Annotated in this window: 218 protein-coding genes and 4 pseudogenes (1 of these 222 cut by a window edge); 105 read left to right on the top strand and 117 right to left on the bottom strand. The window is 65.7% G+C overall.

What is annotated here, in order from left to right; genetic code table 11:
- Positions 1-39 precede the first annotated feature (39 nt).
- Positions 40-996 (bottom strand): electron transfer flavoprotein subunit alpha/FixB family protein, encoded by a 957-nt coding sequence (locus ACZY08_RS14105; RefSeq protein ID WP_463744266.1) that lies wholly within the window; start codon positions 994-996, stop codon positions 40-42.
- Positions 997-1,018: 22 nt separating this feature from the next.
- Positions 1,019-1,810, bottom strand: a complete 792-nt coding sequence (locus ACZY08_RS14100) for an electron transfer flavoprotein subunit beta/FixA family protein (protein ID WP_463744267.1) — start codon at positions 1,808-1,810, stop codon at positions 1,019-1,021.
- Positions 1,811-2,039: 229 nt separating this feature from the next.
- Here ACZY08_RS14100 and ACZY08_RS14095 point away from each other — a divergent pair, with 229 nt between their 5' ends.
- The 6 genes from ACZY08_RS14095 (at position 2,040) to ACZY08_RS14070 (ending at position 8,617) form a co-directional block, all read left to right on the top strand.
- Positions 2,040-2,825 (top strand): class I SAM-dependent methyltransferase, encoded by a 786-nt coding sequence (locus ACZY08_RS14095; RefSeq protein WP_463744268.1) that lies wholly within the window; start codon positions 2,040-2,042, stop codon positions 2,823-2,825.
- 89 nt (positions 2,826-2,914) lie between these two features.
- Positions 2,915-4,426, top strand: coding sequence for a 1,4-alpha-glucan branching protein domain-containing protein (locus ACZY08_RS14090; protein ID WP_463745249.1), 1,512 nt, complete (start codon positions 2,915-2,917; stop codon positions 4,424-4,426).
- A 91-nt stretch (positions 4,427-4,517) separates the two neighbouring features.
- Complete coding sequence (locus ACZY08_RS14085) at positions 4,518-5,759, top strand: glycosyltransferase family 4 protein (RefSeq protein ID WP_463744269.1); 1,242 nt, start codon at positions 4,518-4,520, stop codon at positions 5,757-5,759.
- Positions 5,760-5,799: 40 nt separating this feature from the next.
- Positions 5,800-7,197, top strand: coding sequence for an MFS transporter (locus ACZY08_RS14080; protein ID WP_463744270.1), 1,398 nt, complete (start codon positions 5,800-5,802; stop codon positions 7,195-7,197).
- Positions 7,190-7,948, top strand: coding sequence for an ArsR/SmtB family transcription factor (locus ACZY08_RS14075; RefSeq protein ID WP_463744271.1), 759 nt, complete (start codon positions 7,190-7,192; stop codon positions 7,946-7,948). The genes ACZY08_RS14080 and ACZY08_RS14075 overlap by 8 nt, the downstream gene beginning before the upstream one ends.
- A gap of 63 nt (positions 7,949-8,011) precedes the next feature.
- Positions 8,012-8,617 carry a hypothetical protein gene (locus ACZY08_RS14070; protein ID WP_463744272.1) on the top strand — a complete coding sequence of 202 codons (606 nt, stop codon included), beginning with the start codon at positions 8,012-8,014 and terminating at the stop codon, positions 8,615-8,617.
- 6 nt (positions 8,618-8,623) lie between these two features.
- Here ACZY08_RS14070 and ACZY08_RS14065 read toward each other — a convergent pair whose 3' ends face one another.
- Positions 8,624-9,367 (bottom strand): acyltransferase, encoded by a 744-nt coding sequence (locus ACZY08_RS14065; RefSeq protein ID WP_463744273.1) that lies wholly within the window; start codon positions 9,365-9,367, stop codon positions 8,624-8,626.
- A 122-nt stretch (positions 9,368-9,489) separates the two neighbouring features.
- Here ACZY08_RS14065 and ACZY08_RS14060 point away from each other — a divergent pair, with 122 nt between their 5' ends.
- Positions 9,490-10,773, top strand: coding sequence for an outer membrane protein assembly factor BamB family protein (locus ACZY08_RS14060; RefSeq protein WP_463744274.1), 1,284 nt, complete (start codon positions 9,490-9,492; stop codon positions 10,771-10,773).
- Positions 10,774-10,780: 7 nt separating this feature from the next.
- Here ACZY08_RS14060 and ACZY08_RS14055 read toward each other — a convergent pair whose 3' ends face one another.
- From ACZY08_RS14055 to ACZY08_RS14020, 8 genes are all read right to left on the bottom strand, one after another.
- Positions 10,781-11,470 (bottom strand): esterase, encoded by a 690-nt coding sequence (locus tag ACZY08_RS14055; RefSeq protein WP_463744275.1) that lies wholly within the window; start codon positions 11,468-11,470, stop codon positions 10,781-10,783.
- Positions 11,471-11,544: 74 nt separating this feature from the next.
- Positions 11,545-12,759, bottom strand: coding sequence for a THUMP-like domain-containing protein (locus ACZY08_RS14050; protein WP_463745250.1), 1,215 nt, complete (start codon positions 12,757-12,759; stop codon positions 11,545-11,547).
- Positions 12,717-13,673, bottom strand: a complete 957-nt coding sequence (locus ACZY08_RS14045; protein WP_463745251.1) for a class I SAM-dependent methyltransferase — start codon at positions 13,671-13,673, stop codon at positions 12,717-12,719. Before ACZY08_RS14045 ends, ACZY08_RS14050 begins: the two co-directional genes overlap by 43 nt.
- 79 nt (positions 13,674-13,752) lie before the next feature.
- Positions 13,753-14,424 (bottom strand): enoyl-CoA hydratase, encoded by a 672-nt coding sequence (locus ACZY08_RS14040; protein ID WP_463744276.1) that lies wholly within the window; start codon positions 14,422-14,424, stop codon positions 13,753-13,755.
- The gene (locus ACZY08_RS14035) at positions 14,421-15,338 is read right to left on the bottom strand and encodes an NUDIX hydrolase (RefSeq protein ID WP_463744277.1); all 918 of its coding nucleotides are present in this window, start codon (positions 15,336-15,338) and stop codon (positions 14,421-14,423) included. Before ACZY08_RS14035 ends, ACZY08_RS14040 begins: the two co-directional genes overlap by 4 nt.
- Positions 15,335-16,204: an ABC transporter ATP-binding protein gene (locus tag ACZY08_RS14030; RefSeq protein WP_463744278.1), complete on the bottom strand. Its 870-nt coding sequence runs from the start codon at positions 16,202-16,204 to the stop codon at positions 15,335-15,337. The genes ACZY08_RS14035 and ACZY08_RS14030 overlap by 4 nt, the downstream gene beginning before the upstream one ends.
- Entirely contained in the window at positions 16,135-16,851 is a 717-nt protein-coding gene (yczE, locus tag ACZY08_RS14025; protein WP_463744279.1) for a membrane protein YczE, read from the bottom strand. Before yczE ends, ACZY08_RS14030 begins: the two co-directional genes overlap by 70 nt.
- Entirely contained in the window at positions 16,848-16,994 is a 147-nt protein-coding gene (locus ACZY08_RS14020; protein WP_463744280.1) for a hypothetical protein, read from the bottom strand. Before ACZY08_RS14020 ends, yczE begins: the two co-directional genes overlap by 4 nt.
- A gap of 64 nt (positions 16,995-17,058) precedes the next feature.
- Between ACZY08_RS14020 and yczR the strand changes: the two genes are divergently transcribed.
- Positions 17,059-18,498 (top strand): MocR-like transcription factor YczR, encoded by a 1,440-nt coding sequence (gene yczR, locus ACZY08_RS14015; RefSeq protein WP_463744281.1) that lies wholly within the window; start codon positions 17,059-17,061, stop codon positions 18,496-18,498.
- A gap of 13 nt (positions 18,499-18,511) precedes the next feature.
- Here yczR and ACZY08_RS14010 read toward each other — a convergent pair whose 3' ends face one another.
- From ACZY08_RS14010 to ctaD, 3 genes are read right to left on the bottom strand one after another with little or no spacing between them, the layout of a single operon-like run.
- On the bottom strand, positions 18,512-18,820 hold the full coding sequence (locus ACZY08_RS14010) for a hypothetical protein (RefSeq protein ID WP_463744282.1): 309 nt from the start codon (positions 18,818-18,820) through the stop codon (positions 18,512-18,514).
- Between the two features lie 36 nt (positions 18,821-18,856).
- The gene (serB, locus tag ACZY08_RS14005; RefSeq protein WP_463744283.1) at positions 18,857-20,098 is read right to left on the bottom strand and encodes a phosphoserine phosphatase SerB; all 1,242 of its coding nucleotides are present in this window, start codon (positions 20,096-20,098) and stop codon (positions 18,857-18,859) included.
- A gap of 42 nt (positions 20,099-20,140) precedes the next feature.
- Complete coding sequence (gene ctaD / locus ACZY08_RS14000) at positions 20,141-21,868, bottom strand: aa3-type cytochrome oxidase subunit I (RefSeq protein WP_463744284.1); 1,728 nt, start codon at positions 21,866-21,868, stop codon at positions 20,141-20,143.
- Between the two features lie 182 nt (positions 21,869-22,050).
- Here ctaD and ACZY08_RS13995 point away from each other — a divergent pair, with 182 nt between their 5' ends.
- Entirely contained in the window at positions 22,051-23,118 is a 1,068-nt protein-coding gene (locus ACZY08_RS13995) for an iron-siderophore ABC transporter substrate-binding protein (RefSeq protein ID WP_463781808.1), read from the top strand.
- Here ACZY08_RS13995 and ACZY08_RS13990 read toward each other — a convergent pair.
- From ACZY08_RS13990 to ACZY08_RS13940, 11 genes are read right to left on the bottom strand one after another with little or no spacing between them, the layout of a single operon-like run.
- On the bottom strand, positions 23,111-24,175 hold the full coding sequence (locus ACZY08_RS13990) for an isopenicillin N synthase family dioxygenase (protein WP_463744286.1): 1,065 nt from the start codon (positions 24,173-24,175) through the stop codon (positions 23,111-23,113). The two genes, ACZY08_RS13995 and ACZY08_RS13990, sit on opposite strands and share 8 nt — an antisense overlap.
- Complete coding sequence (locus ACZY08_RS13985) at positions 24,172-24,705, bottom strand: hypothetical protein (protein ID WP_463744287.1); 534 nt, start codon at positions 24,703-24,705, stop codon at positions 24,172-24,174. The genes ACZY08_RS13990 and ACZY08_RS13985 overlap by 4 nt, the downstream gene beginning before the upstream one ends.
- Positions 24,702-25,670, bottom strand: coding sequence for an allantoicase (locus ACZY08_RS13980; RefSeq protein WP_463744288.1), 969 nt, complete (start codon positions 25,668-25,670; stop codon positions 24,702-24,704). Before ACZY08_RS13980 ends, ACZY08_RS13985 begins: the two co-directional genes overlap by 4 nt.
- A 53-nt stretch (positions 25,671-25,723) precedes the next feature.
- Entirely contained in the window at positions 25,724-26,476 is a 753-nt protein-coding gene (locus ACZY08_RS13975; protein ID WP_463744289.1) for an aspartate/glutamate racemase family protein, read from the bottom strand.
- A complete protein-coding gene (allB, locus tag ACZY08_RS13970) occupies positions 26,473-27,774 on the bottom strand; it encodes an allantoinase AllB (protein ID WP_463744290.1) in 1,302 nt (433 codons plus the stop codon). The genes ACZY08_RS13975 and allB overlap by 4 nt, the downstream gene beginning before the upstream one ends.
- Positions 27,767-28,618 (bottom strand): N-acyl homoserine lactonase family protein, encoded by an 852-nt coding sequence (locus ACZY08_RS13965; protein WP_463744291.1) that lies wholly within the window; start codon positions 28,616-28,618, stop codon positions 27,767-27,769. The genes allB and ACZY08_RS13965 overlap by 8 nt, the downstream gene beginning before the upstream one ends.
- Positions 28,618-30,198 carry an ABC transporter substrate-binding protein gene (locus ACZY08_RS13960; RefSeq protein ID WP_463744292.1) on the bottom strand — a complete coding sequence of 527 codons (1,581 nt, stop codon included), beginning with the start codon at positions 30,196-30,198 and terminating at the stop codon, positions 28,618-28,620. Before ACZY08_RS13960 ends, ACZY08_RS13965 begins: the two co-directional genes overlap by 1 nt.
- Complete coding sequence (locus tag ACZY08_RS13955; RefSeq protein WP_463744293.1) at positions 30,195-30,830, bottom strand: cysteine hydrolase family protein; 636 nt, start codon at positions 30,828-30,830, stop codon at positions 30,195-30,197. The genes ACZY08_RS13960 and ACZY08_RS13955 overlap by 4 nt, the downstream gene beginning before the upstream one ends.
- Positions 30,831-31,835 carry an ABC transporter permease gene (locus tag ACZY08_RS13950; RefSeq protein ID WP_463744294.1) on the bottom strand — a complete coding sequence of 335 codons (1,005 nt, stop codon included), beginning with the start codon at positions 31,833-31,835 and terminating at the stop codon, positions 30,831-30,833.
- 48 nt (positions 31,836-31,883) lie between these two features.
- Positions 31,884-32,753: an ABC transporter permease gene (locus ACZY08_RS13945; protein ID WP_463744295.1), complete on the bottom strand. Its 870-nt coding sequence runs from the start codon at positions 32,751-32,753 to the stop codon at positions 31,884-31,886.
- The gene (locus tag ACZY08_RS13940; protein ID WP_463744296.1) at positions 32,753-34,804 is read right to left on the bottom strand and encodes a dipeptide ABC transporter ATP-binding protein; all 2,052 of its coding nucleotides are present in this window, start codon (positions 34,802-34,804) and stop codon (positions 32,753-32,755) included. Before ACZY08_RS13940 ends, ACZY08_RS13945 begins: the two co-directional genes overlap by 1 nt.
- 224 nt (positions 34,805-35,028) lie before the next feature.
- Here ACZY08_RS13940 and ACZY08_RS13935 point away from each other — a divergent pair, with 224 nt between their 5' ends.
- The 3 genes from ACZY08_RS13935 to ACZY08_RS13925 all read left to right on the top strand — a co-directional run bounded on the left by ACZY08_RS13935 (position 35,029) and on the right by ACZY08_RS13925 (position 37,205).
- Entirely contained in the window at positions 35,029-35,709 is a 681-nt protein-coding gene (locus ACZY08_RS13935; protein ID WP_463744297.1) for a TetR/AcrR family transcriptional regulator, read from the top strand.
- Positions 35,710-35,719: 10 nt separating this feature from the next.
- Entirely contained in the window at positions 35,720-35,995 is a 276-nt protein-coding gene (locus ACZY08_RS13930) for a YciI family protein (protein WP_463744298.1), read from the top strand.
- 160 nt (positions 35,996-36,155) lie between these two features.
- Positions 36,156-37,205 (top strand): NAD(P)-dependent alcohol dehydrogenase, encoded by a 1,050-nt coding sequence (locus ACZY08_RS13925; RefSeq protein ID WP_463744299.1) that lies wholly within the window; start codon positions 36,156-36,158, stop codon positions 37,203-37,205.
- 65 nt (positions 37,206-37,270) lie between these two features.
- Here the strand turns inward: ACZY08_RS13925 and ACZY08_RS13920 are convergent, their stop codons facing one another.
- Positions 37,271-37,621: a DUF3349 domain-containing protein gene (locus ACZY08_RS13920; protein ID WP_463744300.1), complete on the bottom strand. Its 351-nt coding sequence runs from the start codon at positions 37,619-37,621 to the stop codon at positions 37,271-37,273.
- A gap of 144 nt (positions 37,622-37,765) precedes the next feature.
- Between ACZY08_RS13920 and ACZY08_RS13915 the strand changes: the two genes are divergently transcribed.
- Positions 37,766-39,217: an LLM class flavin-dependent oxidoreductase gene (locus ACZY08_RS13915; protein WP_463744301.1), complete on the top strand. Its 1,452-nt coding sequence runs from the start codon at positions 37,766-37,768 to the stop codon at positions 39,215-39,217.
- 75 nt (positions 39,218-39,292) lie between these two features.
- Here ACZY08_RS13915 and ACZY08_RS13910 read toward each other — a convergent pair whose 3' ends face one another.
- The gene (locus tag ACZY08_RS13910) at positions 39,293-40,666 is read right to left on the bottom strand and encodes an alpha/beta hydrolase (RefSeq protein WP_463744302.1); all 1,374 of its coding nucleotides are present in this window, start codon (positions 40,664-40,666) and stop codon (positions 39,293-39,295) included.
- A gap of 123 nt (positions 40,667-40,789) precedes the next feature.
- Between ACZY08_RS13910 and ACZY08_RS13905 the strand changes: the two genes are divergently transcribed.
- Positions 40,790-41,332 carry a hypothetical protein gene (locus ACZY08_RS13905; RefSeq protein ID WP_463744303.1) on the top strand — a complete coding sequence of 181 codons (543 nt, stop codon included), beginning with the start codon at positions 40,790-40,792 and terminating at the stop codon, positions 41,330-41,332.
- Here the strand turns inward: ACZY08_RS13905 and ACZY08_RS13900 are convergent.
- The 4 genes and pseudogenes from ACZY08_RS13900 to ACZY08_RS13885 form a co-directional block, all read right to left on the bottom strand.
- A pseudogene (locus ACZY08_RS13900) lies at positions 41,329-41,430 on the bottom strand (hypothetical protein); the annotation flags it as partial. The gene ACZY08_RS13905 and the pseudogene ACZY08_RS13900 overlap by 4 nt on opposite strands.
- A 175-nt stretch (positions 41,431-41,605) precedes the next feature.
- Entirely contained in the window at positions 41,606-42,055 is a 450-nt protein-coding gene (locus tag ACZY08_RS13895) for a hypothetical protein (protein WP_463744304.1), read from the bottom strand.
- Positions 42,056-42,078: 23 nt separating this feature from the next.
- Positions 42,079-42,513, bottom strand: coding sequence for a hypothetical protein (locus tag ACZY08_RS13890; RefSeq protein ID WP_463744305.1), 435 nt, complete (start codon positions 42,511-42,513; stop codon positions 42,079-42,081).
- 719 nt (positions 42,514-43,232) lie between these two features.
- Entirely contained in the window at positions 43,233-43,592 is a 360-nt protein-coding gene (locus ACZY08_RS13885) for an 8-oxoguanine DNA glycosylase OGG fold protein (RefSeq protein WP_463745252.1), read from the bottom strand.
- 180 nt (positions 43,593-43,772) lie between these two features.
- On the opposite strand from ACZY08_RS13885, the gene ACZY08_RS13880 reads away from it, so the two are divergent.
- Positions 43,773-44,369, top strand: coding sequence for a uracil-DNA glycosylase family protein (locus tag ACZY08_RS13880; RefSeq protein WP_463744306.1), 597 nt, complete (start codon positions 43,773-43,775; stop codon positions 44,367-44,369).
- 46 nt (positions 44,370-44,415) lie between these two features.
- On the opposite strand, the gene ACZY08_RS13875 is transcribed toward ACZY08_RS13880, so the two are convergent.
- The 4 genes from ACZY08_RS13875 to ACZY08_RS13860 form a co-directional block, all read right to left on the bottom strand.
- A complete protein-coding gene (locus ACZY08_RS13875; protein WP_463744307.1) occupies positions 44,416-44,952 on the bottom strand; it encodes a hypothetical protein in 537 nt (178 codons plus the stop codon).
- A 325-nt stretch (positions 44,953-45,277) separates the two neighbouring features.
- Positions 45,278-46,240 carry a class 1b ribonucleoside-diphosphate reductase subunit beta gene (gene nrdF / locus ACZY08_RS13870; RefSeq protein WP_166909448.1) on the bottom strand — a complete coding sequence of 321 codons (963 nt, stop codon included), beginning with the start codon at positions 46,238-46,240 and terminating at the stop codon, positions 45,278-45,280.
- A gap of 75 nt (positions 46,241-46,315) precedes the next feature.
- Positions 46,316-47,857, bottom strand: coding sequence for a flavin-containing monooxygenase (locus tag ACZY08_RS13865; protein WP_463744308.1), 1,542 nt, complete (start codon positions 47,855-47,857; stop codon positions 46,316-46,318).
- A gap of 80 nt (positions 47,858-47,937) precedes the next feature.
- Positions 47,938-48,678 (bottom strand): TetR/AcrR family transcriptional regulator, encoded by a 741-nt coding sequence (locus ACZY08_RS13860; protein ID WP_463744309.1) that lies wholly within the window; start codon positions 48,676-48,678, stop codon positions 47,938-47,940.
- Between the two features lie 151 nt (positions 48,679-48,829).
- Here ACZY08_RS13860 and ACZY08_RS13855 point away from each other — a divergent pair, with 151 nt between their 5' ends.
- Positions 48,830-50,008, top strand: a complete 1,179-nt coding sequence (locus ACZY08_RS13855) for a geranylgeranyl reductase family protein (protein WP_463744310.1) — start codon at positions 48,830-48,832, stop codon at positions 50,006-50,008.
- Positions 50,009-50,057: 49 nt separating this feature from the next.
- Here the strand turns inward: ACZY08_RS13855 and pip are convergent, their stop codons facing one another.
- Complete coding sequence (pip, locus tag ACZY08_RS13850) at positions 50,058-51,047, bottom strand: prolyl aminopeptidase (protein ID WP_463744311.1); 990 nt, start codon at positions 51,045-51,047, stop codon at positions 50,058-50,060.
- A 119-nt stretch (positions 51,048-51,166) separates the two neighbouring features.
- Here pip and ACZY08_RS13845 point away from each other — a divergent pair, with 119 nt between their 5' ends.
- The gene (locus ACZY08_RS13845) at positions 51,167-51,724 is read left to right on the top strand and encodes a hypothetical protein (protein WP_463744312.1); all 558 of its coding nucleotides are present in this window, start codon (positions 51,167-51,169) and stop codon (positions 51,722-51,724) included.
- Positions 51,725-51,755: 31 nt separating this feature from the next.
- Here the strand turns inward: ACZY08_RS13845 and ACZY08_RS13840 are convergent, their stop codons facing one another.
- Both ACZY08_RS13840 and ACZY08_RS13835 read right to left on the bottom strand, forming a co-directional pair.
- Positions 51,756-52,109: a cupin domain-containing protein gene (locus ACZY08_RS13840; protein WP_463744313.1), complete on the bottom strand. Its 354-nt coding sequence runs from the start codon at positions 52,107-52,109 to the stop codon at positions 51,756-51,758.
- A gap of 69 nt (positions 52,110-52,178) precedes the next feature.
- Positions 52,179-52,895, bottom strand: coding sequence for a LysR family substrate-binding domain-containing protein (locus tag ACZY08_RS13835; protein WP_463744314.1), 717 nt, complete (start codon positions 52,893-52,895; stop codon positions 52,179-52,181).
- A 25-nt stretch (positions 52,896-52,920) separates the two neighbouring features.
- Here ACZY08_RS13835 and ACZY08_RS13830 point away from each other — a divergent pair, with 25 nt between their 5' ends.
- Positions 52,921-53,307: a DUF5997 family protein gene (locus ACZY08_RS13830; protein WP_463744315.1), complete on the top strand. Its 387-nt coding sequence runs from the start codon at positions 52,921-52,923 to the stop codon at positions 53,305-53,307.
- Between the two features lie 40 nt (positions 53,308-53,347).
- Here ACZY08_RS13830 and ACZY08_RS13825 read toward each other — a convergent pair whose 3' ends face one another.
- Positions 53,348-53,788 (bottom strand): hypothetical protein, encoded by a 441-nt coding sequence (locus tag ACZY08_RS13825; protein WP_463744316.1) that lies wholly within the window; start codon positions 53,786-53,788, stop codon positions 53,348-53,350.
- A gap of 99 nt (positions 53,789-53,887) precedes the next feature.
- Here ACZY08_RS13825 and ACZY08_RS13820 point away from each other — a divergent pair, with 99 nt between their 5' ends.
- The 4 genes from ACZY08_RS13820 to ACZY08_RS13805 are packed head-to-tail and all read left to right on the top strand — an operon-like array spanning position 53,888 to position 58,765.
- Positions 53,888-54,769: an SDR family oxidoreductase gene (locus ACZY08_RS13820; RefSeq protein ID WP_463744317.1), complete on the top strand. Its 882-nt coding sequence runs from the start codon at positions 53,888-53,890 to the stop codon at positions 54,767-54,769.
- Positions 54,770-54,779: 10 nt separating this feature from the next.
- Positions 54,780-55,853 carry an NAD(P)H-dependent amine dehydrogenase family protein gene (locus tag ACZY08_RS13815; RefSeq protein WP_463744318.1) on the top strand — a complete coding sequence of 358 codons (1,074 nt, stop codon included), beginning with the start codon at positions 54,780-54,782 and terminating at the stop codon, positions 55,851-55,853.
- Between the two features lie 10 nt (positions 55,854-55,863).
- On the top strand, positions 55,864-56,493 hold the full coding sequence (locus ACZY08_RS13810; protein WP_463744319.1) for a TetR/AcrR family transcriptional regulator: 630 nt from the start codon (positions 55,864-55,866) through the stop codon (positions 56,491-56,493).
- A 25-nt stretch (positions 56,494-56,518) separates the two neighbouring features.
- Positions 56,519-58,765, top strand: coding sequence for a molybdopterin-dependent oxidoreductase (locus ACZY08_RS13805; protein ID WP_463744320.1), 2,247 nt, complete (start codon positions 56,519-56,521; stop codon positions 58,763-58,765).
- A 94-nt stretch (positions 58,766-58,859) separates the two neighbouring features.
- Here ACZY08_RS13805 and ACZY08_RS13800 read toward each other — a convergent pair whose 3' ends face one another.
- Positions 58,860-59,495: a TetR/AcrR family transcriptional regulator gene (locus ACZY08_RS13800; RefSeq protein WP_463745253.1), complete on the bottom strand. Its 636-nt coding sequence runs from the start codon at positions 59,493-59,495 to the stop codon at positions 58,860-58,862.
- A 239-nt stretch (positions 59,496-59,734) separates the two neighbouring features.
- On the opposite strand from ACZY08_RS13800, the gene ACZY08_RS13795 reads away from it, so the two are divergent.
- The 3 genes from ACZY08_RS13795 to ACZY08_RS13785 are packed head-to-tail and all read left to right on the top strand — an operon-like array spanning position 59,735 to position 63,438.
- A complete protein-coding gene (locus ACZY08_RS13795) occupies positions 59,735-60,853 on the top strand; it encodes a spirocyclase AveC family protein (protein WP_463744321.1) in 1,119 nt (372 codons plus the stop codon).
- On the top strand, positions 60,846-62,576 hold the full coding sequence (locus ACZY08_RS13790) for a nitric oxide reductase activation protein NorD (RefSeq protein ID WP_463744322.1): 1,731 nt from the start codon (positions 60,846-60,848) through the stop codon (positions 62,574-62,576). Before ACZY08_RS13795 ends, ACZY08_RS13790 begins: the two co-directional genes overlap by 8 nt.
- A gap of 37 nt (positions 62,577-62,613) precedes the next feature.
- On the top strand, positions 62,614-63,438 hold the full coding sequence (locus ACZY08_RS13785; RefSeq protein WP_463744323.1) for an AAA family ATPase: 825 nt from the start codon (positions 62,614-62,616) through the stop codon (positions 63,436-63,438).
- Between the two features lie 220 nt (positions 63,439-63,658).
- Here the strand turns inward: ACZY08_RS13785 and nrdE are convergent, their stop codons facing one another.
- The 4 genes from nrdE to ACZY08_RS13765 form a co-directional block, all read right to left on the bottom strand.
- Positions 63,659-65,827: a class 1b ribonucleoside-diphosphate reductase subunit alpha gene (gene nrdE / locus ACZY08_RS13780; protein ID WP_463744324.1), complete on the bottom strand. Its 2,169-nt coding sequence runs from the start codon at positions 65,825-65,827 to the stop codon at positions 63,659-63,661.
- A complete protein-coding gene (nrdI, locus tag ACZY08_RS13775) occupies positions 65,794-66,246 on the bottom strand; it encodes a class Ib ribonucleoside-diphosphate reductase assembly flavoprotein NrdI (protein WP_463744325.1) in 453 nt (150 codons plus the stop codon). Before nrdI ends, nrdE begins: the two co-directional genes overlap by 34 nt.
- A gap of 38 nt (positions 66,247-66,284) precedes the next feature.
- Positions 66,285-66,524, bottom strand: a complete 240-nt coding sequence (locus ACZY08_RS13770; protein ID WP_166903969.1) for a redoxin NrdH — start codon at positions 66,522-66,524, stop codon at positions 66,285-66,287.
- A gap of 502 nt (positions 66,525-67,026) precedes the next feature.
- Positions 67,027-67,569, bottom strand: a complete 543-nt coding sequence (locus tag ACZY08_RS13765; RefSeq protein ID WP_463744326.1) for an NADPH-dependent FMN reductase — start codon at positions 67,567-67,569, stop codon at positions 67,027-67,029.
- An 88-nt stretch (positions 67,570-67,657) separates the two neighbouring features.
- On the opposite strand from ACZY08_RS13765, the gene ACZY08_RS13760 reads away from it, so the two are divergent.
- From ACZY08_RS13760 to ACZY08_RS13750, 3 genes are read left to right on the top strand one after another with little or no spacing between them, the layout of a single operon-like run.
- Entirely contained in the window at positions 67,658-68,275 is a 618-nt protein-coding gene (locus ACZY08_RS13760) for a TetR/AcrR family transcriptional regulator (RefSeq protein WP_463744327.1), read from the top strand.
- 4 nt (positions 68,276-68,279) lie between these two features.
- Positions 68,280-69,344 carry a DNA polymerase IV gene (locus tag ACZY08_RS13755; protein ID WP_463744328.1) on the top strand — a complete coding sequence of 355 codons (1,065 nt, stop codon included), beginning with the start codon at positions 68,280-68,282 and terminating at the stop codon, positions 69,342-69,344.
- Positions 69,345-69,353: 9 nt separating this feature from the next.
- Entirely contained in the window at positions 69,354-70,532 is a 1,179-nt protein-coding gene (locus tag ACZY08_RS13750) for an AAA family ATPase (RefSeq protein ID WP_463744329.1), read from the top strand.
- On the opposite strand, the gene ACZY08_RS13745 is transcribed toward ACZY08_RS13750, so the two are convergent.
- The gene (locus tag ACZY08_RS13745) at positions 70,529-71,422 is read right to left on the bottom strand and encodes an SDR family oxidoreductase (protein WP_463744330.1); all 894 of its coding nucleotides are present in this window, start codon (positions 71,420-71,422) and stop codon (positions 70,529-70,531) included. The two genes, ACZY08_RS13750 and ACZY08_RS13745, sit on opposite strands and share 4 nt — an antisense overlap.
- A gap of 22 nt (positions 71,423-71,444) precedes the next feature.
- Positions 71,445-72,098, bottom strand: a complete 654-nt coding sequence (locus tag ACZY08_RS13740; protein WP_463744331.1) for a TetR/AcrR family transcriptional regulator — start codon at positions 72,096-72,098, stop codon at positions 71,445-71,447.
- A gap of 128 nt (positions 72,099-72,226) precedes the next feature.
- Between ACZY08_RS13740 and ACZY08_RS13735 the strand changes: the two genes are divergently transcribed.
- Complete coding sequence (locus tag ACZY08_RS13735) at positions 72,227-73,708, top strand: cytochrome P450 (RefSeq protein WP_463744332.1); 1,482 nt, start codon at positions 72,227-72,229, stop codon at positions 73,706-73,708.
- 17 nt (positions 73,709-73,725) lie between these two features.
- Here the strand turns inward: ACZY08_RS13735 and ACZY08_RS13730 are convergent, their stop codons facing one another.
- Entirely contained in the window at positions 73,726-74,187 is a 462-nt protein-coding gene (locus tag ACZY08_RS13730; protein ID WP_463744333.1) for a homocitrate synthase, read from the bottom strand.
- A 221-nt stretch (positions 74,188-74,408) separates the two neighbouring features.
- On the opposite strand from ACZY08_RS13730, the gene ACZY08_RS13725 reads away from it, so the two are divergent.
- Positions 74,409-75,170 carry a sulfite exporter TauE/SafE family protein gene (locus ACZY08_RS13725; protein ID WP_463744334.1) on the top strand — a complete coding sequence of 254 codons (762 nt, stop codon included), beginning with the start codon at positions 74,409-74,411 and terminating at the stop codon, positions 75,168-75,170.
- Positions 75,171-75,264: 94 nt separating this feature from the next.
- Here the strand turns inward: ACZY08_RS13725 and ACZY08_RS13720 are convergent, their stop codons facing one another.
- Together ACZY08_RS13720 and ACZY08_RS13715 are read right to left on the bottom strand one after the other, a co-directional pair.
- On the bottom strand, positions 75,265-76,329 hold the full coding sequence (locus ACZY08_RS13720) for a phosphotransferase family protein (RefSeq protein ID WP_463744335.1): 1,065 nt from the start codon (positions 76,327-76,329) through the stop codon (positions 75,265-75,267).
- A 29-nt stretch (positions 76,330-76,358) separates the two neighbouring features.
- Complete coding sequence (locus tag ACZY08_RS13715; protein WP_463744336.1) at positions 76,359-77,174, bottom strand: class I SAM-dependent methyltransferase; 816 nt, start codon at positions 77,172-77,174, stop codon at positions 76,359-76,361.
- Positions 77,175-77,311: 137 nt separating this feature from the next.
- Between ACZY08_RS13715 and ACZY08_RS13710 the strand changes: the two genes are divergently transcribed.
- The gene (locus ACZY08_RS13710) at positions 77,312-77,986 is read left to right on the top strand and encodes a winged helix-turn-helix transcriptional regulator (RefSeq protein ID WP_463744337.1); all 675 of its coding nucleotides are present in this window, start codon (positions 77,312-77,314) and stop codon (positions 77,984-77,986) included.
- 4 nt (positions 77,987-77,990) lie between these two features.
- Here the strand turns inward: ACZY08_RS13710 and poxB are convergent, their stop codons facing one another.
- Together poxB and ACZY08_RS13700 are read right to left on the bottom strand one after the other, a co-directional pair.
- Complete coding sequence (poxB, locus tag ACZY08_RS13705) at positions 77,991-79,727, bottom strand: ubiquinone-dependent pyruvate dehydrogenase (protein ID WP_463744338.1); 1,737 nt, start codon at positions 79,725-79,727, stop codon at positions 77,991-77,993.
- Between the two features lie 71 nt (positions 79,728-79,798).
- Positions 79,799-80,566, bottom strand: a complete 768-nt coding sequence (locus ACZY08_RS13700; protein WP_055112536.1) for an SDR family NAD(P)-dependent oxidoreductase — start codon at positions 80,564-80,566, stop codon at positions 79,799-79,801.
- A gap of 221 nt (positions 80,567-80,787) precedes the next feature.
- On the opposite strand from ACZY08_RS13700, the gene ACZY08_RS13695 reads away from it, so the two are divergent.
- Complete coding sequence (locus tag ACZY08_RS13695; protein WP_463744339.1) at positions 80,788-81,168, top strand: GatB/YqeY domain-containing protein; 381 nt, start codon at positions 80,788-80,790, stop codon at positions 81,166-81,168.
- Positions 81,169-81,206: 38 nt separating this feature from the next.
- Here ACZY08_RS13695 and tnpB read toward each other — a convergent pair whose 3' ends face one another.
- Together tnpB and ACZY08_RS13685 are read right to left on the bottom strand one after the other, a co-directional pair.
- Positions 81,207-82,673: an IS607 family element RNA-guided endonuclease TnpB gene (gene tnpB / locus ACZY08_RS13690; protein WP_463744340.1), complete on the bottom strand. Its 1,467-nt coding sequence runs from the start codon at positions 82,671-82,673 to the stop codon at positions 81,207-81,209.
- Positions 82,666-83,250, bottom strand: coding sequence for an IS607 family transposase (locus tag ACZY08_RS13685; RefSeq protein ID WP_463744341.1), 585 nt, complete (start codon positions 83,248-83,250; stop codon positions 82,666-82,668). Before ACZY08_RS13685 ends, tnpB begins: the two co-directional genes overlap by 8 nt.
- A 78-nt stretch (positions 83,251-83,328) precedes the next feature.
- Between ACZY08_RS13685 and ACZY08_RS13680 the strand changes: the two genes are divergently transcribed.
- From ACZY08_RS13680 to ACZY08_RS13665, 4 genes are all read left to right on the top strand, one after another.
- A complete protein-coding gene (locus ACZY08_RS13680) occupies positions 83,329-84,852 on the top strand; it encodes an ATP-dependent DNA ligase (RefSeq protein ID WP_463744342.1) in 1,524 nt (507 codons plus the stop codon).
- A gap of 114 nt (positions 84,853-84,966) precedes the next feature.
- Positions 84,967-87,273: a carbon starvation CstA family protein gene (locus tag ACZY08_RS13675; protein WP_463744343.1), complete on the top strand. Its 2,307-nt coding sequence runs from the start codon at positions 84,967-84,969 to the stop codon at positions 87,271-87,273.
- On the top strand, positions 87,273-87,410 hold the full coding sequence (locus ACZY08_RS13670) for a CstA-like transporter-associated (seleno)protein (protein ID WP_216615863.1): 138 nt from the start codon (positions 87,273-87,275) through the stop codon (positions 87,408-87,410). Before ACZY08_RS13675 ends, ACZY08_RS13670 begins: the two co-directional genes overlap by 1 nt.
- A 91-nt stretch (positions 87,411-87,501) precedes the next feature.
- Positions 87,502-88,788, top strand: coding sequence for an amidohydrolase family protein (locus ACZY08_RS13665; RefSeq protein WP_463744344.1), 1,287 nt, complete (start codon positions 87,502-87,504; stop codon positions 88,786-88,788).
- Between the two features lie 78 nt (positions 88,789-88,866).
- Here the strand turns inward: ACZY08_RS13665 and ACZY08_RS13660 are convergent, their stop codons facing one another.
- On the bottom strand, positions 88,867-90,102 hold the full coding sequence (locus ACZY08_RS13660) for a cytochrome P450 (RefSeq protein WP_463744345.1): 1,236 nt from the start codon (positions 90,100-90,102) through the stop codon (positions 88,867-88,869).
- The gene (locus ACZY08_RS13655; RefSeq protein WP_463744346.1) at positions 90,099-91,154 is read right to left on the bottom strand and encodes an LLM class F420-dependent oxidoreductase; all 1,056 of its coding nucleotides are present in this window, start codon (positions 91,152-91,154) and stop codon (positions 90,099-90,101) included. Before ACZY08_RS13655 ends, ACZY08_RS13660 begins: the two co-directional genes overlap by 4 nt.
- 138 nt (positions 91,155-91,292) lie before the next feature.
- Here ACZY08_RS13655 and ACZY08_RS13650 point away from each other — a divergent pair, with 138 nt between their 5' ends.
- Entirely contained in the window at positions 91,293-92,789 is a 1,497-nt protein-coding gene (locus ACZY08_RS13650) for an acyl-CoA carboxylase subunit beta (RefSeq protein WP_463744347.1), read from the top strand.
- Between the two features lie 24 nt (positions 92,790-92,813).
- Here the strand turns inward: ACZY08_RS13650 and ACZY08_RS13645 are convergent, their stop codons facing one another.
- The 3 genes from ACZY08_RS13645 to ACZY08_RS13635 all read right to left on the bottom strand — a co-directional run bounded on the left by ACZY08_RS13645 (position 92,814) and on the right by ACZY08_RS13635 (position 95,361).
- On the bottom strand, positions 92,814-93,854 hold the full coding sequence (locus ACZY08_RS13645; RefSeq protein WP_463744348.1) for a TIGR03857 family LLM class F420-dependent oxidoreductase: 1,041 nt from the start codon (positions 93,852-93,854) through the stop codon (positions 92,814-92,816).
- Positions 93,855-93,946: 92 nt separating this feature from the next.
- Complete coding sequence (locus tag ACZY08_RS13640) at positions 93,947-94,318, bottom strand: nuclear transport factor 2 family protein (protein WP_463744349.1); 372 nt, start codon at positions 94,316-94,318, stop codon at positions 93,947-93,949.
- Positions 94,315-95,361 (bottom strand): phosphotransferase, encoded by a 1,047-nt coding sequence (locus tag ACZY08_RS13635; protein ID WP_463744350.1) that lies wholly within the window; start codon positions 95,359-95,361, stop codon positions 94,315-94,317. The genes ACZY08_RS13640 and ACZY08_RS13635 overlap by 4 nt, the downstream gene beginning before the upstream one ends.
- 68 nt (positions 95,362-95,429) lie before the next feature.
- On the opposite strand from ACZY08_RS13635, the gene ACZY08_RS13630 reads away from it, so the two are divergent.
- On the top strand, positions 95,430-96,038 hold the full coding sequence (locus tag ACZY08_RS13630) for a TetR/AcrR family transcriptional regulator (protein WP_463744351.1): 609 nt from the start codon (positions 95,430-95,432) through the stop codon (positions 96,036-96,038).
- Here the strand turns inward: ACZY08_RS13630 and ACZY08_RS13625 are convergent.
- From ACZY08_RS13625 to ACZY08_RS13615, 3 genes are read right to left on the bottom strand one after another with little or no spacing between them, the layout of a single operon-like run.
- The gene (locus tag ACZY08_RS13625) at positions 96,021-97,139 is read right to left on the bottom strand and encodes an alpha/beta hydrolase family protein (protein WP_463744352.1); all 1,119 of its coding nucleotides are present in this window, start codon (positions 97,137-97,139) and stop codon (positions 96,021-96,023) included. The genes ACZY08_RS13630 and ACZY08_RS13625 overlap by 18 nt on opposite strands.
- On the bottom strand, positions 97,093-98,721 hold the full coding sequence (locus tag ACZY08_RS13620) for a flavin-containing monooxygenase (RefSeq protein ID WP_463744353.1): 1,629 nt from the start codon (positions 98,719-98,721) through the stop codon (positions 97,093-97,095). Before ACZY08_RS13620 ends, ACZY08_RS13625 begins: the two co-directional genes overlap by 47 nt.
- The gene (locus ACZY08_RS13615; protein WP_463744354.1) at positions 98,718-99,737 is read right to left on the bottom strand and encodes an NAD-dependent epimerase/dehydratase family protein; all 1,020 of its coding nucleotides are present in this window, start codon (positions 99,735-99,737) and stop codon (positions 98,718-98,720) included. The genes ACZY08_RS13620 and ACZY08_RS13615 overlap by 4 nt, the downstream gene beginning before the upstream one ends.
- Before the next feature lie 79 nt (positions 99,738-99,816).
- Here ACZY08_RS13615 and ACZY08_RS13610 point away from each other — a divergent pair, with 79 nt between their 5' ends.
- Positions 99,817-100,725: an LLM class F420-dependent oxidoreductase gene (locus tag ACZY08_RS13610; protein WP_463744355.1), complete on the top strand. Its 909-nt coding sequence runs from the start codon at positions 99,817-99,819 to the stop codon at positions 100,723-100,725.
- Here ACZY08_RS13610 and ACZY08_RS13605 read toward each other — a convergent pair.
- The gene (locus tag ACZY08_RS13605) at positions 100,722-101,156 is read right to left on the bottom strand and encodes a nuclear transport factor 2 family protein (protein WP_463744356.1); all 435 of its coding nucleotides are present in this window, start codon (positions 101,154-101,156) and stop codon (positions 100,722-100,724) included. The genes ACZY08_RS13610 and ACZY08_RS13605 overlap by 4 nt on opposite strands.
- 195 nt (positions 101,157-101,351) lie before the next feature.
- On the opposite strand from ACZY08_RS13605, the gene ACZY08_RS13600 reads away from it, so the two are divergent.
- From ACZY08_RS13600 to ACZY08_RS13590, 3 genes are read left to right on the top strand one after another with little or no spacing between them, the layout of a single operon-like run.
- The gene (locus ACZY08_RS13600) at positions 101,352-102,374 is read left to right on the top strand and encodes a Rieske 2Fe-2S domain-containing protein (protein WP_463744357.1); all 1,023 of its coding nucleotides are present in this window, start codon (positions 101,352-101,354) and stop codon (positions 102,372-102,374) included.
- Positions 102,371-102,988, top strand: a complete 618-nt coding sequence (locus ACZY08_RS13595) for a cysteine hydrolase family protein (RefSeq protein WP_463744358.1) — start codon at positions 102,371-102,373, stop codon at positions 102,986-102,988. Before ACZY08_RS13600 ends, ACZY08_RS13595 begins: the two co-directional genes overlap by 4 nt.
- 25 nt (positions 102,989-103,013) lie before the next feature.
- Positions 103,014-104,660, top strand: a complete 1,647-nt coding sequence (locus tag ACZY08_RS13590) for an acyl-CoA synthetase (protein ID WP_463744359.1) — start codon at positions 103,014-103,016, stop codon at positions 104,658-104,660.
- Here the strand turns inward: ACZY08_RS13590 and ACZY08_RS13585 are convergent.
- On the bottom strand, positions 104,644-106,131 hold the full coding sequence (locus ACZY08_RS13585; protein ID WP_463744360.1) for an aldehyde dehydrogenase family protein: 1,488 nt from the start codon (positions 106,129-106,131) through the stop codon (positions 104,644-104,646). The genes ACZY08_RS13590 and ACZY08_RS13585 overlap by 17 nt on opposite strands.
- 159 nt (positions 106,132-106,290) lie before the next feature.
- Between ACZY08_RS13585 and ACZY08_RS13580 the strand changes: the two genes are divergently transcribed.
- The 3 genes from ACZY08_RS13580 to ACZY08_RS13570 all read left to right on the top strand — a co-directional run bounded on the left by ACZY08_RS13580 (position 106,291) and on the right by ACZY08_RS13570 (position 109,107).
- The gene (locus ACZY08_RS13580; RefSeq protein WP_463744361.1) at positions 106,291-107,076 is read left to right on the top strand and encodes an SDR family oxidoreductase; all 786 of its coding nucleotides are present in this window, start codon (positions 106,291-106,293) and stop codon (positions 107,074-107,076) included.
- Between the two features lie 102 nt (positions 107,077-107,178).
- Complete coding sequence (locus ACZY08_RS13575; protein ID WP_463745254.1) at positions 107,179-108,399, top strand: cytochrome P450; 1,221 nt, start codon at positions 107,179-107,181, stop codon at positions 108,397-108,399.
- Positions 108,400-108,411: 12 nt separating this feature from the next.
- A complete protein-coding gene (locus ACZY08_RS13570; protein ID WP_463744362.1) occupies positions 108,412-109,107 on the top strand; it encodes a TetR/AcrR family transcriptional regulator in 696 nt (231 codons plus the stop codon).
- A gap of 10 nt (positions 109,108-109,117) precedes the next feature.
- Here the strand turns inward: ACZY08_RS13570 and ACZY08_RS13565 are convergent, their stop codons facing one another.
- Complete coding sequence (locus tag ACZY08_RS13565) at positions 109,118-109,459, bottom strand: winged helix-turn-helix transcriptional regulator (protein WP_463744363.1); 342 nt, start codon at positions 109,457-109,459, stop codon at positions 109,118-109,120.
- A gap of 88 nt (positions 109,460-109,547) precedes the next feature.
- Here ACZY08_RS13565 and ACZY08_RS13560 point away from each other — a divergent pair, with 88 nt between their 5' ends.
- Positions 109,548-110,195 carry an NADPH-dependent F420 reductase gene (locus ACZY08_RS13560; protein ID WP_463744364.1) on the top strand — a complete coding sequence of 216 codons (648 nt, stop codon included), beginning with the start codon at positions 109,548-109,550 and terminating at the stop codon, positions 110,193-110,195.
- Here the strand turns inward: ACZY08_RS13560 and ACZY08_RS13555 are convergent.
- Both ACZY08_RS13555 and ACZY08_RS13550 read right to left on the bottom strand, forming a co-directional pair.
- The gene (locus tag ACZY08_RS13555) at positions 110,181-111,641 is read right to left on the bottom strand and encodes an aldehyde dehydrogenase family protein (protein ID WP_463745255.1); all 1,461 of its coding nucleotides are present in this window, start codon (positions 111,639-111,641) and stop codon (positions 110,181-110,183) included. The genes ACZY08_RS13560 and ACZY08_RS13555 overlap by 15 nt on opposite strands.
- A 184-nt stretch (positions 111,642-111,825) precedes the next feature.
- Positions 111,826-113,946 carry a molybdopterin-containing oxidoreductase family protein gene (locus ACZY08_RS13550; RefSeq protein WP_463745256.1) on the bottom strand — a complete coding sequence of 707 codons (2,121 nt, stop codon included), beginning with the start codon at positions 113,944-113,946 and terminating at the stop codon, positions 111,826-111,828.
- Between the two features lie 119 nt (positions 113,947-114,065).
- On the opposite strand from ACZY08_RS13550, the gene ACZY08_RS13545 reads away from it, so the two are divergent.
- From ACZY08_RS13545 to ACZY08_RS13535, 3 genes are all read left to right on the top strand, one after another.
- A complete protein-coding gene (locus ACZY08_RS13545; RefSeq protein WP_463744365.1) occupies positions 114,066-114,491 on the top strand; it encodes a Zn-ribbon domain-containing OB-fold protein in 426 nt (141 codons plus the stop codon).
- Positions 114,488-115,636, top strand: a complete 1,149-nt coding sequence (locus ACZY08_RS13540; RefSeq protein ID WP_463744366.1) for a thiolase family protein — start codon at positions 114,488-114,490, stop codon at positions 115,634-115,636. The genes ACZY08_RS13545 and ACZY08_RS13540 overlap by 4 nt, the downstream gene beginning before the upstream one ends.
- An 89-nt stretch (positions 115,637-115,725) precedes the next feature.
- Entirely contained in the window at positions 115,726-116,958 is a 1,233-nt protein-coding gene (locus tag ACZY08_RS13535) for an amidohydrolase family protein (RefSeq protein ID WP_463744367.1), read from the top strand.
- 130 nt (positions 116,959-117,088) lie between these two features.
- Here ACZY08_RS13535 and ACZY08_RS13530 read toward each other — a convergent pair whose 3' ends face one another.
- On the bottom strand, positions 117,089-117,688 hold the full coding sequence (locus tag ACZY08_RS13530) for a TetR/AcrR family transcriptional regulator (protein ID WP_463744368.1): 600 nt from the start codon (positions 117,686-117,688) through the stop codon (positions 117,089-117,091).
- A 103-nt stretch (positions 117,689-117,791) separates the two neighbouring features.
- Between ACZY08_RS13530 and ACZY08_RS13525 the strand changes: the two genes are divergently transcribed.
- Positions 117,792-120,092 (top strand): MMPL family transporter, encoded by a 2,301-nt coding sequence (locus tag ACZY08_RS13525; protein ID WP_463744369.1) that lies wholly within the window; start codon positions 117,792-117,794, stop codon positions 120,090-120,092.
- 82 nt (positions 120,093-120,174) lie between these two features.
- Here the strand turns inward: ACZY08_RS13525 and ACZY08_RS13520 are convergent, their stop codons facing one another.
- The 9 genes from ACZY08_RS13520 to ACZY08_RS13480 all read right to left on the bottom strand — a co-directional run bounded on the left by ACZY08_RS13520 (position 120,175) and on the right by ACZY08_RS13480 (position 129,713).
- Entirely contained in the window at positions 120,175-121,371 is a 1,197-nt protein-coding gene (locus tag ACZY08_RS13520) for an acyl-CoA dehydrogenase family protein (RefSeq protein WP_463744370.1), read from the bottom strand.
- Between the two features lie 10 nt (positions 121,372-121,381).
- Positions 121,382-122,437, bottom strand: coding sequence for an acyl-CoA dehydrogenase family protein (locus tag ACZY08_RS13515; protein WP_463744371.1), 1,056 nt, complete (start codon positions 122,435-122,437; stop codon positions 121,382-121,384).
- Complete coding sequence (locus tag ACZY08_RS13510; RefSeq protein WP_463744372.1) at positions 122,437-123,288, bottom strand: amidohydrolase family protein; 852 nt, start codon at positions 123,286-123,288, stop codon at positions 122,437-122,439. Before ACZY08_RS13510 ends, ACZY08_RS13515 begins: the two co-directional genes overlap by 1 nt.
- The gene (locus ACZY08_RS13505; RefSeq protein ID WP_463744373.1) at positions 123,288-124,904 is read right to left on the bottom strand and encodes an acyl-CoA synthetase; all 1,617 of its coding nucleotides are present in this window, start codon (positions 124,902-124,904) and stop codon (positions 123,288-123,290) included. The genes ACZY08_RS13510 and ACZY08_RS13505 overlap by 1 nt, the downstream gene beginning before the upstream one ends.
- Positions 124,905-124,912: 8 nt before the next feature.
- Complete coding sequence (locus ACZY08_RS13500; protein WP_463744374.1) at positions 124,913-126,160, bottom strand: amidohydrolase family protein; 1,248 nt, start codon at positions 126,158-126,160, stop codon at positions 124,913-124,915.
- Positions 126,161-126,164: 4 nt separating this feature from the next.
- On the bottom strand, positions 126,165-126,986 hold the full coding sequence (locus ACZY08_RS13495) for an enoyl-CoA hydratase (RefSeq protein ID WP_463744375.1): 822 nt from the start codon (positions 126,984-126,986) through the stop codon (positions 126,165-126,167).
- Positions 126,987-127,097: 111 nt separating this feature from the next.
- Complete coding sequence (locus ACZY08_RS13490; protein WP_463744376.1) at positions 127,098-128,105, bottom strand: dihydrodipicolinate synthase family protein; 1,008 nt, start codon at positions 128,103-128,105, stop codon at positions 127,098-127,100.
- Positions 128,106-128,113: 8 nt separating this feature from the next.
- Positions 128,114-128,908, bottom strand: a complete 795-nt coding sequence (locus ACZY08_RS13485) for an SDR family NAD(P)-dependent oxidoreductase (RefSeq protein ID WP_463744377.1) — start codon at positions 128,906-128,908, stop codon at positions 128,114-128,116.
- A 43-nt stretch (positions 128,909-128,951) separates the two neighbouring features.
- The gene (locus tag ACZY08_RS13480) at positions 128,952-129,713 is read right to left on the bottom strand and encodes a crotonase/enoyl-CoA hydratase family protein (RefSeq protein WP_463744378.1); all 762 of its coding nucleotides are present in this window, start codon (positions 129,711-129,713) and stop codon (positions 128,952-128,954) included.
- Positions 129,714-129,972: 259 nt separating this feature from the next.
- On the opposite strand from ACZY08_RS13480, the gene ACZY08_RS13475 reads away from it, so the two are divergent.
- From ACZY08_RS13475 to ACZY08_RS13450, 6 genes are all read left to right on the top strand, one after another.
- Entirely contained in the window at positions 129,973-130,713 is a 741-nt protein-coding gene (locus ACZY08_RS13475) for a TetR/AcrR family transcriptional regulator (protein ID WP_463744379.1), read from the top strand.
- A gap of 206 nt (positions 130,714-130,919) precedes the next feature.
- Positions 130,920-131,912: an alpha/beta hydrolase gene (locus ACZY08_RS13470; RefSeq protein WP_463744380.1), complete on the top strand. Its 993-nt coding sequence runs from the start codon at positions 130,920-130,922 to the stop codon at positions 131,910-131,912.
- On the top strand, positions 131,912-132,769 hold the full coding sequence (locus ACZY08_RS13465; protein ID WP_463744381.1) for an SDR family NAD(P)-dependent oxidoreductase: 858 nt from the start codon (positions 131,912-131,914) through the stop codon (positions 132,767-132,769). Before ACZY08_RS13470 ends, ACZY08_RS13465 begins: the two co-directional genes overlap by 1 nt.
- Before the next feature lie 44 nt (positions 132,770-132,813).
- Positions 132,814-133,734, top strand: coding sequence for a ferritin-like domain-containing protein (locus tag ACZY08_RS13460; RefSeq protein WP_463744382.1), 921 nt, complete (start codon positions 132,814-132,816; stop codon positions 133,732-133,734).
- 17 nt (positions 133,735-133,751) lie between these two features.
- On the top strand, positions 133,752-135,269 hold the full coding sequence (locus tag ACZY08_RS13455; RefSeq protein WP_463744383.1) for a flavin-containing monooxygenase: 1,518 nt from the start codon (positions 133,752-133,754) through the stop codon (positions 135,267-135,269).
- Positions 135,270-135,278: 9 nt separating this feature from the next.
- Positions 135,279-136,103: a MerR family transcriptional regulator gene (locus ACZY08_RS13450; protein ID WP_463744384.1), complete on the top strand. Its 825-nt coding sequence runs from the start codon at positions 135,279-135,281 to the stop codon at positions 136,101-136,103.
- Here ACZY08_RS13450 and ACZY08_RS13445 read toward each other — a convergent pair.
- Genes ACZY08_RS13445 through ACZY08_RS13435 form a run of 3 tightly spaced genes read right to left on the bottom strand, consistent with a single transcriptional unit; the run spans position 136,090 to position 138,943 of the window.
- Positions 136,090-137,271: a thiolase family protein gene (locus tag ACZY08_RS13445; RefSeq protein ID WP_463744385.1), complete on the bottom strand. Its 1,182-nt coding sequence runs from the start codon at positions 137,269-137,271 to the stop codon at positions 136,090-136,092. The genes ACZY08_RS13450 and ACZY08_RS13445 overlap by 14 nt on opposite strands.
- A 54-nt stretch (positions 137,272-137,325) precedes the next feature.
- Positions 137,326-138,192: an enoyl-CoA hydratase/isomerase family protein gene (locus ACZY08_RS13440; RefSeq protein WP_463744386.1), complete on the bottom strand. Its 867-nt coding sequence runs from the start codon at positions 138,190-138,192 to the stop codon at positions 137,326-137,328.
- Complete coding sequence (locus ACZY08_RS13435; RefSeq protein ID WP_463744387.1) at positions 138,182-138,943, bottom strand: FadR/GntR family transcriptional regulator; 762 nt, start codon at positions 138,941-138,943, stop codon at positions 138,182-138,184. Before ACZY08_RS13435 ends, ACZY08_RS13440 begins: the two co-directional genes overlap by 11 nt.
- Positions 138,944-139,034: 91 nt before the next feature.
- Between ACZY08_RS13435 and ACZY08_RS13430 the strand changes: the two genes are divergently transcribed.
- From ACZY08_RS13430 to ACZY08_RS13395, 8 genes are all read left to right on the top strand, one after another.
- Entirely contained in the window at positions 139,035-139,829 is a 795-nt protein-coding gene (locus ACZY08_RS13430) for an enoyl-CoA hydratase/isomerase family protein (protein ID WP_463744388.1), read from the top strand.
- A gap of 14 nt (positions 139,830-139,843) precedes the next feature.
- Complete coding sequence (locus ACZY08_RS13425; protein WP_463744389.1) at positions 139,844-140,659, top strand: enoyl-CoA hydratase/isomerase family protein; 816 nt, start codon at positions 139,844-139,846, stop codon at positions 140,657-140,659.
- Positions 140,660-140,690: 31 nt separating this feature from the next.
- Positions 140,691-141,464 (top strand): enoyl-CoA hydratase/isomerase family protein, encoded by a 774-nt coding sequence (locus tag ACZY08_RS13420; protein ID WP_463744390.1) that lies wholly within the window; start codon positions 140,691-140,693, stop codon positions 141,462-141,464.
- A complete protein-coding gene (locus ACZY08_RS13415; protein ID WP_463744391.1) occupies positions 141,464-142,924 on the top strand; it encodes a class I adenylate-forming enzyme family protein in 1,461 nt (486 codons plus the stop codon). Before ACZY08_RS13420 ends, ACZY08_RS13415 begins: the two co-directional genes overlap by 1 nt.
- Entirely contained in the window at positions 142,917-144,353 is a 1,437-nt protein-coding gene (locus ACZY08_RS13410; protein ID WP_463744392.1) for a class I adenylate-forming enzyme family protein, read from the top strand. The genes ACZY08_RS13415 and ACZY08_RS13410 overlap by 8 nt, the downstream gene beginning before the upstream one ends.
- A complete protein-coding gene (locus tag ACZY08_RS13405; RefSeq protein ID WP_463744393.1) occupies positions 144,346-145,791 on the top strand; it encodes a class I adenylate-forming enzyme family protein in 1,446 nt (481 codons plus the stop codon). The genes ACZY08_RS13410 and ACZY08_RS13405 overlap by 8 nt, the downstream gene beginning before the upstream one ends.
- Positions 145,788-146,915 carry an NDMA-dependent alcohol dehydrogenase gene (locus ACZY08_RS13400; protein ID WP_463744394.1) on the top strand — a complete coding sequence of 376 codons (1,128 nt, stop codon included), beginning with the start codon at positions 145,788-145,790 and terminating at the stop codon, positions 146,913-146,915. Before ACZY08_RS13405 ends, ACZY08_RS13400 begins: the two co-directional genes overlap by 4 nt.
- 88 nt (positions 146,916-147,003) lie before the next feature.
- Positions 147,004-147,831, top strand: a complete 828-nt coding sequence (locus ACZY08_RS13395; protein ID WP_463744395.1) for a TIGR03619 family F420-dependent LLM class oxidoreductase — start codon at positions 147,004-147,006, stop codon at positions 147,829-147,831.
- A 71-nt stretch (positions 147,832-147,902) separates the two neighbouring features.
- Here ACZY08_RS13395 and ACZY08_RS13390 read toward each other — a convergent pair whose 3' ends face one another.
- Positions 147,903-148,499 carry a TetR/AcrR family transcriptional regulator gene (locus tag ACZY08_RS13390; protein WP_463744396.1) on the bottom strand — a complete coding sequence of 199 codons (597 nt, stop codon included), beginning with the start codon at positions 148,497-148,499 and terminating at the stop codon, positions 147,903-147,905.
- A gap of 68 nt (positions 148,500-148,567) precedes the next feature.
- On the opposite strand from ACZY08_RS13390, the gene ACZY08_RS13385 reads away from it, so the two are divergent.
- Both ACZY08_RS13385 and ACZY08_RS13380 read left to right on the top strand, forming a co-directional pair.
- Entirely contained in the window at positions 148,568-149,395 is an 828-nt protein-coding gene (locus ACZY08_RS13385) for an SDR family NAD(P)-dependent oxidoreductase (protein WP_463744397.1), read from the top strand.
- Positions 149,392-149,874, top strand: a complete 483-nt coding sequence (locus tag ACZY08_RS13380) for a nuclear transport factor 2 family protein (protein ID WP_463744398.1) — start codon at positions 149,392-149,394, stop codon at positions 149,872-149,874. Before ACZY08_RS13385 ends, ACZY08_RS13380 begins: the two co-directional genes overlap by 4 nt.
- Here ACZY08_RS13380 and ACZY08_RS13375 read toward each other — a convergent pair.
- From ACZY08_RS13375 to fabG, 5 genes are read right to left on the bottom strand one after another with little or no spacing between them, the layout of a single operon-like run.
- Positions 149,871-151,058, bottom strand: a complete 1,188-nt coding sequence (locus ACZY08_RS13375) for a CaiB/BaiF CoA transferase family protein (RefSeq protein WP_463744399.1) — start codon at positions 151,056-151,058, stop codon at positions 149,871-149,873. The genes ACZY08_RS13380 and ACZY08_RS13375 overlap by 4 nt on opposite strands.
- 48 nt (positions 151,059-151,106) lie before the next feature.
- Entirely contained in the window at positions 151,107-151,775 is a 669-nt protein-coding gene (locus ACZY08_RS13370) for a GntR family transcriptional regulator (protein WP_463744400.1), read from the bottom strand.
- Positions 151,776-151,778: 3 nt separating this feature from the next.
- The gene (locus ACZY08_RS13365) at positions 151,779-152,972 is read right to left on the bottom strand and encodes an acyl-CoA dehydrogenase family protein (RefSeq protein ID WP_463744401.1); all 1,194 of its coding nucleotides are present in this window, start codon (positions 152,970-152,972) and stop codon (positions 151,779-151,781) included.
- Positions 152,969-154,189, bottom strand: coding sequence for an acetyl-CoA C-acetyltransferase (locus ACZY08_RS13360; RefSeq protein ID WP_463744402.1), 1,221 nt, complete (start codon positions 154,187-154,189; stop codon positions 152,969-152,971). The genes ACZY08_RS13365 and ACZY08_RS13360 overlap by 4 nt, the downstream gene beginning before the upstream one ends.
- Positions 154,186-154,974, bottom strand: coding sequence for a 3-oxoacyl-ACP reductase FabG (gene fabG, locus ACZY08_RS13355; RefSeq protein WP_463744403.1), 789 nt, complete (start codon positions 154,972-154,974; stop codon positions 154,186-154,188). The genes ACZY08_RS13360 and fabG overlap by 4 nt, the downstream gene beginning before the upstream one ends.
- A gap of 66 nt (positions 154,975-155,040) precedes the next feature.
- Here fabG and ACZY08_RS13350 point away from each other — a divergent pair, with 66 nt between their 5' ends.
- From ACZY08_RS13350 to ACZY08_RS13340, 3 genes are read left to right on the top strand one after another with little or no spacing between them, the layout of a single operon-like run.
- Positions 155,041-156,222: an acyl-CoA dehydrogenase family protein gene (locus ACZY08_RS13350; protein ID WP_463744404.1), complete on the top strand. Its 1,182-nt coding sequence runs from the start codon at positions 155,041-155,043 to the stop codon at positions 156,220-156,222.
- 25 nt (positions 156,223-156,247) lie between these two features.
- A complete protein-coding gene (locus ACZY08_RS13345) occupies positions 156,248-157,069 on the top strand; it encodes a mycofactocin-coupled SDR family oxidoreductase (protein ID WP_463744405.1) in 822 nt (273 codons plus the stop codon).
- A gap of 6 nt (positions 157,070-157,075) precedes the next feature.
- Positions 157,076-158,566, top strand: a complete 1,491-nt coding sequence (locus ACZY08_RS13340; protein WP_463744406.1) for a class I adenylate-forming enzyme family protein — start codon at positions 157,076-157,078, stop codon at positions 158,564-158,566.
- A gap of 3 nt (positions 158,567-158,569) precedes the next feature.
- On the opposite strand, the gene ACZY08_RS13335 is transcribed toward ACZY08_RS13340, so the two are convergent.
- Positions 158,570-159,133: a nuclear transport factor 2 family protein gene (locus ACZY08_RS13335; RefSeq protein WP_463744407.1), complete on the bottom strand. Its 564-nt coding sequence runs from the start codon at positions 159,131-159,133 to the stop codon at positions 158,570-158,572.
- 136 nt (positions 159,134-159,269) lie between these two features.
- Between ACZY08_RS13335 and ACZY08_RS13330 the strand changes: the two genes are divergently transcribed.
- Entirely contained in the window at positions 159,270-159,917 is a 648-nt protein-coding gene (locus ACZY08_RS13330) for a TetR/AcrR family transcriptional regulator (RefSeq protein ID WP_463744408.1), read from the top strand.
- 6 nt (positions 159,918-159,923) lie between these two features.
- On the opposite strand, the gene ACZY08_RS13325 is transcribed toward ACZY08_RS13330, so the two are convergent.
- Both ACZY08_RS13325 and ACZY08_RS13320 read right to left on the bottom strand, forming a co-directional pair.
- Positions 159,924-160,784, bottom strand: coding sequence for an SDR family NAD(P)-dependent oxidoreductase (locus tag ACZY08_RS13325; protein ID WP_463744409.1), 861 nt, complete (start codon positions 160,782-160,784; stop codon positions 159,924-159,926).
- 19 nt (positions 160,785-160,803) lie between these two features.
- The gene (locus tag ACZY08_RS13320; protein WP_463744410.1) at positions 160,804-161,550 is read right to left on the bottom strand and encodes an SDR family oxidoreductase; all 747 of its coding nucleotides are present in this window, start codon (positions 161,548-161,550) and stop codon (positions 160,804-160,806) included.
- A 180-nt stretch (positions 161,551-161,730) separates the two neighbouring features.
- Here ACZY08_RS13320 and ACZY08_RS13315 point away from each other — a divergent pair, with 180 nt between their 5' ends.
- Positions 161,731-162,918 carry a cytochrome P450 gene (locus ACZY08_RS13315; protein WP_463745257.1) on the top strand — a complete coding sequence of 396 codons (1,188 nt, stop codon included), beginning with the start codon at positions 161,731-161,733 and terminating at the stop codon, positions 162,916-162,918.
- An 18-nt stretch (positions 162,919-162,936) separates the two neighbouring features.
- Here ACZY08_RS13315 and ACZY08_RS13310 read toward each other — a convergent pair whose 3' ends face one another.
- From ACZY08_RS13310 to purU, 5 genes are all read right to left on the bottom strand, one after another.
- Positions 162,937-163,707: an SDR family NAD(P)-dependent oxidoreductase gene (locus tag ACZY08_RS13310; RefSeq protein WP_463744411.1), complete on the bottom strand. Its 771-nt coding sequence runs from the start codon at positions 163,705-163,707 to the stop codon at positions 162,937-162,939.
- Between the two features lie 178 nt (positions 163,708-163,885).
- Entirely contained in the window at positions 163,886-164,800 is a 915-nt protein-coding gene (locus ACZY08_RS13305) for an alpha/beta hydrolase (RefSeq protein WP_463744412.1), read from the bottom strand.
- A complete protein-coding gene (locus ACZY08_RS13300) occupies positions 164,797-166,149 on the bottom strand; it encodes a flavin-containing monooxygenase (RefSeq protein WP_463744413.1) in 1,353 nt (450 codons plus the stop codon). The genes ACZY08_RS13305 and ACZY08_RS13300 overlap by 4 nt, the downstream gene beginning before the upstream one ends.
- A gap of 165 nt (positions 166,150-166,314) precedes the next feature.
- Positions 166,315-166,767 (bottom strand): MaoC family dehydratase, encoded by a 453-nt coding sequence (locus ACZY08_RS13295; protein WP_463744414.1) that lies wholly within the window; start codon positions 166,765-166,767, stop codon positions 166,315-166,317.
- 22 nt (positions 166,768-166,789) lie between these two features.
- On the bottom strand, positions 166,790-167,680 hold the full coding sequence (purU, locus tag ACZY08_RS13290) for a formyltetrahydrofolate deformylase (protein WP_463744415.1): 891 nt from the start codon (positions 167,678-167,680) through the stop codon (positions 166,790-166,792).
- A 459-nt stretch (positions 167,681-168,139) separates the two neighbouring features.
- Here purU and ACZY08_RS13285 point away from each other — a divergent pair, with 459 nt between their 5' ends.
- Genes ACZY08_RS13285 through ACZY08_RS13275 form a run of 3 tightly spaced genes read left to right on the top strand, consistent with a single transcriptional unit; the run spans position 168,140 to position 172,925 of the window.
- Positions 168,140-168,895 (top strand): hypothetical protein, encoded by a 756-nt coding sequence (locus tag ACZY08_RS13285; protein ID WP_463745258.1) that lies wholly within the window; start codon positions 168,140-168,142, stop codon positions 168,893-168,895.
- The gene (locus ACZY08_RS13280) at positions 168,892-171,045 is read left to right on the top strand and encodes an Rv1355c family protein (RefSeq protein ID WP_463744416.1); all 2,154 of its coding nucleotides are present in this window, start codon (positions 168,892-168,894) and stop codon (positions 171,043-171,045) included. The genes ACZY08_RS13285 and ACZY08_RS13280 overlap by 4 nt, the downstream gene beginning before the upstream one ends.
- Positions 171,046-171,077: 32 nt before the next feature.
- Entirely contained in the window at positions 171,078-172,925 is a 1,848-nt protein-coding gene (locus tag ACZY08_RS13275) for a putative bifunctional diguanylate cyclase/phosphodiesterase (RefSeq protein ID WP_463744417.1), read from the top strand.
- Here the strand turns inward: ACZY08_RS13275 and ACZY08_RS13270 are convergent.
- On the bottom strand, positions 172,872-173,771 hold the full coding sequence (locus ACZY08_RS13270; protein WP_463744418.1) for an FAD-binding protein: 900 nt from the start codon (positions 173,769-173,771) through the stop codon (positions 172,872-172,874). The two genes, ACZY08_RS13275 and ACZY08_RS13270, sit on opposite strands and share 54 nt — an antisense overlap.
- Before the next feature lie 373 nt (positions 173,772-174,144).
- On the opposite strand from ACZY08_RS13270, the gene ACZY08_RS13265 reads away from it, so the two are divergent.
- Entirely contained in the window at positions 174,145-174,822 is a 678-nt protein-coding gene (locus ACZY08_RS13265) for a TetR family transcriptional regulator (RefSeq protein ID WP_463745259.1), read from the top strand.
- Between the two features lie 13 nt (positions 174,823-174,835).
- Positions 174,836-175,489, top strand: a complete 654-nt coding sequence (locus ACZY08_RS13260; RefSeq protein WP_463744419.1) for a ScbR family autoregulator-binding transcription factor — start codon at positions 174,836-174,838, stop codon at positions 175,487-175,489.
- A gap of 2 nt (positions 175,490-175,491) precedes the next feature.
- Here the strand turns inward: ACZY08_RS13260 and ACZY08_RS13255 are convergent, their stop codons facing one another.
- On the bottom strand, positions 175,492-175,854 hold the full coding sequence (locus ACZY08_RS13255) for a PAS domain S-box protein (protein WP_463745260.1): 363 nt from the start codon (positions 175,852-175,854) through the stop codon (positions 175,492-175,494).
- Positions 175,855-176,043: 189 nt separating this feature from the next.
- On the opposite strand from ACZY08_RS13255, the gene ACZY08_RS13250 reads away from it, so the two are divergent.
- Genes ACZY08_RS13250 through ACZY08_RS13240 form a run of 3 tightly spaced genes read left to right on the top strand, consistent with a single transcriptional unit; the run spans position 176,044 to position 179,362 of the window.
- Positions 176,044-177,276 (top strand): acyl-CoA dehydrogenase family protein, encoded by a 1,233-nt coding sequence (locus ACZY08_RS13250; RefSeq protein WP_463744420.1) that lies wholly within the window; start codon positions 176,044-176,046, stop codon positions 177,274-177,276.
- Positions 177,277-178,419, top strand: a complete 1,143-nt coding sequence (locus ACZY08_RS13245) for an acyl-CoA dehydrogenase family protein (RefSeq protein ID WP_463744421.1) — start codon at positions 177,277-177,279, stop codon at positions 178,417-178,419.
- A gap of 40 nt (positions 178,420-178,459) precedes the next feature.
- Positions 178,460-179,362: a DMT family transporter gene (locus ACZY08_RS13240; protein WP_463744422.1), complete on the top strand. Its 903-nt coding sequence runs from the start codon at positions 178,460-178,462 to the stop codon at positions 179,360-179,362.
- On the opposite strand, the gene ACZY08_RS13235 is transcribed toward ACZY08_RS13240, so the two are convergent.
- Positions 179,340-180,941: an FAD-dependent oxidoreductase gene (locus ACZY08_RS13235; RefSeq protein WP_463744423.1), complete on the bottom strand. Its 1,602-nt coding sequence runs from the start codon at positions 180,939-180,941 to the stop codon at positions 179,340-179,342. The genes ACZY08_RS13240 and ACZY08_RS13235 overlap by 23 nt on opposite strands.
- A gap of 247 nt (positions 180,942-181,188) precedes the next feature.
- Between ACZY08_RS13235 and ACZY08_RS13230 the strand changes: the two genes are divergently transcribed.
- Positions 181,189-181,704 carry a TetR family transcriptional regulator gene (locus ACZY08_RS13230; protein ID WP_463781803.1) on the top strand — a complete coding sequence of 172 codons (516 nt, stop codon included), beginning with the start codon at positions 181,189-181,191 and terminating at the stop codon, positions 181,702-181,704.
- 15 nt (positions 181,705-181,719) lie between these two features.
- On the opposite strand, the gene atzF is transcribed toward ACZY08_RS13230, so the two are convergent.
- Genes atzF through ACZY08_RS13205 form a run of 5 tightly spaced genes read right to left on the bottom strand, consistent with a single transcriptional unit; the run spans position 181,720 to position 188,356 of the window.
- Positions 181,720-183,381 (bottom strand): allophanate hydrolase, encoded by a 1,662-nt coding sequence (atzF, locus tag ACZY08_RS13225; protein ID WP_463744425.1) that lies wholly within the window; start codon positions 183,379-183,381, stop codon positions 181,720-181,722.
- A complete protein-coding gene (locus tag ACZY08_RS13220; protein WP_463744426.1) occupies positions 183,378-185,372 on the bottom strand; it encodes a 5-oxoprolinase/urea amidolyase family protein in 1,995 nt (664 codons plus the stop codon). Before ACZY08_RS13220 ends, atzF begins: the two co-directional genes overlap by 4 nt.
- Complete coding sequence (locus ACZY08_RS13215; RefSeq protein ID WP_463744427.1) at positions 185,369-185,989, bottom strand: urea amidolyase associated protein UAAP2; 621 nt, start codon at positions 185,987-185,989, stop codon at positions 185,369-185,371. Before ACZY08_RS13215 ends, ACZY08_RS13220 begins: the two co-directional genes overlap by 4 nt.
- The gene (locus tag ACZY08_RS13210) at positions 185,986-186,813 is read right to left on the bottom strand and encodes an urea amidolyase associated protein UAAP1 (RefSeq protein WP_463744428.1); all 828 of its coding nucleotides are present in this window, start codon (positions 186,811-186,813) and stop codon (positions 185,986-185,988) included. The genes ACZY08_RS13215 and ACZY08_RS13210 overlap by 4 nt, the downstream gene beginning before the upstream one ends.
- Before the next feature lies 1 nt (position 186,814).
- Positions 186,815-188,356, bottom strand: a complete 1,542-nt coding sequence (locus ACZY08_RS13205; protein ID WP_463744429.1) for an amino acid permease — start codon at positions 188,354-188,356, stop codon at positions 186,815-186,817.
- 172 nt (positions 188,357-188,528) lie between these two features.
- Here ACZY08_RS13205 and ACZY08_RS13200 point away from each other — a divergent pair, with 172 nt between their 5' ends.
- A complete protein-coding gene (locus ACZY08_RS13200; protein ID WP_463744430.1) occupies positions 188,529-189,545 on the top strand; it encodes a putative nucleotidyltransferase substrate binding domain-containing protein in 1,017 nt (338 codons plus the stop codon).
- Positions 189,539-190,345, top strand: a complete 807-nt coding sequence (locus ACZY08_RS13195; protein ID WP_463744431.1) for a Fic family protein — start codon at positions 189,539-189,541, stop codon at positions 190,343-190,345. Before ACZY08_RS13200 ends, ACZY08_RS13195 begins: the two co-directional genes overlap by 7 nt.
- Positions 190,346-190,363: 18 nt before the next feature.
- On the opposite strand, the gene ACZY08_RS13190 is transcribed toward ACZY08_RS13195, so the two are convergent.
- Positions 190,364-190,963 carry a TetR/AcrR family transcriptional regulator gene (locus ACZY08_RS13190; RefSeq protein WP_463744432.1) on the bottom strand — a complete coding sequence of 200 codons (600 nt, stop codon included), beginning with the start codon at positions 190,961-190,963 and terminating at the stop codon, positions 190,364-190,366.
- Between the two features lie 89 nt (positions 190,964-191,052).
- Here ACZY08_RS13190 and ACZY08_RS13185 point away from each other — a divergent pair, with 89 nt between their 5' ends.
- The 3 genes from ACZY08_RS13185 (at position 191,053) to ACZY08_RS13175 (ending at position 194,275) form a co-directional block, all read left to right on the top strand.
- Positions 191,053-191,574 (top strand): methyltransferase family protein, encoded by a 522-nt coding sequence (locus ACZY08_RS13185; RefSeq protein ID WP_463744433.1) that lies wholly within the window; start codon positions 191,053-191,055, stop codon positions 191,572-191,574.
- Positions 191,575-191,719: 145 nt separating this feature from the next.
- Entirely contained in the window at positions 191,720-192,880 is a 1,161-nt protein-coding gene (locus ACZY08_RS13180; protein WP_463744434.1) for an LLM class flavin-dependent oxidoreductase, read from the top strand.
- Between the two features lie 18 nt (positions 192,881-192,898).
- Positions 192,899-194,275, top strand: a complete 1,377-nt coding sequence (locus ACZY08_RS13175) for an NtaA/DmoA family FMN-dependent monooxygenase (RefSeq protein ID WP_463744435.1) — start codon at positions 192,899-192,901, stop codon at positions 194,273-194,275.
- 4 nt (positions 194,276-194,279) lie between these two features.
- On the opposite strand, the gene ACZY08_RS13170 is transcribed toward ACZY08_RS13175, so the two are convergent.
- Positions 194,280-194,579 (bottom strand): hypothetical protein, encoded by a 300-nt coding sequence (locus tag ACZY08_RS13170; protein ID WP_463744436.1) that lies wholly within the window; start codon positions 194,577-194,579, stop codon positions 194,280-194,282.
- Positions 194,580-194,649: 70 nt separating this feature from the next.
- Here ACZY08_RS13170 and ACZY08_RS13165 point away from each other — a divergent pair, with 70 nt between their 5' ends.
- A complete protein-coding gene (locus tag ACZY08_RS13165; protein ID WP_463744437.1) occupies positions 194,650-195,903 on the top strand; it encodes an HNH endonuclease signature motif containing protein in 1,254 nt (417 codons plus the stop codon).
- A gap of 34 nt (positions 195,904-195,937) precedes the next feature.
- Here ACZY08_RS13165 and ACZY08_RS13160 read toward each other — a convergent pair whose 3' ends face one another.
- A complete protein-coding gene (locus ACZY08_RS13160; protein WP_463745261.1) occupies positions 195,938-196,630 on the bottom strand; it encodes a potassium channel family protein in 693 nt (230 codons plus the stop codon).
- A 79-nt stretch (positions 196,631-196,709) separates the two neighbouring features.
- Here ACZY08_RS13160 and ACZY08_RS13155 point away from each other — a divergent pair, with 79 nt between their 5' ends.
- The 3 genes from ACZY08_RS13155 (at position 196,710) to ACZY08_RS13145 (ending at position 200,369) form a co-directional block, all read left to right on the top strand.
- A complete protein-coding gene (locus ACZY08_RS13155) occupies positions 196,710-198,206 on the top strand; it encodes a potassium/proton antiporter (RefSeq protein ID WP_463744438.1) in 1,497 nt (498 codons plus the stop codon).
- Between the two features lie 246 nt (positions 198,207-198,452).
- On the top strand, positions 198,453-199,958 hold the full coding sequence (locus ACZY08_RS13150; protein WP_463744439.1) for a SulP family inorganic anion transporter: 1,506 nt from the start codon (positions 198,453-198,455) through the stop codon (positions 199,956-199,958).
- Positions 199,959-199,979: 21 nt separating this feature from the next.
- A complete protein-coding gene (locus tag ACZY08_RS13145; protein ID WP_463744440.1) occupies positions 199,980-200,369 on the top strand; it encodes a MerR family transcriptional regulator in 390 nt (129 codons plus the stop codon).
- Positions 200,370-200,378: 9 nt separating this feature from the next.
- Here ACZY08_RS13145 and ACZY08_RS13140 read toward each other — a convergent pair whose 3' ends face one another.
- A complete protein-coding gene (locus ACZY08_RS13140; RefSeq protein WP_463744441.1) occupies positions 200,379-201,425 on the bottom strand; it encodes a ferritin-like domain-containing protein in 1,047 nt (348 codons plus the stop codon).
- 192 nt (positions 201,426-201,617) lie between these two features.
- On the opposite strand from ACZY08_RS13140, the gene ACZY08_RS13135 reads away from it, so the two are divergent.
- Together ACZY08_RS13135 and ACZY08_RS13130 are read left to right on the top strand one after the other, a co-directional pair.
- A complete protein-coding gene (locus ACZY08_RS13135; protein WP_463744442.1) occupies positions 201,618-203,282 on the top strand; it encodes a WD40/YVTN/BNR-like repeat-containing protein in 1,665 nt (554 codons plus the stop codon).
- Between the two features lie 87 nt (positions 203,283-203,369).
- Positions 203,370-203,807: a DUF6319 family protein gene (locus ACZY08_RS13130; RefSeq protein ID WP_463744443.1), complete on the top strand. Its 438-nt coding sequence runs from the start codon at positions 203,370-203,372 to the stop codon at positions 203,805-203,807.
- Between the two features lie 129 nt (positions 203,808-203,936).
- On the opposite strand, the gene ACZY08_RS13125 is transcribed toward ACZY08_RS13130, so the two are convergent.
- Positions 203,937-204,059, bottom strand: coding sequence for a hypothetical protein (locus tag ACZY08_RS13125; RefSeq protein WP_463745319.1), 123 nt, complete (start codon positions 204,057-204,059; stop codon positions 203,937-203,939).
- Positions 204,056-204,385 (bottom strand): annotated as a pseudogene (locus ACZY08_RS13120) (cytochrome P450); the annotation flags it as partial. The pseudogene ACZY08_RS13120 and the gene ACZY08_RS13125, both read right to left, overlap by 4 nt.
- A 34-nt stretch (positions 204,386-204,419) precedes the next feature.
- Between ACZY08_RS13120 and ACZY08_RS13115 the strand changes: the two are divergent.
- Both ACZY08_RS13115 and ACZY08_RS13110 read left to right on the top strand, forming a co-directional pair.
- Positions 204,420-204,578, top strand: coding sequence for a hypothetical protein (locus ACZY08_RS13115; RefSeq protein ID WP_463744444.1), 159 nt, complete (start codon positions 204,420-204,422; stop codon positions 204,576-204,578).
- Complete coding sequence (locus ACZY08_RS13110; RefSeq protein ID WP_463744445.1) at positions 204,562-204,963, top strand: hypothetical protein; 402 nt, start codon at positions 204,562-204,564, stop codon at positions 204,961-204,963. Before ACZY08_RS13115 ends, ACZY08_RS13110 begins: the two co-directional genes overlap by 17 nt.
- A gap of 10 nt (positions 204,964-204,973) precedes the next feature.
- Here ACZY08_RS13110 and ACZY08_RS13105 read toward each other — a convergent pair whose 3' ends face one another.
- Positions 204,974-205,795, bottom strand: a complete 822-nt coding sequence (locus ACZY08_RS13105; protein ID WP_463744446.1) for a mycofactocin-coupled SDR family oxidoreductase — start codon at positions 205,793-205,795, stop codon at positions 204,974-204,976.
- Positions 205,792-205,995, bottom strand: coding sequence for a hypothetical protein (locus ACZY08_RS13100; RefSeq protein WP_463744447.1), 204 nt, complete (start codon positions 205,993-205,995; stop codon positions 205,792-205,794). The genes ACZY08_RS13105 and ACZY08_RS13100 overlap by 4 nt, the downstream gene beginning before the upstream one ends.
- Positions 205,996-206,019: 24 nt before the next feature.
- Between ACZY08_RS13100 and ACZY08_RS13095 the strand changes: the two genes are divergently transcribed.
- A complete protein-coding gene (locus ACZY08_RS13095) occupies positions 206,020-206,643 on the top strand; it encodes a TetR/AcrR family transcriptional regulator (RefSeq protein WP_463744448.1) in 624 nt (207 codons plus the stop codon).
- A gap of 2 nt (positions 206,644-206,645) precedes the next feature.
- On the opposite strand, the gene ACZY08_RS13090 is transcribed toward ACZY08_RS13095, so the two are convergent.
- From ACZY08_RS13090 to ACZY08_RS13080, 3 genes are read right to left on the bottom strand one after another with little or no spacing between them, the layout of a single operon-like run.
- Positions 206,646-208,085 carry an aldehyde dehydrogenase gene (locus ACZY08_RS13090; RefSeq protein WP_463744449.1) on the bottom strand — a complete coding sequence of 480 codons (1,440 nt, stop codon included), beginning with the start codon at positions 208,083-208,085 and terminating at the stop codon, positions 206,646-206,648.
- A gap of 34 nt (positions 208,086-208,119) precedes the next feature.
- Positions 208,120-208,824: an SDR family NAD(P)-dependent oxidoreductase gene (locus tag ACZY08_RS13085; RefSeq protein WP_463744450.1), complete on the bottom strand. Its 705-nt coding sequence runs from the start codon at positions 208,822-208,824 to the stop codon at positions 208,120-208,122.
- Positions 208,821-209,651, bottom strand: a complete 831-nt coding sequence (locus ACZY08_RS13080) for a TauD/TfdA dioxygenase family protein (RefSeq protein WP_463744451.1) — start codon at positions 209,649-209,651, stop codon at positions 208,821-208,823. The genes ACZY08_RS13085 and ACZY08_RS13080 overlap by 4 nt, the downstream gene beginning before the upstream one ends.
- A 103-nt stretch (positions 209,652-209,754) precedes the next feature.
- On the opposite strand from ACZY08_RS13080, the gene ACZY08_RS13075 reads away from it, so the two are divergent.
- The 8 genes and pseudogenes from ACZY08_RS13075 to ACZY08_RS13040 all read left to right on the top strand — a co-directional run.
- Positions 209,755-210,720 (top strand): TIGR03621 family F420-dependent LLM class oxidoreductase, encoded by a 966-nt coding sequence (locus tag ACZY08_RS13075; protein ID WP_463744452.1) that lies wholly within the window; start codon positions 209,755-209,757, stop codon positions 210,718-210,720.
- Positions 210,721-210,740: 20 nt separating this feature from the next.
- On the top strand, positions 210,741-211,640 hold the full coding sequence (locus tag ACZY08_RS13070; RefSeq protein WP_463744453.1) for an enoyl-CoA hydratase/isomerase family protein: 900 nt from the start codon (positions 210,741-210,743) through the stop codon (positions 211,638-211,640).
- Positions 211,637-212,968 carry an aromatic ring-hydroxylating oxygenase subunit alpha gene (locus ACZY08_RS13065; protein ID WP_463744454.1) on the top strand — a complete coding sequence of 444 codons (1,332 nt, stop codon included), beginning with the start codon at positions 211,637-211,639 and terminating at the stop codon, positions 212,966-212,968. The genes ACZY08_RS13070 and ACZY08_RS13065 overlap by 4 nt, the downstream gene beginning before the upstream one ends.
- Complete coding sequence (locus ACZY08_RS13060) at positions 212,968-213,300, top strand: hypothetical protein (protein ID WP_463744455.1); 333 nt, start codon at positions 212,968-212,970, stop codon at positions 213,298-213,300. Before ACZY08_RS13065 ends, ACZY08_RS13060 begins: the two co-directional genes overlap by 1 nt.
- Positions 213,300-214,505 carry a CaiB/BaiF CoA transferase family protein gene (locus ACZY08_RS13055; protein WP_463744456.1) on the top strand — a complete coding sequence of 402 codons (1,206 nt, stop codon included), beginning with the start codon at positions 213,300-213,302 and terminating at the stop codon, positions 214,503-214,505. Before ACZY08_RS13060 ends, ACZY08_RS13055 begins: the two co-directional genes overlap by 1 nt.
- A 17-nt stretch (positions 214,506-214,522) precedes the next feature.
- A complete protein-coding gene (locus tag ACZY08_RS13050) occupies positions 214,523-215,458 on the top strand; it encodes an HpcH/HpaI aldolase/citrate lyase family protein (protein WP_463744457.1) in 936 nt (311 codons plus the stop codon).
- Positions 215,459-215,504: 46 nt separating this feature from the next.
- Positions 215,505-216,306 (top strand): annotated as a pseudogene (locus ACZY08_RS13045) (mycofactocin-coupled SDR family oxidoreductase).
- An 8-nt stretch (positions 216,307-216,314) separates the two neighbouring features.
- Positions 216,315-216,647 (top strand): annotated as a pseudogene (locus ACZY08_RS13040) (cytochrome P450); the annotation flags it as partial.
- 343 nt (positions 216,648-216,990) lie between these two features.
- Here the strand turns inward: ACZY08_RS13040 and ACZY08_RS13035 are convergent.
- From ACZY08_RS13035 to ACZY08_RS13020, 4 genes are all read right to left on the bottom strand, one after another.
- Positions 216,991-217,893 carry a GIY-YIG nuclease family protein gene (locus ACZY08_RS13035; protein ID WP_463744458.1) on the bottom strand — a complete coding sequence of 301 codons (903 nt, stop codon included), beginning with the start codon at positions 217,891-217,893 and terminating at the stop codon, positions 216,991-216,993.
- Between the two features lie 115 nt (positions 217,894-218,008).
- Complete coding sequence (locus tag ACZY08_RS13030; RefSeq protein ID WP_463744459.1) at positions 218,009-218,782, bottom strand: hypothetical protein; 774 nt, start codon at positions 218,780-218,782, stop codon at positions 218,009-218,011.
- Positions 218,783-219,247: 465 nt separating this feature from the next.
- Positions 219,248-220,735: a hypothetical protein gene (locus ACZY08_RS13025; protein WP_463744460.1), complete on the bottom strand. Its 1,488-nt coding sequence runs from the start codon at positions 220,733-220,735 to the stop codon at positions 219,248-219,250.
- A 173-nt stretch (positions 220,736-220,908) separates the two neighbouring features.
- Positions 220,909-221,130 (bottom strand): helix-turn-helix domain-containing protein, encoded by a 222-nt coding sequence (locus ACZY08_RS13020; protein WP_463744461.1) that lies wholly within the window; start codon positions 221,128-221,130, stop codon positions 220,909-220,911.
- Positions 221,131-221,177: 47 nt separating this feature from the next.
- Here ACZY08_RS13020 and ACZY08_RS13015 point away from each other — a divergent pair, with 47 nt between their 5' ends.
- Together ACZY08_RS13015 and ACZY08_RS13010 are read left to right on the top strand one after the other, a co-directional pair.
- Positions 221,178-221,867, top strand: coding sequence for a hypothetical protein (locus ACZY08_RS13015; protein WP_463744462.1), 690 nt, complete (start codon positions 221,178-221,180; stop codon positions 221,865-221,867).
- On the top strand, positions 221,864-223,054 hold the full coding sequence (locus ACZY08_RS13010) for a tyrosine-type recombinase/integrase (protein WP_463744463.1): 1,191 nt from the start codon (positions 221,864-221,866) through the stop codon (positions 223,052-223,054). Before ACZY08_RS13015 ends, ACZY08_RS13010 begins: the two co-directional genes overlap by 4 nt.
- A 20-nt stretch (positions 223,055-223,074) precedes the next feature.
- Here the strand turns inward: ACZY08_RS13010 and ACZY08_RS13005 are convergent, their stop codons facing one another.
- Positions 223,075-224,259: a phospholipase D-like domain-containing protein gene (locus tag ACZY08_RS13005; protein ID WP_463744464.1), complete on the bottom strand. Its 1,185-nt coding sequence runs from the start codon at positions 224,257-224,259 to the stop codon at positions 223,075-223,077.
- A 63-nt stretch (positions 224,260-224,322) separates the two neighbouring features.
- On the opposite strand from ACZY08_RS13005, the gene ACZY08_RS13000 reads away from it, so the two are divergent.
- Positions 224,323-225,730 carry the 5' portion of an Eco57I restriction-modification methylase domain-containing protein gene (locus tag ACZY08_RS13000; RefSeq protein ID WP_463744465.1) on the top strand. Its footprint extends 227 nt past the window's final position, so 1,408 of the gene's 1,635 nt are visible here — the first part of the coding sequence; its start codon is at positions 224,323-224,325; its stop codon lies beyond the right edge, outside the window.

Raw genomic sequence — 225,730 nt, 5'->3', positions numbered from 1 at the left:
GAGGAAAAGGGGCAGTTTTGTGTGTGTTCGCGAGGGAAATTAACCCTTGCGGGCCTTGACGGCCTCGGTGAGCTGCGGGCTGACCTTGAACAGGTCACCGACGATGCCGAGGTCGGCGATCTCGAAGATCGGAGCTTCCTCGTCCTTGTTCACCGCGATGATCGTCTTCGACGTCTGCATGCCGGCGCGGTGCTGGATCGCGCCGGAGATGCCCAGGGCGATGTACAGCTGCGGCGACACGGTCTTGCCGGTCTGGCCGACCTGGAACTGGCCCGGGTAGTAACCCGAGTCGACCGCGGCGCGGGAGGCACCGACGGCACCGCCCAGCGAGTCGGCCAGCTCCTCGACGACCGAGAAGCTCTCGGCGCTGCCGACACCACGGCCACCGGCGACCACGACACTGGCCTCGGTGAGCTCGGGGCGGTCACCGGCAACGACGGGCTCGCGCTTGGTGATCTTGGTCGCGTTCTCGGCCTGGGCCGGGACCTCGACGTTGACGACCTCGCCGGCACCGTCGGCCGGGGCGGCCTCGATGGCACCCGGGCGCACGGTGATCACCGGGGTGTCACTGGTGACCTGGGCTTCGACGGTGAAGGCACCACCGAAGATCGAATGGATACCGACTGCGCCTTCGCGGACCTCGACCGCGTCGATCAGCAGGCCCGAGCCGATACGCGCGGCCAGGCGGGCGGCAACTTCCTTGCCGTCAGCGGTGGCAGCGACGATCACACCGGCGGGGGCAGCCGACTCGGCCAGTCCGGCCAGCACGTCGACGACGGGGGTTACCAGGTAGCTCTCCGCGTCGTCAGACTCGGCGACGTAGATCTTGGCCGCGCCGGCGGCCTTCAGGCCGTCGACCAGCGGGGCCGCGGTGCCCGGCTTGCCCACCACGACAGCGGCAGGCTCGCCCAGCACGCGGGCGGCGGTGATGAGCTCGGCGCTGACCTTCTTCAATGCGCCTTCGGAGTGCTCAGCGAGCACAAGTACTTCAGCCATGAGTTCTCGTTATGTCTTTCTGCTAGATCAGCTTTTGCGCGACCAGGTACTCGGCGATCTTCGTGCCGCCGTCGCCTTCGTCGGTCACCTTCTCGCCGGCGGTCTTCGGCGGCTTCGGGGTCGAAGACAGCACCTTGGAACCGGCATTGGCGACGCCGACCTCATCGGCTTCCACGCCGATCTCGGCGAGGGTGAGCACGGTGACTTCCTTCTTCTTCGCGGCCATGATGCCCTTGAAGGAGGGGAAGCGGGGCTCGTTGATCTTCTCGTTGACGCTGACCACGGCCGGCAGAGCGGCCTCGAGGCTGAACACGCCCTCGTCGGTCTCACGCTCGGCGGTGACCTTGCCGCCCTCGACGGTCAGCTTGCGCACGTGGGTGAGCTGCGGCAGGCCGAGGTACTCGGCGATCACGGCGGGAACAGCGCCGCCGACGCCGTCGGTGGCCTCGTTACCGGCGATGACCAGCTCGGTGCCCTCGATGGTGCCCAGCGCGCGGGCCAGTGCCCAACCCGTCTGGATCACGTCGGAGCCGTGCAGGCCGTCGTCCTTGAGGTGCACGGCCTTGTCGGCACCCATGGACAGCGCCTTGCGGATCGCCTCGGTGGCACGCTCGGGGCCGGCGGTCAGCACGGTGACAGTGCTGTCGCCGCCGTCGCGCTCCTTGATCAACAGCGCCTCTTCGACGGCGCGCTCGTTGATCTCGTCGAGCACGGCGTCGGCAGCCTCGCGGTCGAGGGTGAAATCGCCGTCGGACAGCTTGCGCTCCGACCAAGTGTCTGGGACCTGTTTGATCAGGACCACGATGTTCGTCATGACTCTGGTTCGTCCTCCTCGATGAGACCGGTGGTCCGGGCTCATATCACGTTCTAGGCAACTAGCATCATGTTACCGGTCGGTAACTTTTGATGGTTCGCAGGAACACCATAGCTGGTCGGAGTTTGTATTCCGGCCTCCCCTACCACACCCCTGAGGTATGGGAACCGTTGGTTGATTCGCCACCGACCCCTTCAACCTGGGTAAGCCTGGGTTAGCCTGCCTTCCAATGAGCACTATCGTGGACGACCCGGACGGCGTCGAATCTCGGGCCCTACCCCTGACCGGCGAGCGGACCATCCCCGGCCTGGCCGAGGAGAATTACTGGTTTCGTCGTCATGAGGTGGTGTATCGGCGATTGGCCGGCCGGTGCGCCGATCGTGAGGTCCTCGAGGCCGGCTGCGGTGAGGGCTACGGCGCCGACCTGATCGCCGACGTCGCGCGTCGCGTCGTCGCGCTGGATTACGACGAGGCGACGGTCGCACACGTGCGGGCCCGCTACCCGAGGGTGGACATCAAGCACGGCAACCTCGCCGAGCTGCCCCTGGCCGACCAGTCGGTCGACGTCGTGGTCAACTTCCAGGTCATCGAACATCTTTGGGATCAGGGCCAGTTCGTCTCAGAGTGCTACCGGGTGCTGCGGCCCGGCGGGGTATTCCTGGTCTCGACACCCAACCGCATCACCTTCTCCCCGGGCCTGGACACTCCGCTCAACCCGTTCCACACCCGTGAACTCAACGGCGCCGAGTTGACCGAGCTGCTGCACGATGCGGGATTCACCGTCGAGTCGATGCTCGGGGTCTTTCACGGCGCCGGACTCGCGGAGCTCGATGCCCGGCACGGCGGCTCGATCATCGAGGCGCAGGTACAGCGCGCCGTGGCCGACGCGCCGTGGCCCGAGCAACTGCTCGCCGACGTCGCGGCGGTCAGCATCGACGACTTCGACCTCACCCCGGCCGACGAGCGCGACATTGACGACAGCCTGGATCTGGTGGCGATCGCGGTGCGGCCGTGACACCGTCCGCCGGCGATCCGGCTCCCCGGCCCGATGTCGCCGGCGATCCGGCTCCCCGGCCCGATGTCGCCGGCGATCCGGCTCCGGGACTGTTCACGCTCGTCCTACACACCCACCTGCCCTGGCTGGCCCATCACGGCCGCTGGCCGGTCGGCGAGGAATGGCTCTACCAGTCCTGGGCCGCGGCGTACCTGCCGTTGATGCGTGTGCTGCGCGGCCTCGCTGCCGAGGATCGCAGCCACCTGATCACCCTCGGTATGACGCCGGTGGTCACCGCTCAGCTCGATGACCCCTACTGCCTCACGGGGATGCACCACTGGCTGGCCAACTGGCAGCTGCGCGCCCAGGAGGCGACGACGCTGCGTGAGCCAGAAAGCTTGCGGCAGTTCGGAATTCGCGAGTACGCCGAGGCCGGCGCGGCAATCGAGGAGTTCACCACCCACTGGCGCCACGGCGCCAGTGGGTTACTGCGCCGGCTGATCGACGCCGAAACCATCGAGCTGCTCGGCGGCCCGCTGGCGCACCCCTTTCAGCCGCTGCTCAACCCGCGCCTGCGCGAGTTCGCGCTGCGCGAAGGCCTGGCCGATGCCCAGCAGCGGTTCGGGCACACCCCCGTCGGCATCTGGGCACCCGAGTGCGCGTACGCGCCCGGCATGGAAACCGGTTACGCCGCGGCCGGTGTCGGCCATTTCATGGTGGACGGCCCGTCCCTGCACGGCGACACCGCGTTGGGCCGGCCCGTCGGCGAGTCCGACGTGGTGGCCTTCGGCCGCGATCTTCAGGTCAGCTACCGCGTGTGGTCGCCCAAGTCGGGCTATCCCGGTCACGCCGCCTACCGGGACTTCCACACCTACGACCACACCACCGGGCTCAAGCCGTCCCGGGTCACCGGTCGCAATGTCCCGTCCGAGGAGAAGGCGCCCTACGATCCGCAGCGCGCCGACCGCGCGATCGACGAGCACGTCGCCGACTTCGTCGCGGTCGTCCGCCGCCGCCTGGTCAGCGAGAGTGAGCGGATCGGCCGCCCGGCCCATGTGGTGGCCGCTTTCGACACCGAGCTGTTCGGGCACTGGTGGTACGAGGGCCCGGAGTGGCTGGGCCGAGTGCTGCGGGCACTGCCCGAGGCGGGCGTGCGAGTAGGCACTCTCGCGGACGCCAAGGCCCAGGGTTTCGTCGGTGCTCCCGTCGAATTGCCGCCCAGTTCATGGGGTTCGGGCAAGAACTGGCAAGTGTGGAACGGCGAGAAGGTGGCCGATCTGGTGGCGCTCAACAGCGAGGTGGCCGACGGCGCCCTGAGCACCGTGGACAAGGCGCTCACCCAGCACGCCTCGGTCGGTGCACCAACCCCGCGCGACCGGGTGGCCGATCAGATCCTGCGGGAGACCCTGTTGACGGTGTCCAGTGACTGGCCGTTCATGGTGAGCAAGGATTCGGCCGCGGAATACGCTCGGTACCGCGCTCACCTGCACGCCCACGCGACCCGCGAGATCTCCGATGCGCTGGCCTCGGGCCGACGCGACCATGCCGAGCGCCTCGCGGACGGCTGGAACAAGGCCGACGGGCTGTTCGGCGCCCTCGACGCCCGGCGTCTGCCAAAATGATCACCAGCACGAGCGTGCGAGTCTGCCGCTCGACACCCAGCCAATCCCCAGCATTGTGCGCACGGTCGCACCGGTACGAAGGCACGCAGTCATGAAGATCCTGATGGTGTCATGGGAGTACCCGCCCGTCGTCGTGGGCGGCCTGGGCCGACACGTGCATCACCTGGCCACCGCGCTGGCCGAAGCCGGCCACGACGTCGTGGTCCTCAGCCGCAGGCCCACCGACACCGATCCGAGCACCCACCCCTCGACCGACGAGGTCAGTGAGGGCGTACGGGTGGTAGCCGCCGCGCAGGACCCACACGAGTTCGAGTTCGGCACGGACATGATGGCCTGGACGCTGGCCATGGGGCACGCGATGGTGCGTACCGGCCTCTCCGTCAAAGATTATTCGGGTGACCGCTGGGTGCCCGACATCGTGCATGCCCACGACTGGCTGGTCGCCCACCCCGCCATCGCCCTGGCCGAATATTTCGATGTGCCACTGGTTTCCACCATCCACGCCACCGAGGCTGGGCGGCACTCCGGATGGGTCTCCGGACCGATCAGCCGCCAGGTACACGCCGTGGAGTCCTGGCTGGTGCGCGAATCCGATTCGCTGATCACATGTTCGGCGTCGATGAGCGATGAGATCACCGAACTGTTCGGACCCGAGCTGTCCGAGATCAGGGTGATCCGCAACGGGATCGATGCCGATCTCTGGCCGTTTGCGCCGCGGCGTCCCCGCACGGGCTCACCCGAGTTGCTCTACCTTGGCCGTCTGGAATACGAGAAGGGTGTGCACGATGCGATCGCGGCGCTACCCCGTATCCGCCGCGCTCATCCGGGCACCACGCTGACCATCGCCGGCGACGGCACCCAGCAGCAGTGGCTCATCGAGCAGGCGCGAAAGCACAAGGTGCTCAAGGCAACCCGATTTGTCGGACGGCTCGGCCACGAGGATTTGCTGGCGGCCCTGCAGGCGGCCGATGCCGCTGTGCTGCCCAGCCATTACGAGCCGTTCGGCATCGTGGCGCTCGAGGCGGCAGCCACCGGGACGCCGCTGGTGACCTCCAATGTGGGCGGCCTGGGCGAAGCTGTGATCGACGGCCAGACCGGAATGTCCTTCGCACCAAGGGATGTGGCGGGGTTGGCTGCGGCGGTCCGCGCCGTACTCGATGATCCCGAAGCAGCGCAGCGCCGGGCGATCGCCGCGCGCGAGCGCCTGAGCTCCGACTTCGACTGGCACACCGTGGCCGCCGAAACCAGCCAGGTGTATCTGGCCGCCAAACGTGCCGAGCGGGAACCGCACCCGCGCCGGCCGATCGTCGAGCACGCACTGCCCGACCGCTGATTCGACGGGCGTCGAACCAATCCGCACCTAACGTGCGGGTATGGCACCCAAACGTTCTGCCGCGATAACGCTGATCGCCGCATACCTCGGGTTGTTCATCGGCCTGGTCGACGCGAATGCCGTCAACCTGGCGCTACCGGCGATCGCCGGTGACCTGGGCGGCGGCGTGGCCGGTGCGCAATGGACCATCGACGCCTACAACGTGACGTTCTCGGCGTTTCTGCTGACCGCGGGATCCCTCGGTGACCGGTTCAGCCGGCGCCGCATGCTGCGGGTCGGGTTGGTGACGTTCGTCGGGGCCTCGATCGCTTGTGCGGTGGCGCAGTCACTGACCCTGTTGCTGGTGGCGCGGGCGGTTCAGGGTATCGGGGCGGCGATGATGCTGCCGCAGGGCCTGGCCATCGCCGCAGCGGCATTTCCGGACCCGCGTGGGCGGGCCCGTGCAACCGCGGCATGGGCGATGGCCGCGGCGAGCAGCACCGCGCTGGGGCCGCTACTGGGCGGGGCGCTGACCGAAACCGTGGGCTGGCGTTGGATCTTCTGGGTCAACGTGCCGGTAGGCCTGCTGGCGTTGGCGGCCAGCGCGACGCATCTGCCCGATTCGCGCGATCCGGGCGCCGCGCGCATCGACCTTCCGGGTCAGTGCCTGGCCATCCTGGCGCTCGGGGCGACGACGCTGGTGCTGGTCGAGGGACACGATTGGCGTTGGCCGCAGACCGTGACGATCGGGGCAACGGCCCTGGCCGCGTTCGTCGCATTCCTGGTCTCGCAGTACCGCGACCCGCACCCCATGCTGCCGCTGGACCTGTTCGGTAGTCGCAACTTGGTCGGGGCTCTGCTTGCGACCTTCACCATGACTTTCGGCATCTATGGCCTGCTCCTTGTGAACAGCTTTGCCTTCCAACAACTCCGGGGCTACAGCGCGTTGATGACCGCCATGTGGTTCCTGCCGATGCCGGTCGTCTACCTGGTGTTGATTCCGGTGGTCAACAGGGTGGCCCGCCACACCGGCCCACGCCCACCGATGACGGCTGGACTGGTGTTGATGGCGGTGGGGTCGCTGCTCTACGCCGCGGCCGGGCCGCTGGGCGCCATCGAATGGCTGGAACTCTCATTCGTGCTGGCGGGCGCCGGGCTGGCGCTCAACACCGGCCCGGCGGTGATGCTGGCCATGGAAGTGATCCCGCCGGCACGGGCGGGGCTGGCCTCGGGTGTGGTGAATCTGGCGCGTCTGCTGGGTATCACTGTCGGCGTCGCGGTGTTGGGTAGTGCCATGACGGGCGTCGGCGGGGCCGCCGGGGTGCGCGCCGCACTGCTCATGGGCGCCGCGTGCCAGTTGGTGGGCGCGGTGCTGGCGCTACGGCTGACGCGACGCACCCGGGCCCCCGCAGAAACGGGTAACCACACCACGGCCGGAAAGGAGTCATGCCATGCGTGAGGCACAGGAACTGGCCTCGACAACCGAGGTGGACATCGCCGCGGTCGCGACGCTGCTGGCCGACCCCGCGCGCTGCAAGGTGCTGCTGGCGCTCGATGACGGCCGTTCCCTGCCGGCCAGTGTGCTGGCCGAGGAAGCCGGTATCAGCCGTCCGACGGCCAGCAGTCACCTGGCCAAGCTGACCGATGCCGGCCTGCTCGCGGTCCGCACACAGGGCCGCCACCGCTACTACCGGCTGGCCGGACCTGAGGTCGGCGCGCTCATCGAGCAGCTCGGCCGGCTGGCGCCGGCCCGCCCGGTCACCTCGCTACGGGAGGGAACCCGCGCGGCGCGCCTACGCTCCGCCCGCACTTGTTACGACCACATCGCCGGTCGGCTAGGTGTGCAGCTCATGGGCAGCCTGCTCGATCGCGGCGTACTCACCGGCGGTGACGGCTGGTTTCACCCCGGCGGGACCGACCGGCTGAGCAGCCCGGGCCACGACGTGCCCTATCGGCTCACCGACGGCGGACACGACCTGCTCCATCAACTGGGAATCGAATTACCCAGCGGCCCAAGGCCAGTGGTGCGGTACTGCGTGGACTGGACCGAGCAGCGTCACCACGTCGCCGGCGGGTTGGGCCGAGCGCTTCTCGACCATTTCCTGGCCGCCGAGTGGCTGCGCCGCACCCCACGTCACCGTGCGCTGACCGTGACCGATTCCGGCCGCGCCGCCCTGAGCGACCGATTCGGCATCGACTGGACGGGTTGACGCACGCGTTCAAGAATTGCCGAACGCCTGTCGGCTGCGGTGTCCACCAAGCACAATCGAGCCGTGACCTGGACCCGCAGACATCTACGCAAGACTTGCGCTGCGCTCGTCGGCGCAACCGTCTCACTCGGCCTCGCCGCACCGGCCACCGCTGAACCGGGCGGCGCCACGCCGAGCTTGCCCGCGTTCGTGCCCCACCCTTCGGACTGGTCGCCGAACTACACGGTGTTCCCCTACAACCTGTGGCAGGTGCGCGTCACTCCCGAACAGATCGACGCGCAGCGGGAGTCCTGCCAGTGGTTCAACGCCCAGTACGGCACGCTGATGACTCAGATCGTGGGCTTCCAGAGTTTCCTGGGCGAGCGTCACGACTATTGGTCTGCGCCCGGCGTGCAGGCCGCGGGCGATGCCGTGAAGGCCAACGTCGATCAGTCGGCGGCGTTCCTGGATCCCCGCGCCCACACCCTCTACATCACCAATTATCCGGACCAGAGCGAGTATTCACCGCTGTACAACGGTGATTCGATCTATCACTTGTGGTATCAGCTGACCCAGATCAGCGACAAGATCCAGCAGCAACAGCCGTCCGGAGTGATCAACGCCAACATCGCCACCGCCAACGTCTACGGGAACGTGATCCGCGACTCCGGGGTGTGCAACGGGGCGTAAGCGCCCTCAGTGGCTGTTGGCGGCCTTCTTGCGCTCGATATCGGCCAGGGCCGCGGCGAGTTCGGCGCGCTCGGCGGCCGACGTCTCCCAATCCAGCTTGCGGTTCTTGACCACCTTGGCCGGCGCCCCCACGGCGATCGAGAAATCGGGGATCTCCCCTTTGACCACGGCATGTGCGCCCAGCACACAGCCACGGCCGACGGAGGTGTTGCGCAGGATGGTGACCTTCGCGGCGACCCAGGTGTCCGGACCGATCCGCACCGGGCCCTTGACGATCCCCTGGTCCTTGATGGGCATGTCGATGTTGTCCATCTTGTGGTCGAAGTCGCACACGTAGCACCAATCGGCCATCAGCGCGGAGTCGCCGAGCTCGATGTCGAGGTAGGTGTTGATCACGTTGTCGCGGCCGAGCACCACCTTGTCGCCGATGCGCAGCGAGCCCTCGTGGCAGCGGATGGTGTTCTTGTCACCGATGTGCACCCAGCGGCCGATCTCCATCTGCGCCAGTTCCGGGGTGCACTGGATCTCCACGCCCTTGCCCAGGAACACCATGCCGCGGGTGATGATGTGCGGGTTGGCCAGCTTGAACTTCAGCAGCCGCCAGTACCGCACCAGATACCACGGGGTGTACGCGCGATTGTCGATCACCCATCGGAGCGAGGCCTTCGTCAGGAAATCCGCCTGGCGCGGATCACGCAGCCGCGAGCCCCGCCACCGCTTGTGGATCGGGGCACCCCACATCGTCGTCATGGCCGGACAGCCTACGCGAGCACTTTCGACGGCTTCCGGGTCCTGCGCCGCAACGCGGCCGCGTTACCCTCACCAGGGTCACAATTACGAGCGCCCTGCGTATTCGGCGACGAAAGGACATCGTGTTCCGGCGATACCTTGTACTGGCGGTCACGGTGCTGTTCACGGGCCTGCTCGCCGGTTGTGAGAACACCGATTCATGGGTGGACGCACACGCCGCACAGGGTTGGTCAGCGCAATACGGAGACGCTGCCAACAGCAGTTTCATCCGGTCCCGTGGTCCCGAGGCTCTCCGGCTGGAATGGAGCCGGTCGGTCAAGGGTGAGCTGGCGGCCCAGGTGGCGCTGAGCACGAACAACCGTCTGGCCGTCAACGCGCAGACCGCTGGAGGTTGTTCGTTGATGGTGTGGGAGGCCGACAACAACGCCCGCCAGCGCTGGTGTACGCGATTGGTCCTGGGCGGCGGCTGGTCCAGTCCCCTGTTCGACGGGTTCGACAATGTCTATGTCGGCCAGCCCGGCACCATCTTGTCCTTCCCGCCGACACAGTGGATCCGCTGGCGTCAGCCGGTGATCGGCATGCCGACCACGCCCAGGCTTCTCGATGACGGTCAGCTGCTGGTGGCCACCCATCTGGGTCAGGTGCTCGTGTTCAACGCGCATCGCGGCACGGTCGAGGGCACGCCGCTGGATCTGGTCTCCGGCGTGGACCCGACCGATTCCCAGCGCGGTCTCGGCGACTGCCAGCCGGCCCGGTCACGGTGCCCGGTGGCGGCCGCACCGGCGTTCTCGCATCAGGCGGGGCTCGTGGTGCTGAGTGTGTGGCAGCCCGGCACCGACGCGCCCGTGCTGATGGGACTGCGTTATCACCCCGGCGGGAAGACGCCGCTGACGCAGGAATGGACGAGCACCGCGGTGGACCGCGGGCCGCTGGCCAGCCCGGTGCTGTCGGCCGACGGTTCGACGGTGTATGTCAATGGCCGCGATCAGAAACTGTGGGCGCTCAACTCCGCCGACGGCTCGCCGAAATGGTCGGTGCCGCTGGACTATCTGGCCCAGACCCCGCCGTCGGTGTCACCGGACGGGCTGATCGTGGCCGGTGGTGGGCCGGAGGCCAAGCTGACCGCGGTGCGCGACGCCGGCGACCACGGCGAGGTGGCCTGGACCCGTGACGACGTCGTACCGCTGACCACGTCGAGCCGCGCTGACGGTGTGGGTTACACGGTTGCCCGCGAGGGCGGGCACGGCCAGGCGCTGTTGGTCTTCGACAGCGGCGACGGGCACACCCTCAACAGCTATCCCGTACCTGAGGCCACCGGCTGGCCGGTCGGGGTTTCGATCGGGAATGACCACCGGATCGTCACCGCCACCAGTGACGGCCAGGTGTACGGGTTCGCGCCGGCCTGATCGGCGCTCAGGCCAGCAGCGCCGCCACGGCGGACCGCGGGACGTTGGCCTGGCTGGCTCCGGCGGCCTCGGGCAACAGTTCACCCTGGCCGAAGAAGAAGATCACCGAGTCGTCGGTGATCGCGAAATTCTGATAGTGCGTGGGGTCCAGGCCGACGGCCGGCGTGATGGCCTGTTCGATGCCCGACTGCTTCTGTAATTCGCGCTGCACAATCGGGAAGACCACGTCCAGCGGCCTGGTTCCCGGCTTGAACAGGGTGTCGAAGGTGATCGGCGCCCGGGTGGCCACGTTGTAGTTGAACGTCTTGTACCAGGTCTGTGGGTGGGCACCGCCGACGTTCTGATACACCTCGAACACCAGACTCTGGGTGTGCGGTGGTGTCCCGGAGTTGTAGGCCGTGCCCTTGGCATCCAGGACGTAGGGCTGGTCGCGTGAGCCGGGCATGCCCGAGACGTTGACGAAGCCGTCACGGGTCTGGATCAGGTAACCGGCGACGGCCTGCTGATCGGGATAGTCGACCGGGAACGTGTAATCCAGTGTGTAGGTGGCATTGGCGGTGTGCACCTGACAGATCTGACCGCCGTCGACGGTGCCGCCGAGGTCGGCACAGGCCGACTGTGCAGCCGCCACGGGCATGCCGAGCCAGCCGAGCAGCGCACCGGCCGCCAGCAGGGCTGTCACAGGGGAAATTCGCATCGTCAGTCGTCCTCGCAGGCGATCAACTCACACCGGTGGATCCACCGGCGTGTTTCGTTCAGGGTACGTGTCAGTTATCGAGACGGGCGACAAATGAATGCCGTTGCCCGACTGGCCGCTCCAGAGCCGAGCCGGGCGATCACCACCGCCAGGCGTTCGCTACCGCGCAGCCGCATCCGCGTCCGCAGCGCATCGGGGTCGATGTCCACGCCACGGATCAGGATTTCCAGCGCTCCTACCGACCGCGCCGCCAGCGCGGACCTGAGCCGACGTTCCTGAAATTGCAGTTGTTCCAGGACCTCGAAACCGCGCATCCCGGCGGGCAACTCGTCACCGGACAGGTAGGCGATGTCGGGGTCGAGCTGCCACAGGCCGTGCCGGGCCGCGTAGTGGCGCACCAGTCCGGCGCGCACCACCGCGCCGTCGGGGTCGACAATCCAGCGGCCTGCCTCGGCGACGGGACAGTCGTCGGGTTCGGCGTCCGTGATCTGTTCGGAGGTTTGGAGCATGCTGGCCCGCCGTCGCACGCCGGGTTCGGTCAGGCCGGGTGACCACAGGCATGCCTCCCGCACGCTGCCGCCCACCGAGGTCACCTCGATCTCGCCGGTGAACCCCATTTTGGTGAGCTCGTCGAAATCTATTCCCGGGGCACACTTCACCACCAGGTCCCGGCCACCGTAGACGTCCAGGACCGCGTCGAGCGCCGGGGTGTAGGCCCGCGGGTCGAAGCGTCGCCGTCCACCGGACCGGCGAGCCGGGTCAATGATCACCACCGTGTTGCGGGTTATCGGCGCCAGTGCGTCGGCCCGGCACAGTGGAACAGCGGTGCCGCCGTCATCAAGATTGTTGGCTGCCATTGCCAACCGCACCGGATCGAGGTCGCTGCCGACCAGCTGAGCAGCGCAATCACGCAGTGCCACAAGCTCAGTGCCGATCGAACAGGTGGCGTCGTGAACCCGGGCCCCGGCCAGCCTGCGGGCCCGGTGCGCAGCCACCGGCGCGGCTGTCGCCTGTTGCAGCGCGTCGTCGGTGAACAGCCACCGGTCCGGGTCGCTGAACTTGCCCTGCGCACGTCTGCGCAGTTGTACGGTCTCCACAAGCACCGCCGCGCGGTCACCGAATTGCGCTCGGGCAGAGGCGATATCGCTGACCAACGACGCTCCGGCCAGCGACATCCCGGCGACCTGAGTCAGTGCCTGCCGTCCCGCATCGGAGCGCAGATACGAGACGTGGGCCAAACCGAAATCTAGGACGGCTTGACCCCGGTGACCATCACGTTGTAGAACCAGCCCTTGGGCACCACGCGGCGCCACACGTTGGCGTCGACCCAGCTCAGCGTGGTCCAGCTGTTGAACGCGAACTTGGCCCAGCCCCAGCCCAGGCGCCCCGGGGGCACCGCCGCTTCGAAGGTGCGCACCGGCCAGCCGAGCATCGCCGCGGTGAATTCCTCGCTGGCGGTACGAACTTCGACGGCACCGGCATTGGAGGCCATGCGCTCCAGATCGGCCGGGTCGAAGGTGTGCAGGTCGACGACCGCTTCCAGCGCCGCGGCGCGGGAGGACTCGTCGAGTTCGTCCTGGGGCCGACGCCATTCGCTCAGCCAGGGCAGCTTGGTCAGGTTGGTGGTGGCGTGCCAGGTGAAGGTGGACAGCTCACGCGCGTACTTGTTGCCGACCGTGGTGGGCTCGCCAGCGAAGACGAAACGGCCCCCCGGCTTGAGCACCCGGACCACCTCGCGCAGCGAGAGTTCGACGTCTGGAATGTGGTGCAGCACCGCGTGCCCGACCACCAGGTCGAAGGTGTTGTCCTCGTACGGGATGCCCTCGGCGTCGGCGACCCGTCCGTCGATGTCCAGGCCGAGTGACTGACCGTTCCGGGTCGCCACCTTGACCATGCCCGGGGACAGGTCGGTGACCGAACCGCGCCGCGCCACCCCGGACTGGACCAGGTTGAGCAGGAAGAAACCGGTACCGCAGCCCAGCTCGAGGGCCCGGTCGTAGGGCAGCTCACGTTGCTGTGCCTCGGGCACGATCGCGTCGAACCGGCCGCGGGCATAGTCGATACACCGCTGGTCGTAGGAGATCGACCACTTCTCGTCGTAGGTTTCGGCTTCCCAGTCGTGGTAGAGCACCTGCGCAAGCTTGCTGTCGTGCATCGCGGCTTCGACCTGCTCGGCCGTGGCGTGCGGATTAGGAGTCGGCATGCCGGCAAGATCTGCGTCGGTGCCGGAATCCTTGATGTCAGTCATGCAGGGCAGCCTAACGGCCCGGGTCAGGTCGGCGTCAGGGCCGGTCCACCACTCCGTCGACGGCAGCCTTCGCCGCGGCCAACACGTCCACCGGATGGTCGACGAATCGCCGTGCCCAGGCCAGCGCCTCGTCGTAGACGTGGTCGGGTGCCACCATCTGGTCGATCAGGCCGAGCTCCAGGGCTTCCTCGGCGCCGACGAATCGTCCGCTGAACACCAGTTCCTTGGCCTTACTGGGTCCGATGGTCTGGGCCAGCCGCGCACCACCACCGGCCCGGGGGGCCAGGCCGGCCAGGATCTCGGTCGCGCCGAACTTGACGTTGTCGCCGCTCACCCGCCAATCGGCGGCCATCGCCAGGGTCATCCCGCTGCCCAGTGCGTAGCCGGTGATGGCGGCGACGGTGGGTTTGGGGATGGCTGCCACCGCTTCGACGCACTGGCGCAGCGCCGTGTCGGCCGCCGCGGCCTCGGCGGTGTTCAGCGTGCGCAGCTCGGGTACGTCGTCGCCCGCGCAGAAGATCTCATGTCCACCGAACAGGATCACCACGGAGATGTCGGTGCGTTCACCCAGCTCATGGGCGGCCGAGAGGATCTCGCGGTACATCTGCCGGGTCAGCGCGTTGGTCGGTGGCCGCGACAGCATCAGGGTGCCGACGCCGTCCAGTTCCGGCGTGACCCCGGTGATCACGCTGACGAACTCGCTCACTGGTCCGATTCCCCGGTCGCTTCGCTCCTGCCCGCCGAAACCGATTCCCCGGTCGCTTCGCTCCTGCCCGCCGAAACCGATTCCCCGGTCGCCGCACCCCGGCCCAGCGGCGCCCGGTGGTTCCTGGCCGCGTTGTACCGGCCACTGTCGAAGAACTCGATCTGCCAGCTCCCTTCACCCAGGGAGAGGTTGGGCTCGGTGGCGACGATCTTGCGCTCGGTCGCCAGCACGTCGGCGACCGAGCGGCCGCTGAGTGAATTGAGCTGGGTCCAGGTCGGCGGGAGCAGGAACGAATTGCCCCGTTCGAAGTCGTCGAGGCCGGCCTGCGGGGTGCTCCAGAACGCACGGTCGGTTTCGGTGTTCTCACCGTCAGCCCGCTGCCCCTCGGGCAGCGCGCCCACGAAGAAGAAGGTGTCGTAGCGACGGGTGCGTTCCTCTTTGGGGGTGATCCAGTTGTCCCACGGCCGCAGCAGGTCGGCACGCAGTACGAGCTTCTCGTCGCGCAGGAAGTCTGCGAACGACAACGAGTGGTTGGCCAGGGCGGCGCGTGCTTCGCCGTAGACGGACGCGTCGGACACGATGCCCGCATCGCCTTTTCCGCTGGCGGGACCGGCGAACAGAACGCCGGACTCCTCGAAGGTCTCCCGGGCCGCGGCGCACACCAGCGCCTCGGCCAGTCCGGTGTCCACCCCGAGGCGCTGGGCCCACCAGTCCGGTTCGGGACCGAACCAGGCGATGTCGGCGTTGCGGTCACGGTCGTCGACTCCGCCGCCAGGGAACACCATCACCCCGGCGACGAACTCCATCGCCGCGTGCCTGCGCATCATGAAGACTTCGATCGCCTCGGCGGCGTCCCGAACGAGCATCACCGTGGCCGCGGGCCGCGGCACCAGTGGATCGTCACTACTCGTCATTCACGCCTCCTATGAGCCGCACGGCTCCTGGTTCGGCGGGCGAAGTAGCGCCCGTCGATGACATCCAGCGCGATCGACTGACCGAACGCCTTGGACAGGTTGTCAGCAGTCAACACCTCGGTCAGTAGACCCGACGCAACCGCGTGCCCTTCTGACAGGATCAGCGCGTGGCTGAATCCGACCGGAATCTCCTCGACATGATGGGTGACCAGCACCATGGCCGGCGCATCGGGGTCGGCTGCCAGGTCCGTCAACCGCGCCACCAGCTCTTCGCGGCCGCCGAGGTCGAGACCGGCTGCGGGCTCGTCGAGCAGCAGGAGTTCGGGGTCGGTCATCAGCGAGCGGGCGATCAGGACCCGTTTGCGTTCGCCTTCCGAGAGCGTCCCGTAGGTGCGTTCGGCGAGGTGTTCGGCGCCCACGCTCTCCAACATGTCGACGGCCTGGGCATAGTCGACGTCCTCGTAGACCTCGCGCCAGCGGCCCAGCACGGCATAGCCGGCCGACACCACGAGATCGCGCACCACCTCGTCATCGGGAATCCGCTGCGACAACGCCGAACTGCTGAGTCCGACGCGGGCCCGCAGCTCGGACATGTCGGCGCGGCCCAGCCGCTCACCGAGCACGTAGGCGGTACCCGACGAGGGGTATTCGGTGGCCGCCGCGATCCGCAGCAGCGAGGTCTTGCCTGCTCCGTTGGGGCCGATCACCACCCAGCGCTCATCGAGCTCGACGCTCCAGGTGATGGGTCCGACCAGGGTGTTGCCGCCCCGGCGCAGGGTCACGCGCGCGAAGTCGATCAACAGGTCGGGGTCGGTTCCGTCTCCGTCATCGCTGATTGTCGAGTCGGTGCGTTCCCCTGAGGCCACTCGCCCATCGTAGTGATCGAATCCTGATCCGCTCGGGCACGCCCGCCGCTGAAATCATGGAACAACACGGATCGTGGGGTCAGCCGCAGGAACAGCTGCACCAGCGGGCCGATCCCGACGGCGTAGACAACGGTGCCGATGCCGACGGTGCCGCCCAGTAGCCAGCCCACCGCCAGCACCGTCGCCTCAATCCCGGTGCGCACCAGGCGGACCGACAGCCCGGTCCGGGCCACGAGTCCGGTCATCAGGCCGTCACGAGGGCCCGGGCCCAGGCCGGCGCCGATGTAGAGCACGGTGCTGATGGCGTTGAGCACCACGGCACCGATCAACATTGCGATGCGCACCGGCAACGCCGACGGTGCCGGCAGGACCGCGAGTGCTGCGTCCACCGTGACGGCGATGACGATGACGTTGGCGACGGTCCCGATGCCGGGCCGGTTGCGCAGCGGGATCCAGGCCAGGAGGACGACGACGCCGACGACGGCCGAGGCCATCCCGAGTGACAGCGGCGTGTGACGGGTGAGGCCCTGATGGAAGACGTCCCATGGATCGAGTCCGAGCCCGGCGCGCACCATCATCGCCATCGACACGCCGTAGCCGCACAGGCCGACCAGGAGCAGCGTGCCGCGTTGGAATGCGGACCTCATGCGTGGTCGGGGAATCGGACGCGGATCGCGTCGAGCTCGCTGCGCACCCGGCGAGCGTCGGCATCACGGTCATCGGCGTAGTTACCGGCGTCGTACACACGGCGGAGATTCTCCGCCAGTCGGGAAATCCAGTTCCGTGCCATGCATCCATGATCACGACGATGTGGCTTGCTCTTCAATATCCAGTTGGCTCATACTGGCCTCATTATGTCGACGGATATGGCCACCAGAGCCCTCGATGTGGACCTGTTAGCCCGCGAACTGGGCAACTGGCGTACCTCCAGCCAAAGTGGCCCCGCCTACCTGGGCCTGGCCGACGCCATCCGCCTGCTGATTGTGGACGGCCGGGTTCCGGTCGGGTCACGCATTCCCAGCGAACGCGCGCTGGCCGAGTCGCTGCGGGTGTCACGCACCACGGTCACCGCGGCCTTCGCCCAACTGCGCGACGACGGTTACCTGCACGCCCGCCGCGGCGCCCGCAGCATCACCGCCCTGCCCGCCGCAGGCCACATCGAGCCCGACGCCACCACGCCGACGGTCAGCCTGGCCGCCGCGGCGCTGTCCGCACCCGGTACCGCCGTGCTGGAAGCCTTCGCCGAAGCCGCCCGCGATATCGCGCCCTATCTGCGCGAGCCGGGCCACGAACTGATGGGCGTCGGCCCGCTGCGTGCAGCCATCGCCGAAAGATATTGCAGCAGAGGCCTACCCACTGATCCGGACCAGATCATGGTGACCAGCGGCGCCCAGCACGCCATCGGACTGATCCTCGTCAGCCACACCCAGCCCGGCGACCGGGTCCTCGTCGAGCAACCCACGTACCACGGGGCGCTGTCGGCGATCTCGACTGCCGGCGCACGAGCGGTCCCGGTCGCGCTCACCGACGACGGCTGGGAGCTCGACGCCGTGCAGGCCGCGCTGCGACAACTCGCGCCGAGCCTGGCCTACCTGGTTCCCGACAGTCACAACCCGACCGGGTTCACCATGCCCGCCGCCGAGCGAAAGCGGTTGGGACAGATCATCTCCGACACGCGAACCCGCACCATCGTCGACGAATCCATCGCCGACATGTGGATCGACGAGGCGCCGCCCGAACCGCTGGCCGCCTCGGTGGCCCGCAACGATCTGGTCCTGACGATCGGCTCGATGTCGAAATCGTTCTGGGGCGGCCTGCGGGTCGGCTGGATCCGCGCCGAGCGCAGCACGCTGGCCACCATCGCGGCGATCCGGCCTTCGGTGGACCTCGGTACCCCGATCCTCGAACAGCTCGCCGCGGCGAAACTGCTCGCGATGCGTGCGGAGGTGCTGCCGGAGCGGCGCGAGATCATCCGCGCCCGTCGGGAGTTTCTGGTGGCCTTGCTGGCCCGCGAGCTGCCGGACTGGCAGCCGGGCCACGGCCGCGGCGGAATGTCGTTGTGGGTGAAGCTGCCCGCGCCCATGAGCACCGCGTTGGCGGCCGCCGCGATGCGGCTGGGTCTGGATGTGCCCGCCGGACCGCGATTCGGGGTGGACGGGACGCTGGAGCGGTTCATCCGGCTGCCTTATGCGCTGCCGGAACCGGAACTGGAAGAGGCGGTGCAACTGTTGGTGCGGGCTTGGCACAGCATCACCGGCACGCTCAGCGCGCAACCTCAGACGCTGGTGGTCTAGGCCCTCGCCGGAGCTACGGCTGCTGCGACATCGCGTAGCAGGTGCTGTAATGCTCGATGGTGCACGGAATTCCGTTCACGGTCGGCAACTGGCCAGGCTTGTTCGTGATGTTGGTTCCGCCGGCAGTGGGCGCCATCACCGGCGGTGCCACCGCGCCCATTCCGCCGCCGGACGAACCGGCCACGCACACGCCCTCGAACTTTGTCTGCACCGTTCCCGACGGGCATCGCTTGGCCTCGGCCGGGGCCGCGACAGCCAGCTGTCCCAGAACTGCCGCAACGGCGAACACGCCAACCACGACCGTGTGCTTCAAGTTCGCCATGCCCCTACCCTACGGCAGGGGCGACCTGGCGCGCTGTCAGTCCTCGGGGATCTCGACGCGGCGCAACACGCCGTCCTGGGCGTCGGCGGCCTCGATCTCGCCGCGGGTGACGCCGAGGATGAACAGCACGGTGTCCAGGTAGGGATGGCTCAGCGACGCATCGGCGACCTCACGCAACGCGGGTTTCGCGTTGAACGCGACGCCGAGCCCGGCGGCTGCCAGCATGTCGATGTCGTTGGCCCCGTCGCCGACGGCGACGGTCTGCTCCATCGGCACGCCGACCTGCTGGGCGAAATCGCGCAGCGCCTTGGCTTTACCGGGCCGGTCGATCACCTGACCGATGACCCGCCCGGTCAGCTTGCCGTCGACGACCTCCAGTTCGTTGGCGGCCACGTAGTCCAGCATGAGTTCGTGGGCGAGCGGTTCGATGACCTGGCGGAAACCGCCTGACACCACACCGCAGTGGAAGCCGAGCCGTCGCAACGTCCGGATCGTGGTTCGGGCGCCCGGTGTCAGCTCGACCTGTTCGGCTACATCGTCGAGCACCGAGGCAGGCAGGCCCGCCAGGGTCGCCACCCGGCGGTGCAGGGATTCGGCGAAATCCAGTTCGCCGCGCATCGCTGCTTCGGTCACGGCGGCCACCTGTGCCTCCATGCCGGCCCGGGCCGCCAGCATCTCGATGACCTCACCCTGGATCAGGGTGGAATCGACATCGAAGACGATGAGACGTTTGGCGCGACGGGACAGGCTGTAATCCTCGAGCGCGATGTCGACGCCTTCGTCGACGGCCACCTGGGCGAGCGCCGACTGCAATTGGCTGTAAGCGGCACCCGCAGGTACCGATACGCGCAGTTCCAGGCCGGTCACCGGGTAGTCGGACACACCGCGGATCGTGTCGATGTTGACTCCCAAGCCCGCCACCGCACGGGCCACCACGCTGAATGCCTCGGCGGTGATCGGACGGCCCAGCACCACGATCGTGTGGGTCGACGGCTCGCGCATGACGGGCATGTCGCCGCTGCGCTCGACGGTCACGTCCAGGCCGAGGCGGTGGATCGCTGTCTCGACGTCACTGCGCAGCGCGTCGGCAACCGTTTCGATCGGTGCCGCGACCAGCACACCCAGGGTGAGCCGGCCGCGGACCACGACCTGTTCGACGTTGCGCAGTTCCACTTGATGGCGGGCGAGCACCTCGAACAGTGCCGACGTGACACCGGGCTGATCGACTCCGGTGACGGTGATCAGAACCGACGAGCGCTCTCGTGGAGCACCGTTCATCGAATCACCTTCGACGTGCTCACCCCCGGATGCTGCCACCCGTCAGCTGGAGCTGTCCGCAGACTCGAGCTCTGGGTGATGTGCACGGCCCACGTGGGCCTCGGCGCGCATCCGCTCGACCATGTGCGGGTAGTGCAGCTCGAACGCCGGGCGCTCCGAACGGATCCGGGGCAGCTCGGTGAAGTTGTGCCGCGGCGGCGGGCAGGAGGTAGCCCACTCCAGCGAGTTGCCGTAACCCCACGGGTCGTCGACCATCACCGGCTCGCCGTAACGCCAGCTCTTGAACACGTTCCACACGAACGGCAGCGTCGAGATGCCCAGGATGAAGGCGCCGATGGTGGAAACGACGTTCAGGGTGGTGAAGCCGTCGGACGGCAGGTAATCGGCGTAGCGACGCGGCATGCCCTCGTCACCGACCCAGTGCTGCACCAGGAAGGTGGTGTGGAAGCCGATGAAAGTCAGCCAGAAGTGCAGCTTGCCCAGGCGTTCGTCCAGCAGGCGTCCGGTCATCTTCGGGAACCAGAAGTAGATGCCCGCGTAGGTGGCGAACACGATGGTGCCGAAGAGCACGTAGTGGAAGTGCGCGATGACGAAGTAGCTGTCGGTGACGTGGAAGTCGATCGGCGGGCTGGCCAGCAGCACGCCGGACAGGCCACCGAGCAGGAAGGTGATCAGGAAGCCGACCGAGAACAGCATCGGCGTCTCGAATGTCAGCTGGCCCTTCCACATCGTGCCGATCCAGTTGAAGAACTTGATGCCGGTCGGGACGGCGATCAGGAACGTCATGAAGGAGAAGAACGGCAGCAGGACGGCGCCGGTGGCGTACATGTGGTGCGCCCACACGGCGACCGACAGGGCCGCGATGCTGATGGTGGCGTAGATCAGGGTGGTGTAACCGAAGATGGGCTTGCGGCTGAACACCGGGAAGATCTCGGAGACGATGCCGAAGAACGGCAGCGCGATGATGTACACCTCGGGATGCCCGAAGAACCAGAACAGGTGCTGCCACAACAGGACACCGCCGTTGGCCGGGTCGTAGATGTGAGCACCCAGGTGGCGGTCGGCAGCCAGGCCGAACAGCGCGGCGGTCAGGATCGGGAAGGCGATCAGCACGAGGATCGAGGTCACCAGGATGTTCCAGGTGAACACCGGCATGCGGAACATCGTCATACCCGGGGCACGCATGCAGACCACGGTCGTGACCATGTTGACGCCACCGAGGATGGTGCCCAGACCACCGACGGCCAGACCCAGGATCCAGAGGTCGCCACCGGCACCCGGCGAGTGGATGGCGTCGGTCAGCGGCGAGTAGGCCGTCCAACCGAAGTCCGCGGCACCACCGGGGGTGATGAAGCCGCCCATGGCGATCAGCGCGCCGAACAGGAACAGCCAGAACGACAGGGCGTTCAGCCGCGGGAACGCCACGTCGGGCGCGCCGATCTGCAGCGGAAGCACCAGGTTGGCGAACCCGAACACGATCGGGGTGGCGTAGAACAGCAGCATCACTGTGCCGTGCATGGTGAACAGCTGGTTGAACTGCTCATTGGACAGGAACTGCAGGCCAGGCATCGCCAGTTCGGTACGCATGAACAGCGCCATCAGCCCGCCGATCGCGAAGAACGCGAAGCAGGCGACGCAGTACATGATGCCGATCAGCTTGTGATCGGTCGTCGTGATGAGCTTGTAGATCAGGTTGCCCTTGGGGCCCATCCGTTCCGGAAAAGGACGACGTGCCTCGAGTTCTCCGATTGGGGGCGCTTCGGCTACCAAGAGATCCTCCAAAGATTCGTCGGGAAATCCCGCATATCGACCTGAATCCTAACGCTCCCGACGGCTTGTGCGCCCGTGGGTCCTACAAACCGTCGTACTGAGTCGCGCCCTGGAGTCACCACTTTCGATGGCGAGGCCCTGACCAGCGACAAAGCTGTGAATGTTACGGTCGGCCGGTGCTGATGAACCGACCCCGCGCCGCAGTCGCGGTGATCGCCGCGGCTGCAACGCTTGCCAGTGGATGCGGTTCGGCGGAGCAGACGCCGCAGTCGCAGACGTCGATCTCCACCAGCGTCACCAAGATCGCCGATTCCGGCGTGTTGGGTAATCAGCGCAAGCCCGACGAATCCTGTGCGGCCGAGCCCGCCGCCGCCGATCAGTCGGCGCGCGAGGTCCGCAACGCACGCGCCGACGGTGCCGATGTTCCGGAGTCCACCGAGGTGCGCGGCGATCCGCAGCGCATCGTTGCACTGTCCGGCGACCAACTGGACGCATTGTGTGCGCTGGGCCTGCAGTCCCGGATCGTCGCGGCCGCGCTTCCGGATGGTTTGTCCGAGCAACCCTCCTATCTCGGTGGGGTCGTGCACGGAGTGGCTCCGGCCGGCAGTCGGGGCGCACCGGACCTGGATGCCGTCAAGGCAGCCAACCCGGAGTTGATCCTGGGTTCGGCGGCGCTGACTCCGGCATCCTTCGGCGCACTGTCGGCGATCGCCCCGACGGTGTTCACCGGTGCGCCCGGTGCCGGCTGGCGTGACACATTGCGGGCGGTGGGTGAGGCGACGGGCCGCAAGGACGCCGCGGCCGACCTGATCGCGAAGTTCGACGACGCCGCCCGCGACACCGGCGCGAAGAACGACGCCCCGCATTTCCAGGCTTCGGTGGTTCAGCTGACCGAAAACACCGTCCGGGTGTACGGGGCCGACACTTTCCCGGGCAGCGTGCTCGCTGCGGTGGGATTGGATCGCCCTGCCGCGCAACGATTCACCGACAAACCCTACGAAGAGCTCGGCACCACCGACGCCGACTACCGCAGCGCGGACGCAGACATCGTCTACGTCTCGTTCGCGTCCGCAGCAGCGCGGGACAACGCGCCGAAGATCCTCCAGAGCCCGGCCTGGCGGGCCTTGTCCGCGGCCAAGGACAACCGGGTGTTCGTGGTGAACAACGAGGTGTGGCAGACCGGGCAGAACATCGTGGCCGCCCGCGGCATCCTCGATGACCTGCGCTGGGTCAACGCCCCGATCAACTGATCCTTCCGTCGACCCCGTGCACGGCCTGCTGGCCGAATTGGCCGGTGGCCAGCGCCCCGTCGGGCAGCACCAGGTCCCCGGCCTGCATGCGCCGACGCAGATACGTGAAGGTCTGCGCGGTCTGGGCGAACAGGTGCTCGCCGGCTCGCAGCGCCGGGCGCTGCGCCCCGTCACCGCTGACGAACCGCGGCAGTGGTTTCACCTCCGTGTGGTAATCGACATTGAAGAACAGCGGGAATGAGTAGCGCTCCTGCGCCACGCGGCGCACCCGGTGGCTCGTGGCCACGAACGCCCCGTTGGTCCACAGTTCGAGCAGATCCCCGATGTTGACGACGAATGTGCCGTCCACCGGCGGCACGTCGATCCACTCGCCGGCGCCGTTGAGTACCTCCAGGCCTGGCGCCGTGGGCTTGAGCAAGGTGAAGCACTCGTAGTCGGTGTGCGCGCCGATGCCCTGTCCGTCCTGCGCGTCGGCGTTGTACGGGTAGTGCATCAACCGCAACTGGCTGGGTGTCTTGGTGGCGTGGCGGGAGAACACCTCGGGGTCCTCCCCCAGCGCCACCGCGAACGCCCACAGCAATTGGCGGCCCACGTCGATCACGGCCTGGTAGTAGGAGGTCACCGCCTCGGCGAATCCGGGTAGGTCGGGCCACGTGTTGGGTCCCAGCATCGGGTTGCCGGCCAGATGGTCCGGGTCGTCGGCCGGCAGGTCCAGTGCGGTGTCGAAGGCTTCCTTCAGATCGGGCGGGCTGTCGGATTCGAGGCCTTCCTCCCCCACTGGGACGTAACCGCGGTGACAGCGTGAGTATCCGATGTAGCTGCGCATCTTGTCCTCGTGCGGCAGCGCGAAGAATTCCTTTGTGGCGGTGAGCATCCGCTCGAACACCGCCTCGTCGACCCCGGAGCCGCTGATGTAGAAGAAGCCGACCTCGCGCGCCGCGGCGCCGATCTCGGCCGCCACTCGCTCCCGCTCGTCGTAGCGGTCCGACCGCAGCCCGCTGATGTCGATGACTGGCACGGCGCTGAAGGCCGCCAACGATGATGCATTGCCACTCACAGTCCCACTGTCCCTTCGGTTCGTTCCACGACCCAGCGCACGCCGTTGGCCTGAATCTCCTTGCCTTCCAGATCGATTGCCAGCGCAGCCCACTGTGGGCCACCCACCGAGTCGATCACCACATCGCCACCGCCCAGCCAGCCGAAGGTCGGCCCGACGCGCACCAGGACGGCCAGGCTGTCGTCAGGCCCCCGTAGGAAGAGCCCACCGTGCGGGGCCGTCGGCCCTGGATCGCGTACCCAGTGTTCGACGTAGTCCTCGTGCACCCCGGTCTCGATCAGGGTGTTTCCATCCCAACGCATCTCACCCTCGTCCGGGACCGGGCCCGAAGGTTGGAGTTCGACGTCGCGCCGCCAGATGAAGACGGTGCCGCGCTGGATCAGCTCACCACCGAAGCCACGGGAGTCGACGTAAGCACTGCCGGCCTGCAGCCACGCGACGCCGCTGTCCGTGTCGCGTGACCCGTCGGCTTCGATCAGCAAGGTGCGCTGCCACAGTCCGGCACATTCCGAGGCCATGACCTGATTCACGAACATTCCTCCCACAGATCCCGGAGCTGCTGCAGCCCTTTGCCGGTCGGTGTGCCCAGGGCCCGCACCCTGGCGATACCACCGTCCGGATAGGCGTTCACGCGTATCGCGGTGACGGCCCGGGCGTCGACGATGAACACCTGCCGGGCGTCGGCGGCCAGGTGCCTGCGCCCTAGCACCGGGATGTCGAACGGTACTGCTGCCCAGCCCTGTTCGATGGACGGTTGGACACGGGCACCGAGTACCGCCACCTCCCGGGAGGCATTGAACACGAAGCAGGACGTGTCGATCTCGATTCGCTTCACATCGGTCGGCACCGTGAACGAGATGACCACCGCGTCATGGGTGTCCGGACCGATATCGCGGCGTCTGCGTGTTTCCCAGCCATCGCCCATGTGGCGTGGCCGGTGGGGTGCGACGAGCGCGCGCGCATCGGAATAGAAAGCGTCGCTGCACCACTCGACGCGTCCGCCCTGTTCCAATCCGGATACCTCGACGGTGACGTCGGACCACAGTGCCGGATCGGGGATCACGTCACCGAACACCCGCAACCGGGCGACACCGCCATCGGTGGTCAGCGACAGCCGCACGTGCGTCCAGCGACGGCCATCGGACACCGTCATCACGTTGTTCGAATCCGGCTTCAGCACAGTGGTTTCCACCACGGTGGTCCATTTGACGGACGGACTCGTCGCATCCGCGTCGGGAGGGAGCACGGCCGCGTCCAGCCGACAGGCCTGAGGATGGTTGCCCGAGAACGACCTGGTGTCAACGTCGATCGTCCGAAGGCGCCCGGGCGCACCCAGCCGGACGATGGCCCAGTCGCCACCGGGCCCGGCGTGACGGCGGGTCTCCCAGCCGTCCACGACCTCACCTCGCAGGTCGTAGGTACCCGGCACGAACGCCGGCTCGGCCGGATCGACCAGTCGCTCCTTGAAGCCGAATGATTCGTCGCTGGCGGCCATCACACTTCCTCCGACGACTCGAGAGGCAAGGTCCACTCCGGGTACCGGGAGAATCATCCGTGCCGCCCCAGAGCGGGCGAGATCGGCCAGGGGCTGCGCGGGTTGTCCGGGCCCGGTGCGTACACCCCCGCCTTGCTGGTCGACAACCCGAGACCGACGACGGCCTGAGCGAGACTGACGGCGGCGGCCACTCCGTCGATGACCGGCACGCCCAGTTTGGCGGCGACCGCGTCGACGATCCCGGACATCCCTGCACACCCCAGGCAGATCACGTCGGCACCGTCTTCGGTGACCGCTCGCGCCGCCTCCTCCATGATGGCCTCGATCGCACCTTCGGGATCGGCATCGACGGTGGCGGTGTCCAGGCCGCACGCCCGTACCGAGCTGCAGTGCGCGGCGAGCCCGGCGAGCTGCAGCCGATCCTCGATGGGCGCGATGGATCGGGCCAGTGTGGTCACCACCGAGAACCTCCTGCCGATCAAGTGGGCGATGTGGGCTGAACATTCGGCGATGTCGAATACCGGCACGGTCAGCATTTCGGCGAGCGCATCCCTGCCGTGCTCACCGAATCCGGCCACCACAACAGCGTCGAAATCGAATTCACCCGCTTCGGTCAGCCTGGCGACCAGGTCCATCATGCCGACTGCAGCCAGGTAGCTCTCGGCAGCCGAGTCGATCGCCGCGCTGCCGAACAGCGGTGCCAGGCAGACGATCTCGGTGCCATCGTGCGCCGCCGCGGTGGCCGCTGTGGCGATCTCGGCGGTCATCGACCCCGAGGTGTTGGGATTGAGCACCAGAATCCTCATGCCGGTTGCCCCACCGCCTCCGATACCGCAACGCCGGACACCCAGGTTTGCACCGCCGCACCCCGGATCGTCATCCCTGCGTATGGACTCACCCGGTGGCGGTGGTGCAGATCGTCAGTGTGCACGCGCGTTTCGGCATCAGGGTCGAAGGCACACAGGTCGGCCCTCAGCCCCGTCGCGATGCGTCCCCGGTCGGTGAGACCAGCCAGCGCAGCAGGCTGCTGCGCCATCCAGCGACTCAGATCGGGCAGTCCGAATCCGCGCTGCGCCGCATGTGCCCACACCGCGCCCGGACCGACCTGAAGTGAGCTGACACCTCCGAAGGCGCTACCGAAATCCCCGTCCGCCTTCAGCTTCGGAGCGCACGGCGAGTGGTCGGAGACCACCATGTCGAGCGTCCCGTCCAGCAGTCCCTCCCACAGTCCGTCACGGTTCCCGGCGTCCCGGACGGGCGGACATGCGGCGAACTCTGTGCCGCCGTCGGGGATCGTCTCCGCTGCGAACGTCAGGTAGTGCGGACACGTCTCGGCTGTCACCGAAACGCCCGACCGTCTGGCATCGGCCAGCATCGGAAGCACGTTCACGCTGGACACATGCACGACGTGGGCACGTGCACCGCTCGCCGCCGCCGTGTCGATCACGAGCCGCACCGCATCCTCTTCGGCGGCGTCGGGGCGGGACCGCAGGAACGACGCATAGCGTCGCCCTCGCGGCGGTGCACTGCCCGCGATCACGCGGTGACTCTCGGCATGCACCAACAGCACCGAGTCGAGTTCGGCGATGCGGCTCATGGCGGTACGGAACTGGGCGGGAGTCAGGTATCCGAAGTCAGGGTTGCCGGAATCGGCGAGAAAGCACTTGAACCCACGCACGCCCGATGCCGCCAACGCTTCCAGCTCACCGAGATTCTCCGGAACCACCCCCGCCCAGAACGCGACGTCGACACGGCAGTTCCCTTGGGCGGCGGCCTGTTTGGTACGCAGTGCCGCGACGCTCGTGGTCACCGGACTGCAATCGAGCGGCATGTCGACGATGGTCGTGATGCCGGCAGCAGCCGCCGCGGCCGTTGCCGTGCCGAAACCCTCCCAGTCGGTGCCGGGGTCGTTGACGTGCACGTGGGTGTCGACGAAACCGGGTAACAGCACGTCATGCGACGGGATCTTCACGTGGTCGTCTGCCGGCACGTGAGCGTCGACCGCACCGATACCGGTGATGATGCCACCGTCGATCACCAGCGACGCCGGCCGTAGCTGACCGTCGAGAAGCACCCGCTCGGCTCGGATCACCAGATCAGCCATGGTGTGTTCCCGAAGTCACCGGCCCGAAGCGCTCGTGAAAGTGATCGGTGAGTCCGGGCCACACCTCCGGGTCGTGACCGGGTATCAATTGATACCCCTTGTCGCGCGCCAGCTTCTTGAGCTTGCGGATCGGCTCGACCGTTTCCTCCGGCTCGACGTCGATGAACCCGCCGATGGGGAGCTCATGCTCGATGTTCTCCGTCAGATCCGCTGCGTCGAACGCGAACACGAAGCCGCCACCGCCCACGGACTCATCGAGCTCCACCGCGAAACTCTGATGTCCGGGAGTGTGTCCGTACGTCGGGATCGCGGTGATTCCGGGCGCGATGGTGGCCTCACCGTCGGCCAGTCGCCAGTCGATGTTCGGATCGTCGAAGTCGACACGGACGATCGCATTGCGTTCCGGCTCTGGGTGATTCGACAGACCGTAGTCGAGCTCGCGGCGCTGGGCATGCACCGGAACCTTGCCGGCGAACAATTTGAGTCCACCGGCATGGTCGTGATGCAGGTGACTCACCGCGACGGTACGGATGTCGTCGAAGGCGACTCCGACCTCGGCGAGCCGCTGTTCGATCGGTTCGCCCGGACCCGGCAGCACCGGCCGATACTCCACCGTCGGGAAGAATCGCCGATACAACGCCGGGTCACGCACCAGCGCGGTGTTGAATCCCGTATCGAGCAGCACCCATCCCCCGTCGGTCTGAAGCAGCACGCCCGGAACGGGTTCGCGCATGCGCTGCTCGGCCGGCGCCCCGTACACCGACACCGATTTGGGCAGTTCCTCCCAGCCCAGCGTGAGCAGGATGATGTGGCGGACTCCGCTTTTGCGGATCAACGTCGCCATCAGCCCACCGACAACGCGGCGAGCCGCAGCGAGTTGGGGTTGGTTACCACGTGCGACTGTTCGACACCCTTGAGCCACGGCTGGGCCACCACGAAGTCGTTGACGTCGGCGATGTTGAGCCAACAGCCGGTCTTGACCGCTTCCAGTCCGGCCCGCGAGAACACGGCGGCATCTCCGGTGGGCAGACCGGTTGCCAGTGCGTCGGTGACCGGCGGCGCCGAGCAGCCCAGATAGTTCAGGCCACCGTCGGCATCCCAGGAGATGTGGCCCCAGGTGTACGGGGACGGGGCGTCGGGCCAGGCCAGGGCGGTGAAGATCTCCGGAGCGGATTGACCGTCGGTGCCGACCCAGCCGTAGATCTCCGAGGTCGGGTAGGCCTGTACCTTCGCCGTCAATCCTGCTGCGGCAAGCTGGGTCTGCAGCAGATTGCTGACCAGTTGATTGTCAGGGTTGCTCGAGTCGTAGCCGATCGTGATGGCCTTCTGGTCGGCGGACAGTCCCCCGGCGATGCCGGTGAGCACCGACGGATCGTGAGCCACCGCCTGTTTGGCGAAGTCCGAGGCCATCATGTTGGGCGGATAGATCTGTCCCGCCACATCTCCCCGTCCGAAGTACGTCTGCTTGACGAGCTCGTCGACGTTGATTGCCTGAAGGACCGCGGTGCGGTTCCGGGCGTCGGTCATCATGCCCTTGTGCGGGTTCACGTAGAGGTAGTTGGACATCATGGTCGGCAGCGAATAGTTGGTGAATGCCTTGTTGTCCAGATAGGACTGGACCGCCGACGAGGGCAGATCGTGCAGGATGGCGGCGAGTTGCCCGTTGTTGAACTGGAGTTGCTGCGCCGAGACGTCGGTGATCACCGGCATCTCGACCTTCTCGAAGTACGGCTTGGGTCCCCAGTACTCCGGGAATGCCGCCAGCGCATAACGGGATCCCACATCGGCCGCGGTGAGTGTGTACGGGCCGGTCCCAAGGTCGTGGCTGGTCAGGTAGCTCTGCGCATGATCGGCTCCCGCATTCTGCTGCAGGCCCGCAGGACTCAGCATCCTGGGCCCGTATGCGCACGCGAGATAGTCGAGAAAGGCCGCGTTGGGGGCCTTCAGGGTGATGGTGACATCGTAATCACCGTGTGCGGTAACTGATTCCACGTCTTTGACCATGTAGGACGGGCCTTGGTCGACGGCCAGGCGGCGATCGAAGGATGCCTTGACGGCCTCCGCGGTGAACGGGGTGCCGTCATGGAACTTCACGCCTTGGCGCAGTTTGAAATCGAACACCTTGTTGTCCGGCGACGCTTTCCACTCGGTGGCCAGTAACGGTTCGAGTTCGGGCTTGTCGGTGCCGGCCTTGTACTGCAGCAGCCCCTCGTAGGTATTGGTGGTCAGCAGCAGGCCCTGGCCGGCGTAGTAGATGTCCGGGTCTGGCGGCTGGCCGGGGTCCTGCAGGAACGACAGATGCAGCACCTTGTCGGTCGGCGCCGCACTGGGCGTGCTGCTTCCCGAATCCGCACCGCCGCAGGCGCTCAGCGTCAACGCTGCCACCGCACTCACGGCGGCCATGGTCTTCCATCGCTTGATCATCGGGCAGCTCCTTCGAGAACAGACGGGGAAGTGGTGAGTTCGGAGAAGGCGGCGAGGATCTCGTCGGAGGTTCGCACCGCACCGGTCTGCAGGTACTCCATGGCATCGAGCGCGGCGTCGTGCCGATACTGCGACGACCCACCGACGCAGTCGGTCACGACGCGGACGTAGAAGTCGCGCTGGTGGGCGTCGGCGAAGGTGTAATGCACACACACGTCGGTGAGTCCGCCGATGAGGATGAGCGTCGACGCCTTGAGGCCGGACAGCACGATCTCGAAATCCGTTCCGATGAAACCGGAGTAGCGCCGCTTCACGATGTGGAACTCGTCGGGCAGTGGCCGCAGGGTCGGTTCCAGGTCGGTACCGGGCTGCCCCTCGACGCAGTGAACACCCTCGGTACCGTCGAGCTCACGCCCGAAGTCGATTCCGCTGGGCCGGTGAACCTCCTGGAAGAACACCACCGGCACGCCCGCCGCACGCGCCGCGGCGAGCAGCTTTTCCGCGACGGCGACGCGCTCGGCGTGACCGGACATCACCGGAATCCCGGCATCCTCGGCCGACATCGCCCCGCCTTCCTGTATGTCGACCACGACAAGAACTGGATTCCCCACGATGAGTGGCTGTTTGGGCACCTAACCTCCTATGACTGCGATACGGGGATCTGCTGCCGCCTGGAGTAGGTCCACGGCGGTGTTGATGACTACATAGAGCGCACCCAACATCAGGGTCACGCCCGCGATGGCCGGGAAGTCGGCGACCGGGATGCTCTGGGCGATGTACTGGCCGATACCCGGCCATCCGAACACCTGCTCGACCACCAGCACGCCCGAAAACATCAGGCCCACTTGCAGTCCGGTCATCGACAACGCCGATCCCACGGAGTTGCGCAGCACGTGGCGCGTCATGATCTTTCCCTCCGACAGACCTTTGGCGCGGGCAGTGCGTGCGTAATCACTGTCGATGTCGGTCATGAGGCTGCTGCGCAACACCCGCCCGATCGCTACGGCCGGCCCGATGGCGATCACGACCGCCGGCAGCATCAGGTGGTGCACCGCGTCGGCCACCACGTCGAACCGGCCGTGAACGAGTCCGTCGACCGTCAGCAGACCGGTCGGCCCGGTGGGCGGGTTCGGCACGGCGATCCGGCCGTTGGCCGGAACCCAACCCAGGTTCTGGTAGAACACGATCAGCCCGAGGATGCCGAGCAGGAACATCGGCGCCGCGGCCCCGGTGAACAGGATTGCCCGGAGCACCTGTGCACCAGGCCATTTCAACGTGGTGCTGAACGCCAGCAGGGCCGCCAGCGCCAGCGCGATCACGATCCCGAAGATCGCCAGTTCCAATGTGGCAGGGAGAAAGCTGCCGAGGTCCGTCAACACCGGGTGCCGGGTGCGGTAGGACGTTCCGAGGTCGCCGGTGACGGCGTTGGTCAGGTAGTGCCAGAACTGCACGAGGACCGGCTGGTTCAAACCGAGTTCCTCGCGCCTGGCGGCGACGGCTTGGGCCGAGGCCTGGGCGCCGAGCTGGGCCTTCACCGGATCCAGCGGCGAGATGTGCTGGAGCACGAACATCACCCCGGTAAGGGCGACCAGGATCGCCACCATCGCGCCCACCCGGGAAGCCACGAAAGTCTTCAACCAAGTACTCCTCTCTTCGCGCAAGCGCTCATCGGCCGTACTCCTCGCTCAACGGTTCTTCATCAGGTTGCGCAGACAATCCCCCGCGATGTTCCCGACGAGAGCGAGCACCAGGACACCGAGACCCGGCATCACCGGAATCCACCACTGCTGCAGGAAATAACTGAGATTGCGGGCCGAGTCCGCACCCAGCTCAGGTGCCGGCGCCGACTGTCCCAGACCGAGGAACGACAGTGCGGCCACGGTGAGGATCAGGGTGCCCAGGTCCAGGCTGGCGGCGACGAAGGCATTCGGTAGCGCGCCGGGCAGCAGGTGCCGGGTGGCGAGCCGGAACCGGCTCACGCCGGCCAGCTTTGCGGCCTCGACGTGAGGTCGAGCGGCCAGGCGGGCGATCTCGCCCCGTATCAGCCTGGCGTAGAACGGCCACCAGACGATCGACACCGCGATCAGTGTGTGCACGAAACTCGGCCCGAGTGCGGCCACGACCGCGATCGCGAGCACGGGCGCGGGCAGTGACAGGAACGCATCCGTGATGCGCATCAGCATCGAGTCGATCCAGCCTCCCGCCGTGCCGGCGATCAAGCCCACCAGCCCGCCGACCGCCAGGCCGACCGCCACCACCACCAGTGCCGCGAACCAGCTCGAACGTGCGCCGTAGAGCACCCGAGACAGAATGTCGCGGCCGACGCTGTCTGAGCCCAGCAGGAAGCCGTTCTTGCCCGGAGCCTGCAGCGGCATACCCACCGGGGTGAGCGGGTCGTGGGGGGCGAGCAGCGGGACCGCGACGACGAGCAGGGTCAGCACGATCACCATCGAGAATCCGGCCCAGTTCACAACGGTGGACCGCGGCCACGACCATGACATCCGGCGTCGGGTACCGGCACGGGCCGGCGTGGGGAATGCGATCGCTATCGCCATCAGACGGCCCGCCTTTCGATACATGCCACGAGATGGGGATTGCCCGGTGTGCCTTCCAGCCGGACGTCGAGTTCGTCACCGCCGCATGCCGGTATCGCGATCGGGCATCGGGGGTGGAAAGCACAGCCGTCCGGGGGCGACAGCGGGCTGGCGGGTTCGCCGGACAGCACGCGTGATTCGCGGCCGAGGTCGGGGATCGCATCGACAAGGGCCCGGGTGTAGGGATGCGCCGGGTCGGCGATCACACGGTCTGCGGGTCCGATCTCGACGATGCGGCCCAGATACATCACGGCGATCCGGTCAGCGACCACCCGGGCAACCGACAGATCGTGGGTCACGAACACGACCGACATGTCCAGGCTGCGGCGTAGATCCCCGATCAGGTTGAGGACCGAAGCGGCCAGTGACACGTCGAGCGCGCTGGTCGGCTCGTCACACAGCAGCACCGAAGGTGGCACGACAGTCGCCCGCGCCAGGGAAACCCGTTGCCGCTGACCGCCAGACAGCTCCCCTGAGCGTGCTCTGGCCACCTCGGCCGGGAGGCCGACCCGGTCGAGCACATCGCTCACCGCGTTTCGGCGCTGAGCCGCCGACATCTTGCTGCCGCGCAGCCGTTCTGCGATCAGCTCACCCACCGACAACCAGGGCGTCAGTGAAGCGCCCGCATCCTGGAAGACCATTTGCGGACGGTGACCGCCGGCGACCTGGACAGAGCCCGAGGTCGGGCTTTCCAGCCCGGCGATGATCCGCAACAGCGTCGACTTGCCCGAACCACTCTCGCCCACCAGCGCCACGGATTCTCCCTGGCGCACACGCATCGTCACGCCTCGCAGGGCGTGCAGCTTTCCGTGATTGTCGGCCGAACGATCGAGCCATCGCCGCGACACCGAGAACGTCTTGGTGATGTTGGCCAGCGCCACGGCCGGCGGCTGCTCACTGCTGCCCTGCTCCTTGGCCGGAAACAGACCCACGGCGCCGGCCGTCGAAGCGCCCGACATCGCGGCGATGTCCGGTATCGGCCGGATGCAGGCGCTGACTCGTTGCGGCGCAACCACAACGGGCTCCGGTAACGATGTGGCACAGTCGCCGACTGCCGCTGCGCACCGCGGCTCGAACGCACATCCGGGCAATGGCGACGCCGGGCTGGGCACCGCGCCGGGCAGCGCCGCGAGCTTCCGGTCACGTGCGGTATCCAGAGTGAGCCGGCTGCCGAGCAGTCCTTTGGTGTAGGGATGGGCGGGGCAGGCCAGTACCTCGGCGGCAGGGCCGATTTCGGCGATGCGACCCGCGTAGAGCACCGCGATGCGGTCGGAGATCTGCGCCGCTACGCCCAGGTCATGGGTGATCAGTACGATGCTGCAACCGATCTCGTCGCGCAGCCGCTGCAACAGCCGCAACACCTGGGCTTGAACGGTGACATCGAGCGCGGTGGTCGGTTCGTCGGCGATGACGAGTTCCGGGTCCCCGGCGACCGCCATGGCGATCATCACCCGCTGGCGCAATCCTCCGGAGAGTTCGTGCGGATATGCCCGCATCCGGCGCTTGGGTTCCGGAATGCCGACCGCGGTGAGCAGTCGCAGTGCCTCGTCCTCGCTGCCGGCGGCCTCCGCGACCTGCTTGCCGATCCGCATGGTCGGGTTGAGCGAGGTCATCGGATCCTGGAACACCGCACCGAGGTCGAGGCGGCGCACCTTGCGCAACGCCCTGGTTCCGCCGCTCACCATGTCGGAGTTCGCCACTCGGACCGCCCCGCCGATCTCGGCGGTCTTGGGCAACAGCCCGAGCATCGTGAATCCCAGAACTGTTTTCCCGGAACCAGATTCACCGACCAGGCCGACTATCTCCCCCGGGGCGATGGCGAGGGAGACCCCACGCAGCGCGTGGATGTTGCGACCGTTGCGACGGAAAGTCACGCGCAGGTTGTCGATGGTCGCGATCGGTTGTGGCGGTGGGAGTGACGTTGTCCCGGCACGCACCACCGATTCGTCCGCCGCGGTGTCTGTCCTGTCGAGGTCCGCGGGAAGGGTGACGTCGATCGTGGCCTCAGCCATCGTGTGCCTCCCAGAAGCGATTTGGCGATTGCGCGTCACCACCGTGTGCCGCAGCCTGTCGAGCGACAGTTTTCACCGGCGGCGGCGTCATCTGGTGTCACAGGCGTTAATGAGGTGTTAAGGAATTGACGGGCCCGGTAACTGCCACGTGTCGCGCGTTTCTATCGAGTGACCGGTACCCGTTGCGCTGGCTCTTCGTGGCCGAAGGGCCAACCATGGGCCCTATGGCAGGAAGACCACGGGTGCACGCCCAGCGTCGGCAGGGGCTCACCGCTCGTGACGAAATCCTCGACGCCGCAGGGGAATTGTTCACCACAACCGGCTACGCGGGAACGTCGACCCGAGCGATCGCCGAGGCGGTCGGCGTCCGCCAGGCCTCCCTGTACCACTACTTCAAAACCAAGGACGACATTCTGTGCGCTCTCCTCGAACAGACCGTTGCGCCGACACTCAAGTTCATTCCGAGCCTGCTCGGCGCCGAGTCTGCATTGACCGCCGATGAGCACATGCACGCACTGGCGGCGTTCGACGGCGCCCAACTGATGTCGGGCCGGTGGAACCTCGGTGCGCTGTATCTCCTGCCCGAATTGCGTGAAGCCAAGCTCGAACCGTTCTGGTCGGACCGGGAGCAGCTACGACTGCACTATCTGACTGTGAGTCGCGCGCTGTGCCGGCGGACCGGCGTTCACGAAGCGGCCGCCGACCTCCCGTTCCGGCTCGTCGAGTCGTTGGTCAATGTGTGGTCGATGCCGGTCGGCCCGGAACGTTCCGAGATGCCGTTCCACGTGGCGGACGCCTGTATGCGGGTACTGGGCGTGCCGGACGATGCCGCCTCGGCTCTGCGGGCGTGTAGCCGCCAGGTGATCGACAGACACAACACGAGCACCGTGTCCGCAGCCCCGTAGGGTGCTGTGCATGTTCCACGTGCTCACCACGACCTATGTGCAACCCCTCGATGTCGTCGATCAGACCCGCCCCGCCCACGTCGCGTGGCTCAAGGACGAAGTGGCCGCGGGCCGCATCCTGCTGGCGGGGCGTCTGGAGTCGGCGACGGGCGCCGTGCTGATCACCGGCGATCTCACCGAGGAGGAGGTCGAGGACGTGATCGCCCGCGATCCCTACACCTTGGCCGGGCTGATTCGCTGCGAGCGCACGTCCTTCAACGGGTCGGTCCGCGCGCCTGGGCTGTGACCGCATCCCGGCCTCGATCCGGGATCTATGTCACAGGCAGTAGCGGGATTACTGCTGCCGCCGGCGTCGTTGCAAGTCCTGGACTGCCTCTCAGGCAGTAGTCAGTTAACCGGACTAACCTTTTCTGGGACAAGTAAGACGACGAGCAAAGAGGGCTTTGATGAGCACTGTTTATGCCTATGCCGCGAACTCCGCGACCGAACCGCTGACCAAGACCACCATCACCCGCCGCGAGGTAGGGCCGCATGACGTGGCATTCGACATCCATTTCGCCGGCATCTGCCATTCCGACATTCACACCGTGAAGGCCGAGTGGGGCACCCCGAACTACCCCGTCGTGGCCGGCCACGAGATCGCCGGCGTGGTGACCGAGGTCGGGTCCGAGGTGACCAAGTACAAGGTCGGTGACCATGTCGGCGTCGGCTGTTTCGTCGACTCGTGCCGCGAATGCGACAACTGCAAGGCCGGGCTGGAGCAGTACTGCACCGGCGGCGGCATGATCGGCACCTACAACGCGATCGGTCGCGACGGCACCCCGACCTACGGCGGCTACAGCGGCGCGATCGTCGTCGACGAGAACTATGTCCTGCGCATCCCCGACAGCATCCCGCTGGACAAGGCCGCTCCCCTGCTGTGCGCCGGCGTCACCCTGTTCTCGCCGCTGCGGCACTGGAACGCCGGGCCGGGCAAGAAGATCGCCGTGATCGGTCTCGGCGGCCTGGGCCACATGGGCGTCAAGCTGGCGCACGCGATGGGCGCGCACGTCACCGTGCTGTCGCAGTCGCTGAAGAAGATGGAAGACGGCCTGCGCCTGGGCGCCGACGAGTACTACGCGACCAGCGACCCGGACACGTTCAGCAAGCTGGCCGGCCGCTTCGACCTGATCCTCAACACCGTGTCGGCCAATCTCGACCTCGGCGCCTACCTGGGCCTGCTCAAGACCGACGGAACCCTGGTCGAGCTGGGCGCGCCGGAGAAGCCGCTGGTGGTGCCGTTCTTCCCGCTGGCCGCCTACCGCCGCAACCTGTCCGGTTCGATGATCGGCAGCATCCCGGAGACCCAGGAAATGCTCGACTTCTGCGCCGAGCACGACGTGACCCCGGAGATCGAGGTCATCCAGCCGGATTACATCAACGAGGCCTACGAGCGCGTGCTGGCCAGTGACGTGCGGTACCGCTTCGTGATCGACACCGCCTCGCTGCGCGCCTAGTCGAAAACCACGTCAACGCCGGGGGTTGCAGTCACGTCAGCGACTGCAACCCCCGGCGTTGCGCGTTATGTGCCCTCGGTGTCGGGGGTGGCGTCGGCCTCAAGGTCGACGCCGGCCAGGGGCCAGCCCGCGGCGGCCAGTCTGGCCGCGACCCGGGCAACGTTCTCCGGTCCGGCGTCGTGGTGGGCGACCTCGGCGATGAACTCCGCGATGTCGTCGCGCTCGATCGGATCGTCGATGTCGGCGGGTGCTGCGGCCTCGGCGATATTGCGCACCACCTCGGCCACCTGCTCCTCGGTGAGTGGGGTGGCCCGCAGCAGCGCGAGCAGGGGCACCCGATCGGTGCCCGGGACCCCTTCGGGGTAGCCGGCCCGCAGCCAGTTCAGGACCGAGATCAGCAGCGACTTTGTGGACACCCGGCTAAGTTACGCGGTTGTCCCGCGAACCCTCCACTGGAGGAACCGACAGTTGGGTGGCCATTCATACCTGATTCACCGCCAAAACAATCCCCCTGAGCGCAACCGGTGACTGACCGGTGGCCGCCCGGCATCCTCGGCACAGTGACCCGCGTGATCCGCTTCAATGCCTTCGACATGAACTGTGTCGCCCACCAGTCGCCCGGTTTGTGGCGTCATCCAGAGGACCAGTCATGGCGCTACAAAGACATCACCTACTGGACCGAGCTGGCGAAGTTGTTGGAACGCGGGCGTTTTGACGGCCTGTTCATCGCCGACGTGCTGGGCACCTACGACGTGTACGGGGCCAGCGACGAAGCGGCGATCCGTCAGGCCGCGCAGATACCCGTCGGCGACCCGATGCTGCTGGTGTCGGCGATGGCGCTCGTGACCGAGAACCTCGGCTTCGGCATCACCACCGGGACCGGATTTGAACATCCCTATCCCTTCGCGCGGCGGATGTCGACGCTGGATCATCTGACCAACGGCCGGGTCGGCTGGAACGTCGTCACCGGGTATCTTCCCGCCGCGGCGCGCAACATGGGCCAGACCGACCAGCCCGCGCACGACGCGCGCTACGACCACGCCGACGAGTACCTCGAGGTGCTCTACAAGTTGTGGGAGGGTTCCTGGGAGGACGACGCGGTGGTCCGCGATGCCGCACGCGGCGTCTTCACCGATCCGGCAAAGGTGCACCACATCGGCCATGCCGGAACACATTTCAGCGTCCCGGGGGTACATCTGGCCGAACCGTCGCTGCAGCGCACGCCCGTCATCTACCAGGCCGGCTCGTCGCCGCGCGGGGTGCGTTTCGCCGCGGAGAACGCCGAGGCCATCTTCACCGCCGCCCCCACCAAAGCACTTCTACGCGAGACGGTTTCCACCATCCGCGCTGAACTTGAGCTGGCCGGCCGGGATCCGTACTCGGCCAAGATCTTCAACCTCACCACCATCATCACCGCCGATACCGACGAAGAAGCCCACGCCAGGCACGCCGAGTACCTGGCGTACGGCGATCCCGAGGGTGCGCTGGTGTTCATGTCCGGTTGGATGGGCGTGGACCTGGCCCAGTACGGCCTCGACGAGCCGATCGGCAATGTCGACTCCAATGCAATCCTGTCCGCGGTCAAGGCCTTTCAGTCCGCCTCGGACAAGGGCGGTGAGTGGAATGTCCGCGATATCGCCGAGTGGGGTGAGATCGGCGGCATGGGACCGCGCATCGTCGGGTCCGGCGTGCACGTCGCCGACACCCTGCAGGAGTGGGTCGACGAGACCGACGTCGACGGCTTCAACCTGGCATACGCGATCACCCCTGGCTCCTTCGAAGAGTTCATCGAGCACGTCGTGCCGGTCCTCACCGAGCGCGGCGCCTACCAGACGGCGTACGCACCCGGCAGCCTGCGCAACAAACTGCTGGGGCAAGGCGATCGCCTGGCCGACGAGCACCGAGGGGCCAGTTACCGTGTGGGAGGCCCGAAGTCGACGATCATCGAGCGTCCGTCGACACTGCCATCGTCCTCGGCTTCGACGGCCGCCCAGCCTGCCCGTGGCCGGTAGAATTGCCGAGCAGACATAAAACTGCCCCAAATCCGGTGATTTCAGGCAGGTTTGCGTCTGCTCGCGCGGCGATTCCTAGCGTGGAGCGGCCTGGACGTTCGTGGGTTGCGGACCCAACGTCGATGGCGGCAGTCCGGTCTGTTCCACGCCCGGAGTATCCAATTGCCCGGCCAACCACGGCAGCCCGGCACCGAGTGCATTAGCGGCGAACGCCCAGTCGTGGCGGCCGGGCGCGGTCTGCACCGAGCACGTGATCGCTGCGGCGCGGGCTGCCTCGCACAACGTGGTCGCGGCGACGTCTTGGGCCTCAGGATTGGCGGTGGGGTCATGGGTTACACCACCGTGGTGCGGCACCTCGAACCACGCCGACACATCGGAGTACGGTCCGTGCCGTTGCATGACGGTGACCGGGTCGTACGCCGCCCAGGCATCGGCGTCCCCGCCGAACAGACGGTTGATCGTCTGTGTCTTGTCTCCCGCGTTCGGGCGCAGATCACCGGCGATGTCGATGAACGACCGGAACATGTCGGGATGCATCACCGTGAGGTCCACCGCGCACGTGCCACCCATCGACCAGCCCGCAATCCCCCAACCGTCGCGATCAGCACGCACCCCGAAGTTCGAGATCAGGTACGGGACAACATCCTTGGTCAGGTGGTCGGCGGCATTGCCTCGGGTGCCGTTGACGCACTCGGTGTCGTTGGTGAATGAGCCGGTGGCATCGACGAACACGAACACCGGAGCATTACCGCCGTGCGCAGCCGCGAACCCGTCAAGGATGCCCAGCACATTGCCTGCCCGCAGCCAGTCGGCCGGGGTGTTCAGTTGTGACCCGATCATCATGACCGCCGGAAGTTGCGGCGGCGGGCTGCTCGCGAACCATGCCGGCGGAAGGTAGACGAGTTCACTGCGGTGACTGAAACCGGAAGCCTGCGAATCGATGGTCACCGGCACCAGAACACCACTCGGGGGCTGAAAGTGCGCCAGTTGCATCTTCGTCACGGTCAGCCGGTCGGTCTGTCCCGGCAGCGGACTCGCCGTGAGCTGCTTCCACATGGCGTCCACGGTCGGGAAATACCCCACCCACATGTTGAGCGTCAGACCACAGGCCAGACCACACACCCCGACAGCGGCCACCGACGCGGTGCGCCGCCACCATCGGGCACTCACCCAACCCAGCAACGCCACGCCTACGGCCAGCACGCTCAACGCGATCCAGACCCACAGCTCGAGCGGCCCGGCGTTGCCCGCCACCCCGATCGAATCGATGTACCAGTAGGTCAGGCCCGCCAGCACGGCGGCCGCAGCCACCAGCGCCGGCAGGACCCGCAGCCGCCAGCGTTGCGTGCGCCAGCCCACGGCGGCTCCCAGCAGCAGTGCCGCGATCAGCTGGACGACTACCGGGAACCAGCCGTGGATCAGCGAGATCTGCGCAATGAGCTGGTGCATCGGTTCTTTTGATATCAGTGCCAGCTGTCAGCTCACTGGGCGAACGCTGAGCGGCCGGCCGCGCAACGGCGGTATCTTGCGAGTGATTCAGCGTGCAAGGAAATGGCGCCTTAAGGTGGTCCGATGCGCATGAGGATGCTGGTGGCTGTGATGAGCGTGGCTGTCGGGGCCGGCGCCGGCGTCCCCGGTATGGCAGCAGGCGACCCACCGCCACCTCCACCCCCGCCGCCACTCAATCTCAACGCACTTACGCCCGTGAAGCCGTCAGACTTCGCGATGCAGAACGGCGAGTACTACGCATTCGCGGTGCCGGGCGATATCGCGTGCGCGATCGGCCGCGGATCGGGCAAGTACGGCTGCAGCGGCCCGCTGCCCGCATCACCCGATGGGGCCAACGCGGTCACGGGCGCACAGCAGGGGCTGCCCACGTTTATGAGCGACAACCGGCCGCTGTTCGTGTTCGACGGTTTGCCCAACCGCTTGCCGCCCGGTTCACGCATCAGCTTCCGCAATGTGACGTGTGGCACCGACGGCACGGTGACGATGTGCAGTAATTCCTTTGACGGGGCGGGGTTCGTCCTCAGCCCTGGCGGCAGCCATGTCCTCGATCCGAACAACCCACTGCTGCTCAACACCGGCGAGGGGCGCAACCCGTACGCCAACTAGCTAGAAGTCCCAGCCCAGTCCTCGTCTTCGGTGTTGACGGCCTTGCCGATGACGTAGCTCGAACCCGAGCCCGAGAAGAAGTCGTGGTTCTGCGCGGCCACCTGTTCGGACGATCGACTATGGCGATTACCTGCAAAAATGCCTACCTGTTGATACCTGCAGATACCTGCAGCAGATTGTGGGCAAAATGTGGGCACAGCCCGCGGGTTAACACATGACTCGCGCTGGTGTGGGGTGTGTCGCCGTACATCGTGCCGCCGGTACGGCTGTGCCCTAACGAGAGAGCGCTTGATCTGTGGCTTGCATCAGTGCCCGCTTGTACTCGGGGCATGTGTTTTCAACAGCCATAGCAACAATTCGTCCAGCATCAGCCGCAGGGTGCTGGTACTGAGGATCGTCCATCAGTACGTGGTGAATCTTGGTGACGCTGGGAACTGACACACCGTTGGTATCGAGATCGTTGCAGATGAGTGCGTACACGTCGGCCATGATGACCGGTCGAACACCTTGAGGGTTGGTAATTGTCGGTGCACGGCCCGGCGCTGGGGTCCGCGCCTCCGGCTCGTACGTGTCCCCGTTGCCGTTCTTGCCCGCGTCGAAGGGCCCACCACCCATACAGGCCTGCGTGCCTTCATCGGTGCTCCAGTCACAGCCTGGAGGCAGAGCGGTAGCCGAGGGTGCCGCAATCAACGGTGAAAACACCAGAGCACCGATGACGGCCAAGACAGGGCAAAGTCGGCGGACGGTCATGGGTAGTAACTCCGATACGACTGGTAGATGCCGTTGTACTGGGGGCAGTAGTTGGCGATGGCGTAGCCGATGCCCTGTTGCAGCTGGCCGTAGTTGAGATTCGTCTGCGTCATCCAGACCGACACCATGGCCCAGATCGTGTGGCGCTGAGGGTCTGCGGCCAGCTCGCCGCACACTGCGCCCGAGTAGGCGTCGCCGAATTGCTGGATGCTGGTGAACTTGCCATTGCTGCCGGTACTGGCGGGGAATGGCGCGGGGCAATGCCCCGTCGACGCACCGATACTGTTGATCTCAGCGTTGGACCTGGGATCGCCCGCGTAGTCGATTTGGTTGGTGCACCGGTCGTCAGCTCTGGCGGGCGCAGCCAGCACTAGCGAGCTTGTGAGCAACACAAGCAGTCCGACGGCCCCGCCCCGGTGAGCACCCCGCATGATTGATCTTTACCCCCAGTAAGCAGCTGGTTGGCCGCACCAAAGCAACGTACCCGAACGCACGCCCGTCTGCGGGCCTGTTGCAAACTCAGCTAAGAGGGACGGGACAACCACACACGCTCCCACTAGGAATGACTTCGGCGCGCCCAAAGTCGGTCAGTGTCGCCATGGATGGCGCGCCTAGTTGGGCAGTATGCTCGTCATATGAATTGACGCGCTTTTCGACTTCACGCCAGTGGTTGTACTCACGGGTGGGGCGACAGGCAACGTGTTGGCTCGGCACGCGGCAGTCACGCACCGAATCGGCCATTGAAACGATCGGCCTGCCAAGGCATTCGGCGGTCACGAAGTCTGGCAAACCGAAACGGTCGCCGGGTAGCGCGCACGCGGCGCTGTAGTTTTGTTGTGCTGCAGTAGCGTTGGCAGTCGCCCTATAGATGAAGTGAAAATCACTGAGCCGTATGTTCCGCTGTGATCGATACTTCGAATGGGCAGCGACAGGGACTGCCGCGAGTCAACTGAACTTGGGGCAGTCCCAACAGCTCTGACCACCGGTGGACCTCGCCGCAGAACCGCTCGTACGTCGCGGGCCGTCTCCTTCCAGTCACGACCGGTCAGTGTGAAAACCGCTGCACTGACACGGGAATCGAGGATCAGGCACAGCGGTCCCGGTGCCTCCCGGCCGGAGGTGAGGTACAGGAACTTCGAGAGAAGGCCGGTCACAAACGGGCAACCCTGCCGTGGATCGCCGTGTAGGCAGATCGGATGTCACCGCGGCGGCTCGCGTCGGCGGTGGCTCGCAAGACGTCGTTCAACTGGGCACGATGCAAGGCGTTGGCGGCGCTGGCCACGATCTTCGATGCGTTCCGATAGTCGCCCACCACGTCCCACGCGAGAACGTGCCAGAGGAACGTCACCCAGTCCGGTTCGTCGCTCTCCCAGCGTTGTGCGGCGAGCCCGAACAACGCGGGGCGGTTGAGTTCAGTTGAGCTGAGCTGAGCGTGATTCCGCGATCGGCCCACCAGTTGCTCACTGAGAGCGGCTCTTGTATCCGGTCCACCGGTCCGAACACTGGGGATTTCAACAGATCACCCACCGCCGCGTCTCCCTCCTCCCACATGTCCGCCCCTCTCGATACGGCGGGATACAGGTGTTTCCCCACGCCGCGGAAAGCCTCGCACGACACTGGTGGTCGGGGGATTTTTCGATATCTCGGCAAACTGTTCGCACCCGTCGGCGCCCGGTGAGACGATCGCGCGATGGCAGCAGATACCCGACGGCGACAGCTGGAGCTCATCGCGGACCGGATCAGCGCGTGCCGAGCGTGTCCGGGGATGAACGAGCCGGGCGTCACGGCGTCGGCGCCGGGTTACGGGTCGGCGGAATCTCCGGTGGCCATCGTCGGACAGAGTCTGTGCCGCAAGTGCATGGCGGCCGGCATCCCGTTCACCGGCGGCAGCGGGAAGTACATCGACGACGCCCTGGAAATCGCCGGTCGCGAGAAGCACGAGCTGTTCATCACCAACGTCGTGCACTGCCACCCGCCCGACGACAGGCCCTCGGAGCGGTACGAGATCGACAACTGCCTGCAGTTCCTCCACGAGGAGCTGGTTGTCGTTGCGCCGCGTCTGATCATCGGACTCGGTGAGGACGCGGAGCAGGTGCTCACGACCCGGTACTCCGAGGGCCGACATCTGCCGTGGCCGTTCGCCGAGCCGCGGAGCGTCAAGCCCGACATGACGTACCTACTGTTCCCGGAGCACCCTGGATCGCTGCGGTTCAAGAAGACAGCGGACCGCGCGTATTACTCTCCCGCCCTCGCCCACGCGATCACCTGGGGATTCGAATCCCAGTAGGAGGAGCCGCGATTCACAGCGGTCATCAAGCTCGGGCAGTACGCGACTAGGACAACAGCGGAAGCGCCGCGTCGATGATCGCCTTGCCCGCCTCGGTTCCGGCCGCAGTGGCGATCGCCGTCATCGCCTTCGTGGCCAACTCCTTGAATCGGCCCGGCTTCGACTCCCCCGACTTCGCCTCGGCGCGGATCTCAGACGCCAACTGCTCGGCGTCCGCGCGCAACTGGGCGTCGGTGACGTCGGGCATCGCCTGCTCGATCGCCTCGGCGAGGGCCTGCGCTTGCTCGACCTTCTGCTGGACGTTGACGGTCTGCGTGACGTTGTTGCTGTCGAACGCGACGGCGACGCCGCTGCTGCCCTCGATATGCAGGTAGGGACTATTCACTTCGACGACTCCCGGGAGGTCTCGAACGGATCGGCCGGAGGCGGCGTACTTCTCGCCGTAGGGGGTCAGGCGCGGTCGGATAACGACTCGCTGCATGGTGCCGGTGCCATCGAGGTAGCCCTCCTCCATCAGCCACTCGACCGCGTCGTTGAGCTCGCGGTCGATTACCTCGGTATCGGACCAGGATGTCGCGGCCATAAATGCTCCGGGCTCCGCCGCGGTGATCGTACGTCCGTCAATCCGCAGTTCATACAGCCACGCCAGCACGCCGTCCCGCAGCCGCCCGCCACAAACGCTCCGCCTTGTTCATCCCCGGTTCCTCCTCAGCTTGGTCGCATCAGAGTAGGCCGGGCCTCCGACACCGACGCCTGCTCCAAGCCGTCACTCCACGGCGAGGGCTCGACTGAACGCGGAGGCGAACATCTTCTGCTGCCCGCAGGAGAGGAACGGAACCCGGGGCAAGCAAAAGGGCGGACCGTTTCCAGTCCGCCCTCAGCTAATGATGTCGCTCTGAACAGCTACTTTAGAAGTCCCAGTCCTCGTCTTCGGTGTTGACCGCCTTGCCGATCACGTACGAGGAACCCGAGCCCGAGAAGAAGTCGTGGTTCTCATCGGCGTTCGGTGAGAGCGCGGACAGGATCGCCGGGTTCACGTCGGTCTCGTCCTTGGGGAACAGCGCCTCGTAGCCGAGGTTCATCAGCGCCTTGTTGGCGTTGTAGCGCAAGAACTTCTTGACGTCCTCGGTGAGCCCGACCTCGTCGTAGAGATCCTGGGTGTATTCGACCTCGTTGTCGTAGAGCTCGAACAGCAGCTCGTAGGTGTAATCCTTGAGCTCCGTGCGCCTTTCCTCGTCGAGGAGCGCCAGCCCGCGCTGGTATTTGTAGCCGATGTAGTAACCGTGTACGGCCTCGTCGCGGATGATCAGCCGGATCATGTCGGCGGTGTTGGTCAGCTTGGCCCGGCTGGACCAGTACATCGGCAGGTAGAAGCCCGAGTAGAACAGGAAGCTCTCCAGCAGGGTGGAGGCCACCTTGCGCTTGAGCGGCTCGTCACCCTTGTAGTACTGCATGACGATCTCGGCCTTGCGCTGCAGGTTCGGGTTCTCCTCCGACCAGCGGAACGCGTCGTCGATCTCGGCCGTCGAGCACAGCGTGGAGAAGATGTTGCTGTAGCTGCGCGCGTGCACCGACTCCATGAAGGCGATGTTGGTGTAGACGGCTTCCTCGTGCGGCGTGAGCGCATCGGGGATCAGGCTGACTGCACCGACGGTGCCCTGGATGGTGTCCAGCAGTGTCAGGCCGGTGAACACCCGCATGGTGAGCTGCTTCTCGTGCGCGGTGAGCGTGCCCCACGACGGGATGTCGTTGGACACCGGCACCTTCTCCGGCAACCAGAAATTACCGGTCAGCCGATCCCAGACTTCGGCGTCCTTTTCATCCTGGAGCCGGTTCCAGTTGATCGCTGAGACACGGTCGATCAGCTTCATGCCTTCGCTCACCGGAACCTCATTTCGCCAGGTTGTTGTGTTTGCCGGACAGTATCCACGACACTACCCCTGGGGCTAATGACCCGCGGTGACCGCAACACCTTGTGTTTTCGTGTCGCGCGCCTCATGGATGAAATCGAACTCTTTCGGGTCCAGCTTGCGCGTGGCCAGCCAGTACTGCCAGGTCATGCCGCTCCACAGGGTCCGGTTGACGCCGTGGGCGTCCATGTACCAGCTCCGGCAACCTCCGGTGTTGAACACGGTGTCGGCCAGATCGCGTTGCAGCTCGGCATTGAACTCCGCCTGGGCGCGAGGACTGGGCGACAGCGCGGCAGCTCCGGCGTGGTCGACGGCGGCGATCGCCTGTCCGACATAGCGGATCTGCGATTCGATCATGAACACCACCGAGTTGTGCCCCAGTGCGGTGTTGGGCCCGAGCAGGAAGAACAGATTCGGCATTCCGGAGACCGCGACGCCGCGGTGGGCTGCCATGCCCTCGCGGTTCCAGCGGTCCACCAGGTCCTCACCACCGGCGCCCTTGATGTCGACGTAGGTGTAGGAATCGGTGACATGGAAGCCGGTGGCCCACACGACCACGTCCGCCGGATGCTCGACGCCGTCCGCGGTGACGATGCCGGTCGGCGTCATCCGGGTGATCGCCTCGGTGATTACCTGGGTCTTGGGGTTGGCGATTCCGCGGTAGTACTTGTCGGAGTTGAGGATTCGCTTGCACCCGGCGCGGTAGCTCGGCGTGAGTTTGCGACGCAGTTCTGGGTCTTTGATGCTGCGGTTGATGTTGTAGCGCCCCATCGCCTCGCCGATCTTGAGCAGCCGCGGTTGCTGCGTCATGGCGAAGCCGACACCCTCGTGGATCCAGTAGATGGCGGCACGCATCGCCGCGCGGGTGCCGGGCACATAGCTGAACAAGCGCCGAATCCATTGCGGGAACTTGTTGTTCACTCGTGGCATCACCCAGGCCGGGGTGCGTTGGTAGAGGTGCAGCTCCGCGACGTCTTTGACGATCTCGGGCACGATCTGGATGGCGCTGGCCCCGGTGCCGATCACTGCGACCCGCTTGCCGGTGAGGTCGACGCTGTGGTCCCACTCGGCGGAGTGGAAAGCGGCACCGGCGAAGTCCTCGGCGCCTGGAATCTCGGGGATCTGCGGAATGTGCAGCCCGCCGGCTCCCGACACCAGGAACTGGGAGATGAACTCCTGCCCGGTGTCGCTGAACACATGCCAGCGCAGCTCTTGTTCGTCCCAGTGCGCGCGGTCCACGTGGGTGTTGAACCGGGTGTAGCGGCGCAGCCCGTACTTGGCGGCCACGCCCAGCAGGTAGTCCTGAATCTCGGGCTGGAAGGACCACATGTGGCTCCAGTCCGCCTTGGGCTCGAACGAGAACGAGTACATGTGCGACGGGATGTCGCAGGCACAGCCCGGGTAGGTGTTGTCGCGCCAGGTCCCACCGAATTCGTCGGCCTTCTCCAAGATCAGGAAGTCGACACCTCGGCGTTGCAGCTCGATCGCCATCCCCATCCCCGAGAACCCGCTGCCGATGATCAGGGCGCGGGTGTGGATGGGTTGCTGACCCTGCGGCGAGGGTTGGGCAGCCGTCATAGCTCAGGTCCTTTTCTGGGAACGGCGGTACCGGATATTTCCCAGTCTCCGGACCTGGGACCCGACTGTCAACGAGACGATCAGCTGGCGTGCTGGCGACGCTGGACACCCTCGTGAAGCGGCAGATCCGGGTCGATCCAGATGCCGAGCAGTTCACAGGTGCCGTTGATGGAACCGACCATGATCGTGGTGAGGTGGTTGACGAACTCCTCAGCCGGCATCCGGCGCGGGCTGTCTTCATCAGTGCCCAGCCACCAGTCCGTAGCCGACGCGCACGCACCGAAGGTGGCGAACGCCGCCAGTTCGATGGCAGCCCCGTCCAGTTCCATCTCGCGCAGCTCGTTGGAGAACATGTCGGCCATCGCGAGGGTGATGCCGCGACCTTCGTTGAGCGCACGCATGGTCGACTCGCTCTGTTCGGCGAACCGGCCCTGGATCAAAAACCGCAACACATTTGGGTGTTCGTCGACCAACCGCACGTACTGGTCGACGCTGCGCCGGATGACCTCCCGGGCCGGGTCGGCGCCGAGGTTGATCACCGGGAAGATCGCCGACCACAACATGTCGCGTAGGCGCTCACCGATGGCCTGAAACAGATCGGACTTGTCGGCGAAGTGGCGGTAGATCTTGGGCTTGGCCGTACCGGCCTCTTCGGCGATCTCCCGCAGACTGACCTCGGGGCCCAGGCGGTCGATCGCCCGGAACGAGGCGTCGACGATTTCCGAGCGCACCTTCTTGCGGTGCTCCCGCCAGCGCTCGCTACGAGCATCAACCTTGACGCCCGGGCTATCGCTGGAATGTGATCTCGACGTTCGCCGCACGCGATCACTGTACTCGCCCTGATGGCGCTGACCTGCTCAGACCGCCTCACAACACGCGGTTCTGCCGTTTGACCCGGTCGTTCGCCCGCCAAGCCGCCGACACCTCACTTGGGTAATATCGTTGCCACAGTCAACGGATGAGACGAGGCTCATGACGCAGCGATACGACCTGGTCATAGCAGGTGGCGGCCCCTCGGGGTCGGCCGCGGCGTGGCAGGCCGCCCAGACCGGCGCCAAGGTGTTGGTCCTGGACAAAGCGGATTTCCCCCGCGACAAGCCATGTGGTGACGGACTCACCGCCCGCGCGGTGAGCTACCTGCAGAAGATGGGCTTGGCCGACGAGGTCTCCAAGTTTCATCGGGTCAACAAGGTGACCGTGTTCAGCCCCAGCGAGTGGGAGCTGTCCTTCCCGCGTCGTCCCGGGATGCCGGACCACGGCCACACCGTGAGCCGCACCGAACTGGACACGCTGCTGCTCAAGCATGCCGAGTCAACGGGAGCCGAGGTGCGTCAAGGCGCCGAGGTCGCCGGGCCCGAGTTCGACGCGAAGGGTCGCGTGGTCGGCGTGGTGCTCAAGAGCGGTGAGAAGGTATTCGGGGACGCGGTCATCGCGGCCGACGGTGCCTACTCCCCCATCAAGCGGGCCCTGAAGATCGACTCGGAGTACAACGGCTACTCGGCCATCGCGATCCGGTCCGAGATGCACGCCAACCGTCCCGACTCCGACGCCTTCGAGATCTACCTCAAGCTGTTGTTCCAGGGCGATCAACTGCCCGGCTACGGCTGGGTCTTCCCGATGGGCGGCGGCCGGTTCAACATCGGCCTGGGCTACGTCAACAGCTACAAGAACTGGCAGTCCATCAACGCCACGCAGTTCCTCGGCGACTTCCTGCGGACCCTGCCCGCCGAATGGGAGCTGCCCCCGATCGAGGAGCTCAAGAAGAACAAGAGCGTGCGGGCCTGGCGATTGCCGATGGGCTTCACGGCCTGGCCTCCGTGGCGTCCGGGCGTGCTGTTCGTCGGGGATTCGCTGGGTGCGGGCAAGCCGGTGTCCGGGGCCGGTATCTCCAAGGCACTCGAATCCGGTTTGACCGCAGGCGAATGCGCGATTGCCGCGCTGACGAACGGCGGGCCCGACGACTTCACCAACTACGAGCAGCGGATGCGCGCGGCGTGGGGGCGTGAATACCGACGCGGTCGGTTCTTCAACAAGCTCGCCGGGATGCCCGCCGTCGCGGGCGCGGGTCTCAAGGCGTTGGACAACCACACGTTCCGGGACATGTTGCTCAAGTCGCTGTACAAGAAGGCACAGAGCCCGCAGCACACGTAGGCATTAGACAGCGAGTGTGAGGCCCTTCGCGCGATTCGTCGCTGGGGCCTCACGCTTGCCTGGGCCGACTCAGATCACCGTCGGTGAACCGTGAAACCGCATGTCTGATCGCGGCTACCAGTGCGGGACTTCCGGTGTGCCCGGAGTCCTCGATGACGACAAGTTCGGCCGTTGGCCACACCTGGGCGAGTTCCCACGCAGTGCGCAGTGGAGCGGACAGATCGAGACGGCCGTGAATCAGCACAGCGGGAATCCCGGCCAGGCGGTGGGCATTTCGCAGCAGCTGCCCATCTTCGAGCCAGGCATGTCGGGCGAAATAGTGGGTACAGATGCGCACAAAAGCGTGCTGCGCGGCACCGGACCGCGCGCTGTATTGGCCCGGCGTCCCCTGGGTCTCGTGCGCGATCGCCGCGTCCTCCCACTCGCACCAATCACGCGCCGCCTGTGCACGCACCGCCACGTCGGGGTTTTCCATCAGCACCCGATATGCCTCGACGAGATTGCCGTCGCGCAGATGCTCGGGCACACCAGCCCGGAAACGGGCCCATTCCATCGGCAACAGCAGGCGCAAACCGCGGTAAAGCCAGTCGATTTCATTGGGGCGGGTCATTGTCACCCCGATCAGGATGATGCCTTCCACCCGTTCGGGATACTGCTCGGCGTAGGCCATTATGAGCGTCGACCCCCACGAACCGCCATACAGCAGCCACCGCTGTACTCCCAGATGGATCCGAAGCGCTTCCATATCGGCAACGAGGTGCTGGGTGGTGTTGTGCGCCATGTCGGTAGCCGGGTCAGCGGCACTGGGCAGGCTGTCCCCGCAGCCGCGCTGATCAAACGACACAATGTGAAACACGGTGTGATCGAACGTCCGGTGCGCGCTGTGCGAACGGCCACCACCGGGACCACCGTGCACGATCAGCACCGTGCGGCCCGCAGGATTGCCCCGCGTCTCCCAATACATGCGATTGCCGTCGTCAACATCGAGCATCCCGAAACGTTGCGGCGCCGGGGCGGCCGTCGAATTTCCTTCCCCCATAGATCAGCACGCTAATCGACAGGATCAGCAACTCAACTGCATCATCGCCCCTCCTCCACATCAGATAGCGTGGCAAAGTGCCTTGGCGAGGACGATTCGGCAGGAACTGTGGAACCGCCGTGACACTTGGGGCCCTCGCGTGTGCCACTGCGTGTTCGCACGTCGTCACCGGGCAACCGGTCGCCGGAACCGACGTCCACGACACTCCGGCGCAGAGCTCACCCACCGCGAAGTGGCGAGACCATGTCCTGCCCTCGGATTGTCTACTCAGCGGAGCGCAGATGTCCGCCCTCGCCGGCGTTGGAATCGATGATGGCCTCGACGCCGTAATCAAGAACTCCGATGGGTCCGTCGGGCACAGCTGCAATTACTACGCCACCGCAGGCGGCGTGCTGTCGTTCACGGCCACGATCAAGGTCCAGGCGCCCACCGCCGGAGTGATCACCAAGGAGCTCCTCGCCGATATCGGCCGACCGGGGGCCACTGAGGTTCCCGGCGTCGGGCTACTCATGCTCATCGAACCGCTCACTGCCCCGAGGGATTTCCCTGCGATGCGCGTCGCCACGGACAAGTATCTGGCGAACGTCGTGCTTGTGGGCGGCAACATTCCCGGGCCGCCCGACGTCGCGTCGTGGACACAGGCGGCATCCGAAATCCTGGAATCCCTTCCCACCTGACAATCCAGCACGCGCACACAGCGTGCCACGCTTATCCTTCCGGATAGAAAAGAAACAGCACGCAGCCCTCCGCGGACTGCGGTACATGCCATGATCCGGCCGGGGCGTGCAGGAATGTGCCTGCGGCGTAGTCGTTGACGCCGTCGTTGAAGACACCGGAGACCACATAGACCTCTTCGGGACCGGGGCTGTGTAGGTCTTCACCACCCCAGACCGCTCCCGGCGCGATGGTGGTGATCGCCGCCTTGGCTCCGTTTGCGCCCCGCCAGAGCAGTTGGACGGTAATTCCGGGAAAGACTTCGATCGGGTCGACGTCAGCCGTCGACTTCCAGACGTATCCAGGCGCATTGGGACCGAACGACGCAACGTCACCGCTAGTTGTCATATGGGCACGAACCGTGCGCACCGCTTCGCAAATTCCCCACGTGTCCGGTCCCCGAACGCGTCCGGTGCGTCAGCGCCGACCGCGCTTGGCCGAGTCCGGCTTGCGAGCTACCTTGCCCGCTGCGGCGCGGGCTGCCTGCTTGGCGAGAGTTTTCTCCCGTGCGGTGCGTTTCGGTGCCGCCTCGGCCTGTCCGCGCGACGAACTGGGTTTGCGTCCCCGCACGATGCCGACGAACTCCTCGACCAGCGCCGACTGCGGCCCTTCCGAGAAGGCGAGCGCCACCGGGCAGGTGGGTGCATCGGTGATCGGTCGGTACGTGAGGTCTTTGCGGTGATGCAGCCGCGCCAGCGACTGCGGAACGATGAGCGCTCCCATTCCCGCGGCGACGAGTTCTATTGCATCTGAGGTGGTTTCGGGTCGGTGATCAACGACGGCGCCGGGAGCGCCCGCCCAGGCGACGACATCATCGAGCGGGAGCAGAGTCGGCTCACCGTCGAGGTCTGCGGCGGTGATCTCGTCGACGGCGGTGAGAAGGTGGTCGGTCGGCACCACGGCCACCGTTGTCTCCTCGTAGAGAGGGATGACGGCCAGCCCAGACGCGTCGGCCGATGGCCGGAGTAACGCCACGTCGACGGTGCCGTCCCGCACAGCGGAGGCCGCATCAGCCGCGGCGACGGCGCACAACCGCAGCGATACCCCGGGATGCCGTTCCGCCCAGATCCGCGCCCATTTCGCCGGCGTCCCACCGGGGACGTACCCGAGGGTGAGGGAGCTGGGGGCCACCATCTCAGGCTACCGATACGCTGGTGCCATGAGCAGGCCGAACGCGCAGTCCATGAAACCCGCCACCGCGGCGAAGAAACTGGACGTCTACTTGCCCGCGACACCTGCCGAGTTCCAGGAGAACGCGATTACCCGTGCCGAGCTCGCCGCGCTGCAGGCGGACCCGCCGCAATGGCTCAAGGACCTCCGCAAGAACGGGCCGCATCCCAAGAACCTCGTGGCAGCCAAGCTGGGCATCTCGATCGCCGGTCTGGCGCGTGGCGCTGTCGGGGATGCGCTCACCACCGAGCAGATCGATCATCTGCTCGAGGAGAAGCCGGAGTGGCTGGTCGCCGAACGCGAGAGCTACCAGAACGTTCTGCGCGAGGAGCGCCGCTTGAAGTCGCTACGTGCGGAGCAGACGCGCGAGAGCTGATCCTCAAACCGCTGGCGGACAGCGGTGATCGTTCGATGGGTCAGTGAGGTTCCGGCGTGTCCGCCGGGAGAAGGTGCGCGTACGGATCTTCGTCCGGCCCAACATGTTCGGGCATCGGATAGTAGGTCTTGATCAGCAGATTGCCGGCCTGATCCCAGGCAAAAGTCTCGATGCTGTAGGCCGACTGGACGTCGGGCTCTGTGCCGAAAGAGTTCTCGCAGACCCAGGCCATCTCGTCGCCATTGACCTGCACGGTGATCATCCTGATCTTCAGGATCGACTGGAACATGTCGAACGCGTCGGAGGTGGCCGCAGCGAAGCCGTGCTTCTCCTCGGTACCGACGGGGTCGAACATCCGGACCTCGCCCGGGCAGATGGTGCGCCACGACGCCACCCACTCGTCCTTCTTACCGGCGTTCCACAGCTCAGCGTGCTTTGCCGCGTGCGCCAAGCGCGCGCGCCGACTCGGAACGTTGCTCATCGTCGACTCCCTTCTGTGCACCCAGCCGTGATGCCTGGGTGTCACCCCAATGTCGGTAATTTCGCGACGCAAGAAAAATAACAGATGTAATCTTTTGGCGTGGCCAGCTCCGACGCATCTCCCGATTTGGACGGAAAAGTCGCGATAGTCACTGGTACGAGCCGTGGTGTGGGAGTGGGTATCGCGCACGAACTCCTTCGCGCAGGTGCGACGGTGATCGGCTGCTCTCGTGCACCGTTGGACAGGCTTCCTGGCACCGAGACCAACCCGGACTGGGCTGACCGTTCCGCTCAAATGGTGTGCGACCAAGCGGATTACCGGGCTATCGACGCCTTCGTCTCGCGGGTGTCCGACACCTATGGGCACGTCGACATCCTGGTCAACAATGCCGGCGGCACCGTCCCCTCGCCATCGGTCGATGCAGTGCCCAGCCTGGTGTCGCGCATCCAAGGAGCGCCCGCCAGTGACGACGAGTACGAGCGCAGCGTGCTGTTCCATGCCTTCGCCGTACAGATGAACCTGATCAGTCCGCTGTGGTTCGCCATCCGCGTATATCGGCAGATGAAAACGCAGGACGGCACCGGTTGCATCATCAACATCTCCAGCGGGGCCAGTCATCCGGCAGGCTCCCCCACGCTGGTGTCCTACGGCGCGGCCAAAGCCGGCCTCAATCACATGACACGGTCGCTGGCCCAGGAATGGGGTCCGACGGTGCGGGTGAATTGCGTTGCGCTCGGGCCCACAGTCACCGAGAACTTCCAGTCCTTCGTGCTGCCCAAGGATGACCCGGACGGCGAGAAGTACTTCGCCCCGATCCCCCTCAAACGAGGTGGCGAGCCCGCCGAAGTGGGGCGCACCTGCGTCTTCCTCGCCTCCGGTGCGGCCGACTACATCAACGGCACCACCATCGAGATCGACGGCGGCATGCTCCCCGGAGTCCTCTACGAGGCCGGCCTCAAGACCATCACCGACCTACTCTGAAGGAAAACCATTGACCCGCCGAGTCATTCAATTCTCCACCGGCAACGTCGGTGTCCACGCCCTGCGGACCATCATCGGGCGCCCAGATCTCGAACTCGTCGGTGTGCACGCCGCATCGCCGGACAAAGTCGGGCGTGATGCCGCAGACCTCTGCGGTTTGTCCACTCCCGCCGGAGTGACCACCACGTCGGACATCGAGGAACTCGTCGCGCTGCATGCGGATTGCGTCGTCTACACCTCCCAGGCCGAAACCCGTCCGCATGAGGCCATGGCGGATCTGATCCGCTTCCTGCGTGCGGGGACGAACGTCGTCGGGACATCCTTTGTCTGGTTGGTCGCCCCCGAATTCACCGATGCATGGCTGCGTGAACCGCTGCAGCGCGCGTGCCAGGACGGCAACTCGACGCTCTACGTCAACGGCATCGACCCCGGCTTCTCCGGCGATACCCTCGTCTATTCGGCGCTGAGCCTCGCCGGCCGGGCCACCGCGATCACCGTCCAGGAGATCTGCGAATACGGCAGCTACGACGACGCCGAGTTCACCGGTGTCAGTTTCGGTTTCGGCACCGATCCCGACCACCAGCCCATCCTCTTCGCGCCGGGCGTGCTCGCGTCGATGTGGGGAATCCAAGTGCGCAGCTTGGCCCGCGACCTCGGCGTCACACTCGACGACGTACGCGAGCGACACGAGAAATGGGTGACTCCGGAACCGATCTCCACCACCATGATGGACGTCGCGCCCGGCCAGGTGGCCGCCGTCCGGTTCGCGGTGGAAGGCGTCCGCGACGGCGAGGTGATCATCACCATGGAGCACGTCAACCGACTCACCCCGAATGATGCACCGGACTGGGCCCGTCCCCCAGACGGCAGACCCGGCGTCCACCGCGTCACCGTCGAAGGCGATCCCGGTATCCGAATCGACACCCATGTCGGCGGATCCGGGATCGATCACAACATCGGCGGCGTCGTCGCCACCGCGGCGCGGGCCGTCAACGCGATCGAGGCGGTATGCCGCGCCCCCGCCGGTATCCGCGCTGCCCACGACCTCCGGCCGCTCGACCACCTTGCCGGCACGATGTGGTGACATAGGGCGCATGGCAGGGTCCCCAGTACCCCGGCGGCCGCCCAGCGGCAACCAGGAACGCGCCGAACGCACGCGCCGAACGGTCATCGACGAAACGGTGCGCTACATCCTCGACGAAGGCTTCGCGGCACCCAGCGTGCGGCGCATCACCGAGCGCGCCGGCCTCACCTGGGGCGTGGTGCAGTATCACTTCGGAGACCTCGGCGGACTGCTGATGGCAGTGGTCGACCAGGGAATCGCCGAACTCACCGGGGCACTCGAGAGACTTCGTCACGAGACAGCAAGCCTGCCCACCGATCGCCGCACCGAGGTGGTCGTCGACGCACTGTGGCAGGCGTTCTCAAGCCCGACCTCGATGGCCGCCCTCGAGATCCTCATCTCCACCCGCGCCGCGCGCGACAGCGAGGTCAACGCCCAATTATCCGACACCATGCGGGAATTCACCGAGCTCGGCAGACACCTCGGCGAAGATCTGGACGCACCACAGGCCACCGAGATCGGCAACCTCATCTGGGCGACGTTACGGGGAATCGTTCTCGCCCAAATGGTTTCGCCGCAGCCCCTGGACACCAGCAGAGATCGCCGGACCCTGGTCGACGTGCTCAACACTTATATCCGGGCACAGCGCACGCGCCCCTAGAAAGCCCAACCGGTCAGGAGACGACATGCCTTCTCACAAGGTGACATGCCCGTTGTGTGAAGCGATGTGCGGTTTGCATGTCACGGTGAGTGACGGCCACGTCCAAGGCATTCGCGCCAATCCCGACGATGTGTGGTCCCGCGGGCACATCTGCCCGAAAGGGGTGTCGCTCGGGCACCTTCACGCCGACCCCGACAGGCTGCGCCGGCCGATGGTGCGTCTGCCCGACGGCACTCACGTGGCAGTGTCCTGGGATGACGCGCTCGCCGAGACCGAACGGGTGCTGCGGCCCGTCCTCGATACCGACGGTGCCGGCGCGCTGAGTGTCTACGTCGGGAACCCCGTCGCACACAACAGCCACTTGGCCACCTACATCGGGGCGCTGATCGGCTTCGCCGAGGCGGCCGGCATGAAGGGGTACTACTCGCCGGGCACCGTCGACCAATGGCCGCTGAACGTGGTGAGCACCCTGCTGTTCGGCGGGATGTGGAACGGGCCCATCCCCGACCTCTACCGCGCGGACCACCTGGTGATCCTCGGCGCCAATCCGGCTGCCTCGCAGGGTTCCATGCTGTCGGCGCCCGACATCATGGGCCTGCTGTCCGGTGTGACACAGCGCGGCCGCGTGGTGGTTGTCGACCCGCGCCGCTCTCCGACCGCGCAGCGTGCGAGTGAGTGGGTGCCGATCCAACCCGGCACCGACGCGCTGCTGCTGTTCGCCATTCTGCGCACCCTGGCCGAGAACGGTTGGGTGCGGCGCCCCGAGCATCTGCGCGGCAAGATCACTGGGCTCGATGAGATCATCGCGATGGCCGAGCCTTTCGTGCCCGAGAAAGTTGCTGTCACAACGGGTATCGACGCACGCACGATCCGCCGGCTGGCCGCTGACCTCGCACAGGCCGAACATCCGGTGCTGTACAGCAGAATCGGCGCCTGCACACAGGAATTCGGCACCCTGGCCACCTGGCTGGTATTCGTGATCAATACCGCCCTCGGTGTGCTCGACCGCCCCGGCGGTTCGGTGTTCCCGAAACCGGCGGTCTGGGCGCCGATGTTCGCCAAGCCACCCGACCAGAACGGGCCGGGATGGCAGTTCGGCCGCTATCGCAGCCGCGTCCGGCGAGCGCCCGAGGTGCTCAACAGCTTTCCGGTGGGCTGCCTGGCCGAGGAGATCGACACACCTGGCGAAGGTCGGCTTCGCGCGCTGATCACCGTTGCCGGTAACCCAGCTGTCTCGGCGCCGGGCGCCGGGCGCTTGTCGGCGGCGTTGGGCCGACTCGACGCGTTGATCGCGGTGGACAACTGGCTCAACGAGACCACCCGGCATGCCCATGTGATCCTGCCCGGATCATCCCCTCTGGAACTACCCCACTTCGACGACCTCTACTGGATGTACTCGGTCGCATCCTGCATCAAGTACTCGGAACCGGTCTTCGAACGCGAGCCCCAGCGTCCCCCTGAGTGGGAGTTGCTGCTGCGGCTCGGTGGCGCGATGTTCGGCACGCCGGTTCCCGAGGTCGACGTCGCCGCGCTCGACGACCTCTACGTCGGTGGGATGGTCGCCACCATGTCCGGCATTTCGGGCAACCCGCTGACGGGCCGCGACGCCGGGCAGGTCATGTCCGCTCTGGCCGGCAAGGGGCCAGAACGCTTGATGGATCTGGGTATTCGGGTGGGGCCGTGGGGTGATCAACTGGGCGACCGGCCGGGTGGTCTCACCCTGAGCGAGGTGCGGCGCCATCCCGATGGACTGCGGCTGGCCGAACTCGAAGGGGGACGGCTCGAGACGAGTGTGACGACGCCCTCGGGCAAGGTCGAACTGCTGCACGACCATCTGGTCAGCGATATCCCCCGGCTAATGTCGCGTATGGAGCGCGAGACTCCCGAGCTCGTGCTGATCAGCCGACGGCATCTGCGGTCCAACAACTCCTGGCTGCACAACGTCCCTGCCCTCATGAAGGGACGTGACCGTTGCACCCTGCTCATCCACCCGATCGACGCGGCGCGTGCCGGTGTCGAAAGCGGCGCGATGGCGAACGTCGCCACCTCCGAAGGCACCGTTACGGTGGCTGCCGAGGTCACCGACGAGGTCAAGCCCGGTGTGGTGTCGCTCCCCCACGGCTGGGGGCATGGTCTCGACGGAACGCAGTTGGCCACCGCGAACCGTCATCCGGGAATCAACAACAACCTGCTCAATCCCACCGACATCATCGATGTGCCGAGCAACACCCATGCGATCAATGGCGTTCCCTGCCACGTGAGCCCGGCCTGACATCACCGCGGCATGACTGCTGCCCCCAACGGTTTCATCAATGATCGCGACATTCTTGCGCTGGCCGATAGGCAGGCGTCATGTGGCGCTGCCTTTACTCGGTTCTGGCGGGCAGATTCATTCCAAGGCTGTACAGCGTGCTGGTGACGTACTTGGCCAGCACGCTCTCGCGGATGGGTGCGGGTTCGCGCAGCGTGGTGAGTAAGGCGTAGAGCCCGAGCAGAAAGAAGACGGCCGAGTGGAACGAATCCACATCGGCGCGGGCATCGCCTCGGTTGCGTGCGCGCAGGATCTCCGCTGCCAGGAGCACGATGGTGGGATGGTCGGTCCATGCGTCGTCGTCGGGGCGTGCTGAGGAGAAGTACAAACCCAAAACGTCGCGGAACAGCAGTGGCCCCCAACGGTCTTCAAGGTCCACTACTAGGCGGACGATCTCGTTGAGCACCGTCGGCAGATCGTGTCTGGTCTCCAGGAAACGGCCAAGTTCCTCCGCGACGCGGGCTTCCTCGCGACGGATCAATTCGAGCAACACGTGTTCGCGCGTCGGGAAGTGAAAATTGAAGGTTGACCGCCCCACCCCCGCCGCGTTGACGACGGCGTTGATGTCAGCAGCAGCGGTCCCCACGCGGCTGAATTCCACGATGGCGGCATCAAGTACTCGCTCACGCGTCTGTTGACGCTGCGCCACGCGCTGGTTCGGCACACCTTGCACCCCCGTATTGTGCCTCATTGCGCAAGATTGAATGAAACTGTTCATTGAGTAGATCCCGAAACGAACGGCATATTCGCAGCCTCCACGAGACTATATCCCCGATAAATCGCTACTCGAGGGCACTATTGAGCCTCAGCGCGGGACACGAGCGACTAGCTGGCCCGGGAGTATTTCGTTGACACTCTTCAGCGAAATCGGGTAGGAATAGCACGCCGCTGTGCGGCGGACGACACCTGACTTGCGAGGGGTTCACAGCAATGACCGAACAGCAGACGGACCTGAAACCGGTCGACACCGGGAAGCGAACGGGGGTCGCGATCACGGCGTTGTGGTGGGTGCTGGGCCTCGGTGTTCTGGTGTTCGTCGGCGCGCACGCCAAGCTGGGTGCCGACGAAGCGCGCATCGCCAATCCGCAGCCCTCGGAGGAAGCCTGGCGCGCGGTCGAGGGTCTGCCGAATTGGGCGCCGATGTGCAACATCTGGACGTTGGTGATGATGATCGTCGGCGGAGCGGCGTTCGTCTACGGGTGGCGTAAACATCCCCGCCACCCGTATCTGCTGTTGGTGCTGGCCGGCACGGCGCTGCCGTGGCTGGACCCACAAGCCGACTGGGTGTCGTACTCGGTGTTCAGTCCCGATCTGTGGCACTTCCCGGTCGACTGGCCGTGGGTGTCGATATCTCCTTTGGTCGAGCCGTTCGTGTGCATCGCCTACGCCTCGGTGCTCATCGTGCCGGCATTCGTGGCAATCCCGCTGCTGCGCAAACTGCAGGGCCGCCGCCCGCTCGACAGCTTCGTATGGCGCCACCCGCTGATCACCCTGAGCGCGATCACGTTCGTGATCGGGTTCGCCCTGGACGCGGTGGTCGAGATCGTGTGCATCAGCAAGCGCGTGTACGCCTACTCACAGGTGCCCGAGTTCGGGTCCATCTTCGTCGGCCAGTACAACCAGTTCCCTCTGCTGTGGGAAAGTGGGCTGGCCACCTCGATGATGATCGCCGCCTCGATCATGGTCTACCGCGATGACACCGGCCGGACTCAGGCTGAAAAGCTCGCCCAGCGGCTGCGCCTGTTGCCCACCCGCCCCGCACTCGCGTCGTTCCTGGTGATGTTCATGGCGTTGACCCTGTCCTACCTCGCTGTGTACGGCGGAGGCTTCCTGATCATCCGTGCCGGCAAGCTCTCCACGTCGGTGGCCTGCCCCTGGCCGTTCCCGGAGACGAAAGTGTATGACCCGCAAGGCTTCTACGAGAAAGCCGGCCACCCCGGGCCGTTCTTCGAGGGCAAGTGGAACACCTGGCTCTCCGGGCAACCCGACGGCCGCCCCACCATCGACGGACCGGTGCAGGCAGGGCGCTGCGGCCCGGGCCATGACTAAACCCCACGATGCGGCACCCGCACATGCGAATCCCGTCATGACGCCTGACGAGCAGGCCGCGCGCCGGTTTGACTTGTTCGCCTCCGCTCTGGCCGGCCGCACGCTGCGCGTCGTCTATGGCGAGCGCGGAGAATCGGCATGGACCGACGGCAACACCCTGGTCATCGACCCGGCCAGCAGCGAGCACGACCAGCTCACCGCGGTAACTGTGCAGGCCTGCCTGATCGCTGGCGGCAGCTTGCACCCCGACACCATGCGCGGGCTGCGACGGCGCCCCAAGCTCGCGGCACGCTACCTGGCCCTAGAGGGTCCGCGTGCGCTGTGGGTCAACCAGGCAGTGCTTCCCCCGTCACCGCACCCGGTCATCGACCCTCAGACCGCGCCCCGCAGCACCTCACCCTCAGCATCGTTCACGCTCGCCTCGTCTCGCCAGCCCCTGTCCGCCCCGCCCGCGGCGTTTGGCGTGATCCGCGCCAAACAGGTGTTGGCCGCCCACACCGACAGTTCCCGCGACACCAATGCCGAACCCCAGCATGCGCCGCGGTGCGAGTCCGGGCAGTTGGCCGACCTTGACGACGAAGACGACCTCGACGACGACGGGGCTGGCGCGGGGGCGGACATGTTCTCCGTCGGGGGTACGGCCGGGGCACTGGGCCGACTGCTGCAACGCCTACTCAAATCCGTGCGCAGCGGTGACGGCGAAGGCTCCCCAGGCACCGACGCGGCCACGCACCTCGGCCGTCGCACCACCGCCCGGCGCGGCATTTCCGTGATGTCCTCAGCGGCCGGGGCGGCCGCCGAGGTTACCGGCACACCCAACCCCAGCACCCTGACCTATCCAGAGTGGGATGTCACCGTCAAGCGCTACCGCCCCAACTGGTGCACCGTCAACGAGACCGACCCACCGCTGCGCGACGCCCCGGACATACCGGTCGCGCTCGACGCTGCGCGGCTACGCAAAACCCTTGCCCGACTTACCCTCGGGCTCGATCAATGCCACCGCCAACCCCACGGCGACGACATCGACCTCGACGCCGCGATCGAGGCCCGGGTGCAAGCCCGGGCGTCCTCCACACCGGACGAGAACCTCTACATCGCCAGCCTGCGCCGCCGCCGCGACCTCTCAGTGCTGGTACTACTCGACATCTCCGGCTCAGCCGGCGAACCCGACGGCCGCGGCGTTACCGTGCACGAACGACAACGCAGCGCCGCCGCCGCGATCGCCAGCGCCCTCTATGACCTCGGTGACCGAGTCGGGCTCTACGCCTACAACTCCCACGGCCGCAACGCAGTCAACGTATTCCCGGTCAAACGGTTCAACGACAGATGGAATGCAGCCACCCTGCAACGACTGCACAGCCTCACCCCCGGCGCCTACTCCCGACTAGGGGCGGCGATCCGCCACGGCGCCGCCGTACTGGAGGCCCAAGGCGGCACGATGCGACGGCTACTCATCGTGTTGTCCGACGGACTGGCCTATGACCACGGCTACGACAAGGACTACGGCGCCGCCGACTCCCGCCGAGCCCTCGCAGAAGCCCGCCGTCGCGGCACCGCAGCACTGTGCCTAACCTTCGGCGCCAACACCGACGCCCCCTCTCTCCGGCGAGTATTCGGAACCGCCGCACACGCCACGGTGGCCGACCACACCCAACTCGCACACGCAGTCAACACGCTCGTGCGCACCGCGCTGCGTTCTGCTGACGTCCGCAAAGCGACATAGCCAAGCCCCACGATCCATCACCAGCGGAAGGACACCCATGACCGCCACCGAAGCCCACCGATCAGACCGCGACGCGCCAACCATCTCCGAACGGCCCTTTTACGTCGCCACCGGTGATGAGGAACAAACCTTCACCGCGGCCTACCACCAGCACCTGTCCATCCTGCTCAAAGGACCCACCGGATGCGGGAAAACCCGCTTCGTCGAAGCCATGGCCCACGACCTGGGCCGCCCCCTGATTACAGTCGCCTGCCACGACGACCTGACCACCGCCGACCTCGTCGGCCGCTTCCACCTCCGCGGCGGCGACACCCAATGGGTCGACGGACCCCTAACCCGCGCTGTGCGCGAGGGAGCTATCTGCTACCTCGACGAAATTGTCGAGGCCCGCCAAGACACCACCGTGGTATTGCATCCCCTCGCCGACCACCGACGTCAGCTACCCATCGAACGCCTCGGCGTTACCCTCGACGCCGCCCCGGGGTTCGGACTCGTCGTGTCCTATAACCCCGGCTATCAAAGCGTCCTCAAAGACCTCAAAGACTCCACCCGTCAACGCATGGTCGGCATCGAATTCGACTTCCCCACAGCCGAAACCGAAGAAACAATCCTCACACAAGAAGCAGCCATCACCCTCGACACAGCCAAACACCTCGTCCGACTCGGCCAAGCCATCCGCCGACTCGAAGCACCAGGACTTCGCGAAGTCGCCTCCACCCGCGTGCTCATCGCTGCCGGACGACTCATCGCCAACGGCCTAACACCCCGCAACGCCGCCAAAGCTGCTGTCGCCGCACCCCTCAGCGACGACCCTGCAGTCCAAACAGGACTGCGACAGATGATCGAGACCTACCTGCCGTAGCGGTCCTAGCCTCGCAGTAGCAGGCTCACCGGACGAGACACGATGTACGCCATCTCGGCTCTCCGCCAACGAGGCATAGCCGCTGGCGGCTGATAGAACGGGCTCTCTTCGGAAGTCCTACATAGCGATGCACGACCTCCGACCAAAGCCTGATCCCGTAAATCAGGCCACCGGTCGAAAGCTCGGCTGTCGCAGAATCTGCGCTGTCAGCGACCAGTCGTCACAACATGCAGCTGACGCAGTTTTCAACCTCAGTGCCTTGAAGCGCCATCTGCCGCAACCGGATGTAGTACAGCGTCTTGATTCCCTTGCGCCAGGCGTAGATCTGCGCCTTGTTGACCTCACGGGTGTCGGCGGTGTCCTTGAAGAACAACGTCAGGCTCAGCCCCTGGTCCACATGCTGGGTGGCCGCGGCGTAGGTGTCGATGATCTTCTCGTAGCCGATCTCATACGCATCCTGGTAGTAGTCCAGGTTGTCGTTGGTCAGGTACGGCGCCGGGTAATAGACGCGACCGATCTTGCCTTCCTTGCGGATCTCGATCTTGCTCGCCACCGGGTGGATCGAGGATGTCGAGTGGTTGATGTAGGAGATCGACCCGGTCGGCGGGACGGCCTGGAGGTTCTGGTTGTAGATGCCGTGCTTCTGCACCGACTCCTTCAACTGCTTCCAGTCGTCCTGCGTCGGGATGTGGATCTCCGCGTCGGCGAAGATCTGCCGGACCTTGTCGGTGGCCGGCTCCCACACCTGATCGGTGTACTTGTCGAAGAACTCACCCGATGCGTACTTGGAGTCCTCGAATCCGCCGAAGCGCGTACCACGTTCGATCGCAATGAGATTCGACGCCCGCAGCGCGTGGAACAGCACGGTGTAGAAGTAGATGTTGGTGAAGTCGACGCCCTCTTCGGAGCCGTAGTGGATCCGCTCACGGGCCAGATACCCGTGCAGGTTCATCTGCCCCAGGCCGATCGCGTGCGAGCTGTTGTTGCCCTGTTCGATGGACGGCACCGACCAGATGTGGGTCTGATCGCTCACCGCGGTCAGCGCCCGGATCGACGTCTCGATGGTCTGCGCGAAATCCGGCGAATCCATAGCCTTGGCGATGTTCAGCGAACCGAGGTTGCACGAGATGTCCTTGCCCACTTTGGCGTAGGACAGGTCCTCGTTGAACAGCGACGGCGTGGAGACCTGAAGGATCTCCGAGCACAGGTTCGAGTGGGTGATCTTGCCGGCAATCGGGTTGGCCCGGTTCACCGTGTCCTCGTACATGATGTACGGATAGCCCGACTCGAACTGCAGCTCGGCCAGTGTCTGGAAGAACTCGCGTGCCTTGATCTTGGTCTTGCGGATCCGGCCGTCGTTGACCATCTCGTGGTACTTCTCGGTCACCGAGATGTCGGCGAACGGGACGCCGTAGACCTTCTCGACGTCGTACGGCGAGAAGAGGTACATGTCTTCGTTCTTCTTGGCCAGCTCGAAGGTGATGTCCGGGATCACCACGCCCAGCGAGAGCGTCTTGATCCGGATCTTCTCGTCGGCGTTCTCGCGCTTGGTGTCGAGGAACCGGTAGATGTCGGGGTGATGTGCGTGCAGATACACCGCGCCGGCGCCCTGGCGCGCGCCGAGCTGATTGGCGTAGGAGAACGAGTCCTCCAGCAGCTTCATGATCGGGATGACGCCCGAGCTCTGGTTCTCGATGTTCTTGATCGGCGCGCCGTGCTCACGAATATTGGTCAACAGCAAGGCAACTCCGCCACCGCGCTTGGACAGCTGCAGGGCCGAGTTGATGGAGCGCCCGATGGACTCCATGTTGTCCTCGATGCGGAGCAGGAAGCAGGACACCGGCTCGCCGCGCTGCTTCTTGCCTGAGTTGAGGAATGTGGGGGTGGCCGGCTGGAAGCGACCGTCGATGATCTCGTCGACGAGCTTTTCGGCCAGCACCGTGTCGCCGGCGGCCAGGGTCAGCGCGACCATCACCACACGATCTTCGAAACGCTCGAGATAGCGCTTCCCGTCAAAGGTCTTGAGTGTGTAGGAGGTGTAGTACTTGAACGCGCCCAGGAACGTCGGGAACCGGAACTTCTTGGCGAATGCCCGGTCGAGCAGCTGCTTGACGAAATTGCGGCTGTACTGGTCGAGCACCTCGCGCTCGTAGTACTCCTTCTCGATCAGGTAGTCGAGCTTCTCGTCCTGACTGTGGAAGAACACCGTGTTCTGGTTGACGTGCTGCAGGAAGTACTCCCGTGCGGCGAGCACATCCTTGTCGAACTGAATCTTGCCGTCGGCGTCGTACAGATTCAGCATCGCGTTGAGCGCGTGGTAATCCGTCTCGCCAGGAAGCGCATGCGCGGCGGTGGTTACAGGCTCTGCAGCTGTGACGGTTGGTGGCACGTCTGATCCTTCCAAAAGTCTTTCAAACCCTCGCGGACGGCGTCGACATCGTCCGGGGTACCCATCAGCTCGAAGCGGTACAGGTACGGCACACCGCATTTGCGCGAAATTACATCGCCCGCGTAGGCGAACTCCGCACCGAAATTGTTGTTGCCCGCGGCGATGACGCCGCGGATCAACGACCGATTGTGTTCATTGTTCAAAAAGGCGATGACCTGCTTGGGCACGTAACCACCGTTGTTGACATCGGGAGTGGCACGGCCGCCGCCGTAGGTGGGCAGGATCAGAACGTAGGGCTCATCCACCTCGATGCGGCCGTGCAGCGGGATCCGGGTGACACGGTCTTCGGGCCACCCCAGCTTCTGGACGAAGCGGTGGGTGTTCTCCGAGACGCTGGAGAAGTAGACGAGATGGCTCATCGTGTCCAGCTCCTCTCCCGTGGTGGTGATGCCTTTCGTTACGCCGTCGCCGCGACCGTGCTCAGCGCCTTGATCCGATCGGGACGGAAGCCTGACCAGTGGTCGTTGCCGGCCACCACGACCGGGGCCTGCAGGTAGCCGAGCGCCATGACGTAGTCACGGGCCTCGCTGTCGAGGGTGATGTCGACCTTCTCGAAGGCGATGCCCTGCTTTTCCAACGCCTTGTAGGTGGCGTTGCACTGCACGCATGCGGGCTTGGTGTACACGGTGACGGTCATCTTCGGTACGGCTCCTCTTGCGGAAAGTGAAAAAACTAGACAGGTGACTGGCAACTGATCGGGTCTTACGTTTCGCTTAAGTTCAGCGACCGCCGGGCCGCCAAAATTCCTGCCGGTCGAAGCCGCTCTCCGGCTGGTCTTGAAACCGACTCGGCCGGATTCGCTACGCTCCGGCCGGCTCCCGAACTGTGGTGGCCTGTCGGTCTCACAGACACTACACCTAGTGGCCGACAGTTCGAAGTCATACAACATGTTCTGAATAACATTTCTGAAATTCCCAGGTCGTAAGCTTGCCAGCAACCACACCGACGGCGTGTCGTGCCCGACTTGACAGACCGTGTCGCGCCGCGCCTCTAGATGTACCAGCAGCCACCGACAAGGTGGCCCCACGGACACCGGCGGACCCCCCAATAGCAAAGCCGCCGGCCGGGTCAGGACGACCCAGCCGGCGGCAAGATTTTGCCGGAAAGCGGCGCAAACGGCAAAACGCGAAGACGACCCCTCAGTCGACCTCGACTGTGAGCTTGCCCACAATGTCACGCAGAGCCTCGGCCACCTCGGCGTTCTCCCTCGGATGCTTGCCGTCGAGCGACTTGGCCGGCACCGAAAGCGTCAGATCCTCGACCACGCGGGGTCCGGCGATGCCGAATGATTTCCGCGTCTCGTCGTGCGCCCACACGCCGCCGTACTGCCCGAGCGCCGCCCCGACCACCGCCAGCGGCTTGCCCTTGAGCGCGCCATTGCCGAACGGCCGCGACAGCCAATCGATGGCGTTCTTCAACACCCCCGGGATGCTTCCGTTGTATTCGGGAGTGACCACGAGTGCGGCATCGGCCTCGCCGGCCGCCGCCCGCAGTGCCACCACGGGTTCGGCCACGTCCGCGGTGTCGATGTCCTCGTTATAGAAGGGCAGCTCCCCCAGCCGATCGAAGATCTTCAGCTCTACCCCGTCGGGCGCCTGCTCTACCGCCAACTCGGCGAGTTGACGGTTGATCGACGCCGCCCGCAAGCTTCCCACCAACACCAGCACCTTGACTTCGGCCATATTCACGCTCCTTGTTCGACTCGCCCGATTCTCGCAACAGTCAACCGGACTGTGGTCCGATTAATTCCACCTGAGTTAAAGTGCAGTTGTGGCAGCCTCCGACCGCCCGCCCCGGCTCGCGGGCATCGACCCGGCGCCACCAGAACGCGGCCCAGGCCGTGTTGACGCCGCCCGGAACCGCGCCCTGATCCTCGACGCTGCACGTCGGCTCGTCGCCGAACGCGGCCCCGACGCGGTCAGCACCGACGATATCGCGGTCGAGGCCGGCGTCGGCAAGGGAACTTTGTTCCGAAGATTCGGTAGCCGTGCCGGACTGATGATGGTGCTGCTCGACGAGGACGAGACCGCCGAACAGGACGCCTTCATGTTCGGCCCACCCCCGCTGGGCCCCGGGGCGCCGCCGCTGGAACGGCTGCTGGCCTACGGCGCGGACCGGCTCAGGTTCGTGCACTGCCACCAGGCGCTGCTGTCCGATGCCATCCGGGATTCCGCTCTGCGCTACACCGGCCCGTTCACCCTGCACCGCACGCATGTCCGGATGCTGCTCGAAACTGCCGGCACCACCGGCGATCTCGATGCACAGGCCGATGCCCTGATTGCTCTGCTCGACCCCGACTATGTCGCCCACCAACTGTCCCTCGGCCGGCGCCTCGACGACCTCGCCTCCGCATGGCAGGACACCGCACGCAAGTTGTGCGGCCACTAGCGCCATGACCGCCTGGGTGCTACATGTCGACCTGGATCAGTTCCTGGCCTCGGTCGAGTTGCGGCGCCACCCTGAACTGCAGGGCCTGCCCGTCATCGTCGGCGGCAGCGGTGATCCCACCGAACCGCGCAAGGTGGTCACCTGCGCGTCATACGAGGCGCGCGAGTTCGGGGTGCACGCCGGGATGCCGCTGCGCACGGCCGCACGCAAATGCCCGGACGCCACGTTCCTCCCTTCGGACCCGGACGCCTACGACGAGGCTTCCGAACAGGTGATGAGTCTGCTGCGCGATCTCGGCCACCCGCTGGAGGTCTGGGGCTGGGACGAGGCCTACCTGGGTGCGGAGGTGGACGATCCGGTCGAGTTGGCCGAACGCATCCGCGCGGTGATCGCCGCCGAGACCGGGCTGTCGTGCTCGGTGGGCATCAGCGACAACAAACAGCGCGCCAAGGTCGCGACCGGACTGGCCAAGCCAGCGGGTGTCTACCTGCTCACCGAGACCAATTGGATGTCGGTGATGGGTGACCGTCCGACCGATGCGCTGTGGGGCGTCGGACCCAAGACCACCAAAAAGCTTGCCATGCTGGGCATCACCACGGTCGCCGATCTGGCCGCCACCGATGCCACCGTGCTCACTTCGGCTTTCGGACCGAGTACCGGGCTGTGGATCCTGTTGCTGGCCAAGGGCGGCGGCGACACCGAGGTGAGCTCCGAGCCCTGGATTCCGCGCTCACGCAGTCACGTCGTCACCTTCGCCCAGGACCTCACCGACCGCAGCGAGATGGACGACGCGATCCGCGAACTGACCCGGCGGACCCTCGACGAGGTGGTCGAACAGGGTCGCATCGTCACCCGGGTGGCGGTCACGGTGCGCACCAGCACCTTCTACACCCGCACCAAGATCCGCAAGCTGAGTTCACCGAGCATCGACGCGGAAGTCATCACCGAGACCGCGCTGGCCGTGTTCGATCAGTTCGACCTGGACCGGCCGATCCGACTGCTCGGGATCCGTCTGGAGCTCTCGATGGACGACGTTCCCGCCGCCGCGACTGTCACAGCACACCAATAACCTCGACGCATGCTGCAGACCATCGCGATCCGGGGTTACCGCTCGCTACGGGAGGTGATCCTGCCGTTGGCCGAGCTCACCGTGGTCACCGGGGCCAACGGCTCCGGCAAGTCGTCGATCTACCGCGCACTTCGGCTGCTGGCGGACTGCGGGCGCGGCCAGGTGATCGGCTCACTGGCACGCGAGGGCGGTCTGCAGTCGGTTTTGTGGGCGGGGCCCGAACAGCCGAACGAGCGGACTCAGGGCACCGTCCGGACCCGCCCGGTATCTCTCGAACTCGGCTTCGCCGCAGACGATTTCGGCTACCTGGTGGACCTCGGCCTGCCGCAGATGGCCGGGTCCGGAGGCGAGCCGTCGGCATTCACCCATGACCCCGAGATCAAACGGGAGGTGGTGTTCGCCGGACCGGTGCTGCGCCCGGCGTCGACACTGGTGCGTCGCACCCGCGAATACGCCGAGGTCGCGTCGCAATCCGGCCGGGGTTTCGACGAGGTGACCCGTTCGCTGCCCTCCTACCGCAGCGTGCTCGCCGAGTACGCCCACCCGGACGCCCTTCCGGAACTCTCCGCGGTCTCCGACCGGCTACGCGACTGGCGGTTCTACGACGGGTTCCGGGTCGACGCCGGTGCACCTGCCCGCCGGCCCCATGTCGGAACCCGTACCCCGGTGCTCTCCGATGACGGCTCCGATCTGGCTGCGGCGGTGCAGACGGTCATCGAAACGACCGTCGACGATCTGCAACGCGCGGTGGCCGACGCGTTTGACGGCGCCTCCATCTCGGTGGCGGTCAACGACGGTCTTTTCGATCTGCAGTTGCGCCAGCGCGGCATGCTACGACCGTTACGGGCCGCCGAATTGTCCGATGGCACACTGCGTTTCCTACTCTGGGCAACGGCACTGGCCAGCCCGCGTCCGCCGTCACTCATGGTGCTCAACGAGCCGGAGACCTCGTTGCACCCCGATTTGGTCCGGCCGCTGGCATCCCTGATCCGCACGGCCGCCAAGCAGTCCCAGGTACTGGTGGTGACGCATTCGCGTGCATTGCTGGACTTCCTGGAGACCACCCCGGCAGCCGACGAGCAGCGCGGTACCGCGATCGAGGTCGAGCTCTTCAAGCAATGGGGCGAGACGCAGGTGGAGGGGTTCGGCATGCTCAACACGCCCTCATGGCACTGGGGAAAACGCTAGCGCTGCACGGATTTCGGCCGTAACGCCCGGCTGAACAGCACGTTGACCTGGCGCATGGCCACACTGTAGGGCCACCACGCCACCCGCTTGAAGGCATACAACGCACGGATGTCGCTTGAGGTGTAGATCAGGAAGCGGTTGCGGCGCATCCCGGCCAGGATCTTGTCGGCGGCCTTCTCCGGCGAGATGGCGTGACCGGCGAACCTGTCGACCCACTTCTGCACGTTCGGATCGTCCCGGTCGACACCGGCGATCTGAACCGTCTGCACCAGACCGGTTTTCACCGCGCCCGGCACCACCACCGAGACCCCGATGCGATGGCGCGCCAGGTCGAAACGCAGCACTTCACTCAGTCCGCGCAGCCCGTACTTGCTGGCGCTGTAGGCGCTGTGCCAGGGCAATGCCACGATGCCGGCGGCCGACGACACGTTCACCAGGTGCCCGCCGCGGCGGGCCTGCACCATCGGCGGCAGGAAAGTCTCGATCACGTGGATCGGGCCCATCAGGTTGACGTCGATCATCGAGCGCCAGTGTTGGTGGGTCAGTTGGTCGACGGTCCCCCAGGCCGACACCCCGGCGATGTTCATCACCACGTCCATCGACGAATGTGCCGCGTGGACGTCGGCGGCGAAGGCCGCCACCTGGTCATAGTCGGAGATGTCCAGCGCCCGGTGCGCGGGAACGTCGGCGCCGAGCGCCTTGGCGTCAGCAACCGTCTGTGCCAGTCCCACTTCGTCCCGGTCGGTCAGATACAGCTCAGCACCCTGCGCCGCGAGCGCAAGGGCAGTGGCGCGCCCGATCCCGCTGGCCGCACCCGTGATCAGACACCTTTTTCCCTGGAAGTGCTCCACCAGACTCGCCCGACCGTTACCCGCGGTATCACTCCCCATAGCGGTGACCTTACCTGTGACGCTAGAGGTCCTGGCCGCCCCACAGTGCGTTGAGCCACAGCCGCTCCACCACGTCGAGTGCACGTGCCGGATCGGTGCCGCGCCCGACGAAGCCCGAATCGTGCGACAGCGTCATCGCCGTCGTCGCGACCAGGGTGCGCACCAGCGCGGGCAGGTCGTCTGAGATCGGGCGGGCGCCCTGGTCCTGTTCGACGAGGCCGACGATCTGGCCGATCACGGCATCCTCGTAGTCGTTCATGATTTCCCGGATCTGGGCGTCGGTGTTCTGCGCGACGGTGCAGGCCGACATGATCGGGTCGTTGGTGGCGAAGACGGTGGCCGCACTGCCGACCATCCGTTTGGCGAAGGCCGCGGGTGTTTCACCGGAATCCCGGGGCGCGTAGTTGTGCGTCAACGCGGCGAGTTGTTCCATGACGTCGGACACGATGACGGCCAGCACCGCGTACTTCGAATCGAAGTAGAAGTAGAAGCCCGAGCGGGCCACCCCGGCGCGTTCGCTGATGGTGCTCACCGACAGGTCGGCGAACGAATGCTCTTCGAGCAGGTCCCGCACGGCCGCCACGATGGCCTCGCGTTGCCGGTCACCCCGACTGCGACGGGCCTGCGGACGCCCGGTCGAGCCGTTGCTACTCCCGGGTATCGATTCGGCGGTCATGGCATTAGACCTTTGCATCCACGACGCGCCAGTTCAAAACTTGACATGCGTCAAGTCTGACAGTCAGGATGGCCTCAAGTGGTGACATCGACCACACTTCGTCGGACTTTGTTGGTCAGGAGCGGCCCATGACAACCATCAGCACCCCGCATTACCTGCTCGATCAGGCCAAGCGCCGGTTGACCCCGACCCCGGTGACCATCCCCGGAATGGGAGCGGTCGAGAAGCGGCTGCTGGCACGCCAGTGGAACCAGTTCCCGTTGGCACCTGCGCCCCCGGCGAGCGGCCTCAAGACGGTGATGGGCGACGGCGGGCTGCCGGTGTTCGGGCACATGATCGAGATGTTCCGCGGCGGGCCGGACTTCATCCTGCATCTGTATCGCGAGTACGGCCCGGTGCACTACATGTTCTCGCCGGTGCTTCCCGCAGTGCTGGCATTGGGTCCGGATGCCACGCAGGCCGTGTTCTCGAACCGGAACAAGGACTACTCCCAGCGGGCGTGGGATCCGGTGATCGGGCCGTTCTTCGAAGGCGGCCTGATGCTGCGCGACTTCGATGACCACATGTTCCACCGCCGGATCATGCAGGAGGCCTTCACCCGCAGCCGGCTCACGGGATACGTGGGTCACATCGACGCTGTCGCCAGCCAAGTGCTGGCCAACGACTGGGTGGCCAACGACAAGCGCTTCCTCTTCTACCCCGCAGTCAAGGAACTCACGCTCGACATCGCGTCCGAGGTGTTCATGGGTGTTCCAGCGGGTACCGACCGCGCCCTGGTCACTACGGTCAATCAAGCCTTCACCACCACCACGCGGGCCGGCAACGCGATAGTGCGCAAGCCGGTGCCGCCGCTGAGCTGGTGGCGGGGGGTGAAGGCGCGCGAGACGCTGGAGAACTATTTCAACAGCCGGATCGTCGAGAAGCGCGCCTCGCAGGCGACCGACATGTTCAGCGTGCTGTGTCACGCCGAGGACGAGGACGGTCAGCGGTTCACCGACGACGACATCGTCAGCCACATGATTTTCCTGATGATGGCGGCCCACGACACCACCACGTCGACGCTGACCACGATGGCCTACCACCTGGCGGCCAACCCGGAATGGCAGGAGCGCTGCCGTGAGGAGTCCGAGCGGATCGGTGACGGCCCGCTGGACATCGAGGCACTGGAGAAGCTGGAAACCTACGATCTGGTGATGAACGAGGCGTTGCGGATGCAGACCCCGCTGCCGTTCAATTTCCGCCAGACCGTGCGCGACACCGACTTGTTGGGTTTCTACCTCCCTGCCGGCACCAACGTCATGACATGGCCGTCGATCAACCATCGGCTACCGGAGCTGTGGACCGATCCGGAGAAGTTCGATCCTGCACGGTTCGCCGAACCGCGCAACGAGCACAAGAAGCACCGTTATGCGTTCGCCCCGTTCGGCGGTGGCGCGCACAAGTGCATCGGCATGGTGTTCGGCCAGCTGGAGATCAAGACCGTGATGCACCGACTGCTGCGCCGCTACCGCCTCGAGCTGACGCATCCCGGTTACCGCCCGCACTATGACTACGGCGGCATGCCGGTGCCGATCGACGGCATGCCCATCGTGCTGCGGCCCCTGCACTAGCCGCGAAGCGCCGAGACTCAGGCCATCATCAGCCGGTTGGCGCACGCGATCACCGCATGCAGGGCCGACTGCTCAGGATCATCGGCCAGGCCCATGGCCCACTCGCTGTGCAGGCCGTCGCTGCCTTCGATGAAAGTCGCGGTCCGGCCGCCGGTGGGCAGCTGATGAAACGATCTGGTTTCAACGGTGATCCCGCGCGCGTACAGCATTTCGGTCAGTGCGGCGACGGGTCCGCTCGCGGACACGGTCAACGTGCTAATGGTGTCGCCCAAAGCCAGCGTGGCCTGGTAGTGGCGCGCCTGCGGCCCCAACCTGCCCGCTGAACGCTGCGTATCGGTGCAGGTCCACTGACCTAGCTTCAACGCACCCGGGCCGGCCGTGTATTCGGCCAGGAACTGTTCCCAGGAGGCGGCCTCGCCGGCCTGTCGCAGGCCGCGCGGCAGAGGGTTGGAGAAATGGGCCGCGAACGTCGGTGCCATGTCCGATTGCTGGGCTGATGAAGTGATGTGCATGCGCCGGTCTTCTCTTGCTCAGAGGAGGTGACCGACGAAGTAGCGAACGACCCACAGCGGGGGGTCGGTCTGATCAGACCCCGCTGCGGGTTGCTACTACAAGTCGCCTTGGCACGTTGGCGATGCTAGACGCAGCCGGACCGGTCACGCAAACACTTTCGCCGTAGTCTCAGCCACGTGGGAGCCTCATGAGCGTCGGTGAGGTCGTCCTGCTTGTCGTGGCCGGGATCGCCGGCGGACTCACCGGCAGCATCGCCGGACTGGCCTCGGTCGCCACCTATCCCGCACTGCTGTTGGTCGGTCTACCCCCGGTCACCGCGAATGTCACCAACACCGTGGCGTTGGTGTTCAACGGCATCGGCTCGGTGCTCGGGTCCCGGCCCGAGCTCGCCGGGCAGGGTGCATGGATCAAACGGATCATCCCGGTCGCCGTTGCCGGCGGGGCCGTCGGCGCCGCACTGCTGCTGTGTACCCCGGCCGAGGGTTTCGAGAAGGTCGTCCCGCTCCTGCTGGCGTTCGCGTCGGTGGCGATCCTGCTACCGCGTGGCCGCCTGCGGGAGACCCGGGTGGTCGATCACCGCGAGCATCGGATCAAGGTCGCCATGGAGGCAGGGTCGATCTTCCTGATCACCATCTACGGCGGGTATTTCGGTGCTGCCGCCGGGGTGCTGCTGCTGGCCCTGCTGTTGCGTACCGGCGGTGCGACGCTGGCGCATGCCAACGCTTCCAAGAACGTGATCCTCGGGGTGGCCAATGCGGTGGCCGCCGTCGCATTCATCGCGGTCGCCCCGGTGTACTGGCCTGCGGTGGTGCCGTTGGGTGCCGGCTGCCTGATCGGCTCCCGGCTGGGTCCGATCGTGGTGCGACACGCCCCCGCCAAGCCGCTGCAGGTCCTCATCGGCGTGGCCGGTGTGGCCCTCGCCGTCAAGCTCGCGATCGACACCTACTAATTTCCCCACGAACAGTCCCCCGCAAGCGGGAGGGGCCCCCACCAAACCTGCCCCTTTTCCCGTGAAAATGGGCAGGTTTGTGTCTGCTCGGCAATCAGCTGAAGGGATTGTCCCCCTTGGCGACCCGCGTCCCCAGCGCGAGGAGGTTCTCCGCCGAGGCATGTAACTGCTCGCCGGCATCGCGGCTGGCCCGCCCGGCCAGGTATCGCGACCAGGTGCCCTCGATGACGATCCCGAGTTTGAAGCAGGCCAGCGCCACATACCAATCCAGTCGGTCGGTCTGGCGGCCTCCCGCGGCGCGGTACGCCTCGATCAGTTCACTGCGGTGGGCCAGATCACCGAGGGCGGCCAGTGCCGACCCCGCGTTGATCGGATTGGGGTCGTCGGGCCAACAGACGAGCATCCACCCGAGGTCGAGCAGCGGGTCGCCGATCGTGCACATCTCCCAGTCGATGAACGCGGCCAGTTCGGGAGTGTCCCTGCGCAAGAGGACGTTGTTGAGGTGCGCGTCGCCGTGCATGATGCCGGGTTCGGCGTCGGGTGGGCGGTTGTCCTCCAGCCACTGCGCCAAATCCCCCACCCCCGTCAACGACTCGGGTGAATACTGCTCGTGGCGGTAGCTGTCGAGCAGCCCGAGGAACTGCGGAACCTGGCGGGCCAGAAAGGATCCCGGCCGGCGGATGGCGGCGAGTTCACTGTTCTCCCAGGCGACGTTGCCCAGTTCCGCGAGGCTCCCCGCATAGGACGGCCCGACGCGGTAGCGCAGGTCGGCATCGTCCCGGTAGGCCTGGCTCACGTCGGTGCCGGGGTTGAACCCGTCGACCTCCTCCATCAGGTAGAACACCACGCCGATCACGTCGAGATCGGTGCAAGCGGCGATGAAACCCGGATGCGGTACCGCCGAGCCCGCCAAGGTGCGCAGCACCGCGATCTCCCGCAGCATCGTCTTGTCGCTGGTCGGCCGGGGGTGTAAAGGTGGGCGCCGCAGCACCATTCGACGTCCGTCGACGCTCATGCCCACCACGATGTTCTGCGTCCCGCCGGTCAGCGGCGCCACGTCGGTCAGTGTCGTTCCGATCCGCTGCTCACGCAGCCAGCGTGCTATGGCGTCCTGATCGGCGGCGCTGAGAGTGGGCAATTCCGGTGCATCGTCGGGCATGAGGCCATGGTGCCAGCTGTCCTTCCGGATCAGTGCACGTTCGCCGCTGACAACAGGTATTCCCACGACATCGTGGAACCGGTGAGGAACCGGTCAGCGAGCGCAGCGATCTCCGCGTCCAGTTCCGCGACCCGATCGGCATCGGCGGCGATGGCCCGGTAGGCCGAGATCGTGGGCCCGTAGTTGGCCTTGAAGTAGTCGCGGAACGCGGCTCCGTCGGCATAGGCTTCGACGTCCAGTTCCCGGCGCTCACAGGTCAATTCGCCGACCCGATCACCCAGCAGGGTGCGCAGGTACTCCTCGTCGCCCCAGCGCGGCGGCGGGGACACCCCGGGTGGCGGCGCGGGTACATACGGCTTCATGGTGGCGAACAACTGGCCGATGAAACCCTCTGGTGTCCAGGAGATCAGGCCGATCCGCCCGCCCGGACGGGTCACCCGGAGGAGTTCGTCAGCGGCCTGCTGGTGATGCGGAGCGAACATCACCCCGATACAGGAGAGCACCGCATCGAAGGAATCGTCGGCGTAGGGCAACGCCTCGGCGTTGGCCTCCGCCCAGTCGATCGTCACTCCGGCGTCCGCGCCGAGGCGGCGCCCCTGGTCGACCAGCTCCGGGCACAGGTCACTCGCGGTCACCCGCGCGCCGGTCGCGGCGGCCGGGATGGCGACGTTGCCGGTCCCGGCAGCGACGTCGAGCACGCGGTCACCGGGCCCGATGCCGCTGGCCTCGACCAGTACGAGACCCAGTGGACGCACGATGTTCGCGGCGATCACCGCGTAGTCACCCAGCGCCCACAGCGCCCGGTGTTTGGCCTCAAGCTCATTGGCGGCGGTCGTGACCTTCATGACGGGCTCCTGTCGCGGATTGGCTTCATCGTCGCCCCACGCGGTGTGCGGATTCCAGTACCAGATCTGTACTGGCTTCCGGGCCCTGACAGGCGTGTACTGAGAAAGCCACGCATTTTCCGGGGAGGAAGACCGCCATGTCGACGTATGGCCAGTTCTGTCCCGTGGCCAAGGCCATGGAATTGCTCGACGAACGCTGGACCCTGCTGGTGGTCCGGGAACTGCTGCGGGGCAGCGCGCATTTCAACGACCTGCGCCGCGGTGTGCCGAAGATGTCGCCGGCGCTGTTGTCCAAGCGGCTGAAGTCGTTGGCTCGGGCCGGGGTCATCGAGCGTTCGGAGATCGACGGGCGGACAAGCTATTCGCTGACCCCGTGCGGTCAGGAACTCGCCGGCGTGGTCGACGCGCTCGGGTCGTGGGGGGTGCGGTGGATCGGTGAACTGGGCGAGCAGGATCTCGACCCGCACCTGCTGATGTGGGACATGCGCCGCACCATTCCCATCGCCGACTGGCCGCGTTCGCGCACCACGGTTTCGTTCGTCCTCGACGGTGTGGCGCCCAAGGCGTCGCGATGGTGGCTCACCGTGTGCGACGGGCAGGCCGATGTGTGCGATTTCGATCCCGGGCACGAGGTGGCGGGCACCGTGCAGACCTACCTGCGCACGCTGGTCGAGATCTGGCGGGGCGACGTCGGCTGGGCCCGAGCGGTGCTCGACGGCAGTGTCGCGCTGTCAGGCTCCGCTGATGTCCGCCGCGCCATCCCGCAATGGTTGGGCCAGAGCACGGCGGCCACGATTCCCCGGCCGGCCTGAGCGGTCAGTCCAGGATGCGGCGGGCGACGTTGGTGGTGACCAGGTCCAGAAGTTCATCGGCACGCCCGGCCAGGATGGTGCGAATTGCGTAGAGCGAGAAGCCCTTTGCCTGCTCAACTGTGATCGCCGGCGGTATCGACAATTCTTGCCGCGCCGTGTGCACGTCGATGACGGCGGGACCGTCGTAGGTGAAAGCGTCGGTCAGGGCCCGCTCAAGGTCACCCGGTTCGGTGACTCGGCGGCCGAACACCCCCATGGCCTGGGCCACCGCGGCGAAATCGGGGTTGACCAGGTCGGTGCCGAACGTGACGATGCCCGCCGCCTTCATCTCGAGCTCGACGAAGTTGAGCGACGAGTTGTTGAACACGATCACCTTGACCGGGAGCTTGTTCTGGATCAGTGTCACCAGCTCACCGAAGAGCATGGTCAGCCCGCCGTCACCGGCCAGCGCGACCACCTGCCGGTCGGGGAACGCGGTCTGCGCGCCGATCGCATGCGGCAGAGCGTTGGCCATGGTGCCGTGGTTGAACGACCCGATCAGCCTGCGCCGGCCGTTCATCGTCAGGTACCGGGCCGCCCACACCACCGGGGACCCGACATCACAGGTGAACACCGCATTGTCGGAAGCCAACCGGTCAGCAAGCGCGGCAACGTATTCCGGTCGGATCGGGGTCTTGTCGCGGTCGTTGACGGCCAGCGAGTCCAGCTGCCCGCGAGTCTTGCGGTAGTGCCGCAGTGAACGGTCAAGGTGCTCACGGTCGGTCTTGGGACGCAGCAGCGGCTGTAGCGCGGCCAGGGTGTCGGCGACGCTTCCGCGCAGGCCGAGGTCGATCGGGGTGCGACGGCCGAGATTGCGTCCACGGATATCGACCTGGATGACGGTGGCGCTCTCGGGATAGAACTGCTGGTACGGAAAGTCGGTGCCCAGCATCAGCAGGGTGTCGGCCTCCTTGATGGCCTTGTATCCGGAGGCGAAGCCGAGAAGTCCGGTCATGCCGACGTCAAAAGGATTGTCGTACTCGATGAATTCCTTGCCCCGCAGCGCGTGAACGATCGGGGCCTGCAACGTCGCTGCCAGCTCGATCAGCGCGTCGTGCGCGCCGGCCACCCCGGCACCACCGAGGATGGTCACCCGCTCGGCGGCGTTGAGGATGTCGGAAGCCCGGCGCACCGACTCGTCGTCGGGACGCACCACAGATCGAGTGGGCCGCACCGGGCGCGTGGTCCAGCCGGTCTCCCCCGCCCGCTGCAGGAAGATCTCGCCGGGGACGACGATGACGGCAACGCCGTTCTCCTCGATCGCGGCGCGCATGGCCATTTCGAGGATTCGCGGCAGCATCTCGGCGGTGCTGACGAGTTCGCAGTAGACGCTGCACTCGCGAAAAAGGTCCTGGGGGTGGGTTTCCTGGAAGTAATCCGACCCGATCTCGGTCCGCGGAATGTGTGCGGCGACGGCCAGCACCGGCACGCGGCTGCGCTGTGCGTCGTACAGACCGTTGATCAGGTGCAGATTGCCCGGACCGCAACTGCCCGCGCACACCGCGAGCCGACCGGTCAGTGCGGCATCGGCGGCCGCGGCGAAGGCGGCGGTCTCTTCGTGCCGGACGTGCTGCCAGGTGATCTCGCCGCTGCGGCGGATGGCGTCGGTGAATCCGTTGAGGCTGTCACCGGGAAGGCCGTAGACCCGCCTTACCCCGCTCAATGTCAATGCGGAGATGACTTGGTCTGCAATGGTCGCCATCACGCCTCCCGGTGTGGATTCCGGCGTGATCGCTGACGCGGGGCGCGCCCTCGATCACGCCGGAATTCACTCTACTTGGGCGCGAAGCGCTGACCGGCGTCCAAACGAAGGCACTGGCCGTTGAGCATCGGGTTCTCGGCGATCGCGACGGCGAGCTTGGCGTATTCCTCGGGCTTGCCCAGACGCTTGGGGAATGCGGCGTCCTTGGTGAGCACCGCGGCGAACTCGTCGGGGATGCCCTCGGTCAGGCCGGTCGCGAACAGGCTCGGGGCGATGGCCAGCACCCGGATGCCCAAGCTGCCGAGATCCCTCGCCATGGTCAGGCACATGCCGGCGATGGCGGCCTTCGACGCCGTGTAGGCAACCTGCCCGATCTGGCCCTCGAACGCCGCGATGGAGGCGGTGTTGATGATGACGCCGCGCTCCTCGGCCTCTTCGTCGACGGGCTCGTTCTTGCTCATGTGCCAGGCCGCGAGCCGGCTGATGTTGAACGTGCCGATCAGGTTGAGGTCGATCGTGGAGCGGAACGAATCCAGGCTGTGCGGACCGTCCTTCTTGATGGTGCGCTCGCCGATGCCGCCACCGGCAGTGGTCACGATGATGTGCAGGCCACCCAAGGCGGCCACGGCCTCCTCCAGCACCTTTTCGGTGCCGTCGAAGTCGGTGACGTCGACGGCGAAGAACGACCCGCCGATCGCGTCCGCCACTTCCTGCCCCTTGGACTGCGGCCGGTCCAGTACGGCCACGCTCGCGCCACGCTTGGCCAGTGCCTCAGCGGTGGCCCGGCCGAAGCCCGACGCGCCGCCGACGACGATAGCCTTCTTGCCTTCGATCTCCATCTAGCTTCCTTTCCAAAAATGACCGAAATCGTAAAGCAACTTATCCCATCAACCCTTCCCGTAAGCCTTTCGGGTTCTCCCTCTGCACCGCTTCGCACCGCGAGCGTGCGTGTCTGTCGCCCGACACGCCGCATTTCGCCCGTCATCAGCGCCCGCTCGCGGCTGCTGACCGTGCGTAAATCCCTCGACGCAATCACCGACACCGAATATGTTCGCCTGCCATGACACCTGCACAGCATTGGCGCGACCGGTTGCGCGAGTCCCTGCTGTCGGCGCGCAAGTCCCGCGACACCGCCGGCGTCGCCGCGATCCGGTCGGCGTTGAGCGCCATCGACAACGCCGAGACGCCGCAGGCCGATCAGACCGACACCCGCATCGGTGGACCGATCGCGGGTGCGGTGTCCGGAGTGGGCTCGACGGAAGTGGCCCGCAAAATCCTCAGCGATGCCGAGATTCGCGATCTCATTCGGGCCGAGGTCGATGAACGCCTCAGCGCGGCAGATCAATACACCGCGAACGGGCGGCTCGAGCAGGCGTCTGATCTTCGGTCGCAGGCCGCCGTCCTGACCCAGGTGCTCAACCGAACGCCGGAGGTTGTCTGAGCCGTTGCCTTTTGGTGTGCGATTGTGAGTGCTCGCCATTAGGCAGCCTCGCCTTGCGGTGAGGCGGTCCCCGTCTGGTCCACCGACCGGTGGTGCGGGGTCGACGTTTCATCGCCTGCTGCGTGGCCCGCTGGCGCGGGTTCGGTCTCCTGCGTGGCTCCACGTCCTGCCACCGGGCCACTCCCGGCGGGACTCTGTTCACCCGCGTGTGCGGGTACGCCGAGTCGGGCGAGGTTGATCGCGGCGTTGAGATCACGATCGATCCGCACACCGCATTCGTCGTCGCCGCATTCGAAGACCCGGTCGGACAGGGTGAGGTTTGGCTTTCGCCTCCCACATCCCGAACACGTCTTCGACGACGGATAGAACCGGTCGGCCTCCACCAAATGGCTGCCGTACCAACGAGATTTGTAGCTCAGCATGCGCCGGATCTCCGCCAGCGCGGCGTCGGCCAGTGCGCGATTCAGGCCCCGTTTGCGGGCGCCTCCCTTGGCGCGCATGCCCGTAGCGTTGAGAGTCTCCACCACCACAACATCGTGCTGCTGGGCCAGGGTGGTCGTCGCCTTGTGCAGCACGTCGCGGCGCACCGCCGCGGCATGGGCATGCGTGCGGCCGATACGGGCCTGGGTGGCCCGCCACCGCTTCGACGGCGTCTGTTTGGTGCGGCTACCCCGATCGTAGGGACCGTGCTGACGGGCCGCGCGGCGCTGCAAGGCCCGCAACCGAGCTTGCGCCGCCCTCAACGACTTCGGTGCCGCGATCCGCTCGACCTCCATCCCGTCCGGGGTCGCGACCACCAGCAGACTGTCGGCCTTCACCCCGACGTCAACACCGACCACCGGATGCACCGACTGCCGGGCGTCTGCCGGCCGCGACTTGGCTTCGACGATCACCTGCAGCGCGCAATACCAGCGCCCGGCACTGTCCCGGCGCACCGTGGCCGACAAGATCCGCGCCGACCCGGCCTCGATCCGGCGGGCCAACTTGCGGGTCGATTCATGCGTGCGGACCGCGCCCAGCCGCGGCAGGGTGACGTGGCGGCGGTCGGCCTCGATCCGGATGACCCCAGTCGTGAACCGCACCGACTTCGGGGTCCGGGCCGTTTTGAACCGGGGAAACCCGACTACCCGGCCGGCGCGCTGGCCACGCCGCGATGACGACCATGCGTCCAATCCGCGGGCCAACCCATCAAGGCCAGTGTTGTAGGCCTCCTTGGAGTTCTCGCCCCACCACGGCGCACACCAGGCCTTGCGCTGATTCCAGACCTTGCGCAGCGCCGGCAACGACCACCCCAACACCGGGGTCAACTGCTCCTCGTCGATGCCGTAACTGCGCTCAGCCGAGCGCTGATCCATCACCGCCTTCACCAACACCAACATGTGATTGTGCGCGAACCGCGCCGCACCAGCATGAGAGGCCAACGCCCGCAACTGCGTTGGCGTGGGATCCAACGCGAACCGGTACGCCTGCGCCGTCCACCCATGGGGAATCTCGAACCTAGCCATCGGCTGCAGTCTGCGTCTGCTTGGTTGCGGTGACCGCTCGCATCGCCCGGTTCCGCGCGCCCCGGCGGCCGTACAGGCGCGCGCACATCGAGGTCAGCACCTCGATCATGTCGCCAACCAGATCGTCTTCGGTCTCACCCTTGTCGGTCACCACGATGCGGCGGCCCTGCGCAGATAAAGCCGCTTCGAGATGCTCGACTCCGAAACGGGCCAGCCGGTCACGGTGCTCCACAACCACCACACTCGCAGAGGGGTCAGACAAAACCCGCCGGATCTTCGGCCGTTTCCCGTTCAGCCCGGACCCGACCTCGCACACCACCTCGCCCACCACAAGCCCGTTGGCGGTAACCCACTGGGTCAGGCGCGCGACCTGCCGGTCCAGGTCCGCACGCTGATCATGCGACGACACCCGCGCATAGACCACCACCCGCCCAGCAGCCGACATTTCGGCCACATCAACCCAGATCGTCCCCGAGTCCAAGCGGCGAGCGGGCACCGGCATCCGGTCCTCCCGGAACCACCGATACGCAGTCTGCGGATGCACACCCTGCGTCCGCGCCCACTCGGCCAACTTCACGCACTCAGTAGAACACACATTCGATCACGTTTACTCACACATCACCGAACAGTTCACACCCCGTGGCACGCTGATCACGTGTTGCTCGCCGAGGTTGCCGCCGCATCTGCCGATATCGCGGGGACGCCGGCACGGCTGGCCAAGATCGACCGCATCGCGGCCCTGCTGGCCCAAACCGCCACCGAGGGAGACGGCCGCTCGGTGGCGGTCACGGTGTCCTGGTTGTCGGGAGAACTCCCCCAACGCCAGATCGGTGTCGGCTGGGCGGCGCTGCGCTCACTGCCGGCACCTGCGCAGATCCCCACGTTGACCGTCACCGGCGTCGATACCGCGTTCACCGAGATCAAGAGAATCGCAGGCAAGGGCTCGCAGTCCCTGCGTGCCGATTCGGTCCGCGAGCTTTTCGCCACTGCCACCGATGCAGAGCAGACCTTCCTGCGGCGCCTCCTGGGCGGTGAGCTGCGCCAGGGCGCCCTGGCCGGGGTGATGGCCGACGCGGTGGCCCGCGCGTCGGGCATACCCGCGGCCGAGGTCCGGCGCGCCGCAATGCTCGCCGGTGATCTGGCCGCCGTGGCCGCCGCGGCCCTGACCGGCGGCCGCGACGCGCTTGCCGAGTTCGCCCTGCAGGTCGGTCGCCCGGTTGGCCCCATGCTCGCGCAGACCGCGACCGGGGTGGCCGATGCCCTCGAACGGCTCGGCGGCACAGCAATTTTGGAGGCCAAGCTCGATGGTGCCCGCGTTCAGATCCACCGCAAGGGATCCGAAGTCTCGGTGTTCACCCGCAGCCTCGACGATGTCACCCATCGCCTGCCCGAGGTGGTGGAGGCGACACTGGCCTTGACGGCCACCGATCTGATCGCCGACGCCGAGGCCATCGCGCTGCGCCCGGACAACCGTCCGCACCCCTTTCAGGTCACCGCCGCGAGATTCGGCCGCAAGACCCCGAACGATCTCGAACCGTTGTCGGTGTTCTTCTTCGATCTTCTGCACGTCGACGGCCGGGATCTGCTCGATCTGCCCACCGAAGAGAGGCTGTCCGCGCTCGACGCGCTGGTACCCCCCGACCGACGCGTCGATCGCCTCGTCACCGCCGACGCCGCGGTGGCGCAGGAGTTTCTGGATCGCACCCTGGCCGCCGGTCATGAAGGCGTGATGGCGAAAGCGCCGACGGCACCGTATGAGGCCGGCCGCCGTGGCGCCGGCTGGCTCAAGGTCAAGCCGGTACACACCCTGGATCTGGTGGTACTGGCGGTCGAGCGGGGGTCGGGGCGACGCACCGGCAAGCTCTCCAACATCCACCTGGGCGCGCGGAACCCGGAGACCGGCGAATTCGTGATGCTGGGCAAGACGTTCAAGGGCATGACCGACGCGATGCTGACATGGCAGACCGAACGGTTTCACGAATTGCAGGTCGACGACGACGGCTGGGCTGTCACGGTCCGGCCGGAGCAGGTCGTCGAGATCGCCTTCGACGGCGTCCAGCGGTCGACCCGTTATCCGGGCGGTGTCGCGCTACGGTTCGCCAGGGTCTTGCGCTACCGGGACGACAAGACTCCGCAAGAAGCAGACACGATCGACACTGTGCGCGCATTCCTCGCCTGACGCGACCCGGCCCATCTGGTTAGGGTGCGGAAACCGGGATTCGATGCCACGCGGTTTGGCTCGATGAAAAGATCACACACGACGCGTATGACACTGGGTGAGCGAGGAGAGACCGTGGCAACACCGGATGCCCCACCAACGGATCGCATCGAGGAGCACGACGGCGACGTCACCTTTGTCCGCACCGACAAGGACCTTCCGCCGGTCGCGATCGTCGACCGCTCGCCCATCACCGCCAAGCACAAGGCGATCTTCGCGATCGTCGCGGTGCTGGGCGCGATCTCGTGGGCGGTCATCGCCTTCTTCCGCGGCGAAACCGTCAACGCCGTCTGGTTCGTGATCGCCGCGATCTGCACGTACGTGATCGGCTTCCGGTTCTACGCCCGGTTGATCGAGATGAAGATCGTCCGGCCTCGTGACGACAATGCCACTCCGGCAGAGCTTTTCGACAACGGTACGGACTACATGCCGACCGACCGGCGGGTGCTGTTCGGTCACCACTTCGCCGCGATCGCCGGCGCGGGTCCGCTGGTCGGCCCGGTACTGGCCATGCAGATGGGCTATCTGCCCGGGACGATCTGGATCATCATCGGCGCCGTCGTCGCCGGCTGTGTCCAGGACTACCTGGTGCTGTCCATCTCGGTGCGCCGCCGCGGCCGCTCGCTCGGTCAGATGGCGCGCGACGAGCTCGGCCTGGTCGGCGGCGTCGCCGCCATCGTCGGCGTACTGGTCATCATGGTGATACTGCTGGCGGTGCTGGCGCTGGTCGTGGTCAACGCACTGGCGGAAAGCCCCTGGGGTGTGTTCTCGATCGCGATGACCATCCCGATCGCCATCTTCATGGGCCTGTACCTGCGCTTCTTCCGCCCCGGCCGGGTGTCCGAGGTGTCACTCATCGGCGTGGCACTGCTGCTGCTCGCAGTCATCTCCGGCGGTTGGGTGGCCGAAACATCATGGGGTGTCGACTGGTTCACGCTCTCGAAGGTCACGCTGTCGTGGTGCATCATCATCTACGGCCTGGCCGCCTCGGTGTTGCCGGTGTGGTTCCTGCTGGCGCCGCGCGATTACCTGTCGACGTTCATGAAAGTCGGCACGATCGCACTGCTGGCGGTCGGCATCCTGATCGCCCGGCCGGTGATGCAGGCACCCGCGATCTCGCAGTTCGCCGCCAGCGGCACCGGCCCGGTGTTCGCCGGATCGTTGTTCCCGTTCCTGTTCATCACCATCGCCTGCGGTGCGCTGTCGGGCTTTCATGCGCTGATCTCCTCGGGCACCACGCCCAAGCTGCTGGAGAAGGAAAGCCAGATGCGGCTGATCGGCTACGGCGGCATGCTCACCGAGTCGTTCGTCGCGATCATGGCGCTGATCACCGCTGCCATCCTCAACCAGCACCTGTACTTTGCGATCAACGCGCCGACGGCGGCCACCGGCACCACCGCGCAGACCGCGGCCGATTACGTCAACGGCCTGGGCCTGTCGGGTCAGCCGATCACTGCGCAGGAGATCACTGCCGCGGCCGACGGCGTGGGTGAGCATTCGATCGTGTCGCGCACCGGCGGCGCGCCGACTCTGGCCTTCGGTATGTCCGAGGTGTTGCACCAGGTCTTCGGCGGGGAAAGCCTGAAGGCCTTCTGGTACCACTTCGCGATCATGTTCGAGGCGTTGTTCATCCTCACCACGGTCGACGCCGGCACCCGGGTCGCACGGTTCATGCTGTCGGACGGACTTGGCAATCTCGGTGGCCCGCTGAAGAAGCTGCAGAATCCCAGCTGGCGGGTGGGCGCCTGGGCCTGCAGCGTCATCGTGGTCGCCGCGTGGGGTTCGATCCTGCTGATGGGCGTCACCGACCCGCTGGGCGGCATCAACACCTTGTTCCCGCTGTTCGGCATCGCCAATCAGCTGCTGGCGGCGATCGCGCTGACCGTGGTCACCGTGGTGGTGATCAAGCGCGGATTGGTGAAGTGGGCCTGGATTCCGGGGCTGCCGCTGCTGTGGGATCTGACGGTGACGATGACGGCATCCTGGCAGAAGATCTTCTCCGCCGATCCGAAAGTCGGTTACTGGAAACAGCATTCACAGTACGTCGCGGCGCAGGAGGCCGGGAAGTCGACATTCGGCGCGGCGAAGAACTCCGATCAGATCGACGCGGTCATCCGCAACACCTTCATCCAGGGCACCCTGTCGGTGGTCTTCGCGGTGCTGGTGCTGATCGTGTTCATCGCGGGGGTGGTGATGGCACTGCAAGCGCTGCGAGGGGCCGGCCGGCCGCTGGCGGTGGACGAGGAAATGCCCTCACGCATCTTCGCACCGGCCGGCTTGATCCCGACGACGGCCGAGAAGGAGGTGCAGAAGCAGTGGGACGCCTTGCCCGGAGCACACGCCAAGCCGCACGCCACATCGGGTGGTACTGGTCAACATTGATGGGCGACAACCACTATCGCCGCTACGTCGCGCACCGCGAACGTACCCACCCGGGTGAGCCGGTGCTGTCCGAGCGCGACTACTGGAAGATGCGGCACCGCAACACGGAGGCCAATCCGGGCGCGCGCTGCTGCTGAGCGACGAATCTGCTGATGGACTGGTCTGAAGTCGTCGCGTCCGGCTAAACTGTCGCCCATACGGTAAGGCCGTCGTGAATGGAGCGCGTTCGTGAACAAAGACGACATGATCCTGATCAGCGTGGACGATCACATCGTCGAACCGCCTGACATGTTCAAGAATCACCTTCCCAAGAAGTACGCCGATGAGGCACCACGCCTGGTGCACAACCCCGACGGCAGCGACACGTGGCAGTTTCGCGACATCGTCATTCCCAACGTCGCACTGAACGCGGTCGCCGGCCGCCCGAAGGAGGAGTACGGCCTGGAACCTCAGGGCCTCGACGAGATCCGGAAGGGCTGCTACGACGTCGACGAACGCGTCAAGGATATGAACGCCGGCGGCATCCTCGGGTCGATCTGCTTCCCGTCCTTCCCCGGCTTCGCCGGCCGCCTGTTCGCCACCGAGGATCCCGAGTTCTCCCTGGCTCTGGTGCAGGCCTACAACGACTGGCACATCGATGAATGGTGCGGCGCCTATCCTGCCCGCTTCATCCCGATGGCGCTGCCGGTGATCTGGGATGCCGAGGCGTGCGCCCAAGAGGTCCGCCGGGTGTCGAAGAAGGGCGTGCACGCCCTGACGTTCAGCGAGAACCCGGCGGCGATGGGTTATCCCAGTTTCCATGATGATTACTGGACTCCGCTGTGGAAGGCGTTGTGCGACACCAACACCGTGCTCAACGTGCACATCGGGTCCTCGGGCAAGCTGGCCATCACAGCCCCGGACGCACCGCTGGACGTGATGATCACCCTGCAGCCGATGAACATCGTGCAGGCCGCCGCGGATCTGTTGTGGTCCAAGCCCATCAAGGATTATCCGGATCTCAAGATCGGCCTGTCCGAGGGCGGCACCGGCTGGATTCCGTATTTCCTGGAGCGCGTCGACCGCACCTACGAGATGCACTCGACCTGGACGAAGCAGAACTTCGGCGGCAAGGTACCCAGCGAGGTATTCCGCGACCACTTCCTGACCTGCTTCATCTCCGACCCGGTCGGCGTGACACTGCGCAACAAGATCGGCATCGACAACATCTGCTGGGAAGCCGACTATCCCCACAGCGACTCGATGTGGCCGGGCGCTCCCGAGGAGCTGTGGGATGTGTTGACCGAGAACAACGTTCCCGACGACGAGATCAACAAGATGACCCACGAGAACGCCATGCGCTGGTACTCGTTCGATCCGTTCACCCACATCTCGCGCGAGCAGGCCACCGTCGGCGCACTCCGCAAATCCGCCGAGGGGCACGATGTTTCGATCCAGGCGCTGAGTCACCACGAGCAGGGCACCCGCGCTGACGCGCTGCACGCCGCGGCGCGGGGCAACTCGGGCAGCGAGTAAGCCACTTCCTCCCGCGAGCAGACACAAAACTGTCCCTTTCCGAGCGGAAAGGGACAGTTTTGTGTCTGCTCGGCGCGCCTAACGCAGCGAATACCTCACTGGCAGGTGCTTGAGACCACCGACGAATGTCGTGGCCATGTGCTGCGGTACGCCGATGAGCTCTGCGGAGCGCAACCGCGGTAGCAGCTCGGAGAAGAAGCTGTTGATCTCCATCCGGGCCAGTGCGGCACCGAGGCAGAAATGCACACCGTAGCCGAACGCGATGTGTTTGTTGGGGTCTCGCCCGACATCGAAGCGGAACGGATCTACGAAGACGTCCTCGTCTCGGTTACCCGAGACATAGGACAGCAGTACCGACTCGCCCTTCGCGATGCGTACACCACGAATCTCGTAGTCCTGTTGCGCGGTACGCATGAACTCCTTGACCGGTGTCGTCCACCGGACCATCTCCTCGACCGCCAGCGGCATCAGACTCATGTCGTTCTGCAGCCGGGCCAGTTGGTCGGGATTCTGCAGCAGCGCGTGCATGCCTCCAGAAATGCTGGCACTGCTGGTGTCGTGGCCGGCAGCGGCGATGATCGCGTAATAGGAAACGGTGTCGATATCGGACAGCGGCTCGCCGTCCAGCGTGGCGTTGGCGATCGTCGAAGCGAGGTCGTCGGTCGGATTCGCCCGACGTGAGGCGGTCAGTTCGGTGAAGTACTGGAACATTTCGAGCAGCGCCATGCCCTGCTCCTCCATGCTGGTGCCGCGCTTGAACTCGTCGTCGTCACTGCCGAACAGCTCCTGGGTGAGCTTGAGCATGAAGGCAAAGTCCGACTCGGGTACACCGAGCAGCGTCATGATCATGTACAGCGGATAGTTCACGGCGACCTGCTGCACGAAATCGCATTCCGGCCCCTCGTCGACCATTCTGTCGACGAACCGCTTGGCCAGTTCGTCGGCGCGGTCCTTCAACGCGCGCATGGCCTTTGGCCGGAACCAGTTGGCTCCGATGGCCCGCAGGTCGCGATGCAGTGGGTCGTCCGTGTGGATCAACGTCCGGATTCCGATCGCAGCCTGCTGCTCGTCGCCCTCGCGGGTGACCAATACCGGGCGTGGCGAGTTGGTGAAGATGTCGTTGGCACGCTCGATCTCCATGATGTCTGCGTGCTTGGTGATCCCCCAGAACGGGGCATAGTCGGGTACCTCGACCCAGGACACCGGGGCGTTGGCCCGCAGGTGGGCCAGGTCCGCGTGCAATGTCACCTCGTCGGTGTACGCCGACGGGTTGGCGAACATTCTGGCGACATCGTCGACGGTGCGGACGGTCATACGTTGCTCCTCACTGGCGGGCATTCTCGAAACTCCTGCAGCACCGCATTCACGGTGTCTGGGGACACCGCGGCGGGAAAACCTGGCAGCACGCGATCGATGACACCGTCGCAGCGGCGTCGCAACGCCGCGGCGAGGTCGGGGACCGGGGCGACGACGGCGAAGGCGTCGAGCACCTCGTCATCGATGAGCTCACCCATCGCGTCCCACTGACCGGCGAGTGACAGCCTGTGCAGTTCGGTGTGCAGATCGCCCCAGCCGTGCAGCTCCAAGACTTTGCGGTAGGCCGGCGTCGAGCCGTAGAAGGCGAGTTGTTTGCGGGTCGCGATCGACGCCGCGGCCATCTCCTGCTCGTCTGCGCCGGTCACCAGGAACACCGGGCAGGACAACTCGAAGTCGGCGCGATCCCGCGCACTGCGGTCCATTCCGCGCTGCAACGCGACCGTGGTCACCTCGTCCAGGTAGCGCCGGGTGGTGAATGCGTGGGCCAGCAGTCCGTCGGCCATCTCACCGCACACTTCGGTCATCAGCTCCCCCACCGCGGCCAGGAACACCTTGGGGAACGGCAGGTCCGACGGTTCCGGGGTGAACATGGGCGTCATGATCTTGTGGGTGTAGAACTCCCCCTCGAACCGCAGCTTTGCGCCATCGCGCCAGCATCCCCAAATCGCTTGCAGCGCATCGATGTACTCGCGCATGCGGCGAGCCGGGTGGCTCCACGGCATACTGAATCGCTTTTCGACGTGCGGCTGGATCTGCGTGCCCAGCCCCAGAACGAAGCGCCCGCCCGAGTACGTCTGCAGATCCCAGCCCAGCTGGGCCATCGTCATCGGATTGCGCGCGAAGGCCACCGCGATGCTCGTGCCTATCTGGATCCGCTCGGTGTGCTCGGCCGCAAGCGCGAGGGGCAGGAACGGATCGTGGTTGATCTCACCGGTCCAGCATCCGTCGTAACCGCTCGCCTCGAGCTCACGGGCGACATCGCGAACTTCGGCGAGCCGGCTGGGAATGCCGCGGTCGACTTTGACAGCGCGAGGAACGGGGTCACTCATTGGCGACAGATTCCTTTGCCAGCGTGTTTCACCATGCGCGAACCGAGCACCTGATCGACGCTACAGTAAGCAATTCAGTATGGTCAACGGCGGTAGGCTTGGGCACCAAGCTCGAGCGCTCGACAAAAGGACGGCGGCATGACGAACGACCCGGAGTGGAAGGAAACTCTCGAGGACCTTGCTCGTCGACGTGAGCACACCCACGGCATGGGCGGTCCCGAGCGGTTGGCCAAGCACCACAGCAAGGGCAAGCTCGACGCTCGTGCGCGGATCGCGCGACTGCTGGATCCGGGCACCTTTCAGGAATTCGGCACCCTGGTCGGTGGCGACATCGCCGCCGATGGGCTCGTGGCAGGCTCGGGCCGCATCGACGGAACGCCGGTGATGGTGGGCGCCGAGGATTTCACCACGCTGGCCGGCAGCATCGGCCCGGGCGGCAACGCCAAACGGTACCGGCTGGCCGAATTGGCCTTGCGCAACAAGATCCCACTCGTGATGTTGTTGGAGGGCGCGGGTTTCCGCCCCAGCGGAGAGCACTACGGACGCACACCGACAGACCTGATCGCCCAGGCAAGATGTTCGGGAAAGGTGCCCACCGTATCGGCGATCCTCGGCCCGTCCGCCGGTCACGGTGCCCTGGTGGCCCCGGTGTGCGACTTCAGCATCATGAGCCGGCAAGGCGCGATCTTCACCGCCGGTCCCCCGGTGGTGAAAGAGTCGACCGGAGAGGATATTTCGAAGGAGGATCTCGGCGGCCCGAACGTGGCACTGGCCAGCGGCGTCATTCACAACTACGCCGAGGACGACGAGACAGCCATCGACGACATCCGGCGCTATCTGTCCTACTTCCCTTCCAGTGCATGGTCGTATCCGCCGACCAGGCTTGCCGATGACACCGCCGATCCGCGCCCGACGCCAGAGATCCTCGACATCGTGTCCCGCGACAACCGCCAGATCTACGACATGCGCGCGGTGATCGACGAGATCTTCGACCGGCCCGACTGGTTCGAGGTGCAGCCGAAATTCGGGCGCGCGATCATCTGCGCTCTGGCCCACCTCGGCGGCTATCCGGTAGCGGTGGTGGCCAATCAGCCGCAGGTGATGGCGGGTTCCATCGATGCCGACGCCGCCGACAAGGCAGCGCATTTCATCACCGTGGCCGACTCGTTCCACCTACCGATCGTGTTCCTCGCCGACAATCCCGGCATGCTGCCGGGCAGCCGGTCCGAACGCAGTGGCGTATTGCGCAGCGGCGCGCGGATGTTCGCCGCTCAGACGGCCGCGACGACGCTCAAGCTTCACGTCACACTTCGCAAGGCCTTCGGATTCGGCTCGATGGTCATGTCTCTGCTGGGTTTTGACGACCAGGTCGCGACATTCGCCTATCCCGGCGCGACGATGGGCGCCATGGGCGCGGCCGCACTCAGCGCCGCCACCCACGCCGGTGAGGACTACACCGAGGTGCTCAAGAAGATGGAGCTGGAGGCGTCCTTCCGGTCGGCAGGTCACCTCGGCTTCGACGAGCTCATCTCCCCGGAGGAGACCCGCAACGCACTGCTGGTGACCCTGCAGCACGGCATCTTCAGCCGTCAGGCGGTCGCCGAACCCGTATCGCGCACCCTGATCATGCCCTGACCCGCGCCCCGCGAGTATGGGCGTCTAGCCGGCCCGGTACTCGGTCACGATCGGCTCGAGCTCGTCGGGGGTGGCCCCGTGCATGATCACCGCGTCGGCGCCGTAGTCGAATTCTTTGCGGATGCGGTCCACGCACTGGCTCGCCGATCCGGTGGCCGACGGTTCGAGCCATTCGTCGGGGATCAGGGTCGCGATGTGCTCGATCTGCTCGGCGCTGGCCTTGTGGTCGATGCCGCCCGGGATTGAGGTGACGACTGAGTCTGCCCGGAAGCGTTGCAGCACAGCCGGATCCCAGTTGTTGGTGCTCACCAGCAGGTCGCCGTAGCCCTGCAGGTACGTGGCGAGGCGGGCCACGGTCTTCTTCAGTCGCAGTTCCTCGGGCAGGTGATCGCCCACGGTGGCAAAGCATGACCACACCCGCACACTGTCGGGGTCACGGCCGGCCTGCTCGGCGGCATCCTTGACGGTCTTGACCGCGCGTTGCAGCGTCTCCGGGGTGAAGTAGGTGTGCAGGATGACGTCGTCGAACTCCCGCCCGCCCAGGGCGAGTGTCTGCGGACCGAAGGCCACAATCGCCAGCCGGATGTCCTCGTTGAAGTCGGGGTCGAGGAACAGCACCTGATACTTGCCGATCGGCCCGTCGTGGTTGAAGACCACCTCGCCGTGCCACAACCTGCGCATGACCTGTGCGAAATCTTCCATCTGCGCGGTCGTCACCGCAGGCACCCCGAAGGCGTTGTACATGGCTGCGATGCCGCGGCCGATGCCCAAGGTGAATCGGCCCCGTGACAATCGGTGCATCGTCGTCGCCCACGATCCGGTGATCAGCGGGTGACGGGTGTTGTGGTTGGTGGCCGCCGTGGCGATCTGCATACGTTCGGTCACCGCGCAGGCGGCGCCGACGAGCGAGGAGGCTTCCTTGACGTTCCACCGCTCGGAGATGAATGCGGTACCGAACCCGAGTTCCTCACCGCGGCGCGCTTCGTCCATCAGCGTGGCCGGACCTTCACCGCCCGCACCGGCCAGCAGGTAGTAGCCGAGCTCGTCGAGTACGGGTTCGCTCATTTCAGCTCCTCGCGCAAGCGCTCGTCGGTCATTTCGGCTCCTCGCGCAAGCGCTCGTCGGTCATTTCGGCTCCTCGCGCAAGCGCTCGTCGGTCATGACCAGACTCCTTGTTTGTAACCACAATTCCAGACTTCGGTGATCCGGCCGTCGACGACTCGGAAGATCTCCATACTGCTGATCGTCAGGGTATTACCGTCGATGGACGTCATCGGTGATTCGTACACGATCGCGACGTGCTCGCCATCGTCTCCCGCGATAATCAGGTTCAGGTCGAACCGGATGGTCTCGAACATCGCCCAGTGGTCGATGACCCGGTTGACCGCCTCTTCGTGGGTCAGCACCTTCACCTCCCCCACATCGTGGCGGGTGACGGTGTCCCCCAGCAGCTCTTCGGCGAGCGCGAAATCCTTCTCGTTCCAGACCACCCAGTTGTACTGTTCCACCACTTCACGCGCGGTTCTCATGAGAACTCCCCCAATGCGTCGACGTCTTCGATGGCGGCGACGGCGCGGTCGATGAGCGTCAGACACAGCTGCCGGGACCGTTCAGGGGCGACGTCCCAGGTGAGCAGTGCGACCACCGGCATGTACAGCAGCAACGCAGTCGCGAGACGATAGTGCCGCCAAGCCTCGTCGAACGTGTACCCGTCGACCTGACTGACGTACTCACGCAACAATTCCTCGTCCAGGCCACGGCGTACATCGGTGGGCAGACCCTGGCTGACCAGATACGCGATATCGGCCGCACCCGCACCGCGGACGGACAGCTGGAAGTCCACCAGCTTCAGCGCATCGTCGCGGAAGAACATGTTGTCGGCTCGAATATCTCCGTGCAGCAACATGTTCCGTTTTGACAGCGCGGCGAGCGCGGCAGGTGCTTGATCGGCGAACCGTTCAGCGAATGCGGCGACGTTCGGAGGTATCGGCCGACCGGTGTGGTCTCGGTACAGCTGCCACCCAGGGGCGAATGCGGGCAGGAAGAGGTCACGGGTCATCGTGCTGTCGATGCTCGGGAAGTGCCGCAGTACCGCATCATCGACACCGGCCGACCACGTGTGCAGACCGGCCAACTGTTCGATACAGAGCTGGGCACGCGGCAGCGACAGCCCGGCCAGATGGTCGGCGTTCTCCCAGTCCTGCAGATCTTCGAGCACGAGGACGAAGTCGGTGCCGGACATCCTTGCGACATAGCAGTGTGGTGTGGCGATGGGTGCATCTGGCGCGACGTGCCGGTAGAAGAACAACTCGCGTTGGTAGCCCCCGAGCATCTCCATCCCGCCCCGCGCCAGTGAGTCGGCGGGCAGCTTGACGATCAAAGTCTCTGGGACACCCTCGGATCCGCTCAGATGGATCCGGTACAACGCTGCGGAGAAGCCGGTGTCCAAGGCAATCCGCTCAGCCCGCACGGACGTCACCGGCACACCCAGCGCCTCCGTCAACCACGGCGGGGTGACCTCGTCGATACCCCTGGGCACCGGTTCCGAGACAGGCACTGCGACTGATGTCACCCTTGATCTCCCCACAGAAATTTGACGCCGAACAACTAAGTTAGTTGTCGGCCGTCTAATATGCAAGGGTGCCTTCCCCAGCCCAGGGACTCACCCAGCCGGAGCGCGTCGAGCAGTCCTCGCGCCGGTTACTGCAGGCTGCCGCCGAGTTGATCGTCGAAAAGGGCTGGGAGGCAACAACCGCCGCTGAGATCGGCCGGCGCGCCGGGTACAGCCGGGCCATGGTGCATGCCCGCTACGGCAGCAAGGACGCCATCCTCGACGCCTTCCAGGAGGTGTATGTGGCGCGCCTGAATCCCGAGGCCGAACCCGGCGCCACCGGGCTACAGCAGGTGCTGGCGCATTTCGACCGCGTGCAGGAGATTCACGCCGAGGATGCAGCGGTGACCAGAGCCATGTTCGTGTCGGCCTTCGAGGCCGCGAAGACCACGTCGCCGTTGCGCGACGGGGTGCGCGCCCAATTGGCCGGGGCGGCTGTCAAGATCGAAGCCGGGCTGCGGGTGGGTATCGCAGACGGTTCTCTGCGGCCCGACATCGATGTCGACATGGCGCTCCGGGACATCACCGGATCGATCTTCGGTATCGCGTTCCAGTGGGTGGTCCTGCCCGAGGATCACGACCTCGACCACGAGATCGACTGTGTGCGGGCGCGGATCACGTCAAGCTACGGCCGTTAGGAACCGCTCGGTCACATCCTGCACCGCTCCGGAAAACAAGTGCCCGACATGGCTGCCATCGTGCCAGTAGAGTTCCCCACCCCACTGCTCGTGCATCGCCAGTGCCGAACTGCGCATGGCCATCTGGTCATGCCAGGCACCGACGATGAGGCGCCGGTCAGCATGCGGACGGGTGCGCAGCGGGTCGATCACTGAGGTCATCGCCGCCACTGTGGCCGACTGCAGATCTCGCGCGGATTGCTGTCCCGCCGATCCCCAGCGCCCCAGGTGCATCCCGATCATCGCGTTGAGACCCAAGATCGGGGTATACAGCGCCACCGCGCCGACCCGGGTATCCAGATGCGAAACCAGCGCTGCCACCGCACTACCCAGCGAGAGTCCGGCGACCGCGATCCAGGATGCCTGCGGTTCCAGCCAGCCCATCAGTGCCCGGACCTCCGACACCGCGCGCATCATGCCGGCCACATTGGCCAGCGGATCGCGAGCGGGATACTCCGGCCAGGAACCGCGCCGCGGGCCGTGTCCGGGCTGCACGGGCAGCGCCACATTGAATCCGAGGTCCCGCAACTGCCGCACCCTGGCCACCAGCAGGTCCATCGAATCGCCCTGGCCCGCGCCGTGCACCCAGACCAGCCAGGGCCGCAGATCGTCGCCGCAGCGATACAGCCGCACCCGGGCCGTAGCCACACCACCGTGACCGTCGGCCAGAACCGAGGCCGGCAGCGCGGGCTCGTGGTCGAACACCAGCTCCTCGAAGGTCAGCGCACCGAACCGGCGCGGCCGGATGCGCTTGACCTGAAGGGTATCCGGGCAGGGGTGTGCCCCATCGATGCCGAGTGCGGCCAGTTCGTCGGCCACCGGCTGATAGTCGCGCAGCGGTCGTGGCAATTGTGGCGGCGGCCCGGTAAGGGTCATACCGGTGACCACCAGCTCATCGAGGGTAACCTCACCGAGCTGACGCAGACCGGTGACCGACAGCGGATTCCATTGACCCGCCAGGGCGCCGACCGAGCGAGGCACCACGCCGCCGAGTTCCCAGGCGATGCGGGCGGCTCTAATCAATGGTGAATCCCGGGTAGCCGTCAGCAGCGATCTCGTCACAGCGGCGACGGTACTCGGGGATGCCCGCGGTGTAGCCCAGATACATCCGCTTCTTGCCGGGCACGTTGCCGCCGTTGTACCAGGAGTTGCAGCTCGGATGCATCAGCACCGTGGGCGCCACCAACGCCGTGGTGTGCTCGACCCATTCCGCCTGCGCCTGCGGCGTCGCCTCGATGCTCCGGCGCCCACCGGCCGTCAGATACACGATGCAGTCCGCGATCCACTCCACGTGTTGCTCCAGAGCGGCCACGAAATTGGTCGCCGCCGAGGGACTTCCCGGCCCCTGGATGGTGAACAGGTTGGGGAATCCGGCCACGGCCAAGCCCAGGTAGGACAACGCGCCCTCCTTGGCCCAGTACTCCCCCAGCACCAGCCCATTCCGGCCGCGCACGTCGATGCGGCTCACCGCGCCGGTCATCGCGTCGAAGCCGGTGGCGTACACGATCACATCGAGTTCGAAATCGCCTTGCTCGGTGGAGATCCCAGTCGGAGTGACCTCGCGGATGGCACCCTTGCGTAGATCGACGAGGGTGACGTTGTCGCGGTTGTACGTCTCGTAGTAGCCCTGATCGATGATCGGCCGCTTGCACGCGAAGGGATGGCTGGGGGTCAACGAGGCCGCGGTTTCCGGGTCGGTGACGATCTGGGCGACGGCTTGGCCGTAGAGCTCGGTGGCCATTTGGTTGGCGTCGATGTCGAAGAAGACGTCACCCCAATTCAGGGCGCCCATCACGCCGTGTTCCTCGACGGCGTGCCGTTTCTCCTCGGGCGACGCCGATTTCACCGGGGGCCGCACCAGCATCTCGAGGAGCACCGAGAACGCACTGAGCCGAGCCGCCCCGACCGGATGTTCCCGCTGCGCAGCGCGGATGGCCGCGTAATCAGCCTTGAGCGCCTCGAGTTCCCCGGGTTCGAAGGACCGGACCTGCCACGGCAGGGTGAACGCCGGGGACCGCTGGAACACCGTGAGATCTTCGCACTGCCCCGCTACCACCGGGATCAGCTGAACACCGGTGGACCCGGTGCCGATCACCCCGACGCGCCTGCCGGTCAGGTCGATGCCGTCGCGTGGCCAGCGACTGGTGAACAGCGAGGTTCCGGTGAAGCTCCCCATCCCCGCAATGTCGGGTTCGATTGGGACTGAGAGGATTCCGGTGGCAGCCACCACGAACGATGTGCGCAGAGTCTGACCGTCGGCGGTGGTGACCGCCCACTGAGCGATGCCGTCGTCGAAAGTCATCGCCACGACCTCGGTACCGAATGCGATGTCACGGCGAAGGTCGAGCCGGTCGGCGACAAAGTTCAGATACGCCTCGATCTCCGGCTGAGCCGGCATCGTCTCCGTCCAGACCCACTCCTGCTGGATCTCGTCGCTGAAGCTGTAGGAGTATTCGATGCTCTCGATGTCACAGCGCGCACCCGGATAGCGGTTGACCAGCCAGGTGCCGCCGACATCATCGGCTTTCTCCAGAACCCGCACCCGCAGCCCCGCTTCGCGGAGCCGGTGCAGCGCATACAGGCCGGAGAACCCGGCACCGACGACTACCACATCAAAGGCGAAGTCTGAATCCGTGGCACTCACAGATCGATGACCTTCTCGTTGCGGTTCTTTCGGTCGACGTAGAACTGGGCAGCGCGGCCGATCGATTCCGCCGTCGGCGCCGGTTTCCACCCCAGGTCACGCGTGGCCTTGCCGTGGTCCGCCGGGGAGGTCAGCCACAACAGCCGGACGGCGGTGAGGTTCATCGGCTGATCGGTGCCCAAGAACCGATTGGACAGGCCGGCGAGCCAACCGACCGCGTAGACCAATGCCATCGGCACCCCGAACCTGGGCGGTCGGGCGCCTACTGCCTCGGCGGCTGCGGTGAACATCTCCCGTTGGGTCATATAGCTTTCCGAGACGATGTAGCGTTCGCCGATGCGCCCGTGCTCGGCAGCCAGGACGAGTGCTGCTGCAGCGTCATCGATGCCGACCACCTCGGCACCTACCCCGCGGATGTACACGGGTGTCTTGCCGAACGCCGCCAAGGCGATCAAAGCACCCTGCTTCGGCTGCCAATCCGGCGGTCCGTACGGGTTGGACACGCACATCGCCACGGCCGGCAGGCCACGCTCACGCGCGTACGACAGCACCAGACCTTCGGCCTGACGCCGGGATTCGATATACGGTCCCCCCTTCCCCGCCCAGTTGAACGGGGTGTCCTCGTCGACGGTTGCACCGTCGTCACTGATCGCGATGGTCCCGATGGTGGACAGGAACACGAAACGTTGCAGGTCGGCATTCACCGCCACGTCGAGCACATTGCGCAGGCCCTCCACATTGGTGGAGAACAGCGGCGTCGGATCTGAGAGGTGGGCGCGAGTGTCGACCACGCAGTAGAAGACGACATCTCGATCGGCCATGGCAGCGGCTACTGCGTCGGTGTCGAAGATATCGCCGTAACAACGTTCGACGTCGACGCCGTCGATGCCTCTGGTGGAGCTGCTCTTACGCAGCAGTACCCGCACATCGTCGCCGCGCTCGACAAGTTGGCGGGTGACGCAGGCCCCGATGTTTCCGCTTGCGCCCATGACGAGTACTTTCCGTCGGCCATCCATCGCTGCTCCATCCCGTCTGACGATCGGCCATGGATGTTACTGTAATCGTTACAGTAGTGTGACGATATGGGGAGATCGTTTGAAATACACCCTGGAATACCCGAGCGAACTGCCCACCGCACCTGACGATTTCCTGCAGCCCGGGGCCATCCGCGCGGTCGCTACCCAGGCCGAAGCCGCGGGCTTCTCGGCCGTCGCCCTCAGCGAACATCCGGCCCCTTCGGTCAAATGGCGGATCAACGGCGGCCACAACACCCTGGACCCGATCGCCGCGCTGAGTTTCATGGCGGCCGCCACCACACGCATCCGGCTGATGACCAATCTGTACGTACTGCCATTCCGCAATCCGTACCTGTCGGCCAAGGCGCTGGGCAGCCTGGACCTGATCTCCGCCGGCCGGTTGATCGCCGGCGTCGGTGCGGGCTATCTGCGATCGGAGTTCGCGGCGGTGGGCGTCGACATCGACCGACGTGCCGAGTTGCTCGACGAAGCATTGGTGGCGCTGCGTTCCATCTGGACGAAACCCGAACACCCTTTTGCCGGCGTGGGTTTCGGCGCAGTGGGCCCGGTCTCGCTGCAGCACACGGCGCAGCAGCCCCATCCCCCGATCTGGATCGGCGGAAACGGCGCCGCCGCGATCCGGCGCGTGGTCGAGCACGGCAACGGGTGGATGCCGATCATCGCCGGGGCAGGCATGGCCACGACGATGCGCACAACCGCCATCGAAGACGCCGAGCAATTCGCCACTGCCGTGCAGCGACTGCGCGACCGCCTCGCCGACGCCGGCCGTGACCCGCACTCCGTCGACATCCAGGTCGTGTGTCCGCATACGGATCTGGACGACGAGGCGTCACTTCGCGCGGCACGAGAGGCAATGGCTGAACTCGCCGGCCACGGCGCCACCTGGGCGGTCGTGCATGTGGACGGCAGCAGCCCCACTGCCGCGCTCGACTACATCAAGGCGTTCGGCGAAATGGTGATCGGCTAAGCCGTCGTGAACTTCAACAGAGTCCGGGTAAGGTGCAGGCTGGTGATCCGCCATGTGCCGTCACGCTTTTCGTAGGTCTCGTGATAGTGGCCGGCCCCGTGCAACTCGCCGCCATCGGGGAAGAACAACATGTCCTCCATGGCCCAGATGCCAGTCGCGGTGGTGTCAGAGGTCAGCATGATCTCCGGGGTGTGGCAGTGGTGGACGGTCGCCGCGTTCTCCACCCCACCCCAGACCACCGGGAAGAACTCGTCAAAGCTCTTCAACGGTGGGGCCGTCTGAGGATCTGCACCGCCGGTCGACACAGCCATGTCGAGCGTCACCACGACGTCGTCGACGAACAATCCCCGCCAGGCATCGATGTCCTTGGTGTCCAGGAACCGGCAATAGCGGGCTTTGAGCTGCTTGATCGCCTCGATGTCGTCGGACAACGGGTCACCTCCTGGTTGGTTGCGGAAAAGTACACCCGCCGAAACGGTATTCCAGCAGGAAAAGTGCGAGAGCGCACCTGCCGGAATGCGGTTTCGGCGGATGCGACGATACCGCATCTTCCCTATCCAGAAATGACTACTGTAATGTCTTCCGTAGGTATTGCGAGAGCAGTGGAGACAGGGAGGCAGGCGGCCATGAAAGTGCCGTTCACCTGGAAGGTCACCGGCTGGTTCATGATCGGCTGGTCGGCCGAGTACGAGGTCGGCGACGTGCGTGCGCTGAAGTACTTCGGCGAGGACCTCGCGGCGTACCGCGACGAGTCCGGCGAGTTGCATGTACTGGAAGCCCATTGCAAGCATCTCGGCGCCCACATCGGTCACGGCGGCAAGGTCGTCGGCGATTGCGTGGAGTGCCCATTCCACGGCTGGCGCTGGGGGCCGGAGGGCAACAACACCTACATTCCGTATCAGCCCGACAAGCCCAACCGTGGTCTCCGGCTTAGGTCCTACCCGGTCAAGGAACAGTACGGCTGCATCTTCATGTGGTACCAGCCCGCCGGTTTGGAGCCGCAGTGGGAGCTGCCCGACATCTTCCACAAGTTCCCTCAGTTCAACACCGATCCGGACGCGTACTACCGGCCCTACCCGGAGTTCTCCAGCCGGGCCGACGCCATCCCGGTGCACCCGCAGATCGTGGCCGAAAATGGGCCGGACAGTTCACATTTCCGCTACGTACACGGTGCCAGCGTGACTCCGGTGTGTCTGCACTGGGAACATGTCGACGAGGAATGGCGCTTTCTCACCGGCTGGCCCGACGCCCGCAGCGACGACCCGAACAAGATGGCACTGCGAATCCACAGCCACTTCTCCGGACTCGGCTTCGCGATGAGCGCCTTTGAGGGCTCGTCCAACCACCGGTTGATCTTCGCCTGCACTCCGGTCGACGACGAGGTGTCGGACATGTTCTATTCAATCTGGTGGCCCAAAGAATCAGGCACGGCTTCCGGGTCGGACATCCCACCGGATCACGTCCGCGCAAAGGTCGAGAAGCAGTTCCTCAAGACCGTGTGGGAAGACTGCGACATCTGGCGCTATCAGAAGTACGTCGAGCATCCCCCGCTGGCCAAGATCGACGCCAAACCCTATATGGCGATGCGCAAGTGGGCCACCCAGTTTTATGAGGTGCCCCCGGTCGAGAGTGCTGTCGCCGGCGTATGAGACCCGATCTGAGCGAGCTGGTCGCACCCGAGCACACCGCGATCATCACCCAGGAATGCCAGGGCGCGGTGGTCGGTCCTGACGCCGGGTTGGCCGCATTGGCCGATGAGGCCCGCCGGGAGGCGCTGCCCAACATCGCCCGCCTGTTACCCGTCGCGCGGGCGGTCTCCACACAGGTGGTGCACTGCCTGGTGCAGCGGCGCCCGGATGGATTGGGCTCCAACCACAACGCCAAGATCTTCGCCATCGGCCGCAGCGACGTGGGGATACTGCCAGGCAGCCCGGGCGCCGCACTACTGCCCGAATTCGGCCCGGAGCCAGATGATCTCGTGCTCTCCCGCTGGCACGGCCTGGGGCCGATGGGTGGCACCGACCTCGATGCCGTCCTGCGCAATCTCGGCGTGCGCACGATCGTGGCCGTCGGCGTCTCGGTGAACATCGCGATCACCAACCTGGTGATGGACGCGGTCAACGCCGGGTACCGGGTGGTACTGCCACGCGATGCGGTAGCCGGAATTCCGACGGCCTATGCCGACGCGGTGATCGACAATACGCTGTCCCTTCTTGCCACCGTCACCACCACCGAAGACCTGCTGCGTGTCTGGCAGCGCTGACCAAACCCGCCGCTAGGAGAGCCCCGTGCAGTTCACCGTTCCGGCCGTCGCCGAGGCCGTCGCCACCGCCATACCGGACCGCTCCCTGATAGTCCAGGGCGACCGGCGCTTCAGCTACCGCCAGGTCGTCGACCGGTCGAATCGCCTGGCGGCATACCTGCATTCGCGCGGTCTGGGAGCACAGACCGAACGTGGTGACCTGGCCGGCCATGAGGTAGGTCAGGACCTACTGGGCATCTATGCCTACAACGGACCGGAGTTCGTCGAATCGCTGCTCGGTGCCTTCCGGTCCAGAGTCGCTCCATTCAACGTCAACTACCGTTACGTCAAGAACGAATTGCAATACCTGCTGGCCGATTCCGGGGCGTCGGCGTTGGTGTATCACGCGGCATTCGCACCCCGGGTGGCCGAGGTGCTGCCCGAACTGCCTGCTCTGCGGGTCCTGATCCAGATCGCCGACGGATCCGGCAACGAATTGCTCCACGGAGCAGTCGATTACGACACGATCGTGGCCGACACCCCGACGCCCGTGTACGCACCCGTGGAGCCCAGCCCGGACGACCTCTACGTCCTGTACACCGGCGGCACGACCGGCATGCCCAAGGGCGTGCTGTGGCGCCAGCACGACATCTTCATGACCGCGTTCGGCGGACGCAACATGATGACCGGGGACAAGTCACAGTCCGTCGAGGAAATCGTCGGCCGTGCGGCCGAGAATCCCGGCACCAAGCTGATGATCCTCCCACCGCTGATCCACGGTGCCGCGCAATGGGCCGCGATGACCGCGATCACCACCGGCCAGACCCTCGTATTCCCCAGTGTGGTCGATCGTTTCGATGCCGACGACGTGGTGCGCACCATCGAACGCGAACAGGTACTGGTGGCCACCGTCGTCGGTGACGCAATGGCCCGCCCGCTGCTGGATGCGATCAAGGGTGGCACCGCAGACGTGTCGTCTCTGTCGGTCGTGGCGAACGGCGGAGCGCAGCTGACCCCTTACGTCAAACAGCAACTCATCGACGCCAAGGCCAATCTCATCGTCGTCGACGGAGTGGGGTCATCGGAGACCGGCGCCCAGATGAGCCACATGTCTGCTCCCGGTGCGGTGTCGACCGGAACGTTCAACGCCGGACCCGACACCTGTGTGGTGACCGAGGATTTCACCGCGGTCCTGACCGCCGGCCACGAGGGGCTGGGCTGGCTGGCGCAGCGAGGGTTCGTGCCACTGGGATACAAGGGCGATGCCGCCAAGACTGCGGCGACATTCCCGGTGATCGACGGCGTGCGCTACGCGACGCCCGGCGATCGGGCCCGCCATCTGGGCAGCGGTGCAATCGAACTCCTAGGCCGCGATTCGGTGACCATCAACTCCGGCGGCGAGAAGATCTTCGCCGAGGAGGTCGAGTCCGCGATCGCCTCGCACCCGGCGGTGCAGGACGTCGTCGTCGCCGGCCGCCCCAGCGAGCGCTGGGGACAGGAGGTAGTGGCTGTCGTGGCACTGGCCCAGGGTGCTGTGGCCGGGGCCGACGAGCTCATCGCGCACGCCGAAACCTCGATCGCCCGCTACAAGCTGCCCAAGGCCGTGGTGTTCCGCCCGGTCATCGAGCGCAGCCCGGCCGGTAAAGCCGACTACCGGTGGGCCCGCGAGCAGGCGCTCAGCGAAACTTCTTGAGCCGGGCGGCGGTCCGGCTGCGGGCCCGTCGCAGGCTGAGGTCCGCGCTGACCCGCATGGCCGCGCTGAACGGCCTCGCCGCCTGCCCCGTGACACTGAATGGCAGGTCACTGCCGACCACGGTGCGGTAGTGGCTGAATGCATCGAAGCCGGCCTTGCCGTGGTAGGCGCCGGTGCCGCTGCGGCCGACGCCACCGAACGGGGCGTCGGACGGGATCATGTGCGCGGCAAAGTCATTGCGGGCCACCCCACCGCTGCGGGTGTGGCTGACGAAGTGCCGGAAATCGGCGTTGTCGGGACCGAACCAATACGCCACCAACGGTGACGGGTTGGCGTTGATGTGGTCGACCGCCTCGGTGAGGCCGGCGTAGCCGCGGACCATCAGCACGGGACCGAACACTTCCTCGCTCGCGATCTGCATCCGGTCATCGACGTCACGCACAATGGTCGGCGCGATCTTGCGCGAGCCCGGATCGGGCAGCACTTCCCCCGCCGGGACCACGGAATCGATTCGAGCCCCGTGCGCACGCGCGTCCGCGATCAGGCCGACGACGCGGTCGAAATTGGCCTGGTTCACCGAGGAGCAGTAGTCGGGATTGCCCACGACGGTGGGAAACAGGTTGGTCAAGGTCTTGCGCGCCACTGCGACGAACCGGTCGACCTCAGCTTCCGGTACGAAGACATAGTCAGGGCATACACACACCTGACCGCCATTGACCATGCGCGCCTGGGCGATTCGATTGGCCGCCCGTTCGATGTCGGCGCCGGGCGCCACGACCACCGGGTTCTTGCCCCCCAGCTCCAGCGTGACGGGAACGAGGTTGTCCGACGCGGCCCGGGCGACAAGCTTTCCCACCGAAGGCGAGCCGGTGAAAAACAGGTGGTCGAACGGCAGGCCCGCGAACTCAGCGGCGACATCCGGCCCACCGGTCACGACTCTCAACTCGGTCGGATCGAAGTACCTCGGGACTGTCGCCGCCATCAGTTCGGCGGTACGTGGCGTGACCTCAGACATCTTCATCATCACCCGGTTGCCTGCGGCGAATGCGGCCGCCGCGGGCAGCACCGTCAGTTGGATCGGGAAGTTCCACGGACCGATCACGCCGATCACGCCGAGCGGGCTCGGCAGCACTTCGGCGCGCAGACCCGCGAACCGGGCTGCCCGCATCAGCTTGGTCGCACGCATCCATTGCGGCACATGCGCTCTGGTGTGCTCGATGACCGAAAGCATGCCGAGGATCTCGGCGAAGAACGCCGCCGACCGGGAACGTGACCCATAGTCGGCAGCGGTAGCGGCGACGAAATCTTCCGAGTTGTCGAGGACCATCGCGAGCAGCCGGTCAATACGGTTGCGGCGCAGCGCGATATCGGGCGGCCCATCGGCGATGAAAGAGCAGCGCTGGGCAGCCAGCACCTCGTCGAGACCGTCGCGCTGCGGTTGTACCCCAGCGCGCTCCTCCAGCGCACTCATCGATTCCGTCCCCTCGCCAGGCACGCGTCGCCCACATCCCGAAGGTCCCTCCGGTAAGGCTCACGGTAGCACCCGTCAAGCAGGTAGGAGCCGATTGTCCGGCTAGCCCGAATTGTTTACAGTCATCCTTACTGTCGTTCATTCGGTGAGAGGTTGGGCATGTCGGAAACCGCGCGCAGGATCGTCGTCGTCGGAGCCGGATCCGGAATCGGAGCGGCCACCGCGGCGCACTTCTTCGAGCGGGGCGACCACGTACTCGCGGTCGACCTGCGCACCAACGACACCCCGGCATCGGAGCATGCGACCTGCGACCTTCGGGATGCCGGCGACATCGCGCGACTTCTGGGTGAGATCGGGGACGGCTGGGACATGCTCGCGCACGTCGCCGGGGTTCCGGGCACCGCGCCGGCCGCCGACGTGCTCAAGGTCAACTATCTCGGCATGCGACTGATGGCCGAGGGCATGCTGCCGCTCCTGCGTCACGGCGGGTCGATCGTCACGGTGGCCTCGACCGCGGCTCTGGGCTGGCAGCAGCGCGTCGACGTGCTGGACGGGCTTCTCGAACTGACCGATGGGGATGCGGTGGCGCAGTGGCAAGCCGGCCAGGATCCGAATTTCCCGGTGTACACCACTTCCAAGCAGGCCGCCATCCTGTTCGTCAAGCGGGTGGCAGGCCCGGCCTGGACCAAGTACGGCGTGCGGGTCAACACCGTCAGCCCGGGCCCGGTCGAGACGCCGATCCTGACCGACTTCGAACAGACCATGGGCAAAGACGTGCTCGACCTGGTGCGTGCCACAGTCGGCCGGCACGCCACCGTCGACGACGTGGTCCCGCTGATCGGCTTCCTGGCCTCCCCTGAGGCGCGTTGGATCAACGGTCAGGACATCCAGGTCGACGCCGGTTTCATCGCGTCGATGAGCAACGGGGCCCCGATCCCGCTCTGACTGTTCCGACCCGCGTCGATTCCGTTACTGTAATATTTACAGTAATATGCATCAGTGTGATCGGTCCGTTCCGAGCGGTTGAGGTGAGCTGTGGATAGTCAAGTGCAGGTTGTCGCTTCTGACGAAACTGCCGGCGAGTCCGTCGTCGATACGGCCACCCTGCTGCGCGATCCGTACCCGATCTTCGCGCGGCACCGCGCCAGGCACGGCGTGTTCCGCGGCTCGGTGATGGACTGGTCCAAGACGCCGGAATCCCTTCTGCCGGAACATCAATTCGCCGCAGTATCGTTCGACGCGGTCAATACTGTGTTCCGGGACGGCAAGTCCTTCAACTCGAAGATCTACGACAACACCATCGGGCTGTTCATCGGTCCCACCATCCTGGCCATGGAGGGCAAGACCCACCGCGACCATCGAAACCTGGTCTCGGCCGCGTTCAAGTCGCGATCCCTACAGCGCTGGGAACCCGAGATCGTGCGCCCGATCTGCGAGGCACTGGTTGACGAATTCATCGACACCGGGAGCGCCGATCTGGTGCGCGACTTCACCTTCGAATTCCCCACCCGGGTGATCTCGACACTGCTCGGACTACCCGAAGAAGACCTGCCCTGGTTCCGTCAGCGCGCCGTCGAACTGATCAGCTACACGGTGAAATACAAGCGTGCTTTCGAGGCCTCCGCGGCGCTCAAGGACTACTTCCTCGGGCAGATCGAACTTCGCCGGTCCAGGCCCACCGACGACATCATCGGCGATCTGGTCACCGCGGAGATCGACGGCGAGAAGCTGACCGACGAGGCCATCTTCTCCTTCCTTCGCTTGCTCCTGCCCGCCGGCCTGGAGACCACCTACCGCTCCTCGGGCAATCTGATCTATCTGCTCCTCACCCATCCTGAGCAATTCGCTGCGGTACAGGCCGACCATGGGCTGATCGACGCGGCCATCGAGGAGGGGTTGCGCTACGAAACTCCCCTCACCACCGTGCAACGCTCGGCCAGCCAGGACACCGAACTCGACGGTGTGGCGCTGCCCGCCGACGCGGTCATCGACGTCTGCATCGGGTCGGCGAACCGTGACGAGAATCGCTGGGAACGGCCCGAGGAGTTCGACATTTTCCGGAAGCGGTTGCCGCACATCACCTTTGCTGCAGGCGAACACACCTGCATGGGGTTGCACCTGGCCCGTATGGAGACCCGGGTGGCCATGGAAAGCCTACTTTCCCGGGTGCGCAACCTCGAGCTGGTCACCGACGACGACCCGCACATCTTCGGCCAGCCGTTCCGCTCCCCCACGGACATACCCGTCACGTTCGAGCCGGTCCGCTAGAAGGGCGCCGTCATGGTCAGACCCGCGAGCACCCGTGGTCGCCGACGCCGCGAGCGCGGGTCGATCAGTATCGACGAGATCCTGCGCGGCGCTTTCGAAATCGCCGACGAGGTATCGATCGACAACCTCAGTATGCCGCAGCTGGCCCGCCACCTCGATGTCGGAGTGACCAGCATCTACTGGCACTTCCGCCGCAAGGATGAGCTGCTCGATGCCATGACCGAGCGCATCCTGCTCGATTACGATTTCAGCGTGCTGGCCATTGAGCCCGCCACCTGGCGCGAGTCGCTGCGCGCCCACGCCCACCGGATGCGCGAGATGTTCACGAGCAATCCAATTGTGTGCGACCTCATCCTGATCCGCGGCACTCGGGGCATTCCGGCGGCGCGCACCGCACTGGAGAAGATCGAACAGCCGGTGGCAGCACTGGTGGCGGCAGGGCTCACCGCCAAACAGGCCTTCGATACCTACACGGCTGTCTCGGTGCTGGTGCGGAGTTCGGCCGTGTTGCAACGATTACAGAGCCGCACACCCGAGGTCCAATTCCCCCGTGAGTATTGGGAACAGGTGATCGACTCCGAAGCGATGCCGTTGATCGCCTCGATTCCCGGCCGTGGGTACCGGATCGGCATGGCCGACGACGTCAACTTCGACCACATCCTCGACAGCATCCTCGACCGGGCCGACGCATGCTTGTCGAGCCGTTAGTCCGCCTGCCTCACGCTGACAGTTCGGCCTGATTCTCCGCCGCCCACCGGGCAAGGTGTGCCAGCGGCCCACGTGCAAATGAGGCACCCAAATCTGTCAGTTCGTAGACGGCGGCCTCAGGCCGCGAATCGTCGGCTGACCTCGCAATCAGGCCGCGCGACGTCAAACGGCGGAGGGATTCGGTCAGGACTTTGTCACTGACGCCCGCGATTCGGTGTAGCAGGAGGCTGCGGCGGGTTGGGCCGAGGCGAAGCGCCGAGAGCACCACCGGGTCCCAAGCATGGCTGATGAGCGCGACGGCGGCGCGTACGTGACAGTCGGAAACGAACGCCTGGCAATTCCCCTCGATCACCGGACCAGTGTTCCACCACGTAGCCCACCGATCGGTAGGAATGCGCCGCCTAGCGTCGCCGTGACATCACTCGACGAAGGAGACAGCCATGCACATCGGACTTTTGGGGACTGGGAACCTGGCGGTCACGCTCGGAACGGCATGGGCAGCAGCCGGACACGCCATCGTGGTCGGGGGACGCAGCCCAGACCGTGCGAGGGCCGCGGCGACTCAGATCGGCCCCGCGGCAACGGCGATCGATCCGTCCGACCTGGCCGGGCAGGCCGACGTCATCGTGATCGCGATCGCCTGGGACGGATTGGAGAACGCGTTGGCTCTCGTCGGCGGCCCGAACGCGGCGTTGTCGGGGAAGACCGTTGTCGACTGCACCAATCCGGTGGACTACCCGAGCGGACGACTGCTCCCGAAATCCGGGTCGGCCGCCGAACTCGTCGCCCGCCTCGCGGTCGGCGCCCACGTGGTCAAGGCACTGCACCTGTTCGCCGGTGCTTCATGGCCGTTCACCGGCCCGCAGGACAGCTCGCCCGTGGTCGCGATCTGTGGTGATGACGCCGGCGCCTTGCGGGTGGTCGGGGCGTTGATCGCTGACCTGAATGCGCGCACGGCAGTCCTGGGCGGACTCGACGCTGCCCGGCAGGCCGAAGAAACCGCCGCGTTCGTGATGCGCGTAGTGGCGGCCGGAGCGAATCCGCGCTTCGCCGTTCCGGATGTGCAGCCTGCCCTACTGGCGCGGTAGCCGCCAGCCGATCGTCTTCGTTTCGGTGTACTGCGCGAAACCCTCGATGCCGCACTGCCTTCCGACTCCGCTGTTCTTGTACCCGCCGAACGGGGCGTCGGCGCCGTAGTACATGCCGCCGTTGACACCAATGGCGCCGGTCCTGATCCGCCGGGCGATCGCCATCGCCCGGTCGGGCGACGCCGACATCACCGCACCGGCCAAGCCGAACGCACTGTCGTTGGCGATCCGCACCGCTTCGTCGTCATCGTCGAACGGCAGCATCACCAGCACCGGCCCGAACACTTCGTCCTGGGCGATGGCCGCCCCAGGATCGGCCCCGACGATGACGGTGGGTGCGACGAAGTGGCCGTCGCGCAGGTGATCGGCCAACCCCGCGACCTCCCCGCCGCCCACCACGATCTCGGCGCCGTCGCGGCGGGCACCGTCGATGGCCTCTAGCACGCGCTGCTTGGCAACCGCGCTGATCAGCGGGCCGACCAGCGTGGTCGTCAGCGCGGGGTCGCCGACCGGCACCGCGCCGAATGCCATGGTCACGTTGGCCACGGCCTCGTCGAACAGGCTGCGGTGCACCAGCATCCGGGTGTTGGCCGCACACGCCTGCCCGGCGTGCACGCACGCCCCGATGGCGCCGGGGATGATGTGGCCCGGCTTGGCGTCGTCGAGCACGATCATCGCGGACTTGCCCCCGAGTTCCAGGAAGGTGCGCTTCATCGTGTCGGCCCCGGCTCGCATCAGATGCCTGCCGACGGCCGTGGACCCGGTGAACGACACCATGTCGACGCGTGGATCGGTGCCCAACTGCGCGGCCACCTCGTTGGACGGAGTCGGCACCACGTTGACGACGCCGGGTGGCATGTCGGTACGCTCGGCGATCAGCCTGCCCAGCCGGGTGGCGTTCCATGGTGTGTTCGGATCAGGTTTGAGCACCACGGTATTTCCTGCGGCGAGCGCCGGTCCGAGTTTGTTGAGGATCACCTCGATCGGGAAGTTCGACGGGGTGATCGCGGCGACCACCCCGACCGCCTCTTTGACTACGGTGCGGGCATTGCGCTCACCGAACAGCCCGCCGCCGTCGAGCGTGCGTTCCCACTCGAACTCGTCGATCAGCCGGGCCGGGTATCGCAGCGCATCGGCCAGCGGCCAGTCGAGCTGCGCATTCTCCGTCGTCATCGCCGGACAGCCCACCTCGGCGATCAATTCTTCACGCAGATCATCTTTTTCAGACTCGATGGCGTCCTGCAGTTGGGCCAGCACGCGCCGGCGCAGGCCTCGGTTGGTGCTCCAGTCGGACTCGTCGAATGCGCGCCGGGCCGCACCGATCGCGGCATCCATATCCTGCGCACCGGCAGCGGCGGTCACGCCCAGCACCAGACCTGTTGCCGGGCTGACGTTGTCGAATTCGGCACCGGCCACCGCGGCCACCAGTTCACCGTCGACCAGCATGCGCTTCTCGGCCCGGGCCGCAGCGCGCCGCCCGACCTCCACACTGGTGACGACCTCGTCCACGACTTCGCTCACGCTCGCAACTGTAACACTTACAGTAATCCCATCCGCCGCCGAAACGGCATTCCAGCAGCGAAAGTTCGGGTGTGCACCTGCCGGAATGCCGTTTCGCGGCCCGTCGGAGTCAGCAGCGTTCCACTTGCACCGGCACACCCGTCAGCCAGGACATGCCGGCCAGCGCCTCGACATCGGCCGGGTCACTCGACATCAATTGATTGACGTTGGAGCCGCCGGCCTGGTTGGCGATCTGCCAGCCGCCGCTGCCCTTGTGGCCCCATCCGTGCGGTATTGCCACCGTGCCGCGCACGATGTCGTCGGTCAGCGCCACCGCGATGTCGATCTGGCCGTATGGCGAACGCACCCGCACCTCGTCACCGTCGGCCAGGTGCCGCGCCGCAGCGTCTTCGGCATGCATGAGTGCTCGATGGATCTTGTGGCCGCGCATGAGCAACGGCGAATTGTGCAGCCAGGAGTTCTCCGAGCGTGGTTCGCGCATTCCGATCATGCGCAGCGGATACCCGTCGGGTGCGACTCGTCCCGACATCGCGGCGATTTCGGAAGCGATGTCGTCGTGCGCGAGCCGTATCCGCCCCTTCGGGTACACCACTACTTCGTTCAGCACGCCGGTACGGAGGTTCGGTGCCACCACCACACCGTGCGGATGCTCTTCGGCCAGGCGGCGGAAGGTCAACCCGCCACGGCGCAGCCCGAAGCGGTCACCACCCTCGGCCATCCGGATCATCATGTCGATCATCGGGCGCGGGTTGAGCCGCTTCCCACGTCGCGTCGCCCGCTTGGCCGCCAGCCGAAGCGCAACGAAAACCGGTGTGCGGACACCCATCCTGCCGATCAGGTCGACGACGATGTCCCACTCGGTGCGCGCCTGACCACGTGGTGCCACCACGGCGTCGGTGGCCTGACGGAACGGGGTGGCCTGGAACATCTGGAACGTGACGGCGAAGTCGTCGCGCTCGTACATCGAGGTGACCGGTAGCACGTAGTCACAGTGCGCGGTGGTCTCGTTGACGTAGAGGTCCAGCCCCACCGAGAGGTCCAAGGATTCCAGCGCATCTTCCATTTCTACGCCGTTGGGAACCGACAGCACCGGGTTACCGGCGCCGATGAACATCGCCTTGACCTGGCCCTGGCCGGGCATCGTGATCTCCTTGGCCATGAACGCCGCAGGCTCTGCCCCGATCACGGAACGGAACCCGCCCACGCGGGTGCGCTTGGTGCGGTAGCTCCGGCGCAGCGACGCGCCCATGGCCATCGAGCCCCACTTCTGACCGGGGATGCCCAGCGTGCTGAACACGCTGCCTCCCGGGGTGTCCAGATTGCCCGCGACAAGGTTGACCGCGTCCAGCAGGTAGGTGGTCAACGTGCCATTGCGGCCGACGCAGGTGCCCAGCCGACCGTAAACCGCGGTCCGTGGGGTGGCGGCGGGATCGCGGGCCAGCATGCGAACAATCTCCGGATCGATGCCCGTGTGCCCCCGAGTGTGTTCCGGGGTGAACGGTGCACATTGCTCGTGCAGCCAGTCCAGACCGTCGGCCTGAGTCCGGGCCCTCGCGCTGACCAACCCCTCGGCGAACAGCACCTGCAAAATCGACAGGAGCAAGTACGCATCCGCGTCCGGGATGATCCCGAGCCATTCGAACTGGGCGGCGGTCTCGCTGCGTCGCGGATCGACCACCACGACCCGTCCGCCGCGCTTCACGATGTCGTGCATGCGGTCTTTGATGCGCGGCGCGGTCAGAAAACTGCCATGGGACACCACCGGATTCGCGCCGAGCATGACCAGCAGATCGGTACGCATCAGGTCCGGAATGGGTACCGGGAACGGCGCACCGTAGAGAAACTGGTTGGCCAGCAAACGACTACTGGTGTCCTGCGTCGACGAACTGAAGAAATGACTGTCGCCGCCGATGCCCTTCGCGAAGCCCATCGCCGCGAACAGGTGCGAATAGCTGAATGCCGCGGGATTGCCCATGTACCAGGCGAACGCTCCCGAGCCGTGCCGCCGGTGGATCTCAGTGAGTCTGACCGCGATGTCGTCGAGTGCCTCGTCCCAGGTGACCGGTTCGAAACCGCCTCCGGTGCGTCGCAGCGGGGTGGTGACGCGATCCGGATCATTGACGACCTCGGAGAACGCGATGCCCTTCTGGCAGGCGAACCCGGCCGACAACGGGTGTTCCTTGTCCGGGCGCAACGCGGTGAGCTTGCCGTCCTCGACGGTGGCGATCATGCCGCACAGGGGCTCGCAGATTCTGCAGAACGTGGGCTTGTTCTCGATCACCGATACTAGGTTACTGTAAGAGTTACAGTTGCTATACCCTTTTGGCTTGAACACGGAGGACGGGACGTATGCAGAAGGCTCTGGCGCCGGAGATCTCCACCTGGCCCGACGCGGACGCGCAGCTGATCGGCAGCCGCTGCGCTGACTGCTCGGCCACCACCTTCCCCGCCCAGGCCCGCTGCCCCAAGTGCTCCGGCGGCAACACCGAGGAGATCCTGCTCCCTCGCCGCGGCACCTTGGTCGCCTGGACCACCCAGGGGTTCCCACCCGGCGCCCCCTACAAAGGAGCAGGCGGAAAAGACTTCGTGCCCTTCGGAGTTGGGCTGGTGCAGCTGGGAGACGTGATCCGGGTCGAAGGTCGCCTGACCGAAAACGACCCCGCCAAACTGCAATTCGGCCAAGACGTCGAACTCACCATGATCCCGTTCACCGCAGAAGAAGACGGCACCGAGGTCGTCACATTCGCCTTCACACCGGAGGTTTCTGACAAATGACCAACGACGTAGCCATCATCGGCGTCGGCCTGCATCCGTTCGGCCGATTCGAGGGCAAGTCCGCGATGGCGATGGGTGTGGACGCCATCTTCTCGGCGGTCGCCGACGCCGGTGTGGACTGGAAAGACATCGGCGCTGCAACGGGAGGCAGCTGGACGGTGGCCAACCCCGACGCCATCGTCGGGATGGTCGGACTGACCGGCATTCCGTTCACCAACGTGTTCAACGCGTGCGCCACGGCGGCGAGTGCCACCAAGGTGTGCGCGGACGGAATCCGCCTCGGTGACTATGACATCGGCATCGCAGTGGGCCTCGACAAGCACCCCCGCGGCGCGTTCACCGAAGACCCGTCTTTGGTGGGGATGCCCAGCTGGTACGCCGAGAACGGCCAGTACCTCACCACGCAGTTCTTCGGGATGAAGGCCAACCGTTACCTGCACGAGCACAACATCTCGCAGCGCACTCTGGCCAAGGTCGCCAACAAGAACTTCCGCAACGGCGCGCTGAACCCGAACGCGTTCCGGCGCAAGCCGATCAGCGAGGACGACATCCTCAACTCGACCGTGCTCAACTACCCGCTGACCCAGTACATGTTCTGCGCGCCTGACGAAGGTGCGGCCGCGATAGTCATGTGCCGCGCCGACATCGCCCACCGTTACACCGACAAGCCGGTCTACCTCAAGGCCGTCGAGGTCCGGACCCGACGCTACGGCGCATATGAGGTCAACACCACCTGCGCACCGGTCACCGAAGATGTGGCGCCGACGGTGTATGCCGCGCGGGCCGCTTTCGAGAAAGCCGGAGTGGCACCAGAAGACGTCGACGTCGTGCAGCTGCAGGACACCGATGCCGGCGCCGAGATCATCCACATGGCCGAATGCGGATTCTGCGCCGACGGCGACCAGGAGAAACTTCTGGCCGACGGCGCCACCGAGATCGGCGGATCACTGCCCGTCAACACCGACGGCGGCCTGATCGCCAACGGCGAACCGATCGGTGCCTCGGGTCTGCGCCAGATCCACGAACTGGTACGGCAATTGCGCGGCGAAGCGGGCGATCGCCAGGTGCCCGGCAGCCCGCGCGTCGGCTTCGCACAGCTCTACGGCGCCCCGGGTACCGCCGCCGCGACCGTGTTGACACTCTGACTTTCATAGCGCGAGCAGACGCATATGTACCCGACACGCCGAGAATTCCGGGACATTTGCGTCTGCTCGCCGGATAGGGAGACCACCAAATGACTGAACAGTTCAGGGACGCACCGGTTTTCGATGCCGACCAGCACATGTACGAGACCGGCGATGCGCTGACGAAGTTCCTGCCCGAGCAGTACAGCCGCGCCGTGCAGTATGCCCAGTTCGGCCGTCAGACCCGCATCGTGATCAATAACCGGGTCACCGACTTCATCCCCAACCCGACCTTCGAACGCGTCGCCGCCCCGGGCGCGCACGAAAAGTTCTTCGCCGGGGAGAACACCGAGGGTCAGACTCTGCGGGAAATGCAGGGCAAGGCCATCGAGGCCCCTGCGTCCACGCGTAACCCCGAGGACCGCGTCAAAGAGCTCGACCGCCAAGGCGTCGTCGAGGCGCTGAACTATCCCACCCTGGGCAGCCTGGTCGAACACTCCAGTGCCGATGATCCGCAACTGACCCTGGCGATCGTCCACGCCCTCAACGAGTGGATCCTCGAACACTGGACGTTCGACTACGACAACCGGGTGTTCTCCACACCCATCATCAACCTCTCCGAAGTCGATGCGGCACAGCGCGAATTGGAATGGATCCTCGAGCACGGCGGCAGGGTGGCGTTGATAAAACCCGGTCCCGTCAACGGTCTGCACGGCTGGCGCTCCCCCGCCCTGCCAGAGTTCGACCCGTTCTGGCGTGACGTCGAGGCCGCCGGGTTGCCGATCGTGCTGCACGCCAGCTACCCGCCGCTCGATGACTACGTCAACAAGTGGGAACCGCCCTACACCCAGAACTTCATGGCGCAGAGCGCATTCCGCTGGATGGTCCTGGGGCATCGCGAGATCGCGGACATGCTCACCGCCCTGATCTGCCACGGCACCCTGACCCGGTTCCCGAAGCTGCGCATCGCCAGCGTCGAGAACGGCAGCAGCTGGATCTTCCCGCTGTTCCACGATTTCGCCGACCTGTACAAGAAGATGCCGCAGAACTTCCCCGAACATCCGCATGATGTGTTCCGCCGCAACATCTGGGTCAGCCCGTTCTGGGAAGGCTGCGTATCCGATGTGGTGGAAACGGTCGGCTGGGACAAGGTGCTGTTCGGATCGGACTACCCGCACCCCGAGGGGCTGGCCGAGCCGAAGGGTTTCTGGAAGTACGCCGAGGGCATGGACATCCGCCGCACCTATGACTTCATGGGCGACAACGCGCGACGGTTCATGGGCCTGCCGATCGCCAACCCCGATCCGGGCGCGGTGAAACCGCCGGCAATGACCAGTGTCTAGTTGAGTTTGCCGGGAGATTGCCTCGGCAAGGATGCGCGCCACTGGCTTCACCAGGACGGCGATCTGCAGATCGCGCCGTCAGCTCCCCCGCCCGTACTGGGTCCCGTGCAACCCGCCCGGCGCCGACCGGCTAGACACCCTCGTGTGTCCACGGCGGGAGTGGCTGGGCGTCAGCGGGATTGAGGGCGTCGAGCATCAAGCTCAGGTACCGACGGCGCAATTGCGGCGGTTGGTCGAGCGCAACGGATGCAGCGGTCACCATCGCAACGAACGTCGGCACATCGTCAACAGTGAGGTCGGCGCGCAGATCCCCGGCAGCTTTCCCCTGTGCCACCACGGCCTCAAGCAGTTCGCGCTTGCGGCTGAACAGCCGGGAGGTCAGCTCGGTGAGGTGATCCAGTGAAGGCACCAGCGGGCGCTGCGCGTACATGAGCTCGGCCAGCCGCTCGATCACGTCGATGAATTCCTCACGCGGAGCGTCGCTGTCGATCAGCGCCAGGATCACCGGTTCCACCTCGGTGGCGAACGCGTCCTCGTACACCGCCGCCGCCAGCGCTTGCCGGTTCGGGAAATGGCGGTACAAGGTCGCATTGCCGACGCCCGCACGTGCCGCTACCTGAGTCAACGTCGCAGCGGCACCATCGGCCGCAAAGATCTCGCGGGCGGCCGCGACGATGCGGCTCTCGTTGGCATATGCGTCAGAACGACGGCGGTCGGCTCGAGCAGGCATATCCGTTCCTGGGAAGCGTGGCGCAGGTCATGTTCGTGCACCAAGAATGGGGTTCGCTACAAACGATAGCCTACTCCCATATTGAGAGCCTACTCTCACTTATATGTCCACCTATCTGTATCGATTGGGCCGCTTCGCCTTCGGTCGACCTTGGCTCGTGATCGGCGGCTGGCTGGCGCTCGTCGCTGTCATGGCCGGACTGCTCGTGGCGAACCCACCGAAGATCTCCAACGAAATGCGCATCAACGGCACACCCGCGCAACAGGTCATTGATGAACTGGCGCAGCGCATGCCCGAATCCTCGGGTGGGCAGGGCTTGATCGCCTTTGCCGCCCCAGAAGGACAGCGCATGGACGACGGCGACAACCGCGCTGCAATGCTGCGTGCCGTGGACTCGGTGTCGCGCTCCGAGCATGTGCTCGACCCCGGCGCACTGGCGCAGGCCGAGCTGGCGAAGGGCCCGGCGAGTCCCACCCTGGCCGCGTCGGCGGCCATCGCGAAAACCCAACTGGCGGCGCCCGCGGCTGACGACGCGCCGCACCCGCTGGTGATGAACGGGCAACCCGTCCCGGGCGTGGTGGTTTCCGCGGATGGCGCGGCCGCGCTGTATCAGTTCCAGTTCGACAAGCAGACTGCCGAACTTCCGTCGGGCACCGTCGAAGCTGCGGTGGATGCCGCGCGCGACGCGGTCTCCGCTACCGGGATCAACGTGCTGCCGTCGGCGAGCATGGTCGAGATGCCCGAAATCGTCGGCGTGGGCGAAGTCGTCGGCCTGGCGATCGCCGCCCTGGTTCTGGTCGTCACCCTCGGCTCACTGGTATCCGCCGGTCTGCCCCTGGCCACCGCATTGAGTTCGGTGGCAGTCGGTGTCGGCGGAACATTCCTGTTCTCCCACCTGGTCAACATGCAGTCGATGACCGCCGTGCTGGCGTTGATGCTGGGCCTCGCGGTCGGTATCGACTATGCGATGTTCATCGTGAACCGCCAGCGCCGGCTGATCATCGACAAGGGGCTCAGCGCCGCCGAGGCAGCCGGGCGGGCGCTCGGAACAGCCGGTAGTGCAGTGGTTTTCGCCGGCACCACCGTGGTGATCGCGCTGGTTGCCCTGACCGTGGTCGGCATCTCACTGCTGACGCCGATGGCGCTGGCCGCCGCAGCCACCGTCGTCGTCGCGGTCATCGCCGCACTCACCCTGCTGCCGGCACTGCTCGGCTTGGTCGGCGAGCGGGTCTGCTCCGACAAAGCGCGGCGCACGCAGTCCGCCGAACACGGTGCGAACCACCGTTTCGCGACCGCATGGGTCGGCGCGGTGTTGCGCCACCGGGTTCCGGTCGCCATCGGCGGCGTGGTGATCGCCGCACTGCTCGCGCTGCCGGCACTCAGCATGTCGATGGGGCTGCCCGCCGGTGCCAGCTACAACCAGGGCACGCCGCAGCGCGAGAGCTACGACCTGGTCTCCAGCCACTACGGCGAGGGCTACAACGGGCCGCTCGTGGTCGTCGCCGAGCCGGCGGCGGGCAACGCCAAGCTCACTACATCCGACCTGGTCGACACCAACAACGATCTGCGACGGGTGGCCGGCGTCGATTCGGTGAGTCTGCAAAAGGTCAGTGACAATGAGGAATTCGCCCTGTTCTCGGTGGTGCCGAGCACCGGACCCACCGACGATGCGACCGCCCAACTGGTTCGCGACATCCGGGCGCACGCCGGCCCACTGAGCGAGTTGCGCAACGTCGACCTCGGTGTCACCGGTATCACCGCGATGGGCGTTGACACGACGGATCGCCTCGCGGATGCGGTGCCGCTCTACATCGGTGTAGTCGTCGGCCTGTCGCTGTTGGTGCTGCTGCTGGTGTTCCGGTCGATCGCCGTGCCCGTCAAGGCCACCGTCGGATTCCTGCTCAGTGTCCTGGCCACGTTCGGCGCCACCACCGCCCTGTTCCAATGGGGTTGGTTCCAACAGTTGTTCGGCTTGAGCGCGACCGGACCGATCCTGAGCCTGCTGCCGATCATCGTGATCGGTGTTCTCTACGGGCTCGCAATGGACTATCAGGTGTTCCTGGTGTCGTCGATGAAGGAAGCGCATGTGCACGGCCACCGGGGCGACGACGCGGTCGCCCACGGCTTCACCCAGGCCAGCCGGGTCGTGGTGGCAGCTGCGGTGATCATGATGTCGGTGTTCGCGGGATTCGTGTTCAACGGCGATCCGATGATCAAGCAGATCGGATTCGCGCTGGCATTCGGTGTCCTGATCGATGCCTTCGTGGTTCGGATGGCCATCGTCCCTGCCGTGATGTCGATGCTCGGCGAGAAGGCCTGGTGGCTGCCGAAGCGGCTGGAGCGGGTTCTGCCCAACCTCGACATCGAGGGCGATCAGCTCAACAAGCAGCTGGCCGAAGTCTGACCATCCATCCCGCCGAAACGCCATTCCAGCAGGCCGCTACTCGCACTTTCCCTGCCGGAATGCCGTTTCGGCGGTTGTTACCTCAGGAGGCCTTCGCCTTGGGCGCTGAATAGTTTGGCTTGCCGAGGCCGAGCACGTGCTGGGCGATCATGTTGCGGAACACCTCGAGCGTGCCGCCGTAGATACCGACCAACGGCGCGAAGCGGTACACATATTCACTGCGGTCATCGGCTCCCCCGTCGGCCCCGATCGGCAGTGCTGCCACTGATCCGGCGATATCCATCAGATCCGGGGCGATGTCACGCATGGTCTGTGCCAGAGCGACCCGGCCGAAGATGCTCGGTGAGGACAGCGATGCCTCCATGCGGGCCACGCTGCGCCCCAACCGATAGGCGACCGATCCGTCGTCGACGGCGGCACGGCCACTGGCATCGGGAGTGCCCACCAGCGCAGCCACATTGTCTGCCGCCTCGGCCATGAACCCGGCCTGATGCATCATGATCGCGACATCGGCCAGACCGTCGTCGGCCGCCGCGACCGCCCCGTGCTCGGCGTCGAGGGGTTCCCGCACCACCGTCCAGCCGCCGTTCACGTCGCCGAGCCGGTACTTGTCGTCGACTCGCACGTCCGAGTAGTAGACGATGTTGGTCCGGTCACCGTCGACGGTGCGGATGCCCTGGATCTCGATGCCGTCAGAGTCCAGCGGAACCAGGAGCATGGTGAGACTCTTGTGTTTCGGTGCATCCGGATCGGTGTTGGTGATCAGGAAGACGTACTTGCAGTTGTGCGCACCGGTGGTGAACATCTTGGACCCGTTGATAATCCAGCTCGATCCATCCGCATCCCGTACCGCCCGGGTCTTACAGGTCGCCACATCGGAGCCCCCCTCCGGTTCGGTGTAGCCGAGGCACAACCGCACGGTGCCGTCGAACACGCCGCCCAGGACGTCGTCACGGATCTCCGGGGAGGCGAACTTCGCAACGGAGCGGGCAACCATCGAGGTGGTCCCCCACGTCACCCACGGCACCTCCGCACGCCGCTTCTCCAGCTCCCAGATGCGCCTGCGCACCCGGGAGAAGCCGCCATCGGCCTCCGCCTTCCATTCCTTCTCGAGGTAGCCGGCGGCGCCGAGGGCCAGATGAACGCCCTCGTCGAAGTTGTCGCCGGTCTCACGATCCCGCCGGATGACGTCCTCGGTCACGACACGTGACAGGAACTCGCGCACCTCGCTGCGGAATGCCTCGTCCTCGGCAGACAGTTCGACTGTCGAAAAATCCACGCTTGTTCCCCTAAACCTTTGTGACTTCCCGGCTCTCACGAGCCGCGACGATGTGAGCGATGTGCACTGCGGTGGCACCCGGGTCACCACCGGCGAGCGCCCAGCCACGCGCCCGCACCAGGTACGCGGTGGCTGCCGCCTCCGCGGACACCCCCAGCCCGCCCTGAACGTGTACCGCCATGGTGGCGGCCTTGGCGGCCTCCTCGGCCATGAAGACGAACGCCGAAGGCGCGAGTTCGGCGCGCTCCTCCGGCTCGTTGTCGAGGAACCACGCCGCCCGCCGAGCCAGGCCCCGCCCGCTCTGGACCGTGATCGCGATGTTGGCCAACGGATGTGAAATACCTTGCAACGTGCCGATCGGCACACCGAGGGTGTACCGGGATTTGGCGAACTCGGCGGCGATCGTCATGGTCTCCTCGACCAGACCTACCAGCGCCGCCGCGGTCAGCAGACGCCATTCGTCCAAGGCCCGTTGATATTCCGCCACGGCGTCGGTCCCGCCGGCCAGCACCACCCGGGTGTCTGCGGCGGCCGGGTCCACCCACGCCATCGGTAGCTTGCCGATGTTGTCGACGCGAGCCGGGCGCGTGGAGAATTCCAGCTTCACGACATCCCGTCCATCGCGGACGATGATGTGGTCGGCGATCGACCCGATCGGGATGAGGCGGGCACCGGTCGGGGCCACCTGCGCAGGATCGAGTCCGACGATCTGGGTGCCGTTGAGGATGTCCTCAGACTCGAGAGCACCGAGACGCGCGAGTAACCGCGCCGCCACCACATGGTCGATCCACGGCACGGGTGCCAGTGAGCGCCCGAGCTCCTCGGCCACCAGGGTCAGGTCGACCAGGGTGGCGCCGTCACCGCCGACGGACTCCGGGAGTGCCATCGTCGTGGCACCCATGGCGCACAACCTCTCCCACAGGCTCTTGTCGAAGCCTGAGGGCTCGGCCGCGCGCACGGTCTCGATGTCGGAGTGCGTCTTGAAGAACTGGCGGTACGCGGTCTGCAGGTCGACGTGGTCCTCGGTGAGGCTGTAGTCCAGCCTGCGGAGTTCGTAGCGGTCCATCATTTTCCCTTTTCGTCCGAGCCCTCGCCGAAGAAGAACTCCGCGGCATTGTTGTAGAGGTAGTTGTCCAGCACGTCAGCGGGAAGATCGAGCGCCAGCGCCTCCGGCACCACCCGCTGCATGCGCAGCACCGGGAAGTCCGACGCGAAGATGACCTTGCCCTCCCCTCGGGTTCGCATGAAGTGCAAGAGGCTGTCCGGCAATCGTTTCGGCGACCACGCCGACGTCATCAGCCGCAGGTTCTGGTATTTGATCAGCATCCGGATCGCGATGTCCCACCACGGATCTGCGCCGTGGATCATGCACAGCTTCAACTCCGGGAACCGAACACACACCCGGTCGAGGTGGATGGGGTTCTGTACCTCACCCGGAATCGGCGGGCCGGGAATGCCGGTGTTGACGCACAGCGGCAGTTCCAGCTCGGCGCACTTGGTGTAGAGCGGGTAGTACACCGCGTCGCTCGGCGGGTACTGTCCGTCTCCCCAGAAGCTGGGCCCGACAACGGTATAGGCGACCGGCAGGTCGGCCACGACGGCTGCGAGTTCACGCAACGACGGGATGGGACGCAACAGGTTGACGCCGCCCATCGCCAGCGCGAAGCGGTCGGGATGCGCCTCGACGAACTTCCGGGCCGTTACCGACGGCTTGACCAGGGAATCCATCAAGATGGCCTTCTGCACACCGTGGGTGTCCATCTCGTCGAGCATCTCCGACAGGTCGATGGGGTCATACATCGACCTCGGGCCCTTGAAGTAGTCGTCGCGCACCTTCTTCATGAAGGTCGGCTGGTTCTCGGTCTCGCCGAAGTGCACATTGGCCAGACAGTCAATCACTCGATTCTCGCTGCGCATCACGCCCTCGTCTCCGCTTGTTCCGAGGCCAGGCCCTTGGCCCAGCGATAGTCGGCCTTGCCGTTGCCGAGCCGGCGAATCTCTTCGACGAACAGCACATCCTTGGGCAGTTTGAACCGGGCCAACCGGGTGGCACAGTGCTCCCGAAGCGCGGCTGCGTCGACCGCGTCGCGGATCGACACCAGCGCAACAACTTCTTCCCCCCATCGCTCACTCGGCCGCCCCACAGCCAGCGCATCGACCACGCGAGGATGTGCACGCAGGACGTCTTCGATCTCCTCGACGAACACCTTCTCGCCACCGGTGTTGACCACCAACGAGTCCCGACCCAACAGGCGAAGGGTCCCGTCGGCGTCGAGCGACGCGCGGTCGCCCGAGACCACCACGCGCTCGCCGGCAACCTCGGGGAAGGTCTTCACCGTCGCCGCCTCGTCGTTGAAATAGCCGAGTGGGATCCGGCCATTGCGTGCCACCCAGCCCACCTCGGTGTCGCCGGGATCCAGGAACCGGGAGTAGTCGTCGGCGAGGACCAGCCCACCGGCCCGCAGCTGGAAGGTTTCGGCGGTCGGGGTTTCGCGTTGGGTATGGCCGAACCCCATATTGCCGGTCTCCGACGAGCCGAACCCGTTGATGATGGTGATCTGCGGAATGTGTTCCAGCAGTGCACGTTGATGTTTCGGGTTGGTGGCCGCACCGCCCGTACCGATCGCGAACATCGACGACAGGTCATAGGACCGTCGGCCCAGCTCTTCGACGATCGGTGCGGCGTAGGCGTCACCGACCATCGTCATCAGCCCGATCTTCTCCCGTTGCGCCGTTTCGAGCACCGTGCGCGGGTCGAAGCGCGGCTTGGTGTCGTGCAGCACCACAGTCTGGCCGGACAGCAGCCCGGAGAACGCTGTCCACATTCCGGCGGCGTGCATCAGCGGCGAAACCGCGAACCACGGCGGACCGGCATTGGCCACCTTGTCGCGAATCTCACTCGCCTGTTCGTGGTCCGCGCCGTTCATCGACGACACGTAGATGTCGCCCTGACGCCACATCACACCCTTGGGCCGACCGGTCGTCCCCCCGGTGCACACCATGAGCAGATCATCGGGCGACGGAAGGACGCTGTGATCGATATCCCCCTGGGCCAGAACATCTTCCAGTGTCACGGCATCCGGCAGTTCGGCGCCGCTGCCGTCATCGACGGAGATCAACAACTCGGCTGCGCCTCCTCCGAGCACGTCGCTGAACTTCGCGCCCAGGGAGCGGTGGTAGATCACCGCGCGGGGCTTCAGGTAGGCCAGCAGATCGGCCACCTCGCCCGGCGAGTAGTAATAGTTCACGTTCACCGGGACCGTGCGCGCCTTGAGGCAGCCGATCACCGTCTCGGGGTACAGGTCGTTGTGCATGACGAGCGCGACGACGTCCTGACCGCACTCCCAACGGTTCAGATCCGGACGTTCCCGGTACGCACCCAGCCCGCGCGAGGCCAGAAAGTTGGCCAGCCGGCGGGTCAGGTCAGCCGCTTGCGCGAAAGTGGTGCGGCGGGTGCCGCACACCGTCATCTCCCGGTCGGGTACCGCCTCGGCAATCGCGTCGACGACGGCGCCGATGGTCCATTCAGCCATGTCGGTGGCTACACCGACACCAGGCCTGCGACACCGGACGCAGTGCGGGTCGGGTCGCCGAGGAGTTCGAGAGCGTTGTCGCGCATGACCTTCCGGGTGTCTTCCAGGCTGAACTCCGGGAACTGCGGAATGTCCGCGGTGAACGTCGTCGGATCGGCCAGACCCTCCCCGTGCGGCCAGTCCGAGCCGAACAGGATCTTGTCGACACCGATGGTGTCCGCGAGCAGCTTCACGTCGTCCTCGTAGTACGGCGCGATCCAGACGTTGGTGCGCAGCTGCTCGACCGGATCCTCCTTGAAGTGATACGGCGCATTGTTGGCCGCCTTCTTGAGGCGCTTGATCAGCCGGTAGACGAAGTAGGACCCGTTCTCGATGCTGACCACCCTGAGCAACGGGTGCCGGGTGAAGACCTGATGCACGATCATCGACGCCATCGTGTCGTGAATCGCGCGGTCGTCCATGATCACCATGTCCAACGGATCGCGCTTGCCGAATCCCTTGAATACACCGCTGCCGCCCCACAATGCCGGGACCGCCATGTACCCGGAGTCCGACAGATGGAAGACCACGGCGACACCTGCCTCGGCCAGCCGGGCCCACACCGGATCGTGGAGTGGGTCGCCCAGGGACCGCGGCCTGACCTGGCCCGGCACCGGGGCCGGCCGCACGCACACCAGCTTGGCGCCACGGCCGATCACGAACTCGACCTCCTCGACCGCCTTCACCGGGTCGGCCAGCGAGATGATCGGTGCGGACACGAAACGCCCGTCAGGTCGGTCGAAGCCCCAGTCCTCGTCCAACCACAGGTTGAAGGCGTGCACCGAGGCCATGGTGGCTTCGATGTCGTGCTTGAGCCCCTCCTCCACGCCACACGCGAAAGTCGGCAGCATGAAAACGGTTTCGAGGCGTTGGCGGTCGAGCACCTTGAGCCGGGCGTCGCGATCCTGATACTCGGGGTGATCGGACAGGCGGTCGACCTTCATCAGGGAGGCGGGGTCGACGCCCTCGGGGATCTCTCCCCGGAACAGCAGATCCAGGCAGCCGGGCTCGATGATCGGGTCGAAGGTCGGGTTGGGGATGAAGTGGTTGACCGTTCCGCCCATCACGGCCAGAGTCCGCTTGCCGTCCTGCACCATCTGCACGCCGCGGCTCTTGAATTCCTTGGGCAGATGCCGGGTGAATGCGTCCACCGGTTCGTAGTAATGGTTGTCGACGTCGACTGCCAGGTAGGGCAAACGCTCTGGTGTGTCGGTCATGTCATCAACCTTCTTTCAGGGACGGGAAGTTCGGGGGCCGTTTCTCGAAGAACGCGGTGATGCCTTCGATCAGGTCGGGCCGCACCATGGATTCGTGCATCAGAGTCTCGGCGCGGGCACTGACGTCACGCACGTCGTCATGAGCATCGCCGTAGAGCTGATGTTTGATGACCGCCATCGAAGCGGGTGAGCAGTTGCGGGCCAGATCTTCGGCGTACTCCAGTGCTCGGGGCAACAGATCCTCAGGCGCCACAACCTCTTTCACCAACCCGAGCTGGGCAGCTTCTTCCGCCAGGAACGTCCGGCCACTCAACAGCAGGTCCGCCGAGGCACCCCAGCCGGCCAGCCTCGGCAGGATCCAGGTGATGCCGTACTCGCCGATCAGCCCTCGCCGCGGAAAAGCGGTGGCGAATTTCGCTCCGGCAGCGGCGAACCGGACGTCACACATCAACGCATGAGTGAGGCCGATGCCGACGCACGCGCCGTTGATGGCGGCGACGACCGGCGTCCGCAACTCGGTCAGGAAATACGGGTGACGTTCGCCGACGATCTTGCTGACATCCGTGTCCTCGTTGATGCTGGCACCCAGATCCTGCATGGCACCCATGTAGGCGCCGGCGCAGAACCCTCGTCCGCTACCGGTCAGGACAATCGCCCGGACCTCCGGATCGGCTTCGGCACGATCGAAACTCGCGTAGACGCCGGCGGAGATGTCCGCACCCCAGGAGTTCAGCCGATCGGGCCGGTTGAGGGTGATAACCGCGACGCCGCCATCGGTGACCTCGTAGAGGACTGCCTCGGTTCCCACACTGTCAGCGACCGTCATCCGCCGATACCTCCCGATGCCACACCAGCTGTTCAGACATACATACTGTATACCTATCGGTAGCGCATTCCGCAAGCCCGGCTTGTGCCCTACGACCTGCACAAAGACGGTTCAATCGCCGATCAAACCGAGCTTTCGGTAGGCGGTCTCGATCTGGGTCTTCGCCGCATCCGGCAGCATTGCCTGGGGCGGACGGGAATGCGGGTAGTCGCCGATGGGCAATCCCAGCACCGAGGCCGCGTATTTGAACGCGTCGGCCCAGTGGGTGAAATAGTCGGCGCGGCCCGGGTAACAGGTGAACGAGGACCCCATGTCCAGGCTGAACTGGTCCAACCCGGACTCCCGGCCGAAATCCATGGCCTCGATGAGTCTGTCGGCATACACGAGCTCCCAGTACTCGGTGAAGATGCGGCGTTGCGGAGTTTCGTAGAGGTATCCGGCCGTGCCCAACTGAGCCGGACAGACGATCCCGTCCCGCAGCCAGCCGGCCCGGTAGACCGTGGTGTCGCATTCCCACACCGCCAGATACGGCGCCAGGTCATGCAGTCGACGGCTCGCCGCGGGCCGGAACGCGCCCTCCTTGGTGGCGCACACGGCCGGGATCGCCTCGGCAATCCGGGCGCTTTCGTCGGGTGTCAGCACGTAGCCCGAGGATGGTGAATTGAACATGCCCAGTGCGATATCCGTGCGATCGGCGATGTACTGGAAGAACCGAAGAACGCCCTCTCCCCCGTGTGCCTCCATCATCGGCGTCTGGATGTAGACGATGTCGGCGCCCGACTGCTGCGCGTGCAGCGTGAGTTCCAGGCAGTCCTTGGCTGATGTCGCCGCGGTGCAGGCCTGAACCACGACATCCGGGTTGGCCTGGCGTCCCTCCTCGATCGCCACCTCGAGCAGTAGCTTGCGCTCGGCGAGGGTCAGCGCCCAGAACTCCGCCAAACCACTGGTACACCAAAGCATCTGGCGGCCGAGATCGCCGACGCAGTAGCGCACGAGGTATCGGTAAGCATCCCAGTCGATGTCGTCGCCGTCGATTCCACAGAACGGGGTGTAGAGCGAGTCACCGATTCCGCGCAGTGCACCGCGGGACCAGTCCCGCGCTTCGGCCGCCGTTGCCATACCGCCCCCTAGAGAAAGTCCGACCCGCCGTCTACGTTGACGTTGGCCCCGGTCATGTACGAGTTTCGCTTGGAGGCCAAAAAAGCTGCGACAGGTCCGATTTCGCTCGGCAGTCCGGCCCGCGGCAGATGGGCGGGATGCCCGAAATGCTCGTCGATGGCCGCCATCAACGCATACGGATCATTGCCGTCGACACCCACCGTGTCGGCCCAGCCTCGAAGCGCCTCCGACGAGATGCTGCCCGGGGATACCACATTCACCATGATCTCGTCCTTGGCCAACAACAGTGACAGATTCTTCGAAACGCTGTTCACCGCGGCCTTGGCGGCGGTGTAAGCCGGCAGCCGGGTGCTCTGCCGCTGGGTGGAGTGGGCCGAGAAGTTGACGATGCGCGCCCATTCGGCGTTACGCAGCAATGGCAGGGCGGCCCGCACGCAGCGCACCATGCCCATCACGCCGGCGTCGAACGTCTCCTGCCACTGCTCGTCGGTCAACTCTTCAAAATTGCCCGCCGCCCCGGGGCCGACCGTGTTGATCAGTGCGTTGAGCTCGCCCCAACGGTCGCCCACCTCGGCGAAGGCCCGCTCGACCTGGGTGCTGTCGGACGTGTCGGCGACGATCGCCACCGCCTCCGGCGATCCCAGGCGGGTCAGCTCCGTTGCGGCAGCGTCCAGTACATCCCGGGAACGCCCGACGATCGCGATCCGTGCTCCGTCCGCGGCCAAGCATTGGGCCGTCGCGAAGCCCATGCCGCGGCCACCGCCCACGACGACGGTGGCCGCATCTCTGAACCCGAGATCCATGGCGCAGACTATTCCCCGGTCGCTTCGCTCCTGCCCGCCGCGATCAGGAACCGGTCCAATTGGGTGCGCGCTTCTCGGCGAAGGCGATCGCCCCCTCCTTGGCGTCGTTCGAGGAGAACACCGGTCCGAGCAGTTCGCCCTGCTTCTTCCACATCTCGTCGGCCGACCACTCAGACGACGACGCGATGATCTCCTTGGTCACCGCCACCGCGAGCGGGCCGTTGGCAGTGATCCGATCGGCGAGTTCGAGCGCCCCGTCGAGAGCGGCACCGGGCTCGGTCAGCTTGTTGACGAAACCCCATGCGGCGGCTTCCTCGGCCGTGAAGCTGTCACCGGTGAGCGCAAGTTCCATCGCTTTCTGGTACGGGATGCGCTGGTGCAGTCGCAGCAGGCCACCGCCACCGGCCACCAGACCACGCTTCACCTCGGGGATGCCGAACTTGGCGACCTTGGAGGCCACCACGAGGTCCGTCGCGAGCACGAGCTCGGTACCACCGGCGAGTGCGAACCCTTCGACGGCGGAGATCAACGGCTTGCGCGGCGGGCGCTCGGTGAACCCCGCGCCCCGGCCCGGAACATAGGGCAGTTCCCCTGCAGCAAACGCCTTGAGGTCCATGCCCGCGCAGAAGTTTCCGCCCGCCCCGGTGAGCACCGCCACCGACAGCTCCGCTGTGTCGTCAAGTTCGTCCATGGCATCGGCGAGACCCTGAACCACCGCGAGGTTGAACGCATTGCGCGCCTCGGGCCGATTGATGGTGATGACCAGGGTGCGACCCCGTCGCTCCGTGAGAACTTCGTCCGACATCGTTGCCCCTTTTGCTCGCGGCCCAATTACCCGGAAAAGCCTACTATAGGGATTACAGTACAAAGCTGGAACCCCGTCCACCGCACCGGAGCGACGCCTCGGCGCCGACGGCGGACAGCAACAGAGAGGCTACCGGTAGGGTTGACGGCGACAAGACCCCGCGACACGCACGCATAGACGCAGTTCAGATGGCGGCCGGCGGTAAATTCACCTGCGATTGACCCGCGGCACAGGGACGGCTTGAGCAGAATCGATTTTGATGGAGGTGCCCGCAGTGGCAAAGCAACCGACCGCTGAGAAACGTCAACGGCGCGAACGCGGGTCCATCAATCCCGACGACATCATCAAGGGCGCATTCGAACTCGCCGAGCAAGTGTCGATCGACAATCTCAGCATGCCGCTACTGGGCAAACATCTTGGCGTCGGCGTCACGAGCATCTACTGGTACTTCCGCAAGAAGGACGACCTGCTCAACGCGATGACCGACCGTGCACTGCGCGAGTTCGTGGTCGCCACGCCCTATGTGGAGGCCAAAGATTGGCGTGAGTCACTGGCCAACCACGCCAGGACCATGCGAAAAGCCTTCATGGGTAACCCGATTCTGTGTGATCTCATTCTCATTCGCTCGGCACTGAGCGCGCGCGCCGCGCGCTTGGGCGTGCAGGAGATGGAGACCGCCATCTCCGGCCTGGTCGAGGCCGGGCTACCGGTCGAAGATGCCTTCGACACCTATTCGGCCGTCTCGGTGCACGTCCGCGGCTCGGTCGTGTTGCACCGCCTCTACGAGAAGAACCGGGCCAACGACAACGCACCCGGCGATTACGAGGAGACCATGGTCATCGATCCGGAAGTCACCCCGCTGCTGGCAAAAGTCACCAACGAGGGGCACCGCATCGGCGCGGCCGACGAAAAGAACTTCGAGTACGGCCTGGAGTGCATCCTCGACCACGCGGCCGCCCGGATCGCACACCCTCCGGCGACCAAGACGAAGCGCAAATAGGCGCAATCCTTCACCTGACCCGAAGCCCCTCTCGGCGGCTTCGGCCACTTCTGCGAAAGCGTACCGACCCGGATTCCCGTTCGCGGCCGGGCGATTTCGCGTACCCACCACTTCCCCGGTGAGCCGCACCCAGCTCGCCTGAATCCACCACGTCATTGCCGATTGTTACATTGACAAATGTAACAGTCTGTGGTGACGTAAACGCCGTGACCGCAGCTGCCCCACCCGACCTTCCGGCTCTGCCCAGCGGGCGTTCTCCGCGCGCCGTCATCGCGGCCGGCGCCACCCGGTGGACGCTGGGCTGTCTGACCGGCACCATCCCGATGAATCGACCCGGGGTGTGGTTTTCCCGCCGACTGGTCGCCACGATCATGGGGGCGTTGGGATCAATGCCCGCCGGCACCAGGATCGTCCCGGTCCGCCGGGCCGGAGTCCGTGGCGAATGGGTGCTCGGGCCGGGGGCGGAGTTCGGCACGCGGGCGGGCTATTACGTCCATGGCAGCGCCTACGTGATCTGTTCGGCACGGACGCACCGCAAGCTGGTGGCGCAGTTGTCCGAAGCCACCGGCATGCCGTTCTTCTCGGTCGACTACCGCTTGGCGCCCGAGCACCGATTCCCAGCCGCCGCTGACGACGTCGAGGCGGGCTATCGCTGGTTACTCGCTCAGGGATATGCGGCATCCGACATCGCGATCGGCGCGGATTCCGCAGGCGGCCACCTGACCTGTGACATGTTGCTCGCCAACATCGACGAGCCGGATTTCCAGCCCGCTGCGGTGGTGCTCTTCTCGCCGCTCATCGATCTCACGCTGAGCCTTGCCCAGCAGCAAGAGGCGGTCCGCCGTGATCCGGCGATGTCGGCGGACGCAGCGCGTCGATTGGTCGGGCTTTACACCACGGCACAGGACCCGGACCAGCCGCGATTGCGCCTCGATTTCGAGAAGGCGGATCGCCTGCCGCCCATGCTGGTTCAGGTGGGCGAGTTCGAGATGCTCAGTGCGGACGCCCGCTACCTGGACGCGGAGGTCAGCCGGGCCGGAGGGACGACCACTCTCGAAATCTGGCCCGCCATGGTGCATGTTTTCCAGGCCCTGCCGCGACTGACTCCCGAAGCGACGATGGCGCTGCGGCGGGCAGCGGGGTTCATCTCCTCCGCTCTGGCCGACGACCGATCCGATACTCAAGTGGAGGTGGGCTGATGTTCGGAATCGACATGCTGCTCAATGCTTTTCGTGGTGACCGGCGCTGCACCGACGCGAAGGCGGTGGTGACCGGTGCCGGGAGCGGCATCGGGCGGTCGTTCGCCCTTGAGCTCGCCCGCAGGGGTGGTGAGGTCATCTGTGCCGATATCGACGCGGACCGGGCCGACGAGACAGTCGAGCTGATCGAGAAACTGCCCACCGGGACGGGCCACGCCGTGGTCTGCGACGTGTCCGATCGCAGCGCGGTCGAGCAACTGGCCAAGCAGGCCACCGACACCTTCGGCGGACCACCGACGCTGGTGATCAACAACGCCGGCGTAGGCGTCGGCGGCAAACCCGTCGGCGCCATCGGATTCGACGACTGGGACTGGGCGCTCGGAATCAACCTGTGGGGTGTCGTGTACGGGTGTGAGGTCTTCACACCGATCCTGCGCGAGGCCGGCCGGGGCGGGATAATCAACGTGGCGTCCGCCGCGGGATTCGCAGCCGCACCGTCGATGGCCCCCTACAACGTCTCCAAAGCCGGCGTGATGTCGCTGTCAGAGACGCTCGCCGCTGAGCTCGCCGGTGCCGGCGTCGCGGTGACGGTGCTGTGTCCCACCTTCGTGAAAACCAACGTGTTTCAGGACGGGCGGATCACCCCCGGCTCGATGAACCTCAGCCAGCAGCTGGCCCGATGGACCGGGCTGTCCCCCGACAACGTCGCGGCACGCACCTTGGACGCGCACGACAGCGGCCGGCTGTACGTGGTGCCCCAGATCGACGCCACCGTCATCTGGCATCTGAAGCGGCACTTCCCCGGTCTGTATGTCCGGGGCGCCGGACTGCTCGGCCGAGTTCTTCCCAAAGACTGAAGCCTTCCCGACAACTGCACCTCCGCCTACCCGAAAGGATTCTCATGGCGATGGATCTCGACAACATGCTGCAGATGATCAAAGACCGGCAGTGGGCCTTGATCGACATCGATTGGGACGCACCGGGAGCCGAGCTGATCGAACCCGAGCTGCACGCCAAGCTCAAGCCGTTCATGACCGACCTGATGTGGATCGAGAATGTCGGCGCCCGGGGCTTTGCCGCCCTGGCGAAGAAGGCACCGAATCCGACCCTCAAGAGCATCTACGAGCATTTCCACGCCGAAGAGCAGAAGCACGCCAACGCCGAACTCGCCTTGATGCGCAGGTGGGGCATGCTCGACGACGACGAGATCCCGCCGCCGAACGTCAACGTCCAACTGGTCATCAACTGGCTCGACAAGCATTCCGACGGAATGGGCCTGACGTTCCTCGGCACCGTCATCCCCATGCTCGAGGTGGCATTGGACGGGGCACTGATCAAGTTCATCACCGACGAAGTCAAAGACCCGGTGGCACAAGAGGTGTTCAAGCGGATCAACTCCGATGAGTCCCGCCACCTGGCCGTCGACTTCGAGGTGATGGACATCCTCGGTCATGCCGACATGCGCAAGCTGCTGATCGAGTTGGTGGGCGGCTGGATCAAGCCCACCTTCCTGGTCGGAGTGCTCAGCTACTTCCCGCTGCTGAACAAGATGCGAGACAACATCGTCGAGATGGGTGTCAACGAGGACCGGCTGTACCAGGCGATGCGCAGGTTCCAAAGTGTTGGTGAGCGAAGCGAATTCGCCCGGCGCCTACCCATGTACCGGCTCATCTCGTGGCAGAGCCGCAAGGTGATCGACCGGACCTCCAAGTATCACTGGCTGGCCGATTCACTGGTCAAGATCACCGGCGTGATTCCGATGTCGTTGGTCCAGAACTCCCCGACGTGGTCGCAGGAACTGACCTACGAACCCGTCGCCTGAGAGAATCGATCGACGACATGACTTCTTCTTCCTTGTCAGTTGCCATCATCGGTGCCGGATTCGCCGGCATCGGCGCGGCCATCCGACTCAAGGCCGACGGCATCGACGATTTCGTGATATTCGAGCGCGACTCCCGAGTCGGCGGAACCTGGCGCGACAACACCTACCCCGGTGCCGCGTGCGACATCCCGTCCCGGCTGTACTCGTACAGTTTCGCGACCAACCCGGACTGGTCGCACACCTATTCGGGCAGTGCCGAGATCCTCGAGTACATCGACGGCATGGTCGAATCGTCCGGCCTCGCACCGAAGATCCGGTTCGGCCACACTGTCGTCGGCGTTTCATACGATGCGCCGGCCGGCGAGTGGACCGTGAATCTGGAAGGTCGGGACCCGGTGCGGGCGCGCAATGTAATCGTCGCGTCCGGCCCGCTGGCCAACGCCAGTTTCCCCAACATCCCCGGGATCGACACCTACGAGGGTCACAAGATTCACAGCGCCCGGTGGGACCACGGCTACGACTTCGCCGGCAAACGTGTCGCGGTCATCGGGACCGGTGCCAGTGGGGTGCAGATCGTGCCCGAACTGGTGAAAACGGCGAAGTCGGTCAAGGTTTTTCAGCGCACCCCGGGATGGGTTCTGCCGCGGATCAACACGCCGACCAGCGGCCGGCTCAAGCGCCTCTACCGCAGCATCCCGCTGACCCAGAGCCTCATGCGCAGCGCGTGGTACTGGGGACACGAGTCGGTAGCCCTCGGTGTGGTTTGGGATACCCCGTTCACCCGGATCGTCGAAGCCGTCAGCTCCGCAAATCTCCGTCTGCAGGTGAAGGATCCGTGGTTGCGACGCCAACTGACGCCGGATTTCTCGGCCGGATGCAAGCGGCTGCTGATGACCAGCGAGTATTACCCCGCCCTGCAGGCAGACAATTGCAGGCTGGTGACCTGGCCGATAGCCCGCCTGTCCCCCAACGGAATTCGCACCGTCGAGGGAATCGAGCACCAATTCGACTGCATTGTGTTCGCCACCGGGTTCGATGTCTGCAAGGCCGGCACGCCGTTCCCGATCACCGGAATCGACGGCCGTGAGCTGGCCGCCGAATGGAGTCGCGGTGCCTACGCATATCGCAGCGTCGCGGTATCGGGTTATCCCAACCTGTACTTCACCTTCGGCCCGAACTCCGGGCCCGGACACAGTTCGGCACTGGTGTACATGGAGGCTCAGATCGACTACATCGTCGAGGCGATTTCAACCCTCCTGAGGCACGACTGGAAGTCGCTCGACGTCCGCACGGAGGCACAGAACCGGTACAACGAGGACATCCAACGGCGCCTGGGTTCGACCACATGGAACTCCGGCTGCCAGAGCTGGTATCTGACCGAGGACGGCTTCAACGCCACCATGTATCCGGGGTTTGCCACCCAATACGTCAATCAGCTCAAGAGCGTCAATCTGCACGACTACAAGATCACTGCCGGCCGCGACAACAACATTGCCCTGGCGCAGGTCAGCGGCAGTCCCCTGGCCACCGGATAGGATTCCGTGGTGACCGAGTACCGGATTGACGACCTCGCTCGGGAGGCGGGGACAACAACCCGGAACGTGCGTGTCTACCAGGACAACGGGCTCCTGCCCCGGCCCCAGCGTCGGGGCAGGGTGGCGATCTACACCGATCGACACCTGCGCCAATTGCGCGCCATCACCCGGTTGCTCGGCGAGGGCTTCACGCTCAAGCACATCATGAAATTCCTGACCGGGTTGCAGCCCGGACAGGACCTCGTCGATGTCCTGGATCTGTCCGACCTTGAGGAACTGGTCACCGCGCCGTGGTCACGGCCCAAGCCACGCACAATGCCCCTCGCCGAGCTGGAAGAACGGCTCGGGCACCTGGACATCTCGATGCTGCGCCGGCTGACCACCCACGGCCTGATCGAGCCGACTGCCGACGAGAACATCTACTCGGTCAGCGATGTACGCCTCATCGATGACTTCGGCTCACTCGTCTCCCGCGGAATGCCGCTCGAGATACTTCTGAAAACGAGAACCGCGGTCGACAAGTTGCTCGACGCCGCCGCTCGTGAGATGACCCACGGCGGGCATACCGAGGTGGTCCGCCAGCGGGGGCCGGGGTGGGTCCCCACCAATGATGCCGAACTCGCCTGGGCCGCCGACCTCGTGGACACCATGCGCAGGGCGGCGCGCCGGCTCGCGCATGCCAGCCTGGACCGCGCGTTCGATGAAGCTGTCCGTGCCGAGTTGCACGAGTATCAGGCAGCGGGCCCGGAGACGGCCGCCCAACGTGAGCCCGACGGGAAGACCACCCCGGATGGTCCCCGCCGGGCTCACGTCAAACGAGCTAAACCTCGATGATGACCGCGCCGCCCTGGCCGCCACCCGCGCACATCGCGGCGACGCCGATGCCGCCACCCCGGCGCTGGAGTTCGTAGACCAGCGTGGTGACCATGCGGGCACCGGACGCAGCGATCGGATGTCCGAGGCTGCAACCACTGCCGGAGAAGTTCACCAATTCCTCGTCGATGCCGTACTTGCGCACCGCGGCGATCGGCACCGAGGCGAACGCCTCATTGATCTCCCACAGCGCCACATCGGACGGCTTGAGGCCGGCGCGGTCCAGAACCTTGCCGATCACCTCGACGCCGCCCAGACCGGTGTCGCGGGCGGCGACACCGACCGCGCCCCACGCCCTGACCTTGGCCATGACGTTGAGGTTCTCCGCGGCCGCATAGTCGTCGCCGACCAGCGCGACAGCAGCGGCAGCGTCGTTGGTACCGCTGCTGTTGCCCGCGGTGATGGAGAATCCTTCGATCTCCGGGTGCAGGACCTTGAGTTCGGCGAGCTTCTCGGCGGTGGTGCCGCGGCGCGGATGCTCGTCGACGCTGAATTCGATGACGGACCCGTCTGGCTGCGACACCTTCAACGGCACGATCTCGTCGAGGAACTTGCCCGCATCGATCGCGGCGATGGCGCGCTGGTGTGACCGCGCGGCCCAGGCGTCCATGTCCTCGCGGGTGATCCCGGCCGCCTGCGCGGTGTTCCACCCGACCGTGATCGACATGTCGCGCATCGGCGCGTCCGGGGTCTCGACATGCGTCGGGGTCATCCAGGGCTCGATGAACTCGATCTCGGGCCCGAACCCGGGCACCCGCCACTTCATCAGCGGCGACGAGGACAGCGACTGCACACCGCCGGCCACCAGAACCCGCTCCATGCCGGAGCCGATCTGCGCGGACGCGTTGCCGATCGCGGTGAGCGACCCCGCACAGTGCCGGTTGACGGCCTGACCGGGCACCGACTCCCAGCCCAGGGCATCGGCCGCGTAGCGCGCGATATCGCCGCCACCGTAGTTGGATTCGGCGAAGATCAGATCGTCGATCGACTCCGGGGCGATCCCGGCACGACGCACGACCTCGGGCAGCACCGTGGTGATCAGGGTCTCGGGGGTGGTGTTGACCAGCGTCCCCTTGAAGGAGCGGCCGATCGCCGTGCGGGCAGCGCCCACGATGACAGGTTTTGGCATGAATCCACCTTTACGATCTCTAGACGTTATGTAACGGTAACAGGGCGGGGTGAACTACTGCGGTTCGGGGACGTGGAAATGTTCGTCGCGGAGCCGGAACGCTTCCTTCGTGCCATGCTGCGCGCGGGTCTTGACGAAGTTGAACTCGCCGGGTGAAAACTGCAGGTTGGTGCCATAGGCGTGGAAGATGTAGCTGGCCACTTCCTCCCCCTGGTACGCCTGGCTCTGTTCGACGAGCCGGAACGCCTCCTTGGCGATCACCACCCCGTCGGCGGGCATCTTGGCCGCCTTGGCCGCCCAGTACTGCGCCCGGGCCGTCACCTGGTCCGCGTCACAGGTGTCGGTAAAGATGCCGAGATGCTCGATGGAGCCGGCCTCGATGATGTCGCCGGTCAGCAACATCCGTCGGGCCAGCACCGGGCCGAGCCGATGGAAGAACATGTGCAGGCTACCCAGCGCGGGACCGAGAAACCGGGTGGCCGGCATCCCGATCTTGGTATCGCGGGCGATCACCGAGATGTCGGTCATCAGAGCCATCTCGAACCCGCCGCCCAACGCGTAGCCGCCGATCTCACCGACGGTGACCTTCGGGAATCCCATGAAGTTGTGATAGAAGCCAAACGACTTGCGGTCCACCGTGAGTCGACGACGCTGGCTGGGGCGCGACTTGGCGGGTTGTTTCTCTTTATCGCCATACCAGCCGTAAGCGTTGTTCATGTCCGCACCGGTGGAGAACACGCCCTCGGCGCCGCGCAGCAGCACGACGGTCAGATCGTCGTCATCGGCGACGATATCGAGGTAACGGGCGACCTCGTCGCGCATCGCCGCGTCATAGGAGTTGCGCTGCTTGGGATTGTTCAACGTGATGGTGGCGATGCGATTGTCCGCATCGACCTCGTAGAGCACCCGGTCATCGGTCATGCGAAATCAGCCTCGCTTCAATTGTTTTGTCGTTGCCGGCAGCCAGCGTCGTGCGCCGCGCGGCGGTGAGATGGTCAGCGGCGAGCTTGGTCGCCCGCGCCGAATTGCCGTCGGCGATCGCGTCCAGCAACCGCTGGTGGTCGCGAAGTGCCGCCCGCATGGTCGCCTTGTCGACGTCATCACCCCACACCGAAGATTCATGTGCCGACCAGATCAGCTCCAGCGATCCGATCAGCAGGATCATCGGCTCGTTACCGCAGCGGGCCACCAGCACCTCGTGGAACCTGCGCGCATTCCGCACGTACTGCGCCGTGTCGTCGAACTGCACTGTCTGGGTGTCGATCTCAGCCTGCAGGTAGGGCACCACCTCGACAGCCCGATCTTCCCTTGCCGCGCACATCCCGGCGCAGATCGGCTCCAGGTGCAGGAGCGCCTCACTGACATCGGCCGGGGTGGCCGACCGAGTCTGCAGGACCATGCTGATCGTCTGCGCGGTGCGCTCCGGTGACGGCAGCCGGACCACTGCTCCGCCGACGTTTCCGCGCCGCACCGAGATCAGCCCGTCGGTCTCCAGCAGGTGAATGGCTTCGCGCAGCGCCGGTGGGCTGACGCCGAACTCCTGGAACAGGCTTTCCTGGGTGGGCAGGATGTCCCCGGCACGCAATCGCCCGGACAGGATGTCGTCGCGCAGCTTGGACGCGACAATCTCGGCAACCCGTGGCTGCCGGATGCGCCGTGCGCGTCCTTCCATCAGCGACCTTTCCTTGCTAACTTGTACAGGATAGTAACCGCATCGCCTACTGTATGGGTAACTGTATGGATAAGGAAAGGTCGGGTTCCAGGTGACTGACGGTTCGGTGACCACGTCCCGCGCGGACTCCACCCTGCGCATCACCCTCGACCGCCCGTCGCGGCGTAACTCGTTGAACCATCAGATGATCGACGATCTGGTCAGCATCCTGACCGCCGCCGCCGGCGACGACTCGTTGCGGGCCGTCGCCATCACCGGGGCCGGTGACAATTTCTGCACCGGTGCGGACTGGGTGGCCACGAACAGCACCGGGCAACGACCCCGCGCGGGCGACCTGGTGCGGCGCATCCCCCACACCGCGCACCGCGTCATCGAACTCGTCGCCACCATCCAACTGCCGGTGGTGTGCGCGGTGCGAGGCTGGGCAGTGGGCCTGGGCTGCAACCTGGCGCTGGCCGCCGATTTCACCATCGCCGACGCCGACGCGACGTTCTGGGAGCCGTTCATGAGCCGAGGGTTCACCCCGGACTCCGGGGCGACCTGGCTGTTGCCGCGACTGGCCGGGGTGGCCCGCGCCAAACGAATGCTGCTGCTGGGTGAGAAAGTCACCGGATCCGACGCCGCCGACTGGGGCCTGATCCACGACGCGGTTCCCGCCGACCAGTTGGACACGGCGATCGACGCGCTCCTGGCCCGGCTGGCCGCCGGGCCGACCGTCGCGATCGGGCTGGCCAAACAGGCCATCGCCTACGGCCAGCACGCATCCCTGACCCAATCCATGAACCAGGAGCTGTCCAACCTGGAACTCTCCTGCCGCACCACCGATTTCAAGGAAGGCCTGGCCGCGTTCCGGGAACGGCGCGACCCGGACTTCCAGGGCCGATGAACCGAAGGAAACACATGACCGTGTCTGCCACGTACGACACCATCAAATACGAGGTGGACGGCCACAAGGCCACCATCACGCTGAACCGGCCGGATGCGCTCAATGCGCTGTCGCCGCACATGATCACCGAGCTGCGGGCCGCTTATGCCGAGGCCGAGAACGACGACAACATCTGGCTGATGATCGTCACCGCCACCGGCCGCGCGTTCTGTACCGGTGCCGATGTCAAGGAGATCCCCGGCGACGGAAAGGTCCTCAACGAACGGCCCTACCTGTCCACCTACGAACAGTGGGAGGCACCGCAGGAGGGCACCCCGCCGTTCCGCACCATGGCAAAGCCGGTCGTCGTGGCGATCAACGGAATCTGCTGCGGCGCCGGGTTGGACTGGGTCACCACCGGCGACATCGTGATCGCCTCGGACAAGGCGACGTTCTTCGACCCCCATGTGAGCATCGGCCTGGTTGCCGCCCGCGAGATGGTGCGTTTGGCCCGTGCGCTTCCCCGGTCGGTGGCGCTGCGGATGGCATTGATGGGAAAGCACGAGCGCATGACTGTCGAGCGGGCCTACGAACTCGGCTTGATCACCGAAATCGTCGAGCACGACAAGCTACTGGAGCGTGCCCACGAGATCGCCGACACGGTGTGCCTCAATGCCCCGCTTGCGGTTCGGGGCACCCGGCTGGCCATTCACAAGACGCTGGACCTGCCATTGCACGAGGGCGAGATCCTGGCTGAGACGTTCCGCGAGCGGGTGGTCCGCACCGAGGATGCGCTCGAGGGGCCCCGGGCGTTCGTCGAGAAGCGCAAGCCCAACTGGCAGGCGCGCTGATGAGCGCTCGCGCGAAGAGGAGACAGCCCTGATGGATACCATCCTGGTCGACTTCGACCATGAATCAAGGGTCGCCACCGTCACGCTGAACCGCCCTGACGCGCTGAACTCGTTCAACCGGGCCATGTGCAACGAGATGCGCGACGCGTGGCACGCCATCAAAGACGACGAAGGCATCAACGCCGTGGTGTTGCGCGCGGCGGGCGACCGCGCATTCAGCGCCGGGCTCGACGTCAAGTCCAGCTACGGACAGCCCGAGATCGTCTGGAACCATGAGGATCCCGGCGAGCTACTGAGCCCGAAGTGGCAGAAGATGTGGAAGCCGGTGGTATGCGCGGTGCAGGGCATATGTACCGCAGGCGCACTGTACTTCGTCAACGAATCAGATGTGGTGATCTGCTCGTCTGAGGCCACCTTCTTCGATTCGCACGTCAGCGCCGGACTGGTGTCCGCGCTCGAACCGATCGGGTTGATGCGCCGCGTAGGCCTCGGTGACACTTTGCGGATGGCGTTGCTGGGCAACGACGAACGCGTGGGCGCCGAGACTGCCTTGCGGATCGGACTGGTCACCGAGGTGGTGGCCCGCGAGGACCTGTGGGCGCGGGCCGACGAGATCGCACGTACCATCGCCGCCAAACCGCCGACCGCCACCCAAGGCACCGTCAAGGCCATCTGGGAGTCCCTTGACAAGCCGTACCGCGCAGCCATGGACCAGGGCCTCATCTACACGAGGCTGGGCAACCCGATCGCGAAGGCCGAACTGGCCGACCGCCCACTGCCCAAGACACCGCCACGGATCCGCTGATGGCACATCCTCTTTCGCAACGCATCGACGATGTTCTCGACCTGGATCCCGCTGCGCCGGCGATCCAGTACGACGGTCAATGGTCCACCTGGGGTCAGGTCGCGGCGCTGGCACGGCGCATCGGCGCCGTGTCGGCAGGCGCGCGGGTCGGGATCATGCTGCGCAACCAGCCGGCCCATGTGGCAGCCCTGCTCGGCGTGTTGTCCGCCGGCGGCACCGTCGTGGTGATCAATCCGTCCCGTGGTGACGCGCGCACGCGCGCCGACATCGCAAACCTCGACCTGCCGGTACTCATCGGCCTGGCCGACGACATCGCCACGCTGGCCACCCCCTCCCCTTCCACGACGACAGTGACGATCCGCGACCTCGACACCGCGCCCGAGGTCACGCCCGCCCAGAGCCCGTCGCGCGATCCAGGGCGACCGGGTGTCGCGGTGTGGATGCTGACCAGCGGTACCACCGGCCCGCCCAAGCGCGTCGATCTCACCTACGACATGCTGGCCCGCAGCGTCATCGGCCGCGATCCTGAGAATGCCCCGGCACCAACCGAACTGCGCCGCGGGGTCGCCATCGTCAACTCGCCGTTGGTCCATGTCGGCGGGGTGTTCCGGGTGCTGTTGTGCATCGCCGAGGCCCGCTCGTTCGTGCTGTTGCCCAAGTTCGAACTCCACCGCTGGGCTGACGCGGTGCGAGAGTACCGGCCGCGGGCGGTGTCACTGGTTCCGGCCGCCCTGCGCATGGTGCTGCACTCCGATCTCACCCGCGATGACCTCGCCGGCGTCCGCGCCGTCACCTCGGGTACCGCCCCGTTGTCGGCCGACGACGCCGATGCCTTCACCGAGAAGTTCGGCATCCCGGTACTGACCTCCTATGCCGCCACCGAGTTCGGCGGTGGGGTGGCCAGTTGGACCCTCGCCGACCACCAGAAGCACTGGAAGGACAAGCGCGGCAGTGTGGGCCGGGCCAATCCCGGTGCCCGGCTGCGGGTGGTCGACGAGGGAGGCAATCCGCTACAGCCGAACGAGAAGGGCCTGCTCGAGGTGAAACCCGCACAGTTCGACGCCGACGCGGACTGGCTGCGCACCACCGATCTCGCCCGCATCGACGACGACGGCTTCGTGTGGATTCTCGGCCGCGCCGACCAGGCGATCATCCGCGGCGGATTCAAGGTCATGCCCGACGATGTGCGCACCGCCCTGGAGAGCCACCCCGCGGTACGCGGTGCGGCGGTCATCGGCATCGCCGATGACCGGCTCGGCGAAACCCCGGTGGCGATGGTGGAACTGCACAGCACCGGAGCCAGCACAGCCACCGCGACGGAGCTTCTGGATTTCCTTGCCGGCCGGCTGGCCCGCTACGAGATCCCGACCGACATCGCCATTGTCGAGGCGATTCCCCGAACTCCTTCGGGGAAGGCTGATCTCGGCGCCGTACGGGAGCATTTCGCCTCACGTGTCTGACACGGTTGGCGGGCTGATTCGCGGGTGTACCGATCGCCCGCTGCTGATCTGCGATGACGCACGGATCACCTATGCCGAGGCGCAGCACCGCTCTGCGGCAGTCGCCGGAGGCCTGATCGCGCTCGGCGCAGGCAAGGGCACCCACGTCGGGCTGCTCTACCCCAACGGTGTGGACTTCGTGGTCGCAATGCTGGCCGCCGCCCGCATCGGTGCTGTGGTGGTGCCGTACTCCACCTTCCTCACCGCGACTGAGCTGGATACCCAACTACGCGACAGTGACACCGCAATCCTGCTGTCGGCGCGCAGTTTCCGCAATCACGACTACACGCAACGCCTCGCCGGCATCGACGCGCCGTGTCTGCGGCGGGTGGTGTTCGATATACCGCACGCCGACGCCCCGACTCTGGCCGACCTCGAAGACGACGTGGACGACTGCGATCCGCTGGCCATCATCTACACCTCCGGGTCGACGGGGCCGCCCAAGGGTGCCGTGCACACCCACGCTTCACTGATCGGGCATCAGCGCAGTCTCAACGAGATTCGGCAGCTGACCGCGGCGGACATCCTGTTCTGCAACTCACCGTTCTTCTGGATCGGCGGGTTCGCGTTCGGTCTGTTGGCCTCCCTCGCTGCTGGCGCCACGCTGGTGTGCTCCAATGCGACCGACCCGGCCGTCACCCTGGACCTGATCGAGGCCGAGAAGCCCACCGTCACCAATGGTTTCGTCGCGGGAATCGCACCCCTGACCAGGGACCCCAGCTACCCCGGCCGGCACTTCTCGGCGCGCCGCGGCAACCTCTACCCCGTCATGGCCCCCGACTCGCGCCCCACCGACCCGGAACTGCGGCACAACATGTTGGGGATGACCGAGGCCGGCAGTGTGATGTCGATCGACGGGGACGAAGGCGATCAGCCCGAGCAGCGGCGCGGCAGCTACGGCAGGCCCGCACCCGGATTCGAAACCCGAGTGCTGCCCTCGGGCGAACTGTGCATCCGCGGACCGTATGTCATGCAGGGCTACTACGGCCGCAACCGGGAGGACTGCTTCGATGCCGACGGCTGGTTTCACACCGGGGATCTGGTGCGTGTCGACCAGGACGGGTACATCTACTTCCTTGGCCGTGCCGGCGCGATGATCAAAACGGCCGGCGCCAATGTGACCCCCGGTGAAGTCGAGGCAGCCTTGGCGGCACTGGGTTTCACCGCACATGTGCTCGGCCTGCCCGATGCCGACCGTGGCCAGATCGTGGGGGCGGTCATCGTCACAGACAGCCCGGTGGATGTCGATGTGGTCCGTCAGGCACTGCGCTCCAGGCTGTCGGCGTACAAGATTCCGCGGGCGGTCACGGTGTGCCGTCCCGCCGACGTGCCGATGCTCTCCAGCGGAAAAGTCGACCTACCGGCGCTGGCGAGGATGTTTCATGCCTGACACCATCGACGCGTTGCTGCGTGCACATGCGGCGGTCGGCAAGCTCATGGTGATCGATCCCGACACCCGGATCGGCTACGCCGAACTCGACGCAGGAACTGCCGCATTGGCGTCTGGCCTGATGGCGGCGGGAGTCGAGAAGGGCACCCGGGTCGGGTTGATCATGCCGAACTGTGTCGATTGGGTGCGGATCGCATTGGCAGTGACCCGGATGGGTGCGGTGCTGGTGCCGTTGAGCACGCTACTGACCGCTGACGAGCTGACCTCCCAGCTGCGGACCGCGTCGGTGCAGCACCTGATCGCGGTCGAAGGGTTCCGCGGACGCCGCTACGTGCCGGGCCCGGTACCGTCGCTGCGCCGGACCTGGACCCCCGACGAAGTTCTGACACTCGCCGGGACGGCTCCCCTGCCACCGGTGCGGCCCAGCGATCCGCTGGTCATCATGTTCACCTCCGGCAGCAGCGGTGCGCCGAAAGGGGTGATCCACTCCCACGGAAATGCCTTGGGTGCAGTGCGTTCCGGGCTGGAGGCCAGGTGCATCAACGCCGACACCCGGCTGTACCTGCCCATGCCGTTCTTCTGGGTGGGCGGGTTCGGTGCGGGCATCCTCTCAGCTCTGCTGGCCGGGGCCACCCTGGTCACCGAGCCGGTTCCGCACCCCGACTCGACGCTCGAATTGCTACAGCGCGAACGGGTCACCCTGTTCCGGGGCTGGCCCGAGCAGGCCGAGGCACTGGCCCGGCACGTCGGCACCGCAGATCTGCCCGCACTGCAGCCGGGAAGCCTTGAGGCACTGTTGCCGGACGGTATGCGCTCAGAGCCGGGCGCGCGGGCGTCGTTGCTGGGTATGACTGAATCGCTCGGCCCGTACTGCGGATACCGGGCCGACACCGACATGCCGGAATCCGCGTGGGGCAGCTGTGGGCAACCGTTCGCCGGGATGGACGTACGTATCGCCGGTGACGGCCCAGTGGGCGAGATCCAGATCCGCGGCCCGCATGTGATGCGGGGAATCTGCCGACGCAGCCGCGAGGAGGTGTTCACCGCCGACGGCTACTACCCGACGGGAGATCTGGGTCGCCTGGACGGCGACGGATTCCTGTTCTACCACGGTAGATCTGACGACATGTTCAAGGTCCGTGGCGCCACCGTGTACCCGAGCGAGGTACAACGGGCGCTGCGCGCGATTCCCGGCGTCCGCGCCGCATATGTGGCCAATGTTCCTGAAGACCAAGCCAATCGGGTCGGCGCGGCGGTGGTAGGTGACGGGCTCTCGGCGGAGATGCTGCGCTCGGCCACCCGCGCAGTCATCAGCTCATTCAAAGTGCCCACGCTGTGGCTCCTGCTCGACGACGACGCTGCCGTCCCACGCGGAGCCACCGGGAAAGTCGACAACACCGCACTACGAGCCATGCTGGCGGAAGGTGTCCAACAATGAAAACCAAAGGTGCCCTGGTCTGGGACTTCGGTCAGCCGTGGTCGATCGAGGAGATCGAGATCGGCGACCCTCGCAAGGGCGAGGTGAAGGTGGTCCTGGAGACCGCCGGCCTGTGTCACTCCGATCACCACCTGATGACCGGTGACATCCCGATGGCCGCCTTCCCCATCCTGGGCGGGCATGAAGGTGCCGGAGTGATCGTGGAGGTCGGTCCGGACACCGAGGGTCTGGAGGTCGGCGATCACGTGGTGATGTCCTTCATCCCGTCGTGCGGTAGCTGCCCGGCCTGCCAGGTGGGCCTGCGCAATCTGTGTGACCTCGGGATGGGGCTGCTCGCGGGCGCCTCGGTCTCCGACGGCTCCTTCCGGGTGCAGACCAAGGGGCAGAACGTAGTTGCCATGTCACTGCTCGGCACCTTCTCCCCCTATGTCGTGGTGCATCGGACCTCTGTAGTGAAGATCGACCCGACGATCCCCTTTGACGTGGCCTGCCTGGTCGGCTGCGGGGTTACCACCGGATACGGCTCGGCGGTGCGGAGTGCGGACGTCCGACCCGGCGAGGACGTCGCGATCATCGGTATCGGTGGCGTCGGCACCGCGGCGCTGCAGGGTGCGGCGATCGCCGGAGCCCGGCGCATCTTCGCCATCGACCCAGTCGAGTGGAAGCGCGAGCAGGCACTGAAATTCGGGGCATGCGAGGCATATCCGGACGTGCCTGCCGCCCTGGCCGGAATTGCCGCGGCCACTGGCGGACGCATGTGCCGCAAGGTCATCGTGACCGTCGGCCGCGCCGAAGGCCGGGAGGTGGAGTCGTGGATGCAGCTCACCGCCAAGGGCGGCACCTGTGTGCTGACGGCGATGGGCAATGTGGTCGATTCCGACACGACCCTCAACCTGGCCGGGTTGACCCTGCTGCAGAAAAGCTTGCAGGGCAGCCTGTTCGGTGGCGGCAACCCCCAGTTCGACATCCCCGAGCTGTTGACCCTCTATCGGCTCGGCCAACTGAACCTCGATGACATGGTGACCCGTGAGTACCGCCTCGACCAGATCAACGATGCCTACCGGGACATGCTGGAGGGCCGCAACATCCGCGGCGTCATCCGCTACACGGACGCCGACCGGTGACGTCCACCATCTTCACGGTCCCGGACAACGACCTGGCCGTCGTCGCCACCGTCAGCTTTGCGAAGATCCATACCAAGGAGGCAGCGCCATGAAACTTGGATTATCCACGCCCATCGTGATGCAGCACCCCGGCGAGTTCTCACCATGGGAGACCGAGGCCGGCCCCGATGAGCTGGTGTTGATCGCCGAGGCCGCAGACAGCCTGGGTTTTCACCATCTGACGTGTGCCGAGCACACGGGAATACCGGCTGCGGCCGCCGCGGTGCGCGGGACGGTCTATTGGGATCCGCTGGCCACCTTGGCTTTCCTGGCCGCGCGGACTCGACGCATCCGCCTGACCACCGCGGTGGTGGTACTCCCCTACCACCATCCAGTGGCGCTGGCCAAGAGCTACGGGACCCTGGACCGGCTCAGCGGTGGACGCGTGATTCTCGGCGTCGGCGTGGGGTCACTCACCGAGGAATTCGAACTGCTCGGCGCCCAGTGGACCGATCGCGGAGCCGCGGCCGACCGCGACATCGCCAAACTACGGGCCGCGTGGGGCCGGCCGGTGGTCGACGGCTTCGCCATCGAACCCCACGCGCCCAGGACGGATCTCGCAGTCTGGGTAGGTGGACGCACCAAACGCTCGCTGCGTCGCGCCCTCGAACTCGGCACCGGCTGGATGCCTTTCGGCCTGCCACCGGACACCATCGCCGAGTTCCTCGCGCCGCATGACCTGCCCGCAGGCTTCGACATCGTTCTCTCCCCCGGTGCGGCGCTGGACCCACTCGGCGCCCCGGATGCCGTGCGCACACGGCTGAACCGATTGCGCGACGTCGGTGCCACCATCGCCAACTGCTCGGTGCAGGCGCGCGATGCCGAACACTTCTGTGATCAGCTCGCGGCGCTGCAATCGATCGGCGACTCGTTGTGATTCACACGATCGCGTGTGCTCGCCCAACATGCGGTGCCCGGCCGCGCTACCGGAAATGTTGAGCGCTCTAGCTAGCGGCGCCGTTCATTCCACGGCGCCAGTAGCAGTTCACATGCGTACCGCACATCCGCGACCGCACTTTCCGCGTCGAGCTGCCCCGCAGTGGCCCAGGTCAGGATCCCGTACATGCACTGCTCAACCATTCTCGCCAGTCGATGATCCTCGTCGGTGGGTTCGGCCAACCCCGCCGCTGCCAGGATCCGCTCGCGCATGGAAAGATCGGCCGGTGCGTGGGCAGAAGTCCGAATAGCGTTGACGGAAACCAACATCGCCCGGGCCAACGGCGGCTGCGCCAGCAGTGCCTCGGCAGCCTCACCCAGGAAGTCACCTACGGCCGCCACCGGGTCGTCCGGGATACCCGCGCGTTCTGGCATCTCCTGGATGGACGAGGCGAGCGCCGCTGCATAGAGGTGATGCTTGGTCGGGTAATAGCGATAGAGCGTGCCGAGCGCGACGCCGGCCTCAGCGGCGATATCTGACATCTGGACGCGCTCCAGCCCGTGCAACGCCCCCAGTCGGGCCGCCGCGCGCAAAATCGCAGCGTTGCGTGCCAGTTGACGCGGCGTCGAGGCCTGCCCCGGCTCCCGTGGCGTTCCGATGCGCGGCACGAGACGATCTCCTCACAAAACTAGAATTGATTCTAGAAATCAGTATGAAGTGATGCTACAACAGACAGGTGATCGAAGAAGGTTTCCAGCCCGACGTGACGGCGTTCGATGCTCAGAAGTACGGCCCGTGGGCCGTCGTCACCGGCGGCTCGGAAGGTGTCGGCAGGTCCTTTGCGCTCCGACTCGCCGCTGCCGGAATCAATCTGCTGCTCGTCGCCCGCAAAGCAGGCCCGCTGGAGAAGGCAGCCCAACTGGGTCGCACCCTCGGAGTCGAGGTTCGTACGCTCAGCGTCGACCTTTCGGAGCCATCCTCGGCCGACGCCGTCGCCGAGGCAGTTTCGGACGTCAAGGTCGGCCTGCTCATCCACAACGCCGGCGCCAACACGCACAGCGCAGAGTTCCTCGACGGTGACCTCGGCGCGTTTCAACGGGTCATCGACCTGAACATCACCACCCCGCTGGCCTTGGTCCATCACTTCGGCGCGGAGATGCGCAGCCGTCGCCGCGGGGGCATCCTGCTCGTCGGGTCGATGGCCGGATACCTCGGCTCGAACCGGCACACGGTGTACGGCGGCGTCAAGGCATTCGGCAGGATCTTCGCCGAAAGCCTGTGGCTGGAACTGCGGGACAACAACGTCGATGTCCTCGAACTCGTCCTCGGGGTGACCCGCACCCCGGCGATGGACCGGGTGGGGCTCAACTTCGACATCCCCGGAATGGTGGTGTCCGAGCCTGATGACGTCGCTGCCGAAGGTCTGGCCGCGCTCGGCCACGGCCCCGTGCACGTCGTATCGCAGCACGCGAAAGTCGCTCTTGCCCACAATGATCCAGACCGCGCCGCCGCCATCCTGCGGACCGACAAGCTGATGCGCCGGCTGATGGCGACCCCACTGTGACGTCACCTCTAGGAGATCCCATCGAATCCCGGCTTCGTGACCTCGAACAGCGTCTGCAGATACTCAGCGACCAGGTTGAGGTGACGCAGCTGATCGCCTCCTACGGCCCGCTCGTCGACGCCGGAGCCGCCACTGATGTTGCGGCGTTGTGGAGCGTGGACGGCAGCTACGACGTCGAAGCCTGGCAGATGTGCAGCCGCGCCGAGGTAGAGGCCATGGTGAACTCGGAGGCGCATCGAACGCTCATCGCCAGAGGCGCCTGTCATTTTCTCGGGCCTGCCCGGGTCACACTCGACGGCGACACCGCGCAGGCGGTGTGTGAGTCACTGCTGGTTGTCCACCGGGACGGGAAGTGGATCGTGGCACGCGCCGGCGCAAACCGTTTCGAGTTGCGTCGTATCGATGGCCGGTGGCAGATCGTGAACCGCACCACACGAGTGCTGAACGGAAGCCCCGAGGCGCGGGCGTTGCTCGGTTAGACGATGGCGTTCGCCCGTAGATCCGCGATCTGCATCGCGTCATAGCCGATCTCATCCAGCACCTCGTCGGTGTGCTCGCCCAAGAGCGGAGCCCGTCGGCGGATCGTGCCGGGCGTTGCCGACATCCGAAACGGGGTTTCGATGATCGGCACATCGCGAGACGCCCCCGGAAACGGCACGCGCTGCAGGTAACCCATGGCCTGCACATGCGGATCATCGAGAACTTCTTGCGGGGAATACAACGGCGCGGCAGGCATTTTCGCCTTCTCAAGAAGTTCCAACACCTGCGCCTTGGTCTTGTCTGCACACCAATCGGCCATGATGTCGTTGAGGATGTCACCGTTGGTCCAGCGGATGTCGTCGTTCGCGAAGCGGGGATCGTCGAACAGCTCTTCCCTGCCCACCAGTCGGCACCAGCGCTTGAACATCGGCTGGCCGGCCACCTGCAGCAACACCCACTGATCGTCGGCGGTGCGGTAGAGATCGCACGGCGCCACCGAAGCGCCCTTGTTGCCCATCCGGGGTTTGTCTACCTGTAGGAGTTCCCGCTCGATCAGGAAGGCGTTCGAGAGCATCAGCGCGGTGGGCAGCAGGGCGCCCTCGACATGCTGCCCCTGACCCGTGCGGTCGCGGTGATACAGCGCCATCATCACGCCGATCGCCAACGTGAGCGCTGTCCCGAAATCCGCATAGGGCACCACCGTTCGGATCGGTAGCTCCGGCAGACCCTGCCGGTAGACCGCACCTGACATCACCTGACCGGCACCGTCGAAACCGATCTTCTCGCTGTACGGACCGCCCTCTCCGTACGCAGTGGCGCTGGCCAGGATGATGTCGGGTTTGACGGCCTTGAGCGTCTCGTAATCCAGTCCGCTTGACCGCATCCCGGCCGCCGGCATGTTGGCGATCACGATGTCGGCCTGCGCGACGAGTCGCCGGGTGATCTCGGCGCCCTCGGCCGTGGTGGAGTCCAGCGTGAGTGACCGCTTGTTGCGGTTGCACTGCAGGAACGTGCCACCCTCGCCGCCCTCGGTGACGGCCTGCACCCAACGGTCCTCCCCGCCTTCACGTTTCTCCACCCGCAGCACGTCCGCGCCCATGTCGGCCAGGATCGCGCTGCACCACGGTGCCGCGATGAACCGGCCGTAGTCGAGCACCCGTATCCCGTCGAGAACACCTGGCATTGCCCCACCTTTCCTTCCGCGAGTCCTTCCGCGAGTCCTTCCGCTTTGCTACTCCAGCACTCCCAGGCGCTCGAGGTGATCGGTGAGCGGTTTGGAAGCCGCACACAGATGCTCGGCCATCGCGGCGCGGGCCGCCTCCCCGTCACGGACCTTGAGCGCGGCCAGAATCCGGCGGTGGTCGTGGGTGGACTGCTCGGGCCAGCCCTCGACCGTCGGGTACACCGATTCGAGTGCGTACCTGGTGATCTGGGACATCAACTGCGCCAGCTTCGGCGATTCGGCCGCCCTGTTGACGCCCCGGTGAAACGCGTGGTTGAGCCGGACCGCGGCGTCGTGATCATTTTGCGCATAGGCATCTTCCAGCTCCGTCTGGATCCGGTCGAGCTCGTCGAGTTGACCGTCGGAGATCTGGCCCGCGGCGCGCGACGCCAACTGCCCGCCGATATGCGCCTGCACTCCGGCCACGTCGTCGATGTCGCGGCGGGTGACCGGCAGCACCAGGAACCCGCGTCGGGGTTGTTGGGTCAGCAGGCCTTCGGCACGCAAGCCGAACAACGCTTCACGCACCGGCGTCACGCTGATCCCCAGCTCGGCAGCGAGCTGTTCGAGCCGAATGTACTTGCCCGCCGGATAGGTACCGTCGAAGATCCGCCGCCGGATCAGCCGTGCCACGTCCTCGGCCAGCTGTGGCCGTGCGGCGAAGTCGGGTATGGACACGGCTCAGACCCGATAGTCGGAGAGCAGCCGCTTGCTGATGATGTTCTTCTGGATCTCGCTGGTGCCTTCACCGATCAGCAGGAACGGTGCATCGCGCATCAGCCGCTCGATCTCGTACTCCTTGGAGTAGCCGTATCCGCCGTGGATCCGGAAGCTCTGCTGGGTGACCTCCGAACAGAACTCGCTGGCCAGGTATTTGGCCATGCCCGCAGCCACGTCGTTGCGTTCGCCGGAGTCCTTGAGCCGGGCGGCGTTGACCATCATCAGATGCGCGGCCTCGACTTTGGTTGCCATCTCGGCCAATTGGAACGCCACCGCCTGGTGCTCGGCGATCGGCTTGCCGAAGGCCTCCCGCTGCTGCGCGTAGCGCACCGCCAGCTCGAAGGCACGGATGCCCACACCGCAGGCACGCGCCGAGACGTTGACCCGACCGACCTCGACACCGTCCATCATCTGGAAGAAGCCCTGCCCGGTGACGCCGCCGAGTACGTCGTCGGCATTGGCGCGGTAGCCGTCGAATATCAGCTCGGTGGTGTCGATGCCCTTGTAACCGAGCTTGTCGAGCTTGCCCGGAATGGTCAGCCCTGGGACGACCTCGCCGAAGCCGGAAGGCTTTTCGACCAGGAAGGCGGTCAGGTTGCGATGCGGTTTGTCGGCGCCTTCGTCGGTGCGCACCAGCGCGGCTACCAGGGTCGAACTGCCGCCGTTGGTCAGCCACATCTTCTGGCCGTCGATCGTGTACGTCCCGTCGCCATTGTTCTTAGCCCTGGTACGAATCGCCGCCACATCGGAACCCAGCTCGGGCTCTGACATCGAGAACGCGCCTCGTGTCTCCCCAGTAGCCATGCGCGGCAGGAACTTCTGCTTCTGAGCGTCGGTGCCGTGCTGCCGGATCATGTACGCGACGATGAAGTGGGTATTGATCACTCCGGACACGCTCATCCAGCCGCGGGCCAGTTCCTCCACGCACAGCGCGTAGGTGAGCAGCGACTCGCCGAGACCGCCGTACTCTTCGGGGATCATCAGGCCGAAGAGGCCCATGTCCTTCATCTGGTCGACGATGGCCTGTGGGTAGGTGTCGGAGTGCTCCAGCTCCTGGGCAGTCGGGATCACCTCTTTGTCGACGAATTGCCGCACCGTGGAGACGATCTCGGTCTGGAACTCGCTGAGCCCCAGGGTCTGGGCAAGTCTCGTCACGATGCCACCCTTTCGAACACGGCGGCCAGTCCCTGTCCGCCCCCGATGCACATGGTCTCCAGCCCGTAGCGGGCCTGTCGCCGATCCAGTTCCCGGGCCAGCGTGGCGAGCATCCGCCCACCGGTCGCCCCGACCGGATGTCCCAGCGAGATCCCGGATCCCCGGACGTTGGTGCGCTCCAAGTCGGCCTCGCCGAACTTCCACTCCTTCATCACGGCCAGCGCCTGGGCGGCGAATGCCTCGTTGAGCTCGATCAGATCGATATCGCTCAGCTGCAGATCGGCCTTGGCCAGCGCGACCTCGGTGGCCGGCACCGGCCCGATACCCATGATGTTGGGCGCGACGCCCGCCGAGCCCCACGACACCATCCGCACCAGCGGCCGCAGACCCAGCTCGGCAGCCTTCTCGGGGGTGGTGACGATGCACATGGATGCGGCATCGTTCTGTCCGCTGGAGTTTCCGGCGGTCACGGTGGCTTCTGGGTCCTGTTTGAGCAGAACCGGTTTGAGTTTGGCCAGGGTCTCGACCGTGGTGTCGGCTCGCGGATGCTCGTCGATCTCGACGATCCGCTCACCGTTCCGGTCACGCACGGTCACGGGAATGATCTCCTCGGCCAGCACCCCGGACTGCTGGGCCGCCACCGCGCTGCGATGCGAGCGCACCGCGAGCTCGTCCTGCTCGGCGCGGGTGATCCCGTATTCGCGGCGTAGGTTTTCGGCGGTCTCCATCATTCCGCCGGGCACCGGGTAGAACTGCCCACCGGCGGTAGTGCGTCCCCGCGCGAGCCCGTCGTGCATCTGCACGCCACTTCTGGCCCCACCCCACCGCATGTCGGTCGAGTAGAACGCGACATTGCTCATGCTCTCGGCGCCGCCGGCCACCACCAGATCGTTGTCGCCGCTGCGCACCTGCAGACATGCCTGGATCACGGCCTGCAGCCCGGAACCGCAGCGACGGTCCACCTGCATGCCGGGAACCGTCACCGGCAGGCCGGCGTCGAGCGCAACCACCCGGCCGATGGCCGGGGCCTCGCTGTTGGGATAGCAGTGACCGAGAATGACGTCCTGCACCTGTTCCGGCGCCACACCGGTGCGTTCCAACAGTCCTTTGAGCGCGACCACACCGAGATCGACGGCCGTCAGTCCCGCAAACATGCCGCCGTAGCGGCCGATCGGGGTGCGGACCGGCTCGCAGATGACCGCCTCGCAGGTGCTCATACGTGCCGACCGCCGGTCACCTCGAGCACGGTGCCCGTCATATACGACGACAGGTCGCTGGCCAGGAACAGGGCGACCTTGGCCACCTCGTCGGGTTCACCGGCTCGGGCCATCGGGATCTCGGCCAGCTTCTGGTCCCAAATGCGTTGCGGCATGGCCTCTGTCATCGCCGACCGGATCAGTCCCGGCTGGATGGCGTTGACCCGCACCCCGAGATGTGCGAGTTCCTTGGCCGAGGCCTTGGTCATCCCGACGATGCCGGCCTTGGCGGCCGAATAGTTGGTCTGACCGACCAGGCCGACCTTGCCCGAGATCGAAGACATGTTCACGATCGCACCGCGCTTGTTCTCCCGCATGATCGCCGCGGCCGATTTGGTGCCGTTCCAGGTGCCCTTCAGGTGAACGGCGATGACTTGGTCGAACTGATCCTCGGTCATCTTTCGCAACGTCGCGTCACGGGTGATGCCGGCGTTGTTGACCATGATGTCCAGCCCGCCGAATCGCTCGACGGCGGCCTGGACGAGGGCCTCGACCTCAGCCGACGACGTCACATCGCACCGGACCGCGGTCGCCACGTCGGGCCCGCCGAGCTCCTGCGCGGCCGCCTCGGTCGCCTCAAGGTTGACGTCGCCGAGCACCACCCGGGCGCCCTCGTCGATGAAGCGTTTCGCGATGGCCAGGCCCAGACCTTGGGCACCGCCAGTCACCACTGCAGTCTGACCGCTCAGCAACGACACCTGATCACCTAACTTTCGACCGTGGGGGCTCTGTCTGAGCCAGATCATATTTCATATACGATATTGGAAGTTCATCAGCCCCGCGAATCCCGCGCGACGAAATGGAGCTCACCTGTGACCAGCACCGCGGCCGCCACAGAAGTCAGCGACGAGGACTTCGCCGAGATCCTGGCGCAGACCCGCAGCTTCATCCGGACCGCTGTGGTGCCCCGCGAGAACGAGATCCTGGCCACCGACAAGGTGCCCGACGATCTCCGCAGCCAGGCCAAGGACATGGGGTTGTTCGGTTACGCGATTCCTCAGCAGTGGGGCGGCCTGGGCCTCAACCTGACCCAAGATGTCGAGCTGGCAATGGAATTCGGCTACACCTCGCTGGCACTGCGGTCGATGTTCGGCACCAACAACGGCATCGCCGGGCAGGTACTGGTGGGGTTCGGCACCGACGAGCAGAAGACCCGGTGGCTGGAGGGCATTGCCTCCGGCGACGTCGTCGCCTCGTTCGCACTGACCGAGCCCGGCGCCGGGTCAAACCCGGCGGGCCTGCGCACCAAGGCAGTTCCTGACGGGGACGACTGGATAATCAACGGCCAGAAGCGGTTCATCACGAACGCACCGACGGCGAACCTCTTCGTGGTGTTCGCCCGCACCCGCCCCGCCGACGAGAAGGGTGCGGGGATCGCTGTGTTCCTCGTGCCAGCCGACGCTGCCGGCGTCGAGGTCGGGGTCAAGGACGCCAAGATGGGCCAGGAGGGCGCCTGGACCGCCGATGTCGCCTTCACCGACGTGCGTGTACCGAACGCCGCACTTGTCGGCGGAAGCGTGGACGTGGGCTACCGCGCCGCGATGACTTCCCTGGCACGGGGCCGAGTACACATCGCGGCCCTCGCGGTGGGGTCCGCCCAGCGCGCACTCGACGAATCGGTGGCCTATGCCGCCGCGGCAACCCAGGGTGGCCAACCGATCGGCAGCTTTCAGCTGGTGCAGGCGATGATCGCCGATCAGCAGACCGGGGTGATGGCCGGACGCGCCCTGGTCCGCGATGCTGCAGCCCAATGGGTGTCCGGCGAGGACCGCCGCATCGCACCCTCGGCCGCCAAGCTGTTCTGCACCGAAATGGCCGGCAACGTAGCCGATCTCGCCGTGCAGATCCATGGCGGCACCGGATACATGCGGGAGGTTCCCGTCGAGCGCATCTACCGGGAGGTCCGGCTGCTGCGTCTCTACGAGGGCACCAGCGAGATCCAGCGACTCATCATCGGCGGCGGGCTGGTCAAGGCCGCCCAACGTCAACTCTGAAAAACCTATCCCCCAAGGAGAATCCATGACCGAGCGACTGGCCGGAAAGGTCGCGTTCATCACCGGCGCTGCCCGTGGACAGGGACGCGCACACGCGATCCGGATGGCCAAAGAGGGCGCCGACATCATCGCCGTCGACATCGCCGGGCCACTACCGCCGAGCGTGCCCTACGACTCGGCCACCCCTGAGGATCTGGCCGAAACCGTGCGATTGGTAGAGGCGACCGGCAAGCGCATCATCGCCACCGCCGCCGACACCCGCGACCACGACGCGTTACGGACAATCGTCGGCAAAGGAGTCGCCGAGTTCGGCCGGCTCGACGTGATCGTGGCCAACGCGGGTATCACGGCGCCCGAGCCGTGGAACGAGACCACCCCCGAATCATTCCGGGACGTCATGGATATCAACGTCACCGGCACCTGGAACACGGTGATGGCCGGCGCCCAGCACATCATCGACGGCGGACGGGGCGGGTCGATCATCCTGATCAGCTCGGCTGCCGGTATCAAGATGCAGCCGTTCATGGTGCACTACACGGCCAGCAAGCACGCCGTCGCCGGGATGGCCCGCGCGTTCGCGGCCGAGCTGGGTAAGCACAAGATCCGGGTGAACAGCCTGCATCCGGGCGCGGTCAATACCCCGATGGGAACCGGTGACATGCTGGCCGCGCTCACCCGGGCCAACGACACCAACCCCGGCCTGATGCAGATGGTCACCCCGTTCCTCCCCGACTACATCGCCGAACCCGAGGACATCGCCGATGCCGCGATCTGGCTGGCGAGCGACGAGTCACGGTATGTCACAGCCAGCCGGGTGGCCGTGGACCTGGGTTCCACCCAGTTCTGAGCCGGAATGTCCAGCCCGACAAGCACGGACTTCGCTGACGCGCTGGCCGCCGGGCTGCACGCCTACGGCGACCGGCCGTTCATCGAGTTCGCCCGAAACTGGTATTCGGGCAACGACATAACCCGGTTCATCGGGCAGGTCTCTGTCGCGCTGCAGGACGCAGGCGTCGGGCCCGGCGAGCCGATCGGCATCGTGGTACGCAATCGGGTGGCGCATGCCGCGACGATCCTGGGGTTCATCGCGGCACGACGCCCGGTGGTGATGATCTACTCGTACCAATCCGCCACCGCGATCGCCCGCGACGTCGAAAACCTCGCGTTGCCGGCGATCATCGCCGACATCGATGACTGGACACCCGAGCTGCGTGGCGCGGTAGCGTCGTCCGGTTCGGCCGGTCTCGTGTTGTCGGCCGACCCGCTCCGGGTCGGCGTGACGGCATCACGGCTAGCAGGCGGCCGGCACGACCCGATGCTGGAGCAGTCCGGTCTGCACATCCTGACCAGTGGCACCACCGGCCCTCCCAAGCGAATCCCGGTCGCCACCAATGTGCTTGAGCACACCGTCCTGAGTATGACGATCGGTGCCGGCACCGAGGTGGTCGGTGCGGACACTCCGCCCGCGCTGGTGTACTGGCCGTTCGGCAGCATCGGTGTCTGCCAACTACTGGCCGCGCCGTGCGCGGGCAAACGCATGGTGCTGCTGGAGAAGTTCAGCGTCACCGAGTGGGTCCAGGCGATCAAGACGCATCGGATCACCCAGGCCGGAGTGCAACCCGCGATCCTGCGGATGCTGCTGCAGGCCGAAGTCCGTCCCGAGGACCTGGCGTCGCTGGAGGGACTCTCGGGAGGCTCCGGGCCGTTGGAGCCGGAACTGCGGGCCGAGTTCGAGGGCCGCTACGGCATCCCGCTGCTATGGGCCTACGGGGCAACAGAATTCGCCGGATCGGTGTGCAGCTGGACCCCTGAGTTGTACCGCCGGTACGGCGCGGACAAACCCGACAGCGTCGGGCGGCCCCTGCCCGGTGTGCGCGTCCGCATCGTCGACCCCGACACCGCAGCCGAGATGCCGGCCGGAAGTATCGGACTGCTCGAAGCCAGCGTCGCGGTCATCGGACCGGACTGGGTACGTACCACCGACCTGGCCTCGATGGACGAGGACGGGTTCGTCACCCTGCACGGACGCGGCGACGGCGCGATCAACCGCGGTGGCTTCAAGATCCTGCCAGAAACCGTTCGACGGGTATTGATCTCACATCCCAGTGTGCTCGACGCCTGCGTCGTCGGAGTCCCGGATTCCCGGCTCGGTGAGGTTCCCTTCGCTGCGGTCGAGCTACGACGAGATGCTGCCACGCCCACCGAGGCCGAATTGAAGGACCTGGTGCGCGAGACGTTGCCGAGCCATCACGTGCCGGTGGCCGTGGCAGTCGTCGACGCACTCCCCCGCAATGCCGCACTCAAGGTGCGTCCGGGAGACGTCGCGGCGTTGTACGGCCCGTAGCAACTACCAGCGCGCCGGTGCCGGTGTGTCCAGCGACAGCGGGCGGTCGTAGGACAGATCGGAACGGTCGCGGGTGCCGACGAGATAGCCCTGCTCGGCGAAGTACGGTGACTGCAGCACTCGGGCATCCGCGAGGAACATCCCTTCCACGGTTGACCGGCGGACAGCAATGCGCCACTGACCATCTCGGCGTTCCAGCCGATCGATGTAGCGTCCGGTGATGAATTGGGCGCTTTTGCCGTCGATTCCGATCAGCACGACGATCACGTAGCTCTCCGCATGAGCGGTTTCACCGTTGATCTCGCAGGTATGCGTCGTGATGTTGTGGGTGTGGACACGGGACGTCTCAGCGTGGGTCTTGTTGGCCCACTCACCATAATCGGGGCCCGCGTTGACCGCACGTCCGTGCTCGTCGACGCCGTCGGAGTGATAGGCCGACGCAATCAGATCTATGTCATGCCGGTCGCATCCACGCGCATGGCGGGCGACGCAGTCCAGAATCTCGGTCCTGTCGAGTAGGTACCGGACGTCGCGCTGCAGCGTGGTCAGGGTGGTGTCGACAGTCATCGGACTCCTGCTCGTCGGTGGAAACAACTCGCGCCGCCGACACGACCTCGCGTGCCTAGGCGCTCCCAATGACACTATACGATCGTACAGCAGTGAGCGAGTGCCAAGATGCTTGTATCGATCGAGCGAGGAGACCATGGCAGCATCGTCGCGACGGGTGGGCGCCGAAACGTCCAAGACCAGAGACACCCTGCTCGATTGCGTCGAGCAGATGATGCTCAGCGAGGGCTACGCGAGCGTCACCTACCGCGCTCTGGCCACAAAGGCCGAGGTCACCCCCAGTCTCGTGCAGTATTACTTCCCGACACTCGACGACATCTTCATCGCCGCAATTCGGCGCTACTCCGACCGTGGCATCACCTACCTCACCACCCTCTTGGAAACCCGCACCGACGATCCGCTGCGGGCGGTATGGGAGTACAGCTGGGACGAGGCCACTGGTGCGCTGATCACCGAATTCATGGCGCTCGGAAATCATCGGAAGTCGATCCGCGCCGAGATCGCGAAAGTGACCGAGACCGTTCGCAAGATGCAACTCGATGCGCTGACCGCCAAGTTCGGAAAAAATGCGCGGCCGATCGGCGATCTGTCACTGCCCGCGCTGCAGATCCTCATGTCGGGACTGCCCAAGTTCCTCAACCTCGAGAAGGGCATCGGGGTCAAGTCCGCTCATGCCGAAGTCATAGAGGCGTTCGAAAAGTACCTGGACCTCGTTGAGCCGGATACGTCACCGGCGAAGAAGAAAGCAGCGCCTCGTCGCCGCAGGACCCACACCGCGCGCTAGATCAGCTCAGCGCATCACGTGCGGGTACTGCCGGCACGGGTGCACGTCGAACATGTCGCGGTATGACGGTGGTTGGCGGCCAGCTTCGTCGGCTATGCCGTACTTGACCGCCAGTTCAGCGCCGATCAGCGTCTGTCCGGAGACCTCCATCAGCTCGGGATCGTTGTACAGCGCCCAGATGACGTGCCCCGTCAGCTCAGGTGTCTCGGCTGAATTCAGAATGTGTCCGAACTTCTCGGGATTGCCCGCCACGATCTTGCGCACCCGATCGGTCAGCAGTGAGCCCATCCAGATCGAGACCGCGGCGATGCCGAACTCGCGCAGATCGAAGGCCATGTCGGCGGCCATCTTGTCAGTGGCCGCTTTCGGTACTCCATAGGCCGGCCCGAAGGCGTAGTGCACGGCGCCCGACGACGACGAAAAGGCCACCAGCCCTTTGCGTTGCGGGACCATGAGCGGAGCAGCATGCACTGTGGCGACATAGCTACTGCGCACGCCCACGTCCAACGTATCGATCACGTCGACGGGCTCTTCCCAGAACTTCGTCCGGCCCATCATCTCGTCGCGGATGATCGCGGCGTTGTTGACCAGGATGTCGACTCGGCCGTGGTCCTGCGCGATCTGCTCGAACAGCGCCGCCACCTGCGTGTCATCGCTGTGGTCTACGGCGACGGCGATACCGTTTCCGCCCGCGGCGGTGACCCTGGCGGCCGTCTCGTCGATGGTTCCGGCCTGCCAGTTGGCGACGCGCTTACGGGTGCGCCCGGTGACGTAGACGGTGCAGCCGTGACTGCCCAGGGCGTGGGCTATCCCGGCGCCGGCGCCACGACTGGCGCCCGTGACGACGGCAACTGGTGCGCTGGTCATTCGTACGGATACCTCGCCATCACACCACCACGGCCCCACCGTTGACGCCGATCACTTGTCCGTTCACGTAGCCGGCCCCCTCAGAGCACAAGAAGGAACACACCGCGGCCACGTCCGCTCCGGCTCCGAGACGCCCGGCCGGGATGACCCGGGCGAGATCCTGGGTGGTAGGCAGCTTGCCCTCCCGCTGCTGCTGCCGCAACATTGGCGAATCGATCACGAACGGCGGAACGGTGTTGGCCGTGACGCCTTTTCGCGCATAGTCCAGCGCGATGGTTTTGGTCATGGCGATGACGCCGCCCTTGGTCGCCGAGTAGTGCCCCTGTCGAGGAGCGCCCTGCTGACCGGCCGCCGAGGAGATGGTCACGATGCGGCCCCAGCCGGCGGCGACCATGTCCGATAGAGCAGCGCGGGCGCAGAGGAACGTGCCAGTCAGGTTGACCGCCATATAGCGGTTCCACTCTTCGAGCGTGATCTTGTCGAACCGGGTGAAACCCGCGATGGCTGCACTGGTCACCAGAACCTCGACGGGGCCGAAAGTGTCACGGACAACGTTGAATCCGTCGACCACTGACGCCTCATCCGACACGTCGACGGCCACGGCTGCCGCCGTCCCGCCAGCCGACCGTATCTCGGCAACGGCCTTCTCGGCCGCTTCGGCGTCGACATCCATGGCCACGACCCGATGCCCGTCGACGGCGAGTTGGAGGCTGATCGCCCGGCCCAGGCCCGATCCGCCGCCGGTCACCACTGCTGTTCGACTCAACTCCCACGACTCCTCGACTGGGCCACCCGCATGGACGCGCTGTACGTATGTATAGCGCATGTGGCACGGACCGCACAACCACCATCTCGCGGAACGGTTGCCGGTCGATCGCAACGTCCTATACATTCGTACAGCAGACGCATCGCACGTGCGCGAAATGACCTTGCCGAGGAGCCGATGTTGACCGATTTGTATTACGACCCATGGGACTTCGACATCGACCTCGATCCCTACCCGACCTACCGACGGCTGCGCAACGAAAACCCCGTCTACTACAACGAACGCCACGACTTCTGGGGCGTCAGCCGCTATGCCGACGTGGATGCAGCCCTCAAGGACACCACACGGCTCAGCTCGGCCAAAGGCGACATTCTCGAAGTGGTGATGACGGACCCGGTGATGCCGCCCGGCATCTTCATCAATGAAGATCCGCCGCTGCATACAATCCACCGCGCCATCGTGTCCCGCGCTTTCACACCGAAGAAGATGCGCGCCATCGAAGACAAGATCCGCGCCTTCTGCGTCGCCTGCTTGGACCCCCTGGTAGGGGCCGAACGGTTCGACTTCGTGCAGGATCTGGGCGCCGAGCTCCCGATGCGGACCATCGGCATGCTCGCCGGGATCCCGGATGCCGAGCAGCCCGCTGTGCGCGAACATGCCAATCAGGTATTGCGCAACGAGCCAGGCAAGCCGATGGACATCAAGAAGGACCACTACTTCACCGGCGAGATGTTCGGCGAGTATGTCGAATGGCGCGAGAAGAACCCCTCCGACGACTTGATCACCGAATTGCTCAATGTTGAGTTCGTCGACGAGAACGGAATGACCCGGAAACTGGCCAAGCAGGAACTCATCGTATTCCTCGCCGTTGTGGCCGGTGCAGGCGTCGAGACCACTGGCCGCCTGTTCGGGTGGATGGGCAAGGTACTGGCCGAACATCCCGACCAGCGCAAGGAATTGGCTGAAAACCACGCGTTCATTCCGACGGCGATAGAAGAGCTACTGCGCTATGAGCCGCCCGGCCCGCATGTCGCTCGGTACGTCACCACCGGTGATGTCGCTTTCCAGGGACAGACCATCCCTGCGGGCAAACCCTTGCTCCTGATGCTGGCCTCCGCCAACCGCGACGAACGACATTTCGACGACCCGGACAGGTTCGACATCCACCGCAAGCCCGGAGGTCATCTGACATTCGGGCGCGGACCGCACTTCTGTGTCGGGTCGCCTCTGGCCCGACTCGAAGGCCGAGTCGCACTCGAAGAGGTACTCAAGCGATGGCCCGAGTGGGCCATCGACATGTCGGGAGCGCAGCGTTCGCGCACATCGACCGTACGCGGCTGGGACAGCATGCCCGCGGTTGTCTCCTGACCTGATCGGCCTTTGCGCTCAGACTCCGGCAGGCCCCGGTGCACCGTGCATGTACAGCGTCTGACCGGAGCAGAAGCTCGACGCATCGGAAGCAAAGAACAAGGCGCCATAACCAATTTCGTCAGGCTCTCCGAGCCGGCCCAAGCCATTGGTCAACGCAATGGCTTCCGGATCAAGGCCGTAGCGCGCCGCGTCGTCGGTCAGTGTGGCAGCCCGTACCGCCCCGACCGCGATCGCGTTGACCCGGACCCCCTTCTTGGCCCATGCCGCAGCCATCGAGCCGGTCAGGTTGTTCACCGCGGCCTTTGCGGCGCCATAAGGCGCGGCCTGGGGCATCGCCAGCAGGCTCGCGCCCGAGGAGATGTTGACGATCGATCCTTTGCCCTGGGCGATCATCGCGCGGGCGGCGGCCTTGGACAGGTGCCAAACGGCTTTGAAGTTGAGGGCCAACACCTTTTCGAATTCGTCCTCGTCAAACTTCATGATCGATCTCGTCTGCGCGCCGCCGGCACAGTTGATGAGAATGTCGACTCGCCCGAACTCGTCGACCGCCTTGTCTATCAAAGCGTCACAGGCCTCGGCGGTGGTGACATCGGTCGAGACCGGAAGTGCCTGTCGCCCCAGATCGGCGACCTCTTTGGCCGTCGTCTCCAGCGGATCGAGGCGACGCCCGGCCAGCACCACGTCAGCACCGTACTCGGCAAGGACCAACGCTGTGCCACGGCCGATTCCGGTTCCTCCACCTGTGATGACAGCCACCCGGCCATCGAGCGCGAATCGGCTGAGCATGAAACTCCTTGGGTCCAGGCGGTACCTACAGCGTGCCATACGATCGTATAGCACTTGCCCACGCGGATATAGCCCCACTGTCTTCATGATGAGCGGCGAATCTGCGTACATCACCGCCCGGTCGCTGGCCGTCGACGGCGGCATCACCCAATTCGGGCAGCGACGGCGCCGCCGGCGTTCAGACCTCGGACGTGCCCAACGTCCGCTCCAGGAACCTCACCTGGTCCTGGACGGCGGTGTCGAACCAGTCGTGACCCGGCCACACATCGAAGTGATCGCAGGGGTAGTGATGGACCTGGGCCCTGGCCTGCACGGCCGTCTTCATCACCGAGTTGGCGGGCACGAACCGGTCGAAGTCGGCAACCTGAATCAGCACAGGACATTTCAGGGCCTTGGCAGCTGCCCCGGTGCGGATCTGCACCAGCTCCATCCCGATGGCCGAATCGACTTCGTTGCGCCACGTCGGACCGGCGATCGCGGTGTAGCTGTCGTATGCCCCGTCGAGGGCCAGCGCGCCGGCCTCCCCCGGCTTGGCCGCCAGCGGCATCAACGTCGGCGCTCGGCCCGCCGCCACAGCCACACGACTCTTCACGCCCGCCAGGGTCCAACGCAATGCCGAGGCGACATCGCGGTGCGCCACCGCCGCCCGACTGGCGGCCAGCCCACTCGTCAACGGAGTCATGCCGATCACCGCAGCCACGTCGGCGCACTGTGCTGCCACCCGTAGGACGTGGCTGCCCGAGAACGACGATCCCCACAGCACCACCCGCCGACGGTCCACACCCGACAGTTGTTGGGCGGCCGCGATGGCCGCACCATAATCCGCCATCTGACGCTCGACCGAAACGCTCTGTCGCGGTTGCCCATCCGATGCGCCGAACCCGCGGTAGTCGAAGGCCACCACGTCCAGGCCGGCCACGCTGAAGCGCTCGGCGAAAGGTTGCAGGCCCGAGTCGACGGTGCCGCCGAACCCGTGCGCCATCACCACCACCGGCCGGCCCTCCGGACCGGCGAAGCCATCGGTTGCGGCCGGGAAATGCCACGCGCTGCACCGGTCACCGGCCGAGTAGAACGTGAGGTCGGTGTGAGTCACGCCGTCACTCCCACAGTGAGGCCGGCACCGTCGGCGGCGCGCTTGGCCCCAGCGGGTAGCTCCCGCACCCGGATGTCGTGCTCGTAGTAGAAATAGTCCACTTGCTGGGTGTGCCGGGGCCGATCGGTGCAGTGTCCGCCGTGCAGCTGCTGATCGGCATCGATCACCCGCTCCATCTCGGCCACCGGTGGCAGGCCGTACCGTCCGACCGCGTAGGCCGCCAACAACCGCGACTGGCATTCCACGAACGGGAACAAGGTCGGAATCGCCTGGGCGAAACCCATGAATACCAGATCATCGATGCCTGGCTTGAACATCCGCTTGTAGAGCCGGATGTGGTTGCCGGGTGCACTGACGACCTCGGCGTCGAAGAACGGGAAGGTGATGTTGTAGCCCGTCGCGTACACGATCGCATCGAAGACGTCGCTGGTGCCGTCCTCGAAACGCACAGTGTCACCGTCCAAACGGGACACGTTTGGCTTCGGAACGACATCACCCGATCCGAGCCGCAGCGGCAGCTCGACCGACTGCGTCGGGTGCGCTTCGAACAGCTTGTGGTTCGGAGCCGGCAGCCCGTACATGGTGGGATCGGTGCCCAGCATCGGTCCGATCAACTGGACCATCTTGCGCTGCCAAGACAAGGGAATATAGGGATTGGTGCGGAAGTATTTGTCACCTGGTTGTCCCGCAATGTATTTCGGCACGATCCAGGCACTCGATCGGGTGGACAGCGTCACGTGGTTCTGCAGAGATTTCGATGACAACTCGACGGTGATGTCGGCCGCACTGTTGCCGATGCCCACCACGAGGATCCGCTTGCCGGTCAGCTCCAGCGGTTCCTTCGGGTCGATGTAGTGGTGCGAGTGGATCTGTTCACCGGTGAACGTCCCGGGGAACTCGGGTAGCCGGGGGTCCCAATGGTGCCCGTTGGCGACGACGAGGAGATCGAACTCGCGGCGGGCCCCGGCCTGATCTTCGATCTCCCAACCGCCCCCGTCGACTCGGGTCGCACGCACCACCCCGTTGTTGAACTCGATGTTCTCCAATAGCCCGAAGGCATTCGCGTAGGCATCCAGGTAGGCCTTGATGTCGGAGTGGTGCGGGAACGACGGGAAGTGCTCAGGGACCGGAAAGTCCTTGAACGACAACCGATGCTTGCTGGTGTCTATGTGCAGTGAGCGGTATGCGCTGCTGTGTCCGTTCGGATTGCCGAAGGCCCAGTTCCCGCCGATGCGGTCCGATGCCTCGAACGTGGTGTACGGAACCCGGTAGTCCTTGAGCATCTTTCCGGCGGTGAGCCCGCTGATGCCCGCGCCGATGATCGCGGTCCGCGGCAGTGAACGCTGCAAAACAGTGCTCCTTCACATTGTGATGCAGAACACTAGCAGCGCACTTTGACGAGCGTCAATGAATTCTGACAACTGTCAGAAACACACGAGCAGACACAAACCTGCCTTCAAACCCGCGTTTGAGGGCAGTTTTGTGTCTGCTGGCGGAGAAACCTGGCGGGAAACTCAGCCGATGAAGCGGACGATCGACTCAGCGACCGCAGCGGGCTTGTCCGAACCCTCGATCTCGACCGTCACCGTCATGGTGGCCTGCACCGCGCCGTCGAGTTGCGCGACGTCGGCGATCGCCGCACGCGCCCGCACGTTGGCCCCGACGCGCACCGGCGTGATGAACCGAACCTTGTTGTAGCCGTAGTTGACCGCCAACTTCACATTGTCGACGCGATACAGCTGATGAGTGAAGTGCGGCAACAACGACAGCGTCAACAGACCGTGCGCGATGGTGCCGCCGAACGGTCCACCGGCCGCCTTCTCGGGATCGACGTGAATCCACTGATGGTCATCGGTCGCGTCGGCGAACAGATTCACCCGATCCTGGGTGATCTCCATCCAGTCGGTCGGGCCGAGCTCGCTGCCCGCTGCCGCCACGAACTCGTCAAGACCATTGAAGACTTTCACGCTCACTCCTCCCGAACCGTGGTCAGAAGACTACGGTCTGATTCCCGAACCGGATTACGCGGTCCTCACAGTGCCATAGCACCGCCCGCGACAACACCAGCCGTTCGACATCGGCACCCAGTCGCTGTAGGTCACCGACGGAGTGGCGGTGGTCCACCCGAACCACGTCCTGCTCGATGATCGGGCCTTCATCGAGATCGCCGGTCACGTAATGCGCTGTCGCGCCGACCAACTTGACCCCGCGCTCCTTGGCCCTGCGGTACGGCGCCGCACCGATGAACGCCGGCAGGAATGAATGATGGATGTTGATCAGCGGGCAGCCGACGGCGTCGAGGAACTCGGGAGTCAGGATCTGCATGTACCGAGCCAGCACCACCAGATCGACGTTGCCACGCAACAACTCCAGCAGCCGCTGCTCGGATTCGGCCCGGTTCTCGCGGGATGCCGGGACGTAGAGGAACGGCACTCCGAAAGCGCGGACCTGATCGGCGAGGTCGGGATGGTTCGAGATGACCATCACCACCGACATGTCGAGTTCACCGCGCCGGTTGCGCCACAACAAATCCAGCAGGCAGTGGTCCTCACGGGAAGCCATCAGTGCCACGCGCTTGGGTTTGGAGGCCTCGGTGAGACGGAAGTCCATTGCGAACGGCTCGGCCACCTGCTGCCTGAAATCACGTTCGAGGTCGTCGCGCACCGCGGCCAGGCCCGGCAGATGGAAAATCGTGCGCTGGATGAAGGTGCCGCCGGTCTGCTCGGTGGAGTGCTGATCCAGCGACACGATGTTCGCGCCGGCACCGGTGAGGAAGCCGCTGATCGCCGCAACCAGGCCGGGCCGGTCTCCGCACCGCAACAACAGCCTGCCGACATCGCGAGCCGGCAGGGCGGTGGTTTTCGGGTACTCCTGTGTCATCGACACCAGAATCTCATCTCGGCTCCCCCGGCGACACACAACCCGCCAATGCGCAGCCGATCCGAAAGGCCCGGCACCTCGCCAAGTCGACCGCCATTCACCGCGATGCACAATCCCACTAAGGGCTGGCTGAGAACCGTCACAGCAAAAGTCTGCGCCGCCGCCCGGGGAACACCCATTCGACACCTACGTCAATTCAAAATTTTTGCCATACTCGCGATCAACGGCGATATACGGCATAAATAGCGGCTGTCGAATTTGCCAAAATTGCATGTACCGGTGAGTAAATCGGTGATGCCCCGGCCGAATTCATCCCACGACCAGACAAGATTTCTCGGCTCGCTGGAATTCCACTGCGAGGCGGCGCAATACTCATCAGACGTATTCGCAACACCTCGCCGCACACCAAAATCAGCCGTCCAGCCGGAAGGAACGGCTGACCGACGAAATGGATTCCAGATGACCGCTCCCCAACTCGATGCCGTCGCCCGCCGCAACGTGACATTGGACGAAAGCCCAACCTGGTGGGACCCCGACAGCGAGTGCACGATCGTCGTGGCCCGCCCCCGCGCCGAGCGCGAACTGTGGAACGAATATGTTCGCGGAGCCCGGTCCAACTACCGCAAGCATGCGGTGGAGCAGGCTTTGGATCTGAAAGCCTTACGAACAGGCGAGGATACGGCGTTGTTCTGTGTCGGGATCAACAGCTCAGGCCAAGTTGTCGGCGGTCTGCGGGCCAAAGGGCCGTATCGGAGCGTCGATGAAAGCCACGCCACCGTGGAATGGAGCGGACAGCCCGCGCTCGACGCGGTACGCAAAATGATCGCCGACCGCCTGCCCTTCGGAGTGGTCGAGATGAAGACCGCCTGGGTGTGTGACGACCCAGAACAGAGTCGCGCGCTCACCGATACGCTGGCGCGCATGCCGCTGCATGCAATGACACTGTTGGACATTCAGTTTGGTATGGCCACCGCGGCCGCCTATGTGCTGAAACGCTGGCTGTCATCCGGCGGAGTGCTTGCCGCGAAGATCCCGGCGACGCCGTATCCAGACGAGCGGTACCAGACCAAGATGATGTGGTGGGACAGCAGAACTTTCGCCAACCACGCCGATGCAGGGCAGCTGTCGCGATACTTCGCCGAAGCCCAGCGAATCGGCGCGTACCCCCGAGCCGCCGGCTTCGACGCCCTCACCGCCACCGGGGCGCAGCGATGATCCCCGAGAACACCGATCCCGATCAATATCGGGCGATCTTCGTCGACGGCGAAGATCAAGGCGCAGATCATTCCGGTAGCACCCTCGACCAGTTGCGCCGGGACCCGCGTATCACCGTCATCGATGAATGCGGCCAGCAGCAGGCCGCATTGCGCACGCTGGTGCCTGCGGTCGATACCGAAATGCTCGACGAGCCGACCAGATGGGCGTACTACCCATGGCGTCGATGCCTGGTCCACATCCTGGGCCCGGCTGCATTCAATCGGTTACGCCTGGATCGCAACCGCAATCTCATCAGCGCCGAGGAACAAGGGCGGTTGTCGCGCCTGAAGATCGGCGTCATCGGCCTCAGCGTCGGACATGCCATCGCCTACAACCTCGCCACCGAGGGATTGTGCGGCGAAATCCGCCTCACCGACTTCGACGAACTGGAGTTGGCGAACCTCAACCGGGTGCCGGGCACCGTGTTCGATCTCGGTCTGAACAAGGCCGTCGTGGCCGCACGCCGGATCGCCGAGACCGATCCGTACATCGACGTTCGTATCGATCGCCACGGTGCGGTGCCGGAGTCCATCGATCACTTCCTGCATGGCCTCGACGTGGTCGTCGAGGAATGCGACTCGCTGGACGCGAAAGTCCTTGTCCGCGAGGCTGCCCGAGCCCGGCGGCTGCCGGTGCTGATGACCACCGGGGATCGTGGGCTGCTCGATGTCGAGCGGTTCGACCTCGAACCCGCACGGCCGATCCTGCACGGTTTGCTCGGCGACATCGCCGCCCGCGACCTGGCCGGGCTCAGCAGCAAGGACAAGGTGCCTCATGTCCTTCGGATTCTCGACGCGCCCGAGCTCTCACCCCGGATGGCGGCATCACTGGTGGAGGTCGGCAAGACGCTGAGCACCTGGCCCCAACTCGCCGCGGAGGTCGTACTCGGGGCGACCGTCGTCGCCAATGCCGTGCGGCGCATCGGCCTGGGCGAGCCGATGCCGTCCGGGCGGGTGCGCGTCGACGTCGCCGACGCGCTCGACCGCATCGGCGACCCGCTCTCCAGCGGGTCCGCACCCCCACCCGCATCCGTTCCCACGGAAGTCTGGTCCGAACCGACGGGGCTGGCAGACATCCTCACCGACGCCGCGACACGCGCGCCATCGGGCGGCAATGTCCAACCGTGGCACATCGAGGCGAGTGACGACCGGATCAACCTCCGGTTGGCGACGAAGTGCACCACGGCGATGGACGTCGGGTACCGCGGCAGCGCGGTGGCGCTGGGAGCAGCAGCGTTCAACGCCAGGGTGGCCGCCGCCGCACACAACCTGACCGGGCACGTGCGATGGTCCCGCGGTGACGAGGGCACACCCTTGTACGGAATCGCGGAGTTCGCCCCGGGCAGTGCGCCGGAGCTGGCCGAGCTCTATGAACCGATGCTGGCCCGCGAGACCAATCGCCTCCGGGGCACCTCGGCGCCGATCGCCGCCGGCGTGCTCGACAGCCTGCGCGCCGCGGCCGGCAACGAGGGTGCCGAACTCACGATCCTCGACGAACCGGCCCAGATCGAAACCGCCGCACGCATACTCGCCGAGGCCGACCGGATCCGCTATCTGACGCCGACGCTTCACCGGGAGATGATGTCGGAACTCCGCTGGCCCGGCGATCCGGCGTCCGATACCGGTATCGAGGTGACGACACTCGGTTTGGACCCGGCCGACATGGTGGTGCTGGACATCCTGCGCCGACCCGAGGTGATGGCGAAGTTGTCGGACTGGAACGGCGGCGCGGCGCTCGGCGACGACACCTACGAACGGGTCACCTCGAGCTCGGCGCTGGCGATCGTCACGGTCCGTGGCCGTCGGCTGACCGACTACGCACTGGCGGGATCGGCAGTCGAGGCCGTCTGGGTCGGTGCCCAACGGCACGGGCTGGCGGTTCAACCGGTGTCGCCGGTGTTCCTCTACGCCCACGACGACCGCGACCGCCAAGCGCTCTCGCCCGACCACGCCGATGCCCTGCGCGACCTGCAGTACGCTTTTCGCAGGTTGGCCGGCACCGAGCGCGACGAATTACAGGCGCTGGTGCTCAGGTTGTCCTACGCGCCGCGTCCGACCGTACGCAGTCGGCGCAGGGCCCGGGCGGGCTCGACGCCACAGTACGGCTGAGGCGGGTGCTGAGGTATAGGCGGAGGTATCTGGTGTCAGGCAGCCTCGAACTGCTCGTTACATCGGTTGCCACGCAATTGATGGCGGTTGACGCCGCGACCTCGGTCACGGTCAGCCAACAGGTGCTGGCCGAGCTGGTCTCGTTCTTCGACGTGGATGTGAGCTTCCTGCGCCACAACGATCACGAGGCGCACGCGACGCGACTGGTAGCCGAGTGGCCGCCGCGTCCGCAGGACACACCGACCGACCCGATCGCGATCATCCACTTCGCCGATGCCGACCCGGTGTTCGCGATGGCCGAGCACCTCAAGGAACCGGCCGTGTTCCGGCCCGAGCCGGCCACCGACGACTACCAGCGCACGATCGAGGCCGGACGCCACATCCCGAGCACCTCGATGGCCTGCGTGCCGCTGTTGTCCGCCGACGTCACCACCGGCGTCCTGGGGTTCGTCAAGTTCGGCGACCGTGAGTGGCTGCCCGCGGAACTCAACGCACTCAAGGCGATCGCCTCATTGTTCGCCCAGGTGCAGGCACGTATCGAGGCCGAGGACCGGTTGCGTTACCTCGCGGATCACGACCACCTCACCGGGCTGCACAACCGACGTGCGCTCATGGCCCACCTGGAGGCCCGGCTGGCACCGGGCCAACCCGGTCCGGTCGTGGTGATGTTCTTCGACCTGGACCGGCTGAAGGCGATCAACGACTATCTGGGCCACACCGCCGGAGATGCCTTCATCAGCATCCTGGCCGAACGGTTACAGCGCGGCGACGACCAACCCAAGCTCATCGCGCGACTCGGTGGTGACGAGTTCGTCGTCGTCCCTGCGGCATCGATGACCGTCGAGGCGGCCACCGCACTGGCCTACCGACTCCAATCGGTGCTGCGCGAGCGGGTGACCATCGACGGCGAGATGCTCACCCGCACCGTCAGCATCGGCCTGGCCGAAGGAATGCCGGGCCGGGACTCCACGTCCGATCTGCTCAACCGGGCCGACCACGCGGTGCTGACCGCCAAGAACTCCGGCGGCAACCGGGTGGCGGTGTTCTCCGACGCAATGGCGATGGAGATCGACTTCCGCAACGACATCGAGTTGCACCTGCAGAGCGTGATCGAGAGCGGCGCGCTCGTGTTGCACTACCTGCCCGAGATCGACATGCGTACCGGCGAGGTGCTGGCCGCCGAAGCCCTGGTCCGCTGGCAGCACCCGACCCGAGGCCTGCTGTCCCCCGACTCGTTCATCGGTGTGGCCGAATCCATCAACCTGGCAGGCGAATTGGGGCGCTGGGTGCTCCGGAACGCGTGCGCCGAGTTCGCCCGGTGGCGGTCCAACGGTGTCGGCCGCAACATCGTGCTGCGGATCAACGTGTCCCCGGTACAGCTGGTGACCGACGGATTCGTCGAATCTGTGGCCGGCGTCATGAAGGAGTTCCGTCTGCCCCGCGGATCGGTCTGCTTGGAGATCACCGAGAGCATCGTGGTGCAGGACATTGAAACCACCCGCTCGACACTGACCGGACTGCACAAGGTGGGCGTGCAGGTGGCCATCGATGACTTCGGCACCGGCTACAGCGCGCTATCGCTGTTGAAGTCTCTGCCGGTCGACACCCTCAAGATCGACCGCAGCTTTGTCGCCGGACTCGGTTCAGATCCCGGTGATCTACCGATCGTGCGTGCGGTGATCGCCTTGGCCGGAGCTTTCGGGCTCCAACTGGTGGCAGAAGGGGTGGAGACCGAACGTGCTGCGCTGACGCTGTTGCGGCACGGCTGCTACCGCGCGCAGGGCTTCCTGTTGTCCAGGCCGATTCTCGGCCAAGAGATGGCCGCGCTACTTGCGAGGGGGCGGGTACCGGTGCATTTCTCGGCCGCGCCGCGCATGTGACCGACCCGACTCACGCTTCGAGTCGTGCGTCCCACCGGAGCTGCAATAGCCCGATCCCGCTTCGCCCTGCCCGACCTCCAGCAGTTCCACCCGGCCGAATCTGCTCGCGCTGTAACCGACCAGGCCCACCTGCAGGAGTTTGCCGGGTTCGATGAGCTGAGCAGCCGTCGAGGTCGAGGCACCATGAAGTTCCGTCGATACGGCCACGCCGTGATGAGCCCGCAGGGTCGACGGACCGTCGGCGGTATCGAGCACCGCGCCCAGCACCTCGCCCTCCTCGAACACGAGGCGCTGCAGGGTGGCGTTGTCCACGATCGGGATCTGCCGGTCGCGTACCTGCGCCGACAACCAGTCACCGAGCACCGCTGCGGTGCCCGCGTCCGGGTCGGCCTCCAGCGCGCCCAGCATCTTGACCTGGATCTCCTCACCGGTGCCGGACGTCATCGAGGTGGTACCCCGGTCTGCCAACCGCGTGTAGAGCACGCCGTAGGGAGAAGTCAGGCATCGCTGTGCCCAGTCCTGCAGCCGAGCACCGTAGAACGGCGCGATCCGACCACGTCGGGAAACCGGGGTCCATTCACTGACCGCGCGGACCGTCAGGGCGGGGTCGTACTCGGCGTCGGCGAGAGGTTGCAGATCCGCAGAGAGGGCATCGAAGTATTCACGGGTCTCGGGATCCTCGATGCCCACGCCCAACCACGGTGCCTCCGGTCCGGGCGTCACCGATCGAGGGACACCCGGACGCACGATGTGCACGTCAAGCCCGGCATCCGCCGCCGCGACGGCCGCGGCCAACGCTCCCAAGCCCGAGCCACAGCAAACGACGTCGACTTCGTCATCCCACATCGGCTAGCGCCACTCCGACTGAACCATGGGGCGCATGATCAAGATCGAACGATCTTGGTAGACACCAGAATTTGAGGTCGCCATGGCCCGCACCGGGATTCGAGGGGGATTGCCGGTGCAGGCCATGGCAACGTTTCCAGGATAGCCCTTGGCTACTGCCGACCGCCAAATGGTGGCGCTCGCCACAGCGCCCGCGGCCGTGGCGAACGCCACCGCCGGGCGGGCAACCCGCGACGAACCAAGAGTTATCACCCTAAGCACGATACATACCTTTAGAATGTTATGCACGTACGGTGAAGACTTTGAGTCTGCTGGTGGCGACGATGAAATCAGACCGCGGCCGCCTGCCGACCAAAGCCAGGAAGGCCCCGTGGTGACCGAGCAGCTCGACCGGCGAGCAGAGCTGACCCGCCTCCAGATCCTGCAGGCGGCAGCGCGACAGTTCGCCCACACTCCCTACAGCCTGGTCAGCCTCGACGACATCCTGGCCGATGCCAACGTCACCAAGGGCGCGCTGTACTTCCACTTCCGGTCCAAGCACGCACTGGCCGTCTCGATCGTCGAACATCGGACCGAGCGCGCCCAGAAGGCGATCGAGGACGTCCTGGCCCGCAACCTGTCCGGAGCGGAGACGTTGATCGATCTCTCTGCTCTGGTTGCCGCCGAAGACATCGGCGATCCCGTCGCCCGCGCATGCCTGAACCTCGTCGAATCCATCGGCCGGGCCGATGACCTGGGCCCGCGGGTGCTGAACGAATGGGTACAGGGCTTCGCCGGTATCGCCAAACGGGCAATCGGCGAAGGCGATTTCACCGCCGACACAGACCCCGAGGCGGTCGCCCGGTTACTCGTGTCGATATACCTGGGTGTGCGTCAGACCAGTGACCTCGACGATCCACCACGGTTTCTCACCGACCTCGAACACAGCTGGCTGCTGGCGATGGCCGGGTTCGTCGAGCCGGACCGGCTCGGCTACCTCAAACAATTCATCCGACGTCGCACCGCAGTGGGCATCAAGAAGGTGGCACCACTGCAACACCGCCCAAAGTGATAGGAACGCCACAATGGCACGCCAGGCTCGATCCGAGCTGACCCGGCAGAAGATCATCACGGCCGCTGTCGACCTGTTCAGCGCGCACGGCTACCCGGCAACAGGGCTCGGCGACATCATCGCGCAGGCCCAGATGACCAAGGGCGCGCTGTACTACCACTTCGATTCCAAGGAGTCCCTGGCCGAGGCGATCATCGACGACGGCGGCACCGCCTTACTGACCACATTCCGCACCATCGCCGAATCCTCTTCCCCGGCTTTGGAAAACACCATCCACGGATTGTTGGTCGTGGCCGACGTCACCCACTCGGACAAGGTCGCCCAGATCGGCATGCAACTGCTGCGGACGTTCAGCGGTATCAATCCCGCCGCTACGCGGGTGTACACGACCTGGCTCGACGAGCTCACCCAACAGTTGACCCAGGCCGCCGATGAGGGCGACCTGAGAGAAAACCTGGATGTCGTGAGCGCCGCCGAGGTGATCCTGGGCTCCATGCTGGGGGCCGAGGCACTGGCGCGGGCCACCACGACCGGCACCGACCTGCGCGAACGCGTGGCCCGAACGTGGGATCTGCTGCTGCCGGCAATCGTGAGCCGGGAGTCGCTGGACTACTTCCGCGAGTTCCTGGCACGCGAATCGCTGCGGCGGGCGAAAGCCGCGGGATAGTCCTACAGCTCGTCGGCCCACAACTGCTCGGTGAGGTCCTCGAACGTCGCCAACGCCACCGGATCATCGCCCCGCAACAACGCCGATTTGCTCATCCGCGCCCGCACGATCGACCCGTCGTGATGGACGAGATCTACGAGCAGGCCGGCATTGGCCCGCATCACCGACACCGCCGACGCGTCGGCGGGGAGCGAGTGGAACACCTCAGCAAACGGCATGTTCTTGACCGCGTCGGCACCGCGGCCCACCATCTCGCCGAAGGCACTGTTCGCGAAGAGGATGGTGCCGTCCTCGGCGATAGCCAACACCGGCACCGGGAACCTCTCCAGCACCACCAGGGCAGGCAGGTTCTGTAGCAGTGTCATCGGAGATTGGGGGTCCTGACCGCTTTGGCGACGATCCACGCCCTCGATTATCGCCCGTGGCCGCCGCCGGCACCACCACCGCCCAGCAACGTCGCGCCCGCACGGGGCGGCCGCACGTCGCGGGGTGGCCTGCGCCACTTGACTAACTAGGTTTACTCTGTGGAGCGACACCAGCAGACAGGGGCAGGCATGGACCTGAAGTGGTCGACGAGCGACCAGGAATTCCGCGACGAGGTTCGCAACTTCCTCGCCGAGAAGCTGACTCCCGAACTCCGCCGCGCGGGTCAGTTGATGACCAGCGTGTATGCCGACCACGACGCCAGCATTGCCTGGCAGAAGATCCTCCACGAGCGGGGATGGGCCGCCCCGGCCTGGCCGGTGGAACACGGCGGTTGCGATTGGAGCCTGACGCAGCACTACATCTTCAGCCGCGAATCGACCCTGGCCGGCGCCCCGTCGCTCTCGCCCATGGGCATCCGCATGGTCGCTCACGCGATCATCACATTCGGTACGCAGGCACAGAAGGACTACTTTCTTCCCGGAATCCTGACCGGCGAGGTGTTCTTCTGCCAGGGCTACTCCGAGCCCGAGGCCGGCTCGGACCTGGCCGCGCTGTCGATGGCCGCGGTGCCCGATGGCGACGACCTGGTGTGCACCGGCAGCAAGATCTGGACCACCCACGCCCAGGAAGCCAACTGGATGTTCGCGCTGGTGCGCACCACCCGTGGCGCCAAGAAACAGCAGGGCATCACGTTCGTGCTGATCGACATGACCTCGCCAGGCATCGAGATCCGTCCACTGGTCATGACTTCCGGCGAAGAGGTGCAGAACCAGGTCTTCTTCGACGAGGTCCGGGTTCCGAAGTCCAATGTGATCGGCAAGATCGACGACGGCTGGACCGTGGCCAAATATCTACTGGAATTCGAACGCGGCGGCGGCGCCAACGCGCCCGCGCTGCAGGTGCTGGGTGACGAAATCGCCGCGGTCGCCGCCGAAATGCCCGCACCGGCCGGGGGCCGGCTGATCGACGACCCGGCCTTCAGTCGCAGGCTCGCCGACGCCCGGATCCGCACCGATGTGCTGGAGATCCTGGAGTACCGGGTGCTGGCCGCGGTCGCCGAGGGCGGTCATCCCGGCACGGCGTCGTCGATGCTCAAGATCCTGAGCACCGAACTGAGCCAGACGCTGACCGAACTGTCCATGGAGGCCGCCGGCCCGCTGGCCCGTGCCTACCAGCCGCACGCCACCTTCCCGGGCGGCCCGGTGGCCGAGTACGAGCCTCCCGCCGACGGCTATCACAGCGGAGCACCGTGGCAGGCGGTCGCCCCACTGCGGTACTTCAACGACCGGGCCGGCTCGATCTACGCCGGCAGCAACGAAATTCAGCGGAACATTCTCGCCAAGGCAGAACTGGGGCTCTAGATGGACTTCAACCTGACCAACGAACAGGAACTGCTGCGCGACGGGCTGACAAAGTTCCTGGCCAGCCGCTACGACCTGGCGTCGAGCCGTGCCGCGGCCAAGACCGGCCCCGGGTGGCAGCCCGAGATCTGGCGCGGCTTCGCCGACGAACTGGGAATCCTGGGTGCCACTCTGCCCGAGGCGGCCGGTGGCATCGGTGGCGGTCCGGTCGAAACCATGGTCATCGCAGAGGCTTTGGGCCACGCCCTGGTGATCGAGCCGTTCGTCGACACCGTGGTGGTGGCCGGTGGCCTGCTGCACCGGTCCGGCAACACGACCACCGCGGCCCTGCTGGAGCACATCGTGGCGGGTTCGGCCATCATTGCGCTGGCGGCCACCGAACCGGCCTCCGGGGACAACTGGCGCGACGTGTCCACCACCGCACGTCGTGACGGTGATGTGTGGGTGCTCAACGGTTCCAAGGTGATGGCCGTCGACGCACCGCTGGCCACGCACCTGCTGGTGACGGCACGTACCTCGGGGGAACGTGCCCACACCGACGGGATCTCCCTGTTCCTGATCGATATCGACTCGCTGACAACGGGATTCACCGCGCACCACTACCGCACGGTGGACGATCGCCGGGCATCGGACCTGACGTTCTCCGACGTCCGGTTGCCTGCCGGGGCATTGTTGGGGACCGAGGGTCAGGCCTGGCCGTCACTGGAGTTGGCTCACGACGAGGGAGCCGCTGCGGTGTGCGCCGAAGCCGTCGGCGGGATGCGCAAGGTGCTGGCCGACACGGTCGAGTACTGCAAACAACGCCAGCAATTCGGCTTGCCCATCGGCAGCTTCCAGGCGTTGCAACACCGGATGGTCGACATGCACATGGAGGTCGAACAGGCGGCGGCAGCGGTGTATCTCGCGGTGCTGAACCTCGATGCCGAACCCGCGCAACGGGCCAAGGCGGTGTCGGCGGCGAAGGCCACCATCGGCCGGGCCGCGCGCTTCGTCGGGCAGAACGCCGTGCAGCTGCACGGCGGCATGGGCATGACCGAGGAACTGGCGATCGGTCACTACTTCAAGCGGCTCACCGCGGTCCAGTACGAGTTCGGGTCAACCGACTACCACGTCGGCCGCTACGCGGAGCTGACCCGGGGCTGAGGGTGTTGCTCGTGTTCCAGACGTCCGTAGTCTGAACCGGGTGAGTCTGCGGGGCTGGCTGCTGCTGGGCGCCATGAGCATCATCTGGGGCATCCCGTATCTGCTGATCAAAGTCGCCGTCGAAGGCGTCTCGGTGCCCGTGCTGGTCCTGGCCCGCACGGCCGTCGGCGCAGCCGTGCTGCTGCCACTGGTGATGTCGCGCACCGCCTGGGCACCGGTGCTGCGGCATTGGCGTCCCGTGCTGGCGTTCGCGTTCTTCGAGATCGTCGCGGCGTGGTACCTGCTCTCGGATGCCGAACGCCGCCTGAGCAGCTCCCTGACAGGTCTGCTGATAGCCACCGCCCCGATCATCGCCGCGGTACTCGACCGGCTCACCGGCGGAGAACGGTTGGGCGCCAAACGAATCACCGGGCTTGGGGTGGGTCTGGCCGGGGTGGCTGTGCTCGCCGGACCCGGGCTGGCCGGTGGGCACGGCTGGCCGATCGCCGAAGTGCTGTTGGTGGCAACCTGTTACGCCATTGCGCCGCTGATCGCCGCACGCTACCTGGGTGACGTGCCCACGCTTCCGTTGACCGCGGCCTGTCTGACGGTCGCGGCCCTTATCTACACCGCGCCGGCGTTGATGACCTGGCCCGACCAGATGCCATCGCGGCATGTGCTCATCGCACTGGCCGCCCTGGCCGTGATCTGCACCGCCCTGGCATTCGTGGTGTTCTTCGCGCTGATCCGTGAGGTGGGAGGCGCGCGGGCGCTGGTGTTCACCTACGTGAACCCGGCCGTCGCCCTGGCCGCCGGGGTCATCGTGCTGGGCGAGCCGCTGACCGTCTACAACATCGCCGGGCTGGCGCTGATCCTCGCCGGTTCGATCCTGGCGACCCGAACACCACGGGATACCGATCCGGAGATCGAGCCAGAGGAAGTCAGCCGCGCAGGCCCGCGCTGAGCATCTCCTCGATCGACACGAACTTCACCCGCGGCCGCGCGGCCTGCACACCACGGTCCCGTTCCGCGGCATCGATCGCTCGCCAGCCCGGCCAGCTCACCGGCTCGGCACCCCGCGAGACCAACAGGGCGGCAAGCGATTCGCGGTCCTCGACATCATGGTCCAGCAGACCTGCATCGAAATCCGCCCACAGCTGCGCCACTGTCTGCTCAGCACACAGCCGGTTCGTGCCGATCACGCCACGAGGCCCACGCTTGATCCAGCCGGTCACGTAGACACCTGGCACCGGCGGCCCGTCGATGACACGACCGGACTCATTGGGCACGGTCCCGGAGTCCTCGTCGTAGGGCAGACCGGCGACGGGCAGACCGCGATAGCCGATCGAGCGCAGGATCAGCGACGTCTCGATCACCTCGGCGCCGTGCATGTCGCTGCGGACCTCCAACCCTTCGGCACGGTCGGCGCCGCGGATGGCGACCGGCGAGGCGCCGAAGCGGAACACCACGCGCTTGTTTCCAGGCGTCGGGCTGCGTTGCGCGTATTCGCGCGCGATCGCGAGCTTGAATGAGGCTTCGATGTCGTCGTGCCCGTCATCGGCGGGAAGGTCATGCGGATCCACGATGACGTCGACACCGTCGAGGTGGCCCAGGGCCAGGAACTCCCCCGCCGAGAACGCGGCATGCCCGATGTCACGTCGAGCCAGGATCACGACCTCACGAATCATGCTGTCGGCCAGGGCATCCAGGGTGTGCTGAGCGATATCGGTGGCAGCGAGCGCGGCCCGGTCCATCAACAGCACCCGGGCGACATCGAGGGCGACGTTGCCGTTACCGACGATGACCGCCCGCTCGCCCGACAGGTCGAACTGGTGCGCGGCGTGGTCGGGATGCCCGTTGTACCAACCGACGAACTCGGCCGCGGCGTGGTGGCCCATCAGATCCTCGCCGTCGATGCCCAGTCGCCGGCTGGTGGCCGCACCCACCGCGTAGATCACCGCGTGGTGATGCGCCAGCAGCTCATCATGGTTGATGGTGCGACCAACCTCGACGTTGAAATGGCTGGCGAACCGCGGGTTGGTGAACGCCCGCTCGAAGATGTCGACCACCGACTTGGTGTGCTGGTGGTCGGGGGCCACGCCCGCCCGGATCAAGCCGAACGGCGTGGGCAGCCTCTCGAACAGATTGATCTCCACGCCGTCGACCCCGATCAGCTCGGCGGCGGCGTAGCAGGCGGCCGGCCCAGATCCGACGATGGCGACCCGCAGCGACCCCGTCTCGACCCGTGCCCTCGAAGCCGGCGCGGGGACGCTCACCGGCTCGAGCGGATGACGCTCGAAATAGGCGGCATTGAGGTCCTTGAACCGCTGCAGTTCGCCGGGCAGATCCTCTTCGTAGTGGATCGCACCGACCGGGCACTCCTCGAAGCAGGCTCCGCAGTCGATGCACGATTCCGGGTCTATGTAGAGCATCTCGGCCGACGCGGAATCCAGGCCGCCCTCAGCCGGACGGATGCAGTCGACCGGGCACACCGGCACGCAGCTGGCGTCCTTACAGCAGTTCTGCGTGATCACGTAAGCCATCAGACCTCCCCTTCCAATCTGCCGCCGAGCGTACTGGACAACTGTCCGGTTTAGCGAGCCGATAGCCTCGGCGCACCCATCCTCCAGCGGTCGACCTGCGCGGATCTCAGTATTGAAAATGTGTTGATACAGGCAGTTTCAGAAGATGATTGCCAACTCCGCCTAGGGTCTATATCTTGGACACATGTCCAGGCAAGCGGTGGCTACGGTCACTCGCCTACACGACGCACAATGTCAGCGCACGCGCATGCACCGTCGCGTCTTCGGTGCCGCGTCACAGCTCCTCGATGCGCAGACCGATGTCTCGGTGCCGGCCCTGGCCGCGCGGGCAAAACTCGCGCCCGCCGCGTTCTATGCACACTTCCCCTCCATCGAGGTGGTGTTCGCCGAGCTGTACCTGGATCGGGTGATTCAGCTGCCGCTCGACGTGGATCCCGCGGCCAGTACCACCGACCGGGTCACCGAGCAGCTCACCGCCCTCACACTGTTGATGGCCGATGAGCCTCGATTGGCGCGCGCCTGCACCCGGGCATTGGTGAGCACCGACGATGAGATGGTCGACGATGTACGTGGGCGGATCGCCGCCGAGATCACCCGTCGGATCTCCACCGCCTTGGGCGGCGGGGCTTGGCCCGAGGTACTAGCCACGCTGGAATCGGTGTTCTGGGGCGCGCTGCTGCAGGCACAATCGGGTGCGATGAGCTACCGGCAGATGGCCCGCCAGCTCGAAACGATGATTTCGTTGATCGTCCCTGGAGGCTGACGGGCCTACGCCGGATCACACCATCGCGGCCAACCAACCCCGGTACTCGGTGATGTCACGGCCTTGGGTGGGTGCGGTGTGGTCACAGCCGAAGCCGGTGATCCAGCTGCCGTCCTCAAGCTCCACCTTCCCGAGCAGCATCGGTGCGGGCAACTCAGCCAGGAACTCGCCGAGTGCGGCCGGGGACAACAGCCACAGTTCTCCGACGATCGGCGCACCGTCCTCGTCAACCCGGGTCACGCCGGGCTTGGGCGGAACAGTGTCGAGGGCGTAGAGACGATAGTGCGGCGCGGTGGTGATCGGCCCCGCCCAACGCGCGCCCCGGCCGGTGAGCTGATGTTCCAGCGGCTGCCCGCGCAGATGCGCGCCGAACACGGCGAGCTCGGTGAGCGGCGCGCCGCCCGACTCGGGCCAGGTCCCGGTCGACGGAGCGTCGAGGAAACGGGCGGCCAGATCGGCGACGACACCGTCGTGGAAAGCCGGTGCCAGCAGGGTGATTCCGAACTGGGCACCATCGGTCACCGTCCCCGCCGGAACTGCGATGGCGCACATGTCGAAGAGGTTGCAGAAGTTCGTGAACCGGCCCATCCGGGAGTTCACCGCGACTGGATCAGCCGCGACCTCGTCGATGCGTGGATGCTCTGGAGCCGTCGGGACCATGAGCGCGTGGCATCCGGCGAGCTGCGCCAGCGCCTGACCGCGAAGTTCCTCGACCTTGCGGCGGTCACGCAACAGATCGGTCGCCGAATACCTCCCTGCCGCAGTGATGATCGCCGCCACCGTCGGATCCAACCCGGCATCAACGCCCGCTGTGCTGACGAACTCCCCGACCGCATCCCACCTTTCGGCAACCAGAGCGCCACAGTAGAGCAGCTCGGCTGCGGCGAAGAAGTCATCCATCGGAACCGTCAGGATGTCGAAACCGGCGGCCTTCGCCTGGCGCACGGAGGCATCGAAGGCGGCCCGCCATTCCTCATCAAGTCCCGACAACTCATCTGGTATCGCGACTCGGGGCGTCACCGGCGCGGCGAACGAAACATCGGCCGGCCACTGCCGTTGCGGTGCACCGGCACTCATCACGGCCATCGCCGACTGGGCAGTGGCCAGGTCAGCGGCGAAGATCGTCACACAGTCATAGCTCGCGCACGCCGGGACGACACCCACGGTGGAGACGAGGCCAACCGTGGGCTTGATCCCGACGATCCCCTGCAGCCCGGCCGGGACCCGGCCCGACCCGGCGGTGTCCGTGCCGATCGCGATGTCGGCGAACCCGAGTGCGACGGCTACCGCAGAACCGGAACTCGACCCGCCCGAAATGTAGTCGGGTCGGCGGGAATCGCGCACGGCGCCATGGGGACTGCGAGTTCCCACCAACCCGGTGGCGAACTGGTCGAGGTTGGTCTTCCCGATGACGACGACACCGGCGGCCTTGAGAGCGGTCACCGCCGGTGCGTCGGCATTGGGAATGTAGCTGAAGTCCGGGCACGCCGCAGTGGTGGGTACCCCAGCGACGTCGACGTTGTCCTTGACGGCAAGCACCAACCCGGCCAGGGATCCACCCCCCGCAAGCGCCGCACGGTGTTCGGCCTCGACCTCGGCCTGCGGACGCAGGTGGATGAACACCTCCGATCGGCCGCTGTCCTCAATCTGGCGGTAGATCTCGGCAATCCGGCTCACGCAGGCTCCTTTCGTGCGAATTCTCCTGCCGCAGACCAACGCTTGCGCTCTTCGGCCCGCGCTACCTCCATCGCCGTGCGCTTCACGGCAATGTCCTCGGCGTTGGCAGCCAGGAACTGTTCGTGCTCGGCCAGCGAGAACGTTCCGTCGGTGATCTCGACCTGGCCGCGTCCGGCGGCCATGTCGGCGCGCAGGTCCAGCAGCTCCTCGGCGGACACCGGATACCACTGGATCCGGTCGAAAAACCGTAACAGCCACGGGTGTTCGGGGTCGAAACCCTGGGCCACCAGGGGGTGACGATGGTTCCAGATCTGCGTGGTGCGGCCGACGAACTGGTATCCGCCCGGCCCCTCCATCCCGTAGATGCACAGGTACGCCCCACCGATTCCGACCGCGTTCTCCGGGGTCCAGGTCCGCGCTGGGTTGTATTTGGTGGTCACCAGACGGTGCCGCGGATCCAGCGGTGTGGCGACCGGGGCACCCAGGTACACATCACCGAGGCCGAGCACCAGATATTCGGCGTCATAGACGATTCGGTGCACATCGTCGACCGAGTCCAGACCGTTCATCCGACGGATGAACTCGATATTCCACGGGCACCACGGTGCATCGGCCCGCACTCCGTGCATGTAGCGTTCGATCGCCTCCCGGGTGGACGGGTCATCCCAGCTCAGCGGCAGCCGTACGGTGCGGCTCGGCACCACCAGATCCTGTGCGGGAGGCAAAGAAGCTTCAAGCTCGGCCAGCAGCGGCACCAGTTTCGATTGCGGAAGCCGGACGGGGTCAACCTTGACCTGGAGTGAACGGATTCCCGGTGTGAGGTCGATCAGTCCGTCCGGCCGGTGCTGTTCCAGTGCATGGTGCAGCGCATGGGCACGCGCCCGCAATGCCAGGTCCAGTCGCATCTCACCATATTCGACCAGGATGTTGTCATCCCCGATCCGGCGATAGGTGACGGCTGTTGTGCCATCCGATGAGGTTGTGCCGGAGATGATTCCGTCGTCCTCATCGCCGCCGCCGGAAAACACGGCGGGGATGGAGGCGCGCCGGGCTTGGCCTACCGAGGCGGGCGATGCCGCCGCCGCCGCCTTCACCGGGACGAACCGGATCGTGGCGCCGGGCGCGAGTTGGCCCAGTTTCCAGCGGTCGGCTGCGGTCACGGTGACCGGGCAGACGAACCCGCCGAGGCTCGGACCGTCCGGGCCGAGCAGGATCGGGGTGTCCCCGGTGAAGTCGAGCGAGCCCACCGAGTAGGCATTGTCATGGATGTTCGACGGGTGCAGCCCGGCTTCCCCACCGTCGGGGCGGGCCCATTCCGGTTGAGGACCGATCAGCCGCACACCGGTGCGATCGGAGTTGAAATGCACCTCGTAGTCGTGATTGAGCAGCGTGTCGATGTCGTTGCGGGTGAAGAACTCCGGCGCCGAATGCGGACCGACCGTCACCGCGATGTACCAGTGGTGACCGATGGCCGGCTGCTCCTCGAACAGGATCCGCCTGCGGGTACCCGCAGGTGCCTCGGCAGTTTCCAGCTTGTCCCCCACCGCCAGCGCCCGGCCCTCGTGCCCGCCGAACCGGCCGAGTGTGAATGTTGAAGCGCTGCCCAGGTATTCATCGGCGCGCAGACCGCCGGCCAACGCGATGTAGATCCGCAGTCCCGGGCCGTCGACCATACCGACATCCAGAACCTGACCGGCCTCGACCAGCACCGGAACCCACTGGGCAACACGCGTGCCGTCGACACTCACCCTCGTCGGGGCACCCGTGACACACACCCAGGTGTCGGTGTCGAAGCGCAACGCGGGGCCGCCCATCGTGGCTTCGAGACCGGGCGCGCCCTCCGGGTTGCCCACCGCGGCGTTGGCCAGGCGGAAGGACACATCGTCCATCGGTCCCGACGGAGGCACACCGATCTGCCAGAACCCGGTCCGCCCGGGCCAGTCCTGGATCGTGGTGGCCATGCCGGGCCGGATCACCTCCAGGGTCGTCATGGGCGGGTCACGACCATCCGCACGGCTGTCGGGTCGAATCCGTTGCACGGGTTGTTGATCTGCGGGCAGTTCGACACCAGCACCAAGGTGTCGATCTCGGCCCGTAGCGACACCGCCTTGCCCGGTGCCGACAGGCCATCGACGATGCCCAGTGCGCCGTCGCGATCAACCGGCACGTTCATGAAGAAGTTGATGTTGCTGACGATGTCGGCCTTGGTCAGGCCCCACCTGGCGCCTTCACCGACGAAGTTCTCCACACAGGCATGCTGGTGTTTGGTGTGGTGTCCGTAGCGCAAGGTGTTCGATTCCTGTGAGCAGGCCCCGCCGAGAGTGTCGTGGTTGCCGACTTCGTCGTCGATGATGGTCAGCATCGGCTCGCCGTCACTGTCACGCAGCACCGAACCGGTGGTCAGGAAGATGTTGCCCTGGGCCGCGATGGTGGCCGGGGCGCTGTAGCGCACGGTGTGGTCGTCGGCCCCGTAGAACAGGGTGTCCACGGCCTGATTGCCGTGCAGGTCAACGATGGTGAGCATATCCCCGGCGCGGACGATCTTCGCCCACGCGGCGCGTGGCGCGACGATTTCATCGACGATGGTGTGGGCAGCGGTCACGGTCATCGGGCACTCCAGACATCTTCGGAATTCAGATAGGCGCGTTGGTATTCCGGATCGCGGTCACCGACCGTTTCGCCGATCTCGGCCAGATCACCCGGCGCGGACCAGGCCAGCACCTCCAGGGAACCGACGGTGAACTGCGGTGCCGGGTCCAGGGGGTGCGCGGTATTCGCCAGCGCCACGATCAGCGGCAGATGGGTGATCAGTTCGATGGCCGTGCCGGCGCCGGCCGAGCCGGTGGACACCAGCGTGCCGTCGGCTTCCACCCGGACTCCGTGGAAGAACGACACGCTGGGTGCGACGTCGCGTCGGGTCAAGCCGTTCTTGAGGGCGGCCAGCGCAAGCAGCTCACGGCCAGACGGGCTCGTCGACTCCACTTCGCCCGCACCGTATTTGGTGGCGTTGCCGGACCGGGTGGTGGTGCCGCACAGGGCATCGTGGTGGCCGGAGGTGTCGGATACCAGGGTGGCCAGCACCCGGCCTTGGTCGCTGAGCAGCGGATGTCCCGACGAAAGATAGGCCTGCCACGGCACTTTCACGGTGTCGGCGACGTTGAGCCGCTCCCAGGGTGCGTCGGCTCGCCACAGCAGCAGGTGGGCACACGCGGTGCCGTCCAGGTCACGCAACCGTAGCCGGGTGCCACGGGCCAACACCTTGCTGGTGTAGCGACCACCGGGAACCGTTTCAGCCCAGGTCAATTGCTCGGCGGTGACATTCTGCGGCGGTGTGGGCCAGGCGGAGGCCGGCACCACCGGCATCGAATCGGTGAGGGTGCCTGCCTGTGATCGGGCGTGATCGCGGGCACCGGCGGTCGTCGCTGTGGTCATCTCAGGCTCCGATCGTGACGGGTTTGGGGTGGGTCTTGCCGCGGGGGAAGCAAAGTGCGCCGAGCGCGACCGCGGCCGCGATGCTCAGCGGTCCGGCCCACTGCAGGATCGGCATATCCCCAGCGGGGTTGAAGATCTCGGCTCGGGGCCAGCCCAGGTTGACGATCATCACCGTGCCGTAGAGCACCGCCAGGACATTGACGGCGACACCGAACTTGCCGAGCGAGAACAGCGGTAGCCCTTCGGCATCGACCTGGTTGCGCTGGGCGGGCCAGCCCTTGAGCCGCCGGTACAGCAGCGGCGCGGTCACCATCAGGTAGGCCAGGTAGATCAAGATGATGCAGACACTCGCCAAGGTCGCGAAGATCGCCGAATTGCCGACGTTGACCAGCAGCACCCCGATGCACAGCAGGCCGATGAGCACCGACGGCCAGATCGGGGTCCCGGTGCGGCCGTTGACCTTCGACAGGATCGCCGAGGCCGGCAGGCGGCCGTCGCGGGCCATCGAGAACATCAACCGAGAGGCGGCAGTCTGAATTGCCAAGGTGCAGATGGTGATCGCGATGCACACGTCGATCAGCAGCACCGTGCCCCACGGTGAGGACAGCACGGTGTCGAGCACGTACGGCAGGCCTTCGGTGGCCAGGCGGCCGTCGGTCAGGCTCGGCGCCGCCATCAGGGCGCCGAGGATCATGAGCCCACCGCCGAGCGCCGACACCGACAGGGCCAGCCGGATGGTGCGGGGCGCGACCCGACGGGGATTGCGGGTCTCCTCGGCCAGCTCGCCCGCCGAGCCGAAGCCGACCATTACGTAGGCGGCCATCAGCCCGCTCATGATCCAGGCCCAGACGTAGCCGGGTTGTCCGCCGGCGTGACCGGTGTCGAACACCACCTGCGGTCCCCGCTGAGCGTGGGTGAAGAACACCCCGATGACCGCGATGACGCCCACGATCTCGCAGACCACGCCGGCGCTGTTGACCCGTGACATCCATTTGACGCCGAGACAATTGATCGTCGTGGTGACGACCAGCAGGACGGTGCCGAGTAGGACCGCGTTGGCGGCCCCGCTCGGTGAGGTCAGGGCCGCGTCCTCGCCGATGAGCTGGAATCCGGACCAAATCGTGGGCAGCACCACCTGTAGGGCGATCGCCGCGGCCGAGGCGGTGACGATCTGCGCCAGAATCATGAACCAGCCGCCGAACCAGCCGATCACCTCGCCACCCATCCGGCGGGACCACTGGTAGATGGCTCCCGAGATCGGGTAGCGTGCGGCCAGCTCGGCGAAGCACAGTGCCACCAGAAACTGTCCGAGGAACACCGCGGGCCAGGTCCAGAAGAAGGCCGGGCCGCCGAAGCCGAACCCGAGGCCGAACAACTGGAAGATCGTGGTCAGGATCGACACGAACGAGAAGCCCGCGGCGAACGATTCGAACTTGCCGAGCCGACGGTGCAACTGCTGGTCGTAACCAAACTCGGCCAGGTCGTCATGGTCGCCAAAATGGTCGGCCACATCTCCCTGGTTCTCGGTAGCACTGCTGGTCATAGGCGTTTCTCTCAGGCTCGGGGGCGGTGCCGCCAGCTCTTTTAACTGTCACTCGATAGATAAGCGCCTTGGCGTGTCCGAGCTGTCACCCACGTGTTTCGTTCATGTAGCGAGCGGTAATCATTGCGTTGCCGAAACCTCACCGGGCTGTTCGCCTGTCACAATCGCCGACATGGCTGCGGCTGCGTTGGACGATGCCCGCCGGCGCATTGCGTCGGCGGACAGCGAGGCCGCGCTCGTGGCGGCCACCGCCTCCGCCCACGATGCGGTGCGCATGGTCGTCGACGCCCGGGTCGGGGCCGCCTCTGTTGCCGCGGCGTGGTCGGCCGTCGCCCGTGCCGCGCTGGCGACCGCGGCACGACTGGTGGACCCCCGCGGCGGCTGGTACGCCTCGGGCAGCGTCGGCCGCGGCGACGCCCTACCCGGATCGGACCTGGAGACCCTGGTGGTCCACAGCCCCGACGTCACATCGGCATCAGCCCTGGCCCGGGCGGTACATGTGCATGAACTGCTGGGCTGTTGCGGGTTCCGGGCCGACGACAACGGTGCGGTGGCCTCCCGGGTGCGCTTCAACCGCACCGCCCAGGAGTGGGCGGTCGGCATCGGCGGGTGGGCTGCCGACCCCTCCGCCGACCGGGGTGTGGTGATGATCGGCCTGCTGGCCGACGCGCTGCCCCTCGGGACGTGGCCCGATCTGCGCGATCAAGCCGGCATCGCGGCGCGGGCTCAACCGCCGTCCCTGGCGGCGATGCTTCAGGACGCCACTTTCGTCCGCGCCCACGTCCCGTCCCGGCTGCGATTACTGACCTCGGGCGACAGCACCGTCGACGTCAAACATGCCGCTGTCGACCCGGTCGTCCGGATCGCGCGCTGGGCCGCGCTCAGTTGCGGATCCGACGCGCTGCCCACCGCCGACCGGATCGCCGCCGCCGCGGGTACCCGGTACCTCGATCCCGACGACGCCCGGGTGCTCGCGAAATGTCACGCGATCGGATCCAGCATCCGCTGGCGGGCACGCGCCGCACGCTGGAACCCCGCGAGCGCCGATGACCACGTCGACGAGCGCGTCGAAATCTCAGATCTCCCACCGCAGGACCGCACGGCGCTGCGCAGCATCGGACGTGAACTCGCCGGAGTCCGGCGCAAGCTCGTGTACCTGGCGTCGACGTCGACGTTCTCCACGTGGTAGCCGAGACCACCGTGGCCGGGCGCCATGCCCTGACCCAGACGATCGCCGCCGAGCGCCTGGAAGGCTGGCGGCCCACACCGGAGCAGATCGCCTCCCTGACCGCCTTGCTCACCGGTGCGGTTACCTACGGCGAGTACCTCGCGCCGCACCTCCCCCACTCACTTCCACCGTCGCGCCGGCGGGTGTTCGCGCGGCGCCGGCCGTACTTCGTCCCGGGAACAACACTGTTACGCAACAACTTCGGCGTGCAGGATGCCACGTTGCTCGCGCAGCTGGAATTCGTGGCGACCGCAGGCCGGGTCCTGCAGGTGCATCTGCGTTGCAGGGACTCGGATCTGGATGTGCGGTCACTGCACCGGCAGGTCTTCGGCGACGTGTACGCGTGGGCCGGCGAGCCCCGCATCGTCGAACTCCGAAAAACCGACAGCTCGTTCGGCTCATGCGCCCGCATTCCGGCCGCTCTGGAGGAATTGCACGTCGAGATCATCAGGCTCGCCGACGAGGGCACTCAGATCGACGATGGCACACTGTCCTACCGGCTGGCCCGAATCTATGCCGACTACAACCAGATCCATCCGTTCCGTGAAGGCAACGGACGCACCGGGACCCTGCTCCTACATCTGCTCGCCGCGCGGGCCGGGCGCCGGTTGTTTCTCGAGGAGATGACCCGCTCGGAGTGGATCGATGCGTCCCGGGATTCGATGCCGTTCCGGCGGGACGGGCGCGCCGACCCACGGCCGTTCGTGGCGGCGTTGCGCGGACGACTGCGACCGGTAGAGGTATTGGATGCCGATGTCTGACAACCTTCCCGCGGGCGGCTACGGATCGGGATCCGTGAGATAGCGCTGCACGGTTGGCCCCATCCAGGCCACGAGGTCATCGATACTGGCCGAAGCCATCGGCTCGATCTTGAGCTGATACCGCGCGAACGCCAGGCCCACCAGGTGCACCGTCACCAACTCGGCCCGCAGCTCGGCATCGTCGACGCCGAATTCCCTGGCAACCCGCTGAGCCACCGGCCCGGCCAGAGCATCGTGTAAGAGCTTGCGCGCCAACGGTTGAATCCCCGCCGATCGCCACACCGTCAGCAACGGGTCGAAGGTCCCTCCCTCATCCCACCGCTGAATGACATCACGGACCAGTCGCGCGCCGATGTCGTCAGTTCCCTCGTCGAGCAGATTCGCCAGCTGATGCAGCGGGTGTTGCGGAGTGTCGAGCACCGACGCGGTGAACAGGCCCTCCTTGTTGCCGAAGTGGTAGTAGACCATCGCGACGTCCACGCCCGCGTCCGCGGCGATCCTGCGGACGGTCGCCTGCTCGTAGCCGTCGCGCATGAAGTGCTCGCGGGCCGCGTCGACGATCCGCTGCTTGTTCTGTTGGCCCGTGCGCCACCGGCCGCTACGCCCGGTCTCCGACATGCCTCGAAGTTTAGTTCAACAACCGTTGACCTATGCGGAACCCGAGGCGTAGCGTTTTCTTCAACAACAGTTGAAGAAAGGGGTTCGACATGACACAACGGCGACTCTGGTGGCGGCACACCATCTCGGTGCTGATCGCGCCGGCAACGATGACGATCTTCATTCCGAGCCTGATCATCTGGCTGACCGGCACGAAGGCGCCTGACCTGACCACCGCTTCGGGTCTCCTGCTCGCCCTCACGGGCGCAGCGTTGATCGCGTTCGGGCTGTGGTTCCTGGTGTGGACGGTGATCCTGTTCGACCGCATCGGCAAAGGCGCATTGGCCATCGGATCGCCGGTGAACCTGGTGGTGGAAGGGCCGTATCGGCACGTCCGCAACCCGATGATGACCGCGGTGTTCTGCATCCAGCTCGGTACCGCGGTGGCCACGGCCTCCCCCTGGCTGTTCGGCTGGTTCGCGCTGTTCTGCACTCTGACGATGATTGCGATCCCGGTCTTCGAGGAACCCCACCTCCGCAAACGGTTCGGCGCCCAGTACGACGACTTCCGCCGAAATGTTCCCCGGTGGATACCGCGTCCGACCGCGTGGGTTCCCGCCCATGGCGGCTGAGGGTCCGGCACTTTCGCATCACCCTGCGTCGATCTCTTCAGGCAGGTCAGACTGGGTTGGACACTCGCAGCGGCTCCCGCCCGGGATTACCCGGGTGTGAGCTCGCGTTGTCGCCAGGGACCGCGACTGAAAGTGAGAACCGTCGATGGGCACCCCAATGCACCTCGCCGTCGCACTCGACGGCACCGGCTGGCACCCGGCATCCTGGCGCGAGCCGCCGGCCCGGCCCACCGAAGTGCTGACACCGCGGTACTGGACTGACCTGGTCAGCCAGGCTGAACGCGGCCTACTGGATTTCGTCACGATCGAAGACGGACTCACGTTGCAGTCCGATCATCCGTTCCGCCCCGATGACCGCACCGACCGCGTGCGCGGGCGCCTCGACGCCGTACTCATCGCCTCCCGCGTCGCACCCCGCACCCGCCACATCGGCCTGGTGCCCACCATCATCACCACCCACACCGAGCCGTTCCACGCTTCCAAGGCCATCGCGACACTCGACTACGTGAGCACCGGCCGGGCCGGGGTACGGGTCCAGGTGTCCTCCCGCCGGGATGCCGCGGCGCACTTCGGCCGGCGCCACCTGTCCGAGGACCGTGCCACGCTCACCGCCGAATTGTTCGGCGAGGCCGCAGATTACGTGGAAGTGCTACGGCGGTTGTGGGACAGCTGGGAGGACGACGCCGAGATTCGCGACGTGGCCAGCGGACGATTCGTCGACCGGAACAAGCTGCACTACATCGATTTCGAGGGCAGCTCGTTCTCCGTGAAAGGCCCCTCGATCACCCCACGCCCGCCGCAGGGCCAACCCATCGTGGCCGCGCTCGGCCATGTCGACCCCGCCTACCAGCTCATCGCGGGCAGCACGGACGTCGGATTCGTCACCCCGCACAGCGCCGATGAGGTCACCTCACTGGTCGACACCATCGCCGCGCTTCGCCCCGCACAGTCCCCGCCCGCGCGGGTTTTCGCCGATCTGGTGGTGTTGCTGGACGACACGCCTGACGCGGCGCGCGCACGACGCGAGCGTCTCGACGAGCTCGCCGGAACCGAATATCGCAGTGACGCCCAGATTTTCGTCGGCACCCCGGAGAAGCTGGCCGACCTGCTGCAGGACTGGCACTCTGCCGGCGCCACCGGATTCCGGCTGCGCCCGGCGTCCCTGCCGCACGACTTGCAGCAGATCACCGACGGATTGGTGCCCCAGCTGCAGCGCCGCGGACTGTTCCGTGAGACCTACGAAGCATCCACGCTGCGCGGCCTGCTCGGCCTGACCCGGCCCGTCAACCGCTACACGACCGTCTGACAGCGACAGGACACGCCCATGAGCAAGCCCGTCAAGCAGATTCACCTGGCCGCGCACTTCCCCGGAGTCAACAACACCACGGTGTGGAGCGACCCCGAATCTGGCAGCCACATCGATTTCGACTCGTTTGTCCGGTTCGCCCAAACCGCCGAACGCGGCAAGTTCGACTTCATGTTCCTGGCCGAGGGATTGCGGCTGCGCGAGCAAGGCGGCCAGATCTACGACCTCGACGTGGTCGGGCGCCCCGACACCTTCACGGTGCTGGCCGCGCTCGCCGCGGTGACCGACCGACTCGGGCTCACCGGCACCATCAACTCCACGTTCAACGAACCCTATGAGGTGGCCCGACAATTCGCCTCGCTGGACCACCTCTCCGAAGGCCGGGCCGCCTGGAACGTCGTCACCTCATGGGACGCCTTCACCGGGGAGAACTTCCGCCGCGGCGGTTTTCTGCCGGAGAACCAGCGCTACGAGCGAGCCGAGAGCTTTCTGGCCGCCGCCCACACGCTGTTCGATTCCTGGCGCGGTGACGAGATCGTCGCCGACAAGGAAGCCGGCGCCTTCCTGTCCGATCCGGCTGCCGGCGAATTTGCCTACCACAACGACCATTTCGACATCAGCGGCCGGTTCAATGTCCCGCGGAGCCCGCAGGGACGCCCGGTGATCTTCCAGGCCGGTGACTCCGACCACGGCCGCGAGTTCGCCGCTGCGGCCGCCGATGCCATCTTCTCGCGGTACGGGACGCTGAAGGACGGTCAGACGTTCTATGCCGACGTCAAGGGCCGCCTGTCCAAATACGGCCGGCGCCACGACCAGTTACTGATCCTGCCTGCGGCGACCTTCGTGCTCGGTGACACCGACGACGAGGCTGCCGACATCGCCCACGAGGTTCGGCTCGCCCAGGTGTCCCCCGCCACCGCGATCAAATTCCTCGAACAGCTGTGGAACCGCGACCTTTCCGACCACGACCCCGACGGGCCGTTGCCCACCGTCGATCCGGTGGTCGGGGAGAACACCATCGCCAAGGGCCGGGCCAGTGTGCGCATCCACCGCGACCCGGTCGCCGTCGCCGACGAGTGGCGCGCCAAGGCCGAGGCCGAGAACCTGAGCACCCGCGAGCTCATCATCGAGGTCACCGGCCGGCAGAACTTCGTCGGCTCGGCGACCACGATCGCCGAATCCATCGACCATCTCGTGCAATCCGACGCCAGCGACGGCTTCATCCTGGTCCCCCACGTCACCCCGGGCGGGCTCGACCCGTTCGTCGACCGGGTCGTCCCCCTGCTGCAGGAGCGGGGTGTGTTCCGCACCGACTACGAGGGCACGACGCTGCGCGAGCATCTGGGCCTCGAGGTACCCCTGGCGCGTCAGGAACACACAGCCGCAACAGGATAGGGCCCTACTCGGGTGTGTCGGGGTCGGCGCGGTCCTTGTACTCCCAACTCGCGCCCGCGGTCAACGTGCCAGGTTCCAGCTCGGTGCGCCCGCCGTCGCGCACGTGCACCGTCTGAGCCAGGATCTCATCGGGCTTGCCGCCGATCACGATGACCGGGTGTACGTACTCGATGCCGTAGAGCTTGAGCGCGGCGTGTACGGCGTGCGCCGCGGCCTTCCCACGCGACATCTTGGCGTTCGAGTTGACCCTGATGACCAGCCGGCGTTCCGGTGCTTCGGTCTCCTCGGCGTCTTCAGCGTCCATGCGCACGAGCATAAAGCGCGATCCATCGCCGAGCCCAGAACTTGTCGTACCCTTCTGCTTTGATTGCGTTATGCCTTCCACCGCAGCCGCATTCGCCACGGTGGTGAATCCTGCACAGCGCACCGAGGTGTTGTTCGACGAGTTGTCGCAGCTGTGCGGTCAACGCAATGCGATCGACGGCCGCATCATCGAGATCGTCGCCGAACTGGACCGTGACGAGTTGTGCGGCGCCACCGGTGCCCGCTCGGTCGAATCATTGGTGGCCTGGAAGACCGGCATCAGCCCACGCAACGCCGAGGTCGTGGTGGCTGTGGCACGTCGGCTAGAGGAGTTTCCCCTCTGCGCACAAGGAATGCGGGAGGGCCGGCTGTCGCTGGATCAGGTCGGGGTGATCGCCGAGAATGCTGCCGACGGATCTGATGAGCACTACGCGGAGCTGGCCGCCGTGGCTACGGTCAATCAGCTGCGCACAGCGGTCAAGCTTGAACCACGCCCCGAACCCGAACCCACACCCGAACCGCAGCGGTCATTCACCCGCGTCGAAGCCGACGGGCACACCACGTACACAATCCGCCTGCCTCGAATCGAAGCGGCCAAGTTCGACGCCGCCCACCGGGCTCATCACGAGGGGCTGATCGCGGACTGGAAACGCGAACATGACGCCGGCGATGATCCGATACGGCCGTTCCCCAACAATGTCGATGCCTTCATGTGTCTGGTCGATGCCGGCTGGGACGCCGAGGCGGCACGTCGTCCGCACGGGCTGCACACCACGGTGGCGGTGCATGTCGACCTGGACAAGGACGGCGACAAGCCAGTCGCCGCACTGCATCTGGGACCGGTGCTGACCGATGAGGAACGCCAATACCTGCTCTGCGATGCCATCTTCGAAGCCTGGTTTGAACGGTCCGGCCAGCCCATCGGCGCGGGCCGCAGCACCCGGGCGATCAGCCGCCGGCTCCGCCGAGCCCTCGAACATCGCGACCAGTGCTGTGTGGTGCCCGGCTGCGGGGCCACCCGCGGATTGCACGCCCACCACCTCGTGCATTGGGAAGACGGCGGCCCCACCGAACTGCACAACCTGGCATTGGTTTGTCCGTATCACCACCGCCTGCATCACCGGGGTGGCATCACCATCACCGGACCCGCCGACCTGCTCATCGTGACCGATGACCGCGGCCGCACACTGCACGGCGGATCACTGGCCCGTCCACCCACCACACCCCCACCCGATGTCCCACCGTGCCCCGGTCCCACCGGAGAACGCGCCGACTGGTGGTGGTACCAACCCTTCCAACCCCAACCACCACCGTCGACGAACTAGCGTCGCCATTTCGTGACAAGCCAGATCGCGCGCGTCACGGCTCGTCGGACACCACTTCCCGGAGGAACTGACCGCCATGGATAGCGGTCAGCAGCGAATTCTCCGACGTGCGGTTGGCGGTGAACAGAAGCTCGTCACCGGCTTCGAGCACATCGTCAGGTTGGGGCAACCGGACCTTGTCTCCACGGACTACCGTCACCAACGCGGTGTCCGCCGGCAGATTCAACCGGTCCACCCGCTGACCGACCACCGGGTTATCGTGCGGCAGCGTGAGTTTCGTCAGCTCTACCCGTCCCCCGCGCAGCATCATCAGTCGCACCAGGTGTCCGACGTCGATAGCACCCTCGACCCCGGCCACCAAAGCGCCCGGCGTCGACACCGCGACATCGATGCCCCAGTCCTGACCGAACAACCACTGGTTGCGGATGTCGTTGATTCGGGCCACCACCCTCGGGACCCCGAACTCCGACTTGGCCAGCAACCCGACCACCAGATTGGACTTGTCGTCACCGGTCGCGGCGATCAGCACGTCGCAGGTTTCGATCCCGGCATCTTCCATCGCCGAGAGCTCGCAGGCGTCAGCCAACAACCAGTCGGCGTCCGGCACCGTGTGCGGCTCGTAGCGGCGCTGCAGCTGCTCGATCAGCAGGACCTTGTGGCCGTTCTCAAGCAACTCCCGCGCAACGGAACGACCCACATTGCCCGCCCCGGCAACCACTACTCGCATATTCCGTTCCGCCACTCAACCATTTTCGCCTATTCGCACGGCCCACTCATGGCCCTTCGCCCTGATTAACTAATTCCCGATGAGTCTGAACCAGCTGTACCTGACCTTGCTCACCGGCGGCGTTGTCCTGCTGGCGAGCATCATCGGCACGCGGGTGGCGACCCGGATCGGGTTCCCCAGCCTGCTGTTCTTCCTACTGGTCGGCATGGTGCTCGGCGTCGACGGGATCGGGCTGGACTTCAACAACGTCGAACTCGCCCGCAACGTGTGCACCACGGCGCTGGCGATCGTGCTCGTCGAGGGCGGTTTGACCACCCGGTTCTCCGATATCCGAGGGGTACTGGCACCCGCAGGCGTGCTGGCCACTCTCGGCGTTTTGATCAGTACCGCGATCACCGCCGTCGGCGCACATCTGCTGCTGGGTATGGACTGGCAACTCGCGCTGCTGCTCGGAGCGATCGTCTCCTCCACCGATGCGGCCGCGGTGTTCTCGGTGCTGCGGATTTTGCCGCTGCCCCGCCGGCTGGCCGGGCTGCTGGAGGCCGAGTCCGGTTTCAACGACGCGCCCGCGGTCATCCTCGTGTTGACGTTCAGCGTGGTGCCGTTCGTGTTCCACCCCGAGGGCGCCATCACCGATCTGCTCTACGAATTGGTCACCGGTTCTCTGCTGGGCCTGGCCGTCGGGTTCGCCGGGGCATTTGCGTTGCGCCGTATCGCGCTGCCCGCCTCGGGTCTCTACCCGATCGCCACCTTCGGGCTGGGTTTCATCGCATTCGCCGCCGCAGGCAGTGCCCACGCGAGCGGTTTCATCGCCGCCTACCTGTCCGCGGTGGTCCTCGCCAACTCCGGTCTGCCGCACAAGTCCGCCACTCGTTCCTTCGCCGAGGGCGTGGGCTGGCTCGCCCAGATCGGGCTGTTCGTACTCCTCGGGTTGCTGGTGAATCCACACGACCTGTCCGGCGACATCATCCCGGCAATCGTCATCGGGCTGGTGCTCCTGCTGATCGCCCGACCGGTGTCGGTGGTGCTGTCGCTGACCGGATTCCGGATCCCGTTCCGCGAACAGCTCTTTCTGTCCTGGTCGGGGCTCCGCGGTGCGGTGCCCATCGTGCTGGCCACATTTCCGATCGTCGCGGGCGTGCCCGACAGCTACCGGCTGCTCAACATCGTGTTCGTCCTGGTGGTGATCTTCACCCTCGTGCAGGCGCCCAGCATCCGATTCGTGGCAAACGCGCTGGGGCTGATCACCCGCGACATCACCCGCGAGATACAGGTCGAAGCCGCACCGCTGGACGTGCTCGACGCCGAACTGTTGACCATGACCGTGCAACCGCATTCCCGGCTGCACAACGTCACCATCCTGGAATTGCGACTACCGGACCCGGCGGTGATCACGTTGATCATCCGCAACGGCCGTACCTTCGTCCCGCTACCGGACACCCGCATCGCCGTCGGCGACGAACTGCTCATCGTCACCACGAGCAAGACGCGGCACGCGGCCGAGGCCCGGATGCGCGCGGTGAGCCGGCGCGGCAAACTCGCCTACTGGTTCGACGAATACGGGCACGAGGACTGAGGCGGCCGTGCCGACGCCGATGTGGGATCGAGCACATCCGCGCCTGCCGATTTGAAACACAACCCTCCCCCAGGGGTAGAGTTCAGCTACGACGCCGAACGTGGCAGCCGCACGCCCGCGCCCACGGGCCCTGCGACCGTGAATCGATTACATGTTCTGGCAATACCTTTCACGCAACGACGCGTGTCTCGACTGTGCCCATATTTGCCCTCCGCGTTGGACTGAGGGCGCTGAAACGGAGTTGTGTTGAAACGATCGACCGATGCGGTACCGCCGCACCAACAGCAATCGGTGCTCGCCACACTCCGTTCGCCGCGCAGATTGCGCACCGAGGTGCTCGCCGGCCTGGTGGTGGCGTTGGCCCTGATTCCCGAAGCAATCTCGTTCTCAATCATCGCCGGCGTGGACCCGCGCATCGGCCTGTTCGCCTCGTTCACGATGGCGGTGACGATCGCGCTCGTCGGTGGGCGCCCGGCGATGATCTCTGCCGCTACCGGGGCCGTCGCCCTGGTGGTGGCGCCGTTGGTGCGCAGTCACGGTCTGGACTATCTGATCGCGACGGTCATTCTGGCCGGTGTGCTGCAGTTGGTGCTCGGCGGCCTGGGAGTCGCCAAGCTCATGCGGTTCGTGCCCCGCAGTGTGATGGTCGGATTCGTGAACGCCTTGGCAATCCTGATCTTCCTGGCCCAGCTGCCTCACCTGCTCGGGGTGCCGTGGCTGGTCTATCCCATGGTCGCGGTCGCCATCGCCGTCATCGTGGCGCTCCCGAAACTGAGCACCGCGATCCCCGCTCCACTGGTCGCCATCGTGGTGCTCACCGCCGCCACCGTGGGATTCGGCTGGTCGATTCCCAGTGTCGGCGACGAGGGGCAGCTGCCGTCGAGCCTGCCGTCGCTGCTCATTCCCAACGTCCCGTTCACTCTTGAGACCCTCGGGATCATCGCGCCTTACGCGCTGGCGATGGCCGTGGTCGGCCTGCTGGAATCGCTGATGACGGCCAAGCTCGTCGACGACATCACCGATACCCACTCCAACAAGTCCCGCGAGTCGCTGGGTCAGGGTGTGGCCAACATCGTCACCGGATTCTTCGGCGGCATGGGCGGCTGCGCGATGATCGGGCAGACCATGATCAACGTGAAGGCCTGCGGTGCCCGTACCAGGATCTCTACGTTCCTGGCCGGTGCGTTCCTGCTCGGTCTGGTTGTCGGGCTCGGCGACATCGTGGCCCAAATCCCCATGGCCGCACTGGTCGCCGTGATGATCATGGTGTCCGTCGGCACCCTGGACTGGCACAGCATCAACCCGAAAACGTTGCGGCGCATGCCCAAGAGCGAAACCGCGGTCATGCTGGCCACCGTCGCGGTCACCGTGGCGACCAGCAACCTCGCCTACGGGGTCGCCGTCGGCACGCTGACTGCGATGGTGCTGTTCGCCCGCCGCGTCGCGCATCTCACCGAGGTGGTCGACATCGCTCACCCGGACGATGACACCCGGGCGTACGCGGTCCGAGGTGAACTGTTCTTCGCCTCCAGCAATGACCTGGTCTACCAATTCGACTATGTGGGCGACCCCGACAACGTCATCATCGACATGAGCGAGGCGCACATCTGGGATGCGTCCACCGTGTCCACCCTGGATGCCATCACCACCAAATACGCCGCCAAGGGCAAGAACGTCAGCATTGTCGGGATGAACGAGAACAGCGCAGCGCGCCATGCGCGGCTCAGCGGCCAAGTCGCCGCGGCTCACTGACCGCTGCTTCAGGGGAACAACGTGAACTCTCAGGAACACCTGCAGATCGGCGAGGTCGCCGCGCGAACCGAGCTGTCCATCAAGACCATTCGTCACTACGACGCGGTCGGCCTTGTAGTTCCCTCGGCACGCTCCTCGGGCGGATTCCGCCTGTACACCGCTGATGACGTCGACCGGCTGCTGGCCATCCGCCGCATGAAACCGTCGGGCTTCAGCCTCGATGAGATGCGCGAACTGCTCGCGGCCCTCGACACCCTGAACTCGCCGGCCGCGACCACCGCTCAGCGTGCTGAGGCCACCGCCTATCTGGCCGAATGCCACACCCGCGCAACAGATGCCTGCGCCAAGCTCACCAGACAGCTGGCCTACGCGCAGGAACTGACCGAGCAACTCGCGCAGTACCGCGGCTGACGCCGATCGTCACGGCCCCGAGGGCAGAAACTCCCACGTGGGCCCGGCGTTGCGCCCGGTCGGCTGTCCGTTTGTCACGATCTCGGTCTTGCACAGGTCCTGGCCGGCTCGCTTGAGGGCGAACATCAGGTCGAAGGCCGGATCGAATGCCGTCGTGTCTCCTGCGAAGGTTTTGTGCAAGGCGGTGAGGAGGTCGGTGAGGCACCGTGCGAAGTTCTCGGCCTTCTGTCCAGCCTGAGTTTGGGGGTCGAGGTCGGCCAGCCGCTGGTTCGCGGTGATCGGGAAAACGCCGGCAGAGTCGAAAGGGATTTCCGGCCCGGTGAACGAGAAGCCCTGCGGAACGGTGGAATCGGCGACAAGCTCCCGGCCTTTGACGATCTGTTCGAACCGGTAGTAGTGCGCTATCTGGCCGGCACTGTCGTTCGGTGAGGTCTGTGTGCCCTCGCCCTCCCGGACGATCACGCCGATGGCGGCCGACGCTGACCTGACATCGACGATCGGAATCAACCGCGGAAACTCGAAACCCGTGTCGCTGAGCAACTGTCCGGTGGTGTCTCCGCGGAACGCGGAGTCACCGAGCTGGACCAATTTCTCCTCGAGGGCAGCATAGAACGCCCCGATGGTCGCAAAGGTTGGCGCTTCCGCGATTCCGGGGAAATGCAACGGATCTTCGGGATGCTCGATGCCCCTGAAGGTGCGCTCCACGAGGTCCAGCGAAAAAGGTTCGACGCCGACGACCAGGCCCGAGGAAACGGCCATCGGCAGCTGTGCGGGATACGCCGGGACGAAGTCCGCGCTGGCGATGTTCGGCGTTCCGCCCAATGCGACGAGCAGGTTGCAGCACAGCAGCATGTGCAGCATCTCGTCCACGGCCACCGTGGACAGGACACTCCGGATCTTGATGTTGCTCTGGGCGTCCAGCGACATCATGGCGGTGAGATACGGCGGCATGGTGGCGAATTCCAGTTCGATCGCGCGCTGGACGCTGTCGTGCAGGTCGGCCGCGGTGCCGGCCTCGCGGACCGCGTCGAGGTAACGGGTCTCGAGTTCGATCATCGTCGCACCCTCCTCGTTTCACCGTTCGTTCCCAGCTCAGTGTGCGTGTGCGACGCGGGGAGCGCGTGAGTAGTCGACTACCCGACACGGATGCGGATCGAGTAGCCGACTACTCGCGCCAACTGGCACCAGGAGGGCGAGAGTCAGAAGACCGATGTTGATGCGGGGGACGTGACCGGAAGGGCGACACCGATGGACTTTCAAGGGGTTGTGGCGATTCTGGACGAGTCGATCGGCGGACCGGGCGCGGGCATCGGTGCTCACCGGGCCTTCTGGCGCGACCTCAGCCGCGACGAATTCGTCGCCAAGAAGGTGCTCGGTAAGAAACTCGTCGTCGTCGGCGACGGGGCCAATTCGAACCTGGTGCGCGCACTCAGGGGCGAGATCCCGTTCGGTTCCGACCTGCCCGACGCCCCGCCGGAGGCGACGACACGTCGAATGCCGGCCGGCCGGCCGCAGGTGCCCGCCGAATCGATCGCGGCGATCGAGCAGTGGATCAACGAAGGATGCCCCGAGAAAGCCCCTGCGCAACAACCGGTCTGGCAGGAAACGAACGCGCCGACGGCCACCTCACGCACCGATGACATCTGGTTCATCGACCCCCAGCGCGGCTGGGCAGTCAACAGTGACGGCCAGATCCTGCACACCGAGGACGGTTTCGCGACGTTCCAGGAACAGTTCCATGACGAAGACTCCGGCCTCTATCTGCGGTCGGTCGGCTTCGCCTCCGCCGCTCGCGGCTGGGTAGGTACGACCACACCGGGCAGGCAACTGTTGCAGACCACCGATGGCGGCGCCACGTGGACCGAGGTGGGCGACCTTCCCGATCTTGCGCCGCCCTTCGTGTGCGGACTGTCGGTCGTCAACGAGTCCGTCGTCTACGCCTCGGGCACCAACGATCCCGGTATGCCGGTGCGCGTCATGCGCACCACCGACGGCGGCACCACCTGGCAAGCCACCGACATGTCCGACCACGCCACGGTATTGATCGACATCTACTTCACCGATACCGACACCGGATGGGTCGTCGGCGGCAAGGCCGCACTACCGAGCCCGCCGAATCCGAACGACCCGCGAAGCCACCTCAAGCCCGTCGTTCTGCACACCACCGACGGCGGACAGACATGGACAAATACCGTCGCTGCCCTGACCGATCAATTCCCCCTCGGGGAATGGGGATGGAAGATCCATTTCATCGACGATCATGTCGGGTTCATCTCCCTCGAGAACTTCTCCAAGGCCGCCATCCTCAAAACCGTTGACGGAGGACAAACCTGGACCCGTCTCGAAGTCAAGGACGCCCAGGGCAACGTCAACCTCGAAGGCATCGGCTTCCTCGACGAGAACACCGGCTGGGTCGGCGGCTGGGGCAGCACAGATTTCCGCAAGGGCTTCTCCAGCGCCACCACCGACAGTGGCCAGACCTGGACGGACGCCAACGAAATCGGCCGATTCATCAACCGGTTCAGGTTCTTCCGCGACATCCCGCTCGGATACGCGTCCGGAAGATCGGTCTACAAATACTCGGCCGAACCTGTCCCGCCACCCGCCATCGCGGCGCTCGCCGCGATCAGTCCGCAACTGCTTGCCGACAATGAGCCGGCAACCAGCGCACTGCCGCTCCAGATCACGGTCGACGTCCCTTCCGACGCAGGCCGACTCATCATCTGCATCTGGGACCACTTCGCCAAGCATGTACGCCGTCTGGTCGATGAAGCTGAGCCGGACGCCGGCGCACGGACCCTCAAGTGGGACGGACGTGACGACGAAGGCCGCGCCCTGCCCGCCGGGGACTACCTGATCCGGGTCACCGTCGACGGGAACTCCGAAAGCCGAATCGTGGACGTAAAGGGTTAGCTACGATCCCAGATGGTCGAACGTGTGTTCTAATGTTGATCACCGCCCATCCCGCTCAGTGCGGGCGATGTTCAAAAGGAGTTCGCCGTGACGATGACTGTAGACGCTCAGGTAGCAGAAACACTGCCCACCGATTCCGACACTCCCGACGTCTTGGTCACTCCTGTCGAGAGCGACGCGCCCGACGCACCCGCGGCTGAGGCTCCCGTCGCAGAGAAGCCCAAGAAGGCTCCGGCAAAAAAGGCGCCGGGCAAGAAAGCCAAGACCATCGAGCTGACCCTCACCGTCACCGGTACCGCAGACGGTGAATGGCATGCCGAGCTGAAGCAGGGCACCACTTATCTGGCTCGCAACGTCGCGGTCGCGGCCGCCGCCGTCTCGCGTGCGGCCAAGGAACTGCACGAGGACCTCTCCACCCCGATCGACGAGGTGATCGAGGAGGCACGTTCCCAGCAGGCCGAAAAGGTGGCTGCCCTTGAAGCCGAACTTGAAGCCGCGCGAAAAGCCCTCGCCGACTTGGAGTGATGCTTTGGCTGCGCCTCGACCGATGGCGCGGGTCGGGTTTCGACGCCTCAGATACTGGAAGCCATCGGCGGTGCGCCTGCGGACTGCTGGGCAACCAGCCACGCTCGCAGCTTTCAGGCGGCCCAGCCATCAACCATTAACCAACGTCGCCTTGCGCACCGGGCATTGCGAGCGGTGGTAGTCGTAGTACGGGTAGGGGTCGGGGACCAGGGACTGATCGAAGAAGTAGTCCACCGTCTCGTAGTTGGTCACGACGCCTCCACCGGGTCGAAGAGCACCGGCAGCGACGTCGGCGAGCGGAACACCTGTCCACGGATGTGCGGGTCGTCCCCGTCGGGATCCATGCGCAGGTTGGGCAGACGATCCAGCAGGAGGTTGACGGCTGTACGCATTTCGAGGCGTGCGAGATGCATGCCGAGGCACACGTGCACTCCGTGGCCCCAACCGAGATTGCCCTTGGCCGTTCGGAAGATGTTGAACTCGTCCGGGTCCTCCCACCGGTCCTCCTGCCGATTCGTCAAACCGAGCATCGGAAGCACCGAACATCCTTCGGGGATCGCCACCCCGCCGAGCTCGGACGACTATCCCGTGGTTGACACGATGATGGATGCGATGGGTTTTGGGCGCCCCCTCGACTTCGTTCCCATGCTCTCCTACCCCGGTGCCATCGCGTTCCAGTGGGGGCCGGGACTGCGTCTGATCGCCCATGGACTCGGGTTGAAGATCGACGAGATCCGCGAGCGGATTCGACCGGGTGGCCACCGACCGTGACCTGAACGTCGCATTCGGCACGGCGAAAGCCGGCACGTGTGGCGCCCTGCGCACCCAGGCGATCGCGGTGATCGACGGGAAGGAGGCGATCACGATCGAACATGCCAACCGGTTGGCGTTCGATCTGGGCCGGGAGTGGGGCGAGGGTGGAGAGAATCCCGTCTACCCCATTCGCATCGAAGGCGAACCGGACATTGCGTGTGACATGACCGCAAGCCTGCGCGACCCAAAGGCGGTCGGATCGAATATGGATGCCGGCGCGGGTGCGATGGTGTCGACGGCGATGCACGTCGTCAACGCCGTCCCCCATGTCGTCGCCGCACGGCCCGGACTCCTCACCGCGTTGGACATGCCATTGACGCTCCCGCGCAACGTGCTTCGCTGACGAGCAAACCTCAGAACTGAGTCGTGCCACCATCGACGGGGATGGCCGCCGCCGTCACGAACCTCGACTCGTCGCCGGCCAACCACAGCACCGCGTCGGCGATGTCGGCCGTACTGCACATCCCCTCGTTCAGGAAGCCGACGAGCATGTTCGCCAACTGCGGACGCGACTCGATGGTCCTGCCGATCTCGCTGGCCATGTCGCCCGAACCCATGGCGGTGTCGACAGGGCCCGGGTGCACGCTGTTGACGCGAATGGAGTGCTTGCCGAGCTCGGCGGCGAGTCCCCTCGCCATCCCGGTCACGGCGTGCTTGCTGGTCGTGTAGTGAATCATGAAGGGCTGCATCTTCAGTCCCGCAGCCGAACTGATCAGGATGATCGATCCGCCGCGCCCGCCGTCGATGATGGCTTGCACCCCGGCGATGACCGTATTCCAGGTGCCGGTCACGTTGACGTCGATCACGTCTCGGAACGACTCATCGGTGATCTCGTTCCAGGACTGTGGGACGGCGATCCCGGCGTTGGCGACTATGACGTCGAGGCGTCCGAATCGAGACACCCCTGCCGCGACGGCCTGGCGCAGACCCTCGACGTCACGCGTATCGACGCGCGTTGCGGCGATCCGGCGTCCGGTCGCCTCCACGAGACGCACGGTCTCGGCGAGGTCGTCGGGCGTCGCGGAGTCGTACCGGACGCTCGACGGCAGAGGGCCGGCGACGTCGACGGCGATGACGTCGGCCCCCTCGGCGGCCATCCTGACCGCATGCGCTCGTCCCTGACCGCGCGCCGCTCCTGTGATGAACGCAACCCTGCCATCCAGTCGGCCCGTCACTGGACTGCTCCGAACAGTTCGGTCGTCTCGTCGGCGACGCCGCCCGGGACGGTGTAGTCGACTTCGCTGCGGATCTCGTCGAAATGGTCGCGGACGTCCTCGGCCGACAACCCCGGCCGGTAGACACCCTTGGTCCTGCCGACGAAGAATCGCGAGACCTGCCCGGCGCCGGCCGAGTAGATCTCGCCGGAGACGGGCACACCGTGACAGTAGAATCCCGCGTGATGGTGACACGTCGCGGAAGACCGACCCAGGCCGAGGCGAAGGCGCTCGATCGAACGGTGCGCGAAGCGGCCGTGGCGACCTTCGTCGAGTTCGGCTACGCCGGAGCCAGCATGGAGTCCATCGCGCGGGCCGCAGGCATCACAAAGCGGTCGCTCTACGCCCGCTACGCCGACAAGCGGGCCGTGTTCGCCGACGTGATCCCCTGGGCGCTGGCACGTTTCACCGCTGCCGAGCCCGTCGAGGAATTCCACGACGAGGACCTCGAAACCGCGTTGCTCGCCGTCGGTCGCGCGTCCCTGGCCAGGGCCACACACCCCGAGAACGTCCGGCTCAAGCGCATCGCGTTCAATGAGGCTGCGCTGTTCCCGGAGTTCAACGTCTCCGCAGAATCGATGATGTGGGCCGGCCGCCAGCGGGCAGTCCTCGAGCTGCTGACCCACCATCAGGAGCTCGGCAACATCGACGTCGACGATGTCGAACTCGCCGCCGAGCACTTCCTTGCCCTGGTCGAGGCCGTCCCCGCGCGGATGGCCGACTTCGGCGTCTTCCGCTCCAAGAAACAGCAGGAGCGGCACCTCCGGTTCGCCGTTCAGCTCTTCCTCCGCGGCGCCGAACCGCGCTAGTTTCATCCGGCCTCCGAAATGGACTGGCTGACAAGGTAACTCTCCAAGCCCTCGCGGCCGAGCTCACGCCCGTAACCGCTGGCCTTCATGCCGCCATAGGGAGCCAGCGGATCCATGATGTAACCCTCGTTCACGCCGAAGGATCCCGCCCGGACCTGGGCAGCCACGCTGTAACCGCGGTCGGCGTCGGCGGTGAACACCGCACCGGCGAGGCCGTAGTCGGAGTCGTTCGCGATCCCGATCGCCTCGGCCTCGTCGCGATACGGAATCACGGTGAGCACCGGTCCGAAGATCTCTTCCCGCGCGATCGTCATGGTGTTGTCGACGTCCGCGAACAGCGTCGGACGCACGTACCAACCCGTGTCGAGCCCGTCGGGCATCGCGGCCCCGCCGGTGACCAGCCGGGCACCGTCGGCGATGCCGCCGGCGATGTAATCCCTGACCCGGGCCTGCTGGCGCCGAGCGACCAGCGGGCCGAGTTGGGTGGCATCGTCGGATGGGTCACCGATCACCAGCCCGTCCAATTCGGCGGCCAGGGCGTCGATCACGTCGGTGTTGCCCGCGGGAACCAGCACGCGGCTCAGCGCGTTGCAGACCTGCCCGCTGTTGGCCAGGCTCGACATCTGGATGGCCCGCGCGGCGAGCGCGGGGTCGGCATCGTCGAGGACGATCGCCGCAGACTTTCCGCCCAGTTCGAGACTGACCTGGCGCAACCCGGCAGCGCATGCTAGCGCGACCTCGCGGCCCGCGGTCGTCGATCCGGTGAACGACACCTTGTCCACCCCGGGATGGGCGACTAGATGGGCGCCGACGGCCCGAGCACCGGGGACGACGTTGACGACGCCGGGCGGCAGTCCGGCCTGCTCGACGAATTCCGCGAGCAAGAGGGCATCGAGGGCGGTCTCCGGGGACGGTTTGACCACCACGGTGCACCCGGCGAGCAGCGCGGGTATCAGCTTGCCGATGGTGAGGAATTGCGGCATGTTCCACGGCACGATCGCCGCCACCACCCCGACGGGTTGTTTGGTGATGCGAATGGCGTTGCCGTAGAAGCCCTGTCGGGTCTCGTCGAACTCGTGGGAACCCGCCACGGCGGTGAAGGCGGTGATCGCGCTCAACGGCAGCCGTGACTGCACGTGCTTGCAGAACGTGATGGGCGCGCCGATCTCGGCCGAGATCAATTCGGCCATCTCGCGGCGGCGCTCCTTGTAGACCACGCCAAGGCGTCCGACGGCCTCGATTCGATCGACGACGCTCAGTCGCGGCCACGGACCGTCGTCGAACGCGGTTCTGGCAGCGGCGACCGCACGGTCGACGTCGAACAGGCTCGCCGACGATACCGAGCCGATGGCCAATTCCGTGTGGGGCGAGACGATCTCGATCGGCGCACCCGACGGGGTCTGCCACCTGCCGTCGATGAACAACTCTGTTCTGGTGTACATGGCTTCCCTGTCGGTAGAGGTAGATGATGGGCGACTAGGTGCAACGACCACCGTTGACCCCGACGATCTGGCCCGTGATGTAGCCGGCTTCCTCGGAGACCAGGAACGCACACGTGGCGGCGATGTCCTCCGGCTGTCCGATTCGGCGGACCGGAATCGTCGAAGCGATGTCCTCGATCGAGCCACCGAGCAGACCATCTGCCTCAGCCTTGCGCAGCATGGGCGTGTCGATCGATCCGGGCGGTACCACGTTGGCGGTGATGCCCTGTGGCCCGTATTCCAGCGCGAGACTCTTGGTCAGGCCGTTGACGGCGGTCTTGGCGGCGACGTAGGCGCCCTGGAACGGTGAGCCGGAGTGGGTACTGGACGACGAGATGTTCACGATTCGCCCCCAACCTGCTTCGAGCATGTCGGGCAGCACCGCCTGCGTGACGTGGAAGACGCCGTGCAGGTTTACGTCGATCACCTTCTTCCATTCGTCGAAGGTGATGTTGGTGAAGCGTCGGAAAGACGTCATACCAGCCGCATTCACCAGGATGGTGATGGGTCCGAGCGCGCTTCGCGCCGAATCCAGCGCTTCGTCCACCCCCTCCCGGTCGGTGATGTCGGCGACGTAGCTGAAGTCAGTATCGGAGTGGGTCAGGTCGATCGTGGCGACGTGGGTTCCATCGGCACGCAACCGGTCCGCGATGGCCCGACCGATGCCCGAGGCTCCCCCCGTCACGAGTGCAGTCTTCATGCCCATGCCTCCTGGCCCTTGATGTGAGTGCGTCGAAGCATGCGATCCGACGTCAGGTCGTAGGGCAGTGCGCGATGCAGCACTGCGGTGTTGTCCCAGAGGACCGCGTCGCCGATGGCCCATTCGTGCGCGTGGCAGAAGCGCGCCTGGGTCGCCCACGCCAAGAGTTCGTCGAGCATCTCTCGACTCTCCTCGGCAGAGACGCCGACGATGTGATCGGCGGTCGCTCCGATCACCAATGAGCGCCGCCCGTCGCGCCGCTCCCACACCAGTGAACTCTCGTGGGTGGGCGCGGTGCGCCACCCGGCCAGCTCGTCGTCTCCTGGATCCGGATTCACCTTGCGCTGGGCCGCTTCGAAACTGTGCACCACACGGAGTCCGTCATACCGCTTGCGTTCGTGGCTCGGCAAATTGTCGTACGCCGCATAGGTATTCGCGAACTCGGTGCCGCCACCCTCGGCAGACAGACGCCGCCCGGTCAGCATGGTGGCGCGTGAGGGAACGTTGCTGGTGGTGTCGTCGAGGTGCCAGTTGAATGCACCCTTGAGATACTCGGCCAGCTTGTTGACCTTCTTGTCCATGGAGATCGTCGAGAGCTCCTTGCCGCCCACGACACCGCCCTCGCCGCCGAACTTGCGACTGAAGGCCACCTGGGCGTCGTCGTCGAGATGGGCACCGCGGATCAGCAGTACCCCGCGCCACTTGAGCGCCTCCCGGCACTGGGCGATGACCGAGTCGTCGAGCAGGTTCACCGGGTCGCCGTAGTCGACGAGCTCGGCGCCGAGTTCGGCGCCGAGTGCGATCGTTTCGGCCTGTCCTGAGGCCATGTGGAGCCGCCTTTCGTTAGGTGAAGTCGGCGGGGGCGGGAGCCCGGAATTTAAATATACAAACACGTGTATTTAATCTGCAAGAGCGGGTACTGTCTCGGTTGTGGACAGACAGCCCTTCCGTTTTGCGATCCAGGCGACGAACGCCGGTGGATCTGCCGAATGGCGTGACTTCTGTTGCAAGGTAGAGGCTCTCGGATACTCCACGCTCTTCCTCGCCGATCACTACCTGGGGCCTGGCCCCGCCCAGCAGGCCGCACACACCCCGCGTCAGGACCTCGCACCCATCGCGGCGATCGCCGCGGCCGCCGCCCACACGACGACTCTGCGCATGGGCTGCCGGGTCTTCTGCATCGACTATCACGTACCCGCCGTGCTGGCCAAGGAGGCGGCCACACTGGACCTGCTCTCCGACGGCAGGCTCGAGCTCGGAATCGGGGCCGGTTGGAGCGGGCTCGAATACGAGGCGATGGGATTACCGTTCGACACCCCCGGCAGACGCATCGCCAAACTCAAGGAAGTCGTCGCGCTCGTCAAGGCACACTTCGGCGACGGTGAGCTCGCCCAATCCGGTGACTTCGTGAACGTGCACGGCTACAAGGGAACTCCGGCACCGGTGCAGCGACCGCACCCTCCCATCATGATTGGTGGCGGGCGCAAGCGAGTCCTGACCTACGCCGGCGAGGAAGCCGACATCGTCAGCATCAACACCGTTCCGTTCGCGCTCCACACCGACGACGGGCTGACTCCTCGGGAGGAGGCCGAACGCCGCTACGAGTACGTGCGGTCGGCGGCCGGCACGCGCATGGGCGACCTCGACATCGAGAGCTCCCCCTACTTCGTCTCGATCGCCGACGATGCCGACGATGCCTACGATCGCATCGCCACGAAGACCGGCATGGCCATCGACGTGCTCCGCGACCACCCCAACGTGCTGGTCGGATCCGCCACCGCCATCACCGAGACGTTGCAGTCCCGCCGCGAGGACTTCGGCGTCAACTACGTCACCGTGCAACAGACCCAAGCCGAGAGATTTGCGCCGATCGTGGCGCGCCTGACGGGTACCTGACCCACTATCGAGAGGACGACATGGCCAAACGGTCACGATTCACCGAGTACCAAAACAGTTATGCCAACTACAATTTCGAGCTGACCGATGACGGCATCCTGTTCATGCAGTGCCACACCGACGGCGGCAGCCTGGTGTGGAGTTGGAAGGCCCACGACGAGATGTCGGATGCGTTCGCCGACATCGCCGGTGACCGCGAGATCAAGGTGTTGATTCACACCGGCACCGGGGAGAACTACAACGCCAACTGGGGCCTACTGCCCAACGGTGAACCGCCGGACCAGCCCATGTACCAGGCCATGCCCGGTGACCGCGGGACGTGGAAGCTCGACGAGAAGGCCTGGTACGCACGCCATCTCATCTTCAACGTGCTCGACGTCGACGTGCCGATGATCAGCGCGGTCAACGGACCGTGCAACATGCACTCCGAGGTGCCGATCATGGCCGACATCGTGTTGGCCTCCGAGGATGCTTATTTTCAAGACGCGTCGCACTTTCCGCGCGGGCAGGTGCCCGGCGACGGCCAGCACGTGATCTGGAGCGTTCTCGCCGGCCACAACCGCGCGCGCTACTTCCTGCTGACGGGCCAGAAGCTCAGCGCCCAGGAGGCCAAGGAGTGGGGCGTGGTCAATGAGGTGCTCCCGAAGGACAAGCTGCTGGATCGGGCTTGGGAGCATGCCCGTGAACTGGTCAAGCGGCCGCCGCTGACGCTGCGGTATACGCGTCAGCTGTTCACCAACCCGCTCAAGCGGGCGTTCGTCAACGAACTCGGCCACGGCCTGGGCCGCGAGACGTACGCCCAACGGGTCTTCTTCCCGTTCGGCGGGGAGATGGCTCCGCTCGACGTCGCGTGGGACCAACAGCCTTGGACGCAAATACAGACCAACGGACAACAGACAGAGCGAGGAGTGACCCCATGACGGGAATCCAGCAGAAACTCGCCACCGGGCGAGGCAAGTACACCCCGGAGTACCCCGACCTCGGCACCGGCCCGGTGAACTACGAGGACTCGATCTCCGAGGAGTTCTTCCAGGCCGAGCGCAAGGCCGTCTTCGAGAACAACTGGTTGTGCATCGGTCGCACCGAGCGGTTGCCGAAGAAGGGCTCGTTCTTCACCCGTGAGCTCCCGGGCAATCTTGCGTCGATCGTCGTCACGCGCGGCCTGGACGACAGCTACTACGCGTTCCACAACGTGTGCGCGCACCGCGGCAACAAGGTGGTGTGGCAGGAACATCCGTTGGAGGAGCTGTCCGGCACCTGCCGTCAGTTCTCCTGCAAGTACCACGGCTGGCGCTACGGCCTGGACGGCGGCGTCAGCCACATCACGAACGAGGGCGAGTTCTTCGACCTCGACAAGAGCAAGTTGCAGATGCCACCGGTGCATTGTGACGTGTGGGCCGGCTTCATCTTCGTCAACCTGGCCAAGGATCCCGAACCACTGCGCTCCTTCCTCGGTGAAGGACTGCTCGGGATCGAGCAGTACCCCTTCCATCTGATGACACAGCGGTACGGCTTCTCCACCCGGATCAAGGGCAACTGGAAGCTCGCGGTCGACTCGGTCTGCGAGTGGTATCACCCGCCATACGTGCACGGTCGCTTCATCGATCCGGATCTCGCGAAGGCCGAAAAGCTCGTGCCGCCCATCGACTCGTATCACTATGACCTGTTCAAGCCGCACATGCTGACGTCAGTTCCCGGCCCGCCGCAACTCAAGCCGCGGGAACCCGGTAACGCCGGCGAGGCGCGCCAAGAGCAGAAGTGGGTGTACCGCCTGTTTCGGGCGGGACTCTTCGGACCCGACGACGTGCCGGACATCGGGCCGCTGCCGGAGTTCCTGAACCGCGGCGACATCAAGTCCTGGGGCAACGACCAGTTCTGGGTGTTCCCGAACATCTCCATTCAGATGTGGGCGCGCAACTTCTACATCACCTACACCTACTGGCCGGAGACCGTCGACTCGCACATCTACGAGATCGACCTGTACTTCGTACCGCCCGCCAACGCACACGAACGCCTGGCACAGGAGTTGGTCACCGACAGCACCATCGAGTTCGCGATGCAGGACGTCAACACCATCGAGGCCACCCACTCGGCACTGAAGACGCGAGCGCAGGACACGTTCTTCCTCAGCGACCAGGAACTGCTCATCCGACAGTTCCACTCGGTCATCCGCGAAACGGTCGCCGCCCACCGGGGCGAGCGACGCGACGAGGGATCAAACCAGGCCGGCGAGAAGAAGGAGTCATGATGGGAACGTCACTGCCGGAGGGCTTCTCGGAGCTCGAGCCGTACGTCGCCGACTGGGCACTGGCCACGCGCAAGGAGCGTTATGCCGCCCGGCTGGATCGGCCGTTCGACGACCTGGAGGTCTTTTACGACGCGGTGGCCCCGCGCGCGGAGGAGGCCATCGCCTACCTGGATGCACTGAACATCAACGAGTTGCCCGACGACGCCACCCGACTGCTACACCTGCTGTACTCCTTCATCCTGGTGTCGTACGCGGTGAACATCTTCAAGCAGAACCGAATCCCCGATTCCGGAGCCGCGTTCTTCGACATGGTCGCCGAACCGGCGGTCTGATGGAGGGAGCGAAACCGCTCCCGCTGGCAGGGCTGCGGGTAGTCGACGCAGCCACGCTGGCGGCTGGTCCCTTGGTGGCCACCGCACTCGGTGAGTTTGGCGCCGAGGTCATCAAGGTGGAGCAACCCGGTGTCGGCGATCCGCTGCGCACCTGGGGTGCCCGGCGCGGTGACGTCGGGTTGATCTGGAAGAGCATCAGTCGCAACAAGAAGTGCGTCACCCTCGACCTGCGCAGTGAGGTCGGCCGCGACATACTGCACCAGCTACTCGCCAGCAGCGACGTGTTCGTCATCAACACCCGACCGAGCACGTTGGCCCGTTGGGGTCTGGACTACGAGACGCTCCACGCCCGCCATCCGCGGCTGGTGATGATGCACGTCACCGGCTTCGGTGCGGGTGGGCCGGCCAGCGACCGGCCAGGGTTCGGCACCCTGGCCGAGGCCATGAGTGGTTTCGCGCACGTCACGGGGCAGCCCGACGGTCCACCGACGTTGCCGCCGTTCATGCTTGCCGACGGCGTGGCCGCGCTGGCTGCCACCAGTGCGGTGATGACGGCGCTTTACCACCGCGACGCGCGCCGTGGGACGGGACAATTAGTGGACGTCAGCCTCGTCGAACCCCTGGCCCGGCTCGTGGAGCAGTCCACTCTCGCCTATGACCAGCTCGGCGAGAATCCCGGCCGGACCGGTAACCGGGTCGATGCGAGCGCACCGCGCAACGCGTACCGCACGGCCGATGACAGGTGGCTCGCAATCTCGAGCGCGTCGTCGAGCATCGCCGTCAACGTGTACCGCGCGATCGACCGGCCAGATCTGGTGCACCGGCGCGAATACGTGGACCCCGTTCCACGCCAAGCGCGCTCGTCGGAGATTGATGGCCTGGTCGCCGAATGGATCCTGGCCCGGCCATTGGACGTGGCCATGAAGGTGTTCCACGCCGAGGGGGTGGCCGCTTCGGCGGTCTACGACGCGCAGCAGCTGTTGGCCGACGAACATCTGCGGGCACGGGGCACCTGGCTCGTGTTCGACGACCCCGAACTTGGCCCGATGACGGTGCAGGCGCCGGTCACCCAACTGAGCGAGACCCCACCCCGCGTCGAACACCTGGGACGACCACTCGGCGCCGATACCGACGCCGTCTACCGCGACGTACTCGGCCTCGACGCCGCACGACTGTCCGCGCTGCGCGCGGCGGGCATCATCTGACCTGAATGGAGCAACCCATGCGCAACCCGACCCGGGACCGTCCCCGGCGCAGCGAACTTGCGACCCCGGCAAGCAACGAACACATGTGCGAGGTGGCCGCCCGCGCCGGTGCCGACATGGTGTTCCTCGACCTCGAGGACGCCTGCGCGCCTGCCGCAAAGGAAGGTGCCCGCGCCACGGCGGTCACGGCGTTGACCCAGTTGGACTGGGGCGGCACCATCCGCGCGATCCGGATCAACGGGCTCGACACCAAGTGGTGTTACGGCGACATCGTCGAGGTCGTCACCGGGGCGCGTGATGCGCTGGACGTCATCATCGTCCCGAAAGTGCTTACCGTGCACGAGGTCTGGTGGGTCGACGTCCTGCTCACGCAGCTCGAGGAGCAGTTGGGATTGACGCAGCCGATCGCCCTCGAGGCGCTCGTCGAGGAGGCAGAGGGACTGCTGAACGCGCAGGAGATCGCCAAGTCCAGCCCGCGTCTCGAGGCGATCATCTTCGGCGCCGGCGATCTGTCGGCTTCACTGCGTTCCCGCGTCGACGGCAACTTTCAACCGGTCGACGACTATCCGGGCGATTACTGGCATGCCGTACGCGTGCAGGTGCTCGCCGCCGCACGCGCGGCGGGGATCGCCGCCATCGACGCACCGTACCCCGGATACCAGGACGAGGACGGCTATCGGCGGGCCGCGACACACGCGAGCCTGCTCGGCTTCGACGGCAAGTGGTCGATCCACCCCGATCAGGTATCCATCGCCCACGAGGTCTTCACCCCGACCGCCGACGAACTCGCCGAAGCCCGCGCCATCATGACCGATTATCGCCGTGCCGAGGCTGAGGGCATCGGCGCCGTCGGCCGGGGCGGAAAGCTCGTCGACGCCGCCCTGATGCGCCATGCCGCCAATGTCCTCCGCAGGGCCGTGCCCTCGGATCACAATGGGAAACAACCACTGTGAGAGTGAGCCAGGAATGACCTGACGGGTCGAGGGCAAGGTCGCCCTCATCACGGGTGCCGCGCGCGGGCAGGGCAGAAGTCACGCGGTCCGATTGGCGCAGGAGGGTGCCGACATCATCGCCGTCGACATCTGCCGCGGGTTCGACGCCTCCCCCGCACCGGCGGCAACCCCGGAGGACCTCGCCGAGACCTCCGACATGATCAAGAATCTGGACCGACGCGTCGTCACCGCTCGGGTCGACGTGCGGGACTACGCAGCACTCAAGACCGCATTGGACGACGGCGTCGAAGAACTCGGGCGCCTGGACATCGTCGTCACCAACGCCGGCATCGGGACGGCCGGGGTCAAACTCCACAAGATGGACGAGGCCTCCTGGGACGAGACCTCGGTGTCAATCTGGGCGGTGTCTGGAAGACCATCAAAGCCGCTGTCCCGCAACTCAAGTCGGGAGGCAGGGGCGGTTCGGTCATCATCACCAGCTCCGTCGGTGGGCTGAAGGCCTACCCACAGGTGGGTCACTACATCGCCGCAAAGCACGGCGTCGTCGGCCTGATGCGTACGTTCGCGGTCGAGCTGGGCGCCGAGTCGTTCCGCGTCAACACCGTTCATCCGACGCACGTGAGCAGTCCGCTGTTGATGAACGAGCCGACCTACCGGCTGTTCCGACCCGACCTGGAGAACCCGGGCCCCGACGATCTCGCGCCGATCTGCCAGTCCTTCACTTCCTCCCGATCCCGTGGGTGGAACCGTCCGACGTCAGCAACGCGGTGCTGTTTCTCGCCTCGGACGAAGCCCGCTACATCACCGGCGTCACGCTCCCGGTCGACGCCGGCAGCCTGCTGAAGTAGGAGCGATCATGACGACCGCGAAAGACACCGACGTGTACTACGACCCGTACGACCTCACCATCGCGGCCGACCCGTGGCCGACCTATACGCGACTGCGTGAGGAAGCGCCGATCTACTACAACGAGCACTACGACTTCTGGGCGCTCTCGCGCTACGACGACGTTGAACCAGCGCTTTCGAACTGGGAGACGTTCTTCAACAGTCGAAGTGACATCCTCGAACGGGTCAAGTCGGACTTCGGCATGCCCAAGGGTGTGATGATGTTCGAGGACCCGCCCATGCACGCGATGCTGCGCGGGTTGATGGCCCGAGTCTTCACACCACGCCGGATGGCCGCCATCGCAACTTTCGAGACCGCTCCTGAGCTGCGGTTTCTAAGTGGAGCTAAGGGGATTCGAACCCCTGACCCCCACACTGCCAGGGTGAAACGGTATGTGCTGGGCCATGTTGAAGCGTCTGGTGCGTGCCGAAACGTCCACGCCGAGGTGCTCTTTCCAGACTCATGTGTCTCCTGCGTGTTTGCGTGTGATCGAGAGTCTTAGGACACCGCTAGGACACACCGAACGGCTGTTCGGACCACGCGGATCGCATTTCCGATGCCCACGCACGCGGTACGATTCCCGCTTGATCGATGTATCGGAGGCGACTTTGACGACAAGTCGCGCCATTGAACAACGGCCGGTCTTACTCGACGCCCCGGCTCTCCCACTCACCGAACGTCTCGCCTTCTGAGGTAATCCATTCTCGACGGCCGTTGCAGGAGCGTCCGAGGGCGACAGCACCAGCAGTCGACGGGGAGGGAAATACGATGTTGCGGGTCACTCGTCCCGTCCCGCCTTCGACGGCTACGGCACCGTTGGCAACCAGTTGCTGATGTTGAGCCCGGTAAGACGCGTAAGCCTTCTTAGTGCTTTGCGCCTTGCCGACCCCATGCCAGGAGGCGACCACCGACGAACCCGCGAGCATGGTGAACTCCCCGTCAATCTGCTGCGCCTGAGCATCAACGAGCAGCTTTGGGTGGCTAAGCCGAAAGATCGGTGACGTTGTCGCCTGAGCGGAAGACTGATTCGGCGAGGTCGGCTGTGGGACCCGTATGGCGTTGACGCCGAGCACCGGCAAAACAATCTGCAACTGTGACACGAAGTAATCCATGTCCGACTTGTCTGCCTCGGGCAATGCCGGGACAGTGGGCGATGTCCCATTGTCGAGTGTGACCCTGCCAGCCTGAGTCGCCAAGCTGATGAGCTTTGATTCCAAGTAACGGACATGGGCTTTGGTGAGATTGGCGTCCTTCGAGGTGATGACGACAAGCCGATCCCAGAAGTCCTTGTCACGGTGGTGGTACCGCAGCCTGTCGGCCACGATATCGGCTTCACCGATATAGCAACGGGTGTTGCCGACGGCCGCCTCATCGTCACCCAGCAGAAAGTAAACTCCGGTGCGTTGGGTCTCGTTCCGCTTCAAGAGGTCCGCGAGGTCGGAGCGACCAGCCGACAACACATGGCCGGTCCAGTTGGTGATCTCCGCCGTCGTCAGCCCACCCGGTGTGCCGTCGACGAGGAACAGCTTGATCTGCTTCCCCCGCATATGCAGCGCCTTTCGATGATGACTGTCACACAGCCCGCAACATCGGGCCGCGTCCTTTCCCGAGGGTAGGGGTTAGGACACTGCCTCGTACCCGACAAGAGCGGGCAGATCGCCGCTACCGCCTCCAAGCGGCGAGGGGGTCATAGCGCTCATTGATTCTCGCCCACGGATTGACCCTTGCAGGCGCCCTCTGCGGAGTCACGTCTGACTCGGCCTGCGCTTCGGCCTCAACCACAGTCGCCGGTTCCGGCTCGGCGACCGGCAGCCGCGACGGCCTCGGCAGCACGACAGGCACCGCGTCCGGCTCAATGTTCGACCAGTTCTCCACGTCGGACACCGCAGCGGGGCTGCCTGCCCCGGTGAGCGGTACGTCCTGCGCGGCAAAACCATCGCCATCGGGCAACGCTGCCGACTGGCGAGCGTCCAGCACAGCCTGCCCGGCACCGTCGGGCAGTGAGCGCAACAGGTCATCGGTGCCGCCCATTGACGCAATCGACTCGATTAGCCGCGCCGCTTCCTCGGCGAACTCGACGGCGCTGACCGGCTGGCCGACCGCGACGCGGGTCGGCGCGTCGAGGCCGTGCAGCTTGGCGAGGCTGTCGAGCGTGCGCAGCACGATCCGCGCCGCTTCGGGGTCGCCGGACGTCGCAGCGGCCCAGAAGCTCGACAGCACGCCCTCAAGCCTTGCGCCGTGCACCGCTCGCAGTTCGTCAACCGACTCGGCCTCGCGGCGAGCCAGCAGCCGCGACACCGCGTGCCGAGCACCGCTCTCGTCGGCGTAGTCCAGCGCGGAAGCGATCTGTGCGTACGGGTGTCCCTGCACGCGCAGCTCCACGGCCTTGAGTGCACGCTGCCGTTCGTGGGGCTGCCGAGTGCTGTTGTCAGACATAGTCGTAGTTCTCCGTTTCCGTTCGGACAGGGATTGATCGGACAGGCGGGTCAGTCGGGTTAGCTCGGCGCGGGCCGTCGGCGGGCGGGCGGTATGGCGGTTGACGCCGCCCACCGCCGAGGCTTTGCGAGCGCCCTCGCGACCTCGTTAACGCCGCCCACCGCGTCGCATGGGTTGGCACCCGTTGGCGCAGGGCGTTGGCACCCAGTACCGGCAGGTCAAAAGGGGTTTGGCACGCTTGGCACCCTTGGCACCCTGTCGCATGAGAACGCGGCGTCTCACACAGCGTCCGATAATCAACCAGCACAGCGAGCCGGGCGAATTCGTATACGAGAATCAAGTTGCGAGACTTTGTACGTGAAGTGCCAAGGGGTGCCAAGGGTGCCAAGGCGCTTCTGAACTGCGAAAAAGGCGGTGTCGAGGGTGCCAACACCTGCGTCAAGGGTGCCAACACCTGCGCCACGGTCATGATGCACGCATCCGATACTGAGTAACGCTCTGAGCAGCGCGTTCGACTTTGCGGCGCTCGATGGTGCCGTTATCGATCAGCGCCAACAGCGCGTCGGGGAGGTCACGGCGCAGCTTTCCAGTAACCGAACGGGTTACCGCGCCCTGAGACACCCAATCTGTTTGCTCACCGAGGAACCGGGTCACCCGGCCCATGACCGTGTGCAGCGCGGCGGTGTGCCGGGCATCGTCGGCAGCGGCCAGCCGGTGACCGTCGATCTGTCCCTGACGCACAGCGTCGCGCTCCGCGGCGGACAGCGACTCGACGGCGACAACCTGAGCCACCGCCGACGAGACGGCGATCAGCCGCTCGGCACGCTGCCAGTCCTCGGGTCCGACGCAGGTCAGGTTGTGCAGCACCGCGAGCGCGGCGGCGACCTTGAGTTGAGCGAGCAGGCGGTGACCGGCCAGCGGGTCGTCACTGCGTCCGAACGGGTCGGCGTCCTTGGCCGCGTCGGCGTCGATGACCTGTTGAACGATGAGCGACGCGACGCTCATCGGCACCAGTTGCAGCGCAGCGGGCGCGTAGACGTCGGCGTCGTCGGCCTCGGTATGAAAGTCCATCGGGTCAATTCCGAAGTCGGGCACCGGCACCGTCATCGGCTCCACCCGAGCGGCGTCGGCGCTGCGTCGTGCTCGGGCGACGCCCGGCCGTACCGGCGTCCACACGAACCGCTGCGGCACCCCGTCACGTTGCGCCTGCGGGTTGAGCAGCACCGCGCCGTTGTCGGGCTGCACGCCCGCCGACAGGCACAGCCGGTAGCTGTGCATCGGCAGGATGACGCGGCGATCCTTCTCGGCGTTGGCGAACCCGAGTTCTTCGCCCATGTACGCCTTGAGCAACTCGGGCACCAGCGTGGAGCCTTGACGCGCTGTCAGCGCCGCGACCGTGGCGATGTCGCGGCAGCCGAACAGGGCGCGGTCGGTGTGCCATTTCAACTCGACCTGACCGCTGCCGAGCTTGTCGCGCTCGGCGTGGGCATATGTGCGGTTGATTCCCTCGCCCGTACCGACCGGGATCATCGGCAGCGACGGGGCGGCGCGACGACCGCCGACCGACGGGCGAACCGCTGCGGCTGCCGTCTTGTCGGCGGTGCCCTTGCCCGCACCGCTGCCGCCAACGACCGTCAGCAGCAGGTTCAGCGACACCTCGCCGCCGATGATCGGCGGCAGCACGACCTGCGGCGGCACGGCCAGCACCGTGCGCATCAGCACCCCGAGCACCGTCGCGTACCGCTCGGCGCCGCGTGCGTCGGCGAACCGGGCGACGTGGGCCAGAACCCCACTCGAAGTCAGCACGTCGGCGTTGTCGGCCATGACGCGGCGCAGGTCGGCCAGCGCGTCAGCCGCAGCCGTCGCCCCGTCCGAGGCAGTGGCATCGTTGCGCACCCGGTACTGCTCAGCGGCGTCATGGTCACGGTCGTCGCGAGCCTGTTCGGCATTCACGCGATCGACCCACGCGGGCTTATTAGGGTACGGACTGCCGTTGATGTTCGCGGTAGTCTGAGCCTTGGCGGTCACTTGCTCGGCTGCCTCTCGTCTCGGTAGTCGCCCCGCTCGGCCTCGTCAACGGGCGGGGCGCACGCATGTCTAGGTGAATCGCGTTGCGCCGGTTGGCTTTACCCGTCACCACCGAGCATCTTGAGCAGCGTAAGGGCGGGCACACGCACGCGCTTCTCGCCGAGCTTGATCGTCGGCAGCCGCCCCTCACGCGCCATTGTGTAGCCGTAGGCACGGCTCACGCCGAGATAGCGTGCGGCCTGCTCAATGCTCAGAGTCGGTGGCCCGCTGCGCAATTCGTCCAGTGTGGGGGTCGCCTTGGTGGCTATGGTCATCGTCATGGTGTCTATTTTGCACCTTTGCACGGTAGCGTCTAGGGTTAGAAACTATGAGCGGGACCAAGCGGAATTACTCACCGCGCCGGGCGGGCGAGGTGGCCGGGGTCGAGGTTGACGCAGACGCCGAGCGTCCGGTGACGATCACCTGCCACGATCACGCGCATAACTACGAGATCGCGTGGCGCGACACCGCCGATGGGCCGGTCATCATCGATCTGCGGGTGACATCGGTCGACGGCGTGCCGATCACGTCGGACACACTGCGGCGCGTCAACACTGCCCGGCTGGCCCGTACTGCCGCGATGCACGACACTGCCGAGGCTGCCGACGCCGCTCGCAAGCTGCGTCAGACCCTTGACGCGGCGACCGGCACCACCGACGGCCACGAATGGATCGAGCAATTCCGGTTCACCCACGGCGTTATCGACGCGATGATCCGGCACGCGCCGCCGGGAGCCGCACCGCCCACGTCCGGCGGTAGGCGCGTCGGTCGGCCCCGGTTGTCACGGCAGTTTCTGGCGCAAGTGGCGGCGTGGGTGCGCGAGGAAGCGCCCAAGGGCGGCAACGCCTACGAGCGGGTTGCCGACCGCGCAGCAAGCGCGCTCGGGCGCGACGTATCCACCGAGACAGTCAAGGGGTGGGTCCGGCGCTGCAAGACGACCGAGCCGCCGCTACTCGGACGCGACGAACTGCGCAAGCCCCGCAAGCCGACCACCGACCAACAGGAAACCGACCGATGAACACCGACATCGCCGCCGCACAGCCCGCCCGTCAGCCCAAGCAGCGCGGCGACCGCACCGACAGTTCGATCAAGCGACTGCCGAACGGCAAGGGTTGGCGTGCCCGGCCCACGCTGGGCACCGACCCCGTCACCGGCAAGCAGGTCCGGCCCACCAAGGTGTTCCGTACCAAGGGCGAGGCCGCGCAGTGGGTCACCGAGCAGCGTCAGCAGTGGGCAGCGGCGACGTGGGCACCCAAGTCGGCTCAGACGTTCGATGAGATCGCCGACCACTGGCTCAAGCTGCGCGAGGCCGACCCGTCCATCGGTCCGAACACCGTTCGCGCCGACCGTGAGTCGCTGGCCTACGCACGCCGGGCGTTCGGCGCGGTGCCGGTCCAGAAGCTCACGCCCGCCGCACTAGCCGACTGGACGGCGACGCTGACCGGCAAGGGCGGCAAGTCGCTGGCCCCGGCCACCAAGCGCCGTGCCATTGTCCGGCTCAAGTCGGTCATGGCTCACGCGAAGCGGATGCGCTGGCTGACCTACGACCCGTCAGCCGATCTTGGGTCGCCCGAACAGAAGTCGGTCACCGCCACAGCCGCCGATGACATCTGGACCCCGGCTCAGATGGGCAAGTTCCTCGATCACGTCGCCGCCCACCGCCTCGCTGGGTGTTTCGCGCTGACGCTGCTCGGGCTGCGCCGCGAAGAAGTCGGCGGGCTGCGCTGGTGCGACGTCGACGTTGACAACGGGGCGCTGCGCATCCGGCAGGCTCGGGTCGACGTCAACGGGCGCGACATCATCGTCGGGACCAAGACCGACCGCAGTGCCCGCGATCTGCCGCTGCCGCCCCGCGAAGTGTCCATGCTCAAGGCCATGCGCACGGCGCATCTGCGCGAGCGCCTCGCCGTGGGCCGACCGCTGGCCGACGCCGACCTGTTGCTGTCGCGGGCCGATGGGACGCCGCTGCCGGTTCGCGAGTACAGCCGCGAGTTCACCGCGCAGCGCAAGGCGGCCGGACTCAAGGCGATCACGCTGGGCAAACTGCGGCACAGCAATATCTCGCGGATGCGTGCGGCGGGGATCGCCGCCGACGTCGTCGCGGCGTGGCACGGTCACACCGAGCGCATGACGCAGACGGTTTACGGGCGCGTGACCGACGACCGCTTGACCTCGGCCGCCGAAATATTCGCGAAGGCAAGATAGCGTCATAAGCGCGGATCAGACTACGTGTCGGGGTCGTCCTCGACGATCTCTAGACGGTATCCATTTGTGAGTGCCTCTAGTAAGACCCACCTATCCACGTAGCTCGTCGAACGAAGAAGGGCGTTCATCGGTCCCCATTTCAGAACTGTCGTGAAGTTGTGCTGGCCCGCCTCTCGGGTCACGTCGTGATCAATGCGAAAGGACATCACACCGAGCGGATTTCCGAGCACGGTTACATCAATGTCGACCACCGTGTAGTCGACGCTCGGTTTCTCGGGATCTGCTTGCCAGATTTCACGCCCGAAGAACTCATACCGAAAATACGTCGTCTGGTCCAGGTCATGACCGCTCTTTGTCAATCGCAGAGCGCCTGTAAGGTTGGTGGTCCCTGAGCCGCCTAGCTGCTGCGCATCCGAGCGCTTTAGCTTCTTCGACCATTGTCTTAGGACTTCCCCCGAAACCGACCCAGCGGCCTGTTCGTCGTCACCAACGGTCTCGCCTCCGGTGGTCGCCGGCGATTTCCCGCGAGGTCCCTTTTTCCTACTTCGACTAGCGCTGAATACACGTCCCTCGGCAGAGCCAACGTCAACGCCGCTACGACGAGACGAGCGGGTGATGTCCTCATCGCCGATTCGGTAAGCGTCGTTTGCAATGATGGCCGTCAGCGTCTCGGAAGTGAGACGGACGCAGCATTCGGACTCTGAGCGCAGCTGTTCAATCCACTGTTCGACTTCCGCAACTACCGGATCATCGGTCGTCGAGACCAAGACTAAGCCCGCTTCATAATTTCTGAATACGCCGCCCGCCGTCAGATTGTTGGAGCCAACGAACAGTTGCGACGAAGACTCACCTCGCGATAGGTAAACCTTCGGATGAAAAGTCCTTCCCGACGGATCGTGGAACACCTCGACGGTGTCGCACAGCTCCAACGCAAGTTCCAAACCTTGACGAGATGCGCCGCCCTCGCTGATGCCGACGATCATCGCGACGGACCCACCGCCAGCTCTGAGCGCTGCGAGATCATCCCTAATCAGCGTTAAGCCAGACCGCTTAGCCCAAGCGGTCACGATGGTCAGGTGTTGCGTCTCATGCGTCGACGCTTCGCGAACGGTTGCGAACCAGTCGTCAAGATTGGCGCCGTCTTTCCATGGTTGAGGCACAAACTGCAACGTCACGCGCTGATTCTCATCCGTCACATCTGTCACACCGGCACGACACACCGTGCTTGACCGCATCGGTATGTCGGGACCCCATGCGAGCATGCAGACGTGAAGACTGCCGACCAGCTTGGACCGGAAAAGTTGAGAGGCGGTTTCTACTCGCCTTCTGCACTCGTTCAGGTGTGTCTGAACAGAATCAGCGAATTAACGCAAGACCGATCCGCCCTCACGGTCCTCGAACCGAGCGCCGGTGATGGGGCGTTCATTCGTGGCCTTGCGGGCAATCCGCTACGCGACAGGGTGGCACGCGTAGTCGCTGTGGAACTAATCGAGCAGGAGGCAGCGGCGTGCGATCGAGAGCTGGCTGCATCCGCCATCGACGGCAAGGTACTTACCGGAAGCTTCTTCGATCCCAAGGTTTGGTCTTGCGGTACGGGCTTCGACGTTGCGGTAGGCAATCCACCGTTTCTGCGCTATCAGTTCGTTGACAAAGCCGACCAAGCGGATATAGCGCGACTTTCGGAAGAGATCGGGGTCTCGCTGAAACGTGTGTCGAATCTATGGATTCCACTCTTCTTGGGATCACTGGCGAAACTCAAACGCGGCGGTTGCTTCGCGTTCATCATCCCTGCTGAATGTTTAACTGGCGTTTCAGCCAAGGTGGCTCGTGACTGGCTCACTCGCAACGCCGAGACCCTGCAAGTCGATCTGTTTCCTGTCGGCTCGTTCCCCGGCGTCCTACAGGAGGTAGTCGTCCTGAGCGGGCGAATCGGCTCTGACGCCCGAACCGAGGCCAAGATTACAGTTTTCGATCATGCGACCGGTTCGGGATGGGCACATGCGGTGGATGACTCTCCAACAACATGGACCAGTCTCTTATTGAGCCCGCATCTGCTGTCCGCATTCGAATACGCTCGGGATGCGGACGGGGTCATCACATTGGGTAGTGCTGCGCGGTTGAGCGTTGCGACCGTCACCGGAGCTAACGAGTTCTTCTCTCTTGACGATGCCACCAGAAGCGAGTTCGGCCTGAACGAGTGGACACGACCGCTCCTGGCGCGAACACGTCAGGCAGCCGGACTGCAATTCACCGACGCTGACTTGGAAGCGAATCGTGCCTCAGGAGCGCCCACTTGGCTGTTCGATTCCTCATTGGGCTCGGAAGACCCAATCGAGGCCAGCCGACCGCATGAGTACATTGCCCTAGGCGAAGCAAGCCGCCTTCATGAGCGTTACAAGTGTCGCATTCGCACACCCTGGTACCGAGTTCCCGTCGTAAGCCCCGGTGAACTCATGTTGTCGAAGCGCTCACATCAATACCCTCGGCTCATACAAAACCGTAGTGGCGTTGTGACGACTGACACGATTTACCAGGGTGCGACGATTGGGAACTACCGGGGCAGAGCACGCGATCTCGTCGGCTCATTCCACAACTCGCTTACGCTGCTGACCGCAGAGCTTTTTGGGCGGAGCTTTGGTGGCGGAGTACTCGAACTCGTCCCCTCGGAGATCAAGT

The organism is Mycobacterium sp. IDUB_9 (assembly GCF_055419505.1).
Note: the sequence above shows the minus strand (reverse complement) of the source record. Positions and strands in the feature narration are given on the sequence as shown.

What these genes read in the sequence shown, in the direction of transcription:
- ACZY08_RS13910 (WP_463744302.1), bottom strand. Translation starts at nt 40,666, where the DNA reads ATGCACCAGCTCATTGCGCAGATCTCGCTGATCCACGGCTGGTTCCCG.
- ACZY08_RS13790 (WP_463744322.1), top strand. Translation starts at nt 60,846, where the DNA reads ATGACTAAACCCCACGATGCGGCACCCGCACATGCGAATCCCGTCATG.
- ACZY08_RS13535 (WP_463744367.1), top strand. Translation starts at nt 115,726, where the DNA reads ATGACTGAACAGTTCAGGGACGCACCGGTTTTCGATGCCGACCAGCAC.
- ACZY08_RS13280 (WP_463744416.1), top strand. Translation starts at nt 168,892, where the DNA reads ATGATCCCCGAGAACACCGATCCCGATCAATATCGGGCGATCTTCGTC.
- ACZY08_RS13140 (WP_463744441.1), bottom strand. Translation starts at nt 201,425, where the DNA reads ATGATCGAACTCGAGACCCGTTACCTCGACGCGGTCCGCGAGGCCGGC.
- ACZY08_RS13525 (WP_463744369.1), top strand. Translation starts at nt 117,792, where the DNA reads ATGTCCACCTATCTGTATCGATTGGGCCGCTTCGCCTTCGGTCGACCT.
- ACZY08_RS13505 (WP_463744373.1), bottom strand. Translation starts at nt 124,904, where the DNA reads ATGGCTGAATGGACCATCGGCGCCGTCGTCGACGCGATTGCCGAGGCG.
- ACZY08_RS14085 (WP_463744269.1), top strand. Translation starts at nt 4,518, where the DNA reads ATGAAGATCCTGATGGTGTCATGGGAGTACCCGCCCGTCGTCGTGGGC.
- ACZY08_RS13310 (WP_463744411.1), bottom strand. Translation starts at nt 163,707, where the DNA reads ATGCTCAGCCGATTCGCGCTCGATGGCCGGGTGGCTGTCATCACAGGT.
- ACZY08_RS13175 (WP_463744435.1), top strand. Translation starts at nt 192,899, where the DNA reads ATGAGCAAGCCCGTCAAGCAGATTCACCTGGCCGCGCACTTCCCCGGA.
- nrdI (WP_463744325.1), bottom strand. Translation starts at nt 66,246, where the DNA reads ATGAGCCATCTCGTCTACTTCTCCAGCGTCTCGGAGAACACCCACCGC.
- ACZY08_RS13055 (WP_463744456.1), top strand. Translation starts at nt 213,300, where the DNA reads ATGGAGGGAGCGAAACCGCTCCCGCTGGCAGGGCTGCGGGTAGTCGAC.
- nrdF (WP_166909448.1), bottom strand. Translation starts at nt 46,240, where the DNA reads ATGAAGCTGATCGACCGTGTCTCAGCGATCAACTGGAACCGGCTCCAG.
- ACZY08_RS14105 (WP_463744266.1), bottom strand. Translation starts at nt 996, where the DNA reads ATGGCTGAAGTACTTGTGCTCGCTGAGCACTCCGAAGGCGCATTGAAG.
- yczR (WP_463744281.1), top strand. Translation starts at nt 17,059, where the DNA reads ATGTCGACGGATATGGCCACCAGAGCCCTCGATGTGGACCTGTTAGCC.
- ACZY08_RS13825 (WP_463744316.1), bottom strand. Translation starts at nt 53,788, where the DNA reads ATGAGCAACGTTCCGAGTCGGCGCGCGCGCTTGGCGCACGCGGCAAAG.
- ACZY08_RS13215 (WP_463744427.1), bottom strand. Translation starts at nt 185,989, where the DNA reads ATGACCGTGACCGCTGCCCACACCATCGTCGATGAAATCGTCGCGCCA.
- ACZY08_RS13785 (WP_463744323.1), top strand. Translation starts at nt 62,614, where the DNA reads ATGACCGCCACCGAAGCCCACCGATCAGACCGCGACGCGCCAACCATC.
- ACZY08_RS13095 (WP_463744448.1), top strand. Translation starts at nt 206,020, where the DNA reads ATGGTGACACGTCGCGGAAGACCGACCCAGGCCGAGGCGAAGGCGCTC.
- ACZY08_RS13200 (WP_463744430.1), top strand. Translation starts at nt 188,529, where the DNA reads ATGGCTGCGGCTGCGTTGGACGATGCCCGCCGGCGCATTGCGTCGGCG.
- ACZY08_RS13440 (WP_463744386.1), bottom strand. Translation starts at nt 138,192, where the DNA reads ATGACCGATGACCGGGTGCTCTACGAGGTCGATGCGGACAATCGCATC.
- ACZY08_RS13650 (WP_463744347.1), top strand. Translation starts at nt 91,293, where the DNA reads ATGACGAACGACCCGGAGTGGAAGGAAACTCTCGAGGACCTTGCTCGT.
- ACZY08_RS13285 (WP_463745258.1), top strand. Translation starts at nt 168,140, where the DNA reads ATGACCGCTCCCCAACTCGATGCCGTCGCCCGCCGCAACGTGACATTG.
- ACZY08_RS13375 (WP_463744399.1), bottom strand. Translation starts at nt 151,058, where the DNA reads ATGCCAGGTGTTCTCGACGGGATACGGGTGCTCGACTACGGCCGGTTC.
- ACZY08_RS13455 (WP_463744383.1), top strand. Translation starts at nt 133,752, where the DNA reads ATGACTTCTTCTTCCTTGTCAGTTGCCATCATCGGTGCCGGATTCGCC.
- ACZY08_RS13205 (WP_463744429.1), bottom strand. Translation starts at nt 188,356, where the DNA reads ATGACCAGCAGTGCTACCGAGAACCAGGGAGATGTGGCCGACCATTTT.
- allB (WP_463744290.1), bottom strand. Translation starts at nt 27,774, where the DNA reads ATGGCTGATCTGGTGATCCGAGCCGAGCGGGTGCTTCTCGACGGTCAG.
- ACZY08_RS13750 (WP_463744329.1), top strand. Translation starts at nt 69,354, where the DNA reads ATGCTGCAGACCATCGCGATCCGGGGTTACCGCTCGCTACGGGAGGTG.
- ACZY08_RS13615 (WP_463744354.1), bottom strand. Translation starts at nt 99,737, where the DNA reads ATGGATGGCCGACGGAAAGTACTCGTCATGGGCGCAAGCGGAAACATC.
- ACZY08_RS13465 (WP_463744381.1), top strand. Translation starts at nt 131,912, where the DNA reads ATGTTCGGAATCGACATGCTGCTCAATGCTTTTCGTGGTGACCGGCGC.
- ACZY08_RS13745 (WP_463744330.1), bottom strand. Translation starts at nt 71,422, where the DNA reads ATGGGGAGTGATACCGCGGGTAACGGTCGGGCGAGTCTGGTGGAGCAC.
- ACZY08_RS13160 (WP_463745261.1), bottom strand. Translation starts at nt 196,630, where the DNA reads ATGCGAGTAGTGGTTGCCGGGGCGGGCAATGTGGGTCGTTCCGTTGCG.
- ACZY08_RS13330 (WP_463744408.1), top strand. Translation starts at nt 159,270, where the DNA reads ATGGCAGCATCGTCGCGACGGGTGGGCGCCGAAACGTCCAAGACCAGA.
- ACZY08_RS13250 (WP_463744420.1), top strand. Translation starts at nt 176,044, where the DNA reads ATGGACCTGAAGTGGTCGACGAGCGACCAGGAATTCCGCGACGAGGTT.
- ACZY08_RS13420 (WP_463744390.1), top strand. Translation starts at nt 140,691, where the DNA reads ATGGATACCATCCTGGTCGACTTCGACCATGAATCAAGGGTCGCCACC.
- ACZY08_RS13940 (WP_463744296.1), bottom strand. Translation starts at nt 34,804, where the DNA reads ATGGCTGAGGCCACGATCGACGTCACCCTTCCCGCGGACCTCGACAGG.
- ACZY08_RS13560 (WP_463744364.1), top strand. Translation starts at nt 109,548, where the DNA reads ATGCACATCGGACTTTTGGGGACTGGGAACCTGGCGGTCACGCTCGGA.
- yczE (WP_463744279.1), bottom strand. Translation starts at nt 16,851, where the DNA reads ATGAGGTCCGCATTCCAACGCGGCACGCTGCTCCTGGTCGGCCTGTGC.
- ACZY08_RS13480 (WP_463744378.1), bottom strand. Translation starts at nt 129,713, where the DNA reads ATGTCGGACGAAGTTCTCACGGAGCGACGGGGTCGCACCCTGGTCATC.
- ACZY08_RS13445 (WP_463744385.1), bottom strand. Translation starts at nt 137,271, where the DNA reads ATGCCAAAACCTGTCATCGTGGGCGCTGCCCGCACGGCGATCGGCCGC.
- ACZY08_RS13545 (WP_463744365.1), top strand. Translation starts at nt 114,066, where the DNA reads ATGCAGAAGGCTCTGGCGCCGGAGATCTCCACCTGGCCCGACGCGGAC.
- ACZY08_RS13530 (WP_463744368.1), bottom strand. Translation starts at nt 117,688, where the DNA reads ATGCCTGCTCGAGCCGACCGCCGTCGTTCTGACGCATATGCCAACGAG.
- ACZY08_RS13550 (WP_463745256.1), bottom strand. Translation starts at nt 113,946, where the DNA reads ATGATCGCCACCGTCGAGGACGGCAAGCTCACCGCGTTGCGCCCGGAC.
- ACZY08_RS13810 (WP_463744319.1), top strand. Translation starts at nt 55,864, where the DNA reads ATGGCAGGGTCCCCAGTACCCCGGCGGCCGCCCAGCGGCAACCAGGAA.
- poxB (WP_463744338.1), bottom strand. Translation starts at nt 79,727, where the DNA reads ATGGCGACCATTGCAGACCAAGTCATCTCCGCATTGACATTGAGCGGG.
- ACZY08_RS14045 (WP_463745251.1), bottom strand. Translation starts at nt 13,673, where the DNA reads ATGCCGACTCCTAATCCGCACGCCACGGCCGAGCAGGTCGAAGCCGCG.
- ACZY08_RS13020 (WP_463744461.1), bottom strand. Translation starts at nt 221,130, where the DNA reads ATGACGATGACCATAGCCACCAAGGCGACCCCCACACTGGACGAATTG.
- ACZY08_RS13755 (WP_463744328.1), top strand. Translation starts at nt 68,280, where the DNA reads ATGACCGCCTGGGTGCTACATGTCGACCTGGATCAGTTCCTGGCCTCG.
- ACZY08_RS13210 (WP_463744428.1), bottom strand. Translation starts at nt 186,813, where the DNA reads ATGACCACAGCGACGACCGCCGGTGCCCGCGATCACGCCCGATCACAG.
- ACZY08_RS13190 (WP_463744432.1), bottom strand. Translation starts at nt 190,963, where the DNA reads ATGTCGGAGACCGGGCGTAGCGGCCGGTGGCGCACGGGCCAACAGAAC.
- ACZY08_RS13245 (WP_463744421.1), top strand. Translation starts at nt 177,277, where the DNA reads ATGGACTTCAACCTGACCAACGAACAGGAACTGCTGCGCGACGGGCTG.
- ACZY08_RS13485 (WP_463744377.1), bottom strand. Translation starts at nt 128,908, where the DNA reads ATGGATCTCGGGTTCAGAGATGCGGCCACCGTCGTCGTGGGCGGTGGC.
- ACZY08_RS13640 (WP_463744349.1), bottom strand. Translation starts at nt 94,318, where the DNA reads ATGAGAACCGCGCGTGAAGTGGTGGAACAGTACAACTGGGTGGTCTGG.
- ACZY08_RS14035 (WP_463744277.1), bottom strand. Translation starts at nt 15,338, where the DNA reads ATGACGAGTAGTGACGATCCACTGGTGCCGCGGCCCGCGGCCACGGTG.
- ACZY08_RS13840 (WP_463744313.1), bottom strand. Translation starts at nt 52,109, where the DNA reads ATGACAACTAGCGGTGACGTTGCGTCGTTCGGTCCCAATGCGCCTGGA.
- ACZY08_RS13770 (WP_166903969.1), bottom strand. Translation starts at nt 66,524, where the DNA reads ATGACCGTCACCGTGTACACCAAGCCCGCATGCGTGCAGTGCAACGCC.
- fabG (WP_463744403.1), bottom strand. Translation starts at nt 154,974, where the DNA reads ATGATCTGGCTCAGACAGAGCCCCCACGGTCGAAAGTTAGGTGATCAG.
- ACZY08_RS13060 (WP_463744455.1), top strand. Translation starts at nt 212,968, where the DNA reads ATGGGAACGTCACTGCCGGAGGGCTTCTCGGAGCTCGAGCCGTACGTC.
- ACZY08_RS13975 (WP_463744289.1), bottom strand. Translation starts at nt 26,476, where the DNA reads ATGAGGATTCTGGTGCTCAATCCCAACACCTCGGGGTCGATGACCGCC.
- ACZY08_RS13935 (WP_463744297.1), top strand. Translation starts at nt 35,029, where the DNA reads ATGGCAGGAAGACCACGGGTGCACGCCCAGCGTCGGCAGGGGCTCACC.
- ACZY08_RS13655 (WP_463744346.1), bottom strand. Translation starts at nt 91,154, where the DNA reads ATGAGTGACCCCGTTCCTCGCGCTGTCAAAGTCGACCGCGGCATTCCC.
- ACZY08_RS13980 (WP_463744288.1), bottom strand. Translation starts at nt 25,670, where the DNA reads ATGGCCGCCAGCGACGAATCATTCGGCTTCAAGGAGCGACTGGTCGAT.
- ACZY08_RS13830 (WP_463744315.1), top strand. Translation starts at nt 52,921, where the DNA reads ATGAGCAGGCCGAACGCGCAGTCCATGAAACCCGCCACCGCGGCGAAG.
- ACZY08_RS13115 (WP_463744444.1), top strand. Translation starts at nt 204,420, where the DNA reads ATGGGTTTTGGGCGCCCCCTCGACTTCGTTCCCATGCTCTCCTACCCC.
- ACZY08_RS13015 (WP_463744462.1), top strand. Translation starts at nt 221,178, where the DNA reads ATGAGCGGGACCAAGCGGAATTACTCACCGCGCCGGGCGGGCGAGGTG.
- ACZY08_RS13340 (WP_463744406.1), top strand. Translation starts at nt 157,076, where the DNA reads ATGTCCAGCCCGACAAGCACGGACTTCGCTGACGCGCTGGCCGCCGGG.
- ACZY08_RS13460 (WP_463744382.1), top strand. Translation starts at nt 132,814, where the DNA reads ATGGCGATGGATCTCGACAACATGCTGCAGATGATCAAAGACCGGCAG.
- ACZY08_RS13325 (WP_463744409.1), bottom strand. Translation starts at nt 160,784, where the DNA reads ATGACCAGCGCACCAGTTGCCGTCGTCACGGGCGCCAGTCGTGGCGCC.
- ACZY08_RS13010 (WP_463744463.1), top strand. Translation starts at nt 221,864, where the DNA reads ATGAACACCGACATCGCCGCCGCACAGCCCGCCCGTCAGCCCAAGCAG.
- ACZY08_RS13065 (WP_463744454.1), top strand. Translation starts at nt 211,637, where the DNA reads ATGACGGGAATCCAGCAGAAACTCGCCACCGGGCGAGGCAAGTACACC.
- ACZY08_RS13335 (WP_463744407.1), bottom strand. Translation starts at nt 159,133, where the DNA reads ATGACTGTCGACACCACCCTGACCACGCTGCAGCGCGACGTCCGGTAC.
- ACZY08_RS13360 (WP_463744402.1), bottom strand. Translation starts at nt 154,189, where the DNA reads ATGAGCACCTGCGAGGCGGTCATCTGCGAGCCGGTCCGCACCCCGATC.
- ACZY08_RS13030 (WP_463744459.1), bottom strand. Translation starts at nt 218,782, where the DNA reads ATGTCTGACAACAGCACTCGGCAGCCCCACGAACGGCAGCGTGCACTC.
- ACZY08_RS13875 (WP_463744307.1), bottom strand. Translation starts at nt 44,952, where the DNA reads ATGGCCGCGACATCCTGGTCCGATACCGAGGTAATCGACCGCGAGCTC.
- ACZY08_RS13435 (WP_463744387.1), bottom strand. Translation starts at nt 138,943, where the DNA reads ATGGAAGGACGCGCACGGCGCATCCGGCAGCCACGGGTTGCCGAGATT.
- ACZY08_RS13185 (WP_463744433.1), top strand. Translation starts at nt 191,053, where the DNA reads ATGACACAACGGCGACTCTGGTGGCGGCACACCATCTCGGTGCTGATC.
- ACZY08_RS13270 (WP_463744418.1), bottom strand. Translation starts at nt 173,771, where the DNA reads ATGTGGGATGACGAAGTCGACGTCGTTTGCTGTGGCTCGGGCTTGGGA.
- ACZY08_RS13890 (WP_463744305.1), bottom strand. Translation starts at nt 42,513, where the DNA reads ATGCGGGGTGCTCACCGGGGCGGGGCCGTCGGACTGCTTGTGTTGCTC.
- ACZY08_RS14065 (WP_463744273.1), bottom strand. Translation starts at nt 9,367, where the DNA reads ATGACGACGATGTGGGGTGCCCCGATCCACAAGCGGTGGCGGGGCTCG.
- ACZY08_RS13395 (WP_463744395.1), top strand. Translation starts at nt 147,004, where the DNA reads ATGAAACTTGGATTATCCACGCCCATCGTGATGCAGCACCCCGGCGAG.
- ACZY08_RS13400 (WP_463744394.1), top strand. Translation starts at nt 145,788, where the DNA reads ATGAAAACCAAAGGTGCCCTGGTCTGGGACTTCGGTCAGCCGTGGTCG.
- ACZY08_RS13070 (WP_463744453.1), top strand. Translation starts at nt 210,741, where the DNA reads ATGGCCAAACGGTCACGATTCACCGAGTACCAAAACAGTTATGCCAAC.
- ACZY08_RS13835 (WP_463744314.1), bottom strand. Translation starts at nt 52,895, where the DNA reads ATGGTGGCCCCCAGCTCCCTCACCCTCGGGTACGTCCCCGGTGGGACG.
- ACZY08_RS13500 (WP_463744374.1), bottom strand. Translation starts at nt 126,160, where the DNA reads ATGACCGACACACCAGAGCGTTTGCCCTACCTGGCAGTCGACGTCGAC.
- ACZY08_RS13645 (WP_463744348.1), bottom strand. Translation starts at nt 93,854, where the DNA reads ATGAGCGAACCCGTACTCGACGAGCTCGGCTACTACCTGCTGGCCGGT.
- ACZY08_RS13165 (WP_463744437.1), top strand. Translation starts at nt 194,650, where the DNA reads ATGCCTTCCACCGCAGCCGCATTCGCCACGGTGGTGAATCCTGCACAG.
- ACZY08_RS13260 (WP_463744419.1), top strand. Translation starts at nt 174,836, where the DNA reads ATGGCACGCCAGGCTCGATCCGAGCTGACCCGGCAGAAGATCATCACG.
- ACZY08_RS13720 (WP_463744335.1), bottom strand. Translation starts at nt 76,329, where the DNA reads ATGCCCGACGATGCACCGGAATTGCCCACTCTCAGCGCCGCCGATCAG.
- ACZY08_RS13710 (WP_463744337.1), top strand. Translation starts at nt 77,312, where the DNA reads ATGTCGACGTATGGCCAGTTCTGTCCCGTGGCCAAGGCCATGGAATTG.
- ACZY08_RS13570 (WP_463744362.1), top strand. Translation starts at nt 108,412, where the DNA reads ATGGTCAGACCCGCGAGCACCCGTGGTCGCCGACGCCGCGAGCGCGGG.
- ACZY08_RS14020 (WP_463744280.1), bottom strand. Translation starts at nt 16,994, where the DNA reads ATGGCACGGAACTGGATTTCCCGACTGGCGGAGAATCTCCGCCGTGTG.
- pip (WP_463744311.1), bottom strand. Translation starts at nt 51,047, where the DNA reads ATGGGGGAAGGAAATTCGACGGCCGCCCCGGCGCCGCAACGTTTCGGG.
- ACZY08_RS13510 (WP_463744372.1), bottom strand. Translation starts at nt 123,288, where the DNA reads ATGCGCAGCGAGAATCGAGTGATTGACTGTCTGGCCAATGTGCACTTC.
- ACZY08_RS13670 (WP_216615863.1), top strand. Translation starts at nt 87,273, where the DNA reads ATGGGCGACAACCACTATCGCCGCTACGTCGCGCACCGCGAACGTACC.
- ACZY08_RS13080 (WP_463744451.1), bottom strand. Translation starts at nt 209,651, where the DNA reads ATGGCCTCAGGACAGGCCGAAACGATCGCACTCGGCGCCGAACTCGGC.
- ACZY08_RS13515 (WP_463744371.1), bottom strand. Translation starts at nt 122,437, where the DNA reads ATGGACCGCTACGAACTCCGCAGGCTGGACTACAGCCTCACCGAGGAC.
- ACZY08_RS13230 (WP_463781803.1), top strand. Translation starts at nt 181,189, where the DNA reads ATGCACCGTCGCGTCTTCGGTGCCGCGTCACAGCTCCTCGATGCGCAG.
- ACZY08_RS13740 (WP_463744331.1), bottom strand. Translation starts at nt 72,098, where the DNA reads ATGACCGCCGAATCGATACCCGGGAGTAGCAACGGCTCGACCGGGCGT.
- ACZY08_RS14010 (WP_463744282.1), bottom strand. Translation starts at nt 18,820, where the DNA reads ATGGCGAACTTGAAGCACACGGTCGTGGTTGGCGTGTTCGCCGTTGCG.
- ACZY08_RS13700 (WP_055112536.1), bottom strand. Translation starts at nt 80,566, where the DNA reads ATGGAGATCGAAGGCAAGAAGGCTATCGTCGTCGGCGGCGCGTCGGGC.
- ACZY08_RS13800 (WP_463745253.1), bottom strand. Translation starts at nt 59,495, where the DNA reads ATGAGGCACAATACGGGGGTGCAAGGTGTGCCGAACCAGCGCGTGGCG.
- ACZY08_RS13765 (WP_463744326.1), bottom strand. Translation starts at nt 67,569, where the DNA reads ATGGCCGAAGTCAAGGTGCTGGTGTTGGTGGGAAGCTTGCGGGCGGCG.
- ACZY08_RS13600 (WP_463744357.1), top strand. Translation starts at nt 101,352, where the DNA reads ATGAAAGTGCCGTTCACCTGGAAGGTCACCGGCTGGTTCATGATCGGC.
- ACZY08_RS13425 (WP_463744389.1), top strand. Translation starts at nt 139,844, where the DNA reads ATGACCGTGTCTGCCACGTACGACACCATCAAATACGAGGTGGACGGC.
- ACZY08_RS13255 (WP_463745260.1), bottom strand. Translation starts at nt 175,854, where the DNA reads ATGACACTGCTACAGAACCTGCCTGCCCTGGTGGTGCTGGAGAGGTTC.
- ACZY08_RS13735 (WP_463744332.1), top strand. Translation starts at nt 72,227, where the DNA reads ATGACAACCATCAGCACCCCGCATTACCTGCTCGATCAGGCCAAGCGC.
- serB (WP_463744283.1), bottom strand. Translation starts at nt 20,098, where the DNA reads ATGAACGGTGCTCCACGAGAGCGCTCGTCGGTTCTGATCACCGTCACC.
- ACZY08_RS13180 (WP_463744434.1), top strand. Translation starts at nt 191,720, where the DNA reads ATGGGCACCCCAATGCACCTCGCCGTCGCACTCGACGGCACCGGCTGG.
- ACZY08_RS13995 (WP_463781808.1), top strand. Translation starts at nt 22,051, where the DNA reads ATGAACCGACCCCGCGCCGCAGTCGCGGTGATCGCCGCGGCTGCAACG.
- ACZY08_RS13155 (WP_463744438.1), top strand. Translation starts at nt 196,710, where the DNA reads ATGAGTCTGAACCAGCTGTACCTGACCTTGCTCACCGGCGGCGTTGTC.
- ACZY08_RS13905 (WP_463744303.1), top strand. Translation starts at nt 40,790, where the DNA reads ATGCGCATGAGGATGCTGGTGGCTGTGATGAGCGTGGCTGTCGGGGCC.
- ACZY08_RS13490 (WP_463744376.1), bottom strand. Translation starts at nt 128,105, where the DNA reads ATGGCAACGGCGGCCGAAGCGCGGGACTGGTCCCGCGGTGCACTGCGC.
- ACZY08_RS13595 (WP_463744358.1), top strand. Translation starts at nt 102,371, where the DNA reads ATGAGACCCGATCTGAGCGAGCTGGTCGCACCCGAGCACACCGCGATC.
- ACZY08_RS13540 (WP_463744366.1), top strand. Translation starts at nt 114,488, where the DNA reads ATGACCAACGACGTAGCCATCATCGGCGTCGGCCTGCATCCGTTCGGC.
- ACZY08_RS13580 (WP_463744361.1), top strand. Translation starts at nt 106,291, where the DNA reads ATGTCGGAAACCGCGCGCAGGATCGTCGTCGTCGGAGCCGGATCCGGA.
- ACZY08_RS13090 (WP_463744449.1), bottom strand. Translation starts at nt 208,085, where the DNA reads ATGTACACCAGAACAGAGTTGTTCATCGACGGCAGGTGGCAGACCCCG.
- ACZY08_RS13960 (WP_463744292.1), bottom strand. Translation starts at nt 30,198, where the DNA reads ATGATCAAGCGATGGAAGACCATGGCCGCCGTGAGTGCGGTGGCAGCG.
- ACZY08_RS13050 (WP_463744457.1), top strand. Translation starts at nt 214,523, where the DNA reads ATGCGCAACCCGACCCGGGACCGTCCCCGGCGCAGCGAACTTGCGACC.
- ACZY08_RS13805 (WP_463744320.1), top strand. Translation starts at nt 56,519, where the DNA reads ATGCCTTCTCACAAGGTGACATGCCCGTTGTGTGAAGCGATGTGCGGT.
- ACZY08_RS13475 (WP_463744379.1), top strand. Translation starts at nt 129,973, where the DNA reads ATGGAGGTGCCCGCAGTGGCAAAGCAACCGACCGCTGAGAAACGTCAA.
- ACZY08_RS13725 (WP_463744334.1), top strand. Translation starts at nt 74,409, where the DNA reads ATGAGCGTCGGTGAGGTCGTCCTGCTTGTCGTGGCCGGGATCGCCGGC.
- ACZY08_RS13235 (WP_463744423.1), bottom strand. Translation starts at nt 180,941, where the DNA reads ATGGCTTACGTGATCACGCAGAACTGCTGTAAGGACGCCAGCTGCGTG.
- ACZY08_RS13715 (WP_463744336.1), bottom strand. Translation starts at nt 77,174, where the DNA reads ATGAAGGTCACGACCGCCGCCAATGAGCTTGAGGCCAAACACCGGGCG.
- ACZY08_RS13085 (WP_463744450.1), bottom strand. Translation starts at nt 208,824, where the DNA reads ATGAAGACTGCACTCGTGACGGGGGGAGCCTCGGGCATCGGTCGGGCC.
- ACZY08_RS13660 (WP_463744345.1), bottom strand. Translation starts at nt 90,102, where the DNA reads ATGACCGTCCGCACCGTCGACGATGTCGCCAGAATGTTCGCCAACCCG.
- ACZY08_RS13695 (WP_463744339.1), top strand. Translation starts at nt 80,788, where the DNA reads ATGACACCTGCACAGCATTGGCGCGACCGGTTGCGCGAGTCCCTGCTG.
- ACZY08_RS13730 (WP_463744333.1), bottom strand. Translation starts at nt 74,187, where the DNA reads ATGGCACCGACGTTCGCGGCCCATTTCTCCAACCCTCTGCCGCGCGGC.
- ACZY08_RS14080 (WP_463744270.1), top strand. Translation starts at nt 5,800, where the DNA reads ATGGCACCCAAACGTTCTGCCGCGATAACGCTGATCGCCGCATACCTC.
- ACZY08_RS13585 (WP_463744360.1), bottom strand. Translation starts at nt 106,131, where the DNA reads ATGAGTGCGCTGGAGGAGCGCGCTGGGGTACAACCGCAGCGCGACGGT.
- ACZY08_RS13415 (WP_463744391.1), top strand. Translation starts at nt 141,464, where the DNA reads ATGGCACATCCTCTTTCGCAACGCATCGACGATGTTCTCGACCTGGAT.
- ACZY08_RS13405 (WP_463744393.1), top strand. Translation starts at nt 144,346, where the DNA reads ATGCCTGACACCATCGACGCGTTGCTGCGTGCACATGCGGCGGTCGGC.
- tnpB (WP_463744340.1), bottom strand. Translation starts at nt 82,673, where the DNA reads ATGGCTAGGTTCGAGATTCCCCATGGGTGGACGGCGCAGGCGTACCGG.
- ACZY08_RS13865 (WP_463744308.1), bottom strand. Translation starts at nt 47,857, where the DNA reads ATGACGGCTGCCCAACCCTCGCCGCAGGGTCAGCAACCCATCCACACC.
- ACZY08_RS13965 (WP_463744291.1), bottom strand. Translation starts at nt 28,618, where the DNA reads ATGGCGACGTTGATCCGCAAAAGCGGAGTCCGCCACATCATCCTGCTC.
- ACZY08_RS13495 (WP_463744375.1), bottom strand. Translation starts at nt 126,986, where the DNA reads ATGACGGTCGCTGACAGTGTGGGAACCGAGGCAGTCCTCTACGAGGTC.
- ACZY08_RS13795 (WP_463744321.1), top strand. Translation starts at nt 59,735, where the DNA reads ATGACCGAACAGCAGACGGACCTGAAACCGGTCGACACCGGGAAGCGA.
- ACZY08_RS14075 (WP_463744271.1), top strand. Translation starts at nt 7,190, where the DNA reads ATGCGTGAGGCACAGGAACTGGCCTCGACAACCGAGGTGGACATCGCC.
- ACZY08_RS13345 (WP_463744405.1), top strand. Translation starts at nt 156,248, where the DNA reads ATGACCGAGCGACTGGCCGGAAAGGTCGCGTTCATCACCGGCGCTGCC.
- purU (WP_463744415.1), bottom strand. Translation starts at nt 167,680, where the DNA reads ATGACACAGGAGTACCCGAAAACCACCGCCCTGCCGGCTCGCGATGTC.
- ACZY08_RS13170 (WP_463744436.1), bottom strand. Translation starts at nt 194,579, where the DNA reads ATGGACGCTGAAGACGCCGAGGAGACCGAAGCACCGGAACGCCGGCTG.
- ACZY08_RS14055 (WP_463744275.1), bottom strand. Translation starts at nt 11,470, where the DNA reads ATGCGAATTTCCCCTGTGACAGCCCTGCTGGCGGCCGGTGCGCTGCTC.
- ACZY08_RS13855 (WP_463744310.1), top strand. Translation starts at nt 48,830, where the DNA reads ATGACGCAGCGATACGACCTGGTCATAGCAGGTGGCGGCCCCTCGGGG.
- ACZY08_RS13930 (WP_463744298.1), top strand. Translation starts at nt 35,720, where the DNA reads ATGTTCCACGTGCTCACCACGACCTATGTGCAACCCCTCGATGTCGTC.
- ACZY08_RS13135 (WP_463744442.1), top strand. Translation starts at nt 201,618, where the DNA reads ATGGACTTTCAAGGGGTTGTGGCGATTCTGGACGAGTCGATCGGCGGA.
- ACZY08_RS14100 (WP_463744267.1), bottom strand. Translation starts at nt 1,810, where the DNA reads ATGACGAACATCGTGGTCCTGATCAAACAGGTCCCAGACACTTGGTCG.
- ACZY08_RS13035 (WP_463744458.1), bottom strand. Translation starts at nt 217,893, where the DNA reads ATGCGGGGGAAGCAGATCAAGCTGTTCCTCGTCGACGGCACACCGGGT.
- ACZY08_RS13880 (WP_463744306.1), top strand. Translation starts at nt 43,773, where the DNA reads ATGGCAGCAGATACCCGACGGCGACAGCTGGAGCTCATCGCGGACCGG.
- ACZY08_RS13945 (WP_463744295.1), bottom strand. Translation starts at nt 32,753, where the DNA reads ATGGCGATAGCGATCGCATTCCCCACGCCGGCCCGTGCCGGTACCCGA.
- ACZY08_RS13925 (WP_463744299.1), top strand. Translation starts at nt 36,156, where the DNA reads ATGAGCACTGTTTATGCCTATGCCGCGAACTCCGCGACCGAACCGCTG.
- ACZY08_RS13220 (WP_463744426.1), bottom strand. Translation starts at nt 185,372, where the DNA reads ATGACGACCCTGGAGGTGATCCGGCCCGGCATGGCCACCACGATCCAG.
- ACZY08_RS13555 (WP_463745255.1), bottom strand. Translation starts at nt 111,641, where the DNA reads ATGCTGGTCGACGGTGAACTGGTGGCCGCGGTGGCCGGTGCCGAATTC.
- ACZY08_RS14095 (WP_463744268.1), top strand. Translation starts at nt 2,040, where the DNA reads ATGAGCACTATCGTGGACGACCCGGACGGCGTCGAATCTCGGGCCCTA.